The following is a 169,864-nucleotide window of genomic DNA, read 5'->3' as shown; positions in this document are numbered from 1 at the left end:
CTCATCCGCTCCATCAACGACAAGGCCAGCCTCAAGGTCAGACGGAAAACGCTCGGATGGGACGACGATTATCTCGAAACCGCAATAACCGCAGCACACAAATGATTTTTCAAGCGATTCCCCTGACCGGTTAAACCGGAATCTCGAGAGCAGAAGTTGAGGCGAACACGCGAGGCTAGCCGGAAATCAAGCCTGACGCACCTCAGCCACCCCGCCGTTGGTGAGCTGGATCAGTTGCGAAGACCTCAATGCTGATCCTGTCCCGTTTGAGCGCCATTGCCTCCGAAAATCCTAGCCCGAAAGGGGCCGACACCATCGAAGAACTGTCCAGCTTCAGAAGAAAAGCCCCCGATCGCGATCGTGCGGCGAATAGGATGCCGTGGCGTATAAAAAGGATGGTTTGCCCGTGCGGCTAAAGGCATTTCCAGTGTGATTCTGCGGATCGTAGAGCAGTGATCTTGCAGAGTTCAAATCCCTCTCGCCCCGCCAAACGCCGCCGATTGCCCTCTATGGCCCGACATTCCCGCCGATCACCGCATGACACCAAGCGGCATCGCGACCCCCCGATTCTACGCTACAGCCCGATATATCTTGTTGCGGTTATAAGCTGTTTCAGCGCAATAAAGATCGCTTCCGACCCCATTTCTGCCGTCCGACATCAGTGGGATTTACCCCGTTCGCGGACGCTGGAGGCGTTCAGGTCGCGCTTGCCGTTGCCATCCAGCCACGGAACGAGAAGGCGGCATAGAAGAGCTCGACATCCGAGAATCCGGCTTCGCGAAGCAGTGCTTCCTCTTCAGCAGCGGGAAGCAGGGGCAGTCCAGCCATTCTCGTGGCGGTGGCCGTGGCCTTCTCCCAATCAACGCTGGCGCGGTCGGCAAATGCCGCCGAACGCGCCATCCAGCGTTCCGCACCTCCACTTGGCACGCTGTGATGGGCGACAACGAGGCGCGCGTCGGGCTTCAGTCGACGATGGATCTCCTTCAGCGTTAGCAGCCGCTCGTGTCTGTCGAGAAAGTGCAGCGTGAGCAGACAGGTCGCTCCGTCGAACGGGCCTGACGGTGCCGTCCCGACGGTACCCTCTATCAACGCGATCCGATCATTGAACGGCTCGATATAGCGTCGCGCAAGGTCGAGCATGGCGGCGGAGGGATCGACGCCGGTGAATGTCCATTCGCGCCGGGCTTCAGCCATCGCCTTCATCTCCATGCCCCCTCCCGCACCGACCACGAGAATGCTCGCCGCTTGCTCGGTTCGCTCGCTCAGGAGCAGCATCGCCATGCGATGGAGATCGGCCAGCCCCGGCACCTTGCGTGGCGTATCGTCCGCATAGGTTGCGACCATAGAAGGGTTCGAGAATGGCCTTGGGCTTTTCGTGTTGGCGTCGTTTGGTGTGGACACGGGAACTCCGGGGCATGTATCAGATGGAGCTACGGAAGAACAGGTAACTCATGTATCTTCAACAGATACGAATTAACTCGCATCCTGTCAACGATCCATGCGGTACCTCATGCAACGGTGACGAGCGGCGCATTATTTGAAGGTTCAGGAGATGAACAAGGACACCAGGCTATCGGACGTGCTGCATGTGCTGCTGCACCTGGGGCAAGTTACAGAGCCGGTGACGTCCGAGGTTCTGGCGAGAAGCATGGGCACAAATCCGGCCGTGTTCCGGCGGACCATGGCAGGCTTGAGGAGGGCAGGTCACGTCCGGTCCGGCAAGGGACACGGCGGCGGCTGGCAGTTGGCGCGCCCCTTACACGAGATCAGTCTCCTGGCCGTTTATGAAGCGCTTGGCCGGCCCAATCTCTTCGCCATTGGAAACCGCAGCGATCATCCTGATTGCCTTGTCGAAAGGAACGTCAACGCCGCTATGGCGGATACGATGGCACGAGCGGAAGCACTGTTGGTGGAGCGATTCAGAGATGTAACGCTGGACACGCTTGTTCCGGGGAAACCGGAGCCGCTTTCGGTGCATTGCCGCTAGCTCTTCCAGTTCAACCCGTCAGTTTGGCGTAGACGCTCTGCTGCGAAATCTATGAATGCGCGGACTTTCGGCGCAGCACGGCGCCCCTCGATATGGACCAGATGAATTGGCAGCGGTTCGGGCTCCCAATCTTCAAGCATCGTCCGCAGCGTTCCCGCCTCCAGATCGGGGCCGATCTGGTAGGAAAGGGCCTGGCAGATGCCCCATCCACGCCGCGCGATCTCGATGGCGGCGGCCACGCTGCTGACGCTGAGCCTGGGATCCACCCTGACCATCCGCTCACCACCCGGCCCGAAGCGCCATTGCCGACCCGTATTGAGCGGCGCCACCGACACGACACGGTGCGAGGCCAACTCGGCCGGATCCTGCGGGCAGCCCCGCCCGGCGAAATAGCCTGGAGCACCACAGACGACGCGGCGGACCTGCCCGACCCGGATGGCGGCAAGGCCCGATGACGGCTGTGGACCGATGCGCACGGCGATATCGAAGCCTTCCTCGACGATGTTCACGACCCGATCGATCATCAGCACGTCAGCACTCACGCCGGGATGGCGATCGAGAAACTCGGTCAGGATGGGAGAAACGTAGATCCGCCCGAATTCCTGCGGACAGGTGATGCGAAGCTGCCCGACGGGCGTTTGGGCCGCACCGGTGGCCGCTTCGCCGGCAGCCTGGAGATTGGCCAGAATTTCGCGCACGTCCTGCAGATAGGCCCGCCCTACATCCGTCAGCCTCACCCGCCGCGTCGTGCGCGTGAACAACCGGGCGCCGAGCGCGGCTTCGAGCGCGCTCACACCGCGCGTCGCGGACGGCGCACTCAAACCCACGGCGCGGGCACCGGCGGCAAAGCTCTCGGCCTCTGCCACCGCAACGAACACTCTCAGGCTTTGCAAGCGATCCATGCATCCTCGATTATTGCAGAAATCAAAATACTGGATTTCAAAATGAGTCTATTCTTTCACGTTTAGCTCATCTCTATGTTGCCGTCTACCGATACGCGCTGCTCCGGCAGCCCCACCTCCCGGTTTGAAAGGAGATTTCCATGTCCGATGCGAATGCCCGCAATGGCGCGCCCGTGACCCTCTATCGCAATCCGAAATCCGGCCATTGCCACCGGGTCGAGCTGATGCTCGCGCTGCTGGATATTCCTTACGAGACTATCGATCTCGACATGGCAAACGGGGCGCACAAAGCGCCGGAATATCTCAGGATCAGCCCGCTTGGGCAGGTTCCGGCGATCAAGGACAATGGCGTGGCCCTGTCGGACTCGAACGCCATCCTCACCTATCTGGTCGAACGCTACGGCGATACCACCATCTGGAGGGGTGCCGATCCGCTGGAAAAGGCGGAAGTGCAGCGCTGGCTTTCCATCGCGGCCGGAGAGATCGCATCGGGTCCCTGCGCCGCACGACTGGTCACGCTGTTCGACGCCGATCTCGACCATGAGGCGGCGAAGGCCAGGGCGCATGCCCTTTTCGCTGTCATGGAGGCGCATCTGAACGATCGCGATTGGCTGGCTTCAACACACCACCCGACACTCGCCGATATCGCCGGCTACAGCTACATCGCGCACGCGCCCGAAGGCGGGGTGAGCCTGTCTCCCTATCCCTCGATACGGGCCTGGCTTACACGCATCGAAGCGCTGCCGGGCTTCGTGGGCATGGCGCGCTCTCCCGAACTGGCCTGAATTCGGGGACCGCAAAACGGAAGCAGCCCAACCATGGTTCTCGAAAAATCGCCTTTCCATGCCGGCGAACTGGAGGCGCAGCGCCGTGCCAAAGTGGGTGACGTCGCATCCTGGGCCGGCAGCTTCATCCGGGATCACATGCCCGATCAGCACCGCGACTTCTTTGCGGCACTGCCGTTTCTCGTCGTCGCGGGTGGCGACGGGGAGGGGTGGCCGTGGGTCACGATCATCGAAGGACCGGCCGGGTTCGCGAGTTCGCCTGATCCGCGCAGGCTTTCGGTAGCGGCAAGGCTGCACCCGCAGGACCCTCTGTCGGGCGCACTCTCGCCCGGTGCGGGGATAGGGATCCTGGGGATCGAGCTGGCGACACGGCGGCGCAATCGGTTGAACGGCGTGGTCCGCGCGACCGATGACGGCTTCGTCATCGAGGTTCGGCAGAGTTTCGGCAACTGCCCGCAATACATTCACGAGCGCGCCTGGCGCCGCGTCGAAACGGGGCGGGCAGCAAAATCCCGCATCTCGCACCGGCTCGATCCGGATCAGCAAGTTCGGATCGCGGCGGCGGATACCCTGTTCATCGGCTCCGGCCACAGCACAGGCGGCGATCGGTCTTCCGACGGCTATGACGCCTCTCACCGTGGCGGATCGCGCGGTTTCGTCCGCGTGTCCGACGATGGAATGCTGCTGCGCATTCCCGATTATGCGGGCAATAAGTATTTCAATACGATCGGCAATCTGGTCCGGGATCCGCGCGTCGGCCTGCTCTTCGTCGATTTTGCGACGGGCGGCCTTCTGCATATCATCGGCCGGGCCAGGATCGATTGGGCGCCGAAGAACAGTCATGATCCGAATGCGCTGCGGATGATCGAGGTCGCGGTCGAGAAGGTCATCGATCGCCCGGCCGCACTGGCGCTCCGGTGGAGCGAAGAGGGCGCGGAACTCCGGCCGTTGAAGGTTATCGACAAGGTGGCGGAGAGCGACCGGATTACCTCGTTCCATCTGGCCTCACCGGATGACGCGGCGCTCCCGCCTTTCGAGGCTGGCCAACATCTGCCTGTCGAACGGAAGGTGCCGGGTCAGCCAGACCGGATCAGACGAACCTATTCGCTGTCCGGTTCGCCGCACATCGGAACCTACCGGATCAGCGTCAAGCGCGAGGATCGCGGTATCGCCTCGACCTTCCTTCACGCCGGGGTCGAGATCGGAGACACGATCGAGGCACGCCCTCCTGCAGGCGATTTCATCCTTCCCGGCGGTCAGGCTCCGGTGGTGCTCGTCAGCGCGGGCGTCGGGGTGACACCGATGCTTTCCATGTTGCACGACGCCGTGACCAACCACCCCGGCCGGTGGGTCTGGTTCATCCATGGCGCGCGCGACGGGCGGAGTCATGCCTTCAGAACCGAGGTTGATGCGCTCATCGGGATGCATGCAAACATCATGCGCAGAATCGTCTACAGCGCGCCGCGCGAGACGGATGTTCCGGATGTCGGCTTCGACGCGACCGGACGCGTAACGGCGAAAGATTTGCTGGCGCTTCGGGCAGGTGCGGAAGCCCACTACATGCTCTGCGGACCGGCGCGCTTCCTTGCGGATATTCGCACGGGCCTTGAAGCCGGAGGCGTGCCGCCCGGCCATATCCACTTTGAAACTTTCGGGCCTTCCGGGTAAAACCGCGCGGTTTTGGACGGGGGCCGGTTTCCGTCTGCCGATAAGCGCACCTTCTGCTGAAGCTCATGAGGTTAGCGAAACCGGCCGCACTGCGGGCAAGCCGGGTGATTATCCCGCCCGGACGAACGAGCGTGAAAGGTTCCAAATGGCGGCCTCGCCAAACCCGCATGAGAGACCTCGGTCATTCTCCTGCAATCACTGGCGCGGGCAGCGGCCGTCCGGGGACGACCGCTGCCAAGAGTTTGTCGCCAGGAGTCTATTGGCTTTCGACGGATTGGAGGAATCCCGTCAAGAAGTCCGTCACTTGCTCGGGTGCCTCCTCGGCGATGTAGTGCCCGCTTTCCGGCAGATGTTCGAGTTGTGGATCGGCGAACCTTCTGTTCATGAATTCCACCAGCAATCCGTTCCCGAGGCCGCCGATTCCAAGTGAGGGAACCGTCAGTCGATCCGGATACGTCAACTGATCATCGAGGTCCTGAGCGTAGGCCTGGTACCAGCCATTGCCGCCACGAATGCCGTCTTTGGTGTTGTAGGCCGCAGCGTAGACCGCCCGGTCGCGTTCCGTCAGCGCATCTTTCTTGTAGAGCAGCGAGTTCCAGAACCAGTTCTGGTAAATATGGGCGCGGCCTTCGATCAACTCTTCGGGCATGTCATGCACCTGGTTGAAGGCGAACCACCACAGGAAGAAGTCCTCCTGGAAGTTTCCCGTGAGGGCGCGCGCCGGAACGAGCCGCATGTCGCGCGTGCTTTGGGGTTGCGCCGAGACGTCCAGGAAGGTCACCGATGTCGTTGCATCCGGATAGTTGGCCGCATAGGCATAGGCGACCTGCGATCCGATATCGTGACCAACGATATGCGCTTCGTCATGCCCAAGTGTTTTCAGAAGTTCATGGATATCCTTGGCCATGTTCTTCTTGTCGTAACCGGCCTCCGGCTTGTCCGTCGCGCCCATGCCGCGAATGTCGACAGCAATCACGCGATGGTTTTTGGCGATCTCAGGCATGATCTTGTGGAATGCCCACCATGTCTGCGGCCAGCCCGGCATCATGAGGACGGGCGTGCCTTCGCCGCCTTCTACGTAGTGCATTCGAATGCCGTTGACCTCGGCAAAGCTACTTTTAAATCCCTTCAACTCGCCGACCAGGGTCTCGTCCGAGACGTCGATGCCTTCGTAGGGGTTCCCCTTGTCGGTCACCTGCGCGGCCACGGTCACCGGCAACATAAGGGCCAGGGCCGCCCCCATAGCGAATAGCCTGGATACTCTCATTTTTGAAACTCCATTGATGTGGTTCGATGTTCGCTCGCCCGACAAGACGGGGCCGAGAGGTTCGCCGCTCGGAAAAGGTGCTCCTCCGAAACGTCGTCGTCCTGCCGGTTTTGCGGTAGCGGAAGGTGATCAGCTCGCGGCTTGCGCCTCTGCGGCGCGGGCGAGCATTTCGACCCAATCCTGGTGGTATTTGTAAAGCGCACCCGGGTTCTTGCGCCCGATCTCCTCGAGAAAGAACGCACCTTGCAGGGTTTCCTCGGTGAGCAGATGGCAGCCATCTTCCGTTGGCGTGATGACCCAGCCGTGAAATGCCGTCGAACCGGTTTCGTCGCCATCGACCGTCGTGGACCACGACAGGCTGCGGAAGGGAACGTATTCCCTGACGACACAGCTCATCGAAAAACCAACGGTGATCCGGCTGTACCGGGTGCCCAACTTCAGCTCTGTATCCCCGCCCAAAATCCTGACCTGATCTTCGGGAGGGAAGTAGCTCGACCAGTTCTCCGCCTCGACGAGGAGTTGCCATACAACCTCCGCCGGCGCTTTCACGTCGATCTCGTTCAGCGCATAGAGCGCCGTAACCCCGGGATGATTTTCCGGGGGAAATTTCACACGCTTGAGCATGTTTCTTCTCCTAGCTTCATTGATTGCCCGCGTTATCGATGGACGGGCGCCCCGTTCATTTATATATCGATCGACACAGAAATACCTAAGAGCCTTGCCATAGCGAGTCAAGCAATTTATCTAGTGATCGATGCAGAAATAAGGAACCCTGTGAAATGACGGAGAGAGCACCTGCCGGAAACCGCGGGCGGCCCCGCGCGTTCGATCGAGAAGCCGCGCTGGCGCGGGCGACCCGTCTTTTTTGGGAGAAGGGATATGAGGCGACGTCGGTCTCCGAACTCACCGAGGTGATGGGGATCGGCTCGCCCAGCCTTTATGCTGCCTTCGGCTCCAAGGAAGCCCTCTATGGCGAAGCCCTGCGCTATTATGTCGATACCTACGAGGGGCTCGTCTGGGCAAAATTCCACGCGGCCGACACGGCCCGCGCTGCCGTCGAAGGGTATTTGATGGATTCAGCCGCCGCCTTGACCGGCTCGATCGCCGACATCCCGCTTGGTTGCATGGTAACGCTCTCCTCGGTCGGGAGCGAAGGACATTCGGAGCTTGGTCAACGTGTGCGGGCACAACGGGCCGTAACCCTTCATCACTTGGAAACGCGGTTGACCAGAGCCGTGGAGGAGGGGGAGATCCCGCCGGCGACCGATGTCCACGCGCTCGCCCGTTTCGTGCAGACCGTGCAGAACGGGATGTCGATCCTGGCCCGGGATGAGGTCAGCCGTGCCGAACTGGAATCGGTAGCGCAGGTTGCCATGCTCGGTTGGGATGCTCGCACCGCCGGTTAGCCCCCGCGTCCTCATCTCCCTTGGCTCGAACAGGCAAAGTTCGAGCGCGTTCCCCGCCGCGGCTGGCTGCATAAAAGGCGCTTGATTTGGAAACGATCATTTTCTATAAGCAGCTATGTCCAATGTTTCATCCTACTCAGCCAACCCGCGCGGTCCCGGCCGTCCTCGCGAGTACGACCTCGAAGAGGCTCTCGACAGGGCCATTCGGGTCTTCAGCGAACGTGGCTTTCATGCCACGTCAATCGGTGACCTCACCGAAGCGATGGCGTTGACCCAGGGCAGCATCTACAAGGCCTTCAAGGACAAGCGGGCCGTTTTCCTGGCCGCATTCGACAGATATGTTGCTGTGCGAGCGGAAAGGCTCGCAGAGGCAACACGGACTGCGAAGACGGGTCTGGACCGCATTCGCAAGCTGCTGACTTTTTACGTCGAATCCGCACATGGACCGGAGGGAATGCAAGGCTGCCTGATCGTTGGGAGTGCAGCAGAGCTTGCGATCTTCGATGATGAAGTCGCACGAAGGATTGCCGCCGCCCTTGATCGAAATGAGGCTTTGATCGCCGAGTTCATCAGGCAGGGTCAACAGGATGGTTCCATTCCCTCCCGGATCGACCGAACGGCCACGGCCCGGTTCATCCTCTGCCTTCTCCAGGGCATGCGGGTCGTCGGCAAGACCGGACGCACGCGCAAGGACATGGCAGCGGTGATGGAGGTTGCGATGCGCGCAGTCAGCTAATTTTTTTGCCTGAATAGAAAATAATCGTTTCCTTATTACAGAGGCCACAATGACCAATACGACCTTCGAAGGCTTGTCCGATCAACGGACCGTTTCAACCGGGATGACCTTCCTTCTGGCCGCCGCCTGCGGCCTGATCGCGGCCAACATCTATTATGCGCAGCCGCTTGCCGGTCCGATCAGCGAGGCGCTCGGATTTTCGCCGCAGGCAACAGGACTCATCGTCACGCTCACCCAGATCGGCTACGGCGCGGGCCTGCTGTTTCTCGTGCCGCTTGGCGATCTCGTTGAGAACCGCCGACTAACCCTCGCCATGATCGGGGTCGCGACGCTCGGCCTGCTGGGTGCGGCATTGTCACCCCACGCGCTGCCGTTCCTGCTCGCTTCGCTCTTCATCGGCGTGGGATCGGTCGCAGTGCAGGTGCTCGTTCCCTACGCCGCACATCTTGCCCCTGAAGCCACGCGGGGGCGTGTCGTCGGCAACGTGATGAGCGGGCTGATGCTCGGCATCATGCTGGCCCGTCCCGTGTCCAGTTTCATCGCCGAGTTGTCTTCGTGGCAAACCGTGTTCTTCGTGTCAGCGGGTGCAATGATCGTCCTCGCTTTGGTGCTTCGCTGCGCTTTGCCACCGCGCGTGCCGACGACGAAGTCAGGCTACGGCGAACTGTTGGCTTCGATGGCCAAGCTTGCAATGACAACGCCTGTCCTCCAGAGGCGCGCGCTCTATCATGCGTGCCTGTTCGGCGCATTCAGCCTGTTCTGGACGACGACACCGTTGTTGCTTGCCGGACCGGAATTCCATCTGTCACAAGGCGGCATCGCTCTCTTCGCACTGGCGGGTGTTGCAGGCGCGATCGCCGCACCTATTGCAGGCCGGGTTGCGGATCGTGGATGGACCCGCCCGGCAACGGCTTTCGCCATGCTGGCCGTCGCAGGCGCATTTCTGATCACGCATCTCGCGCCTGCCGGCTCGAAACTCGCGCTCGGGCTTCTTGTCGCCGCGGCGATCGTTCTGGACTTTGGCGTGGCCGCAAACCTGACGCTCGGCCAGCGTGCGATCTTCGCTCTTGGCGCCGAGTTCCGCAGCCGCCTGAACGGACTCTACATGGCAACCTTCTTCGTGGGCGGCGCGATCGGATCGGCCCTGGGCGGATGGGCCTATGTGCAAGGCGGCTGGACGCTCACCTCCTGGATCGGGTTTGCCCTCCCCATGGCTGCGCTTGTCTACTTCGCATCGGAGTGAACAATTGAAGTGTTAAGCGGCAAGCTGCATTGGCCGGATGTAAAGCGCAGCGATCAAGAGCGACAAACGGCGGCCAGGATGGCGTTGATCGCATCGCCCAATCCGCAACCGACGACTGGTCGAACCGGGTCGTCGCGGCGAAAAGCGATTCCGCCTCGGTCGCCGCCAGCGGAGCCGAAGGCGATCCGGCCAATGCCGGTATCCGCCGCGAGCCGGAATTGCCGGAACATGAGGAAATCATCGCGCCGCCGCGCTCGCCCGAACAGGAGTTCGACATCCTCGAAGATGAACCCGATGTGGACGCCGGCAAGGCTTGGGCCTTTCGTCAGCGCATGCGCATGGTCGCGCGGCAGGCGTCGATGAATCCCGACGACGGCATTGAGCTTTGAGGAACGCGCCATGGCGACCCGCACTCGCATGAACGTCTATTTAGACCCAGACCTGCTCAAGCAGATCGAGGCGCTGTCATTGCGGCGCAAAGTCTCGAAGTCGGCTATCATCGAAGCGGCCGTCGCCCCCTTCCTGTCGGGGGATATATCGGACCGGCTGGAAGCGGTGATGTCGCGCCGCCTGGACAGGCTCGGCCGTCAGGTCGATACGCTCGATGAAGATCTCGCCATTCTCGGCGAGACCATCTCGCTGTTCATCCGCTTTTGGCTAACCATCACGCCGCCGCTGCCGGATTCCGCAAAAGAGCCGGCCCGGGTGAAGGGTGTGGAGCGGTTCGAGGGGTTTATGCAATCGCTCGGCGACGACTGGCGACCGCTTCCTGAAAGAGTTGTCGCGCGATATCGACTTTACTGAACGAAGCGGAGCCGTCGGAGGTGACACCATCCCGGATGACCATTGAGCCTGGTCGTCAACCTGTCCTATTTCCGGCTGGGCGCCGGAACGCGATCCCCAACGCCAAGACCATGATCGCGCCAGCAACAATGAAGACTAGCCTCATCCCACCTTCGATCTGTAGGGAGGAGGCTTGTCGTAAGTCGCTCGATCCGACGCCCATGGCAAAGACCATGCCCATCACAGATGCCCCCAGGATCAGGCCAAGGTTTCGCGATAAGCCGAGTATCCCGGATACCACCCCGCGCCGATCCTTGGGGACCTGCGCCATTACCCCCGTATTGTTCGCTGCTTGAAAGAGTTGATAGCCCGGTGTCAGGATGGCGATGGCCAGTACGTATCCCCCGACGCCGAACATCCTTGGTAGAAGTGACAGCGAAAGTGCTCCAGTAGCAAGCAAGGCGAGCCCGAACCGGAGAACACGACCGGCCCCCCATGTATCGACCGCACGCCCGGAGGGGAGGCCGCTAAAGATCGAGATCGCCGGTCCGACCGACATCGTCAGGCCGATCGCCACTTCGTCCAGGCCGAGCCCGAGGCCGAGATAGAATGGCCCGACAACCAGCGTCGTCATCATCACGGTTGCAACCAGAAGATTGGTGCAGAGGTCGGGCAGCAAATGCCAAGGCAGGACGCGGCGAATGCTTCCCGGCGACGCCTTCGTCCGATCAGAACCGTGCGGCAAGGCAAGCCATGCAAGGATCAGCGTCAGCGCCGCCAGTGGCACCTGCACGAGGAAGATGTCACGCCAACTGCCGATCGCCAGGAGCGTTCCGCCAAGAGAGGGGCCGAGGGCAGTTCCCAGGGCGGACATAGTGCCCAGCAAACCCATCCCACGCCCTATTCGCGCCTCGCCTAGATGTGAGCGCACAAGGGCGATGGTCAGGGTCATCAGAAAGGCAGCGCCGATCCCCTGAATTGCCCGTGCTCCAATCAATAGCCAGAGGTTTGGAGCGAGACTACAGAGCAGAGAGGCCCCGCAGAACAGGCCGAGGCCCGTGAGATGCATTGGCCTGAGCCCGTAAATGTCGCCAAGCCGTCCCACGAATACCGATGAGACTGTCAGTGTCGCGAGATAGGCAACGACCACCCATTGGACATGAGAAAAAGGCGCAGAAAAAGTTTCAGCCAGCTCCGGCAGGGCGATATTGGCAATGCTGGTGCCCAGCGAGGCCAGCAGCATCGACAGCGCGAGAACCGACAAGATTCTTCGATTTCCCGTTTGTTCCGAAGACAGCGCGTCCTTGTCCATGCCTTTGAACCTCTTGCTTCACTCGTGAATTGAGGGCAGGTTACGACTTCAAGCCAACGTGAGGTCAAGCATGAAATTTCTCGATATCGGCGAGGTTTCCGAAAAGACCGGAATACGCACTTCGGCGCTGCGTTATTACGAAGAAATAGGCCTGATTTCGTCCGTCGCCCGCAATGGGCTGCGGCGTCAGTTTCCCCCGGAGATCCTTTTGCAGCTCAAGTTGATCGCGATGGGGAAGTCCGCAGGCTTCTCGCTGGATGAAATTGCTGGGATGTTCGGAAAGGATGGCAGACCCCTTCTGCCACGCGCAGTGTTACATGAGAAAGCCAACGAACTTGATCTCCAGATTCGTGAGCTGATGGCGCTGCGCGACACCTTGCGTCATGTCGCGGATTGCCCTGCGCCATCGCATATGGAGTGCCCGACGTTCAGGCGCCTCGTGAACGTAGCCGGGCGTCGCGCAAGAACAAGTGCTAATAGGCGTGGAGCGAAGAAGTCCCTGAGATGATTCTCGCTCGTAGCCGTGTTCTGTCGATACATGGTCAGCGTCCGATACAATTAACGGAGTTTCGACCCCTCCTATTTGCCGCCGATCACCGCCGATGGCCGCACGCTCGTAAATAGGTGTTGAACCGGCCCGATTTCGGGCTTTCTTTGGTATACGCCTGGACATTTGCTGCCTTGAGCTGCTTTCTCTTCCGCTCATTCTCAAGGGTGAAGGTTTGATCGGCTGACGTGCGTGCCGAATGTGTCTCTCGATCTCCGTTATCTTCGCTACGCGATGACTGCGGCCGAGCAAGGGAGGTTTCGAGGTACAGCGCGCCAGGGCGGAAGCCCTATCTTAACAGTCTGCACCGTGTGAATCGGCCTCCCAGCATGACCCCACCCACCAACGAGATTTCAATGGCTTAGCATGCCGATCGGCGCCGAAACCCACGCCTATTCACAAATGGACAATGGGAAGGATGATCCAGTTCAATACCTCATCACCCTATGACAACGCACGCGGACGCTTGCGGATGTGGCGTAAAGTGAAAACGTCGTTGTAGAACCCAGGGTATTTGATACGTTGCAAAAGTCGGACGCAAAACTGATACAAAAATTGGGGGTATTTCAACGGGCGCCTCTTACAATGCTCGGTATTGTGTCGGGGAGAGGCCGGTCTCCGTCCGGAAGACCTTGGCGAAGTGACTGGGGCTATCATAGCCTACACCCATGGCGACTTCGATGATCTGCATGTCGGTTTGGCACAGCAATTCCTTTGCACGCTCAACTCGGCGAAGGATGAACCAGCGGGATGGGCTTTGCCCCATGGTATTGTGGAAAGCACGACTGAAGTGGAATCGGCTCATCCCGCATAGATCGGCCAACTGGTCCAGACCAAATGGCTCGATCAGTTGAGCATCCATATGTTCGAGCGCCTTGCGCAGCTTCCATGCCGGAAGCTGCGCTGGTTTACGCACAGTGGCACGGTCGATATCGGTGTAATGGCGCAGAAGATGGATGGTCAGGCTCTCGACAAGCCCCTTCACGAAAACTGGGCTGGCTTGTTGATACGAGGCCTGCAACTCATCGGCCAGGCCGATGAGGATTCCGTTTATGAGCGCATCCTGTGCACCCGATACATCGCGCATGCGGAGCCGCGAGGGATTGAGGCCCAGAGACAGGGCAGCCCGGCTCACGAGTTCAAACCCAAGGTAGAGATGCATGACCTCAAACGGGAGATCCGGCGCTGCCTGCCACCGCATAAGGTAAGGTGCAGCCGTCTGTGTCAGATAGAATGAACCCGCCTTGACGATATTTCCACGCCATTCGCCATCGAGTTCTCGCTCCTCTACCATCGCCTCGCCCGACATCACCCAGACGAGCAAGGGCTCGGCCACTGCGGGGACCAAAACCTCATCTTCACATTGTGCACGACGGAATATCTGCGCTTCGACATCCTTCCAGGCATCGCCCGTACCCTGCACGATCTTGCGGCCACGAATGTGCTGCTCCAGAGCATGACTGGCGCAATGCAGAGAAGAATGATGGGTATGAGGCATTCGCTTTTTTGACTTTTCAGCCATCGCCTGGGCTCGTGACATAATGGCTCATCGGGTCGCCATGATCGCAGTTTGGCGCAAGATCACGATAGTTTCAGCAAAGCCGCGCGCGAGACAGCATCCCGATAACTCTAAATTCGTCTTTGTCATCACAACCGCTATCTGGCGGGCAAACAGACGGAGAAATTCATGGATATCAAAGGCAAGGTCGCTCTTGTTACCGGCGCATCCAGTGGCATTGGGGCTGCAACGGCACGCAAACTTGCAGCAGAAGGGATCATAGTCGGACTGGCCGCCCGGCGTAAAGAACGATTGGAAACACTGGTCGCGGAAATTGCCGCCGCCGATGGTCAGGCCGTAGCGCTCGAAACCGACGTTACCGATCCAGCGTCCTGCAAGATTGCGGCCGAAACGCTCGTCGCGCATTTCGGCCGCATCGATGTCCTGGTCAACAATGCCGGGTTGATGCCACTTTCAGATATCGACAGCCTGAAAGTGGACGAATGGCAGCGCATGGTGAATGTGAACGTCTCTGGCGTTCTCAACGCCACGGCTGCTGTTCTGCCGCAGATGATCTCGCAGCATTCGGGACATATCTTCAACATGTCCTCGATCGCCGGGCGCAAGGTTTTTACTGGCCTGACTGTCTATTGCGCGACCAAAGCAGCGGTCGCAGCCTTCTCCGACGGGCTCCGGATGGAGATCGGGCCAAAGCACAATATCCGTGTTACGTGCATCCAGCCCGGCGCGGTGAAGTCGGAGCTTTACGAGCAGATCACCGATGCGAACTACCGCCAGCAGATGGACGACCTGGCTGCCTCAATGACCTATCTGGAAGGCGAGGACATAGCGGACACCATCCTCTTCGCACTGAAATCGCCTGAACGCATGAATGTGGCAGAACTGTTCGTGTTGCCCACGGAACAGGGCTGGTAAGCCTCTTTCCCGCCGCCAGTCAGACTGGCGGCGGTTCTTTGAGCAGGAGTTCGTGATGCAGGAAATCGATGTCGCAAATGCCTTCCGTCTGATTGAGCCGGGACCAGTTCTTCTGGTCACAACCTGTGGGACAGACGGCCCGAATGTGATGACCATGGGGTTTCACATGATGGTCCAACATGCACCTCCGCTGATTGGCTGCGTGATCGGTCCATGGGATCACAGTTATCGCGCCTTGCGCGAGACCGGCGAATGCGTGCTTTCAGTCCCGCGCGCGAGCATGAGCGCGACGGTAACCGACATTGGCAATTCATCTGGCGTGGATATTGACAAGTTCTGTACATTTGAGATCGAGGCACAGCCTGGCATTACGGTCAAGGCCCCGCTTCTTCGCGACTGTATTGCCAATCTGGAGTGCCGCCTTGCCGATGCAACTCTATCAAACAGTTACTCGCTTCATATTCTCGAAGTCGAACGACTCTGGGTCGCGCCCGGTTGGCGCGAGGCTCCGATGCTTCACCACATTGGCGATGGATATTTCCGCAAGGACGGCGACCTGATCGACGAAAGCCGTCGCATGACCCGCTGGCATCATCTGGCCGGGCTTTGAAAGCATTGGTAGTGCTCGTTCCATTGTCGCAAAGATCCTGAAAGTCTGAGAAAAATCTTGGTTCTGCGAACGTGGCTGTGGTCATCGATCTTCATTGACGTTGTACCCGTTCGGAGACAACACCGAGTGGCCGCCTACGACAACATTCCCATGGACATCGCCAGCCGGTTGCGCACATTTTCCAGAAGCCAGTTCCCGGCCTTGCCGAAGGGGTGACCACGGCTATGGGCGGCGTAGACAGTCAAGTTGGCCGACGGCGCGATGCTCTCGTCGGCGATGTCGAGTTTCACCAGCCTTCCATCAGCCAGGTAGGGCGCCACGACGTGCGGCGGCATCTTGCACCAGCCAAATCCGGCGAGCAGGAAATCGAGCCTGCGTTCAAGATCGACGAACCGCCAGAGCCTGGTTCCGACAATCCCAAGCTTCGGAGTCTCGGCACCGATCACATCTGATAGAACGAGCTGCACATAAGGCACAAGATCAGCCCGTTCCAGTCTAGGCCCCAGGTGTGCAAGGGGATCGTCTCGACGTCGGCGAGGACGTTCTGCACTATGAAGAGCGAGCCCCATCCGTTCCAAACGGCGCTTGAAGTCCGGATCGGGTTAGCTTAAGTTCAGGTTATTCACCTCGCCATTTTGCGAGGACCAGAGACACCGAAGCAGGTCGGCTCGAGAGCAAATGAACGCTCCGCGATTACCTCGGTGAAATCTGATCCAGTATTCGCTGGTCAGCGTCTCGTGGTTCTTGCCGTCCGCAGCGGTCGTGCCCGTCGGCACCGCCGGGCTCGCCCATTTCGGTTTCTCCCCAAAGAACAGGAGAAAGCCGTTTGAAAAAGACATTCCGCAAGACATTCTCAACTACCGTTTCCGACAATCCGATCATTGACGTATCCGGCTCCGGGCCCGTCGAGATCCAGCCCCGCGATTCCACCAACAGTGCGGTTTCAGGAGGGGGCCGCACTTTCGCTGTGGAGCTTAGGGATGGCACAGCAGTGGCAATAGCTGAATCGCTTCTGCGCTACGTGCATGATTTCGGCCAGGGCCGCGGCGTTTCCCGGGCACAGGATCAGCGGCTATGGCTCGACCTGGAATTTCAGGAAGACGTTGAAATGCTGAGAAGCCAGTTCGCCAATCTGCTTGCCGAAGCGGAGGCTGTCGATGGATGTGTTCTCTGAACGCCTGATCGGCATGATCAATACATCAAGGGACGCCTTAACCCCGACCGAGTGCCGGTGCGCATTTGCAATCATCTCTCACCCAGGCGCCGACAAGACCGCGTTGACCGAGGGGCTGCTTCTCGAAAGAGGCTCCATTCGTCCTGCCGGTGAAGTGACGGCGCGCGGTGCCCCCCGTCGCACGCGCTCACGGACAGCAATTGCGCCGGCTGAGTGCATGAACGCCAATCGTGCCGCACCGGGCCGTGTTCAACGGTCCGTAAACCCGCGGAGAGCTTGATTTCGCATTGCAAGCAGCACCGGTGGTTCCGCGTATAGCTGTGCTCCCAAAAGGAAAGAACATAATGACAGAACGCCCGCCTGCGCCGTCAGGCTTGGTGATTGCGGCCGTGGTGATGACGATGTCATCGGCATTCGGCCAAACCTATTTCATAGCCATCTTCGCCCCACAGTTGAAAGCTGAACTCGGTCTGACGGACGGCGGTTTCGGAAGCCTCTACGCAATCGCAACGATCGCCAGCGCGGCGGTCTTGCTCTGGGGCGGCAAGATCGCGGACCGCTATCGTATCCGATGGCTAGGCGCCCTCGCGATCCTGGCGCTGGCAGCCATGTGTGCGGCCATGTCCGGCGTCTCCGCCGCCTGGATGCTGTTGCCGGTGCTGTTCGGCCTACGGCTTTTCGGACAGGGCTCGATGGGCCAACTCGCAATCACCGGTGTGGGGCGCTGGTACCATCTCAGGCGCGGCAAGATGATGTCGCTTGCCGTTCTCGGCTTTCCTGCCAGCGAGGCCGTGATGCCGTTTGCGGCCGTGACGATGATCGGCGCCTATGGCTGGCGGGAGACCTGGCTGGCTGCGGGGGGAATCCTTGTTCTGGTGTCGATACCGCTTGTCGTCTTCCTGCTGCGGCGGGAACCGGCGGTCCCGGCGCGCGAGGCGACGAATGCGTCCGCACACGAAACGCGGCGCGAGTGGACTCGGGCAGAGGTTATGCGCAAGCCGGAGTTCTTCGCCGTCGTTTCGGGGATCGTCGTTCCGGCTTTCGCGATAACGGGAATCTTCTTTCATCAGACACATCTGGTCGAGGTGAAAGGCTGGAGCCTTGCCTGGTTCGCCGGCTGGTTTCCGGTCTATGCCGGAGTGAGCGTGCTCATGGCGCTGCTGACCGGGTGGCTGATCGACAGATATGCGGCGCGCCGGTTCCTTCCATTCTTTTTGATCCCGATGGCATTGGGGATCAGTGTTCTCGCCTTTTCAAGTTCGCCTTATGCGGTTCCCGCGTTCATGCTGCTTTGTGCGATCACCAACGGGAGCGCGTCCACGTTGCTTGGCGCGCTTTGGGCAGAGCTATTCGGCACGCGGCATCTGGGCGCGATCCGCTCCGTTGCGTTCGCCGGCCAGGTCTTCGCTTCCGCCCTGGCCCCTGGGCTGATGGGGCTGCTGCTCGATCTCGAAATTAGCATCGAAACCCAATATTCGGGGATGGTTGCTTATGCGGTGATCTCGGCTGCGTGCCTCTGGTTGCTGCTCCCACGCTTGAATCGAATTGCCGACGACAGTCCTACGGTCGGGGTCGGCCACGTGATGGTCAAATGAGAATGGAGGAACGGACGATATAGACAGCCGACGGAATCGGTGCAGCCTTAAGTGAGCTGCGAATCTCAGCCGAAAGCTTGCGGAAGTTTTCGACGCCGATCGGAAGGAAATGCCGTTGCTGGCTTTTCGCGAGGATCTGTGGGAGACCATCGGAACCACGGTCGGTTCGCGGCTGATGTCAATTACGAGCATACCGATCGCTCCAATTCGACGCTCCCCAACAAAGAAAGCTATTGCTTGAGCCCGCTTTTCGCAGAACTCGACTACCAGGTTACCCCATTCGGCACGCTCGTGCTGCGCCGCCGCCGCGATCTGACCACCGGTGACGACATCTACGAGATCAAGCTGAATGACGAGTTCCTGATGTCATCCAAGTTCACCGCGTCGGAGCAGGTGCTCGGCAGGGTCGCACTGGAGGGCTTGCCGGGAAATGACCTGCGGATCGCCGTCGGTGGGCTTGGGCTCGGCTACACGGCGGTCGCCGCGCTCGAAAATCCGAAAGTGGGCTCGATGCTCGTCATCGATGCTCTGGGGCCGGTCATCGAATGGCACCAGTCAGGGCTGTTGCCGCTCGGCAAAGTGCTCGCCGCAGACAAACGATGCCGGCTTGTTCATGGCGATTTCTTCGCAATGGCGGCGTCGCCTGCGGCCGGTTTCGACCCGCTGAATCCCGGTTCGCGGTTCGATGCGATCCTGCTCGATATCGACCATTCGCCACACGAAGTGCTCAAGCCGTCGAACGCGGCGCTCTATACCTTTGAGGGCCTGAAGAAACTTGGCGAGCAGCTGCGTCCCGGCGGTGTCTTTGCGCTCTGGTCCAACAATCAGGAAGACGCCGCCTTCACCGCCGTGCTGGAGGCAGCCTTCGGCGAAGCGCGGGCCGAAGCCGTGGTGTTCGAAAATCCTCTGCAAGGTCGCGAGGCGCGGCAATGCGTCTATCTCGCTCGCAAGACCGGGGGCGCTGATTAAGTCTGTCTACGTTGCCGCATCGCCACTATTTTTTCACACCAGATCGAACAGAATTATAATACTGCGTTTGATAAAGATGGTTGGCGGCAAACAAGTTACCTTGATATGTCCAGTGACCGTCGCATGGGATATAATACTTATCCCATTTGTCTCTTCTTATACTTGCAAGTAGATCGATATGATCAAAGACAAGTTCTTTCGATAATTGGGTGATACGCCGGTTAAGAGGCGACAGCTTCCCTTCTTCATTGGAGCGCATTATATCGGCTGAGCGAGGTATGGTCACAACCATTATCCTGCGGTCGCCTGCAGCTTGTCGTATTTTCCGCGCAGCGAATGCCAGCCTGCCGAACTGTTCATCGTTGAAATCGAAATAATTCGACGGCGTCTTTGTTGAAGGCGTTCGTGTCACCTCACTTTCGTGGCTAAGCCAGTCAAAAAGGCCACGATAATAATAATAGGCGCGCGCGGTCATCCAAAACTCGAGTGAGATATTCCTGCGGAAAATAGCCCAGCGTGTCGCCTTTTCAAAACCCCCGGCGGGATAAACGACATCGTACGTATCGGATTTGTTATTCCTGACGAGATACGGCCGCCAGCGCGCGCCTTCTTCCAGCCTTGAGGCAGTCGGCGTATCATCCGCAAAATCATTTGCAGGCAGGATCATCCAGATAACCGCATCGTGGTCAAATCTGCTGGCCAGCTTCTCGTAGAGAATATAGGCCTGAGTCGTGCCGAAATTCCCGGCAGTGCCGAAGTTCAGATGCGGAATCTTTGTTCGCGTTTCAAGGATGTTGGTCATCCGTTGATGATCTTCAACGCCCCATCCTTCAGCGAAGCTGTCGCCAAGGACGACGACACGGGAGCCATTGGCCGCCCGTGCACGTTCGACGTCACGCATCCCCTCGCTATTGGATCGATAGGTTACGTCAAAGCATGATGTTAAATGACGCGAAGTCGCATTCTTCTCGTGCCATACGCCCCAATGGGGATTGTTATCCGCCCAGAATGGCTTTGCATATGAGAGAGAATAGCTCGGCAATGACACATTGATCAGTCCCGACCAGGCCATGATCAACAGCGATGTTTCAAGTAATACGAGCGCGATAAACGTATTAACGCCAAATATTTGGAGAACTGCATTCGCCCTCGTTCTGAGTTCAATCCAGTTCATATTCATATCTATATTCTTCGTTGAATTGCACCACTTGCTTCGATTTCTCCACAATGCACCGCCCGATCACAAGTGTATCGAGGCCGGTTCCCATGAAGCATCGAAATGCATCTTCCGGCGTGCAAACGATCGGCTCGCCACGCACGTTGAACGAGGTGTTGGCGAGAACCGGTATGTCTGTCTTCTGCTTGAACCGGTCGATCAATGCATGGAAAAGTGGATTGGTTTCGCGATGCACTGTTTGAACACGGGCTGAATAATCGACGTGTGTGACAGCAGGCACGATAGAGCGCGCAATATTCAGTTTTTCTATGCCAAAGAGACCCTCTTCCTCTGGCGCCATCCTTATTCTGTGTTTTTCGTTTATATTCGACACCAGAAGCATGTATGGGCTTTCGGCTTCAATCTCGAAATATTCAGAGACATGCTCCGCCAACACTGCTGGCGCAAAAGGACGAAAGCTTTCACGATACTTGATCTTGAGGTTGAGGTCTTTTTGCGTTTCAGGCGACCTGGGGTCGGCGATGATGGACCTTGCTCCAAGCGCGCGTGGGCCAAACTCCATGGCCCCCTGGAACCAGCCCATGTATTTGCCGGCTGCTAGGTGGTCGGCGCAAATTGCCACCAGTGCCTCGTCGGTCTCGGCGACATCATAAACCGCGCCCAGCCGGGTAAGCCTTTTCTCGATCTCTGTTTGTGAGAATTCGGTTCCCAGATAAGCGCCTTTCATCCCGTCGAGGGCTGCCGGGACGATCCGCTGCTTGCTGAACTCGTTATGCCACACGGCAAGGGCCGCGCCGAGCGAACCGCCTGCATCACCTGCGGCAGGCTGGATCCAGATGCGACGAAATTTTCCGCGCTTGAGGATCTTGCCATTGGCAACACAGTTGAGAGCAACACCGCCGGCAAGGCACAAATTCGGGATACCGTACTCGGCTGCGACGTAATCGGTAATCCGCAACATCGCTTCTTCGGTGACCGCTTGAATGGAGGCGGCCAGGTCCATGTGAACCTGGCTGAGTTGCTCATGCTCGGGACGCCGCCTTGGCACCTTGAACAGCTCTTCAAACTTGCGGTCATTGGTCATGGTCAGACCGCCAATGAAGTTGAACCAGGCAGGGTCAAGGCGGAAGGAGCCGTCGGGCTTCAGATCGAGAATGTGCTCGAGGATCAAATCTTTAAAGCGGGGAACGCCGTAGGGCGCCAGACCCATGACCTTATATTCACCACTGTTGACCTTGAAGCCGAGATAATAGGTGAATGCCGAATAGAGCAGACCGAGTGAGTGCGGAAAGTTGATCTCCTTGATAATCTTGAGATCGTTTTTCTTTCCTATGCCAATGGTTGTCGTGGCCCATTCGCCGACGCCATCCACGGTAACAACGATTGCCTCATCGAAGGGTGACGGATAAAATGCACTTGCCGCATGGCTGTAATGATGTTCCGAGAACCGTAAGCGATCCGCGATATCGACATCGAAATGGTCTTTAAACAGGCGAACGATGTTTTTTCTCTGGAACAGCTTCTCCTTGACCCACAGCGGCATGGCGCGCGCAAAGGATCGGATGCCGCGCGGCGCTATTGCCGCATAGCTCTCAAGCAAGCGCTCGAACGTGAGGAAAGGCTTGTCGTAAAAGGCGACGGCATCGATCTCGCCGGCGCGTATGCCGCTCTTCTCCAGAATGCTCTTGATGGCGTTTACCGGAAACGCGTCGTCATGCTTGATGCGCGTGAAACGCTCTTCTTGTGCGGCGGCGACAATTTCTCCATCAACGATCAATGCAGCGGCGCTGTCGTGATAAAACGCGGATATCCCAAGAATAACAGTTCTCACGAGTGGACCTCAAATATACGCACTGGATTCTTCTTCATTCTCTAGATCACTGTGAGGTTAGAAAATTGCATATATGAAAGGAGCGACGGCGCTGCCGCTGCTAATGACCAATATTCCACCAATAATAACGGTCACGAATGTCATCGGCCAAATCCAGTATTTCTTTCGCCGCAGAAGAAATTTTGTAAACTCTTTGAAGAATTCCATGATTGTTATTCCTAATACTGCTCACGAAACGAAGGTTGTGAATCGTCACGATCGATCCAATAGGATGAACGCTTGCGTTGATTCCTCAGCAAGAGGGGATCTTTTCCTGCGAGACGCATTGCCAATCCTGTCGGCCATACGACGACAAAAAAGATGATGCCAATGACGATCGGCGAGATGATCAGCCCCAGGATGACCCCTATTTTTCTCCAGACAATGTTCGGGTACTTCAAAACCGAAGGGGACAGCAATGTCAGCAAAAGCATCAGTGATGACAATGAAGATATAAGTATAGTATAATTGCTTCCTATGTAGATGGAGTACATGGATCCAACGAGGAGAGCGAAAAAGAATAGAAATCCAAATTCCCTCTCTTCCTTGTATTTGTTGATTTTTGATCGTTTTATACTCACAATATGCCTCCATGCTGGCTTTATGCCGCATTCTCAAGCGCAATGCGGGGAAGTATGCCGGCTACATCGATGAACCGATCAGTTCGATCGAGGAGAAGCGGCGAAGGCGCAATCGTTACTGGTGCGCTCAGGGTCGAGATCAACGTGCTCGCAATTCCATAATCGCGAAATGCGGAAAAGAGAGGCGCCAGCTTCGCGTCTGCAGCCATGACAATCACATGGTCGCCCGGATCCGCTGCGAGGAGCCCATCGATCGCCATCTCGACGAGATTTGTCCCGTAACGCTCGCGCGGTTCATCGCGGTGATGAGCTCGGCCTTTCACCACGAATCCATTGTGCTTCAACCAACCAAAAAGTGAGTGCTGGCGTTCTTCTTCCTTGTCGTCGCGAACGTCGCGGAAATAGATCGCGCTGTCGATTGGTGCGTCTTTGCAGGCGATTTCGCCCAGCTTCCTGAGGTCGAACGGCGTTTCCAGAACAGACCTCAATCGATCATAATGGCTGCCATCGATGAGAAAGATTGCCTTCTTTGGCGTCGACATAGTCGCTCCTCCGATAGTGGATGTCCTTGGGTTACGGCGCGCAGCGTACGCAGGCCTCAAACGTCGGATCGATGTCCAGCCGGCGGACCGTGATCGGTTCCTCGCATTTGACGCAGTAGCCGAACTCCCCATCCCGAATTCTCGACAAGGCTCGTTCGATTGCGATCTTGCGCTGCTGGCGTCGCCGCGTGATATCCTGAGCCATCGCCTGTTGCTGCATGGCATCCATGCGAGATAGCCGCCCCACGCTCTGCTGATCGAGTGCGACAGGAGCGCGATGCTCCCGGCTTTCCTCGATCAGCCGAATTGTCTCTTCCAACTCGTTGCGCAGGCGCTTTTCGAACGCTTGAATGACTTCGGGATCCTCGATGGTTTTCACGGTCCTTTCTCCAGATAAGAGGGCGATACTGTCCGCCGCCCGCCTTTTTTCAACGAAAGATGACGACCGGCACCTTGCAGGAACGGATCATCTCCGTCGTGGTCGAGCCGATGAACAAGCCACGCAGGCGTGAGTGGCTGTAGGCGCCCATCGCCAGCAGGTCGAAGCCTTCATGCTCGATCGTCTCGGTGATCACCTTGTCGGGTTGTCCCTGCACCAAGGCGATCTCGGGGGTGTAGCCGGCAGCCTTGAGGATCACGGCGGCATCATCGAGCTTCTTATGGTTCTCCGGGGTGTCACTGCCGGCCATGACGAGCTTGCATTCGAGACCGGCAAGGATTGGGCTGCGCGATACCTGGTCAACCGTCTTCATGGCCATGGAGCCGCCATCGTACGCGATCAGCAGTTTGCTCACTGGTTTGAAAGCACGAGACACAATCAGGATCGGCTTGTGTGTCGAACGCACGACGCGCTCCAGGTTCGATCCCAGATGGCCGGTGGCGAAATCCGCGCCCTCGCCACGCTTGCCGATGACGATCAGATCCATATCGGTTTCGAACGCATGGACGGTCTCGACAAGATCGCCATTGCGAAGTTTGGTTTCGACGTTCTGGATGCCGGCGGCCTGAAGCCGGGTCTTTGCTTCGTCAAGCAGGAGACGACCGCGCTTCTGCGCGACCTTCGCCTTTTGTGCATCGAGATCAGCCAGTTCTTCCAGCAATGCGGTGCGCGCGCCAAGCCCGATATTGCCGCTGAGATCGACCGGCTCGGACGAAATGTCACGACGACCGATGACGTGGAGGATTTCCACGGTGACGTCGGTTTTTCCGGCTATCCAGGCGATGTGATCGCAGACGCTCTGCGCATAAATGGAGCCGTCGATCAGTCCGAGTATCTTTGTCATGTGCATCCTCCCTCAATGGCCCATCAGGCGTTCCATCGCGCCGGGCTTGTCGTGAATGGCGAGCTTGTCGACGATCGTTTCGCTCGCCGCATTCATGCCGAGGATATCGACATCGGCACCCTCACGGCGGAATTTCAAAACGATCATGTCGAGCGCGGCCACACTGGAAATGTCCCAGATGTGGGCGTGGCTGACGTCGATCGTGACCTTGTCGAGCGCTTCCTTGAAATCGAAGGCCTTGTTGAAGTCCTCGACCGAGGCGAAGAAGATCTGGCCTTCGATTTTGTAGGTGCGATGGGTTCCGCCAGCGGTCAGGGCTGAGGTGACGCGGAAGATCTGCGAAATCTTCCAGGCGAAGAACACCGCCGAAAGCAGCACGCCGATCAACACGCCGATGGCGAGATTGTGGGTGTAGACCACGCCGATGACGGTGGCGATCATGACGATCGAGGATGAGCGAGGATGGTCTCTCAGATTCTTGATCGAGGACCAGGAGAAAGTGCCGATTGAAACCATGATCATGATGGCGACGAGCGCAGCCATCGGAATCTGGCGGACCAGATCGCCGAGAACAAGGATCATGAACAACAGGAACACGCCGGCGCTGAAGGTCGAGAGGCGCCCGCGGCCGCCCGACTTCACATTGATGATCGACTGGCCGATCATCGCGCAGCCGGCCATGCCGCCGATGAAGCCGGTTGCCGTATTGGCGATGCCCTGGCCAACGCATTCGCGGTTTTTGTCGCTCGGCGTGTCGGTCAGATCATCGACGATCTGTGCCGTCATCAACGATTCCAGCAGGCCCACGGCTGCGACCGCTGCCGAATAGGGCAGGATGATCATCAGCGTTTCGAGGTTGAGCGGAATCTGCGGGATCAGGAAGATCGGAAGTGTCGACGGCAGCTCGCCCATATCGCCGACGGTGCGAATGTCGAAGCCGAACCACATGGAGAGTGCAGTCAGCACGATGATGCAGACCAGCGGTGACGGCACGGCTCTGGTAATATAGGGGAAGAGGTAGATGATGCCCAAACCAGCCGCGACCATGACATAGGTCAGCATCGGCACGTTGGTCAGTTCCGGTAGCTGCGCCATGAAGATCAGGATCGCCAGCGCGTTGACGAAGCCGGTCATCACCGACTTGGACACGAAGCGCATGAGATAGCCGAGCTTGAAGATGCCGGCGATGATCTGAAGGATGCCTGCGAGCACGGTCGCCGCCAGCAGATATTGAAGGCCGTGGTCGCGAACGAGTGTGACCATCAGCACGGCGGTTGCCGCCGTTGCCGCCGAAATCATGCCGGGCCTGCCGCCGACGAAGGCGATCAGAACGGCGATCGAGAACGACGCATAGAGGCCGACCTTCGGGTCGACGCCGGCAATGATGGAAAAGGCGATGGCTTCGGGAATGAGGGCAAGCGCAACGACGAGGCCGGCAAGCATGTCACCTTTGACGTTGCCGAGCCATTGTTGGCGCAGCTGGCCAAGAAAATCCTGGTTCAAGTTTATGTTCTCCATGCCGGCGACGCTTGGGAGACCATCGGACCGGCGGTTGATGTTGGAAACGGGCGAGGTCTCGCGCGCATGAAGGCTGACGTGTGTTAGCCGGTGCAAATTGCACGACGGCAGCGAACATCAGTTCTTTGGCGTGATTAGGCCATCGCAGTCATTTGGGGGTGTCCAATCGGAATGCTCGCCGCAGGATATCTGTGAAAGATATGAGCAGGAGTTAGCTGGTTGCCGGGGGATAGGCGCCCGGAGAAGCCACCCGAGATCGGGTCCGTTGACAGCGGCAATATTGCGGCAAACGAATGTGAGATCAAGCTGAAATTTGGAAAATTCGTGTTTCGCATCCTGACGATGCGATCTCATTGTCTCGGCAGCCCCGAAAGATGAACGCAGATCACACGCGCAACGGTCCTAAGCCTTCATCATCGGATCCAATGGCAAGCAGATATCTGCGGTCCGACGCAATTCATCGTCAAGCCAGGGAGCCGTATCGGCTACGCCGCCGACGAGCGCCACCCATTTGGTCCTCTTTTGGAGGGCCCGGATGGCGGCGCACATGTCGCTGTCATTGGTCGCGAGAACGAATCCGTCCGTATTGTCGCAGGCTTCCAGTGCGCTTATCGCGATTTCCAGCGACAGGCTTCCACGTAAGCCTGTCGGAGATTGCGAGAAGGGCATCTTCGCGTGCTTCTCCCGGACGATATAGCCATTGTAGGATAGCCAGTCCAACAGGCGTCGCTTCGGAAAAATCTCCTCATATCGGGGAACAAGGCTGAAATAGACGAAATTGGTCACGCTGTAATTCTGCCTCATGGCGGACGCGAATTTGATAAAATCGAACTGCCTGTTGGTCGAGATGCTATCGATGTACGATCCATCCAACAGTACGCAACATTTCTGAAATTCATATGGGCTACGCAAAAACTCCTCCGGTCTGGCGGGTTTGCGCAAGTCCTCACTCCCGGAACGAGCGATCTCGATGAAAAATGAGAATCGCGTGAACCTGGTTCTCGCTCGTGAATATGTGGCCGTGTCGTGCAATCATTGTTGGGGACCGCGGGCCTGCGGCGAGGGGATAGACTTCGCTTGTTGTTGGTCGAGGGGTAGGCGCTCGACATAGCCACCGCAAGCGGTCCCGGTTCTTGTGCAGGCCGATTTCTGAATTAGGGCTTCAATGGACCCGCACGATAAGAATATGCCCATGGAAGCCATCGAAGTCCAGCGGTCATCCACATCGCGGCCAAACCTTTTCCGTACCCATCACCGAACAGGCCCTTGTCTGATCTCGCGACCGGTCGTGTGGACGGTCAGGCCGCGAAAAAGATACCCAGATTGGTAGTTGCCGAAACTGTGGGATATGCGCGGCACACACACCGTGCCGGTGTTGGCGCTGCTGATCATGATTTAGGGGGAAACATGCATCACTTGGTGGAGCGAGGTGTACTTTCCTCGATTCGGGGTGACCGCCTTGTCTATCCCGTGGATAGCGAGTTGTAAGTTCCCGGCATCGCTGCCGTTCGAGGACGGGAGCTTCGACGGCGCGATCGCGATGCACATGCTCTATCATCTCACCGATCCGGCGGTGGCGGTCGCCGAGATGCATCGCGTCCTGAAGCCGGGAGGCTTCCTTGCTGTGACGACCAACGGCGCCAACAATATGCGTCGGCTCTACGAACTGACGACGGCGTTCGGTGGAACGCCTTACGATCCGGCGGCCGCCGCGTTTGGTTTCCCGGATGCCGAGCGGTTGCTTCAAGAGCGGTTCGGGAACGTGAAATCCTATGTTCATCCCGCCCATATGCGAGTGACCAGTCCAGATGACGTCTTCCTCGCCCTGACCTCCTACCCACCGGGAGACCAGGCTGACGACCGACAGCTCATAGCCTTCAAGGACGCGATCCAGTCCGCCTTTGCGGAGGGCGGCGGAGCGTTGGATGTGCCGAAGGAGACCGGTCTGTTTCTCGCGATCAAAGACAAATCCTGACCCGAAGGGCGGCTATCGGGCACGCCTATCGCTCCACAGCATGTCTCTGACGGGGTCGACCTTTCCGGTTCTCATCTGTCTCAGTAGGGTGGAAGCGGAATGGCGGCTTCGCGAATGAGTGTCGCCAAAGCTGACGTACGTGTATCGTGCTGCGGCTCGCCGGGCGCTCTGGCCCGCGCCGTCGGCCCTGCGTTTTGATGTCGTGCGCGGCACATTGTTGTCAATGGTCGGGCAAGGCTTCGGCATCGCCATCGTAGGGGCGGCCACGTCGCTGTTGCCGGCGGCCGGCATCGTCTTCCTGCCCTTCGCCGACCAACCGGAGCCGGTTGCCTTCCCAGCAATCCAGTGTCCGCAAAACCACAGCGCCACGCTGCAAAACCTCGCGGACAAAATGAACCGGTCAACTCGATTTTCCTGATTTCCAGATACTCGACGGTACGCGCTTGGTTGGGCCGACTGCACCGGCGGACCAGCATCGACCCGCGCTTTATAATTGCATGCACATGCAATTAAATTGACTCATCGTGGCGGTTATGTTAATGCATGTGCATACAATAATCGTGAGCGAGCCCGATGAGCACCGTAACCATGTATTCCGACTATGTTTGCCCCTTCTGCCTGCTTGCGGAGCAGGTTTTGTCCGATGCTATCGGCAACAGAGATGTTGCCATCTCTTGGCGCGCCTTCGAACTGCGGCCCGAGCCAGTGCCGACCCTACGCCCGGAAGACCCCTTCTCCCGACCGTCTGGAATAGGTCCGTCTATCTGCTCACCGAAAAGCGGGGCGTTCCGATCCGCCTGCCGTCGATCTCGCCTCAACCTCGAAACGCCACCGCCAATGGACGAGTTGCGACAGGCAATCGATCAACTCGAGGACAGTGGCGGCGTCGACGGTCGCCCCCCATCCTACGAAACAGGCAACCCGCTAGGCACATGCCTTCGAGCGCAACCAGTCAACCAGTGACGAAAGGAAAACACGATGAGCTGGCTATATCTTGGAATCGCCGTGATCTTTGAGATCGCGGTCGCAATCAGCGCTGGCAATGCGAGGGGATTCACGCGACTCGGGTGGACCATCTCCACCCTCGTCAGCGGTGCAATCGCCACCTTCTTCCTTAGTCTCGCACTTCTCACCTTCGACGTTGGCGTCGGCTACGCCATCTGGACTTCCGTTGCGGGCGTCGGGATAGCCATCCTGGGCACGCTGTTCTTTGGCCAGCGACTGACCCTGAAAAAGATTTTCGGGATCGCTCTCGTCATCGGAGGCGTCGTCGGCCTGCGCCTCAGCGGCGCCGCGTAGAGAACCGTCTTCCTCGCGCAATTCCCATCCGACCTGAAAGGAACCTGACATGACGACTACGGGTGAAAACAACCAAAGCAGCGGGCGCGCATGGGCCATGTTGATGCTCGCGAGTACATTTGAAATCGGCTACGCGCTCAGCGTCGGAGGCAGCCAGGCGTTTACCGTCCTGAGTTGGTCGGCGGCGGCCTTGGTATTCTTCCTGCTCACGCTTTACTTTCTCAGCGCCGCCCTGCGAACCATCGACGTGGGAATCGGCTACGCGGTATGGGCAGGCATCGGCGCTGTCGGTGCAGCTGTCTTCGGGGGCGTTCTGCTCGATCAGCCGCTTACGCTGGTCCAGGCATTCTGGCTAGCGGTCATCATCGCCGGTGTCGTCTGGTTGAAGCTCGCCGACAGCGCAAAGCTCCAGGAGAAAGCCTGATGGTCGCCGATCATTCGACCCGCTACATGCAGCTTATGGAGGAGGCGGTCGCCTTCTCCGTGGATCATGTCCACGATGGCGGCATTCCATTCACCGCCTTCGTCGTCGATCAGGATGGCGTCATCCTTGGGCGCGGCGTCAACCGCGTCCGAGAGCATCACGACCCGACTGCGCATGCCGAAGTCGAGGCAATACGCGACGCTTGCCGCGCGCACGGCACAACCCACCTGCCGGGCACGACGCTTCTGGCGTCGGGAGAGCCCTGCGCCATGTGCTATACGAGCGCGCTTCATGCGGGCATCTCGCAGCTGTTCTACGCGGTTGATCGCGACGAGGCTGCCGCGCATGGGTTCGACTATCGCGGCACGTATCGCCTCTTTGCCCACGATCCGAAGACCTGGCGATCGCCTGCCGTGCGCAAGCTCGCCGTCTCGGAAGGCTTGCGCCCATTTCGGGCATTTCGCTCAGGGTTGCGCGCGTCATAGCGGCGCGCTCCCTTGAGTCAGTTATTGCATGGACATACATTTGATGAAATGTCCCGCTGATTGCTCAAGAGGAGTCCACGTCGATCATGTCAAAGAAAAGTGATTCATGGCTCCAGCTGATTCATGTGGTGGCCAACGTCGAAGCGGAGATGGGCAAGGTTCTGCAAGAACAGCACGGGCTTGGCCTGTCGGAGTATCGTGCGCTCCAGATATTGTCGATATCACCGGATTGCGAACTTCGGATGCAGGAGTTGGCTACGCATCTGCGTCTGAACCAGAGTTCGGTTTCGCGAATGGTCGAACGCCTGGAGCGTGGCGGCTTCACCGTTCGCGATCTTTGCCCGGACGACAAGCGCGGAGTCTACACGGTCCTGACCGACAAGGGACGCTCGCGCCTCGAAAGCGCGCAGCCCGACTACGAGGCGGCCCTCAATGCCGCCCTCAAGGAGCATGGCTGCGAGGAATTGCTGTCGGCAAGATTCATCAAGGCGGGATGATAGGCGGTCTTAAGCCCGCTTTCCCGGCTGACGGCATTGCTCGTCCGCGCGTAGCGGTCTCACCGGCGGATGGAATGCAAGCTTCCTATTTCCCGCAACCGACTCATTAGAGCGGCGGTGGCAAGTAGAGGGCGAGTTGGTTCAGGCCGATCATCGCGGCCCAGCCTTTATCAACGAGGCGACTGTGCGGTCGCTCTCGCGATCGCTGGAAGCCAGACCGGCGGCAACGCCATCGCCGTTCACCTCCGGGTGGTTCTGGCTCATCTTGCGCTTGTCTTCGATGCGTGTGCTTGCATCAGGCGTTTACCGCCGCCGCCGCCGAATCGACTCGTTGTCGTAGTCGAGCATACGGGTGAGGCTCAATGCCACCAGTGTGCAGATTGCGCCGGATATCAAATAGCCGCCGATGAAGATGATGCCGAAGCTGCTGGCAAGCCCGAGCGCCACGAGCGGCGCAAAGCCGGCACCCACCAGCCAGGCGAGATCCGAGGTGAGGGCTGCGCCCGTATAGCGATAGTATCGTTTGAAACGCGAGGAGACCGCGCCCGACGCCTGGCCGAAGGAGAGGCCGAGGATGCCGAAGCCGATGATGATGAAGGCGTCCTGGCCCATGCTGCCCGCATCGAGAAGGAAGGGCGCGGAAAACGAGAAGATCGCGATGATGACAGCACCGATCATCAACTGGTTGCGGCGGCCGATACGATCGGCGATCAGGCCGGAAAGCACGATGCCGATGATGCCGACGACCGCGCCCGCCACCTGCACCAGGAGGAACTTCGCCGCCGGCTGGCCGCCGTGCAGCGTCACCCAGCTTAAGGGAAATATCGTGACGAGGTGGAACATCGCAAAGCTCGCCAGCGGCACGAACGCGCCGAGCACCACATCGCGGGCATGTTTGCTCAACATCTCGAAGACCGGCCGGGGTTCCAGTTCCCTGGCCTCCATCGCGACGCCGAATTCCTTGCTCCCAACGATGCGCAACCTGGCGAACAACGCCACGACATTGATCGCAAAGGCGACGAAAAACGGGTAACGCCAGCCCCAGGCGAGGAAATCGGTTTCCGAAAGATTGGAAATGAAATACCAGAAGAGGATGCTCGCCAGCGCGAAGCCGACGGGTGCGCCGATCTGCGGGATCATCGCATACCAGCCGCGCCGGTTCTTCGGAGCGTTGAGATTGAGCAGCGAGGACAGCCCGTCCCATGCGCCGCCGAGCGCGAAACCCTGCCCTAGCCGAAACAGCGCCAGCAGCGCTACAGCCCAATAACCGATCGTGTCGTATCCGGGCATGAAGGCAATCGAGGCGGTCGAGCCGCCGAGCATGAAAAGCGCGATCGTCAGCTTCGTTCCCCGCCCAAAATGGCGGTCGATCCACATGAAGACAAAAGAGCCCACCGGCCGCGCCAGAAAGGCGAGCGGGAAGATCGCGAAGGACATCATCTGGGCGGCTAGCGGAGTGGACGCGAAGGGGAAGATCAGTTTCGGGAAGACCAGAATGGAACCGAGCCCATAGACGAAAAAATCGAAGAATTCCGACATGCGACCGATCACCACGCCCAGCGCGATGCTACCCGGCGAAATCGCCTTGCCGTCGTTGATGCGACGGGCGTCCCGTTCGAGGTCTGAAGATTTGGGTCCTTCGAACCAGGGTTTGACGACCGTGCTCATGCTATTTCCTCCTGCCTGTCTCGACCTGCGGATGAAATGTCGAACAAACTTGGGGAGAGATCAAGGAATCTTTCCCCAAAAAGCCGATGATAAGATGGGATAAGTATCTGGTCACATCGTTATTGTGTGTTAACTTGGCCTCAGCAGAGATGAGCCGGGGGTATCCAATGTACAGATTCTGAAATTCGTAATGTCGATATCGGTCCCAATAAATACACGCAAATTCTTGATTCTAGTGCCGTGATTCGAAGTTCACTTGATTTCGATATCGGCTTCGAGAGCGAACTTTGAAGGGGCACACTCGTCGGTAATTCACTGGAACCGGGTTTTGCTATGCTGCGATGAATTGCTGCAGTGCGGCCAACGGCCTCATTCCGCAAAAGCGGCGTTGGCGTTACTCCGACTTACGCAAAACATAAAATTCGAGCACGCAAGATGTCCATGCACCCCAAAATCGTCGGACGATTGTTCGCTTTCCTTGTTCTGCCGCTGTTGTCCGGCTGCAACATGGTCGTCATGTCTCCCTCCGGCGATATCGCCAGGCAGCAGGCAGACCTGATCCTTGTCTCGACGGCGCTGATGCTGATCATCATCGTGCCGGTCATTTTCCTGACGCTGTTTTTCGCGTGGAAATACCGTCAGTCCAACACCGAAGCACCCTATGATCCGGAATGGTCTCATTCGACCCGGCTTGAGGTCGTCATCTGGTCGGCGCCGCTCGCCATCATCATCGCGCTGGGTGCGATCACCTGGATGAGCACCCATAAGCTCGACCCCTACCGGCCGCTCGACCGGATCGATGCCGAGCGCCCGGTCGCCGCGGATGTGAAGCCGCTCACAGTGGAGGTCGTGGCGCTCGACTGGAAATGGCTGTTCATCTATCCCGATTACGGCATTGCCAGCCTCAACGAGATGGCGGCGCCGCTCGACGTGCCGATCAATTTCAAGATCACCGCGTCCTCGGTCATGAATTCATTCTACATCCCGGCGCTTGCCGGCCAGATCTACGCCATGGCGGGCATGGAGACGAAGCTTCACGCGGTTATCAACCGGACGGGTGAATATGAGGGGTTCTCCGCCAATTTCAGCGGCAGCGGTTTCTCTCACATGCGCTTCAAGTTCCATGGCCTTGACCCTGCCGGTTTCGATGCCTGGGTCGCCTCCGTACGGCAAAAGGGATCCAGCCTGACGCGGGCCGCGTACCAGGAGCTGGAGCTCCCGAGCGAGAAGGAGCCGGTCCGCCACTATTCGACCGTCGACAGCGGGCTCTACGATGCGATCCTCAACATGTGCGTCGATCCCTCGAAAATGTGCATGAAGGAAATGGCCATGATCGATGCCCGGGGCGGCGGCGGCCTGGACTCGGCGAATATCGTCTTCCAACTGACCTATGACCGGGAGCGCAACTGGGGTTCGATCGGGCGCCAGTCTCGTCCCTTCCTGCTTGCCCAGTGCACACCGGAAGGCGCCGGGCCGGGAGGCAGCGAGGTTCTCCCGCCACAAAGCCGCTCGCCTTTCCCCTCCTTTGGCCCCTCCTATGGCAAGGGCGGTGACCTAAGCCAGGTTTCGTCCGGCACGGTCCTCAGATAATCTTGAATCCAACTGGCGCCGCCGGCACGTAAAGGTTTACGACGATGTTTTCCAACCCTGACCTTATGAAGTTCATCTTCGGCCGGTTGACCCTGGAATCGCTTCCCTTTCATGAACCGATTCTTGTCGTGACGTTCATCGGCGTCATGATCGGCGCGATCGCCGTTCTCGGCCTTATCACCTATTACCGGTTCTGGGGCCCGCTTTGGCGAGACTGGATCACCAGCGTCGATCACAAGAAGATCGGCATCATGTATGTGATCCTCGCGATCATCATGCTGGTTCGTGGTTTCTCGGACGCCATCATGATGCGCATCCAGCAGGCAATCGCCTTTGGCGGCCATGAAGGCTATCTGCCGCCGCATCATTATGACCAGATTTTCACGGCCCATGGCGTCATCATGATCTTCTTCGTGGCGATGCCGTTCGTCACCGGTCTCATGAACTTCGTCGTTCCGCTGCAAATCGGCGCGCGCGACGTCGCCTTCCCGTTCCTGAACAATTTCTCCTTCTGGATGACGGTCGCCGGCGCGGTCATCGTCATGATGTCGCTTTTCATCGGCGAGTTCGCCAAAACCGGCTGGCTTGCCTATCCGCCACTCTCCGGCATTGCCTACAGTCCGGATGTCGGGGTGGATTATTACATCTGGGGCCTGCAGGTGGCCGGCATCGGGACGACGCTTTCCGGCATCAACCTGATCGCGACCATCGTGAAGATGCGCGCGCCGGGCATGACCTTCATGAAAATGCCGATCTTCACCTGGACCGCGCTGGCCACCAACATCCTGATCGTCGCCTCCTTCCCGGTCCTGACCGCAGTGCTCGCGCTTCTGTCGCTGGACCGTTACCTCGGCATGAACTTCTTCACGAACGACCTCGGCGGCAATCCGATGATGTATGTGAACCTCATCTGGATCTGGGGCCATCCGGAGGTCTACATCCTCGTCCTGCCGGCTTTCGGCATCTTTTCCGAAGTGGTCTCGACCTTCAGCAGCAAGCGGTTGTTCGGCTATACCTCGATGGTCTACGCCACATGCGTGATCATGATCCTCTCCTACATCGTCTGGCTGCACCATTTCTTCACGATGGGTTCGGGCGCCTCCGTGAATGCTTTCTTCGGCATTACCACGATGATCATCTCGATCCCGACGGGCGCGAAGCTGTTCAACTGGCTCTTCACCATGTATCGCGGACGCATCCGCTACGAGGTGCCGATGCTGTGGACAGTCGGCTTCATGGTGACCTTCACCATCGGTGGCATGACCGGCGTCATGCTCGCGATCCCGCCCGCCGATTTCGTGCTGCACAACTCACTGTTCCTGATCGCGCACTTTCACAACGTCATCATCGGCGGCGTGGTGTTTGGGGTCTTCGCCGGCATCAATTACTGGTTCCCGAAGGCGTTCGGCTTCAAGCTGGATTCGTTTTGGGGCAAGGTGTCGTTCTGGTTCTGGCAGATCGGCTTCTTCTTCGCCTTCATGCCGCTCTACGTGCTCGGACTGATGGGCGTGACGCGCCGCATGAGTCAGTTCGACGATCCGTCGCTGCAGATATGGTTCAGCATCGCCGCATTCGGCGCCGGCCTGATCGCGCTCGGCATCGCCGCCTTCTTCGTCCAGATCTTCGTCAGCATCCGCAATCGCGAGGCGCTGCGCGACTTGACCGGCGACCCGTGGGACGGGCGCACGCTGGAATGGGCAACGTCGTCGCCGCCGCCGGAGTATAATTTCGCCTTCACACCCATCGTCCACGATCATGACAGCTGGTATGACATGAAGAAACGCGGCCATACACGCCCATTGGGAGGCTTCAGGCCGATCCACATGCCGCGCAATACGGGCGCGGGCTTCATCCTGGCCATGATCGCCATCGGCTTCGCCTTCGGGATGATCTGGCACATATGGTGGCTGGCCATCATTTCGTTTGTCGCGATGATCGCGGTCGCCATCGGCCATACCTTCAACTACAACCGGGACTTTTACATCCCTGCCGAAACCGTGACCGCGACCGAGAATGCGCGCACCAGACTGCTGGCGGGACAGAGCTGAAATGATAAGTAAAACACGCACCCATCAGGCCGCACTGGCAACCGAGAATCCGGAATTCTATCTGACGGACAAGGATCATCATCCCGAAGGCAGCACCATGCTGGGCTTCTGGCTCTATTTGATGAGCGACTGCCTGATCTTCGCCACCCTCTTCGCCGTCTATGGGGTGCTTGGCCGCAACTATGCCGCAGGTCCATCGCCCGCCGATCTGTTCGATCTGCCGCTCGTCGCCGTCAACACGGCGATGCTGCTCTTTTCCTCCATCACCTATGGTTTCGCCATGCTGTGGATGGCGCGTGGGGCCAAGCTCCAGACGCTGTCCTGGCTCGCCGTCACCGGCGTGTTCGGCGCGATCTTCCTGGCATTAGAGCTTTACGAGTTCAGTCATCTGATCCATGCGGGCGCCGGCCCGCAACGTTCGGCCTTCCTCTCCTCCTTCTTCACGCTGGTCGGCACCCACGGCCTGCATGTCACCTTCGGTATCGTCTGGCTGATTACCCTCATGGTGCAGGTATCGAAGTATGGGCTAACCCAAGAGAACCAACGCCGGCTGATGTGCCTCAGTATGTTCTGGCACTTCCTCGACGTCGTCTGGATCGGCGTCTTCTCCTTCGTCTACCTGATGGGAGTCCTCGGATGAGTTCGCATCCCCATGCCCCGGCCCACCACAATGCGGGCGACACCCATCATGGCCATGATGGGGGCCATGATGCCGCTCACGGCTCCTTCAAGGGCTATATGACCGGTTTCGTCCTGTCTGTGATCCTGACGGCCATTCCCTTCTGGCTGGTCATGAGCGGTGCCATCGACAGCAAGCTCCTCACGGCGGTTCTCGTCATGGGGCTTGGCGCCGTGCAGATCGTCGTCCACATGATTTATTTCCTGCACATGAATCCACGCTCCGAAGGCGGCTGGACGATCATGGCGCTGATCTTCACCATCGTGCTTGTCGGCATCCTGCTCGCCGGCTCGCTCTGGATCATGCATCATCTCAACGCGAACATGATGCCCATGTCGCCGGAGATGATGAAGAACATGCCCTGAGCATGATCCCGAACCGAAGGTCAGCGTCAGCAAAAAGTCGGCTAGCTTTTCGGATAAGTTCATGCGGCTAAAACAGGGGTGACGGATATGGCCGTGGACCGCGCTTCGACTGGTGGGGCAGGGGAGGAAACTCCCGGTCGCACGCGTCGCTCGCGGTGGTTCATGACGGTCGCGATGCTGTTCATGACAGTCGTTTTCTTCGCGCTGGGCACCTGGCAGATACAGCGGCTGTTCTGGAAGCTCGATCTGATCGCTCGCGTCGAAGCCCGCGTTCATGCGGCACCCGTGCCGGCACCCGCGCCGTCCGACTGGGCGGGGATAACGACTGAACGGGACGAATATCGGCATGTCACGGCATCCGGAAGGTTCGACTATGACAAGCATGTGCTGGTTCAGGCGGTAACCGGATTGGGCGCCGGTTTCTGGGTGATGACACCGCTTCATCAGCCGGACGGCGCGACGATCCTCGTCAACCGCGGCTTCGTGCCAACCGACCGGCGTGACCGGGCCTCGCGCGCGGCTGGCGAGGTTGCCGGTCACGTCACGATATCAGGTCTTCTGCGCATGAGCGAGCCGGGCGGCGCTTTCCTGCGCTCGAATGATCCGAAGAACGGCCGCTGGTATTCCCGCGACGTTGCCGCGATCGCTGCGGCCAAGAACCTTCACGATGTCGCGCCTTATTTCATCGATGCCGATGCGACGACAAATCCCGACGGCCTACCGGTCGGCGGCCTGACGGTCGTCCGCTTCCGCAACACCCATCTGGTCTATGCGATTACCTGGTATCTGCTGGCGCTCATGAGCACGGGGGCAGCCTATGCCTTCCGGAAGGTGGCTTAGGTCCATATGTGGACGGCTCCCATTTGCAAGCCATTTTTGGCCCCTGAACATTAAAGGGCATAGATATACGACAGGTAGATCAAAGGGGGAACGGGATTGCGCGGCGTTCTTCTCATCGATGGGTGAAAGCCCACAAGCAGAAAGGATGGCAACCGTGACGAAAGATACGATGATCGGAGTGGACTTGGCAAAGAGTGTTTTCGTGCGACTGCAAGTCGTGTGAGTTTCTGTTTCACAGGAGGAGATATTGCCTGAAGAAACCGGCTGTTCCATCAACCGTTCTCTACCGGACATGCGGAGCCGGTAACGACTCGGTATGAAGCTCTGGAGACAACGTAGCCGCCGGATATCCGGTACGCCGAGCCGCTAGGCAAGGCGGAATCTGCCAGCATGAAGGCGGAGAGGAGCAAGGGATGGGCGGGTACGACCAACGTATGTGAACTTCCGATAACCGCGACCCTCCTTGGCGGCGTGTGACAGCATGACGTCACGGGGTGGATTGTGTGTCGCCTTTGCGGTCGTGTTCGCTCCATCGTGTCATTTTTGGAGATTTGGCCTCAGCACGCCCTCGGGCGAATGAGCGGTGGGCATGTATCCATTCACGTTCCCTTCTGCCACGGCTACGGATGGGATGAAGTGGATGTCCTTCCACCGAACCGACAGTGAACTTTCGCTACCTGCGCTCAGATATTGACCTTCGCTGGAGGTGTGGGTTCTCACTTTCAGCGGCACGCCTGCGACGTCCATCAGATAGCGTACCGATGCGCCGGCGACGCTTGCTTCCAGCACCCGCGCGCGGAGATTGAGGGCGTCTTCCGAGGTGGTGCCGATCTTGATCGCATGGGGCTGAATGATCGCCGTTTTTCCCGGTGCTTTCCGCGCCAGAATCTCGATCCGGCTGGCTTCGATGATGTTGGCATCGCCGATGAAGCGGGCCACGAAATCGTCCGCCGGGCGATAATAGATATCCTGACCGTTGCCGGTCTGGACGATGCGTCCGGCATTCATCACCGAAATGCGGTCGCCGAGCGACAAAGCTTCATCCTGATCGTGCGTCACGAGGATGCTGGTCAGGCCGGTTTCGCGTTGAATGCGTTTGAGTTCCTCGCGCAGGCGCTTGCGGATCTGAGCATCGAGCGCAGACAGAGGTTCGTCCAGCAGCATGAGCTTCGGTTCGAGCACCAAGGCCCGCGCGAGCGCCACCCGCTGCTTCTGGCCGCCGGAGAGCTGGTGCGGCCGCATATCGGCGCGGTCGGTCAGCGAGACCGTATCGAGTGCCGCATCGACCTTGTGCCCTATGATGCGTTTTTCCATCCGGCGCTGTTCCAGCCCGAAGGCGAGATTCTGGCGGACCGTCATGTTGGGAAACAGCGCATAATGCTGGAACACCATGCCGATGCCGCGGTCCTTGGGCGGCAATGCCCCGATGCTGCGGCCTTCGAGGACAATCCTGCCGCCGTCGGGGCGGACGAGGCCGGCAATGGAGCGCAGCAGAGTGGTCTTGCCGCAGCCGGAGGGGCCGAGCAGGACATGCATTTCACTCTTCCCGACCGCCAGGTCGATATTGTCGAGAACGGTCGTGCCGCCATAGCTGGCGCGGATGCCGTCAAGTAGGAGATAGGTCATGGCCGGCGCTCCGTTTTCGTCAAGAGCCAAAAGGCAATGAGGGTGATGGCGAGGATGAGCATGAAATACAGAACCACGATCACGCTGGAAATGCGGCCGCTGAGGCTGCGCTGGGCGAACATGTACATCTGCAGCGTTTCGAAATTTCCGCCGACAAGCATCTTGGCGTAGACGAACTCGCTGATGAGACCGGCGAAATTGAGCACGATGGCGATGGTGACGCCGGGCAGGATGCAAGGGAGCACAACCCGCCGCAGAATCGCCAGGTCGCTTGCACCGAGCAGGCGGCCCGCATTGAGCATATCGGCAATGTCGAGGCTGCGCAGGCTGTTCTTGACGCCGATATAAAACATCGGGAAGCACAGCGGCACATAGGTCAACACGAGCACCAGCGGCGTGCCGCCGATCTGGAGCGGCGGAGCGGAGAAGATCCGAAGATAGCCGACCATCAGGACGATGGCGGGTATCGCATAGGGCAGGATGACGAGCCTCGCCATCCAGCGGTCGAGCGCCGGCCAGTATATATGGGCCGCGACCACCGCCGGCACGATGATGGCGGTGGCGAGTGCGAGGGCGACCGCTGCCACCGCCACGGAGCGCAGGAGCGCGGCATGGAAGCGCGGATCGGCAAGGACACTGGCGTAATACTGCCCTGTCAGCCCGGAGGGCAGCACGGTTCCCGACCATTCCGACGCCACGGAGTTCATGAAGGTAGCGATGAGCGGCAGCAACATCACGAACACCATCAGGCCGAGGAAAACCTTTGGCGTGTCGATGCGAAGCTGTTTCATCCTTGCTTCTCCCTCGCGGCGATCTGGCTGACGATGATCGGAACCAGAAGAACGACGAAGAGGAGGATGGCGATGGCGTTGGCGAGGTTGGGGTCGGAGAAGATGTCGCCGGACACCAGTTCGCTGATGCGGATCGTCACCACGTTGACGCTGGTTCCCGTGAGCGCGATGGTCGTGGCATAGGTACCCATGGCATTGGCGAAGAGCAGGATGGCGATGGCGATCAATTGCCTTGCCACGCCCGGCAGGCCGATCCTCAGCCAGAATCGCGCCGGTCCGGTCCCCATCAGCATGGCTGCCTCCTCCAGTTCCCGGCCGATGGCGTCGAGCGCCGGCGTGATCAGCAGCGTTGCCAGCGCAACCTGAAAGTAGCTGTAGGCGATAATGAGCCCGGTCACGGAATAGACGTTGAACTCCTCCAGAAGCCCGGTCGCCTTGAGCATGAGCGTGAACATGCCGTTCAGCCCGAACAGGAAGATGATGGCCATGGCAAGCGGCACGCCGGCGAAATTGGCCCCGATATTGGCGAAAGCCATGGCGGCGCGGCGCAGCCCGCCGGAGTGGCCGCGCAGACAGACGGCGACGAGAAAGCCGAAGAACATACCGACCGCGGTGGTGATCAGCGAGATGCCGAGCGCATTGAGAAAGGATTGCCGGTAATAGCCGTCGGACAGAATGGTCCGGTAGTTGCCAAGCGACCAGACACCGCCCGAGATGAAGCTGTCGTGCACGACGCTGACCAGCGGCCAGACGATCAGCAGGGCGAGCATCATGAGGAAAGGCAATGCCAGAAGGCGCATGGAACCCCCTTTTCCCTTCATGGCGTTATGCCTTGTTCCTCAAGAGCCCGTCGGGTACCGGCAGGCCATGGGTGTCGATGCCAAGCAACGAACAGATCAATCCGGCGATTTCCGTCTGCTTTGGCGGGGCGGCGGTATCGAGGGTGAAGACGTCCCCGCCGATTGTATAGAGCGGCACGCGCGCTTCGGTCTCGTGGGGGCCGCCGTGATTGCCGTCGTCGCTCATGCCGTGGTCGCTGGTGACGAGGACCGTGTAGCCGGCCTCCCGCCAGCTGGGCAGATAACGGGCGAGAAGATCGCCGGCATTGCGGGCGGCATCGCGATATTCGCGCGATGCGCCGCCGTGCTTGTGGCCCTCGTCGTCGATGTTCATCGGGTGAAGCAGCAGGAAATCGGGGTTGCGGCGCCGCAGCAGCATGTCGGCGTCGGCGAACAGATGGCTGTCGGGATAGCGGTCGTCCCAATAAAAGGAGCCATGGCGGATCTCGCCGGGAAAATCCTCCACATGCCGGAATTCCGGTGAGAACGGCGCCTGATTGTAAAGCTCGAAATACCAGTGATAGGCCGCAGCGGCGGTGACGAGGCCGGCCTTCGTGGCCAGCGCGAAGACATTGTCCACCCTGGAGCGACGGACGATTGCATTGCTGGTGATGCCGTGCGCCACCGGCGGCAAACCGCTCATCAGCGTCTCATAGAGCGGCCGCGATATGGACGGCAATTCGCTGCGCACCTCGTAGACCTGCGCTTCGGCGGCGGCTACCAGCCCTTCCATATAGCCCAGACAGTCGCGGGCGGTCGCGTAGCGCAGCCCGTCCAGCAGGATGAAGATCGTTCTGTTCATGTCATTGCTTCGTAAGTGTTTGCGGGGCGGGCAGGTTGAGGCTTTCGCGGGTGGAAACGCCTGCGAAAGCCGATCTGTGGCCGGACTTGGCGCCGTTCCTTACATCTTGGGAGCGACGAGTTCGCGCCAGAGCCTGGTCAGTTCGGTGGCCGCTTCCGTGGTCCACAGTTCCGCACTGATCGGGCGGGCCTTGGCATATTGCTCGGAAGGCAGCAGCTTCTCCTTGGCTTCGTCCGGCAACTCGATGTGATCGACGCGGATCGGGCGGGCATAGCCGTTGGCAAGGTTGATTTGGCCGGCATCGCTCAGAATATATTCGCGGGCAAGCTTGGCGGCGTTCGGCTGCTTGGAATATTTATTGATGATCGTGGCATAGCCGCTGGTGACGGAGCCGTCGGAAGGGATGACGACCTTGAATTTGTCGCGGCCGACCACGTCGCGATAGTTGAGGGCGTTGAAGTCCCAGATCGGCGCGACCTGCACCTCGCCCTTTTCCATCGTGGCCGGATTGACGCCGTTGGCGAGCAGACGGCCCCGCTCGGCGAGCTTGGCAAAGAGTTCGACACCGGGACGGAGATTGTCTTCGCCGCCGCCCGTGGCGATGGCCGCGGCGAGAACGGCGGCGTTGTCCTGCGCGCCGGAACCGACCGTGCCGATCGAAACCTTGTAGTCGCCCTTAAGCAGATCGGCCCAGGAGGCTGGCGGATTGGCCACGTCGGTCGAGATCAAAAAGGCGATGGTGCCGGTATAGCCGATGATCCAGTGCCCTTCGTCGTCCTTGGCCCAGTCCGGGATCTGATCCCAAGTGGTCGGCCTGTAGGGTTGGGTCACGCCGCGCGCCACGGCAATCGGACCAAACTCCAGGCCGACATCGCCGATGTCAGCAGTGGCGTTGACGCCTTCATTGGCAAATTTGGCGATCTCCTCGCCGCTGCTCATGTCGGTGTCGGAGTGCTTCAGGCCGTATTTTTCCGTCAACTGGGCCCAGGTGTCCTTCCAGTTGGCCCAGCCATCCGGCATGCCGACACTGTAAACGACGCCTTCCTTGCGAGCCGCGTCTTCCAGGGCTTGAAGATCGTCTTGTTGTGCACCGGCGCAGACGGTCGCCATGGCAAGGAATGGAAGCGAGAGAATAGCTGCATGTTTCACGATAAAATCTCCTTGGTCTAGACCAGATCAACGGCTAAATAGCGTTCTGTGATGACAGCGCCGTGACAGCGCGATGGAAATTTGCGGCCGATAAACGCGGAGGGGAAATGTCTGACACCAGGAACAAGAGCAGCGCGGGCGGGGAGGCTGAGGTTCTGGAGCAGACCCTGCGCCGAGATCTCGTCTCGGGGCGTCTTGCCACCGATATGCGCCTGCCTTCCGAGAGGCAGATGGTGGGAATTTATTCCACCACCCGCATCACGTTGCGCGAGGCCCTGTTCCATATGGAAATCGACGGGCTGATCTATCGGGAAAATCGGCGGGGTTGGTACGTGAGCGGTCCTCGGCTGATTTACAATCCGCTCCAGCGCTCGAATTTTCATGTGATGGTGGCCCAGCAGGAGCGGCGGGCGGAGACCGAACTGGTCGATGCGGTTTCAGCGCCTGCGCCCGACGACATCTGCGTACGAATGAAATGCGCGCTCGGCACCGAGTTCTGGCGCGTTCGCCGCCGGCGCCGCATCGACGGCCGGCTGGTGCTGTTCGTCGAGCATTATCTGTCGAAAACGGTGTTCCCGAACATTTTGCAGCATGATCTGCGCCGCTCGCTCACCTCAATCTATCAAGAGTATTATGGGATCGACTACGGCCCGGCCTATTTCGAGATCAATCCTATAGCGCTGCGCGGTATGATCGCTGATAAATTGCATTGTACCGAGGGCGCATACGGACTGAAAATCACGCGCGTCAACTGCGATCTGGCTGGGCGTCTCATCGATTGTGACCTGGAATACTGGCGGCACAATGCAATCTCAATCCAGATTGACGCCGTTCCGCATGGTTCCTGATCAACTGGGCGCCGATTGGCATGGAGGCGAACGTCGGCATCCCTACATAGAAAGAACCAGTGAGGACGAGGGAACGGCTGGTGAACGCGACGCTCGAAGGACCTTCTGTATCCCTCTGCCGAAGGCCGTCTGACTTGATTTGAGAACATGCTTTAAGTCCATGCCTTATGTCATGCGCTACGGTCGTTTCACAAATTGAGGTCCTTCCCGCTGATGATTTTCGGCGGCGACGGGATTGGACAGACGAAGAGAAAATCCGGATTGTCGAGGGTGGCACAGCGCGAAATCAATGGACCTCAAGCGGTCTGGCGATCTGCGCGATACGCTGGAACTTCTTCCTGTAGGCAGACGGCGACAATCCCACGCCACGCTTGAAGACCCTGCGAAAAGAGGCCGGGTCATCATATCCGACCGAGACGCCGACCTCGTCGACCGATAGAGTGTCAGTCTCCAGCATTTGCTTAGCTTCTTCGATTCGCAATGCCTGTACGTATTCTATCGGCGCAAAGCCCGTGGCCGCCTTGAAACGGCGCGAAAAGGTGCGCGCATTCAGACCGGACCGCGCGACCATTCGCTCCACCGGTTTGGCCATTGCATAGTTGTCGGCGATCCAGGTCTGGCAATCCGAGATCGGCCCGTCTTCCGACGCCATGGGACGGGTCATCACCGCATAGGGGGATTGGCCTTCGGAATGCCCGCTGATCAGGAATACTTTCGCGGTCTCGATCGCTTGCCGATATCCGCAGTATCTGGCGATCAGATAGACCGCCAGATCGTGCCAGGCGCTGACCCCGCCGGCGGTTACGATGCGGTCGCCTTCCGCCTCCAGGCAAAGGACGGACTCGTTGCGAAATGCGATCTTGGGATAGTTACGCTGGAACATGCTTCGATAGGCCCAATGGGCCGTCGCCCTATGCCCGTTCAAGAGGCCGGTTTCGGCGATCAGGAGAGCCCCGGAACAGACCGAGCAGACGAGCGCCCCATCTCGATGGAGTCTCTTCAGCCAGGCCGCCTCTCGTGGGTAGCGGCCCGTGGGCACATCATGGATCGACGTATACATGTCGCAGACGATCACCGCGTCCGCCCTGTCCAAATCGTCGATGGCTGCGTGTGGCTCGACCGGGATATTGCCCAGACAGTGAAACGCCTTGCCGTCCGCCGAAGCGATCTTGACCTCCAGAAGTTCCTGCCCCGGCGTGCCGGCGACCATATCGGTGTATACCGCCCCGGCCGACAGCAATACGTCATAGAGGCCATAGAGGACCGAGGCCGAGGTTTCCGGCTCCGCCAGCAATACGATCAATGGCTTTTTTGAACTGTTCACAGTGGTCTTCCAACCATTTTGGCACGGTTTTGGCGCGTATGCCCCGGTCGCCTGTCCAGTATGACCCGTTCATGACCAAATCGCCACTGCCCCGACCGCTGGGATCGTCGTAGCTCCATCGCAGTTGCAAAGGAGTTTTGAAATGAATGATCTGACAACGGCTCTCAACCCGATCACTGAAAGTTTTGGCACTGAAGATTTCGGCGGAGAGATATTTCGACCCGGCGACCCGGGGTTCGACGCGGCAAGAATGGTCTGGAACGCCATGATCGACCGGCGCCCGGCGCTTATCGCGCGCTGCAAGGACGTGGATGACGTGATAGCGGCCGTATCGCTGGCTGTGACGCAGGATTTGCCCATAGCAATCCGTGGCGGCGGCCATAATGTGGCGGGTCACGCAGTCTGCGACGAAGGCGTCATGATCGACTTGTCGCTGATGCGCGGCGTCACGGTGGATGCCGAGGCGCGCGTTGCCGTCGTCGAAGGTGGCGCCCTGTGGCGCGATGTCGACAAGGCCAGCCAGGCGCATGGCCTTGCGACGCCCGGCGGTCTCATCTCGGAGACCGGCGTGGCCGGGTTGACCCTGTCCGGCGGGATCGGATGGCTGCGCGCCAGGCACGGACTTTCGGTCGACAATCTGATCGCGGCGGATGTGGTCACGGCAGACGGCGTTCTTGTCCGTGCCAGTGACGATGAAAACCCTGACCTGCTCTGGGCGCTCAAGGGTGGGGGCGGTAATTTCGGGGTCGTCGTCCGGTTCGAATTCGCGCTTCACCCCATCGGCCCCGAAGTGATGTTCGCGGCCCCCATATATGCCCTCGACGACGGCCCCGGCCCGATCCGCGCATGGCGCGAATTTCTGGCCAGACATGGTGATCGTGTCGGATCGCTTTGCGAGTTCTCCACTGCCGGCGGCGAGGATTTCCCGGAAAAGTACCGGGGAAAGCGCGTCTATACGCTGGCTTGCGTCTATAACGGGGATGCTGCGGAAGGCGAGACGTTGCTTCAGCCCTTGCGCGACCTCGGCACCATGGTCACCGATTTTTCCGGTCGGATGGACTACTGCGATGTTCAGCAGCTCTTCGACACGCTGATGCCATCAGGCGATTTCCGTTGCTACTGGAAAGCGCGGTATCTGACCGGCCTGAGCGACGAGATGATTGACCTTGCAATGCAGTACGCCATGACTGCGCCCTCGGACAATACGCTGTCATCTCTGTGGAATTTCGGTGGGGCGACGGCGCAGGTCCCGGTTGAGGCCACTGCTTTCGGCGACCGATCCATGGGGTGGATGTATTCTCTGGACGGTGTCTGGTCCGATCCTGGCGACGATGCCGCGAACATTGCCTGGGCCCGCGATGGCTGGAAGGCATCGGAGCGCTTCGGCCATCACGGTCGCGTCTATCTCAACTTCCCCGGCCACGGCGAAGACGGTGCCGCGCTGACCCGCACCAGTTTTGGATCGAATTACCAGCGTCTTGTAGACATCAAGACGAAGTACGACCCTGAAAACCGGTTCCGCTTCAACCAGAACATCGCACCGGGGACTTGATATGCGCGCGCCGTCACTACTTCCCGTGGCCGGGTCGGGCACTGTCTTCTTTACCGAAGGCGGGTCCGAAACCGAAATCATGTATCGTCATGGCTTCGAACTGCCCGAATTCGCCATGTTCCCATTGCTCGACATCCCAAGCGCCGTCACCGCCATGCGCGACATGTTCCGCGCACAACTGGATGTGGCAGCCGAGTTCGGCCTTGGTTTCCTGCTATCCGGGCTCGACTATCGAGCGAGCCCGGACTGGGGCGCCAAACTGGGCTATTCGGTGACGGCGCTGGCAGATGCCAACATCGCGGCCATCGCCTTTCTGCAGGAGATCGCAGACGACTACCGCGACCAGATCCCAAGCCTTTTTATCGGGGGAATCCTAGGCCCGCGTGGCGATGCCTACGGGTTGAACCGCGATATAACCGCTGAAAGTGCGGAGGCGTATCACGCGGTTCAGCTTGAAACGCTGAAACGGGCGAAGGTGGATTTTGCCTGTGCGATGACCTTCAACAACATCCCGGAGGCCGTCGGCGCGGCACGCGCCGCCGCGCGGATCGGCGTTCCGCTCTCGGTTGCGCTGACGCTTGACCGCACCCATCGCCTCAAGTCCGGCCCAACGCTTGGCGAAGCAATCACCGAGATTGATGCGCAAACCGGGCTCGATGCGCCGGACTACTACCTGGTGAACTGTTCGCATCCGTTGGAATACGAGCCTGCGCTCGACGATGGCGCGTGGATCAGGCGACTGCGCGGCGTGCGACCAAACGCGTCGAAGATGGAAAAAATGGCACTGTGCAAACTGAACCATCTTGAAGACGGAAATCCGGTCGAGCTTGCAGGGCAGCTAAAGGATCTGCATGCCCGGTACCCGCATATGGACGTTTTCGGAGGCTGCTGCGGCACGGGCGACGAGCATCTGCGCGAGATCGCAAAAGCTTTGAGGTCAAGTCTACCCGAGCAAACAGGCTGGTGCCCGGCCGAGTCCGGAATTCCCGTCTGAGGCGAAATACCGGATGGCTCATGCCCGCTTCCAGCCAACGTTGCACCTATCGTGCTGCCTCTCTCGTGTTACGGTCGGCTCACCTCAATCACGCCAAGCGGAATGCCATTGACGAACAACACCAGATCAACGCGGATTGTCGGCCCGCCAGTCAGTGTCCGTTCCAAAAAGAGTTGAGTGATTTCAGCAGGTTGTGATTCCGTCGGATTTGCGAGATTTGATGGAGATCACGATGCCCTGGACTGAAATCACCCGGCCGCACTATGAGCGGCGTTGCCCCCGCTACGCAAGCGATATGCCGGATGCTGAATGGGGGCTGATCAAGCCGATGATGCCAGCGCCGAAGCGGCTTGGCCGATCGCGCAAGACGGACCTGCGCGAGGTGGTGAACGCGCTTTTGTATATGGCCTCGGCCGGCTGCGCGTGGCGGCTCTGCCCAAGGACTTTCCGCCGTTCTCGACGGTTCAGAAATACTTCTGGCGCTGGCGTGAGGAAGGACTGCTGCGCACCATAGCCTGATAATGGGCGCCAGCCGTAGGAAGAATCCAACGGTTGATGCATTGAAATCCCAGAAATCCATTGAGATTTCCATGGCGATCTCTCCGTCAAGGCCCAATTCGTATGAACTTTCAACGCCGAGAACCGCGATCGCCGTTGCGACGAGGCGCAGGGCAGTCGTGCGGACCGTGTTTCTTGTGTCAATGCCCAACATGCTTCGGATGACGTTCATGATAGATCAGCCAAAAAAGCATGCCTTCAATGCGCGACCGTTGGTTTCTTTTACTTTATTTTCCAAAGGAGTGGAGAGTATAAGATTGTATTTATACTGGGGAATCAACTTCCGATAGCAGCTTCGCGAGCTTCGTCATCGGACAGCCTGCCGACACGCAAGCGGGCCGGCTGCCTCCGTCCGTCGCGGGTTGGTGCAGCCGCGGCTCTGAAATCAGGATTTCCATGTTTCTATGAGAAGGGGAAAGAGGCCCGGCTTTGAGGTGTTTGCGGGTGGGGCCGGGCCTCAGCGCCGATGGAACATCCGGCTTGCAATTTGTGCGATAATGATTGGTGGATCGCAACCCTAATAAATGGGGGGCAATTTGCCACGGTTTTGCCTTAATTAAAGGCAGCGCAATGGTTACGCTTTTTGCCTGATCTTGTCATGATATAATCAGCATATAACCAGCCAGGAAGTCGCATATGTCTGATCGTATCGAGAAAAGCATCGCGCGCAAAGCTATCAGCGGATACGGAGATCACACGGCAGGCCATCACCAAGCACCTTCGCGTGCTGGAGAATGCGGGTCTGGTGAGCTGCAGCCGGGTTGGCCGCGAAAGCCAATTCTCCTTCGGAGGCGGTATCAGGCGGAGGCGGCGCTCGTTTTGTCCTGGTCTCTACGATTGTTCTCGATGTTTGCGGCGGCGAACGCCAAGGCTTCGATATCCCGGTATCCGAGATTATAGAGACGCATCACTTCTCTGGCGAGCCGATCGGCATTTTTGCCCAGGGCAGGGCCATGGCCGAGGAGAGCGGTGGCTCTATGATAGGCTGCCTGCATGATCCGCCAGTCTTCGCTCGTATAAGCGGATTCAGGGCCTGGATAGCCACCTCTTATGGGCATGTCGCTCTCCGTTCAGCTATACCGGGCTCTGCAAGATATCGCAAAATGGTTGGAGTTGCCTAGGCACGAAAAAAGTGTGGGCCTCACACGAAAAAGAGTCAAATTGTTTCAAATATTGCCAGCGTTTCAGACGCTTGCAGATATAGAGTAGAAACTACGCGGCGGCTCCTATGAACCAAAACCCGTGAGAACGCACGGAGCCTGCCGCACGGCCGGCAGGGGAGGGGTCTATGTGATCACGCTCCAGGATGCCAAATGCACTTAATCTTATCACTCGAGCTTTCAGAGCGCAGGGGTGAAGTGCAGAAAACCTTCAGAATTACACCGGAAGCGAGCTATGTGCTTTCCGTCAAGAATCCGGAGAAAGGCAGCCCAGCCTATGCGGGCCTGCGGGAACAGGACAAGGCAGACTATCCGGAAAAGTTGCAGGAAGAGTTCCGAGACCGGCGTTTTGACCGCGAGGATGTGGAATTGCTCAATTTCGAGGGCGCCGAGTTTCTTCTCGTGGGCGCCAGGAAAGACCCGGAGGCAGCTTATGGCATCGAACTCGACACTGATCCCGCCGATTATGGACATGCCGATACGGTGCGCCGGCTGCGTATAGTGAAATCGCGGCATCCGGTAAAGCCGCTCTTCGAAGGACGGTGGGACTAAAAGGAGTCTGGGAAAAGTAGGAGCCGATTTTTCGATCGTGTCGAAACGGAACCGCTCGGATCACGCCCGCAATATCTATTCAGACGATGGCGCCACGCAGCTCATTCACCGCAATGCAGATCACAACAAAGACGCTGGCATAGCTCAGCCACAACAGCAGGTCTTTCAGTACCCGGTCATTTGCTTCGTTCATTGCAATACCCCCCAAGAAGTTGCGAGAGATAAATAGTATTATTAACGAAATGTCAACAGCGTCTTCATCGCGTCCTGAAGTTGAACGTGTAGGCCCGACGACAGCGAGAGGGTATGACCATTGTCGTCGGGCCTGATGAGAGACGGGTAGTAGCCGATAAGCCTCTCTGTCGGCTACTGCACAGTTCCTTGAATCGGAACCGATTTGAGGATGAAACTATGCAGCATTTCAAGATGTTAGAGCGTCCTTTGCGCATCCAATGGGATGCGTGGCGCTCTATGTCTCGCGTGCCAACACCGGCAGACTTGGCTTGGTGTGTTTCACAAGCTGCCGGTGCTTTTCGTAACCTGCTGTGCGCGACTTTGTTCCTCCGCAGAAGTAGAAAGCCATTGGGTGGTAGGCTTATGAGCAGGATTGAAATGGCGCCCGGCAAAGTATGCGGTGGCTTCAGCCGGCCATTCATGGTGTGAGCATGACGAGGCCCGGTTAGAGTTGGGGGCGGGGGCACCGGGCCTCGGCTGTCAAACCAACAGCCTGGGCAATGTGGCGAAAGATCAGGATCGTGGAAATATCCACATATTGGGTACGTTTGATCGAACGGCTTAGCCGATTCATGAGGCGTTTCGGCCCGTGTAGGGTTCCAGAGCCGAGTATGGATGCAGGATCACGCCGAGCCGGCGCTGTTTGGCAACGTCGTTCGCGTCGGTCGAGGATGGCCTTGCCTTGGATGCGGGCGTGGAAAGGGGCAGCGCCATTCTCCTCAACATCTCTCCCAAAAGCGTTCATCTGTTCGATCGTGAAACGGAGCTTGCTGTTTCAGGTTGAGCGGAGCGTCTGACAGGCTCTCTCCAGTCAGCCACGAGAATGAACTTGACTCGATATGTTATTACGTTACAAGGCTCATCGTGCGATCGAGCGGTATTGATCGGAGCCAGACGGCGAGATGAAATTCTGTGGCGATGCTGATGTGGTGGACTGTATGATGAGGTGAAATTGTCCTGAGAGCTTCATCTTGACGGCAGCCTTCCGTCGGGCCTAAGAACGTGGTGACGGTTCCCCGAAGAATGACTTCCAGGGGATTAATAGGGAACACGGTGCGGACGACCCAATCGGGACCAAGACCGTGGCTGCCCCCGCAACTGTAAGCGGATTGCCGAACGTCGTTGTGACATCCTTTCTCTTTGGGATGTCATGCCACTGCCGGGTTCTTCAACGAACCGGCGGGAAGGCAGATGTGGAGCAGATATCCGTGAGCCAGGAGACCTGCCGTCGAAGTCGAAATCCATTTTCACGGGCGGGGTTGCCCGTAGAGGAGACATCATGGCCAAGTCTTTCAGCCGGGTAGACCGGCTTCTTTCGCTCGTTTTCCATCCGCTTGATCAATCATTGCCCATGTCGGGGCCGGCCTCCGGCTGACACCGGCGCTGCATCCATTCCCGTTTGCTCGCTGCATTCGTCAGGATCGCGCCGGTTCGTGTCAGCGTCGCACATTCAAATTATCAAGCCATCTGGGGAAAACCATGCAAAACTCCATTCAAAAGCGTGCCCGAGGGGTCGCTTTCGCCGTTGCGATCGTTCTAGGCGTCACAGGAAGCGCTTCGATCGGCAATGCCGCAGAACGCACTGCGTATCCGCTGACGCTCGACAATTGCGGCGTTTCGGTCACGTTCGAAAAACCACCCGAAAGAGCCGTCACGATCGGCCAGAGCAGCACGGAAATCCTGCTGTCGCTCGGTCTCTCCGACAGAATAGTTGGAACCGCCGTCTGGGTGGGGCCTGTCCTCAAAGGGTTCGAGAGCCAGAACGAAAAGATCAAACGGCTTTCGGACAACAGCCCGAGCTTCGAATCGGTCGTCGCCCAGGAACCGGATCTCGTTGCCGTCCAGTTCGAATGGGATGTCGGCCAGAATGGCGCGGTCGGCACGCGCGAGCAGTTCTCCGAGCTCGGTATCCCGACTTATATCTCTCCCGCGGATTGCGTCGCCAAGGACAATTCCGGTGGTGGTGACGGGGTCCGAAAAGAGCGATTCACGATGGAACTGGTTTACCAGGAAATTCGCGAACTGGCGCAGATATTCGATGTCAACGAGCGCGGCGAGCAATTGGTGGCCGATCTGAAGAAGCGCGAGGCAGATGCTATCGCCTCGGTTGCCGGAAGCAAGACGGCGGGTTTGCCTGTCGTCTTCTGGTTTTCCAGCAAGGACGTTCGCGGCGATGCCTTCGTTGCGGGTAAAAACGGCGCGCCCGCCTATATCCTGCAGGCTCTTGGTGCGAAAAACGTGATCGACACGGAAGAGGAATGGCCGCTCGTCAGTTGGGAAACGATCGTCGGCAAAGATCCTGCGGTGATCGTTATCGCGGAAATGGATCGGCGTCGCTATGCCGCCGATGACCCGGCCGTGAAAATCAAATTTCTCGAAACCGATCCCGTCACCAGCCATCTCGATGCGGTCGGGAAGAAGCATTTCGTCATGATGGATGCGCAGTCGATGAACCCGACGATCCGCACCATCGACGGGATCGAGGCGCTTGCTCATGGCATCAAGACATTCGGACTGGCAGATTGAGCTTTCATTCCATGCATAGAGGGAGGCGAGGCATGCAGGCCTCGCTTGCCGTCCTGTTGATCGCAACCCTTGTCATCTGCATTGCCATGGCGATTTCCATCGGCGAGATGACGATTCCTTTGACGACGACCTTCAAGGTCATCGCCAATCGAATGTTCGGCATGGGCTTTGAGCTCAGCGACATCCAAGAGGGCATCATCTGGAACTATCGCCTGAGCCGCGCGCTCGTTGCCGCCAGTTGCGGAGCGGCGCTGGCGCTTTCCGGTGTCATCCTGCAGGCCCTGTTGCGCAATCCCCTGGCTGAGCCTTATGTGCTCGGCATCTCCGCAGGTGCTTCAACGGGTGCGGTGGCGGTGATGATCCTTGGTCTCGGCCATGGTGTACTCACCTTGTCGAGCGGAGCCTTCGCGGGTGCCGTCGGCGCCTTTGCCCTGGTCTCCATCCTCGCTGTGGGTTCGGGCGGTAGTCATGACCGGATCATCCTGGCAGGCGTCGCCGGCTCGCAACTCTTCAATGCGCTCACATCCTATATCGTCACGACATCAGCCAATGCGGAACAGGCGTGCGGCGTGATGTTCTGGCTTCTGGGCAGCCTTGGCGGCGTTCGCTGGCCGGACGTCTATATGGCGGCGCCGGTTGCGATCGGCGGCTTTCTCGCCTGTATGTTGCATGCGCGGGCGCTCGATGCCTTGACCTTCGGGACGGGTGCCGCTGTGGCGCTGGGCGTTCCGGTTGCCCGGGTGAGGATCGTTCTCCTGGGGCTGACTTCCATCATGACTGCGACGATGGTCAGCATCGTCGGTTCGATCGGTTTTGTCGGACTGGTTATTCCGCACGCGGCCCGTTTCCTCGTCGGGCCCAGACATCTGCGGCTGATCCCGGCATCGGCGATATCAGGGGCGATATTCATGGTGCTTGCCGATATCATGTCGCGGATCATCGTCCCGCAGCAGATATTGCCGATCGGTGTGGTGACTGCGCTGTTCGGTGCGCCGGCTTTTGCCTTCATTCTCTATAGGGCTAGAGTCGGGAGGGCAGTTTGACGATATCCCTTTCATAATGGGCCGATCGACCAGCGATGCATCGATCACCGGAGCTTGGCGCAGGGGTCGAGCAGGAACACGGTGGCGCTGGCCAATGCGATGCCGATAAGCGAGAGCACGTCCAGCACGCGCATCGCTGATATGACGAAAATACGGTCACTGTTTGAACCGGCATCCACTCCTTTGGCCAAACCAACGGCGTGATAAAATGTTCCGCTGTCAGGTCTTGACCGTGGGATAGACGATCAGGCGTTTGTGCCGAGTGTGTTCCAGCCCTCATCGGGCGCGAAGCGGGGGCCGTGCTGCTGCTCGAGCCGCTGCAGCGCCGCCACGATATCGGCAGCACCACGGGTGCGGGCGTAATGGATGGGGCCGCCGCGGAACGGCGCAAAGCCGGTGGCGAAGATCATGGCGCCGTCGAGCGTGTCGTCGTCTTCCACAATGCCTTCGCGCAGGCAGCGTATACAGGTGTTGAGCATCGGCAGGACGAGGCGATCGGCCATTTCGTTGCTTGGGGCAGCCGCATCGGATGCCTTTTTCGGCCTGCCCTTGTCGTCATAGATGTAGAGCCCCTTGCCAGCCTTTCGACCGGTCTCGCCGCTCTCGACCTTTTGGACAAGCCATGCCGGAATTTCCGGCATGGGCTCGTCGAGCTTCTCCTTGAGCATGCGGGCGACCTCGAGGCAGATGTCGAGCCCAACGCGGTCGGCAAGTTCGATCGGCCCCATGGGCATGCCGAAATCCTTTGCGGCGCGGTCGATCGTCTCCTTGGCGGTCCCTTCATCCAGCATGACGAAAGCCTCCACCAGATATGGCGTCAGTGCCCGGTTGACGAGGAAGCCCGGCGCGCTTTTCACCGGTGCGGGCAATTTGCCGATCGTGCCGCAGAAAGCGCGGGCCCTGTCGAGTGTCGCCTGGCTTGCCTGATCGTGCGCGACGATCTCGACCAATTCCATCTTGGCGACAGGATTGAAGAAATGCAGGCCGACCAGACGGTCCGCGAACGGCAAATCCTGGCGCAGCACTTCGAGCGGAATGCTCGACGTATTGGTGGCAAGAATGGCGTTCTTTTTCATTTTTGGTGCGATGGCGTCGAAGACCCGGCGTTTTATGTCAGTGTTTTCCGCTACAGCCTCGATGATGAGGTCCGCCTTGGCAATTCCTGATCCCGCAAAATCGGGCATCAGTCGGTCGAGTGCGTCGCGCCGCTCGATGCCTGAATGGAGCTTTTTCTCGTAGAACTCGGCCGCGCGACCGATGGCCCTGGCGACGGCATTGCGGTCGAGGTCGGCGAGCGTCACCGACAGGCCGCGCGTGGCGCACCACGCGGCGATATCGCCACCCATCATGCCGGCGCCGATGACATGGACATGGCGGATGCCGCTTTCGCCCTTGGCGGAGCTTTTCAGCTTTTCGTGCAGGAAGAAGACGCGGATGAGGTTCTGCGCGGTGTCGCCGACAAGCAGTTCCGAAAACGATCTTATCTCGGCCTTTTGCATCGCCTTGGCATCACCGCCATGCTCTTCCCAGAGATCGATGAGGCGATAGGGCGCGGGATAATGCTGCTTCGGCGCATGTTTCTCCGCTTGGGCCCGCATCTGGCGGGCAGCGATCTGCCGTGCCGGCCGGAAACCGAAAACAGGGGATTTGAGGCTTCCGCGGCGGGTCTTCATCGCGCCTGAAACCGCCGCTCGCACAGCGTTCTCGACATGGCGCTCCTCGATCGCCGCATCGACGAGGCCAAGCGCCTTAGCCTTTTTCGCATGCGCGGTTCTTCCCGTCAGCATCATCGTCATCGCCTCGATGGGATCGATCAGCGCCGTCAGACGGAATGTGCCGCCGAGCCCCGGATGCAGGCCAAGCAGCACTTCGGGGAAGCCGAGCTTGGCGTCGCCGACGGCGATGCGGTATTTGCAGGCGAGAGCGAGTTCGAGCCCGCCGCCGAGGCAATGTCCGTGGAGGACGGCGACCGTCGGGATATCGAGAGCCGCCAGGCGATCGACGATCTCGTGCGCCCGCGTCATGCGCGTTTCGACCTCGCGCATGTCGGTCACGCCCCTGAAATCGCGGATGTCGGCACCGGCGATGAATCCGGCTTTTTTGGCAGAACGGATGACCAGGCCCTTGGCACCCATGCCCGCGACATCGCCAAGCGCCGTATCGAGTTCGGCAAGGACGGCTTCCGACAGGGTATTCGTGCTTTCATTGGCTCTGTCGAGGATGAGCCAGACGATATCATCGTCCCCCTTGATCAGCCGCCAGTGGGTCAGGATCTTCGTCGAGCCGGACTGCGGTCCGAGCTCCATATTGCGGGGTGCGAGCGTGTTCCACACGGACGTGTTGGTGACCGGCATCAGACAACCTCCATAAGCATCGCGCCGCCCTGGCCGCCGCCGATGCATTCGGTGGCCATGCCGCGCTTCAGTCCGAGCCGGCGCATGGCGTTGACGAGATGAAGCACGATGCGGTTGCCGCTCGCGCCGACGGGATGGCCAAGGCTGATCGCTCCGCCATCGACATTGAGCCGGTCGCGCTCGATAGGGCCGAATGTGCCTTCGAGGCCGAGCACGTCGCGGCAATATTGCTCATCCTCCCATGCGGCGAGGCAGGCCAGCACCTGCGCGCCGAAGGCCTCGTTCAATTCCCAGAGATCGACGTCCTCGCGGGTGAGGCCCCGGCGCCGGAGAAGGGCGGTGGAACAGAGTGTCGGCCCCAGACCCATGATCGAGGGATCGAGCGCCGACCATTCGGCATCGATGATGCGGGCGAGCGGCTTCAGCCTATGCTTTTTCACCGCTTCCTCGGAAGCAAGGATGACCCAGGAAGCGCCATCGGTGATCTGGGAGGAATTGCCGGCGGTAACGTTGCCGTAAGGCTTTTCGAAAACCGGCTTGAGATTTGCGAGCTTCTCCATCGATGTATCGGGGCGCACGCCATCATCATGATCGTAGAGCATCCCATCGCGGCTGATCGCCGGGACCAGTTCGCCGTCGAGAAAGCCGTCCTTATGGGCGTGCGACAATCGCCTATGGCTTTCAAGCGCATAGGCATCGGCAGCTTGCCGCGTGATGCCGAAGAGATGGCCGATTTCTTCCGCCGTCTGACCCATATTCAGATTGGTCATAGGATCAGTCAGTCCACGTTCCAGTCCGATGACAGGCTTTGCCATTTCCGGCCGAAACTCCGCCAGCGCAGCGGTCTTGCCCCAGGCTGTCTTCTCCGTTGCGAAACGTCCGAACCATTTGGTCGCCTCCTGACTGAGAACCAGCGGCGAATGAGACAGCGCTTCTGCGCCGCCGGCCAGGATCAGGTCGGCCTTGCCGGCCTCGATCGTGCGAAAGGCGGTGTCGATCGACTGCATGCCGGAGCCGCAATTTATCTGGACGGTAAAGGCGGTCATCGCCGCGCCCATGCCGAGCCTGAGAGCCGCTACGCGTGCCGGGTTCATCTCGTCGGCAAGCACGTTGACGCAGCCGAGGATGACCGTGTCGAAGATCTCGGGCGAAAATGGCTGGCGGGCGAGCAACGGCCGTCCGCACTGGACCGCAAGATCGACAGGCGTGAATGGTCCCGGTTTGCCGCGTGCCCGCAAAAAAGGTGTGCGTGCACCGTCGACGAGATAGACGGGGCGGCCGGAAGCTGCCGCGATCCCGCCGGCTACGGGCGCTGTGGAGGTGGCCGGTCTTGGCGCACGAGCCCGGCTCTTCGTCTTGGTCGGGGCCGCGGATTTCGGTTTCTGGGCCATCACGTTATTTCCTGTCTATCGGCGGAACCTCGGATAAGCTTATTTCCCTCAAGTGGAGAGGCCCGCCTCCTTATCACAGATTCTGTGTTGGTTCGAACCCGGCAAGTTGTGAAAATGTTCCGTTCGCGCGGCGCGTCCGTTCAAGATGACTGTCCCAGGATGGCTGGCAGGCCCACTAATCCCAAGGTCAGACTCCAAAATTGAACAATCATTCGGGCGGCTCACTGGCATTGCAGGCGACCGTGGCTATAACTGTGTCTGTTCCACGGCTCTGATTCATCGAAACAAAAAAGAGACGACAACGTGCCGGACCGAAGATCGCCACTGGCTCCGTTTAAACATGACACGTTCCGGACCATCTGGATCGCGAGCCTTGCGTCCAATTTCGGTGGGCTGATCCAGGCCGTGGGAGCCGCCTGGATGATGACATCCATTTCCAATTCGGTGAACATGGTCGCATTGGTGCAGGCATCGACAGCCTTGCCCATCATGCTGTTCTCGCTGGTTTCTGGCGCGCTTGCGGACAATCTCGACCGGCGCAAAATCATGCTTGTCGCTCAATGTTTCATGCTGGCCATCTCGGCGCTGATGACGGTTTTCGCCTATCTGGGTTTCATCACGCCGTGGCTTTTGCTGGCATTCACCTTCCTGCTCGGTTGCGGGACGGCTCTCAACAATCCGTCATGGCAGGCGTCGGTGGGGGATCTGGTGCCGCGCGACGATCTTCCCGCCGCAGTGGCGCTCAACAGTATGGGCTTCAATATCACACGCAGCGTCGGGCCTGCGATCGGCGGCATGATCGTGGCTGCGGCGGGGGCGGCGGCTGCATTCGCCGTCAATACGATGAGCTATTTCGCCATCATTTTCGCGCTTCTACGCTGGCAGCCCGGCATCACACCGAGAACGCTGCCGCGCGAGACGCTGGGGCGCGCCATCGGGGCGGGCCTGCGTTATGTCGCGATGTCGCCGAATATCGGAAAAGTGGTATTCCGCGGCTTCTTCTTCGGCCTTTCGGCGAGCGCAGTCCTGGCGCTGCTGCCGTTCGTGGCGCGCGATCTCGTCGGCGGCGGGCCGCTTGTCTATGGCGTCATGCTCGGTTCGTTTGGTATCGGCGCGATCGGCGGCGCGCTTCTCAGCGGCCGATTGCGCGAAGTCCTGTCGAGTGAAGGGGTGGTGCGGTGGGCTTTCCTCGGATTTGCCGCCAGTGCCGGGATCATAGGGTTCAGCTCCAATGCCTGGTCGACCAATGCCGCGCTTATGATATCCGGCGCCTGCTGGGTTCTCGCGCTGTCGCTGTTCAACGTGACGGTGCAGCTTTCGACGCCGCGCTGGGTGGTTGGCCGGGCCCTCTCGCTATCCCAGACCATGACTTTTGGGGGTATTGCCGGCGGTAGCTGGATATGGGGTCTCGCAGCGGAGGAATATGGCGCGGATAATGCGCTGCTTGCATCCGGCGTGCTGATGCTGGCCGGTGCGGCGCTCGGATTGCGCTTCGCCCTGCCTGAATTCACAACACTCAATCTCGATCCGCTCAACCGTTTCAGCGAGCCGTTTTTGCGGATGGACCTTCAGCCGCGCAGTGGCCCGATTGTCGTCATGATCGATTACAATATCGCGGGAGAGGACGTTCCCGCGTTTCTTGCCGCCATGACGGATCGGCGGCGCATCCGTATCCGGGATGGAGCAGGACAGTGGGCGTTGATGCGGGACCTCGAAAATCCGGAGATATGGACCGAAAGCTATCACGTTCCGACGTGGGTGGAATATGTGCGCCACAACCAGCGGCGGACACAGGCGGATGCGGAAACCAGTGACAAGATCAGGGCGCTGCATCGCGGACCGGACGAGCCGCGCGTGCACCGCATGATCGAACGGCAAACCATTCTTCCGCAGGATATCGCGGCCCACAAGACGCATGTGGACATGTCCTGATCCCAGGTGGGGATAAGGCACCGGCTGGTTCAGGCCGTGCGGGCTTCCCGCTTTGCAAGCGTCGATACGAGATCGCCGAAACGGTCGCCCTGCACCGCGATATGGCTTCTCAGCAAGGCGCGTGCGGCTTCCGCGTCGCCGGCCAGTATCGCCTCGACAATTCCAGTATGTTCGCTGAATGAGGTCTTCATGCGGTTGCGGACGCGCAGCTGCAGCCGCCTGTAGGGGCGCAGGCGGCGATGCAGTGTCGTGCACTGCTCTGCAAGAAACGCGCTGTGGCCGGCGAGGTAGATCGCGCCGTGGAACAGCTCATTATCGTAGTAATAGGCGTCTGTATCGCCGCTGTTGGACGATTGTTGGCATTTGTCATGGGCGGCCAGAAGATCGGCCCGATCTTCTTCGGTATGGCGACGGGCAGCGAGCGCGCCTGCCATGCCTTCCAGTTCCGCCATGACCTCGAACATCTCGTAGATGCGTTGCGGACCGGGCTCGACGACGACCGCGCCGCGTCGTGGACGGATTTCGATGAGCCCGATGGCGCTCAACTGCATCAGCACTTCGCGGATAGGCGTCCGCGATACGCCGAAACGCTTTGCCAGTTGCACTTCATCCAGCCTTTCGCCCGGGGCAAAAAGTCCGGTGACGATGCCGTTCTCGATCTTGTCCCTTAGTCCCTGGACAATGTTTTCCGCCATATCGATTCCGATCACATACAGAATAATCGTTCTTGCATACAATATGTTTGACATTGCGTGCAAGATATATGCACGATTGGCGGTCCTGATTGGAGAGCAGGACGCAAGGGAGGAAAATATGAAAAAGTTCACGAGAGTTCTGAAGGCTGCGGCCTGCATCGCCTTTGGCTGCGTCGTCGCATCGGGCGCGGGCGCGCAAACCATATTGAAGGCATCACACCAGTTTCCGGGCGGAAAGGGCGACATACGCGACGAGATGGTGCAGATGATCGCGCGCGACGTCGCGGCGGCAGATGTCGGCCTGCAAATTCAGGTATTCCCCGGTGCATCGCTTTACAAGCCGAACGATCAGTGGAATGCGCTGGCGCGCGGTCTGCTCGACATGTCGTCTTTCCCGCTCGATTATGCTTCCGGCCGGCATCCGCAGTTTTCGGCGACATTGATGCCGGGGCTGGTCGGAAATTTCGACAGGGCGATGCGGCTCAATGATTCCGACTTCATGAAGGACATCAAGAAGGTCATCGAAGATGCGGGCGTGGTCGTCATCGCCGATGCCTGGCTTTCCGGGGCCTTTGCTTCGAAAAAAACCTGCATCACCTCGCCCGATACCATCAAGGGCCAGGTGATCCGCGCCGCAGGTCCGGCATTCGAGGAAATGCTGGTGGCGGCGGGCGCTTCGATTTCATCGATGCCGTCATCGGAAATCTATACGGGCATGCAGACGGGGGTTCTCGACGCGGCCAATACGTCGTCGGCGAGCTTCGTGTCCTACCGGCTTTTCGAACAGGCGAAGTGCCTGACCGCGCCGGGGGAAAACGCGCTCTGGTTCATGTATGAGCCGGTGCTTATGTCGAAGAAGGTCTTCGACGGCCTCAATGCCGATCAGCAGAAAGCCATTCTTGCCGCCGGTGAAAAGTCCGAGATTTTCTTCAACGAGGAGGTCCGCAAGGGTGACCAGAAACTGGTCGATGCTTTCAAGCAAGCCAATGTCGAAGTCGTCGAGATGTCCAAGGCGGATTACGATGCCTGGCTCGCCATAGCGAAGGAATCTTCCTACAAGAAGTTCGCCGAACAGGTTCCGGGCGGTGCAGAGCTGATCCAGAAGGCTCTCGCGGTCAAATGATCATTCGATGAACATGGCTGCCGGCAAGTCCATGCCGGCAGCCGGATGACCTGACGGGACTCCTGACAATGGTGAAGACCTATATCCTCATCGTGAACAATCTTTCGCGGGCTTTCGCCGTTCTGGCGACGCTGCTTCTCATAGCCGCCATGCTCGTCGTCTGCCAGATGATCACGGTACGCTACATCCTGCGAATGGCCACGATCTGGCAGACGGATTTCGTGGTGTTTTCGGCCACAGCCGCGATCTTTCTCGGTGCGCCTTACGTGCTCTTGAAAGGCGGTCATGTCGGTGTCGATGTCGTCGAACTGATGGTCGGCGACAAGGTGCGCCATGGCTTGCGGATCGTCGCAAGTTTCCTCGGCCTGCTTTTTTGTGCGGCCATGCTGGCGGCAGCCTGGATTCATTTCCACGACGCCTGGGCGGGAAACTGGAAGCATTCGAGTGTCTGGGCTCCGCCGCTCTGGATTCCGCTGGCGGCTCTGCCTCTGGGTTTCGGGATGCTTTGCCTGCAGTACATCGCCGAAATCCTCAAGCTGTTCGCCAATATCGGCGTGGCGAATCCCGCGCCGGTCGTCGAGGCGGGTATTGCCGGTCAAATTCCCTCTGCACATAATCTGAAGGAGATCCCGCGATGAGCCCCACCATGGCCGGCCTTGCCATCATAGCGGGCCTCTTCGTTCTCCTGGGCACCGGTATGCCGATTGCCTTCGCGCTGGGACTTGCCGCCATACTGGCACTGGTCATGCAAGGCGGGTTCGACATCTTCTACGTCTTGTCGGAAACGATGTACGCTGGAATTGCCAATCTCGCCTATGTCGCAATCCCGATGTTCGTGCTGATGGGCGCCGCCGTTGCATCGTCACCGGCCGGGGCCGACCTTTACACGGCGCTCGACCGCTGGCTGAACCGCGTTCCAGGCGGTCTGGTTCTGTCGAACCTTGGCGCCTGCGCGATTTTCTCCGGCATGACAGGGTCGTCGCCGGCGACCTGCGCGGCCATCGGCAAGATGGGCATTCCGGAAATGATGCGCCGTGGCTATCCCGCATCCGTCGCAACGGGCTCGATTGCCGCCGGCGGCACGCTCGGCATCCTCATTCCGCCATCGGTGACGCTGATCGTCTACGGGATCGCCACGGAAACATCGATCGGCAGGCTGTTCATGGCGGGCGTCTTCCCCGGCATCATGCTGACGGTCATGTTCATGGCGTGGGCGATCATCGACTGCAAGCGCAAGGGCTATGAGTTCGATGTGCGGGCCTTGCGCTATACATTGCGTGAAAAGCTGGCGGGAATGCCCCGGATCGTGCCGTTTCTGCTGATCATCGCGGGAACGCTCTACGTTCTCTACGGCGGCATCGCCACGCCGTCGGAAGCGGCGGGCGCCGGCGCCTTGCTGACGCTTCTCGTGGTCGTCATCGCCTATCGGCTGTTCAGGATCAAGCCGATTGCCAACATCTTCGGCTCGGCCATGCGGGAAAGCGTCATGATCATGATGATCATGGCGGCAGCGGAACTCTTCGCCTTCGCCCTGTCATCCCTTTTCATCACCCAGACCATTGCCACGGCCATCGCCGGCATGGAGGTCAACCGCTGGGTGCTGATGGGGATGGTCAATCTCTTCCTGCTGGTGGCGGGCATGTTCCTGCCGCCGGTCGCGGTGATCGTCATGTCGGCGCCGCTGCTCTTCCCGATCATCACCCAGGCCGGCTTCGACCCATACTGGTTCGCCATCATCCTGACGATCAACATGGAGGTCGGGCTGATCACGCCGCCCATCGGACTTAACCTGTTTGTGATCAACGCAGTGGCGCCCGATGTGCCGACGCGCGAGATATTATGGGGCTCGTTACCATATGTATTGGTGATGTTCCTGGCGATCGCGATCCTCTGCGTCTTTCCGGGCATCGTCACATGGCTGCCGAACCAGATGATGGGAGCGCCTCTATGAGCAGTTCGTCCTTCTTTGGCGATATGTTGCAGACGATCACGGAGCGTGGCCGAAAGCTCCTTTCCTTCGCCCCACGCGACCAGAGCAGCGCGTTGGGCACCAAGGGATTGGAGACGGAATGCGAGGCGCTTCTGTCGAGCCGCGGCGAAGCGTCCGGCATGGCGCTTGCCAAGGATATTCTCGGGCGGTGGTCGCTGCTTGGGGAGGAAGAGCAGCGGGCATTCATGCGTATCCTGCTCGAGCGTTTCGGGCCGGATACCGACAGGCTCGAAAGGGCTATCGATGCATACCGGTCGCAACGCACGCCGCAAGCATTGCTGGAACTGAACGCCGCGGCGGAGCCGCGCCGGCAGGAGCTTATCCGGCGGCTCAATCTGGCGCCGAACGGGATCGCCACGCTCGTTCGGATGCGCGAAACCTTGTTGAAGCTGAAAGCCGGGGAGCCGGATCTCGATGCTGTCGACGCGGATTTCGCGCATCTTTTCGGCTCCTGGTTCAATCGCGGCTTCCTGGTGCTAAGGCCGATCGACTGGTCGACCCCGGCTGATATCCTGGAAAAAATCATCCATTATGAAGCCGTGCACGAGATCCGCGACTGGAACGAATTGCGGCGACGGCTTGCGCCGGAAGACCGGCGCTGCTTCGCCTTCTTCCATCCGCAGCTTGTCGACGAGCCGCTGATCTTCGTCGAAGTGGCGCTGACGACCATGATCCCGGAGGCGATCAATGACGTTCTCGATGGGGACGTGCTCGACGGAGGCCGCGCGCCGATCCATCCGGGCGATGCGACGACGGCTGTGTTCTATTCGATCTCGAATTGCCAGGAAGGGCTGCGGGGCATTTCCTTCGGCAATTTCCTGATCAAGCAGGTCGTCGAGGATCTGCGCCGGGATATGCCGAAGCTCGATAGCTTCGTCACCTTGTCGCCTGTGCCCGGGTTTGCGAACTGGCTCGCACGGGAGCGAAAGGCAGAGGTTTCGGACGCCTTGAGCGAAGAGGACAAAACCATTCTTGCCGCGCTGGATGAACCCGGATGGGCCGACGATCCCACCGTTGCGCCCGCCGTCAAGGCGGCACTGATGCCGGCTGCGGCCTGGTATTTCCTGAGGGCGCGGACGCCGAGGGGCAAGCCGGTCGATCCCGTCGCCCGCTTTCATCTCGGCAATGGCGCACGGCTGGAACGGCTGAATTTCCTGGGCGACCGCTCACCGCGCGCCATGCGGCAGGCGTACGGGCTGATGGTCAATTATCTCTACAAGCTCGACGATATCGAAGCCAATCACGAGGCGTTTGCCGGACGCGGCGAGGTCGTCGCCACGACTGCGGTGCGGCGGTTGCTACGCAACGGCCGGCCGGCACGCAGCATCGTACCCGTTTCGGATGATGGATCGAAAAGCGAAGCAAAAAGAAAAGGGAACGAGGAATTCATATGACGATGAATCACATGTTCGATGCCATCCGCAACGCTGTTCCGGCGCCCGATGCGGTGTTCATCGAAACCACCAATGGGCGTCTGTGGGCCTATGGCGATCTCTTGCAATGGTCGGGGCGGCTGGCGAACATATTGATCGCCGCAGGGGTGAAGCCGGGTGACCGCGTTGCCGTGCAGGTGGAAAAGAGCCCGGAAGCGCTGATGCTCTATCTCGCCTGCCTTCGTGCCGGCGCCGTCTATCTGCCGCTCAATACCGCCTATACGCTGGCCGAACTCGATTATTTCATCGGCGACGCCGAACCGCGTCTGGTGGTCGCTTCGCCTGGAGCGGCCGAGGGCATCAGATCGATCGCTTCGAAATACGGTTCGCATGTCGAGACGCTTGATGCCGCCGGAGGCGGATCGCTGCTCGAACGCGCAGCGAAAGCCGATACAGAATTCGAAGATGTCGGTCGCGGATCTGACGATCTCGCCGCCATCCTCTATACCTCGGGCACAACGGGGCGCTCCAAGGGGGCGATGCTGACGCATGACAACCTCCTGTCGAATGCACTGACGCTCAAGGATTACTGGCGCTTCACGCCCGCCGACCGGCTGATCCATGCCCTGCCGATCTTTCATACGCACGGGCTTTTCGTTGCGACGAACGTGATTCTGACGGCGGGCGCATCGATGTTCCTTCTGCCGAAATTCGATCCCGGCCAGGTGTTGTCGCTGATGCCGAAAGCGACCGCCATGATGGGTGTGCCGACATTCTATGTGCGTCTGCTGCAGCATGAAGGGCTCAATCGGGGCGTCGCCGCCGGCATGCGGCTTTTCACTTCCGGGTCCGCGCCGCTTCTGGCCGAGACGCATCGCGCGTTCCAGGAGCGCACGGGGCAGGCCATCCTCGAACGCTACGGCATGACCGAAACGAACATGAATACCTCCAATCCCTATGATGGCGAGCGTATTGCGGGGACCGTCGGCTTCCCGCTGCCCGAGGTGGAGGTGCGGGTCGCGGATCCGGAAAGCGGAGCGCCGCTGCTGCAGGAAGAGACGGGGATGATCGAGGTGAGGGGGCCCAATGTTTTCAAGGGCTATTGGCGCATGCCGGAGAAAACCAAAGCCGAATTCCGCGACGACGGGTTCTTCATCACCGGAGATCTCGGCAAGATCGATGCGCGGGGTTATGTGCACATCGTCGGGCGGGGCAAGGATCTGGTGATATCAGGCGGCTACAACATCTATCCGAAGGAGGTCGAAAGCGAGATCGACCAGCTTCCGGGTGTCGTGGAGAGCGCTGTTATCGGCGTGTCGCATCCCGATTTCGGCGAAGGTGTCACCGCTGTCGTGGTCAGGCAGCCGGATTCCGATCTGGATGAACAAGCTATTCTCGCTGCGCTGAAGGAACGGCTTGCACGCTACAAGCAGCCAAAGCGCATCATCTTTGTCGAGGATCTGCCCCGCAACACGATGGGAAAAGTGCAGAAAAACGTTTTGCGCGATGCCTATGCGGATCTCTATTCCGTCAATGCCTGAAACAGCTTGAGCCGGTGGTTGTCATCGGCTCGTGCTTGCCGGAGGCAGTGTATCCCCCGGCCCGAGCGCCCGTTGCACCAGCACCGTGTCGAGCCATCTGCCGTGTTTCCAGCCGACCGACTGCAGCGTGCCGACAATGCGAAAGCCAAGGTTTTCGTGCAGCCTGATCGAAGCATCATTGCTTGAATCCCCTATGACCGCCAGCATCTGCCGGAAGCCGCGCGCCTCGGCTTCCTCGATCACCCTTGCCATCAGCGCCTTGCCGATGCCGCGACCCTGAAAGCCTTCGCGTATATAAACCGAGCTTTCCACGGTGTTGGAATAGCCAGGCCGCGGCCGGTAGGCGCCGGCATAGGCATAGCCGGCCAGATCACCGTCAATGATGGCTACGGCATAGGGAAAATTGCCGGCGACGAGCGCCTCGCGTCGCCTGGCCATCTCGCTTTCGGATGGCGGCTCGATTTCGAAACTTGCCGAGCCGGCAAGGACCGCATGGCGGTAGATCGCGGTGATGTCCGGTATGTCACCCGCTTCGCAATTACGCAGGATGAATTCATCGGTGATGGGCTGGGCTGGCAAGGGGCACTCCGTGGATCAGGCAGGCGTTCGGTCCTCAATTTGGCGCGTGTCTTGTCCGAAATAAAGCTTATTATTTTTATGCGTCCATAAGGATTTCTTTGATGAAAGACCTCAACCTCAGTCAGCCTGCCGTGAGCCTTCAGGTCAAGCAATTGGAGCGCTAGCTTGGTCTAGTGTTGCGCAACGACAAAGTCCTGGATGCGGGGCTGAGGGCAGTCGTCGAAGCCATCGTTGCGGTGAAGGTATCGTCCTGAACAGAGACGAGATGTCGGCGATATTCTTGTCGATTCACGTTGCTTTGTTGCAAGGCCTGATTGAGATCAGCTTCCTGCAGGGAACCGTATGGTGGTAGGTGGTTATCCCCCATGTGCCGCGAGCCAAAATTCAAGGTTGAAAATGCAAAATTCTCTTTAATTTTCCGCTACCTAACAAATTCATCCCAATAAGTTGTATTTTTCTGTAGATAGTTAAAAAACCGTATGCTACATTGCACTGCAACAAAATAGCACACATTGCTAAAAATCAAGATTAACTACTGCTAATCTTTGAGTTACATAGGTTAGTTTCCTGCATACGCTAGTATATATTGCGAGTATGGGAGCGTGCGAAGATGAATATTATGATTACAGGGAATATGGGGTACGTTGGCCCGGCCCTTATCTCGCATATACGGAAAACTATTCCATATTCGACGATCATCGGCGTGGATAGCGGGCTATTTGCTCATTGCATTACGCAAAAAAGTCTTCCCGAACACGAAGTCGACATCCAGATATTCCGCGATGTACGCGACCTTGATTCTGCTCTGTTCGAGGGGGTTGACGCGGTCGTGCATCTTGCCGCGGTCTCCAACGATCCGATGGGGCTGCGCTTTGGGGTGGTAACGGAAGAGATCAACCAGAAGGCGACGATCCGTGTGGCGAAGCTAGCCGCCGGGGCCGGGGTGAGGCGTTTCGTCTTCGCCTCGAGTTGCTCGATGTATGGCTATGCCGAGGGTGGAGAGCGCTCGGAGAACGATGCTCTCAATCCGCTGACGGCTTATGCCCGGTCCAAGGTTGGGGCGGAGATCGGCTTGAGAGAAATCTGCGCCGAAAGCGATATGACGATGACCGCATTGCGCTTTGCCACGGCGTGCGGTTTCTCAGGCCGCATACGCCTTGACCTCGTGCTCAATGATTTCGTTGCTTCCGCGCTGGCGACGGGCCGTGTTTCTGTTCTGAGCGACGGGACACCCTGGCGCCCGCTTATCCACGTGAAGGACATGGCGCGCGCCATAGAATGGGCGATTTCGCGTCCCGCCATGGCGGATGATCAGTTTCTCGCCGTGAATGCCGGATGCGAGGAATGGAACTATCAGGTAGCGGAACTGGCGGAAGCCGTGCGCGCAGCCATTCCCGGGACCGAGGTCGATATCAACAGGAATGCACTGCCGGACAAGCGCTCCTACCGCGTGAATTTCGGGCTTTATAGATCGCTCGCGCCGGATCATCAGCCTCGGATCTTCCTGAAAGAGGCGATCGAGGACATACGCGATGGTCTCACGGCGATGGGGTTCGCTGATCCGGACTATCGTGCATCCAGTTTCATCCGGTTCAATGTGCTGGGGGCAGCACTGGAACAGGGCCGGTTGCGGCCCGATTTGCGATGGGCCGATCTGGGAACGAGCCGGCCCGTACGTATGCCGGTTTTTGACGCGGCACAGGCAGCGAACGCCGCGTAATTCATTTTCTGCAATTCCGCGATTGGGCGCGCGGAAATTGACATACCCCGCCATTTTGTGTGGCGGCGAGAGAGATCGGTATTGGCCGTGAGGGGATTTTCACGGCCTGCCGAAATCTTGCGCATCGGCTCGAAGCCTGGATCGGTTTTCGGAAGGCACGATGCGCGGACAATAAGTTGCAGCGCCCTTTGCGCGTCCTGATGGATGCATGGCGCTGTAAGAAGACGCCAGTCTTCGACTATCGCGCCCCCAAGATCAATTTTACAGCGGGCCGATACGAGAAAGGGTGGCAGAGGGAAAAATATACCGGGAGAGGACATGTGGGGACTGCCTGAATGATATTCCGTGAAACGGGATTGAAGGACGCCTGGCTCGTCGATCTCACCAAGAGAGGCGATGAACGCGGTTTCTTTGCACGGCTCTTCTGCGAGAACGAATTTGCTTCCGCAGGGCTGGAAACCGATTTTGTCCAGATCAACACTTCACTGAGCGCCAAGGCCGGAACGCTGCGCGGCATGCATTATCAGCTGATGCCTTCGGCTGAGGCCAAGGTGGTGCGCTGCATCCAGGGCGCGCTTTGGGATTGCATCGTTGATCTTCGTCCCCATTCTCCGACATTCTCCAAATGGTTCGGCGCGACGTTGAGCGCCGAAAACCGGACGATGATGTATGTGCCGCGCGGCTTTGCGCATGGCTTCATCACGCTGACCGACGATGCCGAGGCCTTCTATCTGGTAAGTGCGTTCTACGCTCCGGAGCAGGAGCGGGGCCTGCGGTGGGACGATCCTTTCTTCGCGATCGAATGGCCATGCCAGCCTGTCGAAATATCAGCCAAGGATACATCGTGGCGGCTGTTCGACCTGGAATATCACGGTGTCGAGGGGTTTCGTTCGCTTGCCGTCGCTCCGGCTCCTCCGAACGGCGGCTCCCCAGTTCACGGAGCGCAAGCATGATTATTGTCGATAATGCCATCAAGGCCCGGATGCGGGCGGGACGTCCCGTCGTCGTCGGCATGTACGGCATCGGCTTCATGGGCCGCGGCATGCTCATCAATGTCGAGCGCACCATGAAGGTCCTGCATGTGGCGGCCATCTGCAACCGCAATGTCGAACGCGCGATCAACGCATTCGTCGATGCCGGCGTCGGGCGCGGTGAAATCGTCGAGGTGACGACGGCGTCGGCCATGGCCCATGCGCTGAGGGCCGGAAAAAGGGTGGTGACGAGCGATCCTTCGCTGATCGCGCGCTCGGCGATGATCGATATAGTGCTGGAAACGACGGGCCATGTGGAATATGGCGCCCGCATCACCATGGAATGCATCGAAAACGGCAAGGATATCGTCTCCCTCAATGTCGAACTCGATGCGACGGTCGGGCAATTGCTGCGCGTGAAGGCCGAGGCGGCAGGCGTGATCTTTTCCGGCGCCGATGGCGACCAGCCCGGCGTGACGATGAACCTCGTGCGTCATGTCGAGGCGATGGGGCTCAGACCTCTTGTTTGCGGCAACATCAAGGGGTTGCAGGACCGCACCCGCAACCCGACGACGCAGGAAGCGTTCGCCAGACAATGGAACCAGACGCCCAGCATGGTCGCGAGCTTCGCCGATGGGACCAAGATGACGGCCGAACAGGCGATCGTCGCCAATGCCGTGGGGCTGAAGGTTTCGCAGCGCGGCATGATCGGCCGGGAATATGAAGGGCATGTCGACGATCTCGTCGATTTCTATGATATCGACGCGTTGCGGGCGCTTGGGGGCATCGTCGATTATGTCGTTGGAACCCGGCCCAGCCCAGGCATCTATGTTCTTGCCGAAGCGCGCGATGAAAACCAGGCGTTCTTCCTCAATCTGGGCAAGCTCGGCAAGGGACCGCTTTACAGCTTCTACACCGCCTGGCATCTGACGACGCTCGAATTCGGCATATCGATCGCCCGCGTGGCGCTCTGCCGCGACGTGGTGATCGGCAACACCAATGCGCCATCGGTCGATGTCGTGGCGGCTGCGAAAAGACCGCTGCGGCAAGGCGAAACCATCGACGGCATCGGCGGGTACATGACCTATGGCGTCGCCGAGAATTACGACATTTCGCGAGGGGAAAACCTGCTGCCGATGGGGCTTGCCGAGGGCTGTCGGCTGAAGCGCGAGGTTCCGATGGATCAGGCGCTTACCTATGATGATGTCGAGACGCCGTCCGGCAGTACTGCACACGCCTTGCGGCGCCAGCAGGATGCTCTCTTTCCCATCGATCATCATGAAAAAACGGTTTCCGCGCTCGGCTCCGATGCCGGTGCGAATTTGCGGAAACGGAATTCCAATCAGGAAAACGAAAGGACGGGTGTTTTATGAAAGTGGTCATTTTCGCGGGCGGCTATGGCAGCAGGCTTACGGAGGAAACCACTTCACGGCCAAAGCCGATGGTGGAAATAGGCGATCGCCCTATTATCTGGCACATCATGAAAATCTATTCCCATTACGGGTTCACCGATTTCATCATCCTTGCCGGATACAAGGCCGATTTCATCAAATCCTATTTCCTGAATTATTTCATGATGAACAGCGATTTCACCGCCGATCTCGCCACCGGTGAGATCATTTGGAAACGCAGATGCTCGGAGAACTGGAAGATTACGGTTCTCGATACGGGCCTCGATACGATGACAGGAGGGCGCCTGAAGCGTGCACGGGACGTCATTGGCGACAAGCGCTTCCTGCTGACCTATGGCGACGGTGTGTCAGACGCGAATATTCCGGAAGCGATCAAGGTGCATGAGGAGGGCGGCAACTGGATCACGCTGACGGCGGTCACTCAACCGGGCCGCTACGGCGCGCTTGGGTTATCGGAGGATGCGGCAAAGGTCCGGGCATTCCGCGAAAAAGCGGCAGGCGACGGCGGCCTGATCAATGGCGGTTTCTTCGTCTGCGAACCGGAGGTCTTCGATCTCATCGACGGCGATCAGACCGTATGGGAGGAGGAACCGATGGAGCGGGTGATAGAAGGTGGCAAGCTCGGTGCGTACTGGCACCGGGGCTATTGGCAAAGCATGGATTCGCTGCGCGACAAGATGGTGCTTGAGAAGGAATGGGCAGGCGGCAAGGCGCCGTGGAAGCTCTGGGCGTGAAAACGCCTGAAGTGAGCTTGAAATGGGACTGAAGTGGATAAGGCAAATTAACTCTTAGCCAGATTGGGGAATTCAGATGAGCAGAAGGGATGAGAACGTAATTGATGTGACAATCGATCTCCCGTTTGATCTGCTGCAAACGCTGAGATTGGTTCATGCGATCAGCGAAGCGGGTTTCCGGATTTGCATCGAACCGGGCGAGGAGAAGAAGCTCGTCCTGCTGAAGAAGATCTTCGGGCTCGATTACAAAGTCGGCATGTCCGGCGCGCGCAAGGTTTCCGGTCTTTACATCGATCATATGACGCCGGTGAGCCGGATCGGGTCGATCGAGCGGGCGCTGATCATGCCCGCCGCGATCTTTCGCCATTGCCAAGAGCGATGGCCGGAACATCGCGGGGTGGATGTCTCCTTCGCCGGTCTCCTCACCGATAGCCGCCGCACGGCCATCAATGAATGGCTTCATCTGTCCGGCCTGGAACAGCTTTCCGTTCCCGATAAGAAGCCGACATATCTAGGCACTATCGCGCGCAAGGTCGCCCGCAAGGCCGGTATTTCGATTGCCGATTATGTGGGTACCGAAAACGTCAAGATCTACATGTCCGACCAGGGCCGCGTCTTCCCGCGTAAATCCTGGAATACCGGATATTACGATCTGCTGCTCAACTCGAAATTCGTGCTTTGCCCGAGCGGCGATTTCAAGAACAACGGCATCGCCTGGACCTATCGTTTCTTCGAAGCGGTGATCTGCGGTGCCTTGCCCGTCGTCGAAGAACCCTGCGACGCCTATGAGGGCTTCAGATATCGCCTGATGAACGCACCGCTCGAATCCCTGCAATGGTCGCGCGCCGATGCGAAGCACAATTTCGATTTGGCGCAGCAGAGGCTGACTGTCGACCCGGACGTCGTGCGCTCCGAGATGCTCCGCCTGCTGCCGATGCCGGGCGTCGAAGTCGATACGGTGCGCAAGGATTATGTGCACGGAATCTACGCGACGTGAGCCGGTCCTCCGCTCTGTTCGGATTTTAACGGCGGAGCGCAAGAAGCGAGGTAAGCGCCCCCCTCTGGGTCGCAAACATGAGCAGGAGATAAATGACCGTGCCGGCTGCGGCCCCGGCGAGGAGCAGGAGCAGATCGCTCGCGATATGAGGTCGGGCATATCCAAGGAGAATGCGGACGAGCGCTGCCATCGCGACCGCGCTCCCGAGCGGGAGGATGACGCAATCGACAGCGGCCCGCATGGGAATCTTCGCGACATTGAATACGACCGCGGCATAGCCGATCATGATGAAGACGTTGGCAATGCAGAGCGCGAGGCAAACGCCGATCAGGCCATCGAGCGTCGCGCCGATCCACGTCCCGACGACGATCACCGCAGCGCGCGCAAGGGCGAACCACCACAATACGCCAGCATGGCCTGTGGCTTTCAAAAAGGGAATGAAGCTGCCGCACGGTGTCATGATGCCCTTGGCGACGGCGAGCAGGCCCAGCACCGGCCAGGCATAGGTCCATTGTGCCCCGAAGACGACGTTCATGGCCGGTTCGGCCACGGCCCCGAATCCGAACAGCATCGGCGCGAGCAGAATGCTTGTCATCTGCGTGCTCTGCATGAGGACGCGGCTTCTGCGTTCGGGTTGGTCCGCCATGGTGGAGAAGGCCGGAAAAAGGACGCCCATCAGCCCCGATAGCACGATCTGGTTGGGCAGATCGGAGAGGCGGTTCGCAACGCTGAAAGCGCCGGCGTCGGAAAGGCCGAGGATCCTGGTGATCACCACGAGGGGCGATTGAAATGAAATGAAATTGGCGAAATCAGCGCCGGCAATACGGCTGCCATATCCGAACAGGGCACGGAGTTTTGCAGAGGAGAAGCGGAAGCGCGGCACATATCGGCTTGCGAACATGAGGCCGCACCAGCGCACGATCGCACTCACGAATTGCTGGAGAATCAACGCCCAGACGCCGAGGCCGCCGAGAGCGGCCGCGATGGCGGCAATTGCGCCCAGGGCCTCCGACACCACGTTCCAGAACGCATCCTTCGCGAAGGCCATGCGCCGCGAGAGAATGGAAGACGCGACGTCCGCACCGAGATAGATGGGAAAGAGGAAGGCGAATATCTCAAGGAGCCATTTGGCTTCCGGCGCGCCGAGGAGCCCTGCGACGAATGCAGCATTGAAATAGAGAAGGATGCCGAGCACGCTTGCGACTGTCAGATTGGTCCAGAAGACGGTGTCCTGGGTTTCGGGATCCTCCCTTTCCGCCCTGATAAGGCCGGCAGAAAGACCCGCGCCGCCGATCAGCAACAGGAAGAAAACGACGATCATGCCGGTGGCGACGATGCCGAACTCCGCAGGCGTCAGAAGGCGGGCAAGTATCGGGACGCTGACGAATTTGAGCGAGAAGACGGCAACCTTGGACAAGATGCTCCAGCCGACATTCCTGACGATCTTGCGGCTGGCCCTGCTGCTGTCCATACAATGCTCCAGATGTTGCTACGGACGCCGATCAGTCCAAACTGTCCGCGAGGATGTTGCGCGCAGCGCGTGGGAAGGGTCCTAGGCTAAGATTGGGTGCATATTTTGTTTGGCTAGAGGGGACAGGCGGGCAAATCTTATGGACCGGCTACGAAGCCGTAAAGCGCTAATTTGTGCGCTGCAGCAAAATGCAGGGATTGAGTGAACAGCGTTTCGTGTCTGGCTTGTCCTCATGAGGACATAGCCAGACGATGGAGCCGGGGCATGAGCGCACCCATCCACAGCGCGGCGATGAAGCAATAGGCGGCCATTGCCAGAAGCAGCGTTTCCAGCGGCACGCCGGCATCCATGAGGACACCGATCAGCCCGGGTGACAGCGCGGAGGCGAAGACCACTCCGGCCATGACGAGCGCCCGGATCGCGCCGAGATGCTCGGTGCCGTAGAGTTCGGCCCAAAGCGCGCCTTGAATGGTCGAGGCGCTGCCGAGTGAAAGCCCGACCAACGCCATGAACACCGGCAGGACATAAGGGCTCGCCGCATAAGTCAGGATCAAAGTTGCGAGGCCGAGCGGAACAAGGAACGTCGGCAGCAGATGGCGGGCGCCGAAGCGGTCGACCATCCAGCCGGCCGTGAGCGCCGACAGAACGCTGACACCGGCGGAAAAAGGAAAGCTTGCGGCAAACCAGGAAAGCTCCCAGCCCTTGAGCGCCACGATGGTGACCTGATTGAAGAAGATGCCGGTAACGATGAAGGAGGGCGTGAGCACTCCGGGCATGAGTGCATAGAAGAGCGGACTTTTCAGAACCTCGCTACGCGTCCATTCGCGGCGGGCGATGCCCTGATTAGCTGTCTCGGCGACAGCGAGGCCGGCGGTCGGGCGACGTTCATGTTTCAGAAGCCAGATCAGGATCGGTATAGGCAAGGCGAAGAGAACGATGGCGGCCGCGACCCATGTGGAACGCCAGCCGATGAGGCCGATGCTTGCGACCGCGATCATCGGCAGCACCGCCTCACCGGCGGGAAAGCCGAGCGCGGCGATGGAGACGGCTCGCCCCCGCTTGCGATTGAACCAGCGGCCCATGGCGGTCATCGCCACATGGGTCAGCATGCCCTGGCCGAAGAAACGGAGACCAAACAGCACAAAGACCAGTATCCAGACGGAAGCCACCGATGCCATGGCCAGCGATGTCAGCGCCAGTCCCGCCATGACGCCGACTCCGAGCCAGCGGATCGACAATTGGTCGGCGAACTTTCCCGCCCACATCAGCAGCGCCGCGCTGGCCAGTGTGCCGATCGTATAGAGGCTGCCGAACTGACCGTCACTGATGGCGAGATCGGTTTTCAGGTAACCTGCGAAGAGAGCGATGAAATAGGTCTGGCCGAAACCGGAGCAGAGCGTCAGAAGAAAGCCGCTGGAAAGCCAGCGCATCTCCGAGCGCATTTCCGGGCGCAGGTCCGACGCCAGCATGGTCACAATCCTTTGTCGTGAATTTCAGAAGGGAGCTTCAGTGTAATACCGGGCGGTATTGGGTATGATGGACAAAACGTGGCTATTTGGTAGGCTACCGGTCCTCTGCGAGATTCCCGATTTTGCCTTCGCCACCCGCTCTATCCCAAGGTACTCCTTTGGACGCCGGTTTATCAACCGCATCTGTGGATTATCCGGTGAGACGTAGCGTATCGGTCCGAAAACTGGAATTTGTTTTCGGAAAGCGCGACGCGCCGATTCAATAACTTGCAGCGTCCTTGTGTAGTCTCCAAAAAGACGCACGGCGCTGTAATGCGTTTGATGGTGGTTCTATCACTAAAGGGGGGGCTTTCACGCTTGGAAGTTCATCAATCGGATATGGGGATAGTCATGATAGGTATGCATGAGCATAGTGATTTCTCGCTTATCGTGGCGTTGTCATCGGGAAGAATTCTGCAATCGCTATTGCTCGTTTCTCAAGCCGGAATCCGTTCAAGGATAGTGGTATAATATCTCAAAGTGAGAGGATCTTTTGCGAGTCCGTTCGGACGCGTGACGTTCCACAGGGGCGTGATCAAGAGGTGCAGATGAATTCCGAGACAGTCGTTGCCGTCGTCATTCCTTTCTACCAACGCGAGAAAGGAATTTTGACGCGTGCGCTTCGTTCCGTCTTTGCACAGGATATCGCCGGAGACGTCCGCTTGAAGATCGTCATTGTCGACGATGCTTCGCCGGTTTCTCCCGCAGGTGAAATAGACAGCATCACATTCGATCCGGGACAGCAGATTGAACTGATCGTGCAGGAGAATGGCGGGCCGGGAGCCGCCCGCAACCGGGCTCTTGCCGCGCTCGATCCGGCCGAGGTGTCATTCGTCGCTTTTCTCGATTCGGATGATGAATGGAAAGCCGACCATCTTCGCAAGGCCATTGCGACACTCTCAGCCGCGCCTGATTATGATTTCTATTTCTGCGACCACACACGCTTCAACACGGACAAGAGCTGGTTCGAGGAGAGCGAGATTTTTCAGAAATGGACGAAGGGCGAGATAAGCCCGGCGCCGGACCGCGTGCCGGGCCTCGAGAACATCTACCAGATGCCTTCGAGATTGGCGTTCAGCGCTTTTCTGACCGAATATCTGAGCCAGACATCGACAGTGGTCTACCGCTTTTCCAAATTTCCAGAGGCGAGGTTCGATACCGATCTGCGCAGCGCCGGCGAGGATCACATGCTGTGGATCACGCTTGCCCGCAAGGCCGGCGTGGCGGTGTTTTCCACCGAGTGCAACGTCATTTGCGGGCAGGGGGTGAATATCTATTTCTCCGCCTTCGACTGGAACCTGCCGCAGACGGTCGACCGCTATGGCTATCTCGTGGTTTTCCTGACCAAGCTGAAACGGAATTTCGAGATCGAGCAGCCCGACAAGCAGATGATCGAGGCGCGACTTGCCAAGTTCAGCAAGGTCTATGCCTATCTGCTCGCCCGCAGCATGGCCAAGGGCAGGGCGCCGAACAGAACGCTTCTGTCGAAGATATTCAAGCTCGATCCGGCACGAATCCTCAGCCTTCCCCTTTCGCTGGCTCTCATGCTGAAGGACAAGCGCAGCGGCAATTGGGACTGGTGATGCAGTTTACAGGATGAAGGCCGGCCGGCATTGTAGAACCGCTCGGACCGCCACCTCAGGTCGCCACCTCAGGCCGTTGCGGGCGGGCGATGAGACCGCGCAAAATCTGCCCGACCGGGCGCTCGAAAAGATAATAGGACAGCATCGCCACCACGATGCAGGCGGCAAGGGCGGTGGGAATTGCGAACCCGCTTTCATGCCTGACGAACTTGCCGATGATGCCGAGCACGATGCCGTGGGTCAGATAAAGCGAATAGGAGGCATCGCCCAGCCTTTCGAGAGGGCGTAGCGCCTGGCCGGGAAACATGCCTGCACGCTCGATCGCCACGAAGCCGGCGACGATCGCCGCAGCGGGCAGGCCCCAATAGATGATGCGCCAATCGGGCGTGTCGCCGCCAAGTCCCCATGACAAGAGGCCTACGAAGCCCGCGGCCGCCAGCACCGATCCGAGCGCCGCGTTCTTGAAGAAGACCGCGCGCGAGAGCAGGAGGCCGAGGACGAATTCGAGCAGCAGCGCATCGGTGTAGAAATGCGGGATGGTTTGCTCAGGCTGGAACAGCCATCCGGCAGCCGCCAGCCCGGCTATGATCAGCATGGGCGCGATGATCGGGCGGCGCAACCAGAGCCCGAGGGCAAAGAGAAGATAGAAGAACATCTCGTAGTTCAGCGTCCACCCCACGACGATCAGAGGCCAGACCTTGCCTTGCGGATCCTCGAACGGAATGAAGAAGAGCGACGTGATGATCCGTGGCAGGTCGAAGGTGAAGGTGGCGAAAAGCCCCGGCATCAGCGAGGCTATGCACATGGCGAAGGTGATGGCCCAATAGAGCGGCACGATGCGGATGATGCGCTTGAACATGAAACGGACGGGGCTGTCGTTGAGCCCGACCGTACCCATAATGAAACCGGAGATAACGAAGAAAAGATCGACGCCCGCGGCCCCGAGCGTCCACGAGGAGGGAGAAAGGTGAAAAAACACGACCGCAAGTGCCGCGATGGCGCGCAAAACCTGTATCGATCGTAGCTGAGTCATGCCGTCCCGCCCTCACGCGATATAGTGCTTGCCCTTTTGCCGGGAGATTAGGATCAAGCCGGCAAACTTGCAACCTATATATTGCGGTGCAACAATCGGCGAGCGGGCGGGTGCACCACAAAAACAATTCCAGCTTTTCCTGTGAAATTCGGTTTCCGCTTATCCCGGAGTTGCTCCAACAGCAGTCTGCTGCTGCGGCTGCACAGCCGTAAATGAGTTACGCTGCGGGATAGCCAGAATGCCGGCTGAATAATAGAGCAGGAATGCTCCGATCGTGTAGGGCGTTATGAAATCGATCTCGAAGAAGGAGCGGATCAGCAGCAAGATGGCGATGCCGAACATCAGATGCGCCTGGGGCGTATAGCTTTCGGTCAAAAGCCGCTTGAGATAGCCAAGCAAGACGCGCACCATAACGAGGCTTATCAGGACGAGCCCGACATAACCCAGTTCGACTAGCACCTCGATATAGGTGTTGTGAAAGTGGAAGCCGCTGCGGCTGCCAATGTAGAATTCGTCCCATAGACGCTCGGCTTCGGAGAAGCCCTGCACCCAATAGGCATAATATCCGACGCCGATGAGAGGCGATTCCTGAGCCGCCCGTAATCCTTGATCCCACAGATAGGTTCGTCCGGTAAGGGTCGTGTCCTTGCCGAATGCACCGAGGATCAGGTTCACTGCGCCTGCATTGAGGGCGACGGCTGCGACCGCCACGGCGATGACAAGCCCGACGATGAAGAACGCGCGGCGGTTTCGCGGCGAGAATTTCAGAACGAGGCCCACCGTTATGATGATCATGAAGGTGGCGAGTGTCGCGATGATGGATGTGGCCGAGCTCGACGCCAGCAGGCAATAAGCGGACAAACCGCCGAGGGGAACCGCGATGCAGCGCCACGCAATGCTGGTGCGCAGCACGAAGAAGCTGGCGAAGACGAAATAGAGGCCGAGGGAGGCGAAGAAGCCGAGCTGGTTCTTGGAGGAGAAGGCGCCGACGAAACTGTAGGAGCCATCCAACGGATCATAATGATATCGGCCAAAGGCCAGCGAATAAAGCAGGACCACTCCAACGCCAAGGCTGACGCCGCTCGCGAATGTCTTGGAATCAATGACGCGCGATGCGATCAACGCGCAAATGATAGTGGTCATGTATTGAATGCCGGCGCGCAGGGTGACCGAAGGCGCCGCCGACCATGTGAAGGAAAGACAGGCGAAAAGCCCGAAGGCCAATATCCATGAAAACCGGCTATAATTGCCGATCACATGCCGATAATCCACCAGCACGAGCGGCAGCCACAGGGCGTAAAATACCAGAACGGAAACCTGGCCGAAGCGTGCCGAATAGGCGAAAATGAAGACCGAAAGGGCGACGGCGAACGTTCCATACCAGGAATTCTCGCCGGGCCGTACCAATGTGGATTTCGCAATTCTCATCGCGGTCGACCTAACGGAAAGCAGTCAGTGCGTGCGCTGCACAAGGTGGCCGATATCATGAACGGGCGTTGGAAATCACCACCTTGACCAGATCTCCTGGCAATAGCGGTGTGTTCTCGTCGGCTGAAATTTCCTTCGTTCCATCATCGCCGCCGCCTCTGACGATGCTGTACTCCAGCACGGGGCCTTCGCTTCCGCTGGCGGCAAGGGCACCTGCATCCGGCGCATTGACGAGTGCTTCCGTCATCAGGTTCTTGTACATCCCGAGCTTTAGGGCGTTTTCGTCGATTGCGGCCTGGGTCGCCTGGGTCTGGTTCGCGAGGTCGGCTTTCCGGTCGTTTTCCAGATCGGTCGCGTTGCGGGCCGCCTTGTTGATCTCCTGCTTGGCGCGCAGGGAAAGGGTATCGAGGTCGAGAAGCTTGCTCTGCATGTCGGCGACAGATGTTTCCAGGGTGATGACGCGCGAGTTGACGACGAGTCCCCTGTCGGCAAGGCCGCCGATGCTGGCCAGTTCCTTGCTCATCAGATCCTTCTGGCGGTTCTGGACGACCATCTTCTTTTCCAGCGACACGATCTCGTTCTGATAGAGCGTCTTGAGTTCATCGAGCGCATGGAGTTGCAAGGTCAGGGATTCTTTCCTGGACAGCATGATCGCCGCTTCGTCGTCGATGAGTTTCTGTGCATCCGGGACGTCGGTCAATTCCTTCGGAATCTTGATCGTCTGCGCGTTGGCGAGCTCCGCCTCCAGCCGGGCGCGCTTCGCCAGAAGCCTGTTGCGTTCGGCGACCAGCACGTCGTAATTGCCGCGCGCATTGAGGAAATCTCTCTCAAAACGCTGACCCGTTTCCGCGCGGCGCATCCCGCCTGCAAGGCTCACGGCCTTCAGGACCGTCAATCCAGGATCGTAGGGGTATTTCCCAGGTGTCTGCACATCGCCTGAAACGAATATCGGGCGGAATTCGGCAACCTCCACGGATGCTTCCGGGAGGTCGCGAAGGCCGAATTTCTGCTGCAGGTTCTTGGCGATTTCGCTGGCGATCTCTGATGTGGTTTTCCCGCCCGCCTGCAGTTCCCCCGCGAAGGGCAGGGAGAGAGAGCCTGATGGCCCGACCGTGTAATCGCCGGTGATCGTCGGCCATTCCCGGAACGTTCCTTCCGCTGTCTGCCATTCGACAACGCGGATGGAGAGCTTGTCCATGGGCCCAAGCTTATATTCCGCCGCCCCGGCGGGCAACGCCGTCAGCAGCATGGCGAGCATGAGAAGCAGGCTAGGGAACAGCCAGGATATGACTTCGGCGGAGCCGCTCAAAACGGCGGATCGAGCATAATTCGTAAGGGCGATAGGGGCAATTTTCAACAAATGGTCTCCTGTTAAGACTGACCGGCCCCCAACGCTGCAACCTCAGCCGCGGCTGCTTCCTGATCAGAGCATCGCCGCCGGTGCCCATAGCGTGCCCCCGCCATGTGTCTGCCATTCCATTATGCTTATAGCTGCTATTCGACGTTCAAGACAGCCTACTTAGGCTTTGTCTATTCCCATTCGGTGCTTTTGGAGATCACAAAGAAAGTCGCTGCCTATCTTTCGTGAAGACGCAGCCGCCATCAATATGATCCGCGTGACGCACACACGGCGGGAATGGTCTTGAGAATGATCACAATGTCCTTTTGAAAGGACCAGTTTTCCACGTAATGCCGGTCGAAAGCGATGCGGTCATCATAGGAAACGTCGTTGCGGCCGCTGATCTGCCAGACGCCGGTCAGCCCCGGACGGGACTTGAAATAGTAGATCGCGGCGGAACCGTAGAGATCGATCTCGTCCTTGACGACGGGACGCGGTCCGACGAGGCTCATTTCGCCGCGCAACACATTCACCAGCTGGGGCAATTCGTCGAGACTGAGTTTGCGAAGGACGGCGCCGACATTGGTGACCCGCGGATCCTTCTGGAGTTTACGTGAAGCGAGCCATTCCGCGCGCGCCTCGGGATTGGAAGCGAAATGCGCGGTCAGCACGGCATCGCCATCTTGGACCATCGTGCGGAATTTCAGGCAATAGAACGGATTTCCGTCGCGGCCGATTCGGCGATGGCCGTAAAAGGCCGATCCACCGTCGGATAATTTAACCAGAATCGCCACCAGGATAAAAAGCGGGCTGAGCAGAAACAGACCGGCGGCAGCGCCAATCACATCGAATGACCGCTTTAGGACTCCGCCAACAGGGAGTTTTTCCGTTTTTTTCGACTGTCGAAGAAAAGGGAAGCTGGCCAACTTCGTTGCAGGCTTCATTATGCTGCTCCATGGAACGGATACGAATGGTTGCACGAACGATAACACGAAATTTGTGCAATGCAACAGGCTGTTGTTCGCAGGACGCTCACACACCTGTACCTAATTTGGTGGTGGTATAATTGGGTATTTTCATGAATCGTTCCAGATATAGAAGGGATGCAACAACGATTCCTCGTTATTTTTCCATATCTTGCACCCTAGAAATAGCGATGTGACGCCGTGATAAAATATTGTAATGTAGGATAATATTACGTGTATCAAATTTTAGCTGTAGAATCTTGTTATTACATCAGGACGATAACCAATATATATTAAGTTATACTGTGTATTTCGTCAGGTCGTGATTTTTGTATTTATGTTGCAATGCAGTGTATTTTTAGGAATTATCTTTATAAAAGGACCGCCGTTAATATTTTAAATACGGTCTTTTCCTTCTGGCAAGAATCTTGTCGAGCAACTTCTGCGTTATCTTTAACGTTTGATTATGCATCATGTGCCGAAGGGAAGTAGGTCAAGGTTGAGTAGCCGGTCCTGCCGGCACGTTTTCTTGATAGCTGTTCAAGTTTATTTTTTTTCGTGGAACCGTGATGCAAAGCCCGGATTAAAGCTATATGTTACATAAGGTAGGCTGGTTTAATACAATTTCAAAGCCTTCTGCTGATGATGTGGTTGGGGCCAATGATAATGAAGTCGGGTTTCCATATGCATGTTTTACATGCGTGTGGGGAGAGGCAGAGGATGCGGCATTCAGTAAGGCCCCGATTCGAGTAGAGAATGGGGGCATGGCGAAATGAGTTTTCCAAAGTTTCTGGTAGGGATGCTTGGTGTCCTGATTGCCTTCGCGGTCACGACCTACATGATGACGCATTCTTTCTGGATGACCGTTATTCAGACGTTGATTTGTGCAGTGGTCATTCAGATCGGCTATTTCGGTGCGATTCTTTTTCTCGTGATGCGCGAGAAGTCGCGAAACGCCGGGAAGCAGGTATCGTCGTCTGGCGATGAGGCAAGTCAAGAGCCTTCGCAGCCATTCAACACGTCTGCCACCAAAACTCCCTGAAATTATTTATTATCGGATTTTCGGCCTCTTGCGGGGGATCGAAACAATTGTATTCTCCCGCGGGCGACCCGCCGGGAGCTTTTCTGCGCCGGGTCATGGATAGTGTGCGGAAACGGCGTTTAAATAGGGAAGGCCAACGCGCACAGCGGGTTTGGCAGTTCAACCTGGATTGAGGGCCTCTATGGCGGCACAGTCGAAGCGGAAGACGATCGCGAACGGATCGGATGTCAGCGTTTGCGTTATCATTGCCGCGAAGAATGCCGCGGGGACCATCGGCGCTGCCATATCGTCAGCACTGGGCGAGAGCCATGTGACGGAAGTCGTCGTCGTCGACGATGGTTCAACGGACGGAACGTCCGACGCGGCGCGAGCGGCGGATGACGGAAGCGGACGGTTGCGCATTATCCGCTTCGATACCAATAAGGGGCCGGCCAGTGCGCGCAATCACGCCATTTCCGCTTCGTCCGCAACCCTGATCAGCATTCTGGATGCGGATGATTTTTTCATTCCCGGCCGCTTTTCCCGCCTCCTGGCAAATAAGGATTGGGACCTGGCCGCCGATAATATCGTCTTCGTCGATCAACAATGGCTGGGCGGTTTCAATGCATCGGCCATAGAGCGCTTCTCTGCCGACCCGAGATTTCTCGATCTGCCAACATTCGTCGAGCACAACATTTCCAGGCGCAACAAGCAGCGCGGCGAACTGGGCTTCCTGAAGCCGGTCATCCGCCGGGATTTCCTCGATCGTCATGGTTTGCGCTACAACGAAAAGCTCAGGCTCGGCGAGGATTATGATCTCTATACGCGGGCGTTGGCGGTTGGTGCGCGTTTCCAGGTCATCAACAATTGCGGTTATGGCGCGGTGGTGCGGGCGGATTCGCTGAGCGGACGGCACCGGACTGATGATCTCAAGCAACTTGCCGATGCTGACAAGGCGCTTCTGGAGAGTGGTGCGCTCTCCGGCGAGGGGCGGAAAGCGGTGCGCGAGCACGAACATCACATTCGCGGAAAATATCACCACCGCCAGTTTCTGGACACTAAATCGCAACAGGGGTTTGGTGCTGCTCTCGCCTATTGCCTGAAGAATCCGTCCGCTGTTGCGCCGATCGCGCACGGCGTGTTCACCGACAAGCTGGACGGCTTTCTCAAACGGGATGGAAAAAAAACCGATACAAACCGGACGCCCGTCGCCCTGCGCTATCTTTTCACGGGGCGTGCCGAAGCCGAGTAGGCGGCAATTTCTGCCGCCATTCGGTGGTTCTGTTCCAGGGGTTGCTTTTGGACGCTATTTAAAAATATTGCCGCCGCACGCCTTCGAGCGCTTCCGAGAAGCGTTCTTTGCATTGATCTACCCTGCCATCGGGGCTGAGATGCGGCTCGGCCTTGCTGGCCTGCCACAGCGCCAGAATGGATGGCGTGGCCAGAAGCTGCTTGGCAATGTTCTTGATGGAAAAATCCAGCGGCTTCTGGCCGGCGGTCAGGACGGTTCCATCCGGCGCATAGCGCGTCTCGAAAATGTTTGTCACGGGATGGCTCCGGTTCTCGTAACTGATGCCCCAGAACGTCTCGCCCTTGAAAATAGCTTCCGCGCGGGTGGAAACCGGCACCTGGTGCGGCTTGTAGATCGTCCCGACGGATTCGGCCCAATCATTCCATTTGAAGCTGTTGATGTTGCCGGAGGTGCTCACCGCGATCCATGGGACGCGGAAGGCGTCCGCCAGGATGGCGGCGTGCATGGATTCGGCAATGACCAGTTCGGACTGGGCGATTTCCCTGATGACCGATTTGGCTTCGCCGCAGGGATCGACATAGGTGAGGCCGACGGTCTTGCACACGCTGTCCCATATGCCGCCGATCGCCGATTCCCAATGCGGAATGAAAATTGCCTTGTTCTTTTTCGGCAGGTTTTGAAACTCCGGCATTTCGGTGACCATGACCGCCGGATCGGCGATCCCCAGCTTGGCATCGAGCCCCAGCTTGGCGGCGGTTTTCGGGCCGCGCACGGCATGGATATCCCACTCGCTGCGGTCCGAAATCTGAGGTACGGTTCCGTAGCCGTAGCCGCTTCCGATCACCAGTTTCAGGACGTTTTTCGGCAGCAGCGTCGAATTGAGAACCGTGCCGACGCCAACCAGGAGAATTTCGTCATTGCCGTCGCGCAATCCGGGAAGCAGGAAATCCCAGAGCCAGAGATTAAGGTCATCTCCAAAGTTTCCGTGATTGGATTCCCAGTGAAATGGGCGCATGAAACCTCTCTGCCGTGAATTTTATGTGGAGAAGGACTGGATTGGCAATTGATATGAACCAACAATGATTGTGGCGGAAATCCATGTCATAATACAGGTAACGATCGAGAACTTCCAAAAAAATTGTGCAATGCACTCTGCTAAAATGCCATTGGTAATGCGATCGGCACGACCGGAATGGAAGCTTCGCCCTTCGGCTTGACAGGAGCGGGCACGGCAAACAAGCTGGCGGCAAAATGCCGTGCAGACAATGCGTGCAGCATGTCGCGCCGTATCAGGCTGTGCCGGCTTGGAGCGTTTTAGAGCTTACCGAGAGAGGTATGAGAAATGGCGCTGTTTCGCTTCCGGACAAGAAGTCCTGACAGGGATCTTCAGACCGATGTCTCGCGTTTCGCCGACATCAAACAAACACTCAATGAGGTTTGCGCGGAGATCGAGCGTGAGCGTGATGGCTTTCAGCGTCGCTATGACGAAATCTCGATGAATGCCGCATTCTCACTGGAAAACATGGAAAACGAAGGCGAAACTGAAAAAGTATCGGCGAGAATTGAGGATTTCACGCTGGCGCTGGAGCGTTTCACGCAGCGCATCGCTTTTCTGGAAAAGCAACTTGCTTTCCTCCAAGGGGTGGATCAGTCCGTCACAGAGTTCGCTGACAAAAACGGTCTTTGGCAAGCTGACGCGGTGCCCAACGCGCCGGCCTGACCTCGGTGGATGAGGTCGCTATTCCTCGTGCATTTGCCGCCGAATATGGCGCGAATTGGGCCCGGCCGATGGGTGGAATCCGCCCCTTCGAGCCGCTAAAGACTTTGAATGGTTGATTTTAAAAGGAAAAACGCGACTGCGACCTCGCAACTTTTTGCTGGTTGACACTCGGGCTCAACATCTATGAAATTGATGCAGTGCAATAAGTAACGTGCTGGACATCGATCTTAATCCTGAATTCGTCTGACGAGCTGTTTTGGGGGGCGCAGCCAAAACAGAGGTGGGTCGCCATGACGATGGATGCGAACGTATCCGCCCGGATCAATTTGCTCCGGATAACGCTCATATGCGGCATCGTTCTGGTGCATGTACCATACGGACCGGAAACCGAGCCGTTCAACGGCGACAACGGGATCGTTGACTGGCTGAGGGTTTTTCTTGCCGAAAGCGTTTTCAGGGTAGGGGTGCCCTGCCTCAGCGCGATTTCGGGCTATCTCCTGTTGCGCAACGGGCTTGAGACATTCGACTACCGGAAGGTTTTGGGGCGCAAGATGCAGAGCATCCTGCTGCCTTTGCTGATCTGGAACGGCGCTTTCTTCCTTTTCGTCTTCCTCGTGCAAAGCCGCGGCATCGGAGAGGGCTATCTGCCTGATGTGACGCATGTGCCGTTTCCCGACTTGCTCAATCTGATTTTCGCGCTGAACGGCGAGCCGATCAATCTGCCTTTGTATTTTCTGCGCGATCTCTTCGTCTGCATTCTTCTTTCGCCGGTGCTGGCCTTTCTGGTGAAACGCTATCCGCTTTCCACGCTGACATTGCTGCTGGCGCTGACGGTGGTGCCTGTTCCGATCCATATCGTGGTGCGCAAGTCGATTCTGCTCAGTTTCGCCCTTGGCATGTCGTTTGCCATACACAAGGTCGATATCAAGAAGATGGATCCCTATGCTGCACCGGTCTTTGCGGCTTTTCTCATTGCCAGCGCCAGGCTTGCCGCCGCACTTTATCAATATGGGCCCGAATATCCCTATTGGCTGAACGTCACCCGGAATTTCTTCATCCTCATCGGTATTCCGGGTTTCTGGGCCCTGTCGGCGCTGCTCATCCAGTCGGAGTTCGGGCAGCGTCTGGCGAGCACGAAGGGACTGAGTTTCTGGATATTCTGTGCTCATTATCCGGTTCTTCTGCTGCTCTGGATGCTGTGGAACCGGGTCAACCTCAATGAATATGTGGTGTTCTATGCCGGCGCCCTGGCGATAGGAGGGCTGCTCCTGCTCATGTCGAATGAGATTGCGCGGCGCTCGTTTCCCGGCACCTATGCCTTGCTCGTGGGAAGCCGGGGCTGATGTATTCTCCATCTGTCAAAAAGGAACCGTCCATGACGACCTCAAGCTCGATCCGTCCGATTTTGGCCATCCTGGTTCTTGTTGTCCCGGGCATGGCATCTGTTCCGTCTTCGCAGGCACAGGAGACCGACCAGGCGCAGAAGACCGGAAAATCCTTTGTCGAAGATTTCTCCAGCCTCGACAAACGCCGCTGGTACGTTTCCGACGGCTGGAACAATGGCGATCACCAGAATTGCACATGGGCGGCGGACCAGGTGAAGATCGCCGATGGGACGCTCAGCCTAAGCTATGCGCGCAGACAGGCCAAAGACCGTCAGCATGTCTGCGGTGAGATCCAGACCTATGCACGTTTCAGCTATGGCACCTATGAAGCCCGCATCAAGGCCGTGGCGGGCTCGGGCTTCAATTCAAGCTTCTTCACCTATATCGGCCCGACCCACAAACAGCCCTGGGACGAGATCGATTTCGAGTTCCTGGGCAAGGACCCTTCGACGGTCCAACTCAATTCCTATGTCAACGGCAAGGGCGGCAATGAGAAACTGGTTCCCGTGCCGGGCAACGCCAACGCGGCATTCAACGATTATGCCTTCGTCTGGGAAAAGGACAGTTTGCGTTATTATGTGAACGGCAAGCTGGTCCATACCGTTACCGATCCGGCGGCGCTGCCGTCGCATGCGCAGAAGATTTATCTGAGCCTTTGGGCCAGCGATAATCTGGCGTCATGGCTGGGAAAGTTCAGCGATCCGACCGAGCCTGTCTCGGCGCAATTTACCCGTGTCGCCTTCACCGCCCTGGGTGATCCCTGTCAGTTTCCTGAATCCGTTGCCTGTACGCTCAAGTAATGTTGCAGTGCATCATAAATCTTTTACAAGCGTCGAGCATTACATGGTAAAGTTCTTCAAGAGACGGTCGACATTGCGATGTTGCGGTGCAACACAGGCTGTATTACCCTGTCCTTCCAGATCAACTGCGGAATGATCTCATGCTGCAAGTCCTGTACCTGGTGCATGATCTTTCCGACCCTGCGGTTCGTCGCCGTGTGGTCATGTTGCAAGCGGGCGGCGCAGTCGTGACGCTCGCCGGCTTCAGGCGCAGCCATGAACCGGTCGCGGAGGTAGCGGGGGTTATGCCCATCGACTTGGGAAAGACCAGCGATGGCCGTTTCGCGCAGCGTCTTGCAGCGGTGGCGCAGGCGGCGTTGTCGCTCGGGGCGGTGTTGAAGAATGTGGCGAAGCCTGACGTGATCATCGGCCGCAATCTGGAAATGCTGGCGCTGGCCAACCGGGCGAGGACGATCTTTTCCGGCGATGCGCCGATCGTCTATGAATGCCTCGACGTCCACCGCCTGCTCCTAAGGCAGGATCTGGCCGGCAAGGCGATACGCTCGGCGGAGCGCGCGCTCGGCCGCAATGCAGCGCTTCTCATCACTTCGTCCCCGGCATTTGTCAGGCAATATTTCGAGCCATTTGGCCAGTTGGGCATGCCGGTCGAACTGGTCGAGAACAAGGTGCTGGAACTCGGGAACCATACGGACCAAATGATCACACCGACATCGGTGCCAACTGGGGGCGAACCTTGGGAAATCGGTTGGTTCGGCGCCTTGCGCTGCCGCCGTTCCCTGGAGCTTCTGTCGGAATTCTCGCGCCGGATGGAGGGCAGGGTGGAAATCATCCTGCGGGGGCGGCCGGCTTATACGGAGTTCGAGGATTTCGACGGCTTCGTCGCCGCCGAACCGTTCATGCAGTTTCATGGTCCCTACCGCAACCCGGAGGATTTGGCGCGCATCTATGGCGACGTGCATTTCTCCTGGGCCGTCGACTTCTTCGAGGAAGGGCAGAATTCGGATTGGCTTCTGCCCAACAGGCTTTATGAGAGCTGCCGCTATCATTGCGTCCCGATCGCGATGCAGGGGACCGAAACATCGCTGTTCCTGAAGGCGAACGATATCGGCTTCGTGCTTTCCAAGCCTGATGTGGGCGAGCTTACTGCCCTGTTCGATGGGCTCGATGCGAAGCAATATGAGCTCGCGCACTCCAAGGTCGCGGCGCAGGACCGCAGGATGTGGGTGTGCAACGAAGATGATTGCCGCGCGTTGGTGGGGCGCCTGTGTCAGCTTGTTCCAATACGCAAGAGCGCCATGCAGGCCGCGGCCTGATTTTTGCTGATGATTTCGCTGAACTGGGGGACTGAGATGAAAACAGGAGATGAGACAGCCGTGCCAAGCGCAACAGAGCAAAGTTTTGCCGGTCGATGCCTCGTCGTCATCCCCTGCCTGAACGAGGCCCGGCATATCGGAGCCTTGCTTGAACAATTCAGCCTCGATGCCGAACGGTATGACATGAAAATTATTGTTGCGGACGGAGGCAGCACCGACGGCACGCCGCATATCGTCGAAGAAATGATGCAGCGGAATTCCCGTATCGTTCTCCTGCACAATGAAAAGCGCATCCAGAGCGCGGCCATCAATCTGGCGGTCGCCACCTATGGCGATGACCATGATTATTTCATCCGCATCGACGCACATGGAAAATATCCCGCCGACTATTGTGAGAGGCTTCTCGAAGAGGTCGAGGCAAAGGAGGCCGATTCCGTCGTGGTCGCCATGGCGACGGAAGGTTTCAGCACTTTCCAGAAAGCCACCGCTTCGGCGCAGAATTCCAAGCTCGGCAATGGTGGCGCCAAGCATCGCCACGGCGCGAAAGGGCACTGGACCGACCATGGCCACCACGCGCTGATGCGCATCGCGGCCTTCCGGCAGGTCGGCGGTTATGACGAAACTTTCACTCATAATGAGGATGCCGAACTCGATTACCGACTCGCAAGGGCAGGTTTCCGCATCTGGATGACCGACAAGACGCTGATGGTCTATTATCCCAGAGCCTCGGCTTCCCAGCTCTTCCGACAATATCTCGGCTACGGGAGAGGCAGGGCGAAGAACCTCGCGAAGCACCGCATCATCCCGAAGCTCCGTCAGGTGGTGCCGCTCATGGTGCTGCCGGTGGTGGCGGGGACCTTCCTTGCCGTCCTCCATTGGTCGGCTGCGGTGCCGGCCGTGCTGTGGGTGACGATCTGCCTTGGCTACGGCATCTGGATGGCGGTCGGCGAGCGCAATCCCTATGGCCCGCTTGCAGCGGTTTCCGCGATGATCATGCATTTTGCCTGGTCCACGGGTTTCTGGCTGCAACTTCTCGGTTTCCGTAAACGCCCGGATCCGTCCTCATGAACGGCTTTACCGAAGTGATGGATAATGGGTCGGCGGAATTGCGGATCGACATCGGCGTCTGCACCTATCGCCGCACGGAGTTGGAAGCGACCCTGCGCTCGCTGGGAAAGCAGGCGCTGCCGGAAAACTGTCGCGTCCGTGTCATCGTCTCCGATAATGATGTTGAGCCGAGCGCGAAGGAGCGCATCGCGAAACTGGCGCCGGCGTTGCCCTTCGAACTGCGCTATATTCATAGCCCGGCGTCCAATATTTCGATCGCCCGTAACGCCTGCCTCGATGCGAGCGATGGTGATTTCATCGCCTTCATCGATGATGACGAAACAGCCTCGGAAGATTGGCTGGCCTATCTCCTGACCACCGCGCAGGACACGGATGCTGACGCGGTTCTCGGACCCGTGCAAGCGTCCTATGGCAAGGATGCGCCGCGCTGGATGAGCAAGGGCGATTTCCATTCGACCTTCCCCGTCTGGATCGGGGGCGAAATCCGCACCGGCTATACGTGCAACGTTCTTCTGCGGCGTGCTTCGCCTTCCGTCGCCGGGCGGCGTTTCAGCCTGGCGCTTGGCCGCAGCGGCGGCGAAGATACGCAATATTTCTCCGAGCTTCACGAGGCCGGCGGCAAGATCGCCTACGCTCCGGAGGCTTGGATGCATGAGCCTGTTCCGGAGGGGCGGGCAAGGTTCTCATGGCTTTGCAAAAGGCGCTTCCGCGTCGGCCAGACGCATGGACGGCTGCTCAGCAGGAAGGCAACCGGCGCTGGTCTTTCCAAGCAGTTAGTCCTTTCCAAGCAGGTGGGCCTTGCGACGGCAAAGGCTTGCTACAGCTTCGCCGCAGCACTCGTTACTGCATTTTCGCCCGTACATCGCAACCGTTCGCTGCTGCGCGGCGTCATGCATGCAGGCGTCGTCAGCGGACTAATGGGCATCCGGGAAATCCAGCAATATGGCGAGACGGCCATGGCGCCGGCGAATGGAGGCAAATCCCGTGCAACCTGACGTCACCTTCGTCATCGCCGCCTATAATGCCGAGGAGACGATCGGCCGCGCCATCGAAAGCGCACTGGCGCAGCGCGGCGTCAGCGTCGAGATCATTGTCGCGAACGACAGATCGACCGATCGCACCGCGGCAATCGCCGCTTCGTTTCCGGCGAACCGGGTGCATGTGGTGACGCTTGCGAAGAACAGCGGTCCGGGCGGCGCGCGCAATGCGGCACTGGCCGTCGCCAAGGGCCGCTGGATCGCGGTGCTCGATGCCGATGATGCTGTTCTTCCAGACCGCATGGCCCGAATGATCGCGCGGGCGGAGAAGAGCGGCGCGCAAGCAGTGGTGGACAATATCGAGGTGATCGGGGAAGGCCAAGCGAGGGGGGAGCCGATGTTTCCTTCCGGGCATCTGGAAAAGATCCACGAGATCACGCTTGCCGATTTCATCGCGTCGAACCTCGTCTTCAAATCGACCTTCAATTTCGGCTATATGAAACCGATCTTCGAGCGCGATTTCATCGAAACGCACGGTCTTCGCTATGACGAGGACTTACGCATCGGCGAGGATTACATCTTTCTCGCGTCCATTCTGGCGAAAGGCGGCAAGCTCGTCGTCGAGCCCGCGGTCGGATATGCCTATCATCTTCGCTCCGGCTCGATTTCCCGGGTTCTCGAACTACACCACATCCATTCGATGCTGGAGGCTGACAGGAAGTTTCTCGAGACGTTCGAACTCGATGACAAGGCGAGCGCCGCTCAGGCGCGACGGACGCGAAGTCTCGAGGAAGCGCGATCCTTCATTTCGCTGGTCGGACATATCAAGCGTCGGTCATTCCGAGAGATCGTCAAGGTGGCACTGCAGGATCCATTGGCGCTGCGGCATCTGTCAATGCCCATTGCGGTGCGCCTCAAGCGGCTCATCCCGTCGACCGCGCCGCAGAAATCTGGTTGAGGTCGGGTATTGAATGAGAAGCGACAAATTCGCTCGTGGAACAGGTGGTGGGGCTTGAATAGTAAACGTATTTTCTTCCGCTCTCGAACGAAAAGGAAATTTCGATGAAGGACGTCAAGAAAGCCATCATTCCCGTTGCGGGTCTTGGCACGCGGTTTCTCCCCGCGACCAAATCCATGCCAAAGGAAATGCTGACGATCGTGGACCGCCCGGTGGTGCAATATGCCGTCGATGAAGCCCTTGAGGCCGGGATTGAGCATATCGTCTTCGTCACCGGCCGCAACAAGGCGGCGATTGAAGACTATTTCGATATTCAGCCGGAACTCGTTTCGACGCTTACCCAGTCCGGTAAAACGGAGCAGCTTGCATCACTGCAGCGCCTTTTGCCGAAAGCCGGGAGCATGAGCTTCACGAGGCAGCAATCGCCACTTGGTCTCGGACACGCGGTCTGGTGCGCGCGCGATATCATCGGCGATGAACCCTTCGCGCTTCTCCTGCCTGACATGGTGACTTTCGGCGCGCGTGGTTGCATGGCCGGCATGGTCGATCTCTACAGGCGCACGGGCGGCAATCTGATCGCGGTGGAACAGTGCGATCCCTCCGAGACAGGCAAATACGGCATCGTCGCCAAGGGGCGCGAGATCGGCAAGGGTTTCGAGATCTCCGGCATGGTCGAAAAGCCGGCGCCAGCCGTTGCGCCGTCCAACTACTACATCAATGGGCGCTATATCCTTCAGCCCGATGTCTTTGATATACTGGAAAAACAGGAACCGGGCGCGGGTAACGAGATTCAACTGACCGATGCCATGCTGCGCCTTTCAGACGATCAGGATTTCTTCGCGTTTCCGTTCGAAGGCCGCACCTTCGATTGCGGATCGAAGGAAGGCTTCATCGAGGCCAATGTGGCTTTTGCGCTGGCGCGGGCGGATATCAGCGGTCAGATTTTCGAGCCATTGCGCGATATCATCCTCTCGCATGAGAAGGCGACCGAAGCGGCGTAAAACAGCTCGGGGCGCGCGGCCTGCATTCTGGTGCGGGCCGCGCGCTCATCATTTGAATTGATATGAAGAATTGGCGGTATCATGCATCAAGGCAATCTCCCGTTTAACGACAGGCTCGCGGTAAACGCGAAGGGGCAGACGGATGCCGACAATTTCATCGATGTCGAACATCTGCTCGCCATGGCGCAACGCCAGGCAAAGACGGTGGCCATCATCGCGGCGATCGGGCTCATGCTCGGCATCGTCAGCCTCATCTTCTCGACCTCCTATTACACGGCTGGGACGAGCATTCTGCTCGATGACAATCTCGGCAAGCTGGCGGACGAGCCGTCACCAATGCCCGCCAACGCGCAGACCGACGCCACCATTCTCAGCCAGATAGCGATCCTGAAATCGACTGAACTCGCCGCCAAGGTGGTGGACCGCGAAAATCTGACTGAAAACGCGACATTCATGAACCCGCCGCGATCGCTCCTCTCGCGGATCAAAGGCACGGTGCAGAGCGTCGTGCAAATGTTCGGAGGCGGAGCAGAAGAAACGGCGAATATATCCGGATCGGCAGGGCGGCGCATGTATGCGGCCTCGATTCTTCAACGCAATCTCAACGTTGAACGGCAGGGGCGCAGCTTTGTCATCGATCTGAACTATACGTCGAATGATGCCGATCTTGCCGGCCGAATCACGCGGGCCTATGCCGATGTCTATCTCGCCGACCAACTCGATGCGAATTTTGATGCGACGCAGCGGGCTACCATTTGGCTGCAGAGCCGTCTTGTCAATCTCAAGGAGAGCTCGCAAAAGGCAGCTCTCGATGTCGAACGCTACAGGGCGGCCAATGGCCTGACTTCGGCGAAGGGTGCCCTGGTTTCCGAACAGCAGCTTTCCGATCTCAACAGCCAATTCATTCTGGCGCAGGCGGATACGGCACGGGCGCTGGCACAATATAACCAATACAAATCGATCGTTGACAGCGGTCCGGAAGCGGCGGTCAGCAACGCTGCGGTTCTTTCGGATCAGTCGAACACGTCGGTCGTCTCGACGCTGAGAACCCGTTATCTGACAATCACCAAACGTATCCAGGAAATCACCAACCTCTATGGCGAGGATCATCCGCAAGCCGTGAGCCTTCGCACCGAGCAACAGGAAGTCGGGCGGCAGATATTCCAGGAGCTCAAGCAGATGACGGCAAGCCTGCACAACCAGTATGAGGTTGCGCAGTCGCGCGAGACGTCTCTCAAGGATAGCCTGGAAAGGGTTACGGGCGTGACCTCCACGGCAAATGAGTCGCTGGTCCACCTCAGAGAACTGGAGCAGAAGTCGCAGGCGCTCAGCGATCTCTATCAGACCTATCTCAAACGCTATCAGGAGGCTTCCCAGCAGCAATCGTTCCCGATCGCCAAGGCCCGCATCATCTCCGTTGCATCAAAGCCGACCGATCCGTCGAGCCCGAAGACGAAGATGGTCCTCGCTGCATCACTGCTGCTCGGCCTTTTTGCGGGGGCGGGCATCGGCGCCTGGCGCGAGTTCCGCGAGCGGTTTTTCCGGGTGGGCGAGGAAGTCCGCGCACTTTTGGGCGTCAAATTCCTCGGTTATTTGCCCGTTGTCAGCGGCGCCGGCGATGCCGGCTCGCGGAATTCCTCATCGGATGATCAGGGGCCTGCGCCGCGTGTGACCAACATGATGCGCGTTGCCATCGACGCGCCGGCCTCCGCTTTCGCCGAAACCCTGCGCAGTGCCAAGATCGCGGCCGACGTGGTGCTGCAGGGCCGGGAAAGTAAGGTGATCGGCATCATTTCCGTCCTGCCGAATGAAGGAAAATCCACCATTGCGGCGAACTTTGCCGGGCTTCTCGCCGCCAATGGCGCAAAGACGCTTCTGATCGACGGCGATTTGCGCAATCCGGGCCTGACCCGCGCGCTGTCTCTCGCACCTCAAAAGGGGCTCGTCGAAGTCATTGTCGGTGAGCTGCCCTGGCAGAGCGCTGTCAAGATCGACAGCAAGACCAAGCTGGCCATTCTCCCGGCGGTTGTTCCCCGGCACCTGTCGCATACCAGCGAACTGCTTTGCTGCGCGGGCATGAAAAATCTGCTTGAGGAAGCCCGGGGCATCTTCGAATATATCATTGTCGATCTTCCGCCTCTCGGTCCGGTGGTCGATTCAAAAGCGTTTGCGCCTCTGGCCGACGGTTTCGTCATGGTGACGGAATGGGGCGTCACGCCGCGCGCGCTCGTCAGGTCGATGCTGCAGGCGGAAACCCAGATCACGCCGAAGGTCCTGGGGCTGGTTCTCAACAAGGCAGACATGAAGCGGCTTGCGAAATACAGTTCCTATGGAAGTTCGGAGCATTTCATGGACCGCTATTCGAGCTATTACCTCGACGATACAGGTTCCGCTTCGTCCAAATCGTAAGGACGAGGGATCAGGTCGAGAGGATGCGGCCCCTCTTGTTCCACAGGCGCAGCGCACTGAGCCTGCCGGAATAAAACGCGCCCGTATCGATATTGATCCTTCGTCCTTCCGGGTGTGCCTTTTCCACCGGTGTGTGACCATGGATCACCCATTGCTCCAGCAGATGGGCATTATCGATAAATTCCCTGCGAATGAAAACGAGGTCTTCATCAGTCTGCTCGTCGAGCGGTATGCCGGGCCTTATTCCCGCGTGGACGAGGAGAAAACGATCGGCATCGATCAGGATCGGCAGGGAACGCAGGAATTCCTTGTGGCTTTCGGGAATCGCAGAGCGGATCCTGTCGTCGCGTTCCTGCGGTGAACGATAGACCTGCCGCATGTGATCCACGTCCATGCCATAGGAGAGCAGGGTGGAGGCGGCGCCCATCTGCAGCCAGCGCTCCAACGAGAGGTGCCCATCCAGATAATCGAGCATCGCCATCTCGTGATTGCCTGTGAGGCAGATGCGATGAAAATCCTGGGGCGGTGGATTGAGGAGATGCTCGACGACTTGCGCAGAATCAGGCCCGCGGTCGACATAATCGCCGAGCATGACGATCAGCTTCGGACCAGGCAGCCGGCTGGCGTCTGCGGCGATGATGCGTTCGAGCGTCATGAGCTGGTCATAGCAACCATGCACGTCACCGATGACGTAAGCTGCAATGCGCGAGATGTCGATTGAAAGCCGCCGTCTTTGGACCCGCCGAGGAGACCTGGCGAACTTTAGGGATTGAAAAAGATTCTTCACTGAACTTCCCCGCTCGCTAAGCCGTTGAGAAGTTTAGGCGAGTGTGCCGTCGCTGGCTAGGCCCGAGGAACATGCCGGCTCATTTCGAGGCGCGATCTATCCGTGCCCGCCTCCTGGATGGCCTCGGTGCTCGACGATTTATGGCTCACCCATCAATCATAAAAAATCTCGATGACGAAGCAGTGCGCCTTACCGGAAAGACGCATCGGAGTTTCCGGCAATGGTTCGATCTGTGCGCAGTCGAGCGCGGAAAGGCTTACGCGGGCGTCGCCTGTTTCCACGTCCAGCTTGCCGCTATGGCAGAGAGCCAATGTCGGCATGCCGGCGGTCTGCCGTTCAATCGCACCATCGATCTCGATCCGGCTTACCTTGTGGGTGACCGTGCCGCGCCGGGTCATCACGTTGAGGTCGGTGATCGGCCCGTCGCTCAGCCGGGCGTCGACCGTGATATCGGCGGGAAACGACAAGGGGTCGGCATCTGCGTCGAGAAAGGCACGGTTTCCGTCGCCGAATGTCAGCTCAAGACCGTTACCGTCGAGAATGGCCAGTGTGCGGTCGATGCCGGGAAAGTGCGAAAACGGGCCATCGCCTGCCACCTTGGCCATGCTCACCCGCCAGCCGAAATCCGCAAAGCCCGCCCCTTGCGGGAAGACTGCAATCTCCGTCGTCTCCCCGCCGCCGTTCTTCCACGGCATGCGGCGATGGTCTTCCGCCCGCAGAAGCGATATGCCCATCAGCCAATCCAACCGTTGGAAGCCGCCCAGAAGGCGATCGGCGCCGCGAGCAGGATGCTGAGTGCGGTGCGGATGTACCAGATCACGATCAGGTCGCGGAGCCTGAGCGGAATTGAGGTCGCGAGCACACAAGGGATCGAGGCCGAAAGAAACAGCACCTGGCTGACGGAAACGACCGCCGCCACGAATTTCAGCACTGGGTCGGCGTCTTTGAGCAAAATGGCAGGAAGGAACATTTCGGCAAGACCCGAGGACAATGACCTGGCGGCCAGCATCGGATCTGGAAGCTGTGCGATCCAGGTGAAGGGGTAGAGCGCCCATCCCGGTATGTCGAAGATCGGCGTGTATTTGGCTGCGAGCAATCCGAGAAGACCGACCGCCATGATGCTGGGCAGGATCATGGATGCCATACGCAGGCCGTCCAAAAAGGTCGCGCCGAGCAGGGACAATATCCCCGGCGCTTTCTGGGCCTGCTCGATACCAGCGTCTACCGCTGCCATGAGACGCCCCTTGCCCGCAGGCAGTGGCAGGTCACGGTCGGCGGGATGGTCCATCCGGCGGAGCGGCCAGAGCCGGGCGGTGATGGCCGAGACGATGAAGGTGACGAGGAGGGTCGTCCAAAAATAGAGGTTCCAGGAACCCATCAGGCCGAGCGTCTTGGCGACGATGATCATGAAGGTTGCCGAAACGGTGGAAAAGCCGGTGGCGACGATGGCTGCTTCGCGCGCCGTATACTTGCCTTCCTTATAAACGCGGTCGGTAATGAGCAGGGCGAGCGAGTAGCTGCCGACGAAGGAGACAACGGCGTCGATGGCCGACCAGCCGGGGGTGCGCCAGATGGGGCGCATGATGGGCTGGACGATGACGCCGGTGAGTTCGAGAAGCCCGTAGCCGATGAGAAAGGCGAGCGCCAGCCCGCCGATGGGAACGATCAGGCCGACGGACAGCACCAGCTTGTCGAACAGGAAGGGCAGCATGTCGGGCTGGAAAATAGCAGCCGGGCCGATGCCCGCCAGATACATGCCCGTGAGAACGAGGCCCAGGACACGCAGCAGGGAAAACACGGTTTCGGTGGTATTCTTGTTCCATGTGCCGCGGATGAAGGGTGCAAACGCGCCATAGGCGATCAGCGCGGTCACGAAGACGAGCGCCGCCGGCCGGAAATTCGTGGCAATTGCCGTCGCCGCGTGATCCAGCAGGATGGTCGTTTTGCTGCCTATGGTGACGGGCACGAAAAAGAAGAAAATGCCGATGAGGCTGTAGATGATGAGCTTCAATGCGGCCGTGCCGCGCGAGCGGTGTTGAGCAAATGCTGAATCTGTCATTGTAGTTCCCCATGATCCTTTTTGATTAACAGCAAGCGAGGCAGCCCCCGGAGCCTCGCGGGTTCTCCTCAGTTGCCCAGAATAGCGGGAAGGCGGAGGCCCTTTTCCCTGGCGCAGTCGGTGGCGATTTCGTAGCCGGCATCGGCATGGCGCATGACGCCGGTTGCCGGGTCGTTCCACAGCACGCGCTCGATGCGGCGCGCCGCGTCTTCGCTGCCATCGGCGCAAATAACCATGCCGGAGTGCTGCGAGAAGCCCATGCCGACGCCGCCGCCATGGTGCAAGCTGACCCAGGTCGCGCCCGACGCGGTGTTGAGCAGCGCGTTAAGCAGCGGCCAGTCGGAGACGGCGTCGGAGCCGTCCTTCATGGCCTCCGTCTCGCGGTTCGGCGAGGCGACGGAGCCGGAATCGAGGTGATCGCGTCCGATGACGACAGGCGCTTTCAATTCGCCGCTGGCCACCATTTCGTTGAAGGCGAGGCCGAGCTTGTGGCGGTCGCCGAGACCCACCCAGCAGATGCGAGCGGGCAGGCCCTGGAAGGCGATGCGCTCGCGCGCCATGTCGAGCCAGTTGTGCAGGTGCGTGTTGTCCGGGAGAAGCTCCTTCACCTTGGCGTCGGTCTTGTAGATGTCCTCCGGATCGCCGGAAAGTGCAGCCCAGCGGAACGGGCCTATGCCCCGGCAAAACAGCGGGCGGATATAGGCCGGCACGAAGCCGGGGAAGGCAAAGGCGTTCTCCAGCCCCTCATCCTTGGCGACCTGACGGATATTGTTGCCATAGTCGAGCGTCGGGATGCCTCGCTCCCAGAATGCGAGCATTGCCTCGACATGCTCGCGCATCGACGCGCGAGCCGCCTTCTCGACCGCCTTCGGGTCGGTTTCGCGCTTCTCCCGCCACTCGGCCATCGTCCAGCCCTTGGGCAGGTAGCCGTTGATCGGATCATGGGCCGAGGTCTGGTCGGTGACGATATCGGGGCGCACGCCGCGGCGCACCAGCTCGGGAAGGACTTCCGCCGCATTGCCGAGAAGGCCGACGGATTTTGCCTCGCCCGCCTTGGTCCAGCGGTCGATCATGTCAAGCGCTTCATCGAGCGTTTCGGCCTTTGCATCGACATAGCGGGTGCGCAGGCGGAAATCGATTGAGTCCGGGTTGCACTCGACGGCGAGGCAGCAGGCGCCTGCCATGACGGCGGCGAGCGGCTGCGCGCCGCCCATGCCGCCCAGACCGCCGGTCAGGATCCATTTGCCCTTGAGGCTGCCGCCATAATGCTGGCGTCCGGCCTCGACGAAAGTCTCATAGGTGCCCTGAACAATGCCCTGCGTGCCGATATAAATCCACGATCCCGCGGTCATCTGGCCATACATGGCGAGCCCCTTTTTATCGAGCTCGTTGAAATGATCCCAGGTCGCCCAATGCGGCACGAGATTGGAATTGGCGATAAGGACGCGCGGGGCGTTCGCATGGGTCTTGAACACGCCGACCGGCTTGCCGGATTGCACCAGCAGCGTCTCGTCTTCCTCAAGCGTCTTCAAGGTGGCAACGATGCGGTCGAAATCGTCCCAGGTGCGCGCAGCGCGGCCAATGCCGCCATAGACCACCAGTTCGTTCGGGTTCTCGGCCACATCAGGGTCGAGATTGTTCATCAGCATGCGGAGCGGCGCTTCGGTCATCCAGCTTTTGGCATTGAGTTCGGTTCCGCGCGGCGCCCGGATTTCGCGGATGTTGTGGCGTGGGTTGGTCATGCGGCTTTCCCTTTTAGCGTCGGCGCGATCTGTTCGATGCGCTGGAGAATAGTTTTCAGATGGACGCGGAGCTTTTCAGCCTTCGCCTCGTCATAGGCGAAGGGCGGCGTCTCGGAGGTGAGATGGGTCGATTGCGCCAGTTCCATCTGGATGGCGTGAACGCCGGTTTCGGGCTTGCCGTAATGGCGCGTGGTCCAGCCGCCCTTGAAGCGTCCGTTGAGGATGGAAGTGTATCCCTCCGCCGCCTTGACGATGTCGCTTGCCGCAGCCTCGATTTCGGGTGCGCAAGTCTTGCCGTTATCGGTGCCGATGTTGAAATCCGGCAGCTTGCCCTCGAAGAGGAATGGAATATGCGAGCGGATCGAATGGCAGTCATAGAGGATGGCGATGCCGTGGATCGCCTTGACCCGATCGATCTCGGCGGCGAGCGCTGCATGATAGGGCGCATGGAAGACGGCGAGCCGCGTGCTTGTATCGGCCTCATCGGGCGCACGGCCTTGGAGCCAGATCGGTGCGTTGTCGAAATCGGTTTCGGGGATGAGGCCCGTGGTGTTCTGGCCGGGATAGAGGCTTATCCCTGCTGGATCGCGGTTGGCGTCTATCACGTAACGATGAAACGTCGCGCGCACCGTTGTCACCTCAGGCAGGAGCCCGTCATAGAGCTTGTGGATGTGCCAGTCGGTATCGGCAAGCAGGCGGCCATTGGCGTTGAGCCTTTCCCATATATCGGGTGGCACTTCGGTTCCCGTGTGGGGAAGGCCGAGAATAACAGGGGAATTGCCCTGCCTGACTTCGAACATGGCCATATCAATTTTCCAATGTAGGAAGAATGTCGTTGGAAACGGAAGCGTTCAACGCGCCGGTGGCGACGAGATCGCTGACCGCCTTCAGGTCCGGCGCCATATAGCGGTCGATTTCGAGTTCCGGCACGGCGGCGCGGATCGTGGCGTGCGCCTTGAGCAGTTCCGGGCTGGTCCGGAGGGGCCGGCGGAAATCGAGGCCCTGGGCTGCGGTCAGCGCCTCGATGCCGATGATGGAGAACAGATTTTCCGTCATCTGCAACAGACGGCGCGCGCCGTGGCAGGCCATGGAAACATGGTCTTCCTGATTGGCTGAGGTCGGCGTGGAATCGACCGATGCCGGGTGCGACATCTGCTTGTTCTCGCTCATCAGCGCGGCGGAGGTGACCTCGGCGATCATCAGACCGGAATTGAGACCCGGCTTCCTGGCGAGAAAGGCTGGAAGGCCGAAGCTCAGCGCCGGATCGACAAGCAGTGCGATACGACGTTGGGAAATCGCACCGATTTCGCAGATGGCAAGCGCGATCTGATCGGCGGCAAAAGCCACCGGCTCGGCGTGAAAATTGCCGCCCGATATCACTTGGCCATCGCTCACCACCAGGGGGTTGTCGGTGACGGCATTGGCTTCGATTTCCAGTGTGCGGGCTGTCATGCGCAGCAGGTCGAGACAGGCGCCATCGACCTGCGGCTGGCAGCGGATGCAATAGGGATCCTGCACACGCTCATCGCCTTCGAGATGGCTTGCACGGATTTCAGAGCCTTCCAGCAAGGTGCGAAGGGTGTAAGCGGTATCGATCTGGCCCTTATGCCCCCTGAGCGTATGGATTTCCGGGTGGAACGGCGCGGACGAGCCCATCGCGGCATCGGTGGAAAGCGCGCCGGTGATGAGTGCCGTCTGCGCTGCGCGATGCGCCCGGAACAGGCCGGCAAGCGCCAGCGCGGTGGAAACCTGCGTGCCGTTGATGAGGGCGAGCCCTTCCTTGGCGGCGAGCATGACGGGTTTCAGCCCTGCTTTCGACAATGCTTCTTTCGCGGCAAGCCGTTCGCCGCCGTAAAAGGCTTCGCCTTCGCCGATCATCGCCGCCGCCATATGAGCAAGCGGCGCCAGATCGCCGGATGCGCCGACCGATCCCTTCTCCGGGATGACGGGGATGACACCCTTATTTAGCATGTCCTCGATCAACCGGATGATCTCCATGCGAACGCCGGAGGCTCCGCGGCCAAGCGAGATGAGTTTCAGCGCCATGATGAGGCGGACGATCTCTTCCGCGAAAGGAGCCCCCACGCCGCAGCAATGCGACAGGATCAAATTGCGCTGCGGCGTGGCGACATCGGCGGCATCGATGCGGATGCTCGCCAGCTTGCCGAAACCGGTATTGACGCCATAGACCGGCTGGTCGCCCCGCGCGATCTGGGCAATGCGTGCTGCCGCCTTTTCGATCCCCGCGTCAAAGGACGGATCGAGTCGCGCCGCCGCACCGGTCCAGTAGATGGTTTCCAATGTCCGCAGCGGCACGGAACCGGGCTGGAGCAAGAGCGTCGTGTTCATTGGCCTCTCCATATCCGCTGGTGCAGGGGATTGAAGCCCATGCGATAGACAAGCTCAGCCGGGCGCTCGATATCCCAGATGGCGAGATCGGCCCATTTGCCGGCTTCGAGCGTTCCTGTCTCCGCGAGAATGCCAAGAGCGCGAGCGGCTTCGCGGGTCACGCCGGCAATGCATTCGTCGACCGTCAGGCGGAATAGCGTCGCGCTCATGTTCATGGTGAGCAGCAGCGAGGTCAGCGGCGAGGTGCCGGGATTGCTGTCAGTGGCGATGGCGATTTTTACGCCATGCCTGCGCAATTGCTCGACCGGCGGAAGCTGCTTTTCGCGGATGAAATAGAAAGCGCCAGGCAACAACACGGCGACCGTCGCGGCTTTCGCCATCGCCATCACGCCGGCTTCGTCGGTATATTCCATATGGTCGACGGAAAGCGCGCCGAACTCGGCGGCAAGCTTTGCCCCGTGCAGGTTCGATAATTGGTCGGCGTGGAGCTTGACAGGCAGGCCGTGTTTTTGCGCCGCGCGAAACACTTGCGCGATCTGGTCAGGCGAAAAGGCGATGCCTTCGCAAAAACCGTCCACGGCATCGGCCAATCCCTCCGCTGCAATTGCCGGCAACATCTCGTTGGCGACGCGGTCGATATAGGCCTGCTTGTCGCCATCGGCTTCCGGCGGCAGGGCGTGGGCGCCGAGAAAGGTGGTGCATATGGAAACGGGCCGTTCGTTTTCGAGCAGCCGGGCCACCTTCAGCGATTTGCGCTCGTTGTCGAGATCCAGGCCGTAACCGGATTTGACCTCGACCGTGGTGACGCCTTCGGTGATCAGCGCATCGAGGCGGGGCAGGGTCTCGCGCAGCAAATCCTCTTCGCTCGCGGCTCTCAGCGCCTTGACCGAGGAGACGATGCCGCCGCCGGCCTTCGCCACCTCTTCATAGGTGGCCCCGGCAAGCCTCAGCTCGAATTCATGCGCGCGGTTTCCGGCATGGACGAGATGGGTGTGACAGTCGATCAGGCCGGGGGTGATCCAACGGCCCTCGCAGTCGATGCGCTCCAGTGCCGCGAGGGGCGCGGGCAGTTCCTCCTCCGTTCCGGCATAGGCGATGCGCCCGTCCCGGACCGCCACGGCACCCTTCTCCACGATACCGAGACCGGGCAGGCTTTCGCTAAGCGTGGCCAGCCGGGCGTTGCGCCAGAGCCGGTCTTTGCTGGGATTTTTGCTTTGCGCCATGATGGTTTCCTGCTTCCCCTGTTTGATGATAATGTATATACATATTTCGAGTGATCGCAAGTGGCCGAAGTGGTTCGGGTGGATCGGACGAGGAGAGAGCTGTGACAGTAAATGATGCGGGAAACGGCGTGGTCAACGGGGGTGAAAAACAGGCGGCCATTCATGCCCGTTGCGCGCTTCTGCCCAACGGCTGGGCACGGGATGTGCGTATTTCATTTGCGGGCGGTTTGATCGCTTCGGTCGAAACGGGTGAGGCGGCAAGGGCTGACGATGAACACCATGCCGCCATTCTGCCGGGAATGCCCAATCTGCACAGCCATGCCTTTCAATACGGCATGGCGGGGCTTGCCGAGCGGCGCGGCCCGTCAGCGGACAGTTTCTGGAGCTGGCGCGATGTGATGTACCGCTTCGCGCTTTCCATGACGCCCGAACAGGTGGAAGCTGTGGCCCTGCAGCTCTATGTGGAGATGCTGGAGGCGGGCTTTACCCGCGTCGGCGAGTTCCATTATCTGCATCATGACCGGGATGGCAGCGCTTATGGCGATATCGCGGAGATGGCGGCGCGCATCGTGTCGGCGGCCGGGCAGAGCGGGATCGGGCTGACGTTGCTGCCGGTGTTCTATGCCCACTCGACCTTTGGGGGCGCCGTGCCGAATGACGGCCAACGGCGGTTCATCAATGATCTCGACGGTTTTGCGCGGCTGATCGATGGCTGCAAGCCGCTGGTAGCGGGGCTCGACGGGGCGGTTCTGGGCGTTGCGCCACATAGTCTGCGCGCGGCAACGCCGGACGAATTGGCGGTTGTGAGTAAGCTCCTGCCGCAGACGCCCGTGCACATCCATGTGGCCGAACAGGTTAAGGAGGTGGAGGACTGTATTGCGTGGTCGGGCGCGCGTCCGGTCGAATGGCTCCTGGATAATGTGGATGTCGATGGCCGCTGGTGTCTGATCCATGCCACCCACATGACGGATGAGGAGACACGCCGGATGGCGGAGAGTGGCGCGGTTGCGGGCCTCTGCCCGGTGACGGAAGCCAATCTCGGCGATGGCACGTTCCAAGCGCCGCTCTTTGCCGCGTATGGTGGCCGGTTCGGCACCGGCTCGGATTCCAACGTGCTGATCGGTATTGGCGACGAGTTGCGGCAGCTCGAATATTCGCAACGGCTTTTTCATCGGGCCCGCAACGTCATGGCTGTGGCGGAGGGCTCAACGGGGCGTGCGCTTTATGATGGCGCATTTGCCGGCGGCAGCGCCGCGCTGGGCGTTTCGGGCGAGGGTGTTGCGGTGGGGCAGGCGGCGGATATGATTTCGCTCGATACGGGCAGGCTTGCGGAAGCCCAAGGCGATGCGGTTCTGGATGGCTGGATTTTCGCAGGCCGTGCAAAAGTCGACAACGTCTGGGTGCGCGGCGTGAAGCAGGTGGAAGGCGGCCGGCATCGCCTGCGCGACCAGTCGGCGCGGGCATTCGATATTGTGCTGAAGCAACTTCTTCAGGGATGAGCGATCGGTGGAGTTTGTATTTTTACCCTAGCGTATGCACCCTATCCAGGGTTGCAGTGAGGTGTCGATTCGAATGGACGGGGTGAATGGTGCACAATTCCAATGACCGGAATGGAAGCGAGAGCCCGCCCTCGCTGCATCAACGCATCCTCGGGGATATCGAGGCGCATATCTTCTCCGGCGATTGGCCGCCCGGCTACCGCATCCCATTCGAGCATGAGCTGACCGAGCAGTATGGCTGCTCCCGGATGACGGTGAACAAGGCGCTGACGCAGCTTGCCAAGGCGGGGCTGATCGAGCGTAAGCGGCGCTCCGGCAGTTTCGTCGCCCAGCCGCAGTCGCAGGCTGCGATCCTGGAAATCCACGATATACGGGAAGAGGTGCAGCAACTCGGGCTGCCCTACCGCTACGAATTGGTGAAGATGCGCAAGCGAAAAGCCGGTGCGTCGGATCGCAAGCGTCTGGATGTTGGAACGGACGCTTCGCTGCTTGATCTTTCATGCCGGCATTTCGCCGGACCGCGCCCTTTCTGCCTGGAGGAGCGCATCATCAATCTCAGTTCCGTGCCGGAGGCGAGCGGCGAGGATTTCCGGCAGGTCGCTCCCGGTCCCTGGCTTCTCGACCGCGTGCCCTGGAGCAATGCCGAGCACAACATTCGCGCCGTCGCCGCGGAACATGAAACGGCGGAAGCGCTGGCCATTCCCGAGGGTGCGCCGTGCCTCGTCGTCGAACGGCGCACCTGGAATGCCGGCCAGCCGATAACCCATGTGCGGCTGACCTATTCCGGCGACAATCACGCGCTCATTGCCCGATTTACACCGGCGCAGGGATGAGTCTTTTCAAGCTATTTACGCTGCTTGCTTGATGCTTTCACTGAGCATGGAGACCATCGTGTCGATCTGCTCCCGCTCGACGATCAGCGGCGGCGAGAGGGCGATGGTGTCGCCGGTGACGCGGATGAGCAGGCCTTTTTTGAAGCAATCGGTGAAGATCTCGTAGGCGCGCGCGCCGGCGGCCCCGTCGCGCGAGGCAAGCTCGATGCCGGCCACGAGGCCGATCGTGCGGATGTCGATGATGTTGGGCAGACCCTTCAGCGAATGGATCGCGTCCTGCCAGTAAGGGGCGAGTTCCGCGCCGCGCGTGAGTAGCCCTTCTTCCTCGTAGATTTCCAGCGTGGCCAGTCCCGCCGCGCAGGCCGCGGGATGGCCGGAATAGGTGTAGCCGTGGAAAAGCTCGATCTGGCTTTCCGGCCCCTGCATCAGCGCGTCATAGATATTGCGACTGGCGAAGACGGCGCCCATTGGGATAGCGCCGTTGGTGAGCCCCTTGGCGGTGGTGACGAGATCGGGGACGACGCCGAAATAGTCGACGGCGAAAGGCGTACCGAGGCGACCGAAGCCGGTGATGACCTCATCGAAGATCAGCAGGATGCCGTGCTTGTCGGCAATGGCGCGCAGCCGTTCCAGATAGCCCTTTGGCGGCAGCAGGACGCCGGTCGATCCGGCGACGGGCTCGACGATGACGGCGGCGATCGTCTCGGCACCATGCAGTGCGACGAGCCGTTCCAGATCGTCGGCGAGTTCCGCGCCATGGGCGGGGAGGCCTTTGACGAAGGCGTTGCGCTCGGGATCGTGGGTGTGGCGCAGATGGTCCGTGCCAGGGAGCAGTGGGAATACGCGGCGGTTATTGACGAGGCCGCCGACAGAGATGCCGCCGAAGCCGACGCCATGATAGCCGCGCTCACGGCCGATGACGCGGGTGCGCGTTCCCTGACCGATGGCGCGCTGATAGGCGATGGCGATCTTGAGCGCGGTATCGACGGATTCCGAACCTGACCCGGTGAAGAATATCCGGTCAAGCTTGGCGTCCGCGCCGCCGGGTGCCCGCTGGCCAAGCTTTTCGGCGAAATCGAAGGCGATGGGATGCCCCATCTGGAAGGAGGGGGCGAAGTCCATGGTTGTGAGCTGGCGTTCCACTGCCTCGGCGATGCGCCTGCGGGCATGGCCGGCATTGACGCACCACAGGCCCGCCGTTCCATCCAGAACCTTTCCGCCGTCGACATCGGTGTAATACATGCCCTCGGCGCTGGCGAGCAGGCGCGGGGCGGCCTTGAACTGCCGGTTGGCGGTAAACGGCATCCAATAGTTCTCAAGGCTCGGCGTGTTGGCTTTGGTCAGCATGGCGGAACTCCCTTTCCGATGAAGAGGACACGCTTCGCTTAGAGGCAACAAGTCCTTTTCTAGCCGTTCATAAATAACTGATATTGCTTATACCATACACGGGATTTACCGTATATCGAACATCAACAACACCGGAGCGCAGCACGGTCATGGGCATCGATATCGGCGGCAGGCTGCGTTTTGTCCGCATGCGGCACAATTTCTCGCAGCGCGAACTGGCAAAACGGGCCGGGGTGACCAATTCCACCATCTCGCTGATTGAATCCAACCAGACCAATCCATCGGTCGGGGCGCTCAAGCGCATTCTCGACGGCATCCCCATCGGCCTGTCGGAATTCTTCGCGATCGAGCCGGACGCGCCGCTGAAAGCATTTTATCAGGCGGACGAACTCGTCGAGATCGGCAAGGGCAAGATTTCCTATCTGCAGGTGGGCGACAACCTTTTCGCCCGCTCGCTGCAGATATTGAAGGAGCGCTACGAGCCGGGTGCGGATACGGGCCGGGTGCCGCTGGTGCATGAAGGCGAGGAGGGCGGCGTGGTGATCAGTGGGCGCATCGAGGTAACGGTCGGGAGCGAACGCCGGATTCTGGGACCGGGAGACGCCTATTATTTCGAAAGCAGGCGCCCGCACCGCTTCCGTTGCGTCGGGCCCGTGCCGTGCGAGGTCGTCAGCGCCTGCACGCCGCCGACGTTTTGAGGATGGTTTCCATGTTTTGGCTCCGCAGCCCCTCGACCGAAATGATCCGCGATCATTTTTCGGTGTAGAGGACATCCCGGCCGATATCGACGGCGCGCCGCTTGCCGCAGAGCGCCATGGTGGTATCGAGTTCCTTGCGGATGATGTCGAGGGCGAGCGTCACGCCCTCCTTGCCCATCGCTCCCAGCCCATAGAGGAACGGACGGCCGATATAGGTGCCCTTGGCGCCATAGGCGAGCGCCTTCAGCACATCCTGGCCCGAGCGGATGCCGCCATCCATGTGCACCTCGATCTTGTCGCCGACCGCCTCGACGATCCTGGGCAGGACCGAGATGGAGGAGGGGGCGCCGTCGAGCTGCCGTCCGCCATGATTGGACACGATGAGCGCGTCGGCACCTGATTGCGCCGCCATCTTTGCGTCTTCCACGTCGAGAATACCTTTGAGGATAAGCGGCCCGCCCCAGCGCTGCTTGATCCATTCGACATCGCTCCAATTGAGCCTGGGGTCGAATTGTTCGGCGGTCCAGGCGGAAAGCGAGGAAATGTCGCCCACGCCTTTGGCGTGGCCGACGATGTTGCGGAATGTACGGCGCTTGGTACCGAGCATGCCGAGGCACCAGCCCGGTCTCGTCGCCATCTGCCAGATGTGCTTCGGCGTGAATTTCGGCGGGGCGGAGAGGCCGTTGCGAAGGTCCTTGTGGCGCTGACCGAGGATCTGCAGGTCGAGTGTCAGGACGAGGGCCGAGCACCCGACAGCCTTGGCGCGGTCGATGAGGTTGATCACGAAATCCCGGTCGCGCATGACATAGAGCTGGAACCAGAACGGCTTTGTGGTGACGGAAGCGATATCCTCGATGGAGCAGATGCTCATCGTGGAAAGGGTGAAGGGAACGCCGAATTCCTCCGCGGCCCTCGCCGCCAGCATTTCGCCATCGGCGTGCTGCATGCCGGTCAGGCCGGTTGGGGCGAGGGCGACCGGCATCGAAACCTTCTGCCCGACCATCGTGCTTTCCAGCGAGCGGTTGGTCATATCGACCAGGATGCGCTGGCGCAGCTTGATCTTCTTGAAATCGTCTTCGTTGGCGCGATAGGTGCTTTCCGTCCAGGCGCCTGAATCGGCATAATCGAAAAACATCTTCGGAACGCGTCGGCGGGCCAGTTCCTTGAGTTCTGCAATTTCGTTGATCGTCGTCATCCCCGCCCTTTCCCGGCATTCTGTTGCGTCTTTCCGCATGGCGGATTGCGGCGCTGGAATCAAGCCTCGCGAAGCGCCATTCTTCTATACGTATCTTGTGTTGGACGACAATAAGATTACTTTTGAATTCATGTTTTAGCCGGCAGTTCCGGCCTCCGGGAATAGCCTGAGGAGGTATCATGACCGACGCAGTTCCATCAGCCGATCTGATCGCCCCTTTGCTTGAAACGAGATGCTGCATCGTCGGCGCCGGGCCGGCTGGATTGATGCTCGGATATCTGCTGGCGCGGGCGGGCGTCGATGTCGTCGTCCTGGAAAAGCACGAGGATTTCCTGCGCGATTTCAGGGGCGATACGATCCATCCCTCGACGCTCGAAATTATGAATCAACTCGGACTCTTGGAGGCGTTCCTTCAGCTTCCGCATCAAAAGGCGTATCAGTTGCATGCGGAAATTGGCGGCCGCAGCGTCACCATCGCCGATTTCTCCCGCCTGCCTTGCAAGGCAAAGTTCATCGCCTTCATGCCGCAGTGGGATTTCCTCGATTTTCTGGCCGAAAAGGCAGCAGAATTTTCCAATTTTCGTCTGATTATGGATGCCGAGATCAACGATCTCGTGCGCGAAGACGGTGCTGTAAAAGGCATCGTCGCATGCGGGGCGGAGGGACCTTTCACCGTCAGGGCAGATCTTGTCGTCGGTGCCGACGGGCGCAATTCCACCGTCAGGCAGAAGGCGGCAATGCCCGTCCAGTCCTTCGGCACGCCGACCGATGTCCTGTGGATGAAGCTCACGCATCTGCCTGATGATCCCGTCCAGGCGATGGGACATGTCGGTCCGAAGCAGGGCTTCGTGATGATCGACCGGGACGATTATTGGCAGTGCGGCTATATCATCCGCAAACAGTCCTTCGATGATCTGAAAGCGCAGGGCCTGCCGAGATTCCGCCAGCTCCTGGCCGAGGCAGCGCCGTTTCCTGCGCAGCGTTTCGAGGAGATCACCGATTGGGATCAGGTGCATCTCCTGAGCGTGCGCGTCGACCGGCTGAAACAATGGTGGAAGCCGGGTGTCCTGTGCATCGGCGATGCCGCGCACGCGATGTCGCCCATCGGCGGCATCGGGGTCAATCTTGCCGTTCAGGATGCGGTGGCCGCTGCCAATATCCTTGCGGGGCCGTTGAGGGAGAAGCGTCTTACGGCAAGACATCTGGCTCGGGTGCAGCGCCGCCGGTCATTCCCGACCTGGGCGACGCAGCGTCTGCAACTGATGATGCGCAAGCGGCGGCGCAGGGGTGGGACAGATGCGGCGGAGCGGACGCAGACCTCAGGCGTCATGCAGAAGATCGCGCGTCGGCCGTGGCTGGCGCATGTTGCCGGACGCCTGATCGGCCTGGGCTTCCGACCCGAACGTATAGAATTGCCACTGCAGCAGCCTCACCTTTGAAGAACTGTCGGTTTTCATATGGCTGTTTGTTAAGGATGGGGAGGTGAACTGCCGAGGGGCAACTATTTGCGATTGCATCTTACAGTAGATGACATATCAGTTCCGCGGTGGAAGAAGTGAGGGGGAAGAATGGCGGGAACGAAGCGGAGGGAAGGCGGTACGCGCGGGCATCCGGCGGCGGTCGGCTGGAGACGATTTGCCGGTATCGGCATCCTTGCGATTGCAGTCTCCGCGTGTCACAGGCATGATGATATCGCGAAAGGCGAGGACAGCGTCGCGGTTGCCGTCGAACGCGTCAAATACTCAGAATTTGCCCCCGGACTTTCGCTTACCGGCGCGATCGCCGCACGCACCCTTGCCAATTTTTCCTTCAGGGTCGGTGGCCAGATCATCGAACGCGAGGCCGATGTCGGACAGCATGTCATGCCGCAGGACGTCCTGGCGCGCATAGATCCGGTGGAGCAGCAGGTTAATATCCGGACAGCCCAGGCCTCTGTAGACGCCGCAAACTCGCAGGTCGTGCAGGCATCATCGGCATTCGATCGGCAAAAGACGCTTCTCGCCCAGGGCTTTACCACGCGCCGGCAATATGACGCGGCGCAGGAAGTACTGCGTACCGCACAAAGCGCGCTGACAGTGGCGAAAAGCCAACTCGCCAATGCCCGTGACCAGCTTTCGTTCACGGAACTGCGGGCGAATATTTCGGGGATCGTAACGGCACGCAATATCGAGGTGGGCCAGGTCGTACAGGCGACAGAGACGGTTTTCACCATTGCCGAGGACGGGCCACGAGATGCCGTATTCGACGTTCAGGAAACGCTGGTGGCCGATACCAAGACCGATCCTGTCGTCACCGTCACGCTTCTCTCCAATCCTCTGATCAAAGCGCAGGGGCGGGTGCGCGAGGTTTCTCCCGCCATCGACCCGGCGACCGGTACGGTCCGCGTCAAGGTCAGCATAGCCGACACACCGCCCCAGATGACGCTTGGCGCGACGGTGACCGGCTCCATGCGGATGAAGCCTCAGCGCGCGGCAATTCTGCCGTGGAGCGTGCTCACTTCCAACGGGGGGCAGCCCGCGGTCTGGGTGATCGCGGGGGATGCCAATGTCGCGACGCTCGCCCCGGTAAAAATTCTCTCCTACGAACGTGAGCGTGTCGTCATCGAAAGCGGGCTCGAGGAGGGGCAGCGTGTCGTGACGAGAGGTACGCAATTGCTTCGTGCCGGTGAGGTGGTCGATATCGTCGAGGAGACGGGGCAATGACGCGTATTGCCGGAACACGCTGCTGGTGGTCTTTAGGGCTCGCCGCGCTGCTGATCGCTGGTTGCAGCGAACAGCACGAGGAGCATGCGGTTGCGATCCGCCCAGTCCTCTATGTGAAGGCGGAGCCACAGGTGCAGCGTACATATGGGTTCGTCGGGACTGTCGAGCCGCGCTACAGCACGAGCCTTGCCTTCCGCGTACTCGGACGCATCGTGAGCCGCGATGTGGATGTCGGCGACCTCGTCAAGAAGGGGGAGACGATCGCCACCATCGATCCGACCGCGCTCGATCTCGGCGTTCAGGCGGCGCGCGCCGACCTGGCGAGCGCGCAGGCGCAATTCGCCAATGCCTCGGCGAGCGAGGAACGGCAGCGCACGCTTCTCCAGCAGGGCAACATAGCCGAAGCCATCTATGATGCGGCCCTGCAGGCGCGGGATGCAGCGAGTGCCGGGGTGGAAAAGGCGCAAGCGGCGTTGAACAAGGCCGAGGATCAGCGCGGCTATGCGCAACTGCGATCGGATTTCAATGGCGTCGTGTCGTCGGTGAGTGCGCAGGTGGGGCAGGTGGTGGGCGCCGGACAGACGGTGTTGACTGTTGCACGTTCCGACATACGGGAAGCGGTCGTCGATATTCCCGACAGCCTGATCGGGGATATCTCGATTGAAACGGCATTCAATGTCATCCTGCAGTCGGCTCCTTCCATTCGTACGGCCGGGCGTGTCCGGCAGATCGCACCGCAATCCGACGCGGCCACGAGAACGCGGCGCGTCCGCATAACGCTGGACAAGCCGCAAGCCGCTTTCCGGCTGGGCGCGACGATCACGGCGACGCGCCATGTGCCGACGCAGCCCTCGGTGATCCTGCCCATCTCGGCGCTCCTGGAAGAAAACGGCAAGACATCGGTGTGGGTCGTCGATCCAGCTACGCAAACCGTTCGCACACAGGACGTGAGCATCGTGGCGCGCAACGCATATAGCTTCACCGCGGGCAATATCACTGCGGGTACCTACGTCGTGACGGCAGGCGTCCATAGCCTGCAAGCGGGCCAGAAGGTCAAGATTGCGCAAGAAGGAATCCAGCGTTGAAAGGTTTCAATCTCTCCGACTGGGCCTTGAACCACCGCTCGCTCGTCTGGTATTTCATGCTGGTCTTCCTGATTGCCGGCGCGTTCTCCTATATCGATCTTGGCCGTGAGGAAGATCCGGCCTTCACCATCAAGACCATGCTGGTGCAGGCTAACTGGCCGGGCGCCTCGGTGGATGAAACCATCAACCAGGTCACAGACCGTATCGAGAAGAAGCTCGAAGAACTCGACGATCTCGATTTCACCCGGAGTGTCACGACAGCCGGCAAGACCATTGTTTTCGTCAATCTGAAGGCCACCACCCAAGGGCGCAATGTCGAGGCGACATGGGTGCGCGTCCGCAATATGCTGAACGATATCAGGACGTCTTTTCCCGATGGCGTCCTCGGTCCCTATTTCAACGACCGTTTCGGCGATGTTTACGGGAATATCTACGCCTTCACCGCCGACGGGCTGACGCAGCGGCAATTGCGCGATTATGTCGAGGATGCCCGCACGAAAATCCTGACCGTTCCCAATGCCGGCAAGGTCGACCTGGTCGGCGCGCAGGACGAGGCCATCTATCTGGAGTTCTCGACACGGCAGCTGGCCGCGCTCGGCCTCGACGAGCAGGCCATCATGCAGAGCCTCCAGGATCAGAACGCCATCACGCCATCAGGCGTCGTCGAAGCGGGACCGGAACGGGTGAGCGTGCGGGTGAACGGGCAGTTCACCTCCGAAGACAGCCTTCGCGCCATCAATTTGCGGGTGAACGACCGGTTTTTCCGGCTGACGGATGTGGCGACCGTCACCCGCGGCTATATCGATCCACCCACATCGATTTTCCGCGTCAACGGGCAGGACGCCATCGGGCTCGCCATCGGCATGAAGCCGAACGGCAATCTCCTGGAGTTCGGCGAGGCGCTGAGCGAGACGATGAAAAAGGTGGTGGCGGAGCTGCCAGTCGGCGTCGGCGTGCATCTGGTCGCTGACCAGCCCGTGGTGGTCGAGGAGGCGGTGTCGGGCTTTACCCGCGCGCTCTTCGAAGCCGTCGCCATCGTCCTTGCGGTGAGCTTCATCAGCCTCGGGGTCCGGGCCGGCTTCGTGGTGTCGCTCTCCATCCCGCTGGTGCTCGCCATCACGTTCCTGACGATGAGCTATCTCGATATTTCGCTGCAGCGCGTTTCGCTGGGCGCTCTCATCATCGCGCTCGGGCTGCTGGTGGACGACGCGATGATCGCCGTCGAGATGATGGTGGCGCGGCTGGAGAGGGGCGATCCTCTCAACAAGGCCGCGACCTATGTCTACACCCATACGGCGTTTCCCATGTTGACGGGAACGCTGGTGACGATCGCCGGCTTCATGCCGATCGGCCTCAATTCCAGCCAGGCGGGCGAATATACCTTTACGCTCTTTGTCGTCATCGCGGTTTCGCTGATCGTGTCGTGGATCGTGGCTGTTCTCTTCGCGCCGCTTCTGGGCGTGACGTTCCTGCCTGCTACAATGCCCCATCACGAGGAAAAGCCGCGCCGGTTCTTCCTGGTGTTTTCGCGTGTGCTGCGCCTGGCGGTTCGCCATCACCGGCTGACCATCATCGCCACCGTGCTGGTGTTCGCGCTTTCCGTCTTCGGCCTGCGGTTCATCGAACAGCAGTTCTTTCCCTCGTCCGACAGGCCGGAACTGGTCATCGACTGGAAACTGCCGGAAAGCAGCTCCATCGCCGAAACGAAGGCCGAGATGGAGCGTTTCGAGCAGACGATGCTCGTGGGCAATCCGGATATCGAGCATTGGAGCAGCTATATCGGCCAGGGTGCCGTGCGTTTCGTGCTGACTTTCGACGTTCAGCCCGCCAATCCCTATTTCGGCCAGATGATCATCGTCTCGAAAAGTATAGAGGCGCGAAACCGGCTGAGGGCGGCGTTCGAAACCGTGCTCTGGAAGGATTTCGTCGGGACGGACACCTATGTGAAGCTCCTGGAGCTCGGACCCCCTGTCGGCAGGCCGGTGCAATACCGCATCAGCGGACCCGACATCCAGGCCTTGCGCGGCTTTTCGCAGGACCTGGCCGGAATCATGAGCGCCAATCCCCATCTGGGGATCGTGACCTATGACTGGAACGAGCCGGGCCGAGTGGTCAAGGTCGACGTGATGCAGGACAAGGCCCGGCAATTCGGCGTCACATCCAAGGCCATTGCGACGACGCTCAACAGCGTCGTCGGCGGCGTCACCATCACGCAGGTCCGCGACGCGACCTATCTCGTCAGCGTGATCGCGCGGGCCGATGCCAAGGAGAGAGGCTCGATCGAAACCTTGCGGGATCTGCAGATCGCGACCGGGACGGGCGAATCCATACCGCTCGCGTCGATCGCCAATTTCCGTTACGAACTCGAGCAGCCCGTGGTCTGGCGGCGCGGCCGCATTCCGACGATCACGGTTGCGGCAGGCATCAACAATGCCGTAATGCCGGCGACGGTCGTTGAAGAACTCGCGCCCGATATCCAGGCCTTTGCCGAAAAGTTGCCCGCCGGCTATTCCATTGCGACTGCCGGTACGGTCGAGGAAAGCGCCAAGAGCCAGGGACCGATCATCGCTGTCGTGCCTTTGATGCTGTTCGTCATGGCAACGATCCTGATGATCCAGCTTCAGAGCTTCCAGCGGCTCTTCCTGGTGGTTGCCGTGGCGCCGCTCGGCCTGATCGGTGTCGTCGCGGCACTTGTGCCAAGCGGCGCGCCACTCGGCTTCGTCGCCATTCTCGGCGTCCTGGCGCTGATCGGCATCCTGATCCGCAATTCGGTGATCCTCATCGTGCAGATCGAGGACCTGATCGGGGAGGGCGTGCATCCCTGGAACGCGGTCATCGAGGCGACGCAGCATCGCATGCGGCCGATCGCGCTGACGGCGGCGGCGGCAAGCCTGGCGTTGATCCCGATTGCGCGCGAGGTGTTCTGGGGGCCGATGGCTTACGCGATGATGGGCGGCATTATCGCCGGTACGGCGATCACGCTCCTGTTCCTTCCCGCGCTTTACGTTGCATGGTTCCGCATCAAAGAACCGGAGAAGAATACAGAAGAACGCCTGTCGACGTGATAGGATAAAGGTTCCGTATCGCTTTTTTTCGTCCTTTCCTTGATCCGATACTTCTGGTTAGGAAAGATATATTATCGTTATAGGAAATACGGAGAGGTTCGCTAATATCACCGCGACGGCGGTCGTCCAGGCGGATGTTCCATGGCCTGTTATATCATCAGGTTATCGGTTGGACGCGGCAGCGTCGAAGTTCACGAGGGGCCTTTGATGCGCATGATCGAGTGTTTTTGGGAATTCCTGTTCTTGGCGCGGCGTTCCACTTTTCTTTTACTGGTTTTTTCACTTCTTGCCCTGGGCTTTTCCGTGTCGGTAGCCCAGTCACAGGCGACCGCCAACTGGTCGGGCGTATGGGATACGAAGTGGACCGGGGGCGGTGCGCAGGTCGAATTCGAGCAAAACGGCACGAAGGTAACCGGCCGCTATTCGCTCTACAATGGTCGTATCGAGGGCAAGGCGGATGGCCAGAAACTCATCGGCCGCTGGTTTGAAGGCGATCGGCAGGGCGAATTTCTCTTTGTCCAATCGCAGGACGGTTCGAGCTTCATGGGACGCTTCGATTATGCCACAGCGGAATGGTGGACCGGGGTTCGCGTCGATGCGTCGCAATATCAGAGCATACAGATCGATCAGTCGAGCCCGATGACGACCATGCGCACGTTCCTGCAGGCGATGAACGAAAGTGGCGCCGATAATATCTCGCGGGGCGCAGGCGGCGGCATGGCGTTGGTCAGCAAGGCCGCTGGTCTCGTCGATGTCAGTGAAGCCGATCGCGGCGGCCTCAACATCGGCAACTATGTGCATGAGCTTTTTTCAGTGATAGACAAGCTGACCTTCCGCCTCTGGAACATCCCGCACGGGCAGATTTCAGGCGACGAGGTGACAGCGAAGCTTGGTCAGTTCGATACCGACGTGACATTCGACATCACCTTCCGGCGCAAGGGCGATAAGTGGTTTATCGTGGGGCCGCCGCTTGCCGCGCTGCAGGCCAAGAACACGGAACTCGCCAATGCACGGGGAGAGCCGGTGGATGCCGTTACCGAACCGGCAAAGCTCAGGACGCCGCGCGACACCTTCAAGATGCTGCTCAGCGGTTTTTCCGGCAACAGCGATCTACCAGCCGATACCACGCTCAACATGCGTGATTTCAGTGCGGCTGTCCGCGATGACGATGCCCGGTTGCTCGGTCGCTATCTGAAGAAGGTGATCGACCGGATCGGTTATGTTTATTGGCAGGAGATCCCAGATGATCCCAAGAGCAAGACGCCTTTCGTCTTTTTTCAGCATCCAGCTGGCAACATCGTCATCGGTCCGGTCGAAACCGATGACGGTGTGATCTGGCAGTTCACGCCGCAGACGCTGCACCATATTCGCGCCCTTTATGCTGCTGTCGAGGATACGCCGGTTGCGCCGGAATTCGCGGCTTTCGCATCGGATGATCCTTATTTCAAAGCCCGTTCGCTTGCCCGTTCGATCAATCCGGACCTGCTCAAGCGCGCCGGCCCTATCGATCGCTGGCAATGGTTGCTGCTCGGCGTTTTCGGTGTGCTCGGCATTTTGTGCGGCTTCCTCGTGAACGCCGTGACTTCAGCCGTTTCCGGCAGTTGGTCCAGCCGGTCGGCACCGTTCATGCGGGTGCTCGAATGGTCGACGCGGGCCATCGTTTTCGGCCTGTTTCTACTCCTTGCGGAGCGCATGCTGGGATTGCCCGACGTCGTCGCCGCGCCGGTCAAGGCCCTGGCCTGGACGGCGATCCTGATCGGCGCCGTTCCGATCCTCTGGCATCTCATCGGCGTGATCGCCGACAGCTATCGTGGGCGCTGGGTGTTGCCCGGTTATCACGAGACGCTGATTGCGCTGCTCACCGGTGTTGCCCGCGTCGCGATCATCGTGGTGGCCTTCCTGCTTCTTGCCAAGGTGTTCTCCATTCCCTACCAGCATGTGCTGGCGGGACTCGGTATTGGCGGCCTCGCGGTGGCGCTTGCCGCACAGCCGACGCTGCAGAACTTTCTCTCAGGCCTGACGCTCTATGCCGACAGGCCGGTCAGCGTCGGCGATTTCTGCAAATTCGACGATATGCTCGGCACCGTCGAGCATATCGGCATGCGTTCCACGCGGGTGCGCTCGCTCGACCGTACCGTGATTTCCGTGCCGAACTCGGATTTCGCCAATATGAAGATCGAGAACTATGCAAGGCGCGACCGCATCCGTTTCACCACTACGCTGCAATTGCGCTACGAGACGACCGCCGATCAGTTGCGCTACGTGCTTGCCGAATTGCGCCAATTGCTGATCGCTCATCCCGGCGTCGTTGAAGATCCCTGCCGCGTCCGTTTCGTCAATTTTGGCGAATATTCGCTTGATGTCGAGATATTCACCTATATCAGCACGTCAGATCATTCCGAGTTTCTCGCCATACGCGAGGACATTTTCCTGCGCATAATAAAGGTCATGGACGATGCCGGCGTCCAGTTCGCATTCCCGTCATCGGTTGAATACAGGGGCAACGATATCCCGATCGATGAGGAAAAACGCGAGGAAGCGGAAAAGAGGGTCGCGGCATGGCGCAGTGAGGAAAAGCTTCCGTTCCCCGATTTCACCATAGCGGACAAGGCGAAGATGAGTGATACGCTCTCCTATCCGCCGGAAGGCTCCATACAGGCCCATGCGCCTGAGCCGGAAATGAACGGCAACGGCAAACGTCCCAATCAGTCGCGCTGGAGCCTGTTCCGGAGCAAGCCTGCGAGCTGATTTGGGGATCACCCGACGCGTTCGCGTTCGGCGAGGAAGTCGAGCAGGGCGCGTATGCGGGCAGGCAGGGGGCCGCCCTGGCCGAGATAGACCGCGTGCACCTCCTCCAGATCGCGAGGGTTGCAGTCTTCGAGGACGGTCACGAGGCGGCCTGCCTTGATGTCGTCTCGGACGGTGAATGCGGCGACCCGGGCAAGGCCTGCGCCTGCGAGCGCCAATTGCCGCATGGCTTCGCCGTCGCTGACCTGGACATTGCCGATGACGGGAAGCGTGACGGCCTCACCCTCATAGATGAGCGGCCAGCCCTCGATAGTCCTGGCGTAGCAGAAGCCAAGGCGGTTGTGCTTTTCGAGCTCGGGAACGGTGTTTGGATGCCCGAACCGCTTGAGATAATCCGGTGACGCGACGATCATCATACGCGTCGCGCCGAGCTTGCGGGCGACGAGACTGGAGCTTTTCAGCGGACCGGCACGCACCGCGACATCGGTGTGTTCCTCGAGAAGGTCTATCACCGCATCCGTCTGCACGATGTTGAGCGCGATATCGGGGTAACGCGCAAGGAACTCCGGCACCAATGGCGCCAGGATATGGGTGGCGAACGAGGCATTGGTGTTGAGGCGAATGCGCCCGGCGGGCTTTTCGCCTGACGAGGCATTGCGTTCCGCCTCGTCGAGATCGGCAAGGATGCGCGTGCTGCGCTCGTAAAAGGCGCAGCCCTCCGGCGTAAGCTGGAGTTTTCGCGTCGAGCGGTTGACCAGCCTTGTTCCGAGACGCGTTTCCAGCCGGGTGATCAGTTTGCTCACGGCCGATGGCGTCATCCGGCAGGCGCGTGCGGCGGCGGAGAAGCCGGCCATTTCGACCACTCTCACGAAGACTTCCATTTCGCCGAAGCGATTGACGTCCATGCGGCTCATGATGAATTCAATTCATAAATGATGTTCCTGTGCGCTCTCTATATCATCGTACGGCATTCGTCCATAGTCCAGTGAATTGGAATCATCTTGAAGAGGCGGCTATCATGCCTTTGGCTCTCTATGCCTTGACGGCTGGTGCATTCGGCATCGGCGTCACTGAATTCGTCATCATGGGCCTGTTGCTGGAGGTCAGCGCCGATCTCCACGTCACGATTGCATCCGCGGGCCTTCTGATCTCCGGTTATGCACTCGGCGTCGTTGCCGGTGCGCCGGTTCTGACCGCTATGACCAGCCGCTGGCCGCGCAAGGCTGTGCTGCTCGGCTTGATGGTGATCTTCACCATCGGCAATGCTGCCTGCGCGCTGGCCCCGGACTACGGCTTCCTGATGGCGGCGCGGGTGCTTACCGCCTTTGCCCACGGCACGTTCTTCGGCGTCGGATCGGTGGTCGCTACCAGCCTCGTCTCCCCGGACAAACGGGCCTCGGCCATCGCCATCATGTTCACCGGCCTCACCGTCGCAAATATCCTCGGCGTTCCCTTCGGCACCTGGCTCGGCCAGCAATTCGGCTGGCGCGCGACTTTCTGGGCGGTGGCGATCGTCGGAAGCGTGGCGTTCGCCGTCATCGCGCTGCTCGTACCGAAGGACAAGGCTGCGCCTGAAGCCGGGGATTGGCGTGCCGACCTCAAGGCGATGGCGCGACGGCCGGTGCTGCTCGGGCTTTTGACGACGGTGCTGGGCTATGCCGGCGTCTTCGCGGTCTTCACCTATATCGCCCCGGCGCTGACGCAGATCACCGGCTTTACCGAGAGCGCCGTTTCGCCGATCCTGCTGGTCTTCGGCGGCGGGCTCATCGCCGGCAATCTCATCGGCGGGCGTCTGGCGGACCGGCATCTCGTCCGTACCGTGATCGGCACGCTGATCGTGCTTGCCGGCGTGCTCGGTCTGATGACCTTCGCGCTGCATGACAGGATCGCCGCCGTCGTCTTTGTCGGACTGCTGGGCGCTGCTGGTTTCGCGACCGTCGCGCCGCTTCAGATGTGGGTGCTGTCGAAGGCGGAGGGCGCGGGGCAGAGCCTTGCCTCCAGCTTCAACATCGCCGCCTTCAATCTCGGCAATGCGCTCGGCGCCTGGGCCGGCGGCGCGGTGATCACGCATGGAGCGGGCCTCGGCGCGATCCCGCTGGTTGCCGCGCTCATCACCCTGGGCGGCCTTGCCGTCGCGATCTTGAGCATTCGTCTCGACCAGAAGCCGGCGCTGACCTCCGTGGCAACCGGCAACGCCTGAACAATATCGACCAACAGCAACAAGCGAGAAAAATCATGGAATACAGACATCTGGGTGCAGCCGGCCTGAAGGTTCCGGTTCTCAGCTTCGGCGCGGGAACATTCGGCGGGCAGGGGCCGCTTTTCGGCGCATGGGGCAGTACGGACGCGAGCGAGGCGCGGCGGCTGGTCGATATCTGCCTCGAGGCGGGCGTGAATATGTTCGACACCGCCGACGTTTATTCGAACGGCGCTTCCGAGGAGGTGCTGGGCGCGGCGATCAAGGGCCGCCGCGATCAGGTGATCATCTCGACCAAAACAGGCCTGCCGATGGGCGATGGGCCGAACGATGCGGGCACCTCGCGGCCAAGGCTGATCAGGGCTGTCGAAGATGCGCTGCGTCGGCTGGGTACGGATTACATCGATCTCCTGCAACTGCACGCCTTCGACGCGGAGACACCTGTAGAAGAAGTCGTGTCGGCGCTCGACGATCTCGTGCGTGCCGGAAAGATCCGCTATGTGGGCGCTTCCAATTTCTCCGGCTGGGAAATGATGAAGTCACTGGCAGCGGCGGATAAGCACGGCAATCCTCGCTATGTCGCGCATCAGGTTTATTATTCGCTGGTCGGGCGCGATTATGAATGGGAGTTGATGCCGCTCGGTCTGGATCAGGGCGTCGGCGCGCTGGTGTGGAGCCCGCTTGGCTGGGGGCGGCTCACCGGCAAAATCCGCCGCGGCCAGCCCTTGCCGGAACAGAGCCGGTTGCACCAGACCGCCGAATTCGGTCCGCCGGTGGATGACGAAAGGCTATTCGATATCATCGATGTGCTTGATGCGATTGCCGAGGAAACCGGCAGAACCGTTCCGCAGATCGCGCTCAACTGGCTGCTACGGCGTCCGTCCATCTCCTCGGTCATCATCGGCGCACGCAACGAGGAGCAGCTACGCCAGAATCTCGGTGCCGTCGGCTGGGCGTTGACACCTGAACAGGTCGCCAAACTCGATGCGGCGAGCGAGGTCACCGCAGCTTATCCGTATTTCCCCTATCGCCGTCAGGAGGGCTTCGCCAGGCTCAATCCCCCGGCGGTGTGATAAAACGAAGCGACGGGGCAGGCGGATCAGCCAGCCCCTCTATTGTCGACCATCGCCTTGACTGCATCGAGTGATGCCGCGGTGATATCGAAGATCTGGTCGATCTCAGCCTTGGTGATGATGAGCGGCGGGCAGAAGGCGATCGCATCGCCCATATTGCGGGCAATCAGGCCGCGCTCATGCATCGCGCGGTTCATCATTGCGCCGAGAACGCCGGGTTCATCGGCGAATGCTGCGTGATAGACCTCAAGCGCGCCGATCAATCCGACGCCACGTGCCTCCACGGCGAGCGGGTGGGCCTCCAGCGAACGCAAGCGCGCCTGAAAATGCGGGCTCAGTGTTCGTGCGTTTCCGACCAGGTCGCGTTCCTCTATGATGGCGAGGTTTTCCAGGGCGACAGCAGCGGCTACCGGGTGGCCGCTGGCGGTATAGCCATGGCCGAAGGTGCCGATTTCAGCTGATTCATCGGCAATCGGCTGGTAGACCCGATCATTGATGAGCACGGCGGAGATCGGCATATAGGAGGAAGACAGCTGCTTCGACAGCGTCATGATATCGGGTTCGAGCCCATATTTTGTCGAGCCGAACATCTCGCCCGTGCGTCCGAAGCCGCAGATGACCTCATCGGCGATCAGCAGGATGTCATATTTCTTGAGAACCGCCTGGATGGCCTGCCAATAGCCGGTAGGCGGCACGATCACGCCGCCGGCGCCCATCACCGGCTCGCCGATGAAGGCGGCGACCGTTTCCGGGCCCTCGCTCAGGATCATATTTTCGAGATCCTTGGCGCAGCGCCTGGAGAATTCGATTTCGCTCTCCCCGGGGACGGCGCCGGCACGGTGGTGCGGGCATGTGGTGTGCAGGATGCCCGGCATCGGCAGATCGAAGGAGCGGTGATTGTTGGGCAGGCCGGTCAGGCTGGCGCTGGCAAGCGTCACGCCATGATAGCCCTTGAAGCGTGAGATGATCTTCTTCTTTTCCGGCTTGCCGAGCGCGTTGGAGCGATAGCGGACCAGCTTGACCACCGTGTCGTTGGCTTCCGAGCCGGAATTGGTGAAATAGGCCTTCGACATCGGCACAGGGGCCATGGCGATCAGCTTTTCCGCCAGGTCGACGGAGGGCCCATGCGTCTTCTGCGTGAAAGTATGATAATAGGGCAGTTTGGCCATCTGGCGCGTTGCGGCCTCGATCAGGCGCTTCTCGCCAAAGCCGACGGCGACGCTCCAAAGCCCGGCCATTCCCTCGATATAGCGCTTGCCATTGTTGTCGAAGACATAGATGCCTTCGCCCCGCTCGATGACCAGAGGCCCTTCGGCCTCATGCTTGCGGGCGTTGGTATAGGAATGGAGCTGATAGGCGATATCTCGAGCTTCGGTGGAATTAGGCTGATAGGACACGGTGTTGCACCTGCGATTTTGAATGATCAGCTAAAACGAGATGAGACCAGATGGAAACAGAATTGTTCTTAATCTCGCTCTAGGAATAGCGGAGCGTCATGCGCTAGGGAAGGCGGGGAGACAGCTATTTTCGGGCCGATCCTCGTCAGCAGGTTTGAGGCCGGTCACTGTGTCTTGTTGAACCGCTTGTCCAAATGCTCCGCCCAATGCCGGAAACTGTTGGTGAGGAGCACGAGGTCGTTCTGCAATTCGAGCTTGAGGAGTTCCCAGTCGACGCCATGGGCATTGTCGAGTTTCACGCGGAGTCTTGCCTGAAGCTGCCTTGCCCTCTCGTCGAGTTTTGTGAATTCCGTGGTCTGCGCCGAGGTCAGGGTGCTGCTTGTGTGCAAGCTGGCGAAACTCCCCAGCTTTCTTGTCAGTTCGTCAAGCTTTGCATCCAGTTCGGAGAATGTTGCGTCATTCATGTTTCCAACTCCTGAACGATCGGTTGCCTGTTCGGACCAGGAACAACAATTATACTACATGTTGAAGGCTATGGGCAGATTGTGTCCGCATTGGCGTTATCGGCGTTACGCCGGGTGTTCCGATGCATGAAATTTTCGTGAGCGCGCCGCGAGCGTCATGAGAGCATTCATTTGAATGAGCGGCGCTCTGGCGTTGCGTCACATCGGCTGAACTTTCAACCAAGCTCTTTATAGGCCTGCATTGCGATCTGGCGGAGTTCCGCACGTGGCAGCCCGCCGACCAGGGCGCAGTTGATCGTTTCGTCCCGCCAGAAAAAGGCTTCCAGCCCGTCGAGGGTGGTGTAGTGGAAGGACGATTCCGGCCCGTTCGACGTCGGCACGATATAAAGCGTCACGCGGCGTCCGGTCTTGTCCTCGTACATGAACTGGGCGGCCGGCCTGCCGCCTGCGGGCAGGAGCCTGCCGCCGACCAGATCGAAGCCGAGCGCCCGAAGGTCGGGAATGTCGAGCGGCCGATCGAGGCGCTTCGACAGCCAGGCCGCAAGATGGGCGCTCTGGTCGGCGCGCACCTCGACCGGGTGGATGATCTCGCTCGCGTAGAGATTGTGGGCGGCGACGGCCTCCTCGACCAGCGGCATCGGTGCCGAACGCGTGGAATTCGTCAGATTGTGCCCAAACCAGCCGCCTGCGGCACCCATGGCGAAAAGCACAATGCCGGCGGCGGCCATGCGCTGCCAATTGCGTGATGCGGTCTTTCGGTCATCCGCGATGCGATATGCCCCTAAATGCTCCGGCACAGGCTCCTCTCCCACATGGCCGTAGAGCGCCCGCAGCGCCTCGTTCTGGCGAGACCAGCTTTCGACGGTTTCGGCGTCCGCCGGATTGCTCGCGAGATGGTTCTCGACAACGGCGCGATCGCGCGCTTCCAGAACGCCGTCGACATAGGCGTGGAGAGCATCGTCCGTTACGGGGTACTTCTCGCGGCTCATTTCACGGTCCTCAATCGTGATGCACCTGTTTCGGTCAGATGGCGGAGCGTTGCGCGCGCCCGGCCCAACCGCGACATCAGCGTGCCGATCGGGACGCCGAGTAATGAAGCGGCGTCGGCATAGCTCAGGCCTTCGATCACGACGAGAAGCAGCGCCTCGCGTTGTTCGGAGGGCAGCGCCTGCATCGCCTTTGCCGTTTCGGCAAGCGCGAGGCGGCCGGGCTGGGCGGCAAGTCCCTGCGGTTCGCTCGGCAGCGTGTCGAGCGGAACAGGAGCGGGCGTGCGACGGCGACGCCTCAGATCGTTGCGATATATGTTCAGGAGGATTCTGAAGAGCCATGCCTTCAACGGCCCCGAGGGGCGCCAAAGCCCGCTTTTTCGGATTGCCCGTTCCAGGCAGTCCTGGACGAGATCGTCGGAATGTCCGCATCATGGGTCAATGCCCGCGCATAGCGCCTGAGCGCCGGAACGCATGTCTCGATCTCGTCCAGGAACCGGGACATCGGCGTGGTTATTCTGTCGCGACGTGCCAGACGCCGCCGACGCCGTCACCGGTCGTATCACCGGGCTTCTTGTCACTTTCCCAGAGATAGAGGGGCTTGTCTTCATACGCCCATTGCATGGTGCCGTCCTTGCGCTCGACGAGGGTGTAATCTCCATCCGGCGAAGCGCCTTCGGCGGCTACGAGCGGGGGCCATTTCGCGGCGCATTGATCATAGCAGTTCGACATGTCCTTCGTGTCCTTGTCGAAGGTATAAAGCGTCATTCCCTTGGCATCGGTCAGCACCTCTCCCTTGTCCGTCTTCATCGACTTGATCGCACCGCCGGCATAATCGTCGGCGTGCGCGAGTGGCATTGCAAGTGTGAGGGCTGCAACGGTGAAAAGCATGGAACGAATAAACATCGGTGTCTCCTTGGGTTGGCTAATTCCTGGCCCCGCGAAAGAAAGAACAGCTTTCGCGCGCGTTTATTCCCGGCCGGCGCGGTTTTTTTCCAGAAATTCCGCTGCACCAACCTGGGCGATCGCAAGGCTTATGCTTGAGGGTGCATGCCTCGGGAAAACCGAGGGGATGATATCTGCGGCAGTCAGCCGTTGAACTGCGCCTTGCCTTCGCGGTCGAGGGCCTGGAAATCCTCGTCCGATAGCGTGATGTCAGCGGCGGCGACATTCTCTTCCAGATGCGCGACTTTCGACGTGCCCGGGATGGGCAGCATGACCGGGCTGCGTTTGAGCACCCATGCGAGCGCAATCTGGCTTGGCGCCACGCCATGCTTTCTGGCGATCGTATCCAGCAGAGAATTCGGCTTGGCGAGATCGCCGGCCGCGAGCGGATACCAGGGGATGAAGCCGATATTCTGCTTTTCGCAATAGTCGAGCACATCTTCGCTGGTGCGGTCCACGAGATTGTAGCGGTTTTGCACCGTCGCTACCTTGAAGACCTTGGAGGCAGCCTCGATATCGGCGACGGAGACTTCACTCAAGCCGGCGTGGCGGATGATGCCGTCATCGAGAAGCGATTTGATGGCGTCGAACTGTTCGTCGCGCGGCGTCTTCGGGTCGATCCGGTGAAGCTGCCATAGGCCGATCTGTTCGAGGCCCAGACGGCGAAGGCTCTTGTGCGCCTGCTGGATGAGATATTCCGGGCGTCCGAGCGGGATCCATCGATCCGGTCCGGTGCGTGTTAGCCCGCCTTTTGTCGCGACGAGTATATCGCCATAGGGGTGAAGCGCCTCACGGATCAATTCTTCGGAGATATCGGGACCATAGGAATCGGCGGTGTCGATGAAATTGACGTCGAGATCGCGAAGGCGCTTCAACGTTCGGATCGCCTCCGCCCGGTTTTCCGGTTCACCCCATATGCCCCGGCCGGTGACGCGCATGGCGCCGAAGCCAAGCCGATTGATCCTGATGTCTTCGCCGATTTCGAATGTTCCGGATTTGGCTGCCGTGGGTATTGACATGGCTCGGATACCTTTCCTCGATGGCTTTGGGTCTTCTGGGGGTGCCTTGGAAATATCTTGAATGATTTCGATCACAAAACCAAATCCGCCGGCCGGGATTGTGTTCCCGTAGCGATGCCGAATTCAAGTCATATTGCGTTGATGCTGAATCAGGTGGTCGACTTCACCCGCTCTCCATCGTTTGCGAGGTGAATGTCGAATTCGTGGGCAATGTCCGGCATCGCCGGCAGCAGGCGAGGCCAGCGTGATATAAACGGCATAGATCTTATCGAAAATCGTCCGATGTCAGTACATAGATGTTCTTGCGGGCGTGGGAGTAGGCTTCCCGCGCAACATCGTGAATTGAACTTAACGATGCATCGAAGGCCTTCAGATATTCCGCTTCGGCAGAGGGTGAGGATGACGGCTTGGAAAAGGCGTCGACTTCGATGAAAAACGGAACTTCGAACATGCCATCGTGGCCAAGGAAGCGGACGCGCTGTCGCTCGTCATCGTAACTCCGGCTCCGATTGGGAAAAGTAAGCGCCATGATAAGCTCCTTGCAGCCACTTGCTGGATAATTCCTTAAATCGGAATTGATTAAGAATAAAATTACGCAGCATTTCAAAGTGTTAGAGCGTCCTTTGCGCGTCCAATTGGACGCGCGGCGCTCTAAAGTAGCCGGTTGTCCTCTACCGTTCGACGGGCACGCCGTAATTTTCCGTCGCTATCGGCAGTCTTTCGTTTGACGGCTTTGGCTTCTTCGCGCTCGGGATTGGGGGCGCTGTCGGCGGATGAATTCTGCGGAGCCCGAACCGGCTTCGGGTCTGCAATGTCTTTTTTGAAGCGGATCATCAAAAAGCTCCTTTGAATGAATGCAATGGTTTCCACACTCAGCCCTTGGGTTTGCGGCGCGCGTCGATGGCACTGTTGGCCTGCTTGACCTGCGAACCGAAGGGCGTTTCGACCTTTGGAGCCGTCTTTTCCTTTTTCGGTTTTCTGGCCTCGCGGTTGCTGCGTTGTTGTCCTTTCGCCATTGCGAAATCTCCCTTGATTAAAAATATTGCCTGAAACGAGCGATGCTTCGGGTGCACCGGCTGCGAGTTCGATGCTCTCGCGCAAGGCCGAAGCGGTGGTTCGGTGGCGAACCATTTAAACTTCCTGGTCGCGAATGCGTAGGCCGGCGGTGATTATTGCGCCTTCCGCGCCCTAAATTGTACGCGGTCGTGGTGTGGCCGGAATTTCATTGCAGTTCTTTCTGCGGCCAACAAATGAAGCGCGCATCCTTATATACGCTCTTTGGCACCCGAATAATAGGAGTGCCAAAGATTATTTCCCGGATAAAAGTATAAAGTATATTCAGTGCTTCATGCGTATTTGAAAGTATTTTCAAACATTGACGTTTCTGTCTGGCATGAATTCTTCATGAAATTGCTGGCGAAGCCGGAAGGGCCGCTGTTTCCTTGCCCGAGAAAATGATCGGCGCGAATAAAAGCACGCCCGCGAAGGTGATGAATGACGAGCTCGCAACGAGCCGCTCCATGGCCGGGTCACCGGGCGAAAGCATAGCCTCCGGCAGCCGCATGTCGCGTTCTGCGCCGCAATCCCAGCCAGCCAGGCCTAATTGTTGGCGCCTGGAACGATCACACGGCGACCGCCGCCCTTCGTGGGGACCTCGAATCTGATCGGCCGATCAGTATGGCGGGTGATCTGCCGGCCGGGGCGGTCCTTTCGATAATCGGGACGATCAGGCCGATCAGGACGATCAGGCCGGTTATAATCGGGCCGATCGGGGCGGTGGTCCCGACGATGGTGGCGCCTGCCGCGATAATAATCACGATCATAGATGCCCGCGCCGCCGCCATAATAGCTGCGGTCGTAGTCGCGGCCATAATACCTGCCCGGTCCATCGTACCCGCCATAATAGGATCCGCCTTCGGACATGCACCCGGAGAGCGACAGGCCGGCAAAACCGACCATTGCGGCTATAGCCAAGGATTTCATCGACATGGTTCTACCTCCAAAGAATGAGATATGGAGCGTCAGGTGCCGGTCGGCAATCCTGGCAGGGCGATCGTCGCCCGGCATGGTTATCGAAATCGATATGACCATCGACCGGGCCTTTCAGGCATCGAAGCAAGATTTCTGCCTTCATCGTTTCCAGCATATCGTTTCTGGCCGGCCAGAATATGGCGGGTCATCCGCGCCAGCCATTTCCGGATTTCGCACGATATATTACACTTGAAAAATGTAATTTACATTTGTATCGTGCCGCTGAAATCCTATTTTAGACGCTGTTTCCGGAAGCCAGATGAGCCGTGCCCTTTTCATTCGTGGAGCCCACGATGCCTATGTCGCCCCGTTCAATCTCCGTGAGGGGCAGACGGGCGAAGTGCTCATCGATGTCGCTTCCGTGGGGCTTTGCGGTTCGGATCTCCACTATTTCAAGGATGGCGGTATCGGCTCGGCGGTGGTGAAGGAGCCATTCGTGCCGGGGCACGAATTCGGCGGCTATCTCTGCGAGGATCTCGACGAGCTGGGGCTTTCGCGCGGCGCGCTTGTCGCCATCGATCCGAACAAGGCCTGCGGCCATTGCGAGTTCTGCGAACGCGGGCATCCCAATCTCTGCCCGAATGTGGAGTTCATCGGTGCGCCGCCCTTCGACGGAGCGATGACGGAGCGCATCTGGGTGCCAAAATCGCAGATCGTGCCACTGCCTCGGCAATTCGGCCCGCTGGAGGCGGTGATGCTCGAGCCGCTCGGGGTGGCCATTCACGCCGTCGATCTGGCAAAGCCGCGACTGCTGGAGCAGGTGGCGCTGATCGGATGCGGGCCAATCGGGCTGCTCATTCTGCAGGTTCTGAAGGCGGCAGGCGCGGGCGAGGTTCTGGCGGTCGATCCGCTTGAGCACCGGCGAATCATGGCAGCCAGGCTTGGCGCGTCGCGGACCGGGCAGTCTGTGGACGACATCCGCGAGTGGACCAGGCGCGAGGGCGCGCCTCTGGTCATCGAGGCGACGAATTCGCCGCTGGGCTTCCGCGATGCCGTCATTGCCGCGAAAATCGGCGGCCGCGTCGTTCTGGTCGGCATTCCCGATGGGGATGTCTACACATTGCCTGCCGCCGAGGCCCGCCGCCGCGGGCTGAAGATCAAATTCGCACGCCGGATGGGGGAGGTCTATCCGCGCGCCATCGAACTCGTCGCTGGAGGAAAGGTCGATGTCGCGTCGCTCGTGACGCATCAGGTCGGCCTGGACGAGGCACCCGACACGTTCCGCAACCATGCGGACAACGCGCCGGGCTACATCAAGAGCCTGATCTATCCGAATGGGATACCAAAACAGGGAGGATGACGTGAGGAAATTTCTGTATGCATCGCTGAGCGCGCTGGCGCTCATGGCCGGCGCGGCGTCGGCGGCTTTGGCCCAGGATTGGCTGGAGACCGCCGGAAAGCCCTTTGAAGGCAAGGAGATCAATGTGGTTTTCCTGGACCGTCCAGGTTATCGCGCGATCATCAAGCTCCTGCCGGAATTCGAGAAGAAGACGGGGATCAAGGTCAATTACGAGATCGTGCCCTATGAGAACAGCCGCGAAAGGCAGGTGCTCAACTTCACCTCGAACGGCGATCTGACCATTGCGCTGGTCGATCTCGTCTGGATCGGAGAATTTGCGGAGAACAACTGGATCGTGCCGATCGACGAATTCACCTCGGATCCATCGATCACCGATCCCAATCTGAAGCTGGAGGGCTTTTTCCCGTTGCTGCTCGAGGCGTTCGGCTCCTGGGGCGGTAAGACCTACGGCCTTCCCTTCGACAATTATTCGGGGCTGCTGTTCTATAATTCCTGCCAACTCAAGGAAGCGGGCTTCGACAAGCCGCCCGAAACCTGGGACGCATTGTTGAAGGATTATGCGCCGAAGCTGACGGATGCGAGCAAGAACCAGTATGCCTTCGCGCTGCAGTCGCGGCGCGGCGAAACCCAGTCGGCGGACAGTTTCATGCGTGTGCTCTGGCCTTTCGGTGGTTCGCTCCTGAACGAGGAGTTCAAGTCGAACCTCCTCAGCGAAGCCAGCCAGAAGGGGCTGACATTCCGTCAGGACCTGATGAAGTACATGCCTCCGGGCATCGTCAGCTATGACCATGCGGAAGCCGTCAATGCGCTGGCGCAAGGGCAGGTGTCGATGATCACCGAATGGTCGGCCTTCTATGGCACATTGACCGATCCGGCGACCTCCAAGCTCGGCGATTGCCTTGCCGTCGCGCCGGAACCGGCCGGTCCGGCGGGACGCCTGCCGGCGCTGGGCGGCTTCTCGCTTGCCGTTGCCGAACAGGCTCCCGATGATCTGAAGAAGGCGTCCTGGCTTTTCATCCAATGGGCAACGTCGGAAGAAATCGCGCGTCCTTACGTGGAAGCCGGCGGCGTATCCGGCCGCACATCGATCTATGAGGATGCCGACATCAAGGCGAAATACAAATTCGTCGAGCCGATGGTCGCCTCCTGGCAGAAGGGCGTGCCGGAATTCCGTCCGCGTTTCCCGGCCTGGCCGGCCATCTCGGAAATCATCGCGGAATGGGGAACCAAGATGATGCTCGGAGAGGTCTCGACCGAGGCCGGCGCCAAGGAGATCGGAACCCGCATGGAGGATATTCTGAGCAAGGAAGGCTATTACGACGGCAAGCGGGAATTGCTGCAATAGTCTGAAATCGGCGGGTGGGAACCTCCCCACCCGACCGGTCGCCGCATAGGCATGTATCCTGGGGAGGAGGCGTTCTTGAAGCTATACGATCAGGCGCTTGCGGAGCTTGGCGCGGTTTTCGAGCGTATCGACGAGCAGGCGGTTGATGATGCCGTCGCCGTGATTGCCGGTGCCAGGCGCATCGTGCTTTACGGGGTCGGCCGTGAAGGATTGCAGATCAAGGGCTTTGCCATGCGGCTCCATCATCTGGGCCTCGAGGCCGCCGTCGTCGGCGACATGACGACGCCGCCGGTGGGCGAGGGCGATCTGCTGATCGTTTCCGCCGGACCCGGCAGCTTTTCGACCGTTCTGGGACTGATGGGAGAGGCGAAGGCAGCCGGCGCGAAAACGCTTGTCGTCACTGCACAGCCGAATGGCGAGGCGGCAAAGCGTGCGGATCATATGCTGACCATTCCGGCTCAGACGATGGCGGATGATGTTGGAACTGGCGTGTCGGTTCTGCCGATGGGCTCGCTCTACGAGGGCGCGCAATACATTCTCTTCGAGGTGATGGTCCTGAAGCTGCGGGAGCGGCTTGGCATTTCGGCCGAGGCGATGCGCGCCAATCATACCAATCTGGAATGAGCGGCAGCTTGAATCGGACGCTGAGAGGAGGAGAGTTGGTGGAACGGACAGAGACGAGGCTTAATCCGGGTTATGGACGCTGGACACCATTCTGGTTTCTGGCACCCGCCGTATTCGCGCTGCTCGGCATCGGCATCTATCCGGTGATCTCGGCGCTGGTCACGTCATTCCGGCGCTACAATATCACTCGTCCGCGCGAGGGCTTTCCCTTTGTCGGGTTCGAAAATTACATCAATGTCCTTTCCGACCAGACCTTCTGGCAGTCGATGGGACTGACGGCGCGTTTCTTCGTGACGGTCCTGCCTTTCCAGCTCTTCTTCGGCATCTGCATCGCCCTGCTTCTGCATCGGCCCGGCCTCGGAATGCTCAGGGCGTTGGCGCGCATATCGCTCGTCGTGCCGCTGGCGACGACCTATGCCGTCGTCGGCCTGATCGGGCGGCTGATCTTCAACCGGGATTTCGGCGTCGCCAACCAGTTTCTCAATGCCATCGGGATCGGCGGCATGGACTGGCTCGGCTCGCCGACCGGCGCGTTCATCGCCATCGCGATCATGGATATCTGGCAATGGACGCCGTTCTGTGCGCTGATCTTCCTCGCCGGCCTGTCCATGGTGCCGGTCGAGATCGAGGAGGCGGCGCGGCTGGAGACGAGTTCGAAGACGGCGCTGCTGCGCCATGTGCAATTGCCCTATCTGCTGCCCGGCCTCACTGCGATGCTGATCCTGCGTTCGGCCGATATTCTCAAGCTCTTCGACATGGTCTTCGTGATGACGCGTGGCGGACCGGGCGCTGCCACCGATCTCGTCTCGATCTATATCCAGCGCGTCGGTTTCCGCATTTTCGACATGGGCACGGCCTCGGCTCAGGCGATCCTGCTCCTGATCGTGACCATCGTGCTGAGCCGTCTCTATATCAGGCTGATCTACAAGGAGATCGAGTGATGTCCATGACGCTTCGCCGGGTGCTGCACGGGGCGGGATTGGTCGCCGTCCTTTGCTTCACGCTCTTTCCCTTCTACTGGATGGTGTCCTCCAGCTTCAAGGACCAGAGCGATCTGCTGGCATCGCCGCCGGTGTGGTTCTTCACGCCGACGCTCGCCAATTACGCCGATATCTTCGCGGACGAAAAAGTGTTCGGCTCGATCGTCAATTCAATGATCGTGGCGACGCTGACGACGGCGCTCTCCGTGCTACTCGGCGCGCCGGCGGCTTATGCGCTGGCCCGTTTCGAGTTCCGCGGCAAGTCGGATCTGTGGTTCTGGTTCATCTCGAACCGCATGATCAGCCCGATCGTGCTGGCGCTGCCGGTCTATCTCCTGGCGCTGCAACTCAACATCCTCGACACGCATCTGGTGCTGATCCTGATCTATCTCACCTTCAACCTGCCGATCGTGGTGTGGATCTGCACCGACCAGTTCCGCTCCATTCCGATCGAACTCGAACAGGCGGCGCGCCTCGATGGCGCGGACCAGTTCACGATCTTCCGCAAGATCTATGTCCCGTTGGGATTACCCGGTATCGCGGTATCGGCCATTTTCAGCTTCATCTTCTCCTGGAACGAACTTCTCTATGCGCTGGTGCTGACGCGGCGCAGCGTCCAGACCGCTCCCGTCATGGCGACAAGCTTCATGTCCGGCTATGAACTGCCCTGGGGCAAGATCATGGCGACGGGCACGGTGATCGTGCTGCCGGTGACGATCTTCGCGCTGCTGGTCTCCAGGCATATGGTCCGCGGGCTTACCATGGGCGCGACCAAATGACGGAGAAGCAGCCGGCATCCATTCCGCTCGGGATCAATCTCTCCTTCTGCGTGAAGCGATGGGTGACGCCCGATCTGTGGGCGCCGATCGTGCGCGAGCAATTGGGCCTCGATCTGGTGCAGCTTTCGTTCGATCTCGTCGATCCGACCTGGCCGGAGGATGTACTGGCCGATTGCGCCAAGGACATCCGCAACGCTGCGGAGCGGTACGGGATCACGGTCCACAGCGCCTTCATCGGCCTGGCCCACTATACGTTCAATCAGCTTCTTCATCCCGAGCCCCGGCTTCGTGATATCGCCGAGGAGTGGATGAAGAAGGCTTATCGCTTCGCGGCAGATGCCGGGATTTATCGTGTCGGCGGGCCATTGGGTGCGGTCGCTTCTGGGATAGATGGCAAGGAGCTCGATAGCATCCCGGCGGCGGAGTATGACGATCTGATCGCCCGCATGGGCCGGCTTTCGCGGACCGCGAAGGAGTGCGGGATCGTCGAGCTCTATGTCGAGCCGACGCCGATGCGCCGCGAATGGCCGTGGACGGTGGCGCAGGCCAAGCGCATGGCTGCCGATCTGGCGGGGTCGCCCGTGCCGTGGAAATATTGCGTTGACTGGGGACACGCCACCTTCGAGCCGCTTTACGGGCGTGATCGCGCGGGAATGGCGGAATGGTTCGAAGCGCTCGCGCCTGATATAGGCATGGTTCATCTGCAGCAAACCGATTTCCAGTATGACCGCCATTGGGATTTCAGCGAGAGCGGCGCGGTCGATCCCGGTGAGGCGGCAGCCTTGCAGCGGCGGTTCGGGCTTGCCGACAGGCCGGCTTTCCTGGAAGTGTTTTATCCTTTCGAGCGGGACGATCTGTCGATACTCAAGGCGTTGAAGCATTCGATATCGATGCTCAAACCGGCTTTTGCCCAAGAGGGCCTGAGAGAGAACCATTGAACGAATTCACCGCAAACGAAGCACAGTCCAATATGTCAGGCGATACGGACCAGATCCGCGCGCGCGTCGCCTGGTATTATTATGTCGGTGGCCTCACCCAGCAGGAGATCGCCGACAAATTGCACATCACCCGCCTGCGGGTGAACAAGATCGTCGTCCAGGCGAGGAGCGACGGTCTGGTCAGTGTCGACATAAAGATGCCGCTTACGCATTGCGTGGTGCTCGAGGAGAAGCTGAAGGAGCGGTTCGGCCTTGTCGATTGTTCCGTGGTGCCTTCGGTTTCCAATCTGGAGGATCTGCATCGCGTGCTTGGTCGCGCGACGGCTGCGATGCTCGATCCGCTGCTTGTCGACGGCAAGGGGTTCGGCATCGGCTGGGGCCAGACGCTTTCGGCGGCGAGGCGGCATCTGACGCCGCGCCGCCTTCCCAATGCGTGGGTTGCGGCGCTGATGGGCGGGCTGACGCGCGGATCGGGTACGAACACATTCGAGGTATCGACGGAGTTCGCCCGCATGCTGGGCGCCGAGTGCTATTACGTGGCGGCTCCGATCTATTGCCCGTCGAGCGAAAGCCGCACCACCTTGCTTACCCATTACGGCCTTGCGGAGACGATGGAGCGCGGCCGCAGGACGGCGGTGGCGCTGATCGCCTGTGGCGATCTCTCCAGCCATTCACTTCTGGCGAAGACCCAGATCGTGACCGAAAATCTGCCGACTTTGAAGGCGGCGGGTGCCGTTGGCGATATTCTCGGTGTGTTTCTCAATGAGGATGGCAAGCCCGTCGATCATCCGCTGAACCAGCGGGTCATGGCGATGCAGCCCTCGGATTTGAAGCTGATCCCGTCATCGATCCTCGCATCGGGCGGCATGCACAAGGTGCCGATCATCAGCGCGGTGCTCAAGGCCGGCTATGTCAACCGCCTCGTCACGGATGAAGACGTAGCCGAAGCCATTTTGAAGGGTTGACGCATGATGAGGACGCAATGAGCCATCTGCTTGCGATCGATGTCGGGACGCTTTCCGCGCGGGCCGGTCTCTTCGACCTTGAAGGACGATTGCTGGCGGCGGCATCGGCTTCTTTCGAATTGCTGACGCCGGCGGAGCATCATGCCGTCTACCGGATGGACGATATCTGGCAGGCCGTCTGCCACGCCTCGACGGAGTGCCTGGCGCAGCATCCAGAACTTGCTCCCTCGGTCGCGGGCTTGGCTTTCGACGCCACGTCATCGCTTTATATCGAAGCGGAGGGTGGAGCACCGCTCGATGGCGGCGGCGATGTGATGTGCTGGATGGACCATCGCGGCGAGGCGGAGGCAGCGGAAATCGATGCGACAGGCCACCGTTTTCTCGATCATGTCGGCGGCTCGCTCTCACCGGAAACCAATCTTCCGAAACTCCTGTGGCTGAAACGGCATCGCCCGGCGGTCTGGGCGCGGGTGACGGGCGCACGCGACCTTTGCGACGAGCTTGCGCGGTGCACGACGGATACGGACCGGCATTCGGTCTGCGGGCTTGGCTGCAAGTGGCCCTATCTCCCCAATGAGGCGGAGCCCTGGTGCCAGGATCTGCTGGAGAAAATCGGCATCGGCGATCTGACGGCGCTCGGGCATCTGAAGGAGAAGCCGGGAAGGGTTGGCGAGATGCATGGCAGGGTGACCGCATCCGCCGGCGCGGCGCTCGGCATTCCCGCCGGCATTCCCGTCGCCATCGGGCTGATCGATGCGGAAGCGGGCGCGCTCGGCGTTCTCGGGCGCGGCTTTCCCGCGCGGATGAACAATCTCCTGCCGATGATCGGAGGCTCGTCCACCTGCTACATGCCCTTTGCCCGCGACGCGCGCCATGTTTCCGGCGTATGGGGTCCGTTCAAGGATGCGGTGTTTCCCGGCTACTGGATGCATGAGGCCGGTCAGAGCCTTTCCGGCACGGCGCTCGATGCCGTGCTCAACCATCATCCGGCGAGCCCCGGCAGGGCATCGAGCGCATTGCATCTCCAGACCGCCGAACGGATCCTGAAGCTGCTGGACGCGGAGGGGGCAGCCTTCGCCGCAACCCGTCACATCGTGCCGGACTGGCTCGGCAACCGCGCGCCGCTCGGCGACGGGCGGGTACGGGCGCTGGCAACCGGCATCGGCCCGGAGACGGGCGAGCGCGCCTTTCTGGAGGCCTATTACGCCACGGCGCGGGCGCTGGCGCTGCAGACCCGGCAGATACTCGAGCACTTGAACGTCAATGGCCATTATGCGTTCGACAGCGTCGCGCTGGCCGGCGGGCATCTGCACAATCCGCTCCTCGTCCGTCTCTATCGGGATGTGATCGGCGCGAGGCTGATCGTCAGCGATGCCAAGGAGCCGGTGCTTCTCGGCACGGCGATGGTCGCGGCGGTCGCCGCCGGCTTTCATGCCGATCTGTTCGCCAGCCTGGAGGCGATGGCGCCCGGGCAAACGGTGCTCGATGCCGATCCTTACTGGCAGCGGGCGCACGATGCCGCCTACCGCATCTACCTCACGCTTTTCAAAACCAGAAACGAGATAGAAATCGCCGGGCGGGCGCTCGAAGCCCTGTCGCCGGCGGAACCGTCTGGAGCTATCTGATATGTCATTTCTTCGTCTCGACAATGTGGTCAAGCGCTATGGCGAGCATTTTGCCGTCCAAGGCGTGAGCCTTTCGGCGGAAAAGGGCGAATTCGTCGTTTTCGTCGGCCCGTCCGGCTGTGGCAAGTCGACCCTCCTACGCATGATCGCCGGCCTGGAAGAGATCAGCGATGGCAATGTTCTCATCGACGAGAAGATCGTCACCCATGTGGAGCCGGCGCGGCGCGAAGTGGCGATGGTGTTCCAGTCCTATGCGCTCTATCCGCATATGAGCGTCTTCGACAATCTCGCCTTCGGGCTTCGCATGGTAAAGACGAGCGAGGAGGAGATCAGGAAGCGGGTGACGGAGGCGGCGCGCATCTTGCAGATCGAGTCGCTTTTACAGCGTAAGCCGCGCCAGCTCTCGGGCGGGCAGCGCCAGCGCGTGGCGATCGGCCGGGCGATCGTCCGCAATCCCAAGCTCTTCCTGTTCGATGAGCCGCTGTCCAATCTCGATGCGGAATTGCGCACGCAGATGCGTGTCGAGATCGCCAAGCTGCATCGCGCGCTCGGCGTCACTATGGTCTATGTCACGCATGACCAGATCGAGGCCATGACATTAGCCGACCGCATCGTCGTTCTGCGGGCGGGGCGCGTCGAACAGATCGGCACGCCGACCGAACTTTATGACAATCCGGCCAATATGTTCGTCGCCGGCTTCATCGGTTCGCCGAAGATGAATTTCCTGCCGGCTACGGTGACCGCCGTGGCGGAGCGGCAATTGACCGTGTCCAGTCCGGCTTTCGTCGGCGGCGAATTTGAGATCGCCAGCAAACATCCGCATCAGGTGAAGGTTGGCGACAGCGTGACGGTGGGGATGAGGCCGGAACATCTGGAAGTGCGCTCCGCCCGTCCGGTACTGACAATGAAGGCTGATTTCACCGAATATCTCGGCGGCGCCAGCCAGATCTACGCCCAGCCGGTAGATGGTCCTGTCATGACCATCGTTGCTCCCGGCCGCCTCAGTATCGCCAAGAGCGAGGATATGGCGGTCGGCATTGCCTCGGAACATGTCTATCTCTTCGACCAGCAGGGGCTGGCGATCTGATGGCGACCTATCTTGGTATCGATGTCGGGACCTCTTCCGTAAAGGCCGTTCTTCTCGACGAGGATCAGGCGCTGATCGCCGAGGGGTCCGCTCCGGTCGAGGTGCTGCGGCCGCGGCCGATGTGGTCGGAGCAGGATCCGGAGGAGTGGTGGCAGGCCGCGCAAAAGGCCGTGGCTCAGGTGCGTAGTCTCGCGCCTCAAGCCTTTTCACAGCTGGAGGGTATTGGCCTTTCCGGCCAGCAGCACAGCGCGACATTAGTTGACCGGCATGGTTCGGTGCTGCGACCGGCGATCCTGTGGAATGACGGGCGCTGCGGGCGCGAATGCGGCGAGTTGCTGGAGCGGGTTCCGGATTTCATGGTCCGTTCGTCGAACACGACCATGCCCGGTTTCACCGCGCCGAAGCTTCTCTGGGTGGCGCGGCACGAGCCGGAAATCTTCGGGAATGTCGCCAAGGTGCTCTTGCCCAAGGATTATCTGCGCTATCGACTGTCGGGCGATTATGTGTCGGATATGTCGGATTCGGCGGGGACATTATGGCTCGATGTCGGCCGGCGATGCTGGGACGATGTGCTTCTCCAAGCATGCGACATGAAGCGCGCGCAGATGCCGGATCTGGTCGAGGGGGCGGAGATATCGGCCTATCTCTCCAGCGATGTGGCAGCGGTCTGGGGCCTCAAGGGCAGAAAAATTCCCATTGCGGGCGGCGGGGGCGATAATGCGTCCTCGGCGGTCGGCATCGGCGCTATCGGCCCTGGTGATGGTTTCCTGTCGCTTGGAACATCGGGCGTGCTGTTCGTTTCGACCGATCGGCTCGTCTCGCTGCCTGAGCGGACGCTGCATGGCTTCTGTCATGCGCTGCCGCAGCGCTGGCACGGCATGGTGGTGGCGCTTTCGGCGGCTTCGGCGCTGGCATGGCTCGCTGGGCTGACCGGGCATCAGCACGATGTGGCGGGCCTGATTGAAAAGGCCAAGCACTTCGCCTCCGATCCCGGACGGCGCGAGGCGGCGCCGGTCTTCCTTCCGTACCTTACGGGCGAGCGGACGCCGCATAATGATCCCAACGCCACCGCCGGGTTCAGCGGTCTTCGAGCCGAGCACGATGCCGGGGCGCTTGCCTATGCTGTGCTGGAAGGGGTGGCATTTGCGTTGGCCGATGGTCTCGACGTGCTCAAAGCGGCAGATGCGGCACCGCGTTCCTGCATGCTGGTGGGCGGCGGCTCGCGCAGCGCCTATTGGAACGGGCTTCTGGCCGATGTGCTGGGCCTGTCGCTCGATCTGCCCGAGGGGGCCGAGATCGGCGCAGCCTTCGGCGCCGCGCGCCTCGGAATGGTCGCGGCTGGGGCGGGGACTGTAGAGGCGATCTGCCATAAACCTTCCATCCGGGCGCGCTTCGAGACCGATCCCGAAAAGGCGCCGATCTTTGCCGAACGCCGGGAACGCTATCTCGGCATGTATCCCGCCGCGGCAAAAACATAGGCCCGAAAACCGGAGCGGGTTTTCGGGCCTATGGGTTAGGCAGGAGTTCGAAGGACGCTCAGATACCCTCATCCTCGCTGTGTGAAACGCTCCGGTCGCGGTTTTGCGAGAGGATTTCGCGCTTGCCGACATGGTTTGCCGGGCCGACGAGGCCTTCTTTCTCCATGCGCTCGACCAGCGAAGCGGCACGGTTATAGCCGATGCCGAGGCGGCGCTGGATATAGGAGGTGGAGCATTTCTTGTCACGCATGATGACCTTGATGGCCTGCTCGAAAAGGTCGTCGCCATCCTCGGCCGCGATGGCACCCTTGTCGAATACCGCGCTATTCTCCGCTTCGACCTCTTCCTCCTCATCCGCCGTGACTGTGTTGAGGTAATCCGGCTGACCCTGCGCCTTGAGGTGCGTGACGACCTTCTCGACCTCCTCGTCGGAAACGAAGGGGCCGTGCACGCGCGAAATGCGCCCGCCGCCGACCATGTGGAGCATGTCGCCCTGTCCGAGCAGTTGTTCGGCGCCCTGTTCCCCCAGGATGGTGCGGCTGTCGATCTTCGACGTGACCTGGAAGGAGATGCGCGTCGGGAAATTCGCCTTGATGGTGCCGGTGATGACATCGACGGAGGGACGCTGCGTCGCCATGATCAGGTGGATGCCGGCGGCGCGGGCCATCTGGGCCAGGCGCTGGATCGCGCCTTCGATCTCCTTGCCGGCGACCATCATGAGATCGGCCATCTCGTCGACGATGATGACGATATAGGGCATCGGCACGAGATCCATCTCCTCCTGCTCGTAGAGGGCTTCACCGGTGTTCTTGTCGAAACCGGTCTGGATGGTGCGTACCAGCGCTTCGCCCTTCTGCCTTGCCGAAGCGAGCCTGCTGTTGAAGCCGTCTATATTGCGCACGCCGACCGCCGACATCTTGCGGTAGCGATCCTCCATCTCGCGCACCGCCCATTTGAGCGCCATGACGGCTTTCTTCGGGTCGGTGACGACGGGTGTCAGGAGATGCGGGATGCCGTCGTAGATCGACAGTTCCAGCATCTTCGGATCGACCATGATCAGGCGGCATTCCTCGGGCTTCAGCCGATAGAGCAGCGACAGGATCATGGTGTTGATGGCGACGGATTTGCCTGAGCCTGTGGTGCCGGCGACGAGCAGATGAGGCATCTTGGCGAGTTCCGCGACGACGGGTTCGCCGCCGATGGTCTTGCCGAGGCACAGCGCGAGCTTGAAGCCGGAACGCTGGAAATCCGACGAGGTGATCATCTCGCGCAGATAGACGGTTTCCCGGGTGGCGTTGGGCAGTTCGATGCCGATGACGTTGCGGCCGGGAACCACCGCGACACGCGCCGACAATGCCGACATCGAGCGGGCGATATCATCGGCAAGACCGATGACGCGCGAGGATTTTACGCCTGGTGCCGGCTCGAATTCGTAAAGCGTTACGACGGGGCCCGGACGGACGTGGATGATTTCGCCCTTGATGCCGAAATCTTCCAGAACGTTTTCCAGAAGCCCGGCCTTGCGCTCGAGCATCTCCTGCGTGATGACCTCTCCCGTCTGCTCCACAGGCTCCTGCAACAGCGAAACCGACGGCAATTCATAGCCGTGCTGTTCTGCGGCGCTATTGAGGCGAAGCTCCATGCGAGCGGGGACGAAAGACTCCTTCCGCACCGTGGCGACAGGAGAAACCGGTACGGCTCTTCGCGGGCTGTTATTATCGCTGGGCGCGGCTATGGTTTTTGAGATCTCCGGCTGCTGAGCAGCGCTCTGCTCCGCCTTGTCGTCCTGCCCATGCGCAATCGGTTCGGGCCGTGCCGCAGCTGCACCGAGATCGGCATCAGCCAATGGCGGTGTCGGCATTCCGGCATCCGGCTCACCCGGCAGCCTCAACTCCACGACACGGAACATGGCGGTGATCGCGCCGGGCGCACTCTGCAACTTTGGCCGGGAAGGGGGCATGGCCGCAGGCGTTATGGCCGGCGCCGGAGGCACTTCACCATGCAACTCCATCGTTTCCCAATAGGCGAAGTCGGACAAATTGGCGAAAGGCGTGTCCTGTTCTCTGGCCGGCGATGCCGCGTTTTGGGCACGTGACGGAATCGCCTTGATTTCCCTGGTCGGGAAACTTGACGGTATCTGGCCGCCGCTTTTTTGAAGCCTGTCTGTATCTGGCGATACATGCCCGGCCTGCCGAGGCGCAGAGACCGTTCCGACCGTTGCACTCGCTGCCGGTGTTTCCCGGGCCGCTTTCCTTGGGCGCACGAGGTCGTTTTGGTGGGGATCACTGGTCTCAGCCGACGGAGATTCGTTCGATTTCGTCAGCTCGCAGTCAGGCGTACGTGTGAAACGCACATTTTCGGCCAGCGAAAAGGCGTGTTTCCACACTGTGGGATAGCCGGTTTCACTGGCTTCCGACTGGTGCACGATCGACGCCGTCATTGGTGCAGGGTTGGATTTCATGGTGCTCCCGGCGGATGAAATTGGTTTCGACGTGGCCGGCGGCTGAAGCCGGGTGGGGCGTAAAGGCTGATAAGCGGTGCCGGGTATGGATACCGGGGCGACCGTCGGATTGCGGTGACCATGGAAAGGCTCGACGGGGGCGGGAGAATCGGCGGCAACAGAGCCATACTCGGCTGCCGGCATGTGCTCCCAATCTTCGGGCGCTTCATTGCAATTGTCTGATTTTGCTGGAAAATTCGTTCTCTGGATACGCATGGCACCTGCAACCCGTATAAATGATCTCGCCCTGTGGGCCTGCTCAAGGAAATAGAAAATGAAGGTTAATAGTGTCCTTAAAAGGCGGCGAATAACGACCGGGAAGCGGCAATCCGAGCGAGCGTTGCGGAGAGAGCACAGTGGCAAAGATGGTCGCGGACCGCCGTTGGCGGCCTGGAATTCCTCTATGGAACCCATGGTCCTTCAAGCCGTTCCTTGCGGTAGGAACTCTTGAACAGGAGAACGACTATGAACTGGGATCAAATCAAAGGACAGTGGAAGCAGATGAAGGGGAAGGCCAAGGAGCAGTGGGGTGAATTGACCGACGATGATCTCGACAGGGCTGAAGGCAGCCGCGATCAATTGGTTGGTCGGATTCAGGAACGATATGGGATCGCGAAGGAGGAAGCTCAACGTCAGGTGGAAGAGTGGTCCCGACACGCATAACATGCCCCTCATGGTCTTCGGCGGGTCTGTGATGAACCGCCGAAGGTCCGCAAGGAACACGCGCCGGTCAGGCGGCCAGAATCGCCTTGGCTTCCACCATTTCAAGGCCGAGCGCTTCCGCCACCGGACGGCTGGTGATGCGGCCCCTATGCACGTTGAGACCGTTGCGCAGGTGCGGGTTGTCGATCAGCGCCTTGACGCCGCGGTCTGCAAGCTGCAACCCATACTGTAATGTGGCATTGTTGAGGGCATGGGCCGAGGTTACCGGTACCGCGCCCGGCATATTGGCGACGCAATAATGGATGACGCCATCGACCTCATAGGTCGGTTCGGAATGCGTCGTCGCATGGGATGTTTCGAAGCACCCGCCCTGGTCGATGGCGACATCGACGATGACGGCCCCCTTTTTCATTCCCGAAAGCATTTCGCGCGTGACGAGCTTGGGCGCCGCGGCGCCGGCGATCAGTACCGCGCCGACAACGACGTCTGCCGAGAAAACCTCCTCGTCAAGCGCCTCGATGGTCGAATAGCGGGTATGGATACGGCCGCGGAAGAGATCGTCAAGCTGACGCAGCCGCGGTATCGAACGGTCGAGAATGGTGACATCCGCGCCAAGGCCGGTGGCCATCATGGCAGCATTGATGCCGACAACGCCGCCGCCGATGATTGTTACCTTGCCCGGGAGAACGCCCGGCACGCCGCCGAGCAGCAGGCCGCGTCCGCCATCGGCCTTCTGCAATGCCGTCGCGCCTGCCTGTATCGCGAGACGTCCGGCAACTTCGGACATGGGCGCCAGCAAGGGCAGGCCGCCGCGATCGTTGGTCACAGTCTCGTAGGCAATGGCCGTGACGCCCGATGCAAGCAGACCCTTGGTCTGTTCGGGATCCGGGGCAAGATGCAGATATGTGTAAAGTAGCTGTCCCTCGCGCAGCTGCGTCCATTCAGACGGCTGCGGTTCCTTGACCTTGACGATCATGTCGGACTGCTGAAAAACGTCCTCGGGGGACTTGACCACCCTTGCGCCCGCGGCCTGATAGGCTCCATCGTCAGCGCCAATTCCTATGCCAGCTCCGGACTGAATGATGACCTCGTGGCCATGGGCAACATATTCGCGTACGGCCCCCGGAGTGAGACCGACGCGATATTCATGGTTTTTGATTTCTTTGGGGCAGCCAACACGCATAATGCCTCCTCCTCGCTTGGTGGTGTTTGGATTGAGGCAAGATAACACCACAGATCAATTCGCATGTCCTTGCCAAATCCCCTCGACGGTAGGGAGATTTTCGCGTATTCTTGCGTAAAATCGGGGAATTTCGAGGAAAACCTTCAATAATGCCGCTGGACAAGATCGATGTCGCTATTCTGGGCAATCTGCAGAAGGATGGCCGCATGTCCAATGCGACCCTGGCGGAGAAAGTCGGTCTCTCGCAATCCGCCTGTTCGCGCCGGCTCGACATGTTGGAGAAATCCGGCGTCATTCGCGGCTATCATGCGCGATTGTCAAACAAGATGCTCGGCCATCCGGTTACCGTCATCGTCAACGTGTCGCTCTCCGGCCAGGCGGACAAGCAATTGCGCGAATTCGAGACTGCGGTACGGCGCTGCCCCAATGTTCTCGTCTGTTATCTGATGTCGGGGGAGTATGATTACCTCTTACGCATTGCCGCCAAGGATCTCGAGGATTACGAGCGCATCCATAAATTCTGGCTTTCCGCCATGCCGCATGTGACCAAGATCAATTCGTCCTTCGCCCTGCGCGAGGTCGCCGACCGCACCGGGCTCGGCATCGAAACCGGATTGATCGAGATTGCAGGCGGCGGGTGAATTCATTGAATGATCACTCCGCGGCCAGCGCCTGTTGATAAGGTTCTTCCTCCGGCCGGTTCGGCAATGGAGATTCATCGGCTGAGCGAGATTTCGGCTCGCGGCCGAAGAAAAGGGCATAGGCCGCCGGCAGCACGAGGATGGTCAAAACCGTCGCGACCAGAATGCCGCCCATCATGGCATAAGCGAGCGGGCCCCAGAAGACGCCGCGCGAGATGGGGATCAACGCCAGCACGGCCGTCAGCGCGGTCAGCATGATCGGGCGGAAGCGGCGCACGGCCGCGCCGACGATCGCCTCCTGCCTGGGCATGCCGGCCGTGATATCCTGATCGATCTGGTCGATCAGGATGATCGAATTGCGGATGATGATGCCGAGCAGGGCGATGACGCCGAGAATGGCGACGAAGCCGAAGGGAGCGCCACTGATCAGAAGTGCGGCAACGGCGCCGATGATGCCGAGAGGGCCGGTTGCCAGCACCAGCATCGCCTTGCCGAAATGCTGCAACTGCACCATCAGGAGGAGAACGATGACAAGGAGCATGATCGGCGCCTTGGCGGCGATCGACGCCTGGCTTTTGGCGCTGTCCTCCAGGCCGCCCTGTATTTCCACGCGGTAGCCGGGGGCAAGCCCGGCGCGCAACGCTTGCAACTCGTGATCGAGCTTCAGCGCCACATCATTGGGCTGGACGCTGTCCGGCACCGTAGCGCGAACGGTGATGGTCGGCAGACGATTGCGCCGCCATTCCACGCCCTGTTCCAGAACGGGAACCACCTTGGCGATCTGCGACAGTGGAATGAAGCCGCCGAAATCGGTCGGGATGTAGAGCGCGTTGATGGCCGACAGCAATCGGCGGTTCGCGTCAGGCTCGCGGGCAACGATCGAGACGGTTTCCTCGCCGTCACGGAAATCGCCGAGCGGCGCGCCTGTGGTGGCAGCCTGCAGCATCTGGCGGATGCGCTGCGAGGTCACGCCGAGCGCACGGGCGCGGTCCTGGTCGATGACCAGCTTCATGGCCGGGACCGGCTCCAGCCAGTCGTCATGGATCGCGCTGAGCATCGGGGTCTCGTGGAACTTCTGCTTCACCTGGTCGGCGATGCGGCGGACTTCGGCGCGGTCCGGCCCGGTGATGCGCATCTGCACGGGCCAGCCGGTCGGCGGCCCGAGGAACAACCGGTCGACCTTGGAGCGGATCGACGGAAAATCGTCGGCAAGCACGCTACGCAGCTTGACGATCAGCCGCTCGCGGGCTGGCTCGTCCTTCGCCATGATCAGGAGTTGGGCGAAGTTGGAATTGGGCAGTTGCTGGTCGAGCGGCAGGAAGAAGCGCGGCGCGCCCTCGCCGATATAGGTGGCGATGAAGCGCTTGTCCGGATCGTCCATCATGCGGGCTTCCAACTTCTTCGCTTGCGTCTCGACTTGGCCGATGCTGGTGCCCTCCGGCAGCCAGAGATCGACGAGGATTTCCGGGCGCGACGATTGCGGGAAGAAGTTCTGCGGGATGAACTGGAATGCCCAGAAACTGCCGAAAAAGGTGCCGAGCGTCAGAGCGATCACGATAATGCGATGGCGCACCGCCCATCCGACCGTAGACCGCAGGCGGCGGTAGAAGCGGGTGTCGAAGGCGTCATGATGGGCGCCATTGTGCTGGCGCTGCTTCAGGATCATGTTGCCGAGCCAGGGGGTGAAATAGACGGCGACAAACCATGATATGACCAGCGCGATCCCCACCACGTAGAACAGGGAACGGACATATTCGCCGGCGTCGGAGGCGGCAAAGCCGACCGGAATGAAGCCGGCGGTGGTGATCAGCGTGCCGGTCAGCATGGGGAAGGCGGTGGAGGTATAGGCAAAGCTCGCTGCATCGATCTTGACGAGCCCTTCTTCCAGCTTGCGCTCCATCATCTCGACGACGATCATCGCATCGTCGACGAGAAGGCCGAGCGCAATGATCAGCGCCCCCAGCGAAATGCGCTGCAGGTCGATGCCCAGCTCATACATCACGGCGAAGGTGGCGGCGAGGACGAGCGGAATGGTGATGGCGATGACCAGGCCGGAACGCCAGCCGATCGACAGGAAAGACACGACGAGGACGATAATGAGAGCTTCGCCCAGCGCCTTCATGAACTCGCCAACGGCCTCGGTCACGACTTCCGGCTGGTTGGCGATCTGGTTGATCTCGACGCCGTGGGGCAGGGTGCTTTCGAACCGCTCATAGGTCGCTTCCACCGCCTTGCCGACATCGATGACGTTGAACCCCTTGGCCATGACGACGCCGATCTGGACGCTGTCCTGGCCATTGAAGCGGAACTTGCGGGCGACGGGGTCTTCAAGCCCGGCGGTCACATCAGCGATATCGCCAAGCCGCGTGACCCGGTCGCCGGAGCGCAGCCGCAATTCGCGGATATCCGCGACTTTATCGACGCCGCCTTCCACCGAGATGCGCACGGAACGCTCGCCGGTATCGATCCTGCCGGCCGGGTCGACATTGTTCTGGCCGGCCAGCGTATCGCGTAAATCATTGAGCGTCAGGCCGCGCTCGGCCAGTGCCTTGGACGATACGTCGATGAAAATCTTTTCCGGTTGGTCGCCGATGATGACGGCCTTTTCCACGCCCGGCGTCGCCAGCAGCATGTCACGGGCCTGAATGGCGTAGCGCTTCAACTCGGGATAACTGAAGCCCTGTCCGGTCAGGGAGTGCAGCGTGATGAACGTATCGCCGAACTCATCGTTGAAATAGGGGCCGTAGAGCCCGGATGGCAGTTCGGCCCGGATGTCGCCGATCTTCTTGCGGACCTGATAGAAGGCATCCGCCACGTCCTGCGCATTGGTGTCGCCCTTGATCTGGAGCGTGATGGTCGCTGTGCCGGCGCGGGTATAGGAGCGCACGAAATCGAGATGCGGCGTTTCCTGCAGCTTGCGCTCGATTTTGTTGACGACCTGATCCTGCATTTCCTCCATCGACGCGCCCGGCCACGCTGCCTGGATCACCATGATGCGGAAGGTGAAGTCGGGGTCTTCCTTCTGCCCCATGTTCATCAGGCCAAAGGCTCCGGCCAGAATGATCAGGACGAACAGGAAGCGCGCGATGCTGGGATGACTGATCGCCCAGCGCGAAAGATTGAACGGACGCTTGCTGCCGGGTGAGCCGCCGGTCTCCGGGGCTTTCGAGGGATGGTCGGTGGATGGGCCTGATGTGGGGGTGGTCATCGCGTCGTTCCGTTCTCGAATGCCAGTCAGCGGGTCAGGTTGCTGGAAACGCTGCTTTCGGCAACATGCTCTTGCTGGTCAGGCGCGTTTTGCAGCAGCTTGACCTTCAAATCCTCGCGCATGAACTGCGTGCCGGCCGTCACGACAATATCGCCGGGCCGCAGCCCGTTGGCGATGCGCGCTTGAGTGCCGTCGAAATCCTCGATCTTCACCGGGCGGGCATGCACCGTCTCGCTCATACGGTCGACCGTCCAGACGAGTGCGCTTGCGCCATCCTTTGCAAGAGCGCTGAGCGGCACCGAAACGAGGGAAGGGCCGATCTCAGCGGATGTGGAGACCGATGCCGTCATGCCGAGCAGCACGCGGTCGTTCTCGGGCAGGCTGATGCGCACGGCGAAGGTACGCGAGCGCGGATCGGCGCTGCCCGAGACTTCACGCACCTTTCCGGGCAATATCAGGCCATCGTTCGACCAGATGGTCACCTGAACCGTCTTGCCCGGCTTGAAGGCGAAGATGTCGGTTTCAGGCACCGCGATTTCCACTTCCTTTTCACCGTCGGCGGCAATGGTGATCACCGGACTGCCGGCGGCCACGACCTGCCCGACTTCGGCGTTTACCGCAGTGACGATACCGGTCCTGTCGGTGTGCAGTGTGCCATAGGCGACCTGATTTCGGGCCTGTTCGAGCGCCGATCGGGCCGCGTCCCTGGTCGAGACCGCCTGATTGTAGCTGAGTTCCGCCTGTTCGAGCTGCGATTTGGGGGCAAATTTTCTGGCGAAAAGCTCCTCGGCCCGTTTGCGCGAGAACGCGGCCGTTTCAACCTGCCGCTCGGCGGAGGCAAGGCTTGCCTCGGCGGAGCGCACGGAAAGTGCATAATCGGTGGTGTCGATCCGCGCCACCGGCTCGCCCGCCTCCACGCGGTCGCCGATATCGACGAGCCTTTCGGTGATCTTGCCGGTCACGCGAAAGCCGAGCGCCATCTCGCTGCGGGCCCGCACGGATCCGGAATAGTCCAGCGCCCGGCTTGTCTGGGTCGCAGCGACTTCCATCACCTTCACGGGCCGAACCGTCTCCGTCACCGTCTCGTTTTTTTCTTCCGAACAACCTGAGAGGAAGAGCGCCGAAGACAGCAGTATCGATGTGACAAGCGAATGTTTCATGAGATTTCTTCCCGCTGCGCTCATGCGAGCGCCGATGAATTGCCGGTACCCGGATCGGAACAGAGTCGCGCTCATGCCTTCAGCGCCCGGATCGCGAAATCGACCAGGTCTTCAGGACGAGCCCGGTTATCTTTAAGGGCGCACTGGGCGACCAGTTGAGGATGGCATAGCGTGGCGATGCTGGCGCCAAAACACTTCGAGGCCACGCCCGAGTCCCGATCCACAAACTCGCCGGCTTTGATCCCATCGGCGATGATGCGTTCGAGAACTTCGTGCAGCCGGTCGATATGTTTGTCGATGACGTGCCAGTCACGCTCGATGGCGACGATGACCATCTCGTGGACATTCTCCTCGTCCATCATCGTTTCGACGGTGAGGCGATGCTGATCGAGCGCGTAGCGGCGCAACCGTTCCGTCGCGCTTATCGGCAGTTCCGCCGTCTGGAGCGCGAGTTGGTAGCTTCCAGCCAGCATGCGCGCGCAGATCGCCTGATGGATCTCAACCTTGGAACCGAAGAACCGGTAAATGTTCGCGGTAGACATCCCCAACTCGCGGGCGATGTCGGCGACTGTCGTCTTGCCATAGCCGAAGTGCCGGAACAGCCGTTCGGCCGTGTCCAGAATTCGGATGATATTCTCCTGCCGGCCAATGATCTCCGATGCCGAAGGATCACTCGATATTGAAGGATCGGTCATTGATGCCTCTGAATTGTGACGAATTTCGTATTTCGTCATTCGTAAAAGATCATTAGGCGCATGTCAAGCGGCAGCCATCATCCATGCGCTAGATGGACGGCATGGCTTCGTAAGCAGGGGGTTAAGGAGCGCTACTCGGCCGCCAGGAGCGATATGCCTGGCTCTGCGCCGGCCACCGTCTTGAAATGGAGGGGCCGCATTGAAACATACCCATCGCGGATATCGAGCACGTGCGAATAGACGTTCTCGCCGTTTTCGAGTGTGGGCAGCTTTTCTTCATGCATGATGCTGATGACGATGGCATCCGGGCAGCGTGCTTTCAGCGCCGCGTGGAACCGCCTCTTGGAGGCGGGGTCAAGCGCCCCGGTCGCTTCATCGAGGAAGATGATGGACGGCTTGTGCAGCAGGATGCGGGCCAGTACGATTTTCTGTTTCTGTCCGCCCGACAGCACCATGTCCCAGGGAGAGCCGCCGGCGGCGTCATCGTTCATGCGTTCGATGAACTCGCCGAGGCCGGCTTCATGAAGAACGGCGGCAATGGAAAGATCGCTGAACCCGGTCTCGTCTCCCGGCAGACAGACGAGTTGCTTCAATGAGACCGAGGGAAATTTCGCCTCCTGTGGGGCGTAGATGGACGTTGCGTTTTGCGGATAGACGATATCGCCGGTGCCGTAGGGCCAAAGACCGTTCAATGCCTTGATGAAGGAGGTTTTGCCCGAACCGGATTCGCCGCGCATATAGACCCAGTCGCCGCTGCGCATATTGATAACGCCGGAGCGCAGGAATGGCGCCTCACAATCCGGCCCCTTCATGAGGGTCAGATTGCGGACCGTCAGCCCGAAACGGGGATGCTGGCGTGCGAAAGCGAAACGGTTTACGCCGGAGCGGGCATAAAACGCGGCCGGCTCCTGCACATTCTCGATGGCTTGCGCGAGACCGGTCACGCGGTTTGCATTGGCCCGCAGATTGGCAATGTCCGGCATGACCTGAATGAACCAGGAGCAGTCGTTGATCATCGCCGCGACCAGTTCCGCGCCGGTCACATAATTGCGGAAGCTAACCGCATTGCTCATATAGGGCAGGAGGCCGGGAATATAGGCAATGATGCGACTGGAAAGAAAACCGTAGGCCGAAGAGAAGGCGAGATAGGCCGCGGCGAACCAGTTGAGATGGTTCCAGGTGCTGTCGACATCTCTGTAGAGATGGTTGTTAACCGCGCGTTGCACGGCTTCGCCTTGCGATGCCGAAATCTGGAAGCTGCGGCGTAAAAGCGTGGTCCATTCGCCACGAAACGAGCCTTCCGCCTTCAGAATGCCGAGATTGAGCCTTTCCAGCCTGCGACCGATCTTGATCGCGACCAGCGTTCCGAGCGGCACATAGATCGCGATGGCGGTGAATGCCAGAACCGCACCGCCATAAGAGCCCAAAAATTCGAGCCCGCCGACTTCCGTAGAGATTTCGATCAGCTTCTGGCCGATGAAGAAAGCGGACATGAAGACGCCGACCACACCCATGACGAGGCCGATTGCCCCGCCGGTCATGCCTTTGATCGATTCCTGCAGGCGTTGGTCGATATTGTCGGGCAGGTCTCTGCCTTTGCCCTGCTGCAGATGGAAGTGCGTGTGATTGCGGTCGAGCAGCGCTTCGGAAAAGCTATCGTTCAGCCATTTGCGCCATTTGCGATGCAAGGTCGTGGACAGGAGGTGTCGAAATCCGACAAGCAGCACATCTTTCGTGAGCATCAGCAGGATCAGGAGGCCGGCATTGGTCACGATCCCCAGGAGGGGGTCCTGCACCGTCGCACCTTTGACGTTTACGATTGAATTCATCAGATGGCCGGAAGCTACCGCTACCCAGACGGTCGTCTTGCTGACAAATGCCGTCAGAAGAAAGATCGCGATGGTGAGGGTCCAGGCTTCCCGCCAGCGATCGGACACCCAGTAGGCACCCATCAAGCCCCGAAACGATGTCATCCGCGATACGGCAGACCGCTTCCTTGCCTGAAAGGAATGTTGTGCGATGTGCCGGTTTCTCTGCAATCCACACCTCGTTTCGCCAGCTATGTAACAGCATATTACATATTGCAACAAACTGTGGTTAACACAATATTAATAATTTACACAATTCGGGAGAAAATTTGTTGAAGGTCAGGAAACAGGGCTGTTGCCGCACCCATGCCGCTGCTCGCCCTGATCCGGACCAGCCCCTGTGCAGGACGCTTGGACGGTCATCCGGGCCAAGGCTTTCAAATAAGATATGGACGCATTCGCGGTAATTGAGCAGATTGCGATATGTGCGGTCATGGGTGGAATATTGGCTTGAGGCCATGGATTAACGATTCCCCGCGAACGAAATCCCTGCCGTAGACGGCCGTCGGGGTTGGTTGCATGCATCGAACAAAAAAATCGGCGTGTATGTCACACTGGCAGATTCTCACTCGTCATGATGTTGCAACCAACAGAAGGAAACGAATCATGACTGCCAAACTTGATCCTTTCGCCGCAGCCCCTTCACTCATGAAGAGCTGGACCGGTACATCGATGGCCATCGCTTCCAGCCTCGAGCCGAGCCTCATCGAACTCGTTAAGATCCGTGCCTCCCAGATCAACGCCTGCGCCAACTGCATCAATATGCATACAGCGGAGGCGCGCGCGAAGGGAGAGACCGAGCAGCGCATCTACCTGCTGTCGGCCTGGCGCGAGGCCCCTTGCTACACCGATCGCGAACGCGCAGCGCTCGGCTGGACCGAGGCTCTGACGCGGCTTTCCGAAGGACATACGCACGAAAGTGCCTATGAAGCCGTGAAGGCTCAGTTCACGGAGGAGGAGCAGGTCAACCTCACATTGATGATCAATGTCATCAACGGGTGGAACCGGATCGCGATCGGCTTCGGCTTGTGGGTCGATCCGGCGGCCGCGAAGGCCGCCGCCTGATGGTGGACGCCAGGTCCGAGGACGCAGCGGCGAGTTTCAGCCCGCTGCGTCCAAAGCTCATGCGCATCGCCTACCGCATGCTGGGCTGCGTGGCCGACGCCGAGGATGTTGTACAGGAGGCCTTCATCCGCTGGATAGGAGCGGACCGTGGCGAAGTGCGTGAGCCCGAAGCGTTCTTGCGCAGCATTGTCACGCGGCTCTGCCTCGATCAGCTCAAATCAGCGCGACGCCAGCGTGAAACATATATCGGTCCTTGGCTTCCCGATCCCGTCATGGAGGAGGAGGAAGACGAAGACGTCACCTTGCCGCTGATGCGTGCATTGGAGCGGCTTTCGCCGCTCGAGCGGGCGACCTTCCTGCTGCACGACGTGTTCGGGCTCAGTTTCGAGGACGTCGCTACGACCATCCAGCGTGATCCGGCTGCATGCCGCCAGCTCGCCAGCCGCGCCCGCACCCATGTCCGCGAGGCGAGGCCTCGCTTTGAGGTGGACAAGCAACGTGGCGTCGAGCTTGCCGAAGCGTTCTTCACCGCCTCCCGCAGCGGCGATATGAAGGCGCTTGGTGCGATGTTGGCAGCCGAAGTCAGTGTCCATGCCGACGGTGGCGGCAAGCGTTCAGCAGCCATGGAGCCCATTGTCGGGTTCGATGCCGTCATGAAGGTGCACGAACATTTGGCGGCTCTGTTCCAGAAGAATGGCTCGACGCTTGTTCGTGCTGGATTCGTCAATGGATTGCCCGGTTTCATCACGCTAGAGGCCGATGGTGAACTCCAGACGACCGCGCTCGAAATCAAGGACGGAAAGGTTTCAGCAATCTATGTGGTGCGAAACCCTGACAAGCTGAGGCATCTGCATTAGATTTCATCGTCGGCCGGGGAACAGGACGCCTGGCTGGCCGGCGCGGGCTTCCTAGATAGATGGATCGCGTATCACATCTCGCGGCTCAGGGCCCCGCCCGGACGCTGCTCCGCTGACGCCCGGAAAAATGGAGCGCATCCGTGTTCCGTTGGTTGTCAGGGTATGATTCTTACCAGCCGAGGCCCTTGGAGATCTGCTGGGCCGCATCTTTCAGGAGTGTTGTAAAACGCCGAAGGTCATCTTCCTGTGTGCGAAAGGCTGGAGCTGCAATGTTCAGGGCGGCGATCACCGAACCGTCAAAGGCGAGGACCGGGACCGCTACTGAAACGATCTGTTCACTTACCTCACCACGGGTGATGCAATGACCGGTCTTCCGAACGGCCTGAAGCTGTGCGGCAAGCCTTGAGCGGTCAGTTGTGGTTCGCTGCGTGAAGCGATCGAGTTTTTCGGGTAACATCTGTTGCTGAACTTGCGGCGGGAGGAATGCCAGCAGGACCTTCCTTGATCCGGCATAAAGGGGGCGGCGGCGGCCAATCATAGCATGCACCCTTAGATCCCGGGACGGCTCGAATTTGGCGATACAAAGAGCTTCCGAATTATCGATTATGCGAAGCTGCACAGTCTCGTTCACCTTCTGCCCGACATCTTCCATGATCGGGCTGGCAATCCTGACGAGATCGACCTGCGTCGATGCAGCTGTTCCCAAGACAATAATGGTATTGCCGAGGCGGAATCCGCCTTTCTGGGTCTTTTGCACCATTCCTCGGTGTTCCAGTGTGCGTAACATTCGAAGGACACGCGGTTTTGTTTCACCGAGATTTCGGGCTATGTCGGACAAGCGGACATCCGGCGTTTTGGCAACCGCCATAAGGACGGATATTGCTGTGTCAACAGATTGAACCAAAAATGAATTTTCCTGCAAGGCTTACCCCTCTCCGTGCGGTGAACGATTGAAATGAACAGGCCAAAAAGTGGCTGTTTTTACTGTTACATGCAATGTAACACGCCTGATTTTGGTTTGACAGCTTTGTGACAGAATTCTAAGCATTGAGGAGAAACGGGGCTGCTCCCGTTCGTGGAAGCCGGCAAAAAGATCGGCCAACGACTCGAAACCACGAGAGAGGAACAATGACAAAAACATTCTTGAAATCGGCGGCGTTGATGCTGCTTGCAACCGCGGCGATCCCGACACCCGGCTTGGCGCAGGCCGCACCGCTTATCATCGGCATGTCCACCACGCCCACCACGCTCGATCCGCACGAGGACAGCTCGGCGCCGAACAATGCGACCTCTCGCCATATATGGGACAGCCTGATCAACCTGACGGGCGTCTCGACCAACCAGCCCGAACTGGCCACGGAATGGAAGACGGTGGATCCAACCCATTGGGAGTTCAAGCTGCGCGAGGGCGTGAAATTCCACGACGGCAGCACTTTCGATGCGGAAGACGTGGTCGCCTCCTTGCTTCGTGCCCGCGACAAGCCGAGCCAGGGTTTCGCCTCCTATACCCGCAACATCGTCAAGGTCACCGCGAAGGATCCGATGACGGTGATTGTCGAAACCAGCGTGCCCGATCCGCTGCTCCTGAATTCCATCAGCCGCATCCGCATCATCAGCGCCGATTGCGCCGAGGCTCCTGTCCAGGATTTCGACAACGGCAAATGCGCCATCGGGACTGGCGCTTACACCTTTTCCTCCTTTTCGCCGGGCGACCGGCTTGTCCTGAAGCGCAATGACGATTATTTCGCCGGCGCCTCACATTGGTCCGACGTCACGCTTCGCTTCCTGCCGGACGACGGCGCGCGTCTGGCTTCGCTGTTGTCCAACGAGATCGATATCATCGAAGCCTTGCCGGCTGACGGAATGGCGCGTGTCGAGGGGAGCGAGGATCTCCAGGTCATCAACGGCCAGTCGTCGCGTTTGGTCTATCTCGGCATGGATGTCAGCAATGACGTATCGCCCTTCATCAAGGCGGCCGACGGTTCGGCGCTGAGCGAGAACCCGCTGAAGGACGAGCGCGTGCGCCGCGCCATCCTGATGGCGATCAATCGCCCGGCCATCGTCGAGCGCGTCATGCAGAAGAACGGTACCGTTGCCGATCAGTTCGTCGCCCAGGGCTATATGGGGCATTCGGAAGCGGTGGAGCCCGTCTCCTATGATCCGAAGGCTGCAAAGGCCCTTCTTGCGGAGGCTGGGTATCCAGATGGCTTCCGCTTGACGCTGCATGGTCCTTCGGGGCGTTATGTGAAGGATAGCGAGATCGTCCAGGCGGTTGGCCAGATGCTGGCGCGCATCGGTATCCAGACGCAGGTCGAAGTCCAGCCATGGTCGATGTATTCGGAAGCCTATCCCGACGGCAAGTTCAGCCTCTTCCTCGGATCGTGGGGCGTGAACACGGGGGAGACGACCAATCCCACCGTCGCTCTGGTCGCCACGCGCAACGAGGAAAAGGGAACCGGCCGCTATAATGGCGGCGGCATCTCGGATCCGAAAATCGACGAAGTGCTGGCAAAAGCAAGCTCTACGCTCGATGAGACGGAACGGCTCCCGCTGCTCGGAAAGTTGTCAGAACTGACCTTCAACAAGCTGTGGCTGCTGCCGATGCATTACGAGAACGTCGTGCTCGGTGCCAAGAAGACCGTCCGCTACACCCCGCGCGGCGACAAATATACGCTCGCCTATTTCGTCGAGCCCGCACAATAAGCACGGCAAAGGACGGGAGGCATCAGGCCACCCGTCCATTTTTTCTCCAGGAGACCAGCATGCAGGAACTCGGTACGAGCGGCGCAGCCGCCCGGGCACGGGCAGTCTACGACTATGGACAGACGGCGATCTTCGCCTCGACGATCGATCCCAGGCTCCACCTTCTTCTCTACATTCCGCCGACCGCCGCGGACGGTCGGAAGATCGACCTTCTGGTTGCGGTGCATGGCACCGGTCGGACTTCGGCGATCGAATTTCGCGACGGGTTCGCCGAATTCGGTCTCTACAATGATTGCGCCGTCCTTTGTCCGATCTTTCCGGTGAACGTCATGGGTGACGGTGCGCGGTCCGGCTACAAATACATGCAGGAAGGCGACCTTCGCTATGATCGCGCTGTGCTTGCCATGGTGGAGGAGATGGCGGCGAAATACGGTCAAGACTGGTCCAAGTTCGCGATCTTCGGCTTCTCCGGCGGTGGACATTTCGCGCATCGCTTCGCGATCCTGCATCCCGGGAAGCTGTGGGCGGCCTCCATCGGTGCGCCGGGTTCGGTCACGCTTCTCGATCCGAACCGCGACTGGTGGGTGGGTATTCGCGATATCGAGGCGCGCTTCGGCAAGCGGTTCGATCCCGAGACGCTGGCCAAGGTTCCCGTTCATATGGTCGTCGGCGATGCCGATCTGGAAACCTGGGAAATCACCCACAAGCCCAGCAGCGTCTACTATATGGAAGGCGCCAACGACGCCGGCGAAACCCGCCCGGCACGGCTCGAGGCTCTGGCCGCATCCTTTCGCGCCGCCGGCGTCGATGTGACGTTCGACAAGGTGGCGGGCGTTTCCCATGACCGGATGAAGGTGCTCGGCCATGTGAAAGCCTTCCTCGCCAAGGTCCTGGCTGAAAGGCGCATGAAATGAAGAATGCGACGATCGTGGCGCCGCAGCCGGAGGCGGTGGAAGCCGGGGCCGCCGTGCTTGAGCGCGGCGGCAATGCGGTCGACGCCGCACTCGCCTGCGCGTTTGTCCAGGGCGTGGTCGATCCGCAGATGGCGGGCATCGGCGGTTTTGGCTCAATGCATGTCTATATGCCGTCAAAGGGCGTTCACGACATTCTCGAATTCTATGCCCGCGCGCCATTGGCCGCGACGCCCGACATGTGGGTCGACAAGGTCCAGGGCGAGAGCCGCGACGGTTTCGGTTATATTCTCGACGGCAATATCTCCGATATCGGCTATCTCGCCGTTTGCACGCCAGGTTCCTTGAAAGGCTATGAAACGGCACTGCGTGACTATGGCAGCTTTGACTGGGCCGACCTGATCGCGCCTGCGATAGACTATGCCCGCAATGGCTTGATGATCCGCAACCACATGCACTGGTACTGGTCCAAGGATCAGTCCGACGATGGTTTCGCCAACACGCAGGACAAGCTGCGCTTCTCGTCGACCGGCCGGAAGGTCTATTTCCGCGATGACGGGTCGCTGCGCGATGTCGGCGAAACACTCGTCAATCGCGACATGGCCGACACGCTGGAGCTTATCGCCAGGAGCGGCGGCTCCGACATATTTTATCACGGTGAGCTTGCAGAGCGGATCGCCGACGATTTTGCTGCAAACGGCGGTCTCATCGGCCGCGATGATCTGGCGAAATACGAACTTTCGAAAGTCTCGCCGATCTGGGGCGAATATCGCGGGCACCGCATCGCCACCTCGCCACCGCCGGGTTCCGGCTTCCCGATGCTCGAAATCCTCCACATCATGGAGAATTTCAACGTCCGCACCATGCAGCACGGCGGGACAGAGCATGTCAGGACACTGTTCGAGGCGATGAAGCGCATGACCATCGACAAGGACGCCCATATGGGCGATCCCGAATATGTCGATGTCCCGTTCGAACGCTTGATATCGAAATCCCACGTGGCCGCCCATGCGCAGGCAATCAGGGCAGGGGAGCGGGCCGATGTCCGCCGGATGGACCGTTCGCAGCGCGAGACGACCCACGTCTCCGTCATCGACAAGCATGGCAACGCGGTGGCGATGACCCATACGCTCGGCAGTCCGTCGGGCGCCATCACCGACGGGCTCGGCTTCATGTACAACGGCACGATGAGCCGCTTCAATCCATACCCCGGCAAACCCGGATCGATCGCGCCGGGCAAGCGTCGCCCGAGTTCGGCCGCTCCGACCATCGTCTTCAACGGCGACGATCCCTATGTGGTGGTCGGCGCACCTGGCGGCAGCTATATTGCGCCGACGGTGGCGCAATGCCTGATGAACATCATCGACTTCGATATGTCGGTTCTCGAGGCGGTGATGGCGCCACGCGTTGTCGGCGTGTCGAACAAAATCGATATCTGCAACCGCATTCGCCGTTCCGTTGAGAAGGAGCTTCGCAACGAAGGCTACGACGTTGCCCGTTCGCCGCAGACTTATGCCTTCGCTGCCCTCCATGCGATCAAGATCGAGGACGGGGTATCCCGCGGCGCCGCGGATCCCCAACGCGACGGGCTTTCGCTGTCGGTGGCGTGAGAAAGGAAAGGCATCATGGCCATCTCCCTGATACGGCGGCTGATCCAGGCATTGTTCGTGATCCTCGCCATGACAGTGATCGTCTTCATCGGCGTCAGCGTCATCGGCAACCCGGTCGACATCCTGATCAATCCCGATGCAAACCAGGCTGAGAGGCTGCGCGTCATCGCGCATTACGGTCTCGACCAACCCTTGTGGAAACAATATCTGCTATTTCTCCAAGGGCTCACGCATGGTGATTTCGGCGACAGTTTCGTCTATGGCCGTCCGGCATTGGGGTTGATCCTCGAAAGACTGCCGGCCACCCTCGAACTGGCGATCTCCGCATTGTTGATCGCGATCGTCATCGGGCTGCCGCTCGGGCTCTATGCCGGACTCTATCCGAACCGCCTGTCGTCCCGCATCATCATGAGCGGTTCCATCCTCGGCTTCTCCCTGCCGACCTTCTGGGTCGGGCTCATGCTGATCATGGTGTTTTCGGTCGAACTGCGCTGGTTGCCCACCAACGGGCGAGGCGTCACGGCGGAATTCCTCGGTGCGCAATGGTCCTTTCTTACGAAAGACGGCCTGGTCCATCTGCTTTTGCCGGCCTTCAATCTTGCCCTGTTCAAGACCTCGCTCATATTGCGGCTGACGCGCGCCGGGGTCCAGGAAGTGCTGCCGCAGGACTACATCAAGTTTGCCCGCGCCAAGGGACTGCCCGAACGCCGCATCATCTTCGTGCATGTGCTGAAGAACCTGATGATCCCGCTCGTGACCATCATTGGCCTGGAATTCGGGTCGCTGATCGCGTTCTCGGTCGTAACCGAGAGCATCTTCGCCTGGCCGGGCATGGGAAAGCTCATTATCGACTCGATCAATCTCCTCGATCGGCCCGTCATCGTCGCCTATCTGATGATGATGGTGCTGCTGTTCGTCACCCTGAACTTCCTCATCGATGTCTGTTACACGCTGCTGGACCCGCGCGTCCGGCTCGATGCGAGGGCTTGAGACATGACTATTGCCCCTCTCCCAGTAATGCCCGAAGCCCCGCCGGAGCCGGGCAGGCTACGCCGGCAACTGCAGGAATTTTCCCGATCGCCAGGGGCGGTGACCGGTCTCGCCGTCCTCATCATCATCATTGTGCTGGCGGTCTTCGCATCGGTCATCTCGCCGCAGGATCCCTATGATTTGACGCAGCTCGACATCCTCGACGGCCGTCTGCCGCCAGGGTCTGAATCCTTCTCAGGCCTCGTCTACCATCTGGGGACCGACAGCCAGGGGCGGGACATCCTGTCCGGCATTCTCTACGGCCTGAGAACGTCGCTTACCGTGGGCATTCTTTCGGCTTTCGCGGCTGCGATCATCGGTACGACGGTGGGCCTGATCGCTGCCTATATCGGCGGCCGCACCGAGAATGCGCTCATGCGTCTGGTGGACCTGCAGCTGTCCTTCCCGACGATCCTGATGGCGCTCATGATGCTGGCCATTCTCGGCAAAGGCGTCCTCAACGTCGTGATCGCCCTGATCATTGCCGAATGGGCGACCTATGCGCGGACCGTTCGGGCGACAGCCCTGGTCGAGCGCGAGAAGGAATATATCGAGGCGGCCCGCTCCTTCCGGCTGCCCGGCTGGCGTATCCTGTTCAGGCATCTCCTGCCCAACTGTCTCGCGCCGGTGATCGTCATCGCCACCATGCAGGTCGCTCGCGCCATCGGGCTCGAGGCGACGTTGTCCTTCCTCGGGCTGGGCGCCTCGGTCACCGAACCATCGCTGGGCATGTTGATCTCCAACGGCTATCAATATCTGCTCACCGGGCTCTACTGGATCAGCTTCTTCCCCGGCATAGCATTGCTGGTCACCATCGTTTCCATCAATCTCGTGGGTGACCGGCTGCGCGATGTCCTCAATCCGAGGAATACGTGATGTCTGCTCTCCTAGAGGTCCGCAATCTCGCCACGGAATTCGGCGCCAAGCTCGGACTGCGCGCGGTCAACGACGTTTCCTTCCGGCTTGAGCGCGGCAAGGTGCTTGGCCTGGTCGGCGAGTCCGGCTCGGGAAAGTCCGTGACCGGGTTCTCGATCATGGGCCTGCTCGACAGACCGGGGCGTGTGGTCGACGGCCAGATCCTGTTTGACGGGACCGACCTCGCCACGCTTTCCGACGCCGAGATGCGCCGGCTGCGCGGCAAGCGGATCGCCATGGTTTTCCAGGATCCGATGATGACCCTCAATCCGGTGCTGACCGTCGGCACGCAGATGATCGAGGCTGTGCGGGCACATGATCCCGTGTCGAAGGACGTCGCTCGCCAGCGATCGCGCGATGCGCTCGGCCTCGTCGGCATTCCCAGTCCTGACGAGAGGCTTTCCGCCTATCCGCACGAATTTTCCGGCGGCATGCGCCAGCGCGTGGCGATCGCCATCGCGCTTCTCCACCATCCCGACCTGATCATCGCCGACGAGCCGACGACGGCGCTTGACGTCACGATCCAGAGCCAGATCATCTCGGAATTTCAAAAGCTTGCCGAACAGTCGAACACGGCCGTGATCTGGATCACCCACGATCTGGCCATTGTCTCGCGGCTCGCCGATGATATCGCGGTAATGTATGCCGGGCGGCTGGTGGAGACGGGCAGCGTCGAGGAGGTTCTCGGGGACCCACGGCACCCCTATACAAGGGGGCTGATCATGTCCGTGCCGTCGCAGAACCATCGCGGCGAACCCCTGCGGCAGATCCCGGGCATGACGCCGGCTATCAATCGTCTGCCGCCGGGATGCAGTTTTCGCACGCGGTGCGAACAGGCGACCGACGCTTGCGCGGCGATGCCCGACCTGATGTCGGAAGGCAGCCGCGCCTTCCGCTGTTTCCATCCTGTGGCAAGGATAGACGCCTGATGCGCGACCTGACACCCCCTCTCATCGAAGCCCGCGGCATATCACGCCGCTTCGGATCGAAGCCGGATCTGGCGGCAAAAATCGCGCTGCGCCTGGGCCTCGCCAAGCCGCAGCCGATCGTACACGCCATCGACAATGTCAGCTTGAGCATCCGCAGGGGCGAGGTCGTGGGTCTTGTCGGAGAAAGCGGTTGCGGCAAATCCACCTTGGGGCGGGTTATTGCCGGGATCATTCCGCCGAGCGAGGGCCAGGTGATCTGGCAGGGCAGGGACCGCGAAAGCCTGAACCCGAAGGAGCGTCATGCGGCGGCGCTCGCCACGCAGATGATCTTCCAAAACCCGATGGCAGCGCTCAATCCCCGGATGAGCATCGAGGACATCGTGTCCGAGGCGCCACGCACCCATGGCCTGGTGCCCAAGGGCGGCCGGCAGGACTATGTCGATCGCTATCTGCGCCTTGCGGGCTTCGATCCGACGATGAAGGGACGCTACCCGCACCAATTCTCAGGCGGCCAGCGGCAGCGCGTCAACATCGCGCGGGCACTCGCCGTGCAGCCCGACTTCCTCGTCTGCGACGAAAGCGTCGCCGCACTTGATGTTTCGATCCAGGCACAGGTCATCAACCTCTTCATGGAGTTGCGGGAGAGGCTCGATCTCACCTATCTCTTCGTCAGCCATGATCTTGGCGTCGTCGAACACATCTCCGACCGGGTGGCAATCATGTATCTCGGCCGCATCGTCGAAGAAGCGCCGGTTGAAGAGGTTTTCCTACGGTCCAATCATCCCTATACTCAGGCATTATTGGCTGAAGTGCCTCGCATCGAACTGACCAAGCGCCGCTTCAAAGCGGTGGAAGGTGAACTGCCAAGCCCGCTCAATCCTCCGAATGGATGCCATTTCCATCCGCGTTGTCCGTTTGCGATGGATCGATGCCGGATTGAAGTGCCTCTGAAGCGTGAAGTAGCGCCCGGACATTTGTCAGCCTGCCACTTGAACGACCAACCCACGGTCTAATCCTGACGCTTACGAACGACACGCTTTCAAACAAGAGTTCCGCCGCGGCAACTCAATCCCTGCAGGTGTGGCCGACGTTCATGGACATCAAGTCACCCATTCTCGCTACGATTTCATCCAGCACTGCAATTCGCCGGCTGCCCGAAGGGCGAATGGCGAAATAGGACACATCGATAGCAGGGAGGAACGGAACGCTCGTTATGTTTGTTCCAGCGGCGCGGATTGTCGTCTGATCGACAATCGCTATCCCCATGCCAGCGGCGGCGAAATGGCAGCAATTGAGCATCGAAGTTTCCATCGTGCTGATAGGGGCATGCTCGGCACTTGCAAATGCACGATCCAGCGCCAGCCTTAGCGGAGAATTCCGTCCGGCTGTCAGGACGCGATAATCATAGAGATCGGCCGGTGTAATGACCTCGCGTGAGGCAAGAGGGTGATCGGGCTGCATGGCTGCCACCGCATGTGAGCTATGCAGCAAAACGGCATTGTGGTCGCCCCTGCGTGGAGAGCCAAACACGAAGCCGAGATCATAGTGATTATTCTCGACCATATCCCAGATATGGCGGCTGTTTTCGACATCGATGACAAGTGGCAGGTCGATCCTGTTGCCGACGACTTCGATGATTGCCTGCTGAAGATAAGGTCGCACCAGGGACGTCACGCTGGCTATGCGTAAGACGATGTTCTTGTGTTGCCTTATGTCGGTTGCCGCGCGCGCGATCTGATCCAGGCCGATATAAAGGCGCTCGACCTCATGGAACAGCAATGTCGCTTCCAGGGTTGGCACAAGGCGGGTGCCCTGACGCTCGAACAAGCTGATTTGAACGGCTTCCTCAAGATCTCTGATCAAGCGGCTGACGGCTGGCTGCGTGATATTCATCGCTTCGGCCGCAGCTGTAATTCCACCTGTCATGATGACACTTCGAAAAGCTTCAACCTGTCGCGATTTCAGACGCATCGTCCATCAACCCATAACATCAAGACATGAATATAGTACCAAATACAATTTTTCATGCATGCATGAAAGGGCTAGTTCTGTGAGCTGATCCGCGGAGAGGCGCGGAAATCGGAGCATTCGGAGGAGTTCCCATTATGAAGCGTTTCGCTTACGCGGTTTTGGCTGCGTCTGTCGCTCTTTTCCCTGCATCGTCGTTTGCCAGGGATCTGACCGTCGGATTGTCGGCATCAACGACGTCGATGGACCCGCAATTCTATGTGGTGGGTCCCAACAGCGCCATGGCGCGCAATATTTTCGACGGATTGGTGAACCAGGATGCCAAGCAGCAGATTCAGCCTGCGCTGGCGCAATCCTGGCGCCGGATCGATGATACGACCTGGGAGTTCAAGCTGCGGCCGAACGTCAAGTTCCATGATGGCAGCGATTTCACCGCACAGGATGTCGTCGCCAGCATCAAGCGCGTGCCGTTTGCGGCGACCAACAGCCCGAGTTCCTTTACGCCCTATGTAAAGGCGATCAAGGATGTCGTCGCTGTCGATCCGCTGACGGTGCAGGTCAAGACCGATGGTCCAACACCGCTTCTGCTCAACAATCTGACCCGGATTGCCATTCTGCCGGCATCGCAGGGGAAGACGACGACGGCGGAAATGAACAAGGGCAATGGCGTGATCGGTACCGGCCCGTTCAAGTTCGTCTCCTGGACGCCGGACGACAATATCGTGCTCGCCCGCAATGACGACTATTGGGGCGGAAAGGCGCCCTGGGAAAAGGTCACTTTCCGCATTTTCAAGAACAGCAGCGCGCGCGTTGCGGCGATCCTTTCCGGTGATGTAGACCTCATCGAAAACATTCCCACGGCCGATACGCGCCGGCTGGAATCCTCCGATGCGATCAATGTGATCGAGGTCACCGGCAATCGCCTGATGTATCTGCATATGGATCAGGACCGTGAGGTGTCTCCCTTTGCCAAAGGAGCGGATGGCAAGAACCCGCTTTTGAAGCCGGAGGTGCGCCGCGCTCTTTCACTTTCGATCAATCGTGAGGCAATTGTCGATCGCGTGATGGACGGGCAGGGGACGCCCGCAGGGCAAGTCGTACCCGAAGGCTATTTCGGCTATGATCCGGCACTCAAGGTCGACCCTTATGATCCCGCAAAGGCCAAGCAACTTTTGGCAGAGGCAGGCTATCCCGACGGATTTGCGTTGACCGTCCATGCCTCCAACGACCGCTATCCGAATGACTCGAGGGTTGCACAGGCTATCGGCCAGTTCTTCAGCCGGATCGGCATCAAGACCGATGTGACGACCTTGCCGGGAAGCGTCTACTTCACCCGTGCATCGGCTCTTGAATTCAGCCTCATCATGGGGGGCGCGGCGGTTGAAACCGGCGAGGCTTCAGGCGTGCTTGGCCCTATCTTCGAAACCTATGGCGACAATGCCGGTCAGGGAAATCGCGGCCGCTATACCAATCCGGAATTCGACAAGACTCTCGAAGAGGCGCGCAAGACGCTGGATGATGCGAAACGCGAGAAGCTGTTGCAGAAAGCAACTGAAATCGCCATGCACGATCTGGGTGTTATCCCACTGTTCTTCCTCGCCAATAGCTGGGAAGCCGCTGTAGCGCTCAGGCCGTGGCCGGTGAGGGCAACGCTGCGCGTTCAGATCATGATCGAGATCGACAAGCGCATCAACGTTGAAGGCGCTAAGATCGTGTAGCGCGCAATTTCAGTTGGCACGAACGCGCAAGTTCACTTGGCATTTTCCCCTCACCGGGCGATAAAGCCAAAGGTCTGAATGACATTGGACGGGGGGAATGATGAGCACAGCGTACCACATGGTGCATTATCGCCGCTTTGAGGCGGACGCGAAGGCGCCGAAGGGCAAGACGATCGAGGTCCTCTGCCGCGAGGCCCTCAATACTCAGAACGACAAATCGAAGCTGTGGGCTCGGCCGGAGGACCGAGTATTCGACGTGGGCAACGGTGATGGCCGCAAGATATTCCTGAACAAGGTCGCTGACCTGTCCGATGCCGTGTTCGGTGAGATGTGCCTCGCACAGGAAAAGGACATGCAGGCGCTCCTGAACATGAAGCCCTCGCAGGTGAAATTGTCGGACCTGACCACGGCGACAGTCTATGACCTTGACGAGCGGGTGGCACCAAAGGGGTCTCAGTTCATCCGGGGACTGGCCTACTGGATCGCAATCGGCAATCACGTCCTCTTTTTGAAGACACACTCCATGACGCCGGAGTTCGTGCGGCTGTACCTCGATTGGCTGCTCAAATCGCGCGGGGCTGTGGTGGATCCGGCCATGTCGTTCGCCCTCAATGCCGAGTTCGACAAGACCGCGACGGCGGGAGACATTGGCGAGATACGCAACCTCCGGGTGGCGGGAAAATCGGTGCCGCAGGTCATCAACTTTGAAGGCGAGGCCGAGAAGCGCGAAGTCAAGACCTCCCGGCGCGTTGCGGACAAATTTGCCCAGATGCAGCAGGCGGTGCCAATCGTGAAGGCGCTGTTTGGCGACAAGCAGGCTGCGTCGCTCATTGAAAGTCTCGGTCCCGAGGAGTATCTTGCTGTTGAAGCGTCGGTGAAGGTCCGGGGACGCCGGACCGAGGAATCACGCAAGAAGTTCCAAGCCATTGCGAATGATCTTGCGGACGAATCAGACGCCCAAGTGCAAATTGAGGGCAAGGACGGCCAGATAAGGGATGGCGATGCCATTCTGCGGACCCGTATGCCGTTCCACATGCCCCATGAAGGGAGCAATCTTCTGGAGTTCGACAACGTCTCGGACCAGCTCCAAGAGGTATATTCTCGCTTCGTTAAGGATGGAAAGATCAAGGCCTGATGGCCAGAGCGCCGACCATTGTTGTTACCCTGATTGTCGCCGGTCTGTTTGCGTGGGCGGTCCCGCTCGTGCGCCTGTTCGGCGCGTTCCAGCCGCTCATTGTCGCCCTCTCCATCATGGTTGCGGCGGTGTTCGTCCGCCTCAATCGCGGAATGCCCACGCTCGAGTGGAAGAGCCTTGATCCTGATAAGCGCAAGGACCTGACCGCCTCTATCGTAAGCGTGACGACCGAGTACGGCTGGATCATCGGCATCAACGCGGCTGCGCTGGTTGGACTGGTCACGCTGTCGGTGATCGGGGCGGAGGATGCCGCCTTGTGGCCGGAAGATGCCCGCCGGACCGTCGCCGGTGTCGTGGGCGGCGTTGTCACCCTATGCGCCGCTCGCATGGCCTACGTGGTGTGGCGGGACATCGACATTGTCCGCTTGCAGAAGCGCCTGATTGACGGCGCTGCATCGAAGGAATCAGAAGAGCGGGAGCTCGCCCTCGCTGACGAGAAGGTGGCGCGCATCCGAGGCGCGAACGTCCGGCCGGTCGAGGTGAAGCCTCCCAAGGCGTGGGGCGAATAGATCGCCGAATGAGGGGGTATGCTGATTGGCAGTTGTTTTATGTTTCCGATGTTTTCGGAAAATGCTTGCGGATTTGATTGATTACGGCTGCGACGTGTTTCCGTGGTGCCCAATTATAACGGCCGAAGGTATCATGGAAACCAACGTCAATAATTTTGCTATCCCGTAGCCCCCCATGATTAAGGGGAAAATAGACGCGAAATTCCTCACCCACCTCTATTTTCTTCGGAAGTCCGCCGCTAAATGGCCCTTTGGTGAGGTTCATTTCAGATGGAAAATTGTGCAGCGGATTCAAGATGGCCCAGGTTTGCGATTTCTTCATGAGACGTCGCAGCGTTGAGTGTTTAGGGCGCCCGACAGAAGAATGAAGAGTGACCGCCCCCGGTCCATAGTTGGTAGCACTTAGCGAAATCACTTGGGTGCCTTCATCGTCCCCTACGACCGTCATTACCTGGAACGTCGTGCGTACCTTCGGTTTTGGGTAGATGAATTTCGACCACACATTCCAGATGAAACCAGCAAGGGAAATTGCGACAGAGAAAAGGCTTATTACAAAGGCCTAATCAGCGGTAGTCATACATTTGCCCGGAGCGTTGCCGCTGAGTTCTCAATTCGGGAGAAATCTCATTCATTGGCTCGACCAACCACGCTCGTTCATTGTCGGCATCTCAATCGTGGCCACCGGGGGCACTTTCCTTGATTTTTGCTCGGACTTTGGCAACAGCGATTCCAGCCGATCAATTACAGCGCCGAGCGCGAGGCAAATCACGCCTAGACCAAAGGCAACCGCACCTAAGATCTCATGAATAGAGGAAGCTGCAGTGATCAGGACTGCGATGCCTCCAAGCATCTGCAGTCCGCCCAGGGTGGAAATAAGGAATTTCATAAGATGCCCCTTTGTTGTGGGGAACATCACTCAACCGTCGGCCGTCGTCAATCCTTCTTCAGCCTCGTGCCTGGGCGGTTGCTGTGTCGCGTCTACTGGCCGCGCATCAGAAAATATCATTTAAAATCAATAATTGTCAGTTGCAGCATGACGCGACAAAAAATGAACCGCATGCCATGCCGGTCCACCTGTTAATATATTGATTTTCTTATGAAAATAGGTGATAGCGGAGGAAGGCTACCGCCAGTACAGGGCGTCGACTAAATTTATGTGCTGAGGAGGGTTCACCGATTAGTAGGCGATACTGGTAGGTGCAAATCCCGCCCCCGCAACCAATTCAAACATAAGTCGTTGATCGTGCATATATAACAAGCGCTTAGGCCGCCAACTAGCGGTCGCTTTGCGTTCAGGCTTCGGTTCTCGGGCATGGGCATGGCGATCATATTCATCGGGTTTCACGAGTTCGAATCCTCTCCCCACGCGAAAAAGCCCGCTTTGACTTGACTTGGGGCCTATCCCCGCGTGTGCGGGGGAGACAAGTGATCGACCTGAAAGGGGGCCGGGGCGTCGGGTCTATCCCCGCGTGTGCGGGGGAGACCGGCGCGGATGTTATCTCGACTGGCCTTGGCTGGGTCTATCCCCGCGTGTGCGAGGGAGACAGAAGGAAGAGAAATCCGGGTTCGGCATCCAGTTCGGTTCGAGCGGCAGCGGCTTCTCCGTTGGCATCGGTGCGAAAAAGACCAAGGACGAACTGAACCAGGGCGCGCAGACCAATGCAGGCTCCAG

152 protein-coding genes, 6 pseudogenes, 1 riboswitch and 2 other annotated features are annotated in these 169,864 nt (G+C 59.5%); of the genes and pseudogenes, 92 read left to right on the top strand and 66 right to left on the bottom strand.

All coding sequences use genetic code 11. The features are described from left to right. Positions 1 to 696: 696 nt before the first annotated feature. Positions 697 to 1,401: a class I SAM-dependent methyltransferase gene (locus C5748_RS16120; RefSeq protein WP_342588366.1), complete on the bottom strand. Its 705-nt coding sequence runs from the start codon at positions 1,399 to 1,401 to the stop codon at positions 697 to 699. Positions 1,402 to 1,552: 151 nt separating this feature from the next. On the opposite strand from C5748_RS16120, the gene C5748_RS16115 reads away from it, so the two are divergent. Next, positions 1,553 to 1,987 (top strand): Rrf2 family transcriptional regulator, encoded by a 435-nt coding sequence (locus C5748_RS16115; RefSeq protein ID WP_105742942.1) that lies wholly within the window; start codon positions 1,553 to 1,555, stop codon positions 1,985 to 1,987. Here the strand turns inward: C5748_RS16115 and C5748_RS16110 are convergent. Then, positions 1,984 to 2,889 (bottom strand): LysR substrate-binding domain-containing protein, encoded by a 906-nt coding sequence (locus C5748_RS16110; RefSeq protein ID WP_105742941.1) that lies wholly within the window; start codon positions 2,887 to 2,889, stop codon positions 1,984 to 1,986. The genes C5748_RS16115 and C5748_RS16110 overlap by 4 nt on opposite strands. A gap of 173 nt (positions 2,890 to 3,062) precedes the next feature. Between C5748_RS16110 and C5748_RS16105 the strand changes: the two genes are divergently transcribed. Both C5748_RS16105 and C5748_RS16100 read left to right on the top strand, forming a co-directional pair. Further along, complete coding sequence (locus tag C5748_RS16105) at positions 3,063 to 3,674, top strand: glutathione S-transferase family protein (protein WP_199194814.1); 612 nt, start codon at positions 3,063 to 3,065, stop codon at positions 3,672 to 3,674. A 33-nt stretch (positions 3,675 to 3,707) separates the two neighbouring features. Further along, entirely contained in the window at positions 3,708 to 5,342 is a 1,635-nt protein-coding gene (locus C5748_RS16100; RefSeq protein ID WP_105742939.1) for an FAD-binding oxidoreductase, read from the top strand. 256 nt (positions 5,343 to 5,598) lie between these two features. Here the strand turns inward: C5748_RS16100 and C5748_RS16095 are convergent, their stop codons facing one another. Together C5748_RS16095 and C5748_RS16090 are read right to left on the bottom strand one after the other, a co-directional pair. Next, entirely contained in the window at positions 5,599 to 6,609 is a 1,011-nt protein-coding gene (locus tag C5748_RS16095; RefSeq protein ID WP_199194812.1) for an alpha/beta fold hydrolase, read from the bottom strand. Between the two features lie 129 nt (positions 6,610 to 6,738). Continuing rightward, a complete protein-coding gene (locus tag C5748_RS16090; RefSeq protein WP_105742938.1) occupies positions 6,739 to 7,233 on the bottom strand; it encodes an SRPBCC family protein in 495 nt (164 codons plus the stop codon). A gap of 155 nt (positions 7,234 to 7,388) precedes the next feature. Here C5748_RS16090 and C5748_RS16085 point away from each other — a divergent pair, with 155 nt between their 5' ends. The 5 genes and pseudogenes from C5748_RS16085 (at position 7,389) to C5748_RS16065 (ending at position 10,844) form a co-directional block, all read left to right on the top strand. Further along, entirely contained in the window at positions 7,389 to 8,015 is a 627-nt protein-coding gene (locus C5748_RS16085) for a TetR/AcrR family transcriptional regulator (protein ID WP_105742937.1), read from the top strand. A gap of 115 nt (positions 8,016 to 8,130) precedes the next feature. Then, entirely contained in the window at positions 8,131 to 8,751 is a 621-nt protein-coding gene (locus C5748_RS16080; protein ID WP_105742936.1) for a TetR/AcrR family transcriptional regulator, read from the top strand. A 49-nt stretch (positions 8,752 to 8,800) separates the two neighbouring features. After that, entirely contained in the window at positions 8,801 to 9,994 is a 1,194-nt protein-coding gene (locus C5748_RS16075; protein ID WP_105742935.1) for an MFS transporter, read from the top strand. A 104-nt stretch (positions 9,995 to 10,098) separates the two neighbouring features. After that, positions 10,099 to 10,383, top strand: a pseudogene (locus C5748_RS16070) (conjugal transfer protein TraG); the annotation flags it as partial. A 10-nt stretch (positions 10,384 to 10,393) separates the two neighbouring features. Beyond that, a pseudogene (locus C5748_RS16065) lies at positions 10,394 to 10,844 on the top strand (ribbon-helix-helix domain-containing protein). Between the two features lie 9 nt (positions 10,845 to 10,853). Here the strand turns inward: C5748_RS16065 and C5748_RS16060 are convergent. Then, complete coding sequence (locus tag C5748_RS16060) at positions 10,854 to 12,089, bottom strand: MFS transporter (protein WP_105742934.1); 1,236 nt, start codon at positions 12,087 to 12,089, stop codon at positions 10,854 to 10,856. Between the two features lie 70 nt (positions 12,090 to 12,159). Here C5748_RS16060 and C5748_RS16055 point away from each other — a divergent pair, with 70 nt between their 5' ends. Together C5748_RS16055 and C5748_RS16050 are read left to right on the top strand one after the other, a co-directional pair. After that, positions 12,160 to 12,597: a helix-turn-helix domain-containing protein gene (locus tag C5748_RS16055; RefSeq protein ID WP_105742933.1), complete on the top strand. Its 438-nt coding sequence runs from the start codon at positions 12,160 to 12,162 to the stop codon at positions 12,595 to 12,597. Positions 12,598 to 13,045: 448 nt separating this feature from the next. Further along, positions 13,046 to 13,138, top strand: a complete 93-nt coding sequence (locus tag C5748_RS16050; RefSeq protein ID WP_342588365.1) for a ClbS/DfsB family four-helix bundle protein — start codon at positions 13,046 to 13,048, stop codon at positions 13,136 to 13,138. Positions 13,139 to 13,216: 78 nt separating this feature from the next. Here the strand turns inward: C5748_RS16050 and C5748_RS16045 are convergent, their stop codons facing one another. Further along, positions 13,217 to 14,158, bottom strand: coding sequence for a helix-turn-helix domain-containing protein (locus C5748_RS16045; protein WP_245581831.1), 942 nt, complete (start codon positions 14,156 to 14,158; stop codon positions 13,217 to 13,219). Positions 14,159 to 14,323: 165 nt separating this feature from the next. Here C5748_RS16045 and C5748_RS16040 point away from each other — a divergent pair, with 165 nt between their 5' ends. After that, complete coding sequence (locus tag C5748_RS16040) at positions 14,324 to 15,070, top strand: SDR family oxidoreductase (RefSeq protein ID WP_105742931.1); 747 nt, start codon at positions 14,324 to 14,326, stop codon at positions 15,068 to 15,070. A gap of 55 nt (positions 15,071 to 15,125) precedes the next feature. Then, complete coding sequence (locus tag C5748_RS16035) at positions 15,126 to 15,680, top strand: flavin reductase family protein (RefSeq protein ID WP_105742930.1); 555 nt, start codon at positions 15,126 to 15,128, stop codon at positions 15,678 to 15,680. Positions 15,681 to 15,814: 134 nt separating this feature from the next. Here the strand turns inward: C5748_RS16035 and C5748_RS16030 are convergent, their stop codons facing one another. Further along, positions 15,815 to 16,249 (bottom strand): LysR substrate-binding domain-containing protein, encoded by a 435-nt coding sequence (locus C5748_RS16030; RefSeq protein WP_105742929.1) that lies wholly within the window; start codon positions 16,247 to 16,249, stop codon positions 15,815 to 15,817. A 257-nt stretch (positions 16,250 to 16,506) separates the two neighbouring features. Here C5748_RS16030 and C5748_RS16020 point away from each other — a divergent pair, with 257 nt between their 5' ends. From C5748_RS16020 to C5748_RS16005, 3 genes are all read left to right on the top strand, one after another. Then, positions 16,507 to 16,854: a hypothetical protein gene (locus C5748_RS16020; protein ID WP_105742927.1), complete on the top strand. Its 348-nt coding sequence runs from the start codon at positions 16,507 to 16,509 to the stop codon at positions 16,852 to 16,854. A gap of 344 nt (positions 16,855 to 17,198) precedes the next feature. Next, positions 17,199 to 18,449, top strand: coding sequence for an MFS transporter (locus C5748_RS16010; RefSeq protein ID WP_105742926.1), 1,251 nt, complete (start codon positions 17,199 to 17,201; stop codon positions 18,447 to 18,449). Positions 18,450 to 18,686: 237 nt separating this feature from the next. After that, entirely contained in the window at positions 18,687 to 19,418 is a 732-nt protein-coding gene (locus C5748_RS16005) for a spermidine synthase family protein (protein WP_105742962.1), read from the top strand. Between the two features lie 25 nt (positions 19,419 to 19,443). On the opposite strand, the gene C5748_RS16000 is transcribed toward C5748_RS16005, so the two are convergent. The 9 genes from C5748_RS16000 to C5748_RS15970 all read right to left on the bottom strand — a co-directional run bounded on the left by C5748_RS16000 (position 19,444) and on the right by C5748_RS15970 (position 27,262). Further along, entirely contained in the window at positions 19,444 to 20,598 is a 1,155-nt protein-coding gene (locus C5748_RS16000) for an SGNH/GDSL hydrolase family protein (protein WP_146119540.1), read from the bottom strand. Then, positions 20,579 to 22,426 carry a carbamoyltransferase family protein gene (locus tag C5748_RS15995; protein ID WP_199194811.1) on the bottom strand — a complete coding sequence of 616 codons (1,848 nt, stop codon included), beginning with the start codon at positions 22,424 to 22,426 and terminating at the stop codon, positions 20,579 to 20,581. The genes C5748_RS16000 and C5748_RS15995 overlap by 20 nt, the downstream gene beginning before the upstream one ends. Before the next feature lie 57 nt (positions 22,427 to 22,483). Continuing rightward, positions 22,484 to 22,633: a DUF5989 family protein gene (locus tag C5748_RS28925; protein WP_245581829.1), complete on the bottom strand. Its 150-nt coding sequence runs from the start codon at positions 22,631 to 22,633 to the stop codon at positions 22,484 to 22,486. A gap of 11 nt (positions 22,634 to 22,644) precedes the next feature. Next, the gene (locus C5748_RS27935) at positions 22,645 to 23,046 is read right to left on the bottom strand and encodes an SxtJ family membrane protein (protein WP_146119539.1); all 402 of its coding nucleotides are present in this window, start codon (positions 23,044 to 23,046) and stop codon (positions 22,645 to 22,647) included. Between the two features lie 20 nt (positions 23,047 to 23,066). Beyond that, positions 23,067 to 23,588, bottom strand: coding sequence for an NYN domain-containing protein (locus C5748_RS15990; RefSeq protein WP_105742924.1), 522 nt, complete (start codon positions 23,586 to 23,588; stop codon positions 23,067 to 23,069). Between the two features lie 31 nt (positions 23,589 to 23,619). After that, the gene (locus tag C5748_RS15985; RefSeq protein WP_105742923.1) at positions 23,620 to 23,967 is read right to left on the bottom strand and encodes a TraR/DksA family transcriptional regulator; all 348 of its coding nucleotides are present in this window, start codon (positions 23,965 to 23,967) and stop codon (positions 23,620 to 23,622) included. A gap of 49 nt (positions 23,968 to 24,016) precedes the next feature. Then, complete coding sequence (locus C5748_RS15980; protein WP_105742922.1) at positions 24,017 to 24,871, bottom strand: universal stress protein; 855 nt, start codon at positions 24,869 to 24,871, stop codon at positions 24,017 to 24,019. A 12-nt stretch (positions 24,872 to 24,883) separates the two neighbouring features. Continuing rightward, positions 24,884 to 26,389, bottom strand: coding sequence for a SulP family inorganic anion transporter (locus C5748_RS15975; RefSeq protein WP_105742960.1), 1,506 nt, complete (start codon positions 26,387 to 26,389; stop codon positions 24,884 to 24,886). Positions 26,390 to 26,605: 216 nt separating this feature from the next. Continuing rightward, positions 26,606 to 26,656 (bottom strand) — a sequence feature (sul1 is cis-regulatory element that is thought to sense ions involved in sulfur or methionine metabolism; They are found in Alphaproteobacteria). A 135-nt stretch (positions 26,657 to 26,791) separates the two neighbouring features. Next, positions 26,792 to 27,262 (bottom strand): NYN domain-containing protein, encoded by a 471-nt coding sequence (locus C5748_RS15970; protein ID WP_158259867.1) that lies wholly within the window; start codon positions 27,260 to 27,262, stop codon positions 26,792 to 26,794. A 208-nt stretch (positions 27,263 to 27,470) separates the two neighbouring features. Next, positions 27,471 to 27,519, bottom strand: a sequence feature (sul1 is cis-regulatory element that is thought to sense ions involved in sulfur or methionine metabolism; They are found in Alphaproteobacteria). A gap of 368 nt (positions 27,520 to 27,887) precedes the next feature. Between C5748_RS15970 and C5748_RS15965 the strand changes: the two are divergent. From C5748_RS15965 to C5748_RS15935, 7 genes and pseudogenes are all read left to right on the top strand, one after another. After that, a pseudogene (locus tag C5748_RS15965) lies at positions 27,888 to 28,364 on the top strand (methyltransferase domain-containing protein); the annotation flags it as partial. Between the two features lie 118 nt (positions 28,365 to 28,482). After that, positions 28,483 to 28,782, top strand: coding sequence for a type 2 periplasmic-binding domain-containing protein (locus C5748_RS15960; protein WP_199194810.1), 300 nt, complete (start codon positions 28,483 to 28,485; stop codon positions 28,780 to 28,782). A 155-nt stretch (positions 28,783 to 28,937) separates the two neighbouring features. Beyond that, on the top strand, positions 28,938 to 29,327 hold the full coding sequence (locus C5748_RS15955) for a DsbA family protein (RefSeq protein ID WP_342588364.1): 390 nt from the start codon (positions 28,938 to 28,940) through the stop codon (positions 29,325 to 29,327). A gap of 15 nt (positions 29,328 to 29,342) precedes the next feature. Next, complete coding sequence (locus C5748_RS15950) at positions 29,343 to 29,663, top strand: DMT family transporter (protein ID WP_105742919.1); 321 nt, start codon at positions 29,343 to 29,345, stop codon at positions 29,661 to 29,663. Between the two features lie 49 nt (positions 29,664 to 29,712). Continuing rightward, entirely contained in the window at positions 29,713 to 30,087 is a 375-nt protein-coding gene (locus C5748_RS15945; RefSeq protein WP_105742918.1) for a DMT family transporter, read from the top strand. Continuing rightward, a complete protein-coding gene (locus tag C5748_RS15940; protein WP_199194809.1) occupies positions 30,087 to 30,572 on the top strand; it encodes a nucleoside deaminase in 486 nt (161 codons plus the stop codon). Before C5748_RS15945 ends, C5748_RS15940 begins: the two co-directional genes overlap by 1 nt. Before the next feature lie 86 nt (positions 30,573 to 30,658). Further along, positions 30,659 to 31,069: a MarR family winged helix-turn-helix transcriptional regulator gene (locus C5748_RS15935; RefSeq protein WP_199194808.1), complete on the top strand. Its 411-nt coding sequence runs from the start codon at positions 30,659 to 30,661 to the stop codon at positions 31,067 to 31,069. A gap of 303 nt (positions 31,070 to 31,372) precedes the next feature. Here C5748_RS15935 and C5748_RS15925 read toward each other — a convergent pair whose 3' ends face one another. Then, on the bottom strand, positions 31,373 to 32,737 hold the full coding sequence (locus C5748_RS15925) for an MFS transporter (RefSeq protein ID WP_105742916.1): 1,365 nt from the start codon (positions 32,735 to 32,737) through the stop codon (positions 31,373 to 31,375). A 435-nt stretch (positions 32,738 to 33,172) separates the two neighbouring features. On the opposite strand from C5748_RS15925, the gene cyoA reads away from it, so the two are divergent. From cyoA to C5748_RS15900, 5 genes are all read left to right on the top strand, one after another. Next, a complete protein-coding gene (gene cyoA / locus C5748_RS15920; protein ID WP_105742915.1) occupies positions 33,173 to 34,327 on the top strand; it encodes a ubiquinol oxidase subunit II in 1,155 nt (384 codons plus the stop codon). Positions 34,328 to 34,371: 44 nt separating this feature from the next. Continuing rightward, a complete protein-coding gene (gene cyoB / locus C5748_RS15915; RefSeq protein ID WP_105742914.1) occupies positions 34,372 to 36,375 on the top strand; it encodes a cytochrome o ubiquinol oxidase subunit I in 2,004 nt (667 codons plus the stop codon). 1 nt (position 36,376) lies between these two features. Continuing rightward, positions 36,377 to 37,015: a cytochrome o ubiquinol oxidase subunit III gene (cyoC, locus tag C5748_RS15910; protein ID WP_105742913.1), complete on the top strand. Its 639-nt coding sequence runs from the start codon at positions 36,377 to 36,379 to the stop codon at positions 37,013 to 37,015. Next, on the top strand, positions 37,012 to 37,419 hold the full coding sequence (cyoD, locus tag C5748_RS15905) for a cytochrome o ubiquinol oxidase subunit IV (protein WP_105742912.1): 408 nt from the start codon (positions 37,012 to 37,014) through the stop codon (positions 37,417 to 37,419). The genes cyoC and cyoD overlap by 4 nt, the downstream gene beginning before the upstream one ends. Positions 37,420 to 37,602: 183 nt before the next feature. Then, on the top strand, positions 37,603 to 38,259 hold the full coding sequence (locus tag C5748_RS15900) for an SURF1 family protein (protein ID WP_425350265.1): 657 nt from the start codon (positions 37,603 to 37,605) through the stop codon (positions 38,257 to 38,259). A gap of 537 nt (positions 38,260 to 38,796) precedes the next feature. Here the strand turns inward: C5748_RS15900 and C5748_RS15895 are convergent. The 5 genes from C5748_RS15895 to C5748_RS15875 form a co-directional block, all read right to left on the bottom strand. After that, entirely contained in the window at positions 38,797 to 39,885 is a 1,089-nt protein-coding gene (locus tag C5748_RS15895; protein WP_105742910.1) for an ABC transporter ATP-binding protein, read from the bottom strand. Further along, on the bottom strand, positions 39,882 to 40,676 hold the full coding sequence (locus C5748_RS15890; protein ID WP_105742909.1) for an ABC transporter permease: 795 nt from the start codon (positions 40,674 to 40,676) through the stop codon (positions 39,882 to 39,884). Before C5748_RS15890 ends, C5748_RS15895 begins: the two co-directional genes overlap by 4 nt. Continuing rightward, the gene (locus C5748_RS15885) at positions 40,673 to 41,476 is read right to left on the bottom strand and encodes an ABC transporter permease (protein WP_105742908.1); all 804 of its coding nucleotides are present in this window, start codon (positions 41,474 to 41,476) and stop codon (positions 40,673 to 40,675) included. Before C5748_RS15885 ends, C5748_RS15890 begins: the two co-directional genes overlap by 4 nt. A 25-nt stretch (positions 41,477 to 41,501) precedes the next feature. Beyond that, complete coding sequence (locus C5748_RS15880; protein ID WP_105742907.1) at positions 41,502 to 42,317, bottom strand: alkaline phosphatase family protein; 816 nt, start codon at positions 42,315 to 42,317, stop codon at positions 41,502 to 41,504. A gap of 99 nt (positions 42,318 to 42,416) precedes the next feature. Next, positions 42,417 to 43,466 carry an ABC transporter substrate-binding protein gene (locus C5748_RS15875; protein ID WP_245581827.1) on the bottom strand — a complete coding sequence of 350 codons (1,050 nt, stop codon included), beginning with the start codon at positions 43,464 to 43,466 and terminating at the stop codon, positions 42,417 to 42,419. A 62-nt stretch (positions 43,467 to 43,528) separates the two neighbouring features. On the opposite strand from C5748_RS15875, the gene C5748_RS15870 reads away from it, so the two are divergent. After that, positions 43,529 to 44,314, top strand: a complete 786-nt coding sequence (locus tag C5748_RS15870) for a UTRA domain-containing protein (protein ID WP_245581826.1) — start codon at positions 43,529 to 43,531, stop codon at positions 44,312 to 44,314. A gap of 286 nt (positions 44,315 to 44,600) precedes the next feature. Here the strand turns inward: C5748_RS15870 and C5748_RS15860 are convergent, their stop codons facing one another. Beyond that, positions 44,601 to 45,638, bottom strand: a complete 1,038-nt coding sequence (locus tag C5748_RS15860) for a GlxA family transcriptional regulator (protein WP_146119538.1) — start codon at positions 45,636 to 45,638, stop codon at positions 44,601 to 44,603. Between the two features lie 142 nt (positions 45,639 to 45,780). Between C5748_RS15860 and C5748_RS15855 the strand changes: the two genes are divergently transcribed. After that, positions 45,781 to 47,190, top strand: coding sequence for an FAD-binding oxidoreductase (locus C5748_RS15855; RefSeq protein ID WP_105742904.1), 1,410 nt, complete (start codon positions 45,781 to 45,783; stop codon positions 47,188 to 47,190). A gap of 1 nt (position 47,191) precedes the next feature. Continuing rightward, a complete protein-coding gene (locus tag C5748_RS15850) occupies positions 47,192 to 48,184 on the top strand; it encodes a homocysteine S-methyltransferase family protein (RefSeq protein ID WP_105742903.1) in 993 nt (330 codons plus the stop codon). Positions 48,185 to 48,252: 68 nt separating this feature from the next. On the opposite strand, the gene C5748_RS29500 is transcribed toward C5748_RS15850, so the two are convergent. After that, positions 48,253 to 48,351 (bottom strand): type I restriction enzyme HsdR N-terminal domain-containing protein, encoded by a 99-nt coding sequence (locus C5748_RS29500; RefSeq protein ID WP_158259866.1) that lies wholly within the window; start codon positions 48,349 to 48,351, stop codon positions 48,253 to 48,255. A gap of 65 nt (positions 48,352 to 48,416) precedes the next feature. Here C5748_RS29500 and C5748_RS15840 point away from each other — a divergent pair. Beyond that, positions 48,417 to 48,685: pseudogene (locus C5748_RS15840) on the top strand (transposase); the annotation flags it as partial. A gap of 691 nt (positions 48,686 to 49,376) precedes the next feature. Beyond that, a pseudogene (locus C5748_RS29230) lies at positions 49,377 to 49,529 on the top strand (ArsR family transcriptional regulator); the annotation flags it as partial. A gap of 10 nt (positions 49,530 to 49,539) precedes the next feature. Here the strand turns inward: C5748_RS29230 and C5748_RS27930 are convergent. Beyond that, on the bottom strand, positions 49,540 to 49,800 hold the full coding sequence (locus C5748_RS27930) for a hypothetical protein (protein WP_146119537.1): 261 nt from the start codon (positions 49,798 to 49,800) through the stop codon (positions 49,540 to 49,542). Between the two features lie 255 nt (positions 49,801 to 50,055). Here C5748_RS27930 and C5748_RS15825 point away from each other — a divergent pair, with 255 nt between their 5' ends. From C5748_RS15825 to C5748_RS15815, 3 genes are all read left to right on the top strand, one after another. Then, positions 50,056 to 50,454 (top strand): hypothetical protein, encoded by a 399-nt coding sequence (locus tag C5748_RS15825; protein ID WP_146119536.1) that lies wholly within the window; start codon positions 50,056 to 50,058, stop codon positions 50,452 to 50,454. 1,226 nt (positions 50,455 to 51,680) lie between these two features. Beyond that, positions 51,681 to 51,932: riboswitch (cobalamin riboswitch) on the top strand. Between the two features lie 235 nt (positions 51,933 to 52,167). Further along, on the top strand, positions 52,168 to 53,214 hold the full coding sequence (locus C5748_RS15820; protein ID WP_105742898.1) for an ABC transporter substrate-binding protein: 1,047 nt from the start codon (positions 52,168 to 52,170) through the stop codon (positions 53,212 to 53,214). Positions 53,215 to 53,246: 32 nt separating this feature from the next. Then, positions 53,247 to 54,257 (top strand): FecCD family ABC transporter permease, encoded by a 1,011-nt coding sequence (locus C5748_RS15815; RefSeq protein WP_425350264.1) that lies wholly within the window; start codon positions 53,247 to 53,249, stop codon positions 54,255 to 54,257. 44 nt (positions 54,258 to 54,301) lie between these two features. Here the strand turns inward: C5748_RS15815 and C5748_RS29225 are convergent, their stop codons facing one another. The 3 genes from C5748_RS29225 to C5748_RS15805 form a co-directional block, all read right to left on the bottom strand. Then, on the bottom strand, positions 54,302 to 54,436 hold the full coding sequence (locus tag C5748_RS29225) for a hypothetical protein (RefSeq protein ID WP_280953484.1): 135 nt from the start codon (positions 54,434 to 54,436) through the stop codon (positions 54,302 to 54,304). Positions 54,437 to 54,502: 66 nt separating this feature from the next. Beyond that, positions 54,503 to 56,611 carry a 3-hydroxyacyl-CoA dehydrogenase NAD-binding domain-containing protein gene (locus C5748_RS15810; RefSeq protein WP_105742896.1) on the bottom strand — a complete coding sequence of 703 codons (2,109 nt, stop codon included), beginning with the start codon at positions 56,609 to 56,611 and terminating at the stop codon, positions 54,503 to 54,505. Continuing rightward, on the bottom strand, positions 56,611 to 58,002 hold the full coding sequence (locus C5748_RS15805; RefSeq protein WP_105742895.1) for an acetyl-CoA C-acetyltransferase: 1,392 nt from the start codon (positions 58,000 to 58,002) through the stop codon (positions 56,611 to 56,613). Before C5748_RS15805 ends, C5748_RS15810 begins: the two co-directional genes overlap by 1 nt. Positions 58,003 to 58,305: 303 nt before the next feature. On the opposite strand from C5748_RS15805, the gene C5748_RS15800 reads away from it, so the two are divergent. Beyond that, positions 58,306 to 59,934, top strand: a complete 1,629-nt coding sequence (locus C5748_RS15800) for an MFS transporter (RefSeq protein ID WP_105742894.1) — start codon at positions 58,306 to 58,308, stop codon at positions 59,932 to 59,934. A 29-nt stretch (positions 59,935 to 59,963) separates the two neighbouring features. On the opposite strand, the gene C5748_RS15795 is transcribed toward C5748_RS15800, so the two are convergent. After that, a complete protein-coding gene (locus C5748_RS15795; protein ID WP_105742957.1) occupies positions 59,964 to 60,629 on the bottom strand; it encodes a GntR family transcriptional regulator in 666 nt (221 codons plus the stop codon). A 118-nt stretch (positions 60,630 to 60,747) separates the two neighbouring features. Here C5748_RS15795 and C5748_RS15790 point away from each other — a divergent pair, with 118 nt between their 5' ends. The 5 genes from C5748_RS15790 to C5748_RS15770 all read left to right on the top strand — a co-directional run bounded on the left by C5748_RS15790 (position 60,748) and on the right by C5748_RS15770 (position 66,656). Continuing rightward, on the top strand, positions 60,748 to 61,752 hold the full coding sequence (locus tag C5748_RS15790) for a TRAP transporter substrate-binding protein (RefSeq protein ID WP_105742893.1): 1,005 nt from the start codon (positions 60,748 to 60,750) through the stop codon (positions 61,750 to 61,752). A gap of 68 nt (positions 61,753 to 61,820) precedes the next feature. Beyond that, on the top strand, positions 61,821 to 62,390 hold the full coding sequence (locus C5748_RS15785; protein WP_105742892.1) for a TRAP transporter small permease subunit: 570 nt from the start codon (positions 61,821 to 61,823) through the stop codon (positions 62,388 to 62,390). Further along, the gene (locus tag C5748_RS15780; RefSeq protein WP_105742891.1) at positions 62,387 to 63,703 is read left to right on the top strand and encodes a TRAP transporter large permease; all 1,317 of its coding nucleotides are present in this window, start codon (positions 62,387 to 62,389) and stop codon (positions 63,701 to 63,703) included. Before C5748_RS15785 ends, C5748_RS15780 begins: the two co-directional genes overlap by 4 nt. Beyond that, positions 63,700 to 65,136, top strand: coding sequence for a malonyl-CoA decarboxylase (locus C5748_RS15775; protein WP_105742890.1), 1,437 nt, complete (start codon positions 63,700 to 63,702; stop codon positions 65,134 to 65,136). The genes C5748_RS15780 and C5748_RS15775 overlap by 4 nt, the downstream gene beginning before the upstream one ends. After that, on the top strand, positions 65,133 to 66,656 hold the full coding sequence (locus C5748_RS15770; RefSeq protein ID WP_245581825.1) for a malonate--CoA ligase: 1,524 nt from the start codon (positions 65,133 to 65,135) through the stop codon (positions 66,654 to 66,656). The genes C5748_RS15775 and C5748_RS15770 overlap by 4 nt, the downstream gene beginning before the upstream one ends. Before the next feature lie 21 nt (positions 66,657 to 66,677). Here C5748_RS15770 and C5748_RS15765 read toward each other — a convergent pair whose 3' ends face one another. After that, positions 66,678 to 67,235: a GNAT family N-acetyltransferase gene (locus C5748_RS15765; RefSeq protein WP_245581824.1), complete on the bottom strand. Its 558-nt coding sequence runs from the start codon at positions 67,233 to 67,235 to the stop codon at positions 66,678 to 66,680. Positions 67,236 to 67,845: 610 nt separating this feature from the next. Between C5748_RS15765 and C5748_RS15760 the strand changes: the two genes are divergently transcribed. The 5 genes from C5748_RS15760 to C5748_RS15735 all read left to right on the top strand — a co-directional run bounded on the left by C5748_RS15760 (position 67,846) and on the right by C5748_RS15735 (position 73,069). Beyond that, on the top strand, positions 67,846 to 68,955 hold the full coding sequence (locus C5748_RS15760; protein ID WP_105742889.1) for an NAD-dependent epimerase/dehydratase family protein: 1,110 nt from the start codon (positions 67,846 to 67,848) through the stop codon (positions 68,953 to 68,955). A 335-nt stretch (positions 68,956 to 69,290) separates the two neighbouring features. Beyond that, positions 69,291 to 69,908 carry a dTDP-4-dehydrorhamnose 3,5-epimerase gene (rfbC, locus tag C5748_RS15750; RefSeq protein ID WP_105742887.1) on the top strand — a complete coding sequence of 206 codons (618 nt, stop codon included), beginning with the start codon at positions 69,291 to 69,293 and terminating at the stop codon, positions 69,906 to 69,908. Further along, positions 69,905 to 71,299, top strand: coding sequence for an NAD(P)H-dependent oxidoreductase (locus tag C5748_RS15745; protein ID WP_105742886.1), 1,395 nt, complete (start codon positions 69,905 to 69,907; stop codon positions 71,297 to 71,299). Before rfbC ends, C5748_RS15745 begins: the two co-directional genes overlap by 4 nt. Next, positions 71,296 to 72,072 carry a glucose-1-phosphate cytidylyltransferase gene (gene rfbF, locus C5748_RS15740; RefSeq protein ID WP_105742885.1) on the top strand — a complete coding sequence of 259 codons (777 nt, stop codon included), beginning with the start codon at positions 71,296 to 71,298 and terminating at the stop codon, positions 72,070 to 72,072. Before C5748_RS15745 ends, rfbF begins: the two co-directional genes overlap by 4 nt. A 76-nt stretch (positions 72,073 to 72,148) precedes the next feature. Further along, entirely contained in the window at positions 72,149 to 73,069 is a 921-nt protein-coding gene (locus tag C5748_RS15735; protein ID WP_146119535.1) for an exostosin family protein, read from the top strand. Between the two features lie 25 nt (positions 73,070 to 73,094). Here C5748_RS15735 and C5748_RS15730 read toward each other — a convergent pair whose 3' ends face one another. Both C5748_RS15730 and C5748_RS15725 read right to left on the bottom strand, forming a co-directional pair. Further along, a complete protein-coding gene (locus C5748_RS15730; protein ID WP_105742883.1) occupies positions 73,095 to 74,540 on the bottom strand; it encodes a lipopolysaccharide biosynthesis protein in 1,446 nt (481 codons plus the stop codon). 230 nt (positions 74,541 to 74,770) lie between these two features. Next, positions 74,771 to 76,009, bottom strand: a complete 1,239-nt coding sequence (locus C5748_RS15725; protein WP_105742882.1) for an MFS transporter — start codon at positions 76,007 to 76,009, stop codon at positions 74,771 to 74,773. A 587-nt stretch (positions 76,010 to 76,596) separates the two neighbouring features. Here C5748_RS15725 and C5748_RS15720 point away from each other — a divergent pair. Then, positions 76,597 to 77,631: a glycosyltransferase family A protein gene (locus tag C5748_RS15720; protein ID WP_105742881.1), complete on the top strand. Its 1,035-nt coding sequence runs from the start codon at positions 76,597 to 76,599 to the stop codon at positions 77,629 to 77,631. Positions 77,632 to 77,686: 55 nt separating this feature from the next. Here the strand turns inward: C5748_RS15720 and C5748_RS15715 are convergent, their stop codons facing one another. The 4 genes from C5748_RS15715 to C5748_RS15700 all read right to left on the bottom strand — a co-directional run bounded on the left by C5748_RS15715 (position 77,687) and on the right by C5748_RS15700 (position 82,375). Continuing rightward, positions 77,687 to 78,664: an acyltransferase family protein gene (locus C5748_RS15715; RefSeq protein WP_105742880.1), complete on the bottom strand. Its 978-nt coding sequence runs from the start codon at positions 78,662 to 78,664 to the stop codon at positions 77,687 to 77,689. Between the two features lie 159 nt (positions 78,665 to 78,823). Then, on the bottom strand, positions 78,824 to 80,092 hold the full coding sequence (locus C5748_RS15710; RefSeq protein WP_105742879.1) for an O-antigen ligase family protein: 1,269 nt from the start codon (positions 80,090 to 80,092) through the stop codon (positions 78,824 to 78,826). 55 nt (positions 80,093 to 80,147) lie between these two features. Beyond that, on the bottom strand, positions 80,148 to 81,350 hold the full coding sequence (locus C5748_RS15705) for a polysaccharide biosynthesis/export family protein (protein WP_105742954.1): 1,203 nt from the start codon (positions 81,348 to 81,350) through the stop codon (positions 80,148 to 80,150). Between the two features lie 344 nt (positions 81,351 to 81,694). Then, a complete protein-coding gene (locus tag C5748_RS15700; protein WP_105742878.1) occupies positions 81,695 to 82,375 on the bottom strand; it encodes a sugar transferase in 681 nt (226 codons plus the stop codon). Between the two features lie 793 nt (positions 82,376 to 83,168). Here C5748_RS15700 and C5748_RS15695 point away from each other — a divergent pair. Together C5748_RS15695 and C5748_RS15690 are read left to right on the top strand one after the other, a co-directional pair. Next, positions 83,169 to 83,438 carry an exopolysaccharide production repressor protein gene (locus C5748_RS15695; protein ID WP_105742877.1) on the top strand — a complete coding sequence of 90 codons (270 nt, stop codon included), beginning with the start codon at positions 83,169 to 83,171 and terminating at the stop codon, positions 83,436 to 83,438. Positions 83,439 to 83,619: 181 nt separating this feature from the next. Further along, the gene (locus C5748_RS15690) at positions 83,620 to 84,669 is read left to right on the top strand and encodes a glycosyltransferase family 2 protein (RefSeq protein WP_105742876.1); all 1,050 of its coding nucleotides are present in this window, start codon (positions 83,620 to 83,622) and stop codon (positions 84,667 to 84,669) included. Positions 84,670 to 84,727: 58 nt separating this feature from the next. Here C5748_RS15690 and C5748_RS15685 read toward each other — a convergent pair whose 3' ends face one another. Further along, on the bottom strand, positions 84,728 to 85,684 hold the full coding sequence (locus C5748_RS15685; RefSeq protein ID WP_105742875.1) for a polysaccharide pyruvyl transferase family protein: 957 nt from the start codon (positions 85,682 to 85,684) through the stop codon (positions 84,728 to 84,730). Positions 85,685 to 86,011: 327 nt separating this feature from the next. Here C5748_RS15685 and C5748_RS15680 point away from each other — a divergent pair, with 327 nt between their 5' ends. The 9 genes from C5748_RS15680 (at position 86,012) to C5748_RS15645 (ending at position 96,300) form a co-directional block, all read left to right on the top strand. Then, on the top strand, positions 86,012 to 86,389 hold the full coding sequence (locus C5748_RS15680; RefSeq protein WP_105742874.1) for a hypothetical protein: 378 nt from the start codon (positions 86,012 to 86,014) through the stop codon (positions 86,387 to 86,389). A gap of 290 nt (positions 86,390 to 86,679) precedes the next feature. Beyond that, on the top strand, positions 86,680 to 87,732 hold the full coding sequence (locus tag C5748_RS15675) for an acyltransferase family protein (RefSeq protein ID WP_245581822.1): 1,053 nt from the start codon (positions 86,680 to 86,682) through the stop codon (positions 87,730 to 87,732). A gap of 32 nt (positions 87,733 to 87,764) precedes the next feature. Beyond that, positions 87,765 to 88,574, top strand: a complete 810-nt coding sequence (gene exoK, locus C5748_RS15670; protein WP_105742952.1) for an endo-1,3-1,4-beta-glycanase ExoK — start codon at positions 87,765 to 87,767, stop codon at positions 88,572 to 88,574. A gap of 140 nt (positions 88,575 to 88,714) precedes the next feature. Next, positions 88,715 to 89,887 (top strand): glycosyltransferase family protein, encoded by a 1,173-nt coding sequence (locus tag C5748_RS28915; protein WP_245581821.1) that lies wholly within the window; start codon positions 88,715 to 88,717, stop codon positions 89,885 to 89,887. Between the two features lie 36 nt (positions 89,888 to 89,923). Beyond that, positions 89,924 to 90,955, top strand: a complete 1,032-nt coding sequence (locus C5748_RS28910) for a glycosyltransferase family 2 protein (protein ID WP_425350263.1) — start codon at positions 89,924 to 89,926, stop codon at positions 90,953 to 90,955. After that, positions 90,952 to 91,950 (top strand): glycosyltransferase family 2 protein, encoded by a 999-nt coding sequence (locus C5748_RS15660; protein ID WP_105742873.1) that lies wholly within the window; start codon positions 90,952 to 90,954, stop codon positions 91,948 to 91,950. The genes C5748_RS28910 and C5748_RS15660 overlap by 4 nt, the downstream gene beginning before the upstream one ends. Then, complete coding sequence (locus tag C5748_RS15655; RefSeq protein WP_199194807.1) at positions 91,940 to 92,890, top strand: glycosyltransferase family 2 protein; 951 nt, start codon at positions 91,940 to 91,942, stop codon at positions 92,888 to 92,890. Before C5748_RS15660 ends, C5748_RS15655 begins: the two co-directional genes overlap by 11 nt. Positions 92,891 to 92,994: 104 nt before the next feature. Continuing rightward, positions 92,995 to 93,891 (top strand): UTP--glucose-1-phosphate uridylyltransferase GalU, encoded by an 897-nt coding sequence (galU, locus tag C5748_RS15650; RefSeq protein WP_105742871.1) that lies wholly within the window; start codon positions 92,995 to 92,997, stop codon positions 93,889 to 93,891. 81 nt (positions 93,892 to 93,972) lie between these two features. Further along, complete coding sequence (locus tag C5748_RS15645) at positions 93,973 to 96,300, top strand: polysaccharide biosynthesis tyrosine autokinase (protein WP_105742870.1); 2,328 nt, start codon at positions 93,973 to 93,975, stop codon at positions 96,298 to 96,300. 10 nt (positions 96,301 to 96,310) lie between these two features. On the opposite strand, the gene C5748_RS15640 is transcribed toward C5748_RS15645, so the two are convergent. From C5748_RS15640 to hutI, 7 genes are all read right to left on the bottom strand, one after another. Further along, the gene (locus tag C5748_RS15640; RefSeq protein ID WP_105742869.1) at positions 96,311 to 97,087 is read right to left on the bottom strand and encodes a metallophosphoesterase family protein; all 777 of its coding nucleotides are present in this window, start codon (positions 97,085 to 97,087) and stop codon (positions 96,311 to 96,313) included. 152 nt (positions 97,088 to 97,239) lie between these two features. Beyond that, entirely contained in the window at positions 97,240 to 97,821 is a 582-nt protein-coding gene (locus C5748_RS15635) for a HutD/Ves family protein (protein WP_425350262.1), read from the bottom strand. Next, the gene (locus C5748_RS15630) at positions 97,821 to 99,146 is read right to left on the bottom strand and encodes a YjiH family protein (protein ID WP_105742868.1); all 1,326 of its coding nucleotides are present in this window, start codon (positions 99,144 to 99,146) and stop codon (positions 97,821 to 97,823) included. Before C5748_RS15630 ends, C5748_RS15635 begins: the two co-directional genes overlap by 1 nt. A 68-nt stretch (positions 99,147 to 99,214) precedes the next feature. Continuing rightward, entirely contained in the window at positions 99,215 to 100,888 is a 1,674-nt protein-coding gene (gene hutU / locus C5748_RS15625; RefSeq protein WP_105742867.1) for a urocanate hydratase, read from the bottom strand. After that, a complete protein-coding gene (gene hutG / locus C5748_RS15620; RefSeq protein ID WP_105742866.1) occupies positions 100,885 to 101,694 on the bottom strand; it encodes an N-formylglutamate deformylase in 810 nt (269 codons plus the stop codon). Before hutG ends, hutU begins: the two co-directional genes overlap by 4 nt. Position 101,695: 1 nt before the next feature. Further along, positions 101,696 to 103,237, bottom strand: coding sequence for a histidine ammonia-lyase (hutH, locus tag C5748_RS15615; protein ID WP_105742865.1), 1,542 nt, complete (start codon positions 103,235 to 103,237; stop codon positions 101,696 to 101,698). Further along, positions 103,234 to 104,460 carry an imidazolonepropionase gene (hutI, locus tag C5748_RS15610; RefSeq protein ID WP_199194806.1) on the bottom strand — a complete coding sequence of 409 codons (1,227 nt, stop codon included), beginning with the start codon at positions 104,458 to 104,460 and terminating at the stop codon, positions 103,234 to 103,236. The genes hutH and hutI overlap by 4 nt, the downstream gene beginning before the upstream one ends. Before the next feature lie 128 nt (positions 104,461 to 104,588). Here hutI and C5748_RS15605 point away from each other — a divergent pair, with 128 nt between their 5' ends. Beyond that, complete coding sequence (locus C5748_RS15605) at positions 104,589 to 105,959, top strand: formimidoylglutamate deiminase (protein WP_105742949.1); 1,371 nt, start codon at positions 104,589 to 104,591, stop codon at positions 105,957 to 105,959. A gap of 86 nt (positions 105,960 to 106,045) precedes the next feature. Next, positions 106,046 to 106,792 (top strand): histidine utilization transcriptional repressor HutC, encoded by a 747-nt coding sequence (gene hutC / locus C5748_RS15600; RefSeq protein WP_105742864.1) that lies wholly within the window; start codon positions 106,046 to 106,048, stop codon positions 106,790 to 106,792. A 15-nt stretch (positions 106,793 to 106,807) separates the two neighbouring features. Here the strand turns inward: hutC and aptA are convergent, their stop codons facing one another. Continuing rightward, entirely contained in the window at positions 106,808 to 108,139 is a 1,332-nt protein-coding gene (gene aptA, locus C5748_RS15595; protein WP_199194805.1) for an omega-aminotransferase AptA, read from the bottom strand. A gap of 149 nt (positions 108,140 to 108,288) precedes the next feature. Here aptA and C5748_RS15590 point away from each other — a divergent pair, with 149 nt between their 5' ends. Beyond that, positions 108,289 to 108,837 (top strand): cupin domain-containing protein, encoded by a 549-nt coding sequence (locus C5748_RS15590; protein ID WP_105742863.1) that lies wholly within the window; start codon positions 108,289 to 108,291, stop codon positions 108,835 to 108,837. A gap of 52 nt (positions 108,838 to 108,889) precedes the next feature. On the opposite strand, the gene C5748_RS15585 is transcribed toward C5748_RS15590, so the two are convergent. Then, a complete protein-coding gene (locus tag C5748_RS15585; protein WP_105742862.1) occupies positions 108,890 to 110,032 on the bottom strand; it encodes an alpha-hydroxy acid oxidase in 1,143 nt (380 codons plus the stop codon). Positions 110,033 to 110,211: 179 nt separating this feature from the next. Here C5748_RS15585 and C5748_RS15580 point away from each other — a divergent pair, with 179 nt between their 5' ends. The 5 genes from C5748_RS15580 to C5748_RS15560 all read left to right on the top strand — a co-directional run bounded on the left by C5748_RS15580 (position 110,212) and on the right by C5748_RS15560 (position 119,632). Further along, a complete protein-coding gene (locus tag C5748_RS15580) occupies positions 110,212 to 111,471 on the top strand; it encodes an FAD-dependent oxidoreductase (RefSeq protein ID WP_105742861.1) in 1,260 nt (419 codons plus the stop codon). A gap of 129 nt (positions 111,472 to 111,600) precedes the next feature. Next, positions 111,601 to 112,734, top strand: coding sequence for an efflux RND transporter periplasmic adaptor subunit (locus C5748_RS15575; RefSeq protein WP_105742860.1), 1,134 nt, complete (start codon positions 111,601 to 111,603; stop codon positions 112,732 to 112,734). Further along, the gene (locus tag C5748_RS15570; protein ID WP_105742859.1) at positions 112,731 to 113,819 is read left to right on the top strand and encodes an efflux RND transporter periplasmic adaptor subunit; all 1,089 of its coding nucleotides are present in this window, start codon (positions 112,731 to 112,733) and stop codon (positions 113,817 to 113,819) included. Before C5748_RS15575 ends, C5748_RS15570 begins: the two co-directional genes overlap by 4 nt. Before the next feature lie 56 nt (positions 113,820 to 113,875). Beyond that, positions 113,876 to 116,884, top strand: a complete 3,009-nt coding sequence (locus C5748_RS15565; RefSeq protein ID WP_425350267.1) for an efflux RND transporter permease subunit — start codon at positions 113,876 to 113,878, stop codon at positions 116,882 to 116,884. 141 nt (positions 116,885 to 117,025) lie between these two features. Next, the gene (locus C5748_RS15560; protein WP_105742857.1) at positions 117,026 to 119,632 is read left to right on the top strand and encodes a mechanosensitive ion channel family protein; all 2,607 of its coding nucleotides are present in this window, start codon (positions 117,026 to 117,028) and stop codon (positions 119,630 to 119,632) included. Positions 119,633 to 119,640: 8 nt separating this feature from the next. On the opposite strand, the gene C5748_RS15555 is transcribed toward C5748_RS15560, so the two are convergent. Further along, entirely contained in the window at positions 119,641 to 120,546 is a 906-nt protein-coding gene (locus C5748_RS15555; protein ID WP_105742856.1) for a LysR family transcriptional regulator, read from the bottom strand. A gap of 104 nt (positions 120,547 to 120,650) precedes the next feature. On the opposite strand from C5748_RS15555, the gene C5748_RS15550 reads away from it, so the two are divergent. Together C5748_RS15550 and C5748_RS15545 are read left to right on the top strand one after the other, a co-directional pair. Further along, positions 120,651 to 121,832: an MFS transporter gene (locus C5748_RS15550; protein ID WP_105742855.1), complete on the top strand. Its 1,182-nt coding sequence runs from the start codon at positions 120,651 to 120,653 to the stop codon at positions 121,830 to 121,832. Positions 121,833 to 121,867: 35 nt separating this feature from the next. After that, entirely contained in the window at positions 121,868 to 122,902 is a 1,035-nt protein-coding gene (locus C5748_RS15545) for an aldo/keto reductase (RefSeq protein WP_105742854.1), read from the top strand. 26 nt (positions 122,903 to 122,928) lie between these two features. On the opposite strand, the gene C5748_RS15540 is transcribed toward C5748_RS15545, so the two are convergent. From C5748_RS15540 to C5748_RS15505, 9 genes and pseudogenes are all read right to left on the bottom strand, one after another. Continuing rightward, positions 122,929 to 124,299 (bottom strand): aspartate aminotransferase family protein, encoded by a 1,371-nt coding sequence (locus C5748_RS15540; RefSeq protein ID WP_105742853.1) that lies wholly within the window; start codon positions 124,297 to 124,299, stop codon positions 122,929 to 122,931. 164 nt (positions 124,300 to 124,463) lie between these two features. After that, positions 124,464 to 124,763 (bottom strand): hypothetical protein, encoded by a 300-nt coding sequence (locus C5748_RS15535; RefSeq protein WP_105742852.1) that lies wholly within the window; start codon positions 124,761 to 124,763, stop codon positions 124,464 to 124,466. A 215-nt stretch (positions 124,764 to 124,978) separates the two neighbouring features. Beyond that, positions 124,979 to 125,752, bottom strand: coding sequence for an anti-sigma factor family protein (locus C5748_RS15530; RefSeq protein WP_105742851.1), 774 nt, complete (start codon positions 125,750 to 125,752; stop codon positions 124,979 to 124,981). Beyond that, positions 125,749 to 126,254 (bottom strand): annotated as a pseudogene (locus C5748_RS15525) (sigma-70 family RNA polymerase sigma factor). The gene C5748_RS15530 and the pseudogene C5748_RS15525 overlap by 4 nt, the downstream one beginning before the upstream one ends. Positions 126,255 to 126,262: 8 nt before the next feature. After that, complete coding sequence (locus C5748_RS15520; RefSeq protein WP_105742850.1) at positions 126,263 to 126,655, bottom strand: COG4315 family predicted lipoprotein; 393 nt, start codon at positions 126,653 to 126,655, stop codon at positions 126,263 to 126,265. Between the two features lie 182 nt (positions 126,656 to 126,837). Next, a complete protein-coding gene (locus C5748_RS15515) occupies positions 126,838 to 127,713 on the bottom strand; it encodes an aldo/keto reductase (protein ID WP_105742849.1) in 876 nt (291 codons plus the stop codon). A 265-nt stretch (positions 127,714 to 127,978) separates the two neighbouring features. After that, complete coding sequence (locus tag C5748_RS15510; protein WP_105742848.1) at positions 127,979 to 128,242, bottom strand: DUF1488 family protein; 264 nt, start codon at positions 128,240 to 128,242, stop codon at positions 127,979 to 127,981. Positions 128,243 to 128,364: 122 nt separating this feature from the next. Then, positions 128,365 to 128,844, bottom strand: coding sequence for a hypothetical protein (locus C5748_RS28225; RefSeq protein WP_158259865.1), 480 nt, complete (start codon positions 128,842 to 128,844; stop codon positions 128,365 to 128,367). Positions 128,845 to 129,312: 468 nt separating this feature from the next. Next, positions 129,313 to 129,702 (bottom strand): hypothetical protein, encoded by a 390-nt coding sequence (locus tag C5748_RS15505; RefSeq protein ID WP_146119533.1) that lies wholly within the window; start codon positions 129,700 to 129,702, stop codon positions 129,313 to 129,315. 301 nt (positions 129,703 to 130,003) lie between these two features. On the opposite strand from C5748_RS15505, the gene C5748_RS15500 reads away from it, so the two are divergent. The 10 genes from C5748_RS15500 to xylB all read left to right on the top strand — a co-directional run bounded on the left by C5748_RS15500 (position 130,004) and on the right by xylB (position 140,865). Further along, the gene (locus C5748_RS15500) at positions 130,004 to 131,044 is read left to right on the top strand and encodes a zinc-dependent alcohol dehydrogenase (RefSeq protein ID WP_105742846.1); all 1,041 of its coding nucleotides are present in this window, start codon (positions 130,004 to 130,006) and stop codon (positions 131,042 to 131,044) included. Position 131,045: 1 nt separating this feature from the next. Next, on the top strand, positions 131,046 to 132,389 hold the full coding sequence (locus C5748_RS15495) for an ABC transporter substrate-binding protein (RefSeq protein ID WP_245581818.1): 1,344 nt from the start codon (positions 131,046 to 131,048) through the stop codon (positions 132,387 to 132,389). Positions 132,390 to 132,464: 75 nt separating this feature from the next. Continuing rightward, positions 132,465 to 133,013 (top strand): SIS domain-containing protein, encoded by a 549-nt coding sequence (locus tag C5748_RS15490; protein ID WP_245581817.1) that lies wholly within the window; start codon positions 132,465 to 132,467, stop codon positions 133,011 to 133,013. 38 nt (positions 133,014 to 133,051) lie between these two features. Next, the gene (locus C5748_RS15485; RefSeq protein ID WP_245581816.1) at positions 133,052 to 133,954 is read left to right on the top strand and encodes a carbohydrate ABC transporter permease; all 903 of its coding nucleotides are present in this window, start codon (positions 133,052 to 133,054) and stop codon (positions 133,952 to 133,954) included. Then, the gene (locus C5748_RS15480) at positions 133,954 to 134,772 is read left to right on the top strand and encodes a carbohydrate ABC transporter permease (RefSeq protein WP_105742842.1); all 819 of its coding nucleotides are present in this window, start codon (positions 133,954 to 133,956) and stop codon (positions 134,770 to 134,772) included. Before C5748_RS15485 ends, C5748_RS15480 begins: the two co-directional genes overlap by 1 nt. Further along, positions 134,769 to 135,710 (top strand): TIM barrel protein, encoded by a 942-nt coding sequence (locus C5748_RS15475; protein ID WP_105742841.1) that lies wholly within the window; start codon positions 134,769 to 134,771, stop codon positions 135,708 to 135,710. The genes C5748_RS15480 and C5748_RS15475 overlap by 4 nt, the downstream gene beginning before the upstream one ends. Beyond that, positions 135,707 to 136,675: a sugar-binding transcriptional regulator gene (locus C5748_RS15470; protein WP_245581815.1), complete on the top strand. Its 969-nt coding sequence runs from the start codon at positions 135,707 to 135,709 to the stop codon at positions 136,673 to 136,675. Before C5748_RS15475 ends, C5748_RS15470 begins: the two co-directional genes overlap by 4 nt. 17 nt (positions 136,676 to 136,692) lie before the next feature. Continuing rightward, positions 136,693 to 138,300 (top strand): FGGY-family carbohydrate kinase, encoded by a 1,608-nt coding sequence (locus C5748_RS15465; protein WP_105742840.1) that lies wholly within the window; start codon positions 136,693 to 136,695, stop codon positions 138,298 to 138,300. A 1-nt stretch (position 138,301) separates the two neighbouring features. After that, positions 138,302 to 139,387 carry an ABC transporter ATP-binding protein gene (locus tag C5748_RS15460; protein ID WP_105742839.1) on the top strand — a complete coding sequence of 362 codons (1,086 nt, stop codon included), beginning with the start codon at positions 138,302 to 138,304 and terminating at the stop codon, positions 139,385 to 139,387. Next, a complete protein-coding gene (xylB, locus tag C5748_RS15455; protein ID WP_105742838.1) occupies positions 139,387 to 140,865 on the top strand; it encodes a xylulokinase in 1,479 nt (492 codons plus the stop codon). The genes C5748_RS15460 and xylB overlap by 1 nt, the downstream gene beginning before the upstream one ends. Before the next feature lie 58 nt (positions 140,866 to 140,923). Here the strand turns inward: xylB and C5748_RS15450 are convergent, their stop codons facing one another. After that, on the bottom strand, positions 140,924 to 143,305 hold the full coding sequence (locus tag C5748_RS15450; protein ID WP_425350266.1) for a DNA translocase FtsK: 2,382 nt from the start codon (positions 143,303 to 143,305) through the stop codon (positions 140,924 to 140,926). Between the two features lie 525 nt (positions 143,306 to 143,830). Here C5748_RS15450 and C5748_RS15445 point away from each other — a divergent pair. Continuing rightward, entirely contained in the window at positions 143,831 to 144,028 is a 198-nt protein-coding gene (locus C5748_RS15445) for a CsbD family protein (protein ID WP_105742836.1), read from the top strand. A 67-nt stretch (positions 144,029 to 144,095) separates the two neighbouring features. Here the strand turns inward: C5748_RS15445 and ald are convergent, their stop codons facing one another. Further along, positions 144,096 to 145,211 (bottom strand): alanine dehydrogenase, encoded by a 1,116-nt coding sequence (gene ald, locus C5748_RS15440; protein WP_105742835.1) that lies wholly within the window; start codon positions 145,209 to 145,211, stop codon positions 144,096 to 144,098. Positions 145,212 to 145,360: 149 nt separating this feature from the next. Between ald and C5748_RS15435 the strand changes: the two genes are divergently transcribed. Beyond that, on the top strand, positions 145,361 to 145,852 hold the full coding sequence (locus C5748_RS15435; RefSeq protein WP_105742834.1) for an Lrp/AsnC family transcriptional regulator: 492 nt from the start codon (positions 145,361 to 145,363) through the stop codon (positions 145,850 to 145,852). 13 nt (positions 145,853 to 145,865) lie between these two features. Here C5748_RS15435 and C5748_RS15430 read toward each other — a convergent pair whose 3' ends face one another. From C5748_RS15430 to C5748_RS15415, 4 genes are all read right to left on the bottom strand, one after another. Continuing rightward, positions 145,866 to 149,060, bottom strand: a complete 3,195-nt coding sequence (locus tag C5748_RS15430) for an efflux RND transporter permease subunit (RefSeq protein WP_105742833.1) — start codon at positions 149,058 to 149,060, stop codon at positions 145,866 to 145,868. A 26-nt stretch (positions 149,061 to 149,086) separates the two neighbouring features. Continuing rightward, positions 149,087 to 150,220 (bottom strand): efflux RND transporter periplasmic adaptor subunit, encoded by a 1,134-nt coding sequence (locus tag C5748_RS15425; protein ID WP_105742832.1) that lies wholly within the window; start codon positions 150,218 to 150,220, stop codon positions 149,087 to 149,089. A gap of 71 nt (positions 150,221 to 150,291) precedes the next feature. Then, complete coding sequence (locus C5748_RS15420; RefSeq protein WP_105742831.1) at positions 150,292 to 150,915, bottom strand: TetR/AcrR family transcriptional regulator; 624 nt, start codon at positions 150,913 to 150,915, stop codon at positions 150,292 to 150,294. A 131-nt stretch (positions 150,916 to 151,046) separates the two neighbouring features. Next, a complete protein-coding gene (locus C5748_RS15415; RefSeq protein ID WP_425350261.1) occupies positions 151,047 to 152,888 on the bottom strand; it encodes an ABC transporter ATP-binding protein/permease in 1,842 nt (613 codons plus the stop codon). A gap of 501 nt (positions 152,889 to 153,389) precedes the next feature. On the opposite strand from C5748_RS15415, the gene C5748_RS15410 reads away from it, so the two are divergent. Further along, positions 153,390 to 153,848: a carboxymuconolactone decarboxylase family protein gene (locus tag C5748_RS15410; RefSeq protein WP_105742829.1), complete on the top strand. Its 459-nt coding sequence runs from the start codon at positions 153,390 to 153,392 to the stop codon at positions 153,846 to 153,848. Beyond that, positions 153,848 to 154,705, top strand: coding sequence for a sigma-70 family RNA polymerase sigma factor (locus C5748_RS15405; RefSeq protein ID WP_105742946.1), 858 nt, complete (start codon positions 153,848 to 153,850; stop codon positions 154,703 to 154,705). The genes C5748_RS15410 and C5748_RS15405 overlap by 1 nt, the downstream gene beginning before the upstream one ends. A 169-nt stretch (positions 154,706 to 154,874) precedes the next feature. Here C5748_RS15405 and C5748_RS15400 read toward each other — a convergent pair whose 3' ends face one another. After that, the gene (locus tag C5748_RS15400; RefSeq protein WP_342588363.1) at positions 154,875 to 155,627 is read right to left on the bottom strand and encodes an IclR family transcriptional regulator; all 753 of its coding nucleotides are present in this window, start codon (positions 155,625 to 155,627) and stop codon (positions 154,875 to 154,877) included. 206 nt (positions 155,628 to 155,833) lie between these two features. Between C5748_RS15400 and C5748_RS15395 the strand changes: the two genes are divergently transcribed. From C5748_RS15395 to C5748_RS15365, 7 genes are read left to right on the top strand one after another with little or no spacing between them, the layout of a single operon-like run. Beyond that, positions 155,834 to 157,408 carry an ABC transporter substrate-binding protein gene (locus C5748_RS15395; RefSeq protein ID WP_105742828.1) on the top strand — a complete coding sequence of 525 codons (1,575 nt, stop codon included), beginning with the start codon at positions 155,834 to 155,836 and terminating at the stop codon, positions 157,406 to 157,408. A gap of 59 nt (positions 157,409 to 157,467) precedes the next feature. Further along, on the top strand, positions 157,468 to 158,322 hold the full coding sequence (locus C5748_RS15390) for an alpha/beta hydrolase (protein WP_105742827.1): 855 nt from the start codon (positions 157,468 to 157,470) through the stop codon (positions 158,320 to 158,322). Next, on the top strand, positions 158,319 to 159,929 hold the full coding sequence (ggt, locus tag C5748_RS15385; protein WP_105742826.1) for a gamma-glutamyltransferase: 1,611 nt from the start codon (positions 158,319 to 158,321) through the stop codon (positions 159,927 to 159,929). Before C5748_RS15390 ends, ggt begins: the two co-directional genes overlap by 4 nt. 15 nt (positions 159,930 to 159,944) lie before the next feature. Then, positions 159,945 to 160,919, top strand: a complete 975-nt coding sequence (locus C5748_RS15380) for an ABC transporter permease (RefSeq protein WP_105742825.1) — start codon at positions 159,945 to 159,947, stop codon at positions 160,917 to 160,919. A gap of 3 nt (positions 160,920 to 160,922) precedes the next feature. Beyond that, a complete protein-coding gene (locus C5748_RS15375; protein WP_245581814.1) occupies positions 160,923 to 161,834 on the top strand; it encodes an ABC transporter permease in 912 nt (303 codons plus the stop codon). Then, positions 161,834 to 162,802 (top strand): ABC transporter ATP-binding protein, encoded by a 969-nt coding sequence (locus C5748_RS15370; RefSeq protein WP_105742823.1) that lies wholly within the window; start codon positions 161,834 to 161,836, stop codon positions 162,800 to 162,802. Before C5748_RS15375 ends, C5748_RS15370 begins: the two co-directional genes overlap by 1 nt. After that, positions 162,802 to 163,815 (top strand): ABC transporter ATP-binding protein, encoded by a 1,014-nt coding sequence (locus C5748_RS15365; RefSeq protein WP_105742822.1) that lies wholly within the window; start codon positions 162,802 to 162,804, stop codon positions 163,813 to 163,815. The genes C5748_RS15370 and C5748_RS15365 overlap by 1 nt, the downstream gene beginning before the upstream one ends. Positions 163,816 to 163,867: 52 nt before the next feature. Here the strand turns inward: C5748_RS15365 and C5748_RS15360 are convergent, their stop codons facing one another. After that, positions 163,868 to 164,773: a LysR family transcriptional regulator gene (locus C5748_RS15360; RefSeq protein ID WP_105742821.1), complete on the bottom strand. Its 906-nt coding sequence runs from the start codon at positions 164,771 to 164,773 to the stop codon at positions 163,868 to 163,870. Positions 164,774 to 164,907: 134 nt separating this feature from the next. Here C5748_RS15360 and C5748_RS15355 point away from each other — a divergent pair, with 134 nt between their 5' ends. The 3 genes from C5748_RS15355 (at position 164,908) to C5748_RS15345 (ending at position 168,192) form a co-directional block, all read left to right on the top strand. Further along, positions 164,908 to 166,488, top strand: a complete 1,581-nt coding sequence (locus C5748_RS15355) for an ABC transporter substrate-binding protein (protein WP_105742820.1) — start codon at positions 164,908 to 164,910, stop codon at positions 166,486 to 166,488. A gap of 97 nt (positions 166,489 to 166,585) precedes the next feature. Continuing rightward, a complete protein-coding gene (locus C5748_RS15350; protein ID WP_245581813.1) occupies positions 166,586 to 167,623 on the top strand; it encodes a hypothetical protein in 1,038 nt (345 codons plus the stop codon). Further along, positions 167,623 to 168,192, top strand: a complete 570-nt coding sequence (locus C5748_RS15345) for a hypothetical protein (protein WP_105742819.1) — start codon at positions 167,623 to 167,625, stop codon at positions 168,190 to 168,192. Before C5748_RS15350 ends, C5748_RS15345 begins: the two co-directional genes overlap by 1 nt. A gap of 37 nt (positions 168,193 to 168,229) precedes the next feature. On the opposite strand, the gene C5748_RS27920 is transcribed toward C5748_RS15345, so the two are convergent. Beyond that, complete coding sequence (locus tag C5748_RS27920; protein ID WP_146119532.1) at positions 168,230 to 168,514, bottom strand: hypothetical protein; 285 nt, start codon at positions 168,512 to 168,514, stop codon at positions 168,230 to 168,232. Between the two features lie 306 nt (positions 168,515 to 168,820). Continuing rightward, on the bottom strand, positions 168,821 to 169,078 hold the full coding sequence (locus C5748_RS15340) for a hypothetical protein (RefSeq protein WP_146119531.1): 258 nt from the start codon (positions 169,076 to 169,078) through the stop codon (positions 168,821 to 168,823). Positions 169,079 to 169,864: the final 786 nt, after the last annotated feature.

Origin of the sequence: Phyllobacterium phragmitis, assembly GCF_002980495.1 — a bacterium.
Classification (GTDB): Bacteria; Pseudomonadota; Alphaproteobacteria; order Rhizobiales; family Rhizobiaceae; genus Paramesorhizobium; species Paramesorhizobium phragmitis.
Note: the sequence above shows the minus strand (reverse complement) of the source record. Positions and strands in the feature narration are given on the sequence as shown.

Excerpts from the sequence above, each read along its gene's own strand:
- C5748_RS16115 (WP_105742942.1), top strand. The coding sequence starts at position 1,553 with ATGAACAAGGACACCAGGCTATCGGACGTGCTGCATGTGCTGCTGCAC.
- C5748_RS16110 (WP_105742941.1), bottom strand. The coding sequence starts at position 2,889 with ATGGATCGCTTGCAAAGCCTGAGAGTGTTCGTTGCGGTGGCAGAGGCC.
- C5748_RS16100 (WP_105742939.1), top strand. The coding sequence starts at position 3,708 with ATGGTTCTCGAAAAATCGCCTTTCCATGCCGGCGAACTGGAGGCGCAG.
- C5748_RS16095 (WP_199194812.1), bottom strand. The coding sequence starts at position 6,609 with ATGAGAGTATCCAGGCTATTCGCTATGGGGGCGGCCCTGGCCCTTATG.
- C5748_RS16090 (WP_105742938.1), bottom strand. The coding sequence starts at position 7,233 with ATGCTCAAGCGTGTGAAATTTCCCCCGGAAAATCATCCCGGGGTTACG.
- C5748_RS16085 (WP_105742937.1), top strand. The coding sequence starts at position 7,389 with ATGACGGAGAGAGCACCTGCCGGAAACCGCGGGCGGCCCCGCGCGTTC.
- C5748_RS16080 (WP_105742936.1), top strand. The coding sequence starts at position 8,131 with ATGTCCAATGTTTCATCCTACTCAGCCAACCCGCGCGGTCCCGGCCGT.
- C5748_RS16075 (WP_105742935.1), top strand. The coding sequence starts at position 8,801 with ATGACCAATACGACCTTCGAAGGCTTGTCCGATCAACGGACCGTTTCA.
- C5748_RS16060 (WP_105742934.1), bottom strand. The coding sequence starts at position 12,089 with ATGGACAAGGACGCGCTGTCTTCGGAACAAACGGGAAATCGAAGAATC.
- C5748_RS16055 (WP_105742933.1), top strand. The coding sequence starts at position 12,160 with ATGAAATTTCTCGATATCGGCGAGGTTTCCGAAAAGACCGGAATACGC.
- C5748_RS16050 (WP_342588365.1), top strand. The coding sequence starts at position 13,046 with ATGGGAAGGATGATCCAGTTCAATACCTCATCACCCTATGACAACGCA.
- C5748_RS16045 (WP_245581831.1), bottom strand. The coding sequence starts at position 14,158 with ATGGCTGAAAAGTCAAAAAAGCGAATGCCTCATACCCATCATTCTTCT.
- C5748_RS16040 (WP_105742931.1), top strand. The coding sequence starts at position 14,324 with ATGGATATCAAAGGCAAGGTCGCTCTTGTTACCGGCGCATCCAGTGGC.
- C5748_RS16035 (WP_105742930.1), top strand. The coding sequence starts at position 15,126 with ATGCAGGAAATCGATGTCGCAAATGCCTTCCGTCTGATTGAGCCGGGA.
- C5748_RS16030 (WP_105742929.1), bottom strand. The coding sequence starts at position 16,249 with ATGGGGCTCGCTCTTCATAGTGCAGAACGTCCTCGCCGACGTCGAGAC.
- C5748_RS16010 (WP_105742926.1), top strand. The coding sequence starts at position 17,199 with ATGACAGAACGCCCGCCTGCGCCGTCAGGCTTGGTGATTGCGGCCGTG.
- C5748_RS16000 (WP_146119540.1), bottom strand. The coding sequence starts at position 20,598 with ATGAATATGAACTGGATTGAACTCAGAACGAGGGCGAATGCAGTTCTC.
- C5748_RS28925 (WP_245581829.1), bottom strand. The coding sequence starts at position 22,633 with ATGGAATTCTTCAAAGAGTTTACAAAATTTCTTCTGCGGCGAAAGAAA.
- C5748_RS15990 (WP_105742924.1), bottom strand. The coding sequence starts at position 23,588 with ATGTCGACGCCAAAGAAGGCAATCTTTCTCATCGATGGCAGCCATTAT.
- C5748_RS15980 (WP_105742922.1), bottom strand. The coding sequence starts at position 24,871 with ATGACAAAGATACTCGGACTGATCGACGGCTCCATTTATGCGCAGAGC.
- C5748_RS15975 (WP_105742960.1), bottom strand. The coding sequence starts at position 26,389 with ATGGAGAACATAAACTTGAACCAGGATTTTCTTGGCCAGCTGCGCCAA.
- C5748_RS15955 (WP_342588364.1), top strand. The coding sequence starts at position 28,938 with ATGAGCACCGTAACCATGTATTCCGACTATGTTTGCCCCTTCTGCCTG.
- C5748_RS15950 (WP_105742919.1), top strand. The coding sequence starts at position 29,343 with ATGAGCTGGCTATATCTTGGAATCGCCGTGATCTTTGAGATCGCGGTC.
- C5748_RS15945 (WP_105742918.1), top strand. The coding sequence starts at position 29,713 with ATGACGACTACGGGTGAAAACAACCAAAGCAGCGGGCGCGCATGGGCC.
- C5748_RS15940 (WP_199194809.1), top strand. The coding sequence starts at position 30,087 with ATGGTCGCCGATCATTCGACCCGCTACATGCAGCTTATGGAGGAGGCG.
- C5748_RS15935 (WP_199194808.1), top strand. The coding sequence starts at position 30,659 with ATGTCAAAGAAAAGTGATTCATGGCTCCAGCTGATTCATGTGGTGGCC.
- C5748_RS15925 (WP_105742916.1), bottom strand. The coding sequence starts at position 32,737 with ATGAGCACGGTCGTCAAACCCTGGTTCGAAGGACCCAAATCTTCAGAC.
- cyoA (WP_105742915.1), top strand. The coding sequence starts at position 33,173 with ATGTCCATGCACCCCAAAATCGTCGGACGATTGTTCGCTTTCCTTGTT.
- cyoB (WP_105742914.1), top strand. The coding sequence starts at position 34,372 with ATGTTTTCCAACCCTGACCTTATGAAGTTCATCTTCGGCCGGTTGACC.
- cyoC (WP_105742913.1), top strand. The coding sequence starts at position 36,377 with ATGATAAGTAAAACACGCACCCATCAGGCCGCACTGGCAACCGAGAAT.
- cyoD (WP_105742912.1), top strand. The coding sequence starts at position 37,012 with ATGAGTTCGCATCCCCATGCCCCGGCCCACCACAATGCGGGCGACACC.
- C5748_RS15900 (WP_425350265.1), top strand. The coding sequence starts at position 37,603 with ATGACAGTCGTTTTCTTCGCGCTGGGCACCTGGCAGATACAGCGGCTG.
- C5748_RS15895 (WP_105742910.1), bottom strand. The coding sequence starts at position 39,885 with ATGACCTATCTCCTACTTGACGGCATCCGCGCCAGCTATGGCGGCACG.
- C5748_RS15890 (WP_105742909.1), bottom strand. The coding sequence starts at position 40,676 with ATGAAACAGCTTCGCATCGACACGCCAAAGGTTTTCCTCGGCCTGATG.
- C5748_RS15885 (WP_105742908.1), bottom strand. The coding sequence starts at position 41,476 with ATGCGCCTTCTGGCATTGCCTTTCCTCATGATGCTCGCCCTGCTGATC.
- C5748_RS15880 (WP_105742907.1), bottom strand. The coding sequence starts at position 42,317 with ATGAACAGAACGATCTTCATCCTGCTGGACGGGCTGCGCTACGCGACC.
- C5748_RS15855 (WP_105742904.1), top strand. The coding sequence starts at position 45,781 with ATGAATGATCTGACAACGGCTCTCAACCCGATCACTGAAAGTTTTGGC.
- C5748_RS15850 (WP_105742903.1), top strand. The coding sequence starts at position 47,192 with ATGCGCGCGCCGTCACTACTTCCCGTGGCCGGGTCGGGCACTGTCTTC.
- C5748_RS27930 (WP_146119537.1), bottom strand. The coding sequence starts at position 49,800 with ATGCCCATAAGAGGTGGCTATCCAGGCCCTGAATCCGCTTATACGAGC.
- C5748_RS15825 (WP_146119536.1), top strand. The coding sequence starts at position 50,056 with ATGCACTTAATCTTATCACTCGAGCTTTCAGAGCGCAGGGGTGAAGTG.
- C5748_RS15820 (WP_105742898.1), top strand. The coding sequence starts at position 52,168 with ATGCAAAACTCCATTCAAAAGCGTGCCCGAGGGGTCGCTTTCGCCGTT.
- C5748_RS15815 (WP_425350264.1), top strand. The coding sequence starts at position 53,247 with ATGCAGGCCTCGCTTGCCGTCCTGTTGATCGCAACCCTTGTCATCTGC.
- C5748_RS15810 (WP_105742896.1), bottom strand. The coding sequence starts at position 56,611 with ATGCCGGTCACCAACACGTCCGTGTGGAACACGCTCGCACCCCGCAAT.
- C5748_RS15805 (WP_105742895.1), bottom strand. The coding sequence starts at position 58,002 with ATGGCCCAGAAACCGAAATCCGCGGCCCCGACCAAGACGAAGAGCCGG.
- C5748_RS15795 (WP_105742957.1), bottom strand. The coding sequence starts at position 60,629 with ATGGCGGAAAACATTGTCCAGGGACTAAGGGACAAGATCGAGAACGGC.
- C5748_RS15790 (WP_105742893.1), top strand. The coding sequence starts at position 60,748 with ATGAAAAAGTTCACGAGAGTTCTGAAGGCTGCGGCCTGCATCGCCTTT.
- C5748_RS15785 (WP_105742892.1), top strand. The coding sequence starts at position 61,821 with ATGGTGAAGACCTATATCCTCATCGTGAACAATCTTTCGCGGGCTTTC.
- C5748_RS15780 (WP_105742891.1), top strand. The coding sequence starts at position 62,387 with ATGAGCCCCACCATGGCCGGCCTTGCCATCATAGCGGGCCTCTTCGTT.
- C5748_RS15775 (WP_105742890.1), top strand. The coding sequence starts at position 63,700 with ATGAGCAGTTCGTCCTTCTTTGGCGATATGTTGCAGACGATCACGGAG.
- C5748_RS15770 (WP_245581825.1), top strand. The coding sequence starts at position 65,133 with ATGACGATGAATCACATGTTCGATGCCATCCGCAACGCTGTTCCGGCG.
- C5748_RS15760 (WP_105742889.1), top strand. The coding sequence starts at position 67,846 with ATGAATATTATGATTACAGGGAATATGGGGTACGTTGGCCCGGCCCTT.
- rfbC (WP_105742887.1), top strand. The coding sequence starts at position 69,291 with ATGATATTCCGTGAAACGGGATTGAAGGACGCCTGGCTCGTCGATCTC.
- C5748_RS15745 (WP_105742886.1), top strand. The coding sequence starts at position 69,905 with ATGATTATTGTCGATAATGCCATCAAGGCCCGGATGCGGGCGGGACGT.
- rfbF (WP_105742885.1), top strand. The coding sequence starts at position 71,296 with ATGAAAGTGGTCATTTTCGCGGGCGGCTATGGCAGCAGGCTTACGGAG.
- C5748_RS15735 (WP_146119535.1), top strand. The coding sequence starts at position 72,149 with ATGAGCAGAAGGGATGAGAACGTAATTGATGTGACAATCGATCTCCCG.
- C5748_RS15730 (WP_105742883.1), bottom strand. The coding sequence starts at position 74,540 with ATGGACAGCAGCAGGGCCAGCCGCAAGATCGTCAGGAATGTCGGCTGG.
- C5748_RS15725 (WP_105742882.1), bottom strand. The coding sequence starts at position 76,009 with ATGCTGGCGTCGGACCTGCGCCCGGAAATGCGCTCGGAGATGCGCTGG.
- C5748_RS15720 (WP_105742881.1), top strand. The coding sequence starts at position 76,597 with ATGAATTCCGAGACAGTCGTTGCCGTCGTCATTCCTTTCTACCAACGC.
- C5748_RS15715 (WP_105742880.1), bottom strand. The coding sequence starts at position 78,664 with ATGACTCAGCTACGATCGATACAGGTTTTGCGCGCCATCGCGGCACTT.
- C5748_RS15710 (WP_105742879.1), bottom strand. The coding sequence starts at position 80,092 with ATGAGAATTGCGAAATCCACATTGGTACGGCCCGGCGAGAATTCCTGG.
- C5748_RS15705 (WP_105742954.1), bottom strand. The coding sequence starts at position 81,350 with ATGCTCGCCATGCTGCTGACGGCGTTGCCCGCCGGGGCGGCGGAATAT.
- C5748_RS15700 (WP_105742878.1), bottom strand. The coding sequence starts at position 82,375 with ATGAAGCCTGCAACGAAGTTGGCCAGCTTCCCTTTTCTTCGACAGTCG.
- C5748_RS15695 (WP_105742877.1), top strand. The coding sequence starts at position 83,169 with ATGAGTTTTCCAAAGTTTCTGGTAGGGATGCTTGGTGTCCTGATTGCC.
- C5748_RS15690 (WP_105742876.1), top strand. The coding sequence starts at position 83,620 with ATGGCGGCACAGTCGAAGCGGAAGACGATCGCGAACGGATCGGATGTC.
- C5748_RS15685 (WP_105742875.1), bottom strand. The coding sequence starts at position 85,684 with ATGCGCCCATTTCACTGGGAATCCAATCACGGAAACTTTGGAGATGAC.
- C5748_RS15680 (WP_105742874.1), top strand. The coding sequence starts at position 86,012 with ATGGCGCTGTTTCGCTTCCGGACAAGAAGTCCTGACAGGGATCTTCAG.
- C5748_RS15675 (WP_245581822.1), top strand. The coding sequence starts at position 86,680 with ATGACGATGGATGCGAACGTATCCGCCCGGATCAATTTGCTCCGGATA.
- exoK (WP_105742952.1), top strand. The coding sequence starts at position 87,765 with ATGACGACCTCAAGCTCGATCCGTCCGATTTTGGCCATCCTGGTTCTT.
- C5748_RS28915 (WP_245581821.1), top strand. The coding sequence starts at position 88,715 with ATGCTGCAAGTCCTGTACCTGGTGCATGATCTTTCCGACCCTGCGGTT.
- C5748_RS28910 (WP_425350263.1), top strand. The coding sequence starts at position 89,924 with ATGAAAACAGGAGATGAGACAGCCGTGCCAAGCGCAACAGAGCAAAGT.
- C5748_RS15660 (WP_105742873.1), top strand. The coding sequence starts at position 90,952 with ATGAACGGCTTTACCGAAGTGATGGATAATGGGTCGGCGGAATTGCGG.
- galU (WP_105742871.1), top strand. The coding sequence starts at position 92,995 with ATGAAGGACGTCAAGAAAGCCATCATTCCCGTTGCGGGTCTTGGCACG.
- C5748_RS15645 (WP_105742870.1), top strand. The coding sequence starts at position 93,973 with ATGCATCAAGGCAATCTCCCGTTTAACGACAGGCTCGCGGTAAACGCG.
- C5748_RS15635 (WP_425350262.1), bottom strand. The coding sequence starts at position 97,821 with ATGGGCATATCGCTTCTGCGGGCGGAAGACCATCGCCGCATGCCGTGG.
- C5748_RS15630 (WP_105742868.1), bottom strand. The coding sequence starts at position 99,146 with ATGACAGATTCAGCATTTGCTCAACACCGCTCGCGCGGCACGGCCGCA.
- hutU (WP_105742867.1), bottom strand. The coding sequence starts at position 100,888 with ATGACCAACCCACGCCACAACATCCGCGAAATCCGGGCGCCGCGCGGA.
- hutG (WP_105742866.1), bottom strand. The coding sequence starts at position 101,694 with ATGGCCATGTTCGAAGTCAGGCAGGGCAATTCCCCTGTTATTCTCGGC.
- hutH (WP_105742865.1), bottom strand. The coding sequence starts at position 103,237 with ATGAACACGACGCTCTTGCTCCAGCCCGGTTCCGTGCCGCTGCGGACA.
- hutI (WP_199194806.1), bottom strand. The coding sequence starts at position 104,460 with ATGGCGCAAAGCAAAAATCCCAGCAAAGACCGGCTCTGGCGCAACGCC.
- hutC (WP_105742864.1), top strand. The coding sequence starts at position 106,046 with ATGGTGCACAATTCCAATGACCGGAATGGAAGCGAGAGCCCGCCCTCG.
- aptA (WP_199194805.1), bottom strand. The coding sequence starts at position 108,139 with ATGCTGACCAAAGCCAACACGCCGAGCCTTGAGAACTATTGGATGCCG.
- C5748_RS15590 (WP_105742863.1), top strand. The coding sequence starts at position 108,289 with ATGGGCATCGATATCGGCGGCAGGCTGCGTTTTGTCCGCATGCGGCAC.
- C5748_RS15585 (WP_105742862.1), bottom strand. The coding sequence starts at position 110,032 with ATGACGACGATCAACGAAATTGCAGAACTCAAGGAACTGGCCCGCCGA.
- C5748_RS15580 (WP_105742861.1), top strand. The coding sequence starts at position 110,212 with ATGACCGACGCAGTTCCATCAGCCGATCTGATCGCCCCTTTGCTTGAA.
- C5748_RS15575 (WP_105742860.1), top strand. The coding sequence starts at position 111,601 with ATGGCGGGAACGAAGCGGAGGGAAGGCGGTACGCGCGGGCATCCGGCG.
- C5748_RS15570 (WP_105742859.1), top strand. The coding sequence starts at position 112,731 with ATGACGCGTATTGCCGGAACACGCTGCTGGTGGTCTTTAGGGCTCGCC.
- C5748_RS15565 (WP_425350267.1), top strand. The coding sequence starts at position 113,876 with ATGCTGGTCTTCCTGATTGCCGGCGCGTTCTCCTATATCGATCTTGGC.
- C5748_RS15560 (WP_105742857.1), top strand. The coding sequence starts at position 117,026 with ATGGCCTGTTATATCATCAGGTTATCGGTTGGACGCGGCAGCGTCGAA.
- C5748_RS15555 (WP_105742856.1), bottom strand. The coding sequence starts at position 120,546 with ATGAGCCGCATGGACGTCAATCGCTTCGGCGAAATGGAAGTCTTCGTG.
- C5748_RS15550 (WP_105742855.1), top strand. The coding sequence starts at position 120,651 with ATGCCTTTGGCTCTCTATGCCTTGACGGCTGGTGCATTCGGCATCGGC.
- C5748_RS15545 (WP_105742854.1), top strand. The coding sequence starts at position 121,868 with ATGGAATACAGACATCTGGGTGCAGCCGGCCTGAAGGTTCCGGTTCTC.
- C5748_RS15535 (WP_105742852.1), bottom strand. The coding sequence starts at position 124,763 with ATGAATGACGCAACATTCTCCGAACTGGATGCAAAGCTTGACGAACTG.
- C5748_RS15530 (WP_105742851.1), bottom strand. The coding sequence starts at position 125,752 with ATGAGCCGCGAGAAGTACCCCGTAACGGACGATGCTCTCCACGCCTAT.
- C5748_RS15520 (WP_105742850.1), bottom strand. The coding sequence starts at position 126,655 with ATGTTTATTCGTTCCATGCTTTTCACCGTTGCAGCCCTCACACTTGCA.
- C5748_RS15515 (WP_105742849.1), bottom strand. The coding sequence starts at position 127,713 with ATGTCAATACCCACGGCAGCCAAATCCGGAACATTCGAAATCGGCGAA.
- C5748_RS15510 (WP_105742848.1), bottom strand. The coding sequence starts at position 128,242 with ATGGCGCTTACTTTTCCCAATCGGAGCCGGAGTTACGATGACGAGCGA.
- C5748_RS28225 (WP_158259865.1), bottom strand. The coding sequence starts at position 128,844 with ATGGTTCGCCACCGAACCACCGCTTCGGCCTTGCGCGAGAGCATCGAA.
- C5748_RS15505 (WP_146119533.1), bottom strand. The coding sequence starts at position 129,702 with ATGTCGATGAAATCCTTGGCTATAGCCGCAATGGTCGGTTTTGCCGGC.
- C5748_RS15500 (WP_105742846.1), top strand. The coding sequence starts at position 130,004 with ATGAGCCGTGCCCTTTTCATTCGTGGAGCCCACGATGCCTATGTCGCC.
- C5748_RS15480 (WP_105742842.1), top strand. The coding sequence starts at position 133,954 with ATGTCCATGACGCTTCGCCGGGTGCTGCACGGGGCGGGATTGGTCGCC.
- C5748_RS15475 (WP_105742841.1), top strand. The coding sequence starts at position 134,769 with ATGACGGAGAAGCAGCCGGCATCCATTCCGCTCGGGATCAATCTCTCC.
- C5748_RS15465 (WP_105742840.1), top strand. The coding sequence starts at position 136,693 with ATGAGCCATCTGCTTGCGATCGATGTCGGGACGCTTTCCGCGCGGGCC.
- C5748_RS15460 (WP_105742839.1), top strand. The coding sequence starts at position 138,302 with ATGTCATTTCTTCGTCTCGACAATGTGGTCAAGCGCTATGGCGAGCAT.
- xylB (WP_105742838.1), top strand. The coding sequence starts at position 139,387 with ATGGCGACCTATCTTGGTATCGATGTCGGGACCTCTTCCGTAAAGGCC.
- C5748_RS15450 (WP_425350266.1), bottom strand. The coding sequence starts at position 143,305 with ATGACGGCGTCGATCGTGCACCAGTCGGAAGCCAGTGAAACCGGCTAT.
- C5748_RS15445 (WP_105742836.1), top strand. The coding sequence starts at position 143,831 with ATGAACTGGGATCAAATCAAAGGACAGTGGAAGCAGATGAAGGGGAAG.
- ald (WP_105742835.1), bottom strand. The coding sequence starts at position 145,211 with ATGCGTGTTGGCTGCCCCAAAGAAATCAAAAACCATGAATATCGCGTC.
- C5748_RS15435 (WP_105742834.1), top strand. The coding sequence starts at position 145,361 with ATGCCGCTGGACAAGATCGATGTCGCTATTCTGGGCAATCTGCAGAAG.
- C5748_RS15430 (WP_105742833.1), bottom strand. The coding sequence starts at position 149,060 with ATGACCACCCCCACATCAGGCCCATCCACCGACCATCCCTCGAAAGCC.
- C5748_RS15425 (WP_105742832.1), bottom strand. The coding sequence starts at position 150,220 with ATGAAACATTCGCTTGTCACATCGATACTGCTGTCTTCGGCGCTCTTC.
- C5748_RS15420 (WP_105742831.1), bottom strand. The coding sequence starts at position 150,915 with ATGACCGATCCTTCAATATCGAGTGATCCTTCGGCATCGGAGATCATT.
- C5748_RS15415 (WP_425350261.1), bottom strand. The coding sequence starts at position 152,888 with ATGACATCGTTTCGGGGCTTGATGGGTGCCTACTGGGTGTCCGATCGC.
- C5748_RS15410 (WP_105742829.1), top strand. The coding sequence starts at position 153,390 with ATGACTGCCAAACTTGATCCTTTCGCCGCAGCCCCTTCACTCATGAAG.
- C5748_RS15405 (WP_105742946.1), top strand. The coding sequence starts at position 153,848 with ATGGTGGACGCCAGGTCCGAGGACGCAGCGGCGAGTTTCAGCCCGCTG.
- C5748_RS15395 (WP_105742828.1), top strand. The coding sequence starts at position 155,834 with ATGACAAAAACATTCTTGAAATCGGCGGCGTTGATGCTGCTTGCAACC.
- C5748_RS15390 (WP_105742827.1), top strand. The coding sequence starts at position 157,468 with ATGCAGGAACTCGGTACGAGCGGCGCAGCCGCCCGGGCACGGGCAGTC.
- ggt (WP_105742826.1), top strand. The coding sequence starts at position 158,319 with ATGAAGAATGCGACGATCGTGGCGCCGCAGCCGGAGGCGGTGGAAGCC.
- C5748_RS15380 (WP_105742825.1), top strand. The coding sequence starts at position 159,945 with ATGGCCATCTCCCTGATACGGCGGCTGATCCAGGCATTGTTCGTGATC.
- C5748_RS15375 (WP_245581814.1), top strand. The coding sequence starts at position 160,923 with ATGACTATTGCCCCTCTCCCAGTAATGCCCGAAGCCCCGCCGGAGCCG.
- C5748_RS15370 (WP_105742823.1), top strand. The coding sequence starts at position 161,834 with ATGTCTGCTCTCCTAGAGGTCCGCAATCTCGCCACGGAATTCGGCGCC.
- C5748_RS15365 (WP_105742822.1), top strand. The coding sequence starts at position 162,802 with ATGCGCGACCTGACACCCCCTCTCATCGAAGCCCGCGGCATATCACGC.
- C5748_RS15360 (WP_105742821.1), bottom strand. The coding sequence starts at position 164,773 with ATGCGTCTGAAATCGCGACAGGTTGAAGCTTTTCGAAGTGTCATCATG.
- C5748_RS15355 (WP_105742820.1), top strand. The coding sequence starts at position 164,908 with ATGAAGCGTTTCGCTTACGCGGTTTTGGCTGCGTCTGTCGCTCTTTTC.
- C5748_RS15350 (WP_245581813.1), top strand. The coding sequence starts at position 166,586 with ATGATGAGCACAGCGTACCACATGGTGCATTATCGCCGCTTTGAGGCG.
- C5748_RS15345 (WP_105742819.1), top strand. The coding sequence starts at position 167,623 with ATGGCCAGAGCGCCGACCATTGTTGTTACCCTGATTGTCGCCGGTCTG.
- C5748_RS27920 (WP_146119532.1), bottom strand. The coding sequence starts at position 168,514 with ATGAAGAAATCGCAAACCTGGGCCATCTTGAATCCGCTGCACAATTTT.
- C5748_RS15340 (WP_146119531.1), bottom strand. The coding sequence starts at position 169,078 with ATGAAATTCCTTATTTCCACCCTGGGCGGACTGCAGATGCTTGGAGGC.